Here is a 226,726-nt window from a genome sequence, read left to right on the forward strand (position 1 = left end):
CTACAACTACCGGTCCAAGTTCTTCGTCGACTACGACGCCGAGCGCGGCTACCGGCAGCTGTGGTCGGACTCGATCGCCTCGCTGGACGCCTCGGCCAGCGTCAACCTGACCGAAAACATCTCGCTCAGCCTCGACGCGATCAACCTGACCGACGAGAAGCAGACCGACAACTACGACAACGATCCGAACCGTCCGGCCCGTATCTACAAGAACGGCCGCATGATCTTCGGCGGTGTCCGCTTCAAGTTCTAGTCCGCGTACCGGGCCTCCGGCGTCCGCGCCGGAGGCCCGTAGTTTCCTCCCGAGATCGTTGCATCGGAGGCGGCATGGTCCAGGATCGCGTCATGACCTGCCCGCCGCCGCCGATCGCGACCAAAGTCCTCCTGACTGCAAGCACGGAGCTGGGGCGGAGCGGTCAAACGCTCCGCCCGCTTTTTGCCGCCCCGTCCTTTCCGCATGTCAGCTGGTGAGCGACCTCTCATGACCTTTTCCGCCCTCAAGGCCTCGGCGATCCTTTCGGCGTCGGTGGTCGCCCTGGCCTTCGCCTCGGCGACCCATGCGGCTCAGCCCGTCCTGACCCTGACGCCGGCCCCGGCCCAGGCGACCCCGGGGCAGGGGACCTTCGCCCTGACCGCCAGGACCCGGATCTTCGTCGCCAAGGGCGACGTCGAGGCCCGCGTCGTGGCCGGCCAGCTGTCGGACATGCTGTTCAAGGCCCGCGGCCTGAAGCCCGCCGTCGTCGAGGGCGCGCCCTCCGCCGGCGAGGCGGCCATCGTCCTGGCCCGGGGCGCGGTCTCCAGCGACAAGATCGAGGCCTACAAAGTCGAGATCGCCCCGACCGGCGTCGTCATCACCGCCCCCAAGCGCGCGGGCCTGTTCTACGGCGCCGTCAGCGTCTGGCAGCTGGCCGTGCAGGACGCCGCCAAGGGGCCCGCCCAGCTGCCCGCCGTCGGCATCGACGACGCCCCGCGCTTCGCCTGGCGCGGCTTCATGCTGGACAGCGCCCGCCACTTCCAGAGCGTCGAGACGATCAAGTCGATCCTCGACACCATGGCCGCCCACAAGCTGAACGTCCTGCACTGGCACCTGGTGGACGACCAGGGCTGGCGGCTGGAGATCCGGAAGTATCCGAAGCTGACCTCGGAAGGCTCCTGGCGCGTCCCGGCCGGGGCGGCGGGGCGCGACCCCAAGACCGGCAAGCCGATCCGCTACCAGGGCTTCTACACCCAGGACCAAGTGCGCGAGCTGGTGGCCTACGCCGCGGCGCGCGGCATCACCATCGTCCCCGAGATCGAGATGCCGGGCCACGCCCTAGCGCCGCTGGTGGCCTATCCGCAGTACGGCATGACGAAAAATCCGCCGCGCGCGAACATGGGCGACTGGGGCGTGTTCCCCTATCTCTACAAGCCCAGCGACGAGACGTTCGGCTTCCTGAACGACATCCTCGACGAGGTGATGGACCTCTTCCCGTCCGAATACATCCACGTGGGCGGCGACGAGGCCGTGAAGGACCAGTGGAAGGCCAGCCCCGAGGTCCAGGCCCAGATCCAGGCCCTGGGCGTCAAGGACGAGCACGGGCTGCAGAGCTGGTTCATCCAGCGCGCCGAAAAGCACATCAACAGCCGCGGCCGGCGGATGATCGGCTGGGACGAGATCCTGGAAGGGGGCCTGGCCCCCAACGCCACGGTCATGTCCTGGCGCGGGGTCGAGGGGGCGGTCGCCGCCGCCTCGCAGGGCCACGACGCGGTGCTGGCGCCCGACAGCACCCTCTACATGGACCGCCGCCAGAGCGCCTCGGCCGACGAGCCGCCCGGCCGGATCAAGATCGTCAGCCTCAAGGACGTCTACGACTTCGACGCCGCTCCGGCCGCCCTGACGCAGGCCCAGCGCGCCCACATCCTGGGCCTGCAGGCCAATTCGTTCACCGAGCACATGCGCACCGACGAGCGGCTGGAGAAGATGACCTTCCCGCGCCTGATCGCCGTGGCCGAGAACGGCTGGACGCCCGAGGCCGGCCGCGACTGGGACAGCTTCGCCGCCCGCCTGCCGGCCGAGATCGCCCGGATGGACGTACTGGGCGTGGCCCACGACACCGTGCCCTACGAACCCCAGGCCACCCTGCGCCCCGCCGACGGCGGCCAGGTGTCGGTCGCCCTGGCCTCGGGCCTGGGCTTGGGCGAGATCCGCTACACCACCGACGGCAAGGCGCCGACCAAGGCCTCCAGCCTCTACGCGGCGCCCCTGAGCGTCGCGCCGGGCAAGACCGTCCGCACGCGGACCTTCCTGGGCGATGAGCCCCTGGGCCGGGTCCGCGACTATCCGGTCAGCCTGCTGGCCGCCCACACGCGCAACAGCCATCAGCTCGAGATCTGCGGCAACGGCATCAACCTGTCGCTCGAGGACGACGCCCCGGTGGGCGGCCCGCGCGCGGTGTTCGCCGTCGACCTGATGAACCCCTGCTGGGTATGGAAGGGCGCCGACCTGTCGACCGCCCTGACCCTGACCGCCCGCATCGGCCAGGTGCCCTTCAACTTCCAGATCGGCGCCGACCGCGAGAAGATCCCGCTGCGCGCCCCGGCCACGCCCGACGGCGAGCTGGAGGTGCGGATCGACGGCTGCGCGGGCGAGCGGATCGCCGCCATCCCGCTGGGCGCCGCCGCCCGCGGGCCCGCCCTCGGAACGGTCGGTGGCAGGATCCCGGCCAAGGGCGGGGTCCACGATCTCTGCCTGACCTTTACAGCCAAGTCCGTCGAGCCGACCCTGGTGCTCGACAGCGTCTCCCTCACGGCCGCCGCCAAGAGCGGCCGGAACTGATCAGCAAGCAGGAAGCGTACCGGTGTCCAATCTCGTACTGTCCTCGCCGCTCAAGGGCTGGGTCGCCCCGCTGGACGAGACGCCCGACGCGGTGTTCGCCGAGCGCATGCTGGGCGACGGCCTGGCCATCGACCCGCTGGGCTCGACCCTGCATGCGCCCTGCGACGCGCGGGTGATCGCCGTGCACGGCACGCGCCACGCCGTCACCCTGCGGGCCGACAACGGCGCCGAGATCCTGATGCACGTCGGGCTGGAGACTGTCGGCCTGGGCGGCGAGGGCTTCGAGGTCCACGTCAAGGACGGCCAGGCGGTCAAGACGGGCGACAAGCTGATCAGCTTCGACCTGGACCTCTTGAGCCAGCGCGCCAAGAGCCTGATCACCCCGGTGGTGATCACCAACGCCGACGCCTTCCAGATCGTGCGCCGCGAGCAGGACCACGCCGCCGCGGTGGGCGACTTCCTGATGGAGCTGGCCCCGGTGAGCGGCGCCGGCGCGGTGCTGGCCATCGCCGAGGGCGAGGTGGCGCGCGAGGTCGTCGTGCCGCTGCAGCACGGCATCCACGCCCGCCCGGCCGCCCGCATCGCCGAGAGCGCCCGCAAGTTCGCCGCCGAGGTGGCCCTGGTCGCGGTCAACCGCCGGGCCAGCGCCAAGAGCCCGGTCGGGGTGATGTCGCTGGCCGTGCGCCACGGCGACCGCATCAGCGTCGTCGCCTCGGGTCCCGACGCCGACTTCGCCGTGGCCGCCATCGCCGAGCTGATCGAGGGCGGCATGGGCGAGAGCGCGGCCCTGCCGCCGACCGCCGCGCCCGCCGCCGTCGTCGAGGCCGTCCGCGCGGCCCCGCCCAGCGAGCCCGGCCTGCTGCGCGGGGTGATGGCCGCCCCGGGCCTGGCGATCGGCCAGGCCGTGCGCTTCGTCTCCAGCGACATCGTGGTGACCGAGGCCGGCGCCGGTGCGGGCCACGAGCGCGCCGCCCTGGAGGACGCCCTGGTCCAGGTCCGCGCCAAGATCGAGAAGTCGGCCAGCAAGGGCGACACCGCCCGCAAGGCCATCCTCGGCGCCCACCTGGCCTTCCTGGAAGATCCCGAACTGACCGCCTCGGCCCATCGGCTGATCGCCGACGGCAAGAGCGCGGGCTTCGCCTGGCGACGCGCCGTGGGCGGTTATGTCGAGGCCCTGCGCGGCCTGGGCGACCGTCGCCTGGCCGAGCGCGTCGACGACCTGATCGACCTGGAGCGCCAGGTGCTGCGCGCCCTGTCGGGCGAGGAGGACGAGGCCCGCGCCCTGCCGCCCGGCGCCATCCTGCTGGCCGACGAACTGCTGCCCTCCCAGCTGATGGGCGTGGAGGCGGGCCAGGTGGCCGGCTTCTGCACGGCCAAGGGCGGGCCGACCTCGCACGTGGCCATCCTGGCCGCCGCCATGGGCATCCCGGCCATCGTCGCCGCCGGCCCGGGCGTGCTGGACGTCACCGAGGGCGCGGCCCTGATCCTCGACGCCGAGGACGGCAGCTTGCGCGTCGGTCCCGACGCCGCCCAGCTGGCCGCCGCCCAGACCGCCATCGCCGCCCGCCACGAGCGCAAGGCCGCCGCCAAGGCCGCCGCCCACCAGGAAAGCCGCACGGCCGACGGGACGCGGATCGAGGTCTTCGGCAATGTCGGCTCGCTGAACGACGCCCTGGCCGCCGCCGCCAACGGCGCGGAGGGCTCGGGTCTGCTGCGCACCGAGTTCCTGTTCCTGGAGCGCGAGACCCCGCCCGACGAGGACGAGCAGGCCCGCCAGTACCAGGCCATCGCCTCGGCCCTGGACGGCCGCCCGCTGATCATCCGCACCCTGGACGTCGGCGGCGACAAGGCCGCGCCCTATCTGCCGATCCCGGCCGAGGAGAACCCGGCCCTGGGCCTGCGCGGCGTGCGCGTGAGCCTGTGGCGGCCGCACCTGCTGAAGACCCAGCTGCGGGCCATCCTGCGGGTCAAGCCGCTGGGCCAGTGCCGGATCATGGTCCCGATGATCGCCAGCCTCGACGAGCTGCGCGCCGTCCGCGCGGTGCTGGAGGAGGCCAAGCGCGAGATGGGGATCACCGAGCGGGTCGAGCTGGGGGTGATGATCGAGACCCCCGCCGCCGCCGTCACCGCCGACCTGATCGCCGCCGAGGCCGACTTCCTGTCGATCGGCACCAACGACCTGACCCAGTACGTGCTGGCCATGGACCGGGGCAATCCCGAGCTGGCCGCCCGCATCGACGCCCTGCATCCCGCCGTGCTGCGGATGATCGACCAGACCTGCAAGGGCGCGGCGCGCCACCAGCGCTGGGTCGGCGTCTGCGGCGGCCTGGCCTCCGACCTGGTCGCCGTGCCGGTGCTGGTCGGGCTGGGCGTCACCGAACTTTCCGCCACCGCGGCGACCGTGCCGGAGGTGAAGGCCCTGGTGCGGACCCTGGACGTCGAGGCCTGCCGGGCCCTCGCCCGCCAGGCGCTGGACCAGACCTCGCCCGAGGCCGTCCGAGATCTCTGCAAAGCCTTCCACCAGAAGGTTGGAGCCTAAGCGATGAAGTCCCCGCTCGAATTCCTCCAGCCCCTGGGCCGGGCCCTGATGCTGCCCATCGCCGTGCTGCCGGTGGCGGCCCTGCTGTTGCGCATCGGCCAGAACGACCTCCTTGGCCGGCCCGAACTGGCGATGCTGACCCACGACCTGTCGCTGACCGTGGCCAACGTCTTCGGCGCGGCCGGCGGGGCGATCTTCGCCAGCCTGGGCCTGATCTTCGCCATCGGCGTGGCCGTGGGCCTGGCGCGCGAGAACCACGGGGCGGCGGGCCTGGCGGGGGTGGTCTGCTACGTGATCGCCACCAAGGGCGTCGACGCCCTGATGGTCGTGCCGCCCGACGTCGCCGCCCAGGCCGTGGAGGGCGCCAGGGACCTGACCGTCGCGGCCTGGAAGGCCAAGGAGATCGGCAAGCTGTCGATCCCGGTCGGCATCCTGTCGGGCGTGATCTGCGGCTGGCTCTACAACCGCTACAGCAACATCAAGCTGCCGGAATACCTGGCCTTCTTCGGCGGGCGGCGCTTCGTGCCAATCGTGGCCGGTCTGGCCGGGGTGCTGCTGGCCCTGATCTTCGGCTTCGCGTGGAGCGGGCTGGAGGCGGGCGTCGACGGCCTGTCGGGCCTGGTCACCGCCTCGGGCAATGTGGGCCTGTTCGTCTACGGCCTGCTCAACCGCCTGCTGATCGTCACCGGCCTGCACCACATCCTCAACAACGTGGTCTGGTTCATCCTGGGCGACTTCAACGGCGCCACCGGCGACCTCAACCGCTTCGCGGCCGGCGACAAGAGCGCCGGGGCGTTCATGAGCGGCTTCTTCCCGGTGATGATGTTCGGCCTGCCCGCCGCGTGCCTGGCCATGTACCACACGGCCCGGCCCGACAAGCGCAAGGCCGTCGGCGGCATGCTGGGCTCGCTGGCCCTGACCTCGTTCCTGACCGGCGTGACCGAGCCGATCGAGTTCACCTTCATGTTCCTGGCCCCGCTGCTGTTCGCGATCCACGCGGTGCTGACCGGCCTGGCCATGGCCCTGATGAACATCCTGGACATCAAGCTGGGCTTCGGCTTCTCGGCGGGCCTGTTCGACTACGTGCTGAACTTCAACAAGGCCACGCACCCGCTGCTGCTGATCCCGGTGGGGCTGGTCTACGGCGCGATCTATTACGGGATCTTCCGCTTCGCCATCCAGCGCTTCGACCTGAAGACCCCGGGCCGCGAGGCCGACGACGCGGTGGCCGCGCCCGTGGTGAGCACGGGCGGCGGACGCGGCGCGGACTTTGTGGCGGCCCTGGGCGGGGCGGCCAATCTCACCAGCGTCGACGCCTGCACCACCCGCCTTCGCCTGATCGTCGCCGACCAGGGCGCGGTCAACGAGCCGGCCCTGAAGGCCCTGGGCGCGCGGGGGATCGTCAAGCCGTCGGACAAGGCCCTGCAGGTCGTGCTGGGGCCGGTGGCCGACCAGGTGGCCGGCGAGATCCGCGCGGCCATGAACGCCGGCGGCGGCGCCGCGCCGGCCAAGGCCGTCGCCGCCAAGGCCGCGCCCCTGACCTCGGCCCTGCCCACCGCGGCCGACGATAGCCGGGCCGAGACCCTGGTCGCCGCCCTGGGCGGTTCGGCCAATGTCGAGGCGGTCGGCGCCTGCTCCAGCCGCCTGCGGCTGGTGGTGCGCGACAACGGCCGGGTGGACGAGGCGGCCCTGGCGGCCCTGGACTCGCGCGGCGTGGTCCGGGTGGGCGAGCGCGCCGTGCACGTGGTGCTGGGCCCCGACGCCGAGCGGATCGGCGAGGCGGTGCGTTGCCTGCTGCCCGCCTGACGGCGCGGTGCTAGGAATGCGGAAAGCGTAGGGGGACGGGCGTGGACAAGGCGATCAACGACATCCTGATCGTCGGGGGCGGCACGGCTGGGTGGATGACCGCCGCCTACCTGGCCCGCCGCCTGGGCTCGGCCCGGCCGGACGGGGTGCGCATCACCCTGATCGAGTCCAGCGAGATCGGCATCATCGGGGTGGGCGAGGGCACCTTCCCGACCATCCAGAACACCATGCGCACCATCGGCGTCGACGAGGCGCGGTTCATGCGCGAGGCCGGGGCGGCCTTCAAGCAGGGCATCAAGTTCGTCGACTGGAAGACCGCGCCCAAGGACGGGGTCCACAGCCACTACTACCATCCGTTCGCCCAGCCCCGGCTGCTGAACGGCGGTCTGGACCTGGCGCCCTACTGGCTGATGGGCGGGGCGGGCGACATCCCGTTCTCGGACGCCGTCACCCTGCAGGACAAGGTCTGCGACGCCGGTCGCGGGCCCAAGCGCCTCGACGATCCGCAGTACGGCGGGCCGATGGCCTACGCCTACCATTTCGACGCCGGACGCCTGGCCAACCTGCTGCGCGACGTCGGCAAGGCCACGGGCGTCAAGCACGTGCTGGGCAACGTGCAGGGCGTCAACAAGGCCGAGGACGGCTCGATCGCCTCGCTGACCACCCGCGAGCACGGCGACCTGACGGCCGACCTCTATATCGACTGCACCGGGTTCGCCGGGGCCCTGATCGGCGAGGCCATGGGCAGCGCCTGGATCGACAAGGGCGACACCCTGTTCGTCGACCGCGCCCTGGCCCTGCAGGTGCCCTACGACCGCCCCGACGCGCCGGTGGCCACCACCACCATCTCCACCGCCCACGAGGCCGGCTGGACCTGGGACATCGGCCTGCCCGACCGGCGAGGCACGGGCTATGTCTATTCCAGCCGCCACACCACCGACGACCGGGCCGAAGAGATCATCAAGGGCTATGTCGGCAAGGCCGGCGAGGGCCTGACGCCGCGCCTGCTGAAGCTGAAGGTCGGCCACCGCGAGGCGCACTGGATCAAGAACTGCGTGGCCGTGGGCCTGTCGGGCGGATTTCTGGAGCCGCTGGAATCCACCGGCATCGTCCTGATCGAGGCCGCCGCCTACATGCTGGCCCGCAACCTGCCGCGCCGGGGTGGGATGGAGGCCGCGGCCCGCCAGTTCAATACGGCCATGACCGACCGCTACCTGCGGGCCATCGATTTCATCAAGCTGCACTACTGCATTAGCCAGCGGACCGACAACGCGTTCTGGACCGACAACTGCGACCCCGCCTCGATCCCGGAGAGCCTGCAGGACCACCTGGCGATGTGGCGGCACCGGCCGCCCAACGCGTTCGACTTCCCGAACCTCCACGAGAGCTTCAAGTACTTCAATTACCAGTACATCCTGTACGGCATGGGCTATGGGACGGAGGTCGATCCGGCCGCCCACGCCCACGGCGACCTGGCGCGGGCTGACTTCGGGCGGGTGCAGGAGGCGGGCCGCCGCGCCGCCGCCGGCCTGCCCGATCATCGGGCCCTGCTGACCGACGTCTACACGCGCGGCTTCACCACCAAGGCCCCCGACCTGGCCGCGGCCGAGGCCGCCGAGGCGCCCCGGCGGTGAACGAGACCGCCGCCTTCGCGCCCGGCCCCGATCCCCGCGTCGAGCTCCTGCGCGTCGGCCAGGAGCAAAGCCCGGTCCTGATCCTGGACGGCCTGCTGGACGGGGCCGAGCGCCTGGTCGACTTCGCCGCCGAGACGGCCGTCCTGGCTCCGGTCAAGGCGGCCGTGAACTTCTATCCCGGGGTCCGCGCGCCCGCCCCGCCGGGCTATGTCCAGGCCCTGGTCACGGCCCTGAGGCCCTATCTGGCGGAGACCTTCGGCGTCGCGGCGGGCGGCAAGGCCCACGTCACCTGCGCCCTGTCGATGGCGGTCCTGCCGGCCGACCAGGCGACCTGGGCCCAGCGCCTGCCGCACATCGACACCACCTCGCCAACCCAGCTGGCGATCCTGCACTATCTGTGCGGCCCCCCGCACGGCGGCACCGCCTTCTACCGGCACCGCGCCACCGGCTTCGAGACGATCGATCCCGCGCGCGGCCCCGCCTACCTGGCCGCCCTGCGCGAGGAGATGGCGACGGGGGCCGTCGGGGCGGACGAGGGCTACATCGCCGCCTCCAACGCCCTGTTCGAGCAGACCGCCGTCGTCGCGCCGACGTTCAACCGGATCATCGTCTACGCCAGCAACCTGCTGCACGCCGGCGTGCTGTCCGACCGGCCCGCCGACGCCGATCCCCGCCGGGGCCGGCTGACGGCCAACACCTTCTTCCGTCCCGAAGCCGGCTGACGCCCTCAACGCCGGACGAGCGGCGTCCCTCCGCCTTCGGCGCCAGCGCTGTCAGAACCTACAAACCACGGCAGGCATGTCCAAGCCGCCCGCCCGCGATCGGCCTAGCCTCCCGCGCGGACGCCGGCGACCAGCGCCGGCTCGACAGAGAGGGGCCGGCGCATGACCACGTCTTCCGATGAACAGGACGGCGCGTCGCGGCGCGACGTCGTCACCAGCGGCCTCAGCCTGGCCCTGATGAGCGCGATCCCCTCGCTCTCGGCGTCCACATCGACCGCGGCGACGCCCAAGGCCTCGCCCAAATCCCCAGGAGACACCATCATGAGCAGCGGCTTCGTCACCACCAAGGACGGCACGCAGATCTTCTACAAGGACTGGGGGCCCAAGACCGCCCAGCCGATCGTGTTCCACCACGGCTGGCCGCTCAGCGCCGACGACTGGGACAACCAGATGATGTTCTTCCTGGCCGCGGGCTTCCGGGTCATCGCCCATGACCGTCGCGGCCACGGCCGGTCCACCCAGACCGACACCGGCAACGAGATGGACACCTACGCCGCCGACGTCATCGCCCTGACCGACCACCTGGACCTGAAGAACGCCGTCCACGTGGGCCACTCCACCGGCGGCGGCGAGGTCATCCACTACGTGGCCCGCGCCAAGCCCGGCCGCGTGGCCAAGGCCGTGCTGATCGGCGCCGTGCCGCCGATCATGGTCAAGAGCGACAAGAACCCGGGCGGCCTGCCGATCGAGGTGTTCGACGGCTTCCGCGCCGCCCAGGTCGCCAACCGCGCCCAGTTCTTCCACGACGTGGCCGCCGGCCCGTTCTACGGCTTCAACCGTCCGGGCGCGAAGGTGTCGCCGGCGGTGGTCGAGAACTGGTGGCGCCAGGGCATGATGGGCGGGACCAAGGCCCACTACGACTGCATCAAGGCCTTCTCGGAAACCGACTTCACCGAGGACCTCAAGAGCGTCGACGTGCCCGTGTTCCTGATGCACGGCGAGGACGACCAGATCGTGCCGATCGACGACTCCGCCCGCATCGGCATCAAGCTGCTCAAGAAGGGCACGCTGAAGACCTATCCGGGCCTGCCGCACGGCATGTGCACGACCCATCCGGAAATCATCAATCCCGACCTGCTGGCCTTCATCAAGGCCTAGGCTGAGGTTCCGGACGAACGAAGGAGGGGCGGCCGCCGGCCGGCGGGCGCCCCTTCGGCGTTTCGGGTCCGGGCGATCGGGCGTAGGGTGGCCGCGGTGACGGCGCGGAGGCCGACGGCATGCGAGGACCACGCGGACGACGGCGGACGACGCCCCTCCTGGGGCTCGCCCTCGCCCTGACAGCGGCGGCTTGCGGCACGCGGGCCGAGCCCGGACCGGCCTGGCTGGCGCGCTGGAACGGTCCGGCCACCGTCATGGCGCAGGCCGTGGAACTGCCGCTGGAGCGCGCCGCGCCCGAGGCCCTGCGCGGCGCGGCGACCGGACCGGTGACCCTGGTGCTGACGGGCCTGAAGGCCGAGACCCCGTCCGGCGCGACCTACAACCTGTTCGTGGGCCCCTCCGGACCGGCCCGGGCGGCGACCGGCGATCCCGGCTATGTCGGGGCGCTCAGCCTCTACGACCTGGCCGGCCGGTCCGAAGGCGCCGATCGCGTCTTCCCCCTGCCGCCGCAGGTCCGCGCCGCGCTGTCGGCGGAGTCCGGGCGGCCCCTGGTCCTCACGATCGTCCCGCGCGGCGGCGACGGCTCGCCCCTGGTGGTGACCGGCGCGCGGCTGGTGCGTCAATCCCAGGATTGAGTCCTGACGTCATGCGTCGCGAAAGTTGTTGACTCGCGCAAACCTGGCAATAGCCTGACTGCACTCATAGCGAGAAATCTCGCGACGACGGGATGGAGGGCAGGCGATGGTTGAGACTCGGCGTGACGTCATGATCGGGGCGCTGGCCGGCGCGACGGCGGTGGGCTTCGGCGGCCTCGAGGCCCAGGCCCAAACCGTCAGCACCCGTTACAGCGCCACCAGTCCGCAAGGCAAGGCGATGCTGGTCAAGTACGCCAAGGCCGTCGACATCATGCGCAACCAGATCCCGGCGGGCGATCCCCGGCACTGGAACTTCCAGTGGTACACCCACTGGATCCCCGGCTCGGCCAACTGGAACCAGGCCGTGCAGACCAAGAACCAGATGCTGCAGCAGATCTATGGAAGCCAGCCCAGCTACAACCGCGACCTGGCCTCGGCCATGTGGGACAGCTGCCAGCCGCACAGCTACGACCCGAGCAATCCGACCCGGTTCCTGGGCACCTACTTCCTGCCGTGGCACCGCTGGTTCGTCTATTATTTCGAGCAGATCATCCGCAACGTGCTGCAGGACGCCAGCTTCACCCTGCCGTACTGGGACTATCTGCAGGGCTCGGTCGCGGCCCTGTCGATCCCGCCGGAGTTCTACACCAACACGTCCAGCCCGCTGTACAAGCCCAACCGCAACACCTGGGTGAACCAGGGCCAGCGGATCGACCAGCAGAACCCCGGCGCGCTGAACCTCAACGCCTTCAAGTACGGCTACTACATCAGCAACGACGGCTCGACGGGCTTCTGCCCGACGCTGAACAACAACCCGCACGGCATGGTGCACGACCTGACCGGCAACAGCACCAACATGGGCTACGTGCCCACGGCGGCGGGCGACCCGGTGTTCTGGCTGCACCACTGCAACATCGACCGGCTGTGGGCCAGCTGGAACAACATGGGCTACGGCAATCCGGACTGGGGCACGCGCCTGTTCCCCTTCGCCAACGGCCAGGGCAAGCGCGTCGACGTGCTGCTCAACAACGCCAGCACCATCGGCAAGCTGGGCTACCAGTACGACACCTACCAGAAGGTGCCCGGCGCCAAGCGCCTGCGCGCGCCGCAGTTCCTCAAGACCGCGCCCCTGGCCGCCACCGCGGCGGTCGCCGGCGAGCACCACGGCGGGGTGACCCTGTCGGCGACCGGCCCGACCCTGCTGAAGCTGGCCAGCCCGCCGCGCGCCAGCAACAGCGGCGGCTCCAACCTGCTGGCGGCGGCCCCGCCGAGCAAGGGCGGCGGCGTCTTCCTGGCCCTGGCCGGGGTGATGGCGGACGAGGCCTTCGGCGGCACCTACAACGTCTATGTCGGCCTGCCCGAGGGGGCGACGCCGGGCGGGACCGACAGCCCCAACTATGTGGGCACGTTCGGCTCGTTCAACCTGGTCGGCCACGAGCACGGCCCGAACGCCGGCCCCAGCCTGGTGTTCGACATCACCGACAAGGCCGCCGACCTGACCGCCAAGGGCCAGCTGGGCCCGTCGCCCAGCGTGACCTTCGTGCCGCAGGGCGAGATCGGCAAGCCACCGACCGTGGCCTCGGTCTCGATCGTCACGGCCTAGGCGCGGGGGAGGGCGAAGCGGAGGGCTAAGGCCGCACCCGCAGGATCGCCCACCCCCAACCGCGCAGCACCAGGTCGCGCCCGTCGATCTCGGCGGTCCCGAAGGCCGGCCCCTCGACGGCCAGGCCTTCGGGGAGCGGCCAGCGCACGACCTCGCGGCCGAAGTTCAGCGCCACCAGCAGGCCCGCCCCGCGGCGATAGGCGAAGACCCGGGGATGCTCGGGGTCGAGGTCGCGGTAGTCGCCTTCCTTCAGGTCGGTCGAGCCGCGCCGGAAGGCGATCAGGGCGCGGGTGTGGGCCAGCACCGAGTCCGGCCGCGCCGCCTCGTCTTCGGCGTTGATCGCCGCGGTGTTCGGATTGACCGCCAGCCACGGCTTGCCCGTCGTGAAGCCGCCGTTCGGGCCGGATGTCCACTGCATCGGGGTGCGGCTGTTGTCGCGGCCCATGGCCCGGGCGTTGGCCAGGTATTCTTCCTCCGACACCCGATGCTTCACGTCGCGCCAGCGGCCGGCCACCTCCAGGTCGTCGAAGTCGTCCAGGGTGGCGAACGGGTAGTTGGTCATGCCCAGCTCCTCGCCCTGGTAGAGGAACGGCGTGCCGCGCTGGGTCAGGATCAGGGTGTTGAGGACCTTGGCCGAGCGCTCGACCCATTCGGGATCGTCGTCGCCGAAGTGCGAGACCGAGCGCGGGTTGTCGTGGTTGGACAGGAACTGGGTGTTCCAGCCGAACGGCCCGGCGGCCTGGTCCAGCTCCGTATAGAGCGCCTTCAGCCGGGGCAGGGTCCAGGACGTCTTGCGCCAGCCGTCGATGTCCATGCGGACGATGTCGAAATTGATCACCAGGTCCAGCTCGCGCCGGCGGCTGTCGATCAGGTCGCGCGCTTGGTCGGGCCGCACGCCGAACGCCTCGCCGACGGTCATGGTGTCGTAGTGGTCCAGGACTTCGCGGCGCATCTCGCGCAGATACTCGTGCAGCCTGGGGCCGGCGGCATAGACGAACTGCGGCGCGCGGCGCTCCTGCGGCGTCAGGTCCGGCAGGCCCGGCTGCTTGGAGATGAACGGGATCACGTCCATCCGGAAGCCCGACACGCCCTTGTCGAGCCAGAAGCGCATCAGGTCGTAGACCTCTCCCCGGACCTTGGGATTCTCCCAGTTCAGGTCGGGCTGCTTGGCGGCGAAATAGTGCAGGTAGTACTGGCCGCTGGCCTCGTCGCCCTCACCTGGGTCGAATGTCCAGGCCGGGCCGCCGAAGAAGGCGCCGTAGTTGTTGGGCGGGCCGCCTTCCTTGCCGTCGCGCCAGATGTAGTAATCCCTGTACGGATTATCCCGCCCCTTGCGGCTCTCGACGAACCAGGCGTGCTCGTCGCTGCTGTGGTTGACCACCAGGTCGATGATCAGCCGGATGCCCCGCGCGGTCATCCCGGCCAGCATGGCGTCGAAATCGGCCATGGTCCCGAACTGGGCCATCACCTTGCGGTAGTCGCGGATGTCGTAGCCGTTGTCGGCGTTGGGGCTGTCGAAGTGCGGCGACAGCCAGACCACGTCGACGCCCAGGGCCTGCAGATAGTCCAGCCGGGCCGTGATCCCCGGTAGGTCGCCCACTCCGTCGCCGTCCGTGTCGAGGAACGAGCGCGGATAGATCTGGTAGACGACCGCGTCCTTCCACCAGGGGCGCTGGGCGATGGGATCGGCGTTCACGACAGGGCTCCGCTGGGACGACTGGGTCCGACGCTAGCCGGTCGGACCGTTCCTGGCGACCGCCGCCGCCTTGCGTCCTTGTGGCTGTACGTTAAGGTGGTGATATCCACTAACAATAGCCAAGGTTGTCTTCACCCTGGAGGGAGGTCTCGATGTCGTTCAAGACCGAGCTGGCGATGGCGCGCGAGGACGCCAAGCTGGTGCAGGCGCGCCGTGACGAGGAGCAGGCCCGCCAGGCCGAGGCCGCCCACGTCATGGCCACCGATCCCGACCGCTACTGGGCGCGCTACTACCTGACCGACGAGCTGGTGATGCAGGCCATCCGCGGCGCGGGCGGGTTCAATATCAGCCTGCCGGCCTCGGCCTTCGGCTCGCAGACGGCCGCCCGCCTGGACGAGTTCCGCGACGCGGGGGCCGATGTCGAGGTGGTCGAGACCAAGGTCCCCGCCGTCGACGGCGGCGACGCGATCGTCGTCAAGCGCGTCACGATCCGCTGACGCGGCGTCGCCCGCGAGGCTTGGGTCGATGCTTCTATTTCAGGGGGTAATGGCGGAGAGGGTGGGATTCGAACCCACGGTGCCCTTCCAGGCACGCCGCATTTCGAGTGCGGTACATTCGACCACTCTGCCACCTCTCCAGGGGGTCTTCCAGGCCCGCCCGGAGGCGTGCCTTGAGTGAGGGCGGGATACCTAGCGGCGTCGCCGGAAGAGTGCAAGAGCCTGTGACAAGCTTTTGTGTCGCGGGGGGCGGTTTCCGCGCGGAAGCCCAGCCGAACCTAGGCTTTCGGATACAGAACCATCTGGGTGCAGCGGAAAAGCGCGATGGTCTTGCCGGTCTCCTCGGCGGTGACGACGGCGTCCCAGACCTGGGTGTTGCGGCCGCTGTGGACCAGGGTGGCCTCCACCGCCGCGCCGCCGCCCTCGCGCACCGTGCCCAGGAAGTTGGACTTCAGCTCGATGGTGGTGAAGCTGACGGCGCCCGGCGGCAGCGAGACCACGCAGCCGTAGCCGCAGGCGCTGTCGGCCAGGGCGATGACGCTGGCGGCGTGCAGGAAGCCGTTGGGAGCCATGTGGCGCTGGGTCACGGTCATGCGGCCGCGCACGCGGCCGGTCGTGGCCTCCAGCCATTCCAGCCCGAGCAGGTCGGGCAGGTGGCCCTGCTGGCCGGCCGTCAGGGCGGCGCTGCGGTCGCCCTCGCCGGCGGTGCGGGCGGCGTCGAGCGGCGACTGGGCGGCGGTCTTGTCTTCGGCCATGGCGGGCGTTCCTGGTTCTTCGCGTGCGAAGCATCTAGGCGTGCGGACCCGGACAAGGCAAGTGCGTTTTTAAATGGAACTGACGTCGACCGGCGGGAAGCGCTTGCCGTCCTCGCCCTGCGGCGGCAGGCGGAAGGCGCGGATTCCGACCTGCAGGGCCGGGGCGGCCAGCGGGCCGGGGGCGGCCGCGACGGCGGCGCGGCGGGCGACGAAGGCCTCGGCGGGCACGGCGTCGCCGGCGTCGACGTTGCGGGCCTTCTGCTCGGCGACCGTGGTGCTCCAGGCGTCGATGACCTCGCCGGTCTGGCCGACCAGCAGGCGGGTCTCGGGCGGCAGGCCCAGAAGCTGACGGGCGGCGGCGTGCTGGCCGGCGGGGTCGGCGCCGGGGGCGGCGCTGTCGTCCAGGCCCTGGTCGGGCGGCAGGATGGCCGAGCCGGCGAACACGACGTCGCCGATCTGATAGGCGGTGGCGCCGGGCAGGCGGCCGGGCAGGGCGATGGCGGTGATCTCGATCCCACCCATCGGCAGGGCCTCGCCGTCCTGGGCCAGCTTGTCGAAGTCCCAGCCTTCCAGATCGACCCCGTCGTCGCCCAGCACGGGGACCAGGCGCTTGAGGCTGTCCAGCACCGGGGCGCCGATGCAGATCGAGGCGCCGGTCTCGTATTTCAGGTGGCCGGCCGCCGACAGGTGGTCGGTGTGCAGGCCGGTCTCGAGGATCCAGGTCGGGCCCAGGTCCTTGGCGCGGACGTCGGCGATGATCGCGTCGATGAAGCGGGTGTCGACGGCCTGGGTTCGCGGGTCGTAGTCGAGCACGGGGTCGACGAAGGCGCAGAGCAAGGTGGCCGGATCGGCGATCAGATAGGTCACCCGCCCGGTCGCGGGGTGATGGAAAGCGGTGATTTCCGGCTGCATAGATCGGTCCGATGACGCCCTGAGGCGCGCACCTTGACCGCAACCCCTTAAGTATCGGCGAACAAAACCGCCGGATCGCGCCCCGAGGCGATTCGTCTCAGGCGGGGATCTAGGGACGGGCGGCCGCGTCGCAGCTCTTGTCGCCGCGCATCTCGGTCACCCAGACCGGCTCGACATAGCGCTCGCCGTCGCGGAAGCCGGGGGCGCAGCCCTCGGGCGTGTCGGAGCGGCTGCGTCCGCCGCCGCCGCGCATGTCCAGCGACAGGGCCAGGGACTGCGAGCTGCCGCCGCGCGGACCCCAGCCGTAGCCGTAGGGGCCGCCGTACCCGCCGCCGTACCCGCCGCCGTATCCGCTGTAATAGCCGTAGCCGCCGTGCTTGCCGTAGTCGGTCTTGCCGACCGTGACGCCCAGGGTGCCGGTCTCGCCGATCGGGATCAGGCTGGAGACATAGCCGCTGCGATAGCCGCCGGTGCCGACGCTGACGCCGACCTCGCCGTGGACCTGACGCTTGCCGTCCTTGTCCAGCGGGTAGCCGTTGACGTCGAGTTCGGCGCGCGGGGTGTAGCCGAAGGCCGAGCCTTCGACGGGCGGCGCGTCGGCGACCCAGGCCGAGATCTGGTCCTGGGTGGTGACCGGCTTGGCGGCGCGTTCGGCCTCGGCGCGGGCCCGGGCGTCGGCCTTGGCCTGCTCCAGCTCGGCCTCGGTCGGCGGACGGGTGGCGCGCGAGGCGGCGGTGGTCACGACCTCGTCGTCGGCCGAACGGGCGAACGCGGCTGCGGGCAGGGCCAGCGGCAGGGCGAGCAGGGCGGCGAGGACGATGCGGGACGCGAACATGGACGAAACCTCCGACCCCGCCACAGTGGGCGCGATCTGTAACCGAATTAGGGCCTGAATGTATCAGGCGCGCAAGCCGTACCTGGCGACGCGCTCAGAGCGCTTCAAGGGCCGCTTCCAGCGCCGCCATGTCCGGCGGAAGGGGGGTCTCGAACCGCAGGGTTTCTCCCGTGATCGGATGGACGAAGCCCAGCACGGCCGCGTGCAGGGCCTGGCGGGCGAAGCCGAGCTCGACGATCGCCGCCTTGACCGGGGCGGCGGGGGCGCCGGCGCCGTAGACCGGGTCGCCCAGGCAGGGCGAACCCTTGCTGGCCATGTGGACGCGGATCTGGTGGGTGCGGCCGGTCTCCAGCCGGCAGGCGACGCGCGCGGCCACCGGCTTGTCCGGCGCGCCGAAGGTCTTCTCGACGCGATAGTGGGTGATCGCCTCGCGGCCGCCGGTCTTCAGCACCGCCATCTTCTTGCGGTCGTGCGGCGAGCGGCCCAGGCGCGTTTCGATCGTGCCGACGGCCGGATGCGGCGCGCCCCGGGTCAGGGCCACGTACATGCGGTCGATGTCGTGGGTCGCGAACAGGGCCGACAGCCCCTGGTGGGCGGCGTCGGTCTTGGCCGCCACCATCACGCCCGAGGTCTCCTTGTCCAGGCGATGGACGATGCCGGGCCGGGCCACGCCGCCGATCCCCGACAGGCTGGCGCCGCAGTGGAACAGCAGGGCGTTGACCAGGGTGCCGGTCTCGCAGCCCGGCGCCGGGTGGGCGGCCATGCCCGGCGGCTTGTCGATGACGATCAGGTGGGCGTCCTCGTAGAGCACGGCCAGCGGGATGTCCTCCGGCTCGGGCTCGGCCGCGACCGGCGGCGGGACCAGCACCAGATAGGTCCCGGCAGGGGCCTTGGCCTTGCCGTCGGTCATCGGGCGGGGCGCCCGGCCTTCGACGACCAGCGACACCTGGCCGGCGGCGATCAGGGCCTGCAGGCGGGCCCGCGACAGGTCCGGCGCGGCGCCGGCCAGGGCCTTGTCCAGGCGCTGACCGGCCAGGTCGGCGCCCAGCGCGATCCGCACGACCTCGCCCCCGGCGCCCGTTTCGGAGGCGTCCAGCTCGTCGATCTCGTCCTCGACGAGCGCTTCGGTCGGGTCGGTCGGCGGGATCAAGGCGTCTTCACGGCTCCGTCACGGCTATGTCGTAGGGCGGACATCGCCCGCGCCTAACGGCTCAGGTTCAAGCCTTGCGTTCGAAGGGGATAGTCGATGCGCGCGTTCCGCACCACCTTGCTCATGACGGCCGTCAGCGGCCTGGCGCTGATCGCCGGCGTCGCCCACGCCGCCGAACCGGACGCCCCGGCTTCCGAGCAGGTCGAGGAACTGGTCGTCACCGCCCAGAAGCGCGAGCAGAAGCTGCTGGACGTGCCCATCGCCCTGACCGCCTATTCGGGCTCGACGCTCCAGACCCTGGGCGTGCAGGAGTTCGACAAGCTGTCGTCCTTCGTCCCCGGCTTCCAGGTCCAGAACCAGTCGCCCAACAACCCCGGCTTCGTGATGCGCGGCATCACCTCCGACAGCGGCGACGCCACCGTCGAGCCGCGCGTGTCGGTGTTCCAGGACGGCGTGTCGATCTCCAAGTCGCGCGGCTCGTACGTCGAGCTGTTCGACGTCCAGCGCATCGAGGTGGCCAAGGGGCCGCAATCGACCCTGTTCGGGCGCGGCGCCCTGATCGGGGCGGTCAACATCATCCAGAACAAGGCCGACCCGGCCGCCCTGGACTGGCGCGTGGGCGCCGAGCTGGGCGACCACGGCTACGGCCTGTTCGAGGGCATGGCCAACGTGCCGCTGAGCGACACCTTCGCGGTGCGCTTCGCCGGCCGCTACAAAGAGCGCGACGGCGCGGTCGAGAACCTGCTGGGCGGCAAGAACCTGGGCTCGACCGACACGGGCGCGGCCCGCCTGGCCTTCCGCTGGACCCCGAACGACAAACTCGACGCCAACCTGATCCTGAACTACGAGGCCGACCATCCGACCGGCACCTCGTTCAAGTCGGGCACGTTCAATCCGACCGACCCGACCACCGGCCAGGTCCTGGGCGACCGCGATCCCAACTCCGGCGCGGCCTTGTCGGCCGGCTCCGGCTTCAACGGCGGCGCCCAGCTGGGCCTCAAGCGCTTCGTCCAGGGCGCCACGGCCCTTGTGGACTATAAGTTCAACGACGCCTGGAAGCTGTCGTCGATCACCGCCGCCCGCCACTTCCAGAGCAACGAGACCTTCGATCCGGACGGCTTCTCGCTGCCGATGCTGACCTTCGCCGAGGACGCGCGCGGCACGCAGTACAGCCAGGAGTTCCGCCTGAACTACGACGACGGCGGCGCGCTCAGCGGCTTCGCCGGCGTCAGCTATTTCAACGAGGACGCCCAGACCTCGGTGCCATCGCAGATCGACGAACGCTACGCCCTGGCCCTGATCACCGGCCAGCTGACCAAGCCCAACCCGCAGCCGAACGCGGTGCTGACCAACAACACCTTCCTGGCGGCCCTGGTCACCGGTCTGTCGGGCGGCGCGATCACCGGCGCGGCCGCCCAGGGCATCGCCGCCAACCTGCACGCCCACCGCGAGAGCTACACCAACTACGGCAAGACCGAGTCGTTCGACGTCTACGGCGACGGCACCTGGCGCCTGAACGACCGGTTCGAACTGTCGGCCGGCCTGCGCTACACCCACGACGACAAGTCCAGCGCCTTCGCGTCCAGCGTCCAGGACCGCTCGATCCTGGGCGCCCTGATCGCCCTGCCGTCGATCCTGCCGACCCTGACGCCCACCGGCCGCCTGGCCTTCATCCAGGCCCTGGCCACGCCGGGCGCGGCCAGCATCCCGACCTCGGCCGCCTATCCCATCCCGATGTTCGGCATCGTCTCGCAGCCGACCAGCAACAACGGCGACATCTATTCGCAGGACTTCTCCGACGAGGGCCTGACCTGGCGCCTGGTGGGCCGCTACAAGCCCGACGCCAACACCAGCCTCTACGCTTCCTACGCCCGCGGCCGCCGTCCCGAGGTGCTGTCGGTCGGCCAGCCCAGCGCCCCCATGGGCGCGGCGCGGTTCACCCCGGTCGAGGCCGAGACGGTCGATTCCTACGAGGTCGGGGCCAAGACCCGCACCCTGGGCGGCCGCCTGAGCCTGGACGGCGCGGTCTACGCCTACGACTACGACAACTTCCAGACCACGATCATCGTCGCCAACAAGCCGACCACCACCAACGCCGGCAAGGCCAAGGCCTACGGCTTCGAGGGCCAGGCCACCTGGCAGGCGGCCTCGTTCGCCGAGATCTTCGCCACCTACGCCTACAGCCACGGCCGCTTCGACACCGGCCTCTACGACGGCAACCGCTTCCGCCTGTCGCCGGACCACAAGGCCTCGCTGGGCGCGACCTTCTCGGCCGACCTCCTGAACGGCCGGTTCAGCTTCACGCCGATCTACGCCTGGCAGTCCAAGACCTTCTTCTCGGACGACAACGACATCGCCGCCCTGCAGGTCAACAACCTGCTGCCCGACACGGCGGTGGACGAGTTCCAGAAGGCCTACGGCCTGCTGGACCTGCGCGTGCAGTACCAGCCCTCGTTCGCCAGCTGGACGGTGGGCGCCTTCGTCACCAACGCCACCGACGAGAAGTACATCAAGGACGCCGGCAACACGGGCGACAACTTCGGCATCCCGACCTTCATCGCCGGCAACCCGCGCTACTACGGCGTGACGTTCTCGCTGCGGCGGTAGGAAGTACGTTTGGGGACATGCGCATGCGCATGTCCCCGGCCGCTGGCGCTACTTCTCCGCCTCTTCCTCGCGGCCGGCGATCGAGCCGTCCTTGAACAGATATTCCCGCAGCTGCTCGTCGGTCTCCGGATCGCTGCGGCGCAGCCATTCCAGCACCATGGCCGCGTGCTCCAGCTCCTCGCGGGCGTTGTGCAGCAGGATCTCGCGCAGCGCTTGGTCGTCGCAGTCGTCGGCCCGCTGACGATACCAGTCCACCGCCTCCAGTTCCTCGATCAGCGAGGTGATGGCGTAGTGCTGGTTGAGCGTCTTGCCGCGCAGCTTTTCGCGCGGGACGTGGAGGCCTTCGCTGGACATGCACCGTCATCCTACTGTTGTCTCCAGGGGCTAACGCACGAGAAGTCCAAGCGGCGCCGTGAACCTTCGGGGAGTTGAGCATGACCATCGACAGACGCCGGGCCCTGGCCCTCTTCGGCCTGGGCGGCGCGGGCGCGGCGGGCGAGGCGATGGCGGCGACGCCGCGCGCCCTGTTCGCGGGGCGGGCCGAGTTCCTGCACGGCGCGGCCTCGGGCGATCCGCTGGAGGACCGGGTGGTGCTGTGGACCCGGATCACGGCGGAGGCGACGACCGCCCCCATCGCCGTGCGCTGGGAGGTGTCGACCGATCCCCGCTTCAAGACGCTGGTCCGCCAGGGCGACGCCCGGGCGACGGCGTCCCGCGACTACACGGTCAAGGTCGACGTCACGGGCCTCAAGCCCGCGACCGACTATTTCTACCGCTTCCAGTACCTGCGGAGCGGCAAGCCCTTCGGCAAGCCGGTGGGCGGCCGGACCCGCACCCTGCCCAAGGGCGCGGTCAAGGACGTGGTCCTGGCCGTGGTCTCGTGCGCGCTCTATCCGAACGGCTATTTCAACGCCTACGACGCCATCGCCAAGCTGCCGCGCGTCGACGCCGTGCTGCACCTGGGTGACTACATATACGAGTACGGCGCCGCGCCGGACGACTACGGCATGGCCTCGCCCACCGCCAAGACCCGCGTGCCCGACCCGCCGCGCGAGCTGCTGAGCCTGGCCGACTACCGCCGCCGCCACGCCCTCTACAAGACCGACCCCGCCCTGCAGGCCGCCCACGCCCGCGCGCCCTGGATCGTGGTCTGGGACGACCACGAGACCGCCGACAACAGCTGGATCGGTGGGGCCGAGAACCACCAGCCGGCCACCGAGGGCGACTGGGTCAAGCGCAAGACCGCCGGCATCAAGGCCTATTACGAGTGGATGCCGATCCGCGAGCCGGCGGCCGGGACCCTGCCGGAGGCCGCCTGGCGCCGGTTCCAGTTCGGCGACGTCGCCACCCTGCTGATGACCGAGACCCGGCTGACGGCCCGCAGCCACCAGCTGGACTACGGCCGCGACCTGCCGGTCGTGGACGGCAAGCCCGACTTCGCCGCCTTCGTCGCCAAGCTCAAGGACCCGGACCGCCGGATGATGGGCCAGGGCCAGGAGCAGTGGCTGGCCCGCGAGGTCGACGCCTCGATGCAGGCCGGCACGGCGTGGCAGGTGCTGGGCAACCAGGTGGTCATGGCCCGGGTGGTCCCGCCCGACCTGAAGGCGGCCATGGGCGACCAGGCCTACGCCGCCCTGCTGGCCAAGCTGCCGGCCTATGTCGCCAAGCCGGTCGAGGAGAGCCGGGTCCTGGCGCAGGCGGGCGCGCCCGGCAACCTGGACGCCTGGGACGGCTATCCGGCCGACCGCTCGCGGGTCTACGACATCTTCAAGGCCAGCCAGGCGCGGCCGATCGTGCTGGCCGGCGACAGCCACGCCTTCTGGGCCAACGAGCTGTGGGACGACGCGGGGACCAACCGCGTGGCGGCCGAGTTCGGCGTCACCTCGGTGACCTCGCCCGGCTACGCCGACTACCTGCCCGGCGCGCCGCTCGGCGAGGCCTATGTGGCGGCCAACAAGGAGGTGAAGTTCACCGACCAGGGCGCCAAGGGCTTCCTGCTGCTGACCCTCGAGCACGGCCGGGCGACGGGCGAGCTGATCGCCGTCTCGACGATCCTGGACACCAGGTACCAGACCCGGGTGCTCAAGCGCTTCGTGGTCACGCCGGGCGACAAGGGCGGGGTGAAGGCGCTGGCGGAGGGGTAGGGCCGCTTATTTTCCGCTCATCCCGGCGAATGCCGGGACCCAGATGGAATGGCTTTGGGGCTGACCCGGCATTCGCAGGGATGAGCGGGGTTCTAGTTACCGCCGCTCCAGCGCGATCCGCACGCCGAAGGCCACGAACACCCCGCCGGTCACGCGGTCCAGCCACCGGACCACGCCGGGCTTGCGCAACGCCTTGGCGATCGGGGCGGTGGCCAGGATCAGGCCGCCGGCCCAGGCCAGGCCCATGACCACGTGGATGGCGGCCAGCAGCAGGCCGAAGGCGGCGGGGTTGGCGCCGGTCGGGATGAACTGGGGCAGGAACGACACGTAGAACACCCCGACCTTGGGGTTCAGCAGGTTGTTCCACAGGCCCTTGGCCAGGGCCGCGCCCAGGCCGCCCGACGGCGGCGCCTCGCCCGCCCCGGCGTCGAAGCGCTCGCGCGGCTTGCGCAGCAGGTTGACGCCCAGCCAGACCAGATAGGCCGCGCCCGCCCATTTCAGGATCGTGTAGGCGGCGTGCGACGCCACCAGCAGCGCCCCGGCCCCGAACGCCGCGGCCGCGCCCCAGACCAGGCAGCCCAGGCCGATCCCCACCGACACGGCGGCCGCGCGGCGCCAGCCCTCGGCGGCGGCCGTGCGCAGGATCAGGGCGGTGTCCAGCCCCGGCGTGATGGTCAGCAGGCCGGCGGCGATCCCGAAGGCGATCAGGGCCTGGAAGGGGGTCATCTCGAACGCTCCATGGACGATGATCTCCACAAGGTCTGCAAACGGGCTCGCCATGGTCTGGACGTCGATGGCGGACGCTGGCGGGATGAGAAGAGCCCTAAGCCTCGCGCTCGACCAGAGCCCCGTCCTCCCAGACGCGGTAGAAGCACGAGCGGAAGCCCACGTGGCAGGCGCCGCCGTCCCCTTGCGGCCGGACCTTGATCAGCACCGCGTCCTGGTCGCAGTCGATCCGCAGCTCGGTGACGATCTGCAGCTGGCCGCTGGTCTCGCCCTTCTTCCAGAGGCTGTTCCGCGAGCGGCTGAAATAGTGGGCGATCCCGGTGTCGAGGGTCAGCTTCAGGGCCTCGTCGTTCATCCAGGCGAACATCAGGATCTCGCCGGTGTCGGCGTGCTGGGCGATGGCCGCGACCAGGCCGTTGGCGTCGAAACGCGGCGTGACGGCGGTCCCGCGCTCGAGCGCGGTCTTGTCGGCGGCGGCGGGGAAGAGCGAGGAGGTCATGCGGTCACATATGGCGCCCCTTCGCCGGGCGTCAAAGACTGGATCAAGGCGCGGGTCGCGGCGCTGGACGCCTGGGCGCGCCCTTGGGCCGAGCGCTCGCGGCTTCGCGGCTGGGCCTACGAGTTCCTGCTGTTCGGCCTGAAGCAGGCCTGGGCCTGCCTGTTCGGCGGGCTGATGCTGGCCCTGATCGTCGGCACGCATCTGATCTGGCCGCCCGGCGCGCCGCTGGCGCGCTACGACTTCCTGGTGCTCGCCTCGGTCGCCATCCAGGTCGCCCTGCTGGCCCTGAAGCTGGAACGTTGGGACGAGGCCGTGGTGATCCTGGTCTTCCACGTCGTCGGCACGGTGATGGAGGTGTTCAAGACCGCCCACGGCTCGTGGATCTATCCCGAGGCCGGCGTCCTGAAGATCGCCGGCGTGCCCCTGTTCAGCGGCTTCATGTACGCCTGCATCGGCAGCTACATCGCCCGGATCTGGCGGCTGATGGACTTCCGGTTCGTGCGCTATCCGCCGATCTGGACCACCTGGGCGCTGGCGATCCTGGCCTATCTGAACTTCTTCACCCACCACTACGGGCCCGACATCCGGACGGGCCTGTTCGTCGCCTCGGCGGTGCTGTTCGGGCGGACCTGGGTGGTGTTCACCGTCGATCGGACGCCGCGCCGCATGCCGCTGCTGGTCGGCTTCGGGCTGGTGGCGCTGTTCATCTGGTTCGCCGAGAACCTGGGCACCCTGGCCGGCGCCTGGGCCTATCCCAGCCAGCGCCACGGCTGGTCGATGGTCCCGGTCGCCAAGCTGGGGGCCTGGTACCTGCTGATGCTGCTCAGCTACGTGCTGGTGACGGTGGTGCACATTCCCAGGTCCTCCCCCTGTGGGGGAGGCGGCGCGAAGCGCCGGTGGGGGGACTGATGCGGCGGCGGCCCATTCCTCCCCCCTCCGTCGGCTGCGCCAACACCTCCCCCACAGGGGGAGGATCTCTACTTCCAGATCGGCTTGCCGTCCCCCGGCAGGCCCAGCCGGGTCCACTTCTCGCTGACCGTGTCGATCACCGCCTGGTCCATGCGGATCTCCTCGCCCCACTCGCGGTGGGTCTCGGGGGGCAGCTTGTCGGTGGCGTCCAGGCCGATCTTGGAGCCCAGGCCGCTCTCGGGGCTGGCGAAGTCAAGATAGTCGATGGGCGTCGACTCGATCACCGTGATGTCCCGCGCCGGGTCCATCTTGGTGCTGATCGCCCACATCACGTCCTTCCAGTCGCGGGCGTTGATGTCGTGGTCCACGACGATCACCCACTTGGTGTACATGAACTGGCGCAGATAGCTCCAGACGCCCAGCATCACCCGCTTGGCGTGGCCCGGATAGGCCTTCTTCATCGACACCACGGCGATGCGGTAGCTGCAGCCCTCGGGCGGCAGCCAGAAGTCGACGATCTCGGGGAACTGCTGGCGGATCAGCGGGATGAACACCTCGTTCAGCGCCTCGCCCAGCACGCTGGGCTCGTCCGGCGGCCGGCCGGTGAAGGTGGTCAGGTAGATCGGCTGCCTGCGCATGGTGATCGCCGTCACCTGGAAGACCGGGAACTTCTCGACGCTGTTGTAGTAGCCGGTGTGGTCGCCGTAGGGGCCCTCGTCGGCGTATTCGTCGAGCAGGACGTGGCCCTCGATGACGATCTCGGCGTGGGCCGGCACCATCAGCGGCACGGTCTTGGCCGGCACGAGGTCGACCTTGGCGCCGCGCAGCAGGCCGGCGAACTGGTACTCGGACAGGGTGTCGGGCACCGGGGTCACGGCGGCCAGGATGGTGCCGGGATCGGCGCCCAGCACGGCGCAGGCGGGCAGGGGCTCGCGCTTGCCGGCCTTCTTGTGGCGGGCGTAGTGCTGCGCCCCGCCGCGATGGGCCAGCCAGCGCATGATGCAGCGGTCCTTGGAAAGGACCTGCATGCGGTAGATGCCCAGGTTGAAGTCGTCCTCGCGGTCCTTGCCCGGGCCCTTGGTGACCACCAGCGGCCAGGTGATCAGCGGCGCGGGCTCGCCCGGCCAGCAGGTCTGCACGGGAAGCTTGGACAGGTCGATGTCGTCGCCGGTCAGGACCACTTCCTGCACCGGGGCCTTCTTCACCGTGCCCGGCCGCATGGCCATGACGGTCTTGGCCAGGGGCAGCATGTCCAGGGCGTCCTTCAGGCCCTTGGGCGGCTGGGGCTGGCGCAGGAAGGCCAGCAGCTCGCCGACCTCGCGCAGCTCGCCGGCGGTGGTGCGCGGCTCGCCGCCCAGGGTGACGCCCATGGCCACGCGCTTGACCGTGCCGAACAGGTTGGCCAGGGCCGGCATCGGCGAGCGCGATCCGTCGGGCAGGATCACGTTCTCGAACAGCACCGCCGGCCCGCCCGTGGCCAAGAGGCGCGTCTGGATCTCGGTCATCTCCAGCACGGTCGACACCGGCTCGGTCACCCGCACCAGCTCGCCCTTCGCCTCGAGGACGTCGATGAATTCGCGCAAGCTGCGATAGGCCATGAAACGCTCCTGAACGGCGCGGAACCTAGAGGCCGCCCCTTCCCCCGGCAAGGTGGCGTCCGCGAGCTTCACCCTAGGCGCCGGTCGCCCGACGTGTTCCTGTCCCCCGCAATAGCCAAGGTTGTGAGAGTCCGCCGATGACCGACACCCCGCACGAAGCCGCCGACCTCCAACCCGAGTCTCGCGCCGTCCGCCGCGCGACGATCGCCCGCCTGGCCACCGGCCTGGCCCAGGGCCTTCTGCTGTACGGCCTGTTCAAGGCCGGGGAAGCCAAGGTCTGGCCGGCCACCCAGCGCGAGCTCTACGCGGCGCTGTGGATGGTGGTGCTGTTCGTGCCCTTCGTGGTGCTGGCCGGCGTGTCGGCCCTGCGGTTCCGCACCCTGGCGATCTGGAAGGCCCTCGCCGTCGTGGTCGTGGCGGGCCTGGCCGCCTACGGCGTCTGGACCGGGGACCCCGACGCCAAGGGCGTCGACGCCCTCAAGCCCCAGACCTTCCTGGCCATCGCCGCCCTGATCTTCATCGGCCACCATCTGGTCCAGCCGGCCGACATGGAGCGGCGGCGCATCGCCCGCTTCCCGACCTATTTCGACGTCACCTGGAAGCACGGCGTGCAGGCGGTGCTGTCGGTGGGCTTCACGGGGGCCTTCTGGCTGCTGCTGTTCCTGGCCTCGGCCCTGTTCAAGCTGATCGGCGTCGACGCCATCGAGAAGCTGATCCAGCACGAGTGGTTCGCCTTCCCCGCCACCGCCGTGATGTTCGCCGCCGCCGTCCAGCTGACCGACGTGCGGGCCAATCTGGTGCGCGGCGTGCGCACGGTGGCCCTGACCTTGCTGGCCTGGCTGCTGCCGCTGATGGTCCTGATCGCCGCGGCCTTCCTGCTGACCCTGCCGTTCACGGGCCTGGAGCCGCTGTGGAAGACCAAGAGCGCCACGGCCATCCTGCTGACCGCCGACGCCTTCCTGATCCTGCTGACCAACGCCGCCTACCAGGACGGGACCGAGAAGACCGCCGTGGTCCTGAAATGGGCCGCGCGGCTGGCGGGCGTGCTGCTGGTCCCGATCACCGTGCTGGCGGCCTACGGCCTGTCCCTGCGGATCGGCCAGTACGGCCTCAGCCCCGACCGGATCGTCGCCGCCGCCTGCGTGCTGGTCGCGACGGGCTACGCCGTCGGCTACACGCTGGCCGCTGTGCGCCCGGGCGCCTGGATGAAGGCGCTGGAGGCCACCAACATCGCCATGGCCTTCGTGGTGATCGCCGTGCTGCTGGCCCTGTTCACGCCGGTGGCCGATCCTCGGCGGCTGTCGGTGGAGGACCAGATCGGGCGGCTGCGCGGGGGCAAGGTCACGGCCGACGCGTTCGACTACGTCGCCCTGCGGTTCGACGGCGGCCGCTTTGGTCGCCAAGCCCTGGACGCCCTGCGGCGCGATCCCAATCCGGTCGTCAGGAGCAAGGCGGCGGCCGCGGTCAAGCTCGAGGGCCGGCCCTACCGGACGACGCTTGTGGCGGCGCCCGACAGCCTCAAGAAGATCAAGGTCTATCCCAAGGGCCAGGCCCTGCCCAAGAGCTTCGTCGGGCAAACCTGGAACGTCGAGAACGAACCCATCTGCCTGCAGGGCTACCTGGATTGTCGGGCGGTCCTGGTCGACACGGACGGAGACGGCGTGGCCGAGGTCCTGCTGTCGGCCGCCAACGCCTTCGATGTCTTCAAGGTCGATGGGGCCGGCGTCTGGGCCAAGACGGGCCAGACCACCCTGTTCTGCGGGGACCTCGACAAGGCGCTCGAGGCGGGCGGCGTCCATGTCGCGCCGTCGCCGCCGGCCCAGGATCTGGTCATCGGCGACAAGCGGATGCGGATCCAGCCCGAGTTGTCCTGCGGCCCGGCGTTGGAGGCGACCACCGTCCTGACCCAGAAGAAGCCCTGATGCAGCGGCCGGGGACACGCCGCGAGGGCATGTCCCCGGCCTTAGCCCACGCCTTCCGAGACCGCGTTCAGCCGCGCGTACACCCCGCCGGCCGCCTTCAGCTCGCCGTGGCGGCCTTCCTCGACGACGCGGCCGTTCTGGAAGACCAGGATGCGGTCGGCGCCGCGCACGGTCGACAGGCGGTGGGCGATGACGATGGTCGTGCGGCCCTGCATCAGGGCCTCGGCCGCCGCCTGCACCTGGCCCTCGGTCTCGACGTCGAGCGACGAGGTGGCCTCGTCCAGCACCAGGATCGGGGCGTCGGTCAGGAAGGCGCGGGCGATGGCCACGCGCTGGCGCTCGCCGCCCGACAGCTTGATCCCGCGCTCGCCCACCAGCGTGTCGTAGCCCTGGGGCAGGCGCAGGATGAAGTCGTGGGCGCGGGCCTTCTTCGCCGCCGAGACGATCTCCTCGTCGGTCGCGTCGGGACGGCCGTAGGCGATGTTCTCCCGCAGGGTGCGGTGGAACAGGGCCGGGTCCTGGGGCACCACGGCGATGGCGCGGCGCAGGGAGCCCTGGGTTACCTTGGCGACGTCCTGGCCGTCGATCACGATCCGCCCGCCCTGCAGGTCGTGCAGGCGCTGGACCAGCTTGACGAAGGTCGACTTGCCCGAGCCGGTCGGCCCCACCAGGGCCACGCGCTCGCCCGGCGCGATCTTCAGCGAGAAGTGGTCGTACAGCGGCGCGCCGGCCGACTTGTAGCGGAAGGTCACGTCCTCGAAGGCGATGGCGCCGGGACCCCTGACGAAGTCCGGCGCGTGCGGGACGTCGGCGATCTGCGGGGCCAAGCCCTCCCAGGCGGCCAGGTCCTCGGTGTCGTCCAGGCCCTTCTGCAGCATGCGGATGTTCTCGCCCATGTTGCGCAGGTAGCCGCTCATCAGCATGAAGGCGGTGATGGCGAAGGCCACGTCGCCGGGCGTCGCGGTCCCCTTGGCCCAGGCGTGGATCATCGCGGCCGTCAGCCCGCCCTGCAGCAGCACCAGCAGCAGGTTCTGGCCCAGCCAGACGTTGGTGAACTTGTGCCAGGTGACCATCACCGCCTGGCGCCAGGCGGCGGTGATCTGGGCCACGCGGGCGCTCTCGCGCGCCTCGGCCCCGAAGCTCTTGACCGTGGGGTTGGAGGTCACGGCGTCGGCCAGCGTCCCGCCGATCTTCGAATCCAGGGCGTTGGACCTCAGGTTGGCCGGGCGCACGTAGCGGGCGGTGACCACCAGGTTCATCACCAGGTAGCCGGCGACGACGACCAGCGCCACGCCGCCCGCCAAGGGCTGGCGAAGCAAGAGCATCACCGACAGGCCGACCAGCACGATCAGGCTGGGGGCCAGCCAGATGGTCACTGCGTCGGTGACGCTGTCATAGCCCCACATGGCGCGGGTCAGCTTGCGCACGGTGGCGCCGGCGAAACTGTCGGCGTGCCAGTCGGACGAGAAGGCCTGGACGCGGGCGTAACCCTCGTTGGTCATCTCCTCCATGTTGCGGGCGGCCAGCGGGATCCAGAACCGCATGGCCAGGTTGCGGATCAGCGAGAAGCCCAGATAGACGCCGACGAAGGCCGCCCAGGCCCCCCAGGCCGCGTCGATGGCCGAGGGACCCTTGGTCACCGTGTCGATCAGTCGGCCCGAGGCCCAGGGCAGGGCCAGGTCGAAGCAGATCGCCGCCAGGGTCAGGCCGACGCCGGCCAGGAACAGGCCCCTCCGGCGCAGCCAGAAGCGCGCGATGAAGCCCAGCACCCGGGCGTTGCTCAGGGCGCGGCGGCGTCCGCCGGTTTCATCCTCGTCGTCGATCGCGTCGGTCATGGTGGAGGACAGATAGGCGCTCGTTCCGCGCGAAGCGAGGCGCTGGTCAAGCCTTCCGGGAAGTGTTGCCCCGGCGCCGCGCTCCGCCGAACGGCCGCCAGCGCAGGTACCAGCGGATGGCCGGGCCGATGATCGGGGTGCGCAGCAGCGGCCGCACCGCGTGGGGGCGGGTCTTCAGGAAGCACATGACCGCCCCGATCCAGAACACCGTGGTCGGCATGCCCGGCACGAAGGCGCCCACGGCCCCCGTCGCGAACAGCGCCACGCCCAGGCCGTCCAGCGCCCAGTGGACGGGACGGGACAGGCCTTTGCGGGTCGGGCGCTCGCGGGGCGGACGGGGGGCGTCGGTCATGAAGCTGGAATGTGGGGGATGACGGCGCGGACGGGAAGGCTTTGTCGGCCTCAGGGTTACACCCGAGGCAAAACCAGGGATTCCCTGATGGCGCGCTCAACTTGACCGGTATCATTGTGCCGGCGTCCACCGTCCTGCCGGCGAGGAGCCGAGGCCCATGAGGATCGATCGTCCGGGAACGCCGAGGATCGCGGTCGCCGCCTATCTGGCGGCCTATGTCGTGGTCTGCCTGCTCGTCCTGGCCCTGGCCATGACCCTGCCGCTGACGGGCCCCAACGGGATCTAGGCGAAGCGCAGGTGACTGAGCCGGTCGCCGCGCAGGCCCGCGCGGACGCGGCCGCCGAACTTCGTGCCCGAGGTCAGCCGTCCCACCATCCCGACATCGCCGGCCCGCTCGAAGGCGCGGGCGGCGGCGGTCCACAGGGCGGTGGTGACCGGATGCGGCGCGACGATCCCGGCGGCCAGGCCAAGAGCCAGCAGGGTCCAGGCTTCCAGGCGGTCGATGATGTGGGTCATGGCGGAAACCTTTCGAAACTCTAGGAGGCGGGCCGCCGCGCTGGGGGGAAGGAAAACGGCGGCCCGCCTCGGGTTCGCGAACCGGTGGGGGGATCACCGTTTCGCTGGAGCCACTCTGGTCGTTTCCGCCCGATCAATCCAATTGATCGTTTTTCGGATCGAGATCGGAAGTCTCTATGGCTGCGGTTCGGCGCGGTTGCGCGAGGCGGGAGGCCGGGGCTAAGCCTGCGCCATGAGCTCTCCGGACACCGCCATCCTGCCCGACGCCGCCGCCGGCAACTGGGTCGATCGCCACGCGCCTCCGGCCCTGCGGCCCTGGCTGAAGCTGGGACGGTTCGACCGGCCGGCGGGCATCTGGCTGCTGATGCTGCCCGGCTGGCAGGGCATCGCCCTGGCGGCGGCCGGCAAGGGCGAGTGGCCCAATCCGTGGCTGCTGATCGCCTTCTTCGTCGGGGCGGCCCTGATGCGGGCGGCCGGCTGCGCCTTCAACGACATCGTCGACCGCGACTTCGACGCCCAGGTCAGCCGCACGGCCATGCGCCCGATCCCGGCCGGCCTGATCAGCGTCAAGCAGGCCTGGGCCTTCGTGGTCGGCTGCTGCCTGGTCAGTTTCGGCATCCTGGTGTGCCTGGGCTGGCTGGCCATCGGCCTGGGCGTGGCCTCGCTGGCCCTGGTGGCCGGCTATCCGTTCATGAAGCGCATCACCTGGTGGCCGCAGGCCTGGCTGGGCCTGACCTTCAACTGGGGCGCGCTGCTGGGCTACGCGGCGGCCACGCACACCCTCTCCTGGGCGGCCGTCCTGCTCTACGCCTCGGGGATCTTCTGGACCCTGGGCTACGACACGATCTACGCCATCCAGGACCTCGAGGACGACGCCCTGGCCGGGGTGAAGTCGTCGACCCGCCGGCTGGGCGCGCACGTGCAGAAGGGCGTCCTGGCTTTCTACGCGGCCTGTTTCGTGCTGGTGATGGCCGCGGCCTGGGTCGGGAACCTGGGCCCGCTGTTCCTGCCCCTGGCGGCCCTGGTCGCCGTCCACCTGTCGCGCCAGGCGGCCCGGGTGCGGCTGGACGATCCGGTCGGGGCCCTGGCCCTATTCAAGTCAAACGCCCAGGTCGGCTTCGTGCTGGTCCTGGCCCTGGCGGCGGGGATGTGGAAACCGCCGGGGCTGTAGGGGAGGTCGGCCTTCGGTTCCTTGCCTGCGCTGATCCCAAGCGCCACAGTAACCGCATGTCACAAGCCGCTTCCCAAGCATGGGCCTTCTATCGCGATGTCGCGAAGCACGGCGTTGTCTGGACCGTTGCGGATGAGGGCGGTTATCCCGCGCCAAAAACGGCTTCGGGTCAGCGCGCCCAGCCCTTCTGGTCCACACGCGCTCGTGTGGAACGCATCATCAAGAACGTTCCCGCCTATGCCGGATTCAGGCCGGTCGAAATCAGTTGGCCGGAATTCGCGAGCCGTTGGGTTCCTGGCTTGGAAAAGGACGGCTTCCTTGTCGGCGTGAACTGGAGCGGTCCTCGCGCCGCAGGATTTGATCTCAGGCCAAGCCGAGTTCGGGACGCGGTGGTGGCGCTGATGCCCGAGAACGCTGATCCGTCCTAGCGTCCCAAACGCGGGAACGCCCTAGAACGGCCCCGCGTGGTAGATTCGCTCGGTCGTCTTCTCCAGCTCGCCCAGCCGCCGGTCGTAGAGGCGGATCAGGCATGAGCGGTTGGCCCCGCACCGCCGCCGTTCGGTCAGCCACTGGCGTTGCTGGTCCTGCAGGGCGTCGCGGCCGCCCATGGCCAGGGTGTGCTTGTTGATCTCGTAGAGCACCGACATCCGCACGTCCTTGTCGTTCAGCGGCAGGTAGGCGCAGATCGCCTTCTCGTCGGGAGCCTTGGCCCGCTGGCAGTCGAAGCTGGCGGCGTGGGCGAGCGACGGGGCGGCGCCGGCCGCGAGGGTCAGGGCGAGGGCGATCAGAAGCGGGCGCATGGCGGTCTCCCCAAGGGTGTCGAAGCGGGCGTGACGTCGGGTCATTCTGTCAGCCTGACGCCGAATGTGGCATGATCGTTCCATGGCCGTCGCGTCCCGCATCAAGCCGCAGGAACTGTTCACGCCCGAGGAATGGGCGCCGCTGTCGACGCGCTCGTCCTGGCGCGGCCTCCTGATGGTGGCCCACGCCTGGGCGGTGATCGTCGCGGCGGGCGCGGTCTTCGTGATCTGGCCCAACCCGCTGACCTACGTCCTGGCCGTGATGCTGATCGGCGCGCGCCAGCTGGGCCTGGCGATCCTGATGCACGAGGCCGCCCACGGCGGGCTGCACCCGAACCTCAAGGTCAACGACTGGGCCGGCGAATGGCTGTGCGCGGCCCCGACGGGCGCGTCCCTGGCCAAGTACCGCCCCTACCACCTGACCCACCACAAGTACGCCCAGCAGGCCGAGGACCCGGACCTGGTGCTGTCGGCGCCGTTCCCGACCACCCGCGCCTCCCTGCGCCGCAAGATCGTCCGCGACCTGACCGGCCAGACCTTCTTCAAGCAGCGGTTCGGACCTCTGCTGGGCAAGCTTCGTTCTTCCTCGACCGACCAGCCGAAGGGCGCGGTCTTCGCAGGCGAGGTCGCGCGCCAGCGGCCGTTCCTGCTGTGGAACCTGGGCCTGCTGGTCGTGCTCAGCGCCGCGGGCCTGTGGTGGGCGTGGCTGGCGCTGTGGATCGTGCCGATGGCCACCTGGTTCCCGCTGGTCACCCGCCTGCGCAACATCGCCGAGCACGCCTTGGTGGCCAAGGACGAGCCCGACCCGTTCCGCCACGCCCGCACCACCTCGGCCAACTGGATCGAGCGGGCCCTGATCGCGCCCTACCACGTCAATTTCCACGCCGAGCATCACCTGTTCATGCACATGCCCTGCTGGAACCTGCCCAAGGCGCACAGGCTGCTGGTCGCCAAGGGGCGGACCGAAGGCATGCTGACGGCGCCGGGCTATCTGACGGTGCTGAAGGCCGCGTCCAGCCGGGCGGCGGCTTGAAGTTTCACCAGGTCGAGCCCGAGGTCGCCGGCGGATGGGGCGAGGGTACGGTCGCGCGTCGGGAGCCCGGTCGCCCGCCGGTCGTCGAGCGCTTGCACCACGTCTTCGATGGATGGATGGGCGACGAGCTGCTCGAGACGACGCCGTGCTTCATCGTCACGGAGGGCCTGGCCGAGGCGATCCGCGCGGCCGGCCTTTCCGGGGTGACGTTCGACGCGGTCGAGGTCGGCGTGTCGGAGACGTTCGTGGAGCTTCAGCCCGCCACCGTCCTGCCCTCCTGGGTCTGGATGAAGGTCGAGGGCGTCGCCGGCCGCGACGACTTCGGCCTGTCGCCGGCCCTGATCCTGGTGGTTTCCGACCGGGCCCTGGCGGTGTTGGGCGATCGGATCGTCGAGGCCGTCGTTTCACCGTTCTGACGGCTATCGGCGTCGGTCCCAGGGTGCTCTAAGGCCTGCATGATCGAAGCCACCCTCGCCGGCCGTCGCGCCTTCATCCTGGAGAACACCCGGCTGCAGGCCCCGCCGCACACGCCGGAGCTCCGGCTGCACCTGGCCGACGAGATCACCCCCATCTGGAAACTGACCGAGGAGGCCCTGGCCGAGATCGGCCTGCCGCCGCCGTTCTGGGCCTTCGCCTGGGCGGGCGGCCAGGCCCTGGCGCGCTACATCCTCGACCACCCCGGGATCGTCGCCGGCAAGCGGGTGATCGACTTCGCCAGCGGCTCGGGGCTGGTCGCCATCGCCGCCATGAAGGCGGGCGCGGCCGAGGTGCTGGCGGCCGACATCGACGTGTTCTGCGAGGCGGCGATCGGCCTGAACGCGGCGGCCAACGGCGTCGAAGCCGCCTTCACCGAGGTGGACCTGCTGGGCGCCCCGCCGCCGGCCGCCGACTTGATCCTGGCCGGCGACATCTGCTACGAGCGGCCGATGGCCGAGGCGGTGATGGCCTGGCTGGCCCAGGGGCGGACCGCCGGCGCGACCGTGCTGATCGGCGACCCGGGCCGCACCTACTTCCCCAAGGACGGTCTCGAAAAGCTGGCCGAGTACCAGGTGCCCACCACGCGGGAGCTGGAGGACATGGCCGTCAAGCGCACCAGCGTCTGGACTCTGCCGTGATGGCGATCTAGAACAATACGGGAACACCCGAGGAGGCGCGACATGCGCGAAGACGGCAAGATCGACTACATCGAATGGCCCGCCGGCGACCTGCCGGCCACCAAGGCCTTCTACGCCGCCGCCTTCGGCTGGAGCTTCGTCGACTATGGCCCCGACTACGCCGCCTTCGAGGGGCAGGGGACCGACGGCGGGTTCTGCACGCCGCAGGAGGGCTCGGCCGACAAGCCGCTGGTCGTGCTCTACGCCCACGACATCGAGGCCATGCTGGCCAAGGTGACGGCCGCCGGCGCGACGATCACCAAGCCGATCTTCAGCTTCCCCGGCGGCCGCCGCTTCCACTTCGCCGACCCGTCCGGCAACGAGCTGGCGGTGTGGAGCGAGACTTAAGATCCGCTCATCCCGGCGAATGCCGGGACCCAGATCCTGAAGCTGGGAAACTGACCGGAAACACTCGGCGCTAGTGGCGTCAGCCACACCGTCATTCCATCTGGGTCCCGGCATTCGCCGGGATGAGCGGTGTTTGGCCCGACAGAAAAACCGTCATGAAACCGCGATAAATCCGTCTCCGGACGATTTACGGGGCGAGCGACGGTGGACCAGGCCAGGACCTGCGGCGACTGCGGGATGTGCTGCAAGCTGATGGGCGTGGCCGCCATCGACAAGCCGGCCCACGCCTGGTGCGGCCACTACCGCAAGGGCGCGGGCTGCGCGATCTACGCCGACCGGCCCAAGGCCTGCGCCGACTACGCCTGCTACTGGCTGAACGCCCCCAACCTGGACGACCGCTGGCGCCCCGACCGGGCCCGCTTCGTCCTGCACCGGGAGGACGGCGGCCGCACCCTGGTGGTCGAGGTCGATCCCGCCGCGCCCGACGCCTGGCGCAAGGCCCCCTTCCACGACACCTTCAAGGCCTGGGCGGCGCGCGGCGCGGCCCAGGGCCTGACCCTCAACGTCCTGGTCGGGCGGCGAGGCTACACCATCCTGCCCGATCGCGACGTCGACCAGGGCCTGGTGCGCGAGATCCCGGCATGAGCGAAGCGACCACCTCCCCCGCCCCCTCCAAGTCGTGCGGCGACTGCGGCATGTGCTGCAAGGTCCTGCACATCGGCGAGCTCAGCAAGCCGGCCGGCCAGTGGTGCGGGGTGTTCCGCAAGGGTTCGGGCTGTGGCGACTACGAGGCCCGGCCCCAGGCCTGCCGGGGCTTCCACTGCCTGTGGCTGACCTCGGAGAAGCTGGACGCGGCCTGGCGGCCCGACAAGGCCGGCTTCCTGATGTACCCCGACCGCGACGGCAAGCGACTGAACGTCGTGGTCGACCCGGGCAAGCCGACGTCGTGGACGCGCGAGCCCTACTATTCGCGGCTGAAGGCCATGTCGCAGCGGGCCTATGACGGCTACGAACTGCTGATCTGCATCGGCGACCGCCGGGTGGTGATGTTCCCCACGGAGGATGTCGACCTGGGCGTGCTCAATCCCGACCACAAGCTGGTCAGCGGCTATGTCGAGCGCGACGGGGCGCAGGTGCCGTTCGCCATGGTGCTGAGCGACGCGTAGGGGAAACCCGTCGCTCCAATTTCGTTGTCATCCCGGAAGCCTCGCAGAGGCTGTCCGGGACCCAGGGGACTGGGCGGATGCGGTGCGGCTGTCCTGGGTCCCGGACAAGCGCCGCGCGCTTTCCGGGATGACAACTGTGGGAGAAGCGGCGTCTCGGTCGGCCGTTCTCAGAACCTCGGCCGGAAGTCCCGCGGCGACCAGCCGAAGTCGCGCCGCGCCGGGGCGTCGTCGAAGGTCAGGTCCTGGGCCATGCGGTCGGCCATGGTCGCGGTGGCGCCGGGATAGAACGGCTTGGCCAGGGTCAGCAGCAGGCGGAACAGCCAGGCGGGCAGGGGCAGGATCAGCGGCCGGCGGTCCAGCCCCTGGTAGATGCGCTCGGCCATCGTCCGGTAGGTCAGGGTCTCGCCGCCGACCAGGTCGTAGGCCTTGTCCCGGGCCGCCGGGGCCTGGGCCGCGGCGATCGCGCCGCCGGCCAGGTCGTCGGCATGGACCGGTTGGCGCAGGCCCTCGCCCTTGCCCGACAGCGGCAGCACCTTGAACCGGCGGATCAGGCCCGCCAGGCGGCTGACATTGGCGTCGCGCCCTTCCAGATAGATCAGGGTCGGGCGCAGGATCGTCCAGGCCACGCCGTGTTCGGCGCAGAACGCCTCGACTTTGGCCTCGGACTCCGCCAGGGCCCGGGCCACGGCCCGCTCCGAGGCCTCGGTCGAGTCCTGCTTGGTGAAGCGGCTGGTCGAGGAGAAGGCCACCAGCCGGGTCATGCCCCGCGCCTTCAGGGCGGGCAGGGCCTGGGGCAGCAGCCAGATCGGCGACAGCGAGAACACCGTGGCCACCGGCGGCAGCTCGTCGGCCAGGTTCGGGTCGGCCAGGTCGCCGTCCACCCAGCAGACCTCGTCGCTGGGCGGACGCCGGCTCAGCGAGATCGGCGTGGTCCCCAGGGCGTTCAGCCGCGCCAGCAGGAACTGGCCGATCAGGCTGGTGGCGCCCAGCACCAGCACGGGCGAGGTCAGGCCCGCGGGCTCGGTCGAAGGGGTGTGTTCGGCGTCCATCCTTCCCCTATAGTCGCGCTGCAAGCGGCGACCCAGGATTTTGGTCATGACCTTCGAGGAAGTGCGCGCCTTCGCCTTCGGATTGCCCGGCGTGACCGACGGGACGGCCTACGGCCATCCCTGCCTGAAGGCGCACGGCAAGTTCCTGACCCGCGTCTGGGACGACGGCGACACCTTGGTCTGTCCGGGCGTCACGCTGGACGAGCGCGAGATGCTGATCGAGGCCGAACCCGAGACGTTCTTCGTCACCGACCACTACAGGAACTATCCCTACGTCCTGATCCGCCTGTCGCGGGTCGAGGCCGGCACGGTGGAGGGTTTCCTCGCGCGCCGGTGGCGGGCGACCGCGCCGAAGACGCTGCTCAAGCGTTACGATGCGGAGAAGGCCTGACGCGGACGGCGCCAGGGCCTATATCGGCCTGACCCTCACGCCCCAGCCGCCTTCGGGAGACCCCCATGCCCCATTCCATCCCCGACATCCGCGCGGGCGACGTGGCCATGCCGGTCATCGGCCTGGGCACCTGGCAGCTGGACGACGGCGCGGCCCAGCCGCTGGTCGAGAAGGCGCTGGAGCTGGGCTACCGCCACATCGACACCGCCCAGGCCTATCGCAACGAGCAGGACGTCGGGGCGGCCTTGGCGGCCACCGGCGTGCCGCGCGACGAGATCTTCTTGACCACCAAGGTCTGGGTCGACCAGTTCGCCCAGGGCGACCTGCAGCGGTCGGTCGAGGGCAGCCTCAAGCGCCTGAAGGCCCCGCAGGTCGACCTGCTGCTGCTGCACTGGCCCAAGCCCAAGCCGGCCCTGGCCGAGACCATGGCGGCGCTGAACGACGTCCACGCCCGCGGCCTGACCCGCGCCATCGGCCTGTCGAACTTCCCCTCGGCGCTGATGGCCAAGGCCCAGGCGGCCTCGGACGCGCCGATCGCCACCAACCAGGTCGAATACCATCCCTATCTGTCGCAGAAGACCCTGATCGCCAAGGCCAAGGCGATGGGCTCGACGATCACCGCCTGGTCGCCCCTGGCCCAGGGCAAGGTGGCCGACGACCCCGTGCTGGTCGAGATCGGCGAGGCCCACGGCAAGACGGCCGGTCAGGTGACCCTGCGCTGGCAGGTCCAGCAGGGCGTGGCGACCATCCCCCGGACGCGCAACCCCGGCCGGCTGGCCGAGAACTTCGACATCTTCGACTTCGCCCTGTCGGAAGAGGAGATGGCGCGCATCTTCGCCCTGGCGCGCCCGGACGGGCGGCTGGGGAACTGGCTGGACCCGGCGTTCGCGTGGGACGTGGATTGAGGCGAGCACTTGCCCCCACCTGACGCACGAGGCTCTTCCCCCCTTGGGGGGAAGACGATCGCGAAGCGATCCGTAGGGGGCAAGTGAGTGAGCCGCCGGCCTACTTCGCCAGCCGTCCATCCGTCAGCGCCGTCGGTTCGAACCGGAAGATCACCTCCGGGTCCGGCCGCTTGATCCCCTTGAGCAGGCCCTTGGGGGCCGAGATGTGCAGCATCCAGCGCAGGATGTTCAGCCGGGCGGCCTTCTTGTGGTTGGCGCGCACGCACACCCAGGGCGCCGGGGTGGAGTGGGTGCGCATCAGCATCTCGTCGCGGGCGGCCGAATAGTCTTCCCACTTGGCCTGGGCCACGGCGTCCAGGTCGCTGACCTTGAAGGCCTTCAGCGGTTCCTCGCGGCGGGCCTTCAGGCGTTCGGCCTGGGTCTCCTGGTCGATGTCGAGCCAGAACTTGGTCATCTTGACCCCGTTCTCCACCAGCATCAGCTCGAAGGCCGGCACGTCGCGCAGGAACTGCTCCTGCTCGTGCGGGGTGGAGAAGCCCATGACCCGCTCGACCCCGGCGCGGTTGTACCAGGAGCGGTTGAAGACCACGGCCTCGCCTGACGCCGGGAGGTGCCGGACATAGCGCTGGAAGTACCACTCGCTGCGCTCGCGATCGCTGGGCGCCGGGAGGGAGATGATCCGGGTGGCGCGGCGGTGGGCGTGCTCGGTCAGCCGGGCGATGGCCCCGTCCTTGCCGGCCGCGTCGCGTCCCTCGAAGACGGTGACGGTCTTCCAGCCTTCCTTGATGGCCAGCTTCTGCAGGCCGATCATCGCCAGCTGCAGGTCGCGGAGTTCGGCTTCGTAGTCTTCGAGCTTGCTCATGCGGCGACCCTACCCCCGTCCTGTTCAGTTGCGCTAGAAGGACGCCATGATCCGTCTTTTCGTTCCCCATCCGCTCAAGGCCGGCGCCGGCGTCGCGCCCACCGTCGACCAGTCGCGCTACCTGACCGCCGTGATGCGGCTGAATGTCGGCGACGAGATCCTGGTCTTCAACGGCCAGGACGGCGAGTGGCGCTGCAGCCTGGCCGAGGCGGGCAAGCGCGGCTGCCTGCTGAAGGCCGAGGAACAGACCCGGCCCCAGGCCTATGGCCCCGACCTCGACCTGGTGATCGCCATGGTCAAGCGCGGCCGGGTCGAGACCATCGTCGAGAAGGCCGCCGAACTGGGCGCGCGCCGGGTGCGCCTGACCCAGACCCGGCGGACCAATGTCGACTTCCTCAAGCTGGGGCGGCTGGACGCCATCGCCATCGAGGCCGCCGAACAGACCGGCCGGCTGGACGTGCCGGCCGTCGACGATCCGCAGAAGCTGGACAAGATCCTGGACGCCTGGGACCCGGCGCGGACGCTGATCTTCTGCGACGAGGGCGGCGACGCGCGGCCGCTGATCGAGGCGGCCGCCCCCCGGGAAAGGGGCGACGCCCCGGGCCCCGCCGCCATCCTGATCGGCCCCGAGGGCGGCTTCGCGCCCGAGGAGCGCGAGAGGCTGCGGTCGCTGCCGTTCGTCATCCCGGTGACGCTGGGCCCGCGCATCCTGCGCGCCGACACCGCGGCCATCGCGGCCATGACCCTGTGGCAGGCCGTCGCCGGCGACTGGCGCTAGATCGCCGCGAGAGCGGGCCGCGCGAGGGGGGGCTTGACCAGCTGGGCCACGGCGACCCCGGCCAGGACGATCCCGCCGCCGATCAGGTGATAGGCCCGGACCGGCTCGCCCAGCATGACGATGGCCCCGGCCGCCGTGAAGATCGGCAGCAGGTACATGAAGATCGCGCAGCGGTTGGGACCCAGCCGGGCGACGCCGCGCACCCAGAAGAACGGCAGCACGACCGAGGCCATGATTCCGGCATAGAGGATCAGCGGCATGGTCTGCGTCGTCAGTCGGCGCAGCGCCGGCGGGGTGGCCAGGAAGGCGGGGAACATCACCGCCAGGGCGCACAGGGCCTGCATGTAAGTCGATTGCCAGCCGCCGACCGGCAGGTTCCAGCGCTTCAGCAGCACGCCGTAGAGGGCGTAGACCAGGGCGGCGACGAACATCAGGGCGTCGCCCGGATGCAGGCCGCCGCGCAGGACCGCCGCCGGATGGCCGCCGGTGACCAGGAAGGTCAGGCCCGCGAAGGCCAGCACCCCGCCGACCGCCAGGCCCCAGGTCGGGGTGTCCTTCAGCAGCAGGATGCTGAGCGCCACGGTCAGCATCGGGGTCAGGGCGGTGAACAGCGCCATGTTGGTCGCCGTGCTGGTCTGGGCGGCCAGGTAGGACAGGCTCTGGAACAGGCACATGGCCAGGAAGCCTAGGATGAAGAACTGTCCCAGGTGCGGCCAGATCACCGCGCGGTCGCGCCAGGCGGGCCGCGCCACGAACAGGCTCATCACCGCCACCGCCAGCAGCAGGCGGTAGAAGGTGATCGCCTGCGGGCCGATCACGTGGGCCGACAGGCGCGAGGCGATAACGTTGCCGGCCCACAGCAGGATGGCCAGCAAGGGGAACAGGAAAGGCAGGTGTCTGCGGATCACGGCGACCTCCGGAAAACGGGAAGCCGGCGGTCTACGGTCTCGATCTCCTGTTCGTCTCTCGCTATCCTGAACTCCATTAGCGAGTTTGGGACATGGCGGGCGATTTTCCGGACTATCTCGACTACCACCAGACCGGCCGTCCGGCGGCCGCGATGGAGATCGACTATCCGGACGGCTTCTCCACCGGCCCGCACAGCCATCCCCGCGCCCAGCTGCTGTTCGCCATCCAGGGGGTGATGCAGGTCCGTTCGGAGGCCGGGGCCTGGGTGGTCCCGCCGAACCGCGCGGTCTGGCTGACGGCGGGCGTCGAGCACGAGGTCAGGATGTGCGGCGCGGTGAAGATGCGCACCCTGTTTGTCGATCCCGAGGCCAATCCCAACCTGCCGCGCACCAACTGCGTGATCGCGGTCTCGCCGCTGCTGCGGGAGCTGCTGGTCGCCGCCGTGATGATCCCGGTCAACTACGATCCGTCCAGCCGCGACGGCAGGCTGATGGACCTGCTGCTGGACGAGCTGCGGGCGATGGACGTGCTGGCGCTGCACCTGCCGGCCCCGGCAGATCCCCGCCTGCGCCGGGTCTGCGACGCCCTTTCCGCGCGGCCGGACGACGCCTCGACCGCCGAGCACTGGGCGGGGCGGCTGGGCGTCACGCCCAAGACCCTGCATCGGCTGTTCCGCCAGCATACCGGCATGAGTTTCGGCCAATGGCGCCAGCAGGCGCGGCTGCTTTCGGCCCTGGAGCGCCTGGCGCGGGGCGAGCGGGTGATCGACGTGGCGGCCGAGAGCGGCTATGCCAGCCAGAGCGCCTTCACGGCCATGTTCCGCCGCCAATTCGGCCTGCCGCCCAGCGTGTTCTACCGTCGCTGAACCCCCGTCTTTTCGCGGGACGGGCGGGCGGCGCGCCCAAACGGCAACATCGCCTGTCGCGAAAGGCTGTCCCGCCCCCTTGAGGTTCGCTAAGAAAACGCCCAACTGCGCAGCACGACAGTTCGCGGGCGGGTCGGAGGAGCGTTCCTCCCTCTGGATGCGTGTTTTGGGAGGGTGGCCGATGGCCGAAGCCGTGAGCCAGGAGCGTCCGCTGACGCTGGACGATCTGACCGCCTATTTCGCCAAGGGCAGCAAGCCCAAGGACCAGTTCCGCGTGGGCGCCGAGCACGAGAAGTTCGGCTTCTACCTGAAGGACCACGCGCCGGTTCCCTACGAGGGCGACAAGGGCGTGCACGCCCTGCTGACCGGCCTGCAGCGGTTCGGCTGGAAGCCGGTGATGGAAGGCCCGACGATCATCGGGCTGGAGCGGGACGGCGCCAATGTCAGCCTGGAGCCAGGCGGCCAGTTCGAGCTCAGCGGCGCGCCGCTGCTGACCATGCACGACATCTGCGACGAGACCGGCCGTCACCTGGACGAGGTCAAGACCGTCGCCGACGAGCTGGGCCTGGGCTTCCTGGGCCTGGGCTTCTCGCCGCTGTGGAAGCGGCAGGACGTGCCGGTCATGCCCAAGGGCCGCTACGTGATCATGCGCAACTACATGCCCAAGGTCGGAAACCTCGGCCTGGACATGATGCTGCGCACCTGCACGGTGCAGGCCAATCTCGACTTCTCCAGCGAAGCCGACATGGTCGCCAAGTTCCGCATGAGCCTGGCCCTGCAGCCGATCGCCACGGCCCTGTTCGCCAATTCGCCGTTCACGGAAGGCAAGCCCAACGGCTTCCTGTCGGCCCGCGCCAACGTCTGGACCGACACCGACGCCGACCGCACGGGCCTGCTGGACTTCGTGTTCGAGGACGGCTTCGACTTCGAGCGCTACGCCCGCTACGCCCTGGACGTGCCGATGTACTTCGCCAAGCGCGGCGACAGGTACATCGACCTGGCCGGCCGCAGCTTCCGCGACTTCATCGACGGCAAGATCCCGGAACTGCCGGGCGAGCACGCCTCGATGAAGGACTGGGCCGACCACACCACCACCCTGTTCCCGGAAGTGCGGCTGAAGACCTATCTGGAGATGCGCGGCGCCGACGCCGGGCCCTGGAGCCGCCTGTGCGCCCTGCCGGCCCTGTGGACCGGCGTGTTCTACGACGACGCGGCCCTGGCCGCGGCCTGGGACCTTTGCAAGCATTGGACTGCAGAGGATCGCGCCGGCCTGCGCCGCGACGTGCCGAAGCTGGGCCTGAAGGCCAAGGTGGCCGGCCGCACGGCCCAGGACGTGGCCAAGGACTTCGTGGCCATCGCCAAGTCGGGCCTGAAGAACCGCGCCCAGCTGAACGGCGGCTTCCTGGACGAGACGATCTATCTGGGCGACCTGGAAGAGATCGCCGCGACCGGGATCACCCCGGCCGAACGGCTGCTGGCGCTCTACGACGGCGCGTGGAAGGGCGACATCAACCGGGTGTTCGAGGACTTCGCCTACTGAGGCCGACGTCGCGCGATGATCACGGACCAGATCACGGACGTCGAGATCGATACCGAAGGACGCCTGCGAATTCGGCCCGCCAAGCAGGACCTGTCGCAGATCTGGCGCGCGGCGGCCGAGGTCGGCTGGGATCCGGAGACGCGGACGCTCTACGGCCCGAAACCTCGCGAATGGTCCTACGCCACGTGGTTCCATCACCTCGTGGCGGCGGCGCATGACGAATACGGCGTGACGCTGCGCCTGTCGCCGGAGACGCGATGGCTGAACGTGCCGCCCGACACCCGAAGCGCGATCGAACGCCTGTCAGGTTGAGGGGATTCCCGGGGCCTCTGGTCAGAAGATCGCGCGGGCCGCGGCGATGATCCCGATCCAGGCCATCAGGCTGGCCGCCACCGCCGCCAGCCGGCCCCAGGCCAGCTTGACGCGGGCGGGCCGCGATCGCGCGGCGCCGGACGGCGGACGCAGACGGGAATCATAACCGACGTAAGCCACGACGTTTCTCCCTGGTCGCCTCTCTGGAGGAGGCTTTCACGCAAAGCGCTGCGGTTATTGCAGCGCTTTAAAGGTTAACGAACGCTTTACATTTGTAGTCGGTGGAACGTGGCTCAGATTGATCCGGTTCCCTCGTAGGGCTTGGAGACGTGCGGCGGGCCGTCTTCACGGATATCGTCGCCTTCCCAGGCCGCGTCGTCGGGCATCGAGACGTTGGCGTCCCAGTGCTCGGCCTGGCTGGAGCCCGAGCCGCTGTCGGTGTGGCGCACCACCTCGTTCACGTCGACGGCGCGGGTCTCGGCCGCGGTGAGGCCGGCGCGCTTGAAGTCGACGTGTTCGGGATAGAAGGCCAGGCGACCGGCGATCTGGCTGACGCCGGGCAAAGGGGTCTCGTACGACCAGACGGCGTTCTCGATGATCTTGGCGTCGCGGCTGATCGTGTAGTAGCTGGCCTGGCCCTTGTAGGGGCAATGGGTGACCTTGTCGGTCTTGTGCAGGAACCCCATGGCCACGTCCGAGCGCGGGAAGTAGCGCACCGGCGCGTAGTCGGCCTCGTGCAGCACCAGGACATCGCCGCTGTCGGCGATCTCATGGCCTTCGAAGAGCACCTCCACCCGTCCGTCTTCGCGCGAACAGGTGATGGGATGGTCCGGGTTGGAGCTGGTCATGGCGAATTCTCCCGTCTGGCAGGGCGTCGCTTAAGAAACGCGCGGGACGGGGGACGGGCTCCGAGGCGGCAAGCCATTGCTTGTGAAACGCAAAGGGCCGTGATCTTCTCCCCGCCGATTGGGGAGGGGAGGGCGAAACCACCTGCTGGGCGCCCCACCGCTTGTACGTTTCAAGGTTCGTGAATGAATATCGTCGTCGCCGTCGGCATCCTGGTCACCCTCGTGACCGGCGTGCCCGTGCTTATCCAGCTGCTGCGGGGCCATCCGCGCGGCCTGATCATCTGCTTCCTGGCCGAGATGTGGGAGCGCTTCTCCTACTACGGCATGCGCGGGCTGCTGATCTTCTACCTGACGCAGCACTTCCTGTTCGATTCCAAGACGGCGGGCGGCCACTACGGCTCCTACACCTCGCTGGTCTACATCGTGCCCCTGCTGGGCGGCTTCCTGGCCGACCGCTATCTGGGCACCCGCAAGGCCGTGGCCTTCGGCGCCATCCTGCTGGTGGCGGGCCATCTGACCATGGCGGTCGAGGGCCGTCCGGCCACCCAGACCCTGGACTACGCCGGCCACACCTACGAGTTCCAGGTCGAGGGCCGCGGCGAGGAGCGGGTGGCCAAGATCGTCGTCGGCGACAAGCCCTATGAGGTGGCGGCCAACGACAAGGGCGACTTCGAGATCAAGAACCTGCCGGCCCAGTCGGTCCTGCCCTCGGTGCTGCCCAAGGGCCAGTACAAGCTGGGCGTCAAGGACCGCGACCCGCTGTACCTCAACATCTTCTGGCTGGCGCTGGCGCTGATCATCGTCGGCGTGGGCTTCATGAAGGCCAATGTCGCCACCCTGGTGGGGCAGCTCTATCCGCAGGGCGACCCGCGCCGCGACCCGGGCTTCACCCTCTACTACTACGGCATCAACCTGGGCTCGTTCTGGGCGGCCATCCTCTGCGGCCTGCTGGGCGTCAACCTGGGCTGGAACGCCGGCTTCGGCATGGCCGGCATCGGCATGCTGGCCGGCTTCGTGATCTTCGTGCTGGGCAAGCCCTGGCTGCTGGGCAAGGGCGAACCGCCCGAGTTCGCCAAGCTGAAGGCCCCGGTGCTGGGCCCGCTCAACCGCGAGGGCGTGATCTACGCCGCCTCGCTGGGCGTGGTCGGGTTGGTCTTCTTCCTGGTGCAGTACACGCCTGTCGTCAGCGCCACCCTGATCGCCGGCAGCGTCCTGTCGGTGGCCTACATCCTGTGGTTCGCCTTCGTGAAGTGCCAGAAGGTCGAGCGCGAGCGGCTGCTGCTGGCCACGGTGCTGGTGCTGGGCGCGGTGGTGTTCTGGGCCCTGTTCGAGCAGGCCGGTTCGTCGCTGAACCTGTTCGCGGCCACCAACGTCAACCTGACCCTGTTGTCGCACCCGGTGCAATGGCTGGGCGGGGCGGTGGTGCTGGGCGCGCCCGAACAGCTGGCCGCGGCGGGGATCGACCCGGCCGGCAAGCTGTGGGTCAACACCGCGTTCAACGCCGCCCAGACCCAGGCGATCAACGCCGGCTGGATCCTGATCTTCGCCCCGGTCTTCGCGGCGCTCTGGACCTTCCTGGGCGCCCGGGGCCGGAACCCCGGCCCGATGGTCAAGTTCGGCCTGTCGCTGATCCAGGTGGGCGCGGGCTTCCTGATCCTGCTGGTCGGCGCCCACTTCGCCGACGGCGCGTTCCGCATGCCGCTGATCTTCCTGATCGTCATGTACATGCTGCACACCTCGGGCGAGATGTTCATGTCGCCGGTCGGCCTGTCGCAGATGACCAAGCTGTCGCCGCTGTCGATCGTCTCGTTCGTGATGGCGGTCTGGTACATGGCGCTGTCCATGGGCAACCTGGTCGCGGGCTTCATCGCGGGCATCGCCTCGACCGAGACCATCGGCGGCCAGGCCCTGGACCCGGCCGCGGCCCTGACCCAGTCGCTGCTGGTGTTCAAGATCGTCGGCCTGATCTCGATCGGCATCGGCGTGGTGTTCCTGGCCCTGTCGCCGATCCTGAAGAAGTGGTCGCACGGTTCGGACGACACCAACCCCGAGCCGGGCGAGCCGGCCTCGATCGCCCCCTAGACGGAAAAGGCCCCGGAGCGATCCGGGGCCTTTTTCTTGGCCGCCCTCCGATTGACGCGAATATTTCGCCAGCGCACGCTATGGTCGATTCATCCTTGATCGATCAGGGCGGCGCGAAGCCGCGTCTCGGGAGGGCGGCATGGGAACGGCCTACACCATCTTCGGCGCGGGGCCGGCGGGCCTCTACACGGCCTGGCGGCTGGTCACCGGCGGCAAGGCCGTGGCGGGCGACAGCATCGAGCTGATCGAGTGGGGCGACTACGCCTTCGACGGTCCCGGCTCGGGCACCCGCCTGCCGGCCGGTCGGATCGTGACCCACTTCTGCGACGACGACCCGACCCAGTCCTACATCGAGGCCGGCGGCATGCGGTTCATCGAATGGGACGGGACCCAGGGCCACCAGCTGGTCACCCTGACCATCAACCTGCTGGGCCTGGGCGGATCGGTGGTGCCGTTCAACACCACGACCGACCCGCTGCTGTATCTGCGCGGCGAGCACATCTACCAGAAGAACCTGGCCACCCAGAACGCGCCCTACAACACGCCGGGCAACAACGCCGCCCCGGCCGCGACGCTGTTCGCCAACATCTCCAACCTGATCACCGGCGTGCCCGCGCCCTCGACCCGCACCGCCCAGTGCCAGTTCTACGGCGACGGGACCCTGCCCTCGACCTTCAACTCGTTCGTCTACGCCCCGGGCTCGACGGCGGGGAACATCGGCTACTGGAACATCTTCTACGACCAGGCCGGCAACGAGGGCTACGAGTACGCCTCCGACGCTGGCGGCTACACGTCCAACGTCATCAACTGGAACGCCGCCAACGCCGCCGTCTACAACAGCGAGTTCGCGCCGGGCGGCCAGTTCAAGACCGTGCAGGGCGGCTATTCCCAGGTCTTCGTCCAGCTGTTCCAGCAGACCCGCGCGGCGGCGCAGGCGGCCGGGGTGGACTTCTCGCTGCAGGCCAACACCCGGCTGCACTCGGTCTGGCTGGCGGATGGGGTGATCAACTATCGGCTGGCCAGCGCCGCCGACCCGTTCAAGGGCGGGCCGACCCTGACCACGCCCAACGCCTTCCTGGCCATGCCGCCGGCCTCGCTGGACCTGGTGGCCGAGGCCACGCGCTACGCCGACCTGCCGGACGGGACGCTGGACATCATGAACCAGCGGCCGGTGCAGCTGTACATGGACGGGGTGATCCGTCAGCCGTCGATGCGGGTGATGCTGTTCTTCGACAGCCCCTGGTGGGAGACCTGCCCCTATCCGCCGGACCTGACCAGCGACGGCCTGCCCAACACCTTCGGCCCGACCATCACCGACCTGCCGCTGCGCCAGGTCTACTATTTCGGGAACAACAGCGACGGCAATCCCAACCCCGTCTACGGCGTGCTCGCCTCGTACGACGACATGCAATACGTCCAGTTCTGGCAGGAGCTGGAGCTGCACGTCGACGAGCGCCGGACCATCCCGCTGGAGGAGGACTACCAGGTCCTCCACAAGCCCGCGACGGCCAACGAGACCATGATCAAGATGGTGCTGCTGGAGCTGGCCAAGGTCCACTACGGCGACCCGAACGACGCCTACAAGATCCCGTACCCGGTCTCGGCGGTGTACAACGACTTCTCGTTCAACCCGTTCGGGGCCGGCTATCACGCCTGGGCGGCGCACTACGACATCTGCGACGTGATGCAGAGGATCCGCCAGCCCACGGGCCTGGTGGACGGCGCGCCGGCGGCCAACCTGTTCATCATCGGCGAGGCCTATTCCAACGACCAGGCCTGGGTGGAGGGCGCGTTCTGCACGGCGGAGTCGGTGCTGGTCGACTACTACGGCATGACCACCATCGCCGACACGACCAACTATCCGCTGATCTGCGCCTGCGCTTGAGCCGCTAGGGCCGCCGCGGCGTCTGGGAGTGGGGCCGCCAATCCTTGGGGGCCAGCTCGAAGCCGTCGAACTCGAAGCCGGGGGCGACGGTGCAGCCGACCAGGGTCCAGGCGCCCTGGCTGACGGCGGTCTGCCACCAGCCGGTCGGCACCACCGCCTGCGGTCGCTGGCCGGCCTTCAGGTCGGGACCCAGGACGTGGGCGGTCGCGCCCTGGCCGTCGGGGGTGGACAGGGTCAGGGTCAGGGGCGCGCCGGCGTAGTAGTGCCAGACCTCGACCGCGTCGATCTTGTGCCACGCCGACTGTTCGTCGGCCTGCAGCAGGAAATAGATCGCCGTCGAGGCGGGGCGGCCGTCCTCGATGGGGGTGTCGCGGAAGCTCTGGCGATACCAGCCGCCCTCGGGATGGGGCTGCAGGTCCAGCAGGCGGATGATCTCGTTACCGCTCAGATCGCTCGATACATCCAACGACATGCTCACCCCTTGAAGCCGTCCTTGGCGGCTCGAATCTCACCGAAGGCCTCGGCCGGCGCCAGATGGGGCCGCAGCAGGGGCGCGCGCAAGAACGGATTCGTCGCTTTTTCGATCCCGATGGTGGTGGGCACGGTGGGCTCGCCGCGTTCGCGGGCGGCGAACACCGCCTCCGCCCGATCCTTGAGCGCGGGGGCGTCGTCGACCGACAGGGCGAAGCGGGCGTTGGAGGCGGTGTACTCGTGGGCGCAATAGACGGTGGTGTCGTCGGGCAGGGCGGTCAGCTTGGACAGCGAACCCCACATCTGCTCGGCCGTGCCCTCGAACAACCGGCCGCAGCCCAGGGCGAACAGGGTGTCGCCGACGAAGGCGATCCCGTCGGCGGCGTCGTGATAGGCGATGTGGCCCAGGGTGTGGCCGCCGGTGTCGATGACGCTCAAGGCCGTGTCGCCCAGCATCACCGTGTCGCCCTCGACGACGGGCCGGTCCAGCGGGGCGATGCGGGTCACCTCCTGCGGGCCGACGATCGTCGCGCCGGTCGCCGCCTGGATCGCCGCGTTGCCGCCGGCGTGGTCCGGATGCCAGTGGGTGTTGAGGATCAGGTCCAGCGTCCAGCCCAGCCTGTCCAGCTGGGCCAGGATGGCGTCGGCGTCGGGCGTGTCGATGGTCGCGGTGGTCCCGGTGGCGTCGTCGCGCACGAGAAAGCCGTAATTGTCCGACAGGCAGGGGAACTGGTGAACGGTCAGCGGCATGCTCTCGACTCCGGACTGGGGCCAAATCCCCTGGGCGAGACGTGACGCGACGGGCCCGCCCGCCTACATAGATGAAGCCATCGATCGGGAGACTCAATGCGCCGCGACGTGCTCGATCTCAGAGCCTTCTACGCCAGCCCGCTCGGACGCGCGGCCCGCGAGATGCTGGGTCGCAAGGTCGAGGAGGCGTGGGGCGACGCGCGGGGCCTGGACGTGCTGGGCCTGGGCTACGCCACGCCCTTCCTCGACAAGGCCCGGCCTCAGGCCCGGCGGGTGGTGGCGGCCATGCCGGCCGCCCAGGGCGTCGAGGTCTGGCCCAACGGCGGCGCCAACGCCGCCACCCTGGTCGAGGAGACGGGCCTGCCGTTCGCCAACGCCATGTTCGACCGCATCCTGGCCGTCCACGCCCTGGAGGAAGCCGACGATCCGGCCGCCGTCCTGCGCGAGCTGTGGCGCGTGATGGCGCCCGCGGGCAGGCTGATCGTCGCCGTGGCCTCGCGCGACGGCCTGTGGGCCGGGGCCGAGAGCACGCCCTTCGGCCACGGCCGTCCGTTCAGCCGCCACCAGCTGGAGGCCCTGCTGCGCGAGGCCGACCTGGAGCCCGCCGGCTGGACCCGGGCCCTCTACACCCCGCCCCTGCCCATCGCGGCGCGCTGGGCCGAGGGCTTCGAGCAGGTGGGGGCCCGCCTGTGGCCGCGTTTCGCCGGCCTGATCCTGATGGAGGCGGTCAAACAGACCTTCGCGGTCAAGCCGCGCGGCAGCCGCGCGCGGGTGCGGGTGTTCGCGCCGGGGGTGCTCGCCCCCTCGCCCGGCGGCCCCGCTCCGGTCAGGACGGCGCCTGTTCGAAAGGCGCCGCGTAATCTAAATGCCGCAAAGCCCTTGGAGCCATCGATTCCCGGGCCTAGCCTGAAGTCGTAGACCAAGCCCTCTTTGCGGGAGCCGCGCCATGAAGATGATCGTCGCCGTAATCAAGCCCAGCCGCCTGGACGCCGTGCTTGAAGCGGTCACCGAGGCGGGCGCGTCGGGCCTGACGGTCACCGAGGTGCGCGGCTACGGCCGGCAGAAGGGCAAGACCGAGGTCTATCGCGGCGCCGAGTACGAGGTGAAGCTGCTGCCGAAGGTCAAGCTGGAGATCGCCGTGGCCAACGACGTGGTCGAGCCGGTGGTCGAGGCCCTGCAGCGCAGCGCCAACACCGGCAAGATCGGCGACGGCAAGGTGTTCGTCATGGACCTGGAGCAGGCCCTGCGCATCCGCACCGGCGAACGCGACGCCGCGGCGATCGCGGGCTAGGCCTTCGCGGGCCTAACCTTCCAGCTCCCGCAGGTCGCGTCCGCGCGTCTCGGTCCCGAACCAGGCGACCAGCACCAGCGCCAGGGCCAGGGGCGCCATGATCATCAGGGCGGCCACCTTCAGCGGCGGCACGGCGGCCAGGATGCCCAGGAGCTGGGCGATCAGCCCGCCCGACTTGCTGCACGCCGCCACCCAGCCCGTGGCCCGGCCGCGCACCCGCAACGGGAAGCTCTCGGCCGTATAGGGCAGCAGGATGGCCAGCAGGCCGTTGGTGCCGATGATCATCAGGGCCACCGGCAGGACCGGGCTGACGCCGGGGCCCAGGGTCAGGACGCCCGCCACGCCCAGGCCGCTGATCGCGATCGTCGCCGCCAGCGACCACTTGGTGCTCCAGCGGCTGTAGAGGAAGGCGCAGACGAAGACGGTCGGGAAGGCGATCAGCGCCGACTTGGCCAGCAGCTGGCTGGAGACGCCCACGCTGTGGCCCTCGGCCACCAGCTCGGCCGGCAGCCACAGCAGCAGGCCGAAATTGACCAGGCCCCAGGCCACCGCCGCGATGCTGAGGGCGGCCGTCTTGCCGATGAAGCGCCGCTCGACCGGCGGCGGGGTCAGGACGTGGTGATGCTCCTCGGGCGTGTCGGCCTTCTCGCGCACCACGGAGCCGAACCGCTTCATCACCGAATGGGCGGCGTCCAGCCGGCCGATGCTCATCAGGAACTTGGCGGATTCCGGGATCGCGCCGGACAGGGCCACCAGGATCAGGCCGGTCGGCAGGTTGAGGAACCACATGATCCGCCAGCCGAACTCCGGCTGCAGCCAGGCCGAACAGCCGGACGAGGCCAGGTAGCCGCCCACGGCCCCCAGGCCGCCCACCAGCACCAGGGCCCAGCCCCGGTGCTTGGACGGCATGGTCTCGGCCAGCAGGGCGTAGACCACCGGCAGCAGGCCCCCGGCGGCCGCGCCCATCAGGAAGCACATGCCGACGTTCCACCAGAAGTCGGGCATGGCCCCGCAGATCGAGGTGCCGACGAACATCACCGACGACAGCAGGATCGAGGCCCGGCGCCCGAAGACGTCGGCCAGGGCGCCCCAGACGATCGATCCGGCCACGGTGCCGGTCAGGGCGGCGAACGGCAGCCAGGCGACCGTGGCCTTGCCGACCCCGTATTCCTTGATCATGCCGGGCACCACGAAGCCCAGGCTGGCCGGCTTCATGATGTCGATGATCAGGGCGATCACCAGCACCAGCATCAGCCACCAGTGGGCCATGGACAGCGGCGCGTCCTCGGGCGGCGTCACCTCGACCGTGTGGTCCAGGTGGTGGTCGCCGCGACGGGGCAGCAGGCCCCAGCCGGCCAGGACGCAGCCGGGCGGGATGATCAGCATCCCGATCGTCATGCCCAGGTCCATCTTCATCCCGGCCAGCTGGTAGCCGATGTCGGCGCCCATCAGGTACATCGGCACATGCAGGACGACGCCGGCGGTCACCACCAGGCAACCCAGCCAGAAGGCCCAGAGGCGCTTGCGGTCGGCGAGGACGTGATGGTCGGGCGTTTCGGCTGTCATGGGCGTCCAACAAACATGCGGCAGACTTCTGTCAAAGCGCAGCCATAACATGGGCCCGTGCGTTGACGAATTTCCGTGGCACAAGAGGCGACATGGCCGACGACGCATCCTCGCTGACCTCCGCTTCGCTGATGAGGCCGGGCTCCACCTGCTGGCGCGTGGAGCAGGCCGATCGGCTGGCGCTGTTCATCGACAACGACGAGGCCTTCGACGCCCTGAAGTCCATCCTGCTGTCGGCCAGGAAGTCGATCTGGATCCTGGCCTGGGTGTTCGATCCCTTGACGCGGCTGGACCCCGACCGGGTCCGCAAGAGCCGCGACCCCGCTCATGTCGACCGCATCGGCCTCCTGCTGCGCCGGCAGGCGGCGTTGAACCCCGGCCTGGACGTGCGCATCCTGGTCTGGGACATGCCGTTCCCGATCGCCGCCTCGCAGCTGTTCGGCCCGCACCGCGGCCAAGTGTTCTTCACCGGCTCGCGGGTCAAGTACCACCTGGACAACACCCTGCCGGCCAGCGCCTGCCATCACCAGAAGGTGGTCGTGGTTGACGGCTCGGTGGCCCTGGTCAGCGGCGGCGACATCGGCGTCGACCGCTGGGACACCACCCAGCACCTGGACAACGACCCCCGCCGCCGCCTGCCCACCGGCCACCACTATCCGGCCCGTCACGAGGTGGCGTCCCTGGTCGACGGCAAGGCGGCCGAGGCCCTGGGCGACCTGTTCATCGCCCGCTGGCAGCGGTCGACGGGCGAGGCGCTGGAGCGGTCGGAAAAGGCCGAGGAGGCGCCCTGGCCGGACTATCTGATCCCCGACCTGCGCAATGTCCCCGTCGGCGTCTGCCGCACCCAGCCGGCGTGGAAGGGCGAGCCCGAGGTCAACGAGTCGATGCTGATGCACCTGGCCAGCATCAGGTCCGCCCGGCGGCTGGTCTATCTGGAGAACCAGTACCTGACCTCGCCGATCATCGTCGAAGCCCTGGCCGAGCGCCTGGCCGAGCCGGATGGTCCCGAGGTGGTCACCGTCGGCCCCGCCCACAGCCCCAGCTATTTCGACCAGATGACCATGGACAGCGCCCGGACCTCGGCGATCAACCGCCTGCGCGAGATCGACGTCCACGGCCGCTTCTCGGCCTTCAGCGCCCGCACGCCCAAGGGCGCGACGATCATCGTCCACTCCAAGGTGGCGATCATGGACGACCGCGTGCTGCGGCTGGGCTCGGCCAATCTGAACAACCGCTCGATCGGTCTCGACACCGAATGCGACATCGCCTTCGAGGGAACCGACGAGGCCAGCCGCGCCGCCGTGCGCGCCTTCCTGGGCCGGCTGATCGGCCACTTCCTCGACCACGAGACCGGGCACGTGCTCGAGACCTACGACCGGCTGGGCGGCCTGGCGGCGACGATCAACGAGCTTGACCGCAAGGGTGGAGCCCCGCGCCGCCTGGCGCCGGTGCCGATCAGGCCGCTGACCGGGGTGCAGCAGTTCATCGCCGACTGGAACCTGGGCGACGCCCTGTCGCCCGTCGACGCCTGGCGCCCCTGGGGACGCCGCCGGCGGCTCAAGAAGGAGCTGCACCGCCTGATGGCCGATCCCCGGCCGGAACTGCCGGATCACCTGCAGGACTGATCTTCAGAACGACCGGGGACATGCCCTTGCGGCGTGTCCCCCAGTCCTGGCTCCGTGGATGCTGATGGGGACACGCCGCGAGGGCATGTCCCCACCCCGTCAGGCGCCCGTGATCTCCAGGTCGATCACCAGGGGCAGATGGTCCGAGGCCGTCCGCGCCAGGGGACCGTAGGGCGAGCGCACGCCGACCGTCTCCAGGCCCTTGGTCAGGAAGACGTGGTCGATGCGCATGAACGGGAAGTTGGACGGGAAGGTCGCGGTCGGGGGGCGTCGCCAGGTCGGGCTCTGGGTCTGGGCGTCGCGCAGCGCGGCCTTCAGCAGGCGATAGGTGGCCGAATAGGGCGTGGCGTTGAAGTCGCCCAGCAGGATGCCCGGCGCCTTCCAGTCCTCGTGGGTGATCCAGCCCTCGCCCAGCAGGGCGGCGGCCTGGCGCTTCTGCTCCTGGGGCACCAGGCCGAGGTGCGTGTTGATGATCTGCACCGGCGTGCCGCCGACATCGACGCTGATCCAGATCGCCCCGCGCGGCTCCAGGCCCGGGATCAGCGGATACAGCGGCAGGCCGTCGGCCTTGACCTTCTTCTCGGGCAGGGCGGTCAGGATGGCGTCGCCGTAGAGCTCCTCCTCCACGGCCATGGCCGGATGGAAGTGCGAGCGCATCTTCAGCAGCTCGGCCAGACGGTGGGCCTGGTCCACGCCCTTGGTCCGGGCCCGGCGGACGTCCAGTTCCTGAAGCGCCACCACGTCGGCGTTTTCCGCAGCGATGACCTCGGCCACACGCTCGACGTCGAGCCTGCGATCCGTGCCCACGCAACGGTGGACATTGTAGGTCATGAGACGAAGCTTCATCCGTCGAAGAGATCGCCTGAGGGAGCTGGAGGTTCCGTCGGGGAGCCGGCGGGCGCGGGATTGCGGCTGAGCATGAACAGGCAGGTCTCGGCCCGCCAGTTCTCGATGGCCTTGGTCGGGTCGATCTGGCGGGCAGGGCCGGCGCCGGCGAAGGCGGCGCAGGAGTCGATGCGCACGTCCAGGTCCTCGGTCAGGGCCAGGAAGTCGGCCAGGGTGCACAGGTGGATGTTGGGCGTGGCCCACCAGGGCAGGGGCAGGGCCTCGGTCTCGGGCATCCGCCCGCGATGCAGCAGCGACCAGCGCACGCGCCAGTGGCCGAAGTTCGGGAACGACACCACGGCCCGGTCGGCGATGCGCAGCAGCTCGTCCAGCACGTGGCGCGGCTGGCGCGTGGCCTGCAGGGTCTGGGACAGGATCGCGTAGTCGAAGGTGCGGTCGGGGAAGTGGTCCAGGTCCTGGTCGGCGTCGCCCTGCACCACCGACAGGCCGCGCGACATGCAGGCCGCCACGCCCTCGGCGCTGATCTCCAGTCCCCGGCCGTCGACCTGCTTCTCGTGGGTCAGCAGGTCCAGCAGCACGCCCTCGCCGCAGCCGACGTCCAGCACGCGCGAACCCGGACGGACCAGGCGCAGGATTTCCCTGAAGTCCTGGCGGATCATTTCGCCAACCCCCGCTCGCGTTCCACCGAACTCAGGAAACCCTGCAGCGCCGAGTCCATCACCGGCTCGTCCAGCAGGAAGGCGTCGTGGCCCTTGTCGCTCTCGATCTCGACGAAGGCCGCGCGGCAGCCGGCGGCGGTCAGGGCGCGGACGATGTGGCGGTTCTCGGCGGTCGGGTACAGCCAGTCGCTGGTGAAGCTGAGCACGCAGAAGCGCACGTGGCGCGCCCCGGCGAAGGCCTGGGCCAGCACCCCGCCATGGCCGGCGGCCAGGTCGAAATAGTCCATGGCCCGGGTGATGTAGAGGTAGGAGTTGGCGTCGAAGCGGTCGACGAAGCTGGCGCCCTGGTGGCGCAGGTAGCTCTCCACCTGGAAGTCGGCGTCGAAGCCCCACGACAGGCCGTCGCGCTGCAGCTCGCGGCCGAACTTCCGCTGCAGGGCGGGCTCGGACAGGTAGGTGATGTGGGCGGCCATGCGGGCGACGGCCAGGCCCTTTTCCGGGCGCGACTTGCCCTGGGCGTAGGCGCCGTTCTTCCAGTCGGGGTCGGCCATGATCGCCTGGCGGCCCACCTCGTGGAAGGCGATGTTCTGGGCCGAGTGGCGCGAGGCCGAGGCCACGATCACGGCGCTGAACAGCTTGTCGGGATAGTCGGCCGCCCACTGCTGGACCTGCATGCCGCCCATCGAGCCGCCGATCACCGCCAGCAGGGTCTCCACGCCCAGGGCCTCGATCAGCATGGCCTGGGCCCGGACCATGTCGGCGATGGTGATCACCGGGAAGCTGAGGCCGTAGGGCTGGCCGGTGGCCGGATTGATCGAGGCCGGGCCGGTCGAGCCTCCGCAGCCGCCGATCACGTTGGAGCAGATGACGAAGTGCCGGGCCGGGTCCACCGGCTTGCCGGGGCCGACCAGCCGGGTCCACCAGCCGGGCTTGCCGCTGGTCGGATGGACGCCGGCCACGTGCTGGTCCAGGCTCAGGGCGTGGCAGATGAGGACGGCGTTGGTCCCGTCCTCGTTCAGCGTGCCCCACGTGCGGTAGGCGATTTCCAGGTTTTCCAGCTTGCCGCCGGAGTCCAGCAGCAGGGGGCTATGGGCCGGGAACCGCCAGGTTCCGCCCTCCGACAGCACCTGTCCCGCGAAGTCGAGTTCAGCCATGTCGCCTTAGGACCGCTTGGCGCCCCCCCTGTCAACCGTGGGCTTCGTCAACCATGGCCTTCGTCAAGCGCGGCCTTCGCCAACCGCGCGCTTCCGGAGCGCCCCGGCGAAGGCTATGGAGGATCATGGACCGACTGATCCTCATGCGCCACGGCAAGGCCGAACCGCACGCCGCCTCGGGCGGTGACTTCGAACGCGCCCTGGCGCCGCGCGGCCAGAACGACTCGGCCCTGATGGGCAAGGTCCTGGCCAAGGCCGGCCTGTCGCCGGACCTGGCCCTTGTCTCCTCGGCCCGCCGCACGCGCGAGACCTGGGAGGCGGCCGCCCCGGCCTTCCCCGACGCCCGATCCGAGCTGCGCCGCGACCTCTACCACGCCGAGGCCCAGGACGTGCTGGCGGCGATTCGCGAGGAGGCGCCCGACGGCGGGACGGTGATGGTGGTCGGCCACAATCCCGGCCTGCACGAGCTGGCCCTGCGCCTGGCCATGGGCGGCCCGGCCGACCCCGCCAAGCTGGCCCAGCTGCGCGGCAAGTTCCCGACCGCCACCGTCGCGGTCTTTTCGATCGCCCCCGATGGAGCCCCGACCTTGAGCCACCTGTTCTATGCTTCGGAAAACGGCGGACACGGCGGCGAATGAGCAAGATCTACAAGATCCTCCCGAAGGCCGAATGGGACGCGGCCCGCGCCTCGGGGACCTTCGGCGGCTCGGCGGTCGACCTGGCCGACGGTTTCATCCACTTCTCCGGCCACGACACCGCCCAGAAGACGGCCGAGCTCTATTTCAAGGGCCAGGACGGCCTGATGCTGCTGACCGTCGAGGCCGACGACCTGGGCGAGGCCCTGAAGTGGGAGGCCTCGCGCGGCGGGGCCCTGTTCCCGCACCTGTTCCGCGACCTGAAGGCGGACGAGGTGATCGCGGAGCGGGCCTTGGCGCTGGACGCCGACGGCGTGCCGATCCTGGGCGAGCTGCCCGCATGAGCCTTCACGACATCGCCGCCCGCGCCCTGCACGCGCTGGACCCCGAGGACGCTCACGGCTGGGCGATCAAGGGGCTGAAGATGGGCCTGGGCCCGCGCCAGCACGACGTCGACGACCCGATCCTGGCCTGCACGATCGCGCACCTGCCGCTGTCCAACTGCGTGGGCCTGGCCGCCGGCTTCGACAAGAACGCCGAGGTCCCCGCCGCCATGTCCCGGGCCGGCTTCGGCTTCGTGGAGTGCGGCACGGTCACGCCCCTGGCCCAGGAGGGCAATCCGCGCCCGCGCCTGTTCCGCCTGACGCGGGACCAGGCGGTGATCAACCGCATGGGCTTCAACAACGAGGGACTGGAGCCGTTCGCCGAGCGGCTGTCGGCCCTCAAGGCCCGCGGCGCCGCCGGAGGCCGCCCGCCCGTCGTCGGCGCCAATATCGGGGCCAACAAGGACGCGACCGACCGCATCGCCGACTATGTGACCGGCCTGACGCGGCTGTGGGGCCTGTCGGACTATTTCACCGTCAACATCTCCTCGCCCAACACGCCCGGCCTGCGCGCGCTGCAGACCAAGGCGGCGCTGGAGGAGCTTCTGGGCCGCATCGCCGAGGCGCGGGGCCTGCTGAAGGCGGCCGGCACGGTCGACTATCCGATCTTCCTGAAGGTCGCGCCCGACCTGGCCGACGACGAGGTCGAGGCCATCGTCGAGACCGCCACGGCGAACGGCCTGAACGGGATCATCGTCAGCAACACCACCATCGCCCGGCCCGACCATCTGGCCTCGCCCGAGAAAGGCGAGAGCGGCGGCCTGTCCGGCAAGCCGCTGCTGACCGCCTCGACCGCCGTGCTGTCCTGCTTCCACGCGGTCAACACCGGCCATCTGGCGCTGATCGGCGCGGGCGGGATCGCCAGCGGCGCCGACGCCCTGGCCAAGATCAAGGCGGGCGCCTGCGCCGTGCAGCTCTATTCGGCCCTGGTCTACGGCGGTCCGGGCCTGGTGCAGCGGATCAAGGCCGACCTGGCCGCCCGCCTGCGCGCCGAGGGCTTCGCCTCGGTGACCGACGCGGTCGGCGCCGGATGACGCCCGACGCCACCCTGGCCTGGCTGCGCCGGTTCGGGCCCCTGGGCGCCCTTCTGATCCTGCTGGTCGTCGCCCTGGCCAGCGGCCTGGCGGGCAAGCTGGACCTGGCCACCCTGCAGGCCCACGGCCAGGCCCTGCAGACCTACGCCGCGGCCAACCCGCTCAAGGCGGCGGCGATCTATGTCGTGATCTATGTGGCCACGGTCTCCGTTTCGCTGCCGGGCGCCCTGATCCTGTCGCTGACCGGCGGCTTCCTGTTCGGCCCGATCGGCGGCGGCTTCGCGGCGGTGACCGGCGCGACCGGCGGCTCGACCGTGGTCTATCTGGTCTGCCGCACGGCCTTCGGCGACTTCCTGCGCCGCAAGCCCGGCGCCCTGCTTGTCCGGATCGAAGAGGGCTTCAAGGCCGACGCCTTCTCGTACCTGCTGACCCTGCGCCTGATCCCGGCCTTCCCGCTGCTGCTGGTCAATGTCGCCTCGGGCCTGATGAACATCCCGGTGCGGACCTATCTGCTGGCCTCGTTCCTGGGGATGGTGCCCAGCTCGTTCGTCTATGCCGGCATCGGCGCGGGCCTGGGCCACATCTTCGCCAGCGGCGAGCCGGTGACGATGCACACCCTGTTCTCGCCGCGCATCTATCTGCCGATCATGGCGATGGGCGCCCTGGCCCTCCTGCCGCCGCTATGGCGCTATTGGCGACGCCGACGCGTTGCCGAAGCCCCAGACCTGAAGTAACCCAGACAGATGACCGAGCCGGTCACGCCGTCCGTTCCGGAAAAAGCCAAGCCAGGGCGTCGCTTCCCGTGGCCCGGCGGCCTGTCGGCGCGCCTGCTGCTGCTGACCGCCCTGTTCGTGGCGATCGCCGGCGCGGTCATCCTGCCCCCGGCCATGGCCTATCTGGAAGAGCAGTGGCTGCTGGACCGCGTGCGGGCCGCCGAACTGGCCTCGACCATCGCCGACGCCGACCCCGAGCGGCGGGTGACCGACCGGGTGTCGCAGCAACTGCTCGACCAGGCCGGTGTGGTGATCGTGGCGCTCGAGGTCGACGGCGCCCGGCGCCTGGTCCTGCCCACCGAACCGCGCGGCCTGAAGATCACCACGCCCTATCTGGTCGACCTGCGCCGCCAGAACCCGGGCTCGTGGCTGGCCGCGCCGTTCTTCACCCTGAAGAGCAAGCCCGGCAGCATGGTGCGGGTCATGGCCGAGCCCCGCTTCCGCCAGGAGGCCGAGTTCGTCGAGATCGTCCTGCCCGACGCCCAGCTGAAGGCCGAGCTGATCGCCAATCTGGGCCGGCTGGCCGGGGTGACGGTCTTCGTCGCCGCCCTGGCCGGCGGGCTGATCTACCTGTCGCTGAACTTCCTGCTGGTGCGGCCCATGCAGCGCATCACCCAGGCCATGGAGCGGTTCCGCGCCGACCCCGAGGATCCCGCCGCCCGGGTGGTGGTCTCTCGCCGCCGCGACGAGATCGGCCGCGCCGAGCGCGAGCTGGACATGATGCAGACCGACCTCCTGACCGCCCTGCAGGCCAAGGCCCGCCTGGCGGCCCTGGGCGAGGCGGTGGCCAAGATCAACCACGACCTGCGCAACATGCTGACCAGCGCCCAGATGGCCTCGGACCGCCTGGCCGCCCTGGGCGATCCCAAGGTGGCCCAGGCCCTGCCGCGTCTGGAGCGGGCCCTGGACCGCGCCATCACCCTGGCCAGCGACGTCATGGCCTACGGCAAGTCCAAGGAGCCGGCCCCGGCCCTGCGCACCACGCCCCTGCGCGCCGCCCTCGACATGGCCGCCGAGGATTCCGGCCTGCAGCCCTCGGGCGTGGCCCTGGAGACGGTGATCGACAGCCGCGAGCAGGTGATCGCCGACCCCGACCAGCTGCACCGCATCCTCACCAACCTGCTGCGCAACGCCCGCGAGGCCATCGAGGGCGCGCCGGATCGCGGCGGCAAGGGCCGGGTGTTCGTCGAGCTGCGCCGGGCCGAGGGCATGAGCGTCCTGCGGCTGTCCGACGACGGTCCGGGCGTGCCGGAGAAGGCGCGCAACAACCTCTTCCAGCCGTTCGTGGGCTCGGTGCGCCGCGGCGGCACGGGCCTGGGCCTGGCCATCGCCCGCGAGCTGGCCCAGGGCCACGGCGGCGACCTGGCCCTGGTCGAGACCGGCCCGGGCGGCTCGGTGTTCGACCTGACCCTGGCGGGCACGCCCGACCCCCTGCCGGAAGCGCCGGCGGAAGAGGCCAAGCCGAAAGCGAAGTCGAAGCCTTGAAACCCTCTCCCAAAGGGAGAGGGAGGGACCCATGCGCAGCATGGGAGGGTGAGGGGTTAAGCGTCAGACGGCGTGCCGGCAGGACGTTCGCGAGAAGACGGCGAGGGTGTAACCCCTCACCCTCCCACCGCTGCGCGGCGGGCCCCGCCCTCTCCCTCCGGGAGAGGGTTTCTTACAGCCCCTTCGCCACCCCTTCGCGGCGGGGATCGGCGCCGCCTTCCAGCACGCCGCCCGGCCGCACGATCACGCCGTGCAGGCCCGAGCCCTCGACCTGGCCCGTGCGGATCGCCACGCCGCGCGCCTGCAGAGCCGAGGTCATCTGCGGGCCGAACCGCTCGACGTCGGCCGAGAACATGTCCCCGCGCGCCACCAGGTTGGGCAGGTTGATGGCCTGCTGCATGGTCAGGCCCCAGTCGAACACCCCGACCATCGCCTTGAGGTTATAGGACAGGATCGCCGAGCCGCCCGGCGAGCCGACGGCGGCCAGGAACTTGCCGTCCTTGTCCAGCACCACGATGGGGACCATCGACGAGCGCGGGCGCTTGCCGCCGGCCACCGCGTTGGCCCCGGGGGCGCCGTCGCCGTCATGCGGGTCGAAGTTGAAGTCGGTCAGCTGGTTGTTGAGGAAGAAGCCGCCGACCATCCGGCCCGAGCCGAACACGCTCTCGACCGTGGTGGTCATCGACACCACGTTCCCCTGCGGATCGACGATGACCATGTGGGTGGTGCCGGCCGGCTCACGGGTGCTGTCGGGCCCGACGACGGGCGCGCCCTTGGGCAGGCCGAAGCTGGGCGCGGGGCCGGCGGTGTCGGTGATCAGCTTGGCGCGCTGCGCCACATAGGCCGGGTCCAGCAGGCCGTCGATCGGCACCTTCACGAACGAGGGGTCGCCGACGTAGCGGTCGCGGTCGGCGTACATCACCCGCTCGGCCTGGGCCAGCAGGGTCCAGGCCACGGGATCGGTCGGGCCGCGCTGGGCGATGTCTGTGTGGTCCAGCATCATCAGGGCCTGGATCACCGACACGCCGCTGGACGACGGGTTGGGCACGCAGACGGTGTAGACCTTCCACGGCCGGCACAGGGCGTCGGCCGAGCGCGGCTTGTAGGCCTTCAGGTCCGCCAGGGTCATGCTGGAGGCCAGGTCGCCCTGGCGCAGCCGGTCGACGATTTTCTGGGCCAGCGGGCCCTCGTAGAGGGCGCTGGGGCCCTTGGCGGCCAGGTCGCGCAGGGTGGCGGCGTAGGCCGGGTTCTTCAGGGTGTCGCCGGCCTGGTAGAGCTGGCCGTTCGGCTTGGTGAAATAGGCGATCACGTCCGGCGCGGTGTTCTGCGGCACGCGCTTGCTGTTGATCATGCCGGCCAGGCGCGGGCTGACGGTGAAGCCGCCGTCGGCCAGGCGTTCGGCGTCCTTGAACAGGCTGTTCCAGGCGGCCTTGCCGTGCTCCTTCTGGGCCTGGGCCAGCATGCCCACCGCGCCGGGCACGCCGGTCGAGCGGCCCGACAGCACCGCGGTCACGAAGTCCAGCGGCTTGCCGTCCGGGCCCATGAACAGCTGCGGCGTCGCCCCCTGGGGCGCCTTCTCGCGACCGTCATAGGCGGTCACCTTGCCGGTCTTGGCGTCGTAGAAGACCATGAACGAGCCGCCGCCCAGGCCCGAGCTCTGCGGTTCTACCAGGCCCAGCACGGCCTGCACCGCCACGGCCGCGTCCACCGCCGTGCCGCCGTCGCGCAGCACCCGCAGGCCCGCCTCCACCGCCAGGGGATTGGCCGCCGCCACCATGCCGCTGGGCTTGTAGGCCGGGGCTTTCCCCGTTTCCGGGGCGGCGACCGCGCCTTCCGCGGGCGGCCGGGCCTCCGCCGAGAGGGGCGCGCAGCCGGCGATCAGGGCGAGGAGCAGCGGGGCGATCAGGCGCATGGCGAACTTTCGTCGAAGGACTCGGGGCACATGGCCCTGGTCATGGAACGGGGAGGGCGTGATCGCGATCCCCGCACGGCCAAGGTCGTTCCTCTCAAGAAGGGAGCGGAGCCTTGCGGGTCAAGGCCTGGAAGCCCTTCTCCACAAACTTCGCGCATTCTGCATCAAAAGGCGCTTGCGTCCCCGGATCGTCCGGGCTATCTCCCCCGCCTCGCCGAAAGGCAGTGCGCGCCCGTAGCTCAGCTGGATAGAGCATCAGACTACGAATCTGAGGGTCGGACGTTCGAATCGTTCCGGGCGCGCCATTTTCTCCAAGAAAATCAAACATTTAGCCTGATCGGCCCGGTCGCACCTGACTAGAGGTGCGCCTTAGTCAGGGTTCTAGTAAGGGGCCATGGAATAACGGCCGCTCAAGTTCGCCATAGCCCCCACTCTTTCGCCATGGCTCCATTCACGCGTCAGGCCGTCGCGGCGCGATCCTGGAGGCGATCCAAGCTGATTCGCGTTGGTGGGCGTGCCCGCGCCGAGTCCATCGCCGAGGCGAGCCGACGCCCGCGCGCGGTGCGATTTCGCCGATCGCACCTGACCCTCGGCTAGCGCCACCGCCCACGCTTTGCGAGGCGGGCCTGTTCTTCCTCCCCCGCGTAGAGGCCCTTGCTGTATCGGCGATACTCCGTGGCGAAGCCTGAACGGATCAAGGCCGCGTTGAGGTCGGGGCTTTCGCTGGACCAGCACTTGGCGACAATTCGGCCGTACCGATCCCGATCGACGGGACGGCAAGCCACTCGGCCCCGCGTCAGGCGGATGAGCTCGTCGCGGGCTTCGTAGGCGAAGGGCTCGGCCGGGGTTTGCCCCCGACGCACCTCGGGCGCATCGACGCCGAAAAGACGAATACGGTCAGGACCGCAGCGCAAGGTGTCGCCGTCATGAACGGTCGGGGCGGTGCAGGCGATGATCGCGGCGGCGACGAGCGAAGTGGGCATGGGGCTCCATAGGTTGGTTCGCGTCGGGGCCTAGGGCCGCGCGACGGTACGGAACGTCACTGAATAGCGCAGGGCTTCGACCGGCGGGATGCTGTGCTGCCAGGCGCTGCGCGAGGGGCCGCTCATCAGATAGGCCGATCGCGGCTCGGCCGTGATCGAGGCGCGCTCCCAGGCTTCCCCGGACTTGCGCCTGAGGCGGAACGTGCAGGGCGAAAGCAGCGAAACGCCTGCGATGGCCACGGCGGGCGGTCGATCGCGGTGCCAGCCGATGCCGGCGCCGGCGGCGTATTCGGTGACTAGGGCGTGGCGAAAGCTCTCGATCGCCAGGCCGGTGAAGGCGGCGACCTTGGCGAGCAGGGGTTGCAGGAAGTCGGGCACGCCCTCGCCGGTCTCGACCATCGTCCCATCCTCGCCGCGTCGCCAGCCGAAGGCCGCCACCCGACGATTGCCCAGGTAGCCCAGGTGTTCGTAGGGTGCGAACGCCAGCGTCTCCAGGCGCGCGACCAGGTCACGCTCCTCCTGCGGCGTAACCAGCCCGGCTTGATAGCGGAAGCCTTCTGGCAGCGGATTTCGCGGCGCGATCGGCAGGTCGAACAGGCTCGGCTGCAGAGTCATGGCTTTCCAGTCGCCGCGGACGGTCGCCAGCCGTAGCCGTAGTCGCTCGGGTTCAGGCCGGCGTCGAGCAGGGAGGTGATCAAGGCCCAGCGCAGCTGCTCGGCTCTCGCGCCCGGTTCCTGGATCCCCGAAATCCAGATGATCGGCACGCGACCTGGGCAGCGCGGGCACGCCGCCTTGCGCTGTATGCCGGCGAAGGTCTCGCCCAGCAGGCCGCGGGCCCGGCCCAGCATGACGTCGCGCCGCCAGGTCTTGGTCGTGCCGCAGTACTGGCACCGAAAGTGGACTTCCCAGCCGCGCTCCAGAGCGTCGACCAGGCGCGACGACGCCAGCCACGCTTCCATCTGGGCGGCCTTGCGCCGATCGCTGTCGCTGGGCTCAGGCATCGGCCGGTGGTTCCACTTGCCGGACCGCGCGCCACCAGGGCCAGCGATGGTCTCCGCCGCGCTCGATCTTCTCCACCTCGAACCAGGCCACGTCGCCCTCGAACTCGGGGACGTTCTTTGGGTCGACATAGTCGGCGGGGCTGTTGAGGCCGCGATGGGTGTGGAGCAGGAAGTGCAGCGTCCGCCGGGTCCGGTCCGCTCCATAGCCCTCGTCGACCGCCATCCGGGTGAGCCGGGCGATGGTCCGCTGATAGACCCGAGGCGTCCTCGGGGCGCGATTGGTCGCGCGCTGACCAGCACGTGGGGTAGGCATCGGCGGCTCCATATTGTTCTTGAAATGTTCTCATTCCGATGGCGGCGAGAGTCAACGGGCCAACAGACGCAGGGCGGCTCGCGCCGTCCGCTTTCGCGTTCGGCTTCCGCCGGGTTTCGAGAGCGGCCGGCGGTCACGCTCGGTCCCGCGGCTTTCGCCGCTCCCTCGGGCGCGACGCCTGGTGGGCGCCTTTGGGGCGCCGCCGCCCGCTCGGCGCCGCTTCCCGCCACGCGCATGCGCGGGCTCCTTGCAGTCTTCATTTTACGAAGAGGCGGCCGCTGCGCGACCGCGTGGCTTGGGGGCGCTGCCCCCCGGCGCACTTCGCATCGGTTCCGCCCACCTTCGGGCGTGCACGAAGAGCAGCGACCCGCGCGCAGGGCTCGACGCCCTGCAGGCGGTTCCCCGCGAACCGACGCTCCGTTTGCACCCCCCGGTCTCGCCGACGGGCAGGGGTCAGGCGCGCCTTGCGCCTGACCCCAACCCTCAACGGGAGACCCGTCATGACCCAGTCCAGTCAAGCCGCCGTGGAAAAGGGCTTCGTCCTTACCGAGACCGGCGCGATCCGCGCCGGTGAGGAGCGCGCCTATCCCCTCAACAAGCTCAAGCGCTCGCCGGAAAACGTCCGCAAGGGCGGCCACAGCGAGGCGGTGATCGAGCAGCGCGCCGCCTCGATCCTGGCCAAGGGCTTGATCCACCTGCCGGTGGTCAAGCCCGAGCGCCGACCCGACGGCAGCGAGACCGGCTACGCCCTGGTCACGGCCGGGGAGGGACGACGCCTGGCCCTTCGCCTGCTGGCCAAGCGCAAGTTGATTCCGAAGACGGCCCTTATCCGCTGCCTGGTGGACGAGGCCAACGACGCGGTGGAGGTCAGCCTCGATGAGAACATTTCCCGCAACCCGCTTCATCCGGCCGACGAGTTCGAAGCCTTCTTCGACCTCTCCGAACGCCAGGGCCGAGGCGCCGAGGAGATCGCCGCGCGCTTCGGCGTCACCGCCGCCGTGGTGCGCCAGCGGCTTCGCCTCGCCGCCGCCGCCCCCGACCTGATCACCCGCTACCGCGAAGAGGCGCTGACCCTCGATCAGCTGATGGCCTTCACCGTCTGCGAGGATCATGACCGCCAGCGGCAGGTGTTCGAGGCCTATCCGCACGCCCACCCCTCCGCCATTCGTCGCGCCATGACCGAGAAGACCGTGCAGGCCGACGACCGTCGCGTGCGCTTCGTCGGCGTGGAGGCCTATGTCGCGGCGGGCGGGGTGCTCATCCGCGATCTCTTCACCGAGGATCGCGGCGGCTACCTCTCCAACGTCGCCCTGCTCGACCAGCTCGTCGGCGCCAAGCTCGCCGACATGGCGGCGGGCCTGAAGGCCGACGAGGGTTGGAAATGGGTCGAGACCCATCTGGACTACCCGCACGGCCATGGCTTGGCGCGGGTCTGGCCCAAGCCCGTCGAGCCCTCGCCGGAGCGTCTGGCCCGGTGCGCGGAGCATCAAGCCCTGAATGAGGCATGGGGCGAGGTCGAAGACCTGCCGCCCGAGGTCGCCGCGCGCCTGACCACCCTAGACGCCGAACTCGCCGACGACGTGACCGAGGCCTACGACCCGGCCGACCTCGCCCGCGCCGGGGTTTGGGTCGTCCTGGGCTACGACGGTCAGCCGCGCATCGAACGCGGCCTCGTGCGGCCCGAGGACGAGGTGGTCGAGCCCGAGCCGGAAGGCGACGGCGAGGCTGATGAGGGCGAGGCCGACATGGGCGCCGAGCAAGTCCCGGCGCCCTCCGACGCGGAGGAGGCGGACGGCGATCCCCGCGCGCCGCTGTCGGCCAAGCTCGTCGCCGAGCTGACCGCCCACCGCACGGCGGGCCTGCGGTTGGCCCTGTCCAACGATCCGGACCTGGCCCTGGTCGCCCTCACCCACGTCCTGGTGCTGGGCACGTTCCACGGCGTCGGCCGGGCCTCGTGCCTCGACATCCAGGTCGACTCGACCTTCCTGCCCGAGCACGGCGAGGGGGTGAAGACCAGTCCCGCCCATGAGGCGATGCAGACGCGCCATGGCCAGTGGGCCAAGCAAATTCCCGAAGACCCGGAGGCGGTCTGGGATTTCGTCGTCGGCCTGGACCATGACAGCCGCGCCAGCCTCCTGGCCTTCTGTGTCGCGAACAGCCTGGACGCCGTGCGCGCCTTCGGCGGTCGTGGCCAGGCCCTGGCGCACGCCGACGTCCTGGCCACCGTGACCGGGCTCGACATGACGGCCTTCTGGTCGGCCACCGAGGATCGCTATCTCGCCCGCGTCACCAAGGCTCACGTGCTGGCGGCGGTGGACGAGGCCGTCTCCCCCGACACGGCCCAGCGCCTCTCGGGCCTGAAGAAGGCCGAGCTGATCGCGGCGGCCCAGCCCGATCTCGTCAAGGCCCGGTGGTTGCCCTGGTTGCTGCGGACCCGCCCGGCGGTGACGGCGTCGGCGGACGAGGAGGGCGGGCCGAGCGACGACCCGTCCGTCGAGGCCGAGGTCGAGGGCGACGCCCAAGACGGGGCCGTCACGATGTTGGTGGCGGCCGAATAGAAGGCGGGCCGGGTCGCCCCTCCGGGCGGCCCGGCCTGGGCGCGGCAGGACGGTCCCCGTGGGCGTCGGGGAAGGGGCTTCCCGCAGGGCGGCGGCGGGCGCGGTCGGACCGGGTCTCGGCTCCCGGTTCGAACCGGCCTTCGGCTTCGGCCGGGACGTCGGCCTCCGCAACGCTGGCGGGTCCCGATGGCCCAGACGAGGTCGCAGCCGTCCTCGGCGGCGTAGAGCCGGGCGTTGACCGGGGCGAGGAAGCCGGGGCGTCCAGATCGACCGAAGGCTTTCGACGGGCCTTCGGGAGGTGGCCCCGGCCGCCGATTTAAGCGCCCCCGGCGAAGGTGGAGCGCCAGGTGCGCTTTGGCCGGATCGCCTTGATGGCGCTGGCGTCCCCCTTTTCCCGCAAAGCCTCCCGCGCGGGGTCGAGAGGATGAAGCCGCCGGGCGGCCTCGGTCGGCCGAAGGCGGCATGGAGCAGGGCCGTTCGCTCTGAACCGGGCCGACGTCCGTCGCGACCTCTCCTGGCTTGAACCGGACCGAGGCGGCGTCGGCCGGCAACCTTGGGGGCGGGTTTCTTCCCCGGCGCAGGCGCCTTCCTCGCGAGGCAACAAACCCGCGCCCGGCGGTCCTCCGCTTCGCTGCGGGGCCGCTGGCAGCGTCCTGCTGTCCTCCGTCCGACCCCGGTCTTCGGCGCGCCATCGAGGCCGCGATGGGCGCGGCCCGAAGGAAAGCGAAAGGACTACCCCATGGCTCGCATCGGCACGTTCAAGGCCACGCCCGACGGCTTCACCGGCTCGATCCACACGCTGCGGCTCCACGTGCGCAAGGTGGACTTCAAGTCCATCGAGGGCGACCCGGCCAAGTCGCAGCCCGTCTACCGGGTCTTCGCCGAGGGCGCCGAAATCGGCGCGGCCTGGAAGCACACCTCCAAGAAGGGCGTCGACTTCCTGTCGGTCAATCTGGACGACCCCAGCTTCCTCGCCCCGGTCAACGCTCGGCTCTACGCCGCCGAGGAAGGCTTCGACCTCGTCTGGACCCGCCCGGCCCGCAAGCGCGACGCCGAGGCCGACGTTCCGGCCGAAGCCGAAGGCCAGCCCGAACCGGAGGCCTGAAGGCCCGGCCGACCGCTCCCCGCCGCCGCCCGGCGGGGAGCCCTTTCCCCCAACGCCATCAGGAGGCCGCCATGTCGCGCGCCCAAGAGACCTCGCGCCCGGACGGCGCGACCCGCCAAGACCTCTATTCGACCATCACCAACCACATCCTCGCCGACCTCGCCCAGGGCGTGACCCCCTGGACCAAGCCCTGGACCGCCGGGCACGGCGCCGGCCCTGTTTCCCGGCCGCTACGCCACACCCTGGAGCCCTATTCCGGCATCAACACCCTGGTCCTCTGGGGCACGGCGGTCGAGCGGGGCTACGCCGCCCCGATCTGGATGACCTTCCAGCAGGCCCTCTCGCTCGGCGGCGCCGTGCGCAAGGGCGAGAAGGGAACGACCGTCGTCTACGCCAACCGCGTCACGCGGCAGGAGACCAACGACAAGGGCGAGGACGTCGAACGCTCGATCCCCTTCCTGAAGGCCTACACCGTCTTCAACGTCGAGCAAGTGGCCGGCCTGCCGGAGCGGTTCACGGCCGTCCCGGCGATCCTGCCCGAAAGCGAGCGCATCGCCCGCGCCGAGGCGTTCCTGGACGCGGTCGGGGCGCAGGTGGTCCACGGCGGCGACATGGCCTGCTACGAGCCGGCGGCCGATCGCATCCGCCTGCCGGCCTTCGGGGCGTTCGCCAGCGCCCACGACTACTACGCCACGCGCGGCCACGAGACGGTGCATTGGACCCGCCATCCCACGCGCTTGGACCGCGACTTCGGGCGCGTGCGCTTCGGCGACGCGGGCTATGCCCGCGAGGAACTGGTGGCCGAGCTGGGCGCGGCCTTCCTGTGCGCCGAACTGGGCGTGGATCTTCGGCCGCGCGCCGACCACGCCGCCTATATCGGCTCCTGGCTGGAGGTCCTGTCGGGCGACAAGCGGGCGATCTTCAGCGCCGCCGCCCACGCCCAGAAGGCGGTGGACTTCCTCAAGGAGCTGGCGGGCGAGACGCCCTTGGCCACGGCGGGCTGAGGCCCCGGCCGGCGGCATCGCGCCGCCGGCCGACCGTCAGGCGATTTCGCTGCGAGGGTCGTCCTGGGCGAAGGCCCGGATCAGGGCCAGGACCTGGGCGCGCTGGCGAGATGGAAGCCTCGCCAGCTTGACGGCCAGTTCCGCGCCCTCGCGCGTCGCCATCAGGTCATGGACGGCCGCCTGGCGCGCGGCGGTTTGAGGATCGGGAGCCTGCGGAGCCTGGCCGGGCAGCCCCTCGAAGAACCAGCTGATCGCCACCTTCATCTGCGCCGCCAGCTCGTGCAGCTTCGATGCGGAAATACGGTTCGTCCCTTTCTCGTATTTCTGGATTTGCTGAAACGTGACTCCGACCGCCGCGCCGACGGCCTGCTGGCCAAGGTTCCTGAGCGTGCGGGCCACGCGAAGGCGGTTTCCGACATGGACGTCGACGGGGTGGGGCGAGGGGGTACGGGGCAAGGACCAGGTCTCCGACACGCGCCGGGCAGGGGGCGCTGGTCAAGGACGCGCCAGACGGGCGTCTTCCCTGGAGCTCCGACCGGACCGCACCGCCGTTTTCACGCCAGCGCCTGTCTTTGCCCGATCGCTGCCGGAGCGGGCTTGAGGGGCCGGCCGCGCGGCGACATCGTCGATCCGTCGGCCGCCGCCCCTGACCGTGGCCGACCCCGCCCCAGGCGGAAGCGACGACGTCCCGGGCGCCCCCACCCCAACCCGGACGTCGTCGCCAGCCCCTCCATGAAAGGACAGACCATGACCACGATCGGATTGTTCCGGCGCGACGGCGACGGTTTCGTCGGCCGCCTGGCCACCCTGCAGATCGACGCCACCGTCCGGCTGACGCGGGTGGAGAAGGTGTCGGCGCGCGCGCCGGAGTTCCGCGCCTTCGTCGGCGAGAGCGAATGCGGCGCCGGCTGGAAGCCCAACGACCCGGCCAGCGGCGCGGTGCTCAATCTTCGGCTGGACGATCCGACATGGGCCGAGCCGATCGACGCGCGGCTGATGGCGAGGGAGGAGCCCCTGTCGCTAATCTGGATCCGGCGCGCGGAGGACGACAAGCGCGACGAGCGGTCCCGCAACGCGCCGCCCCAGCCCACGCCGCCGCCTGCCGAAGGCTGATGCCGCCAGCGCATCGGCCGATGCGATCCCGGCGACGTCCCTTCGTCGCCGAATTCCACTAGGCTCGCCGCCTGCCGCCGAGGGGGGACGGGCCGATGAGCGACCACGAACTGCGCGATTGCCCGCCGCCCGGCGAGCAAGTCACCGGCTATGATCGCGCCTTCCTGCAGGCCTATCTGCGCTTGCTGGACGCCGCCGCCGCCGGCGCCGACTGGTGCGAGGCGGCGGCCGTGATCCTGGCCCTGGACGTCGAGCGCGATCCTGTCCGCGCCAAGGCCGTCCACGACGCCCATCTCGAACGCGCGCGTTGGATGTCGCGCTCGGGCTATCGGGGTCTCGCCGCGAAGGGCTCGTGAGGGTGATGCCAAGGCGGCATCGGGTGTCGGCGCCGCCGCGGCTTCCCGGTCTCCGCGACGACCGGAAAAACCGGTGAACGCTCAATCAGGGAGCGAACGAGCCGGAGTAGAGCATGTCGCCAGACGCGTCTTCGTGGCGGTCCGCTGAAGCCTACGACTATCTGGACGATTTGCCAGCCGCCGACCTGGCCTGGGAATATCTTCGCCGCAACCCCGACTACCAGCGCGACTTCCAGGCGACGCGATCCGAAGATGAGGACGGCGACGGCGTCGCGCGCTGGGGGCTGCGATTTCCCGGTCGATCCTTCGCTTGACGCCCGCGTCGCGCCGGTGCGCTGGCGCCCCGAACACGATCTTGGACTGCTGGTCGTCGAATCCGCCGCCTGGCCCGCTCACGCGCCGCCGGCGCCCGCGCTGAACCGGCCGTCTCCAGGCGCGATCGACTGGGTCGAGGGCCCCGGCCCCGGCGCCGTCCGCCTGACCTTCCGGCCGGGTTTCCCGCCGACGCCAGGCGAGCCGCTCGCCGCGATCATCCCCCTGGACGGCGCGCTGCCCGCGCGGCTGGCCGCCTTGTCGCGGCTTTGGCGGATCCTCGGCGGCCAGGCGCCGGACGAACCCCTGACGCCCCCGCGTCGAGGCCGGCTGAAGACCATGCTTCGCGCCTTCGATGCCCGGCGTGAGGCCGCCTCCTATCGCCAGATCGCCGCCGGCCTTTACGGCGAGGGGCGCGTCGAGGCCGAGCCCTGGAAGACCTCGTCGCTCAGGGACGCGACCATGCGGCTGGTGCGTGACGCCATGGGCATGGCGGCGGGCGGCTATCTGGCGCTCCTGCGCTGAGACCTCGCGCCGGCGGATCACGATCGGGCCGCGATGCGCCCACGCGTCAGGTCCAACGGCGTCAGGCGCCGGCGGTCAGCTGGAACGGCTTGGGATCGCCGGTCATGTCCGGAACGGTGAACTCGGCGCAAAGACCGGCTTGCGACCAGTCTAGCCGTGCCTGACCTCGCAACTGCCGCTCGATGATCGCGGTGATCATCGCCGAGCCGAACCCTTGTATGCGGCGCGGGCGCGGCGGCGGCCCGCCGGTCTCCTCCCAGGCCAGCTGAAAGCCGAGACCACCGTTGTAGGGCGACCACCGCAAGGCCAGGCCGCCCGTCGACGCCGAGAGGCAGCCGTGGGTTCTGGCGTTGGCGACCATTTCGTGCAGCACCAGCGCTAGGGGTTGGACCAGGGTTGCGCCGACCCGCAGGTCCGGCCCGTCCAAGGTGGCGCGATGCAGGTCCTGGGGAGCGATATGGAGGCGGAGAAGATCGTCCACGCGCGCGGCCTGCCAGCGGCCCTCGGCCAGGAACGCGTGCGCCCTGGCCAGGGCCTGCACCCGCTGCTGAATCGCGGCGGCGTATTGCTTGATGTCTTGCGCGCGGCTCAGGCGCACGATGCCCTCGACGACCGCCAGGGCGTTCATCGCCCGATGATCGATTTCACGCAGCAGGATTCGAACATCCTCGGCCTGGCTGGCCCGGCTCAGATGGTGCTGGGTGACGTCGACCTGGGACCCGAAGTAGTAGAGCAACGCGCCGGTGTCATCTTGGACGGGACTGAGGTTGATCCGGTTCCAGAACGTCGAGCCGTCCTTGCGGTAGTTGAGGATTTCTATCTCGGTCTCGCGCCCCTCGCGGACGGCCTCCCCGAGGGCCTGGATCGCCGCGCGGTCGGTGTCGGGACCCTGCAGGAAACGGCAATTACGGCCGATGACGTCTGTTTCCGAATAGCCCGTCAGGTCCAGAAAGGCCGGGTTGGCCAGGATGATCGGATTGTCGGCTTGCCGAGGGTCGCAGATCACCATCGGCGTGCGCGTGCGATCGACGGCGATGAACACCAGGTCGCGGCGATCGACCGGGCCTTGGTCGGGTGGGGTCGCGTCATTCAAGAGCTCTCTCCCGCCAGCGTCGGCATTTGCTAGGGGCAGAAGAACGCCAGGCTCCGGTGACGGTTGCCCAAGATGGCCGACCCTCCGCATTTCGTCGCGTTGGCGAGGCGCCGGGCTTCGCGTGTCGCCTCTCCCGGTCGATGAGCGGGCCTGTCCGAAGCGCGACGGCCAGCCAGCGCGATCAGGCCGCCGTGTCTATTCGGAGACACCCGCTCTGAAGCGTCGCTATTGAAGCAACTAAAATCCGCAGCTCGAATTGAGTCGGCTATCCGACGCATTGGCGTTTTGGCGCGCGGACGGGGCTAGGGGCGTTTTGATGGTCGACGAGAGCGATGAGGCCGCACCCCCGTCCGCCGAGGCGTCGCTCGCCGCAACGCCGCTGGCGGTGCTCGTCGTCGAGGACGATGTCCTGGTTCGCATGCTGGCCTGCGACATCCTCAAGGACGGTGGCTATGACGTCCTTGAGGCGGTCGGCGCGGGCGAAGCGCTCACCCTGCTCGATGCCCGCCCGGATATCGCGCTGATCTTCACCGACGTCGACATGCCAGGCGAGATCAACGGCCTGGGCCTTGCTCGTCTCGTCGCCTTGCGAACGCCGGCGCTTCCGGTTCTCATCACCTCCGGCGCGGCGAGCGTGGCCCAGGCCGACGTTCCGTTGAACGGCCGCTTTCTTGAAAAGCCATACTCGCCCTCGAGACTGCTCGAGATCGTGGAGGCCATGACGCAGCCCTAGCCGCCTTTCCATGCCGGCCTTCGCGCACCGCGATCCGTCCGCGCGCTAGACCGGCCGGGGTGCATTTTTGGCGCGCCGGTCTTCGCACTCCGCCTCCATGGCGCGCCTTCGCCAGGCTCTCCAGGTCCTCGCCCCGCCATCCCGGCGGGCGCTGGCAGACCCTGGAGACCTCGCATGTCCGCCACGCCGATCGCCGGTGCGCCACGCTTCGTGCGCACGCAGCAAGCCGCCGCCTATCTCGGCCTGTCCCACCGCACCCTCGAAAAGCACCGGACCTACGGCACCGGTCCGGCTTACCGAAAGCTCGGCGGCCGCGTCGTCTACGCCATGGAGGACCTGCAGGCTTGGGCCGATCGTGGCGCCCAGGTCTCGACCAGCGACCCGGGCGCCGGCGCGGTCCTGCCGGCCAAGCGCCACGACGCGATGGCCCGCCCCAACGCGGCGGGTCTGGCTTGACCATGGCCCGCAAGCCCGCCTTCGCGGCTGGGGAGGCCGAGCGGCTCGACCCGTTCGTCATCGCCGCCGGCGACGCCAGTCCCCGCGACCAGCGCGACCTGATGGAGCGTCCCTTCTTCTCGCTGTCGAAGTCCCGGCGCACCCGGCCCATCCTCTATCGGGCCGGCGCCGTCGAGGTGCAGGTCCACGGTCTGGCCGAGCACGGCATGGCCACGATCTGGGACGCCGACCTCCTGATCTGGGCCGCTTCCCAGATCGTCGAGGCCGAGGATCACGGCCTACGCACCTCCCGACGCCTGCGCTTCACCCCCTACCAGCTGCTGACCGCCATCGGACGCGAAACCGGCGCGACCGACTATCGCCGGTTCAAGGCCGCGCTGGTGCGCCTGCAGTCGACCGTGGTGGCCACGTCGATCCGCCAGGGCGAGCACTGGCGCCGCCACCAGTTCTCCTGGATCAACGAATGGGAGGAACGGTCCCTCCGCGACGGCCGGGTCGAGGGCGTGGAGATCATCCTGCCCGACTGGTTCTATCGCGGCGTCGTCGACCGCTCGCTCGTGCTGTCCATCGACCCCCTCTACTTCCGCCTGTCGGGCGGTATCGAGCGCTGGCTCTACCGAGTGGCGCGCAAGCACGCCGGCCGCCAGCCCGGGGGCTGGCTGTTCGAGATGGCTCACCTGCACCACAAGTCCGGCAGCTTGGCGCGCGCCTCCGATTTCGCGCTGGACGTCCGTCGCATCGTCTCGCGCCAGCCCCTGCCCGGCTACCGCCTGTCGCTCGACTGGCAGGCCGGCCGCGAGCGGCTGCGGATCCTGCCCCTGGTCGCCGAGATCGTCCTGTCGCCGGCCGCCGGACCGGGGGGCGAGACTGTGGATGGGCTCGGGCGATCGGGCGCACGCCCTATCGGGCCATCGGGCGCGGCGCTATCGGGCGATCAGGCGCACGGTGAAGCCATAAGGCCAGCGCCGTCCGGGGCTTACGCCGGCCGTAACCTAGACTCTAACCCTGACTCTAACTTTCAGGAGGGCGGGCCTGTGGACGGCCTGGCCTGGTCCGGCGCCGCGCGCGAGCGCCGGCCGGCGCGGGCGGGGCGCCGATGATCGTCGCCCTCCTCAACCAGAAGGGCGGCGTGGGCAAGACCACCCTGGCCCTGAACCTGGCCGGACGCTGGGCGGCGCAAGGCCGGCGCGTCGTGCTGGTCGACGCCGATCCGCAAGCCTCGGCCCTGGACTGGGCCCAGGCGCGGGCCCACGCGGGGCTGGCGCGCATCTTCGGGGTCGTGGGCCTGCCGCGCGACACCCTGCACCGCGAGGCCCCGGAGCTGGCGCGCGGCCACGACCACCTGGTCATCGACGGCCCGCCCCGGGTCGCGGCGCTGATGCGTTCGGCCCTGCTGGCCGCCGACCTCGTCCTGGCCCCGGTCCAGCCTTCGCCGCTCGACGGCTGGGCGTCCGAGGAGATGCTGCGACTGGTCGAGGAGGCGCGGCTTTATCGCCCGGACCTGAAGGCGCGCTTCGTCCTCAATCGCTGCCCGGCGCGCACCGTCATCGCCCGCGAGACCGCCCTGGCCCTGGCCGGCCCCGAGCCGGGCGTGCTGCGCCAGCAGGTCGGCCAGCGGGTAATCTTCGCCCAGGCCGCGCGCGAGGGGCGCCTGGCCGCCGAACTGGCGCCGCTGGGCGCGGCCGCCCGCGAGATCGCGGGCCTGGCCGCCGAGATCGAAGGCCTTCTGCCGTGAGCGACAAGCCCTTCGCCGCGCGGCCCGCGGCCGTCGACGCCTGGGTCAAGGCCGCCCCTGCCGCCGCGCCGGTCGCCACGCGCTTCACCGCCCGCCTGACGATCGACGTCACGCCCGCCTGCCGGGCCCGCATCAAGATCGCCGCCTTCGGCCGCGGCCAGACCGTGGCCGACATGGTCCGCGACCTGTTCGATCGCGAGTTTCCGGAGACCCAGGCGTGACCCGCGCCCTGACCTACGGCGATGCGAATCCACGGACTTCCGTGGATCTCGTCTGGCGGCAAGGCCAGGTCGAGCACTGGCTGCGCTTTGGTCGTCCGGTCGAGGAGGTCGTCCACGACCGTCGCTGGCGCACCGCCTGGTTCGCGCCCGGGGCGCTGCTGGCCGTCGTGCGCTGGCAGGGCGGCGACTACGGCACGACCCGGTCGGCCCTCGACATCCTGGTCGCCGCGTCGCCGGGAGCGGCGATCACGACCCGGCCGGGCGTAGCGCCCGGCGCGGTCCTGCTCGCCGCCTTCGAAGGCTGGACCCGGGTCCGGCGCGGGTTGGAGGCCATCGATGCGGTCGAGGCGGCGGGTTTCTCGCCGCACGCCATCGCGCCCGACTATTGGCGCCACGTCCATAACCGCATCGCCGCAGGATTGCCGCCGCGCGCCTATGATCAGGTGCGGCATCGCGCCTGGCGGCTCCGCCGCAGGCTGCAGTCATGAGGCGGGTCCTTGCGCTGGTGGCCAGCGGGACGGCCTGCCTGCTCCTGGCCCGCCCGCCGTCGCCGCCGCGCTGGATGTGGAACGCCACCGCCAGCGTCCCGGTGGGCCTCTACGCCCTGACGCCGCCGACGGGCCTTCGGCGCGGCGACCTAGTGGCGATCGACCCGCCCGGGCCGCTGGCCGCGCGCCTGGCCGACCAAGGCTTGTTGCCGCCCGGCGTGCCGCTGCTCAAGCCGGTGGCGGCGCAGGCCGGGCAAGTGGTCTGCCGCTGGGGCGGGGTGGTCTCGATCGACGGCGCCACGGTGGCGATCGCCCGCGCGCGCGACGGCCTCGGTAGATCCCTGCCGGGCTGGAGCGGGTGCCGGCGCCTGGACGACGACGATCTCTTCGTTCTCAGTCCCGCGCCGGGCAGCTACGACGGACGCTACTTCGGAGTCCTGCCGACGAGCGCGGTGATCGCCCGGGCCCGCCCCGTGTGGATCCCCAAGCCGTCGCGGAGCCGGCCGTGAGCGGGTCGGCCATCGGGCGGTCGGCCGGCGTCGTGGCGGCGATCGCCGTCCTCGTGCTGTGGCCCGAACCGGGCCGGGCGCAGGACCGCAACGCCTACCGGGCGCAGGTGGAGACTGCGGCGGCGCGCTACGGCTTGCCGGCCGACCTGCTGTGGACCGTGCTCCAGGTCGAGAGCGCGGGCGATCCTTCGGCCGTGTCGCGGGCCGGCGCCATGGGCCTGATGCAACTGATGCCCGGCACCTGGCGCGCCTGGCGGGCCCAGCTGTCCCTGGGCGACGATCCCTTCGATCCCCACGACAACATCGTGGCCGGCGCGGCCTATCTGCGGTGGCTGCGGGACCGGTACGGCGCCGAGGGGTTCCTGGCCGCCTACAACGCCGGGCCCGGCCGCTACGAGCAGAGCCTGGCGGGCAGGCCCCTGCCAGCCGAGACCAGGGCCTATGTCGCGCGGCTGAGGTCGTGGAGCGGGCAGCCGGCTCCGGTCGATTGGCGCCAGGCCGGCGTGTTCGCCTCGGCCTGGCCGCGCGGCCTGGGCGCCCCGGTCGAGGCCGAAGGCCTGTTCGCACCGAGATGGGCGGAGGCGGTGGGGCGATGATCGGGCGGATCGGCAGGGCGCATTGCGACGAAGGCTGGCGGGTCGATGGGCGATGGCCAGATAAAACGACCGCCGTCGGTCCGGTCGCCATCCCTTGCGGGGCTTGGGGTCGGCGCGCCGTCGCCGCGGGGGCGGCGCGGGCGCTTTGGCCTGAAGGCCAAGGATTTCAAGGCTTCGAGCGCCGTCGGCGGCTTGCGTGGACGCCATGAGCGAGTTCGAGGACGATTTCCTGCTGCGGCCCGGCCGCGTCGGCGGCCAGGGCGAGGGCCGCGCGGCCGGCGGCTTCCTGGGTCAGGTCCGGCGCGCCACGCAGCGGGCTTGTGATCCAGGGGCCGGCCGCCGCCGGGGTGGGGCCGGCCGCGCCAAGGCCGGACGCGGCCGCGGGCTGGGCGCGGCCTCGCGCGACGGCGCCGGTCGGCGGCGCGTCGTGGTCAAGGCGCGCATCGTCCGCCACGCCGGGGCGCGCTATCGCGCCGCGCCGCTCGCGCGCCACATCCGCTATCTCGAGCGCGAAGGCGTGACCCGCGACGGGGCGCCGGCGCGGATGTTCGACGCCGGATCCGAGCAGGCCGACGTCGCCGCCTTCGCAGAGCGCTGCGACGACGACCGCCACCATTTCCGGTTCATCGTCTCGCCCGAGGACGCCGGGGAGATGGCCGATCTGCGCGCCTTCACGCGCGAGCTGATGGGGCGGGCCGAGCGTGACCTGGGCACGCGACTGGACTGGGTGGCGGTCGATCACTGGAACACCGACAACCCGCACGTCCATGTCCTGGTCCGCGGCCGCGCCGACGACGGCCGCGACCTGGTGATCGCCGGTCCCTACATCTACCAGGGCCTGCGCGACCGGGCCCAGGATCTGGTCACCCTGGAGCTGGGACCCCGCAGCGCGCGGGAGATCGAGGCGGCCCTGGACGCGGAGGTCGGCGCGGATCGCTGGACGGACCTGGACCGAGACCTGCGCCGGCGCGCCGGGCTCGGCGACGGGGTCGTCGACCTTCGTCCAGGCGGCGACGCCGGCGGCCCGGCGCCGAGAAGGCTCCTCGGACGCGCCGCGCATTTGGAGGCGCTCGGCCTGGCCCAGCCGATCGGCCCAGGGCGCTGGCGGCTCGATCGAGACCTGGAGGTGCGCCTAAAGGACCTGTCGATCCGAGGCGACATCATCAAGACCCTGCACCGGGCCATGGCTCGCGAGGGACGGGCGATGGATCCCGCGCGGGCCGTGCTGCACGAGGAGGCTTCGACCGCTCCGGTGATCGGCCGCCTGGTGGAACGGGGCCTGCGCGACGAGCTGTCCGGCGCCGCCTACGCCATCGTCGATGGCCTCGACGGCCGCCAGCATCACCTATCGTTCGCCGATCTCGAGGAGACGAGCGACGCGCGGCCGGGCAGCGTGGTCGAGCTGCTGGCGCTCCAGGGACGCGATGGGCGTGTCTCCCGCAGCCTGGCGGTGCGCAGCGATCTTTCCATCGAGGGCCAGGTCAACGCTCGCGGCGCCACCTGGCTCGACCATCAGCTGGTGCGCCGGCGCTGGCGCGGGCTGGGCCAGGGCGCCGGCTTTGGCGGCGAGGCGGCCGCAGCAGCCGAGCGGCGGGTCGCGGTGCTGGTCGAGCGCGGCCTGGCCCATCGCAAGGGCGGGCGCGTGACGTTCGCGCCGGCGATGCTGGCGAAGCTTCGCGACCAGGAGCTGGAGGCGGCCGGGGCGCGGCTGGCCGCCGAGACCGGCAAGCCGGTCAGGGCGGCGGACCCGGCCGCGCCGGTCGGCGGCGTCTACCGCCGGCGCCTGGACCTGGCCTCGGGCCGGTTCGCGATGATCGACGACGGCCTTGGCTTCCAGCTGGTTCCCTGGCGGCCGAGCCTGGAGCCTCATCTGGGCCGGGCCGTCATGGGACGCGCCGTGCCGGGCGGCGGCCTCGACTGGACCCCGGGTCGCGGGCGAGGGCCCGGCCTATGACGTCTCGTCGTCGGGCGGCTTGGGCAGGTCCAGGCGTACGGCGTTTTGGGCGAGCCACGCGTCGGTGTCGGCCTTGGCGGCCAGGGCCTGGGCCGACAGGTCCTTGAACATCGTGCGGTAGGCCGACAGCAGGGTGCTGGTCTCCAGCAGGCTGATCGCATCGCCCGTGCTCTCGACGAACTCCTGCAGGGCGACCAGCCAGGCGATCATCGCCTTGTTCTGCGCGACATAGGCGGCGAACTCGGGCCGGCCGATCTGCACCGAGGCCAGGACCCCGAATGGGTCGCAGTCGATGGCCGCGCCGAAATTGAGCACGTGGTCGATGTTGAGGTGTCCGCCACCGGACTCGAAGTTCTGGTAGCCGCGCACGGAAAGGCCGAGCGCCTGGGCGAGATCCTGGGTTTTGGCCTTGCGGATGCCGCGGACCGCCCTCAGGGCGTCGGACAGCAGCTGACCTCGTTTCTTCGCGCTCCGATCCTTACCGCTCATCCAACTCACGCATACAAAGCCTCTACCTGGGGTGGCAGTGTTTGCCGTCTTGGTGGTCGCGGTCAACGCGCGCACGACAGCGCGCATCTCGACAGCCGCGCGACCGCGTGCGCGACGGCATTGGCGACGGGGTTATGTCGTTCCTTAGTAAAGCTAAATCAAGAGGCGCAAATTCTCTGCGTATAGGCGCACATATTGTGCGTATATAGAGACTAGAATTCCATATCTTCTAGTTGAATTGTGACGCGCGTGCGACTAATCGTGTATTGTGGCGTGCCGAAATGTAATCCAGCGTGCGCTCGCGGCCCTGGAGTTTCGCTTGAGACATGCTTCCCCCGGCAAGCCCAAGGATCCGTTCAGCCTAGCCTTGGACACCCTGCGCGTGCGCCTCGGCGGCGGGCGCCTGATCCTGGGCGAACCCCTGACGATCACCGACCTGGCCCAGGAGCTGGGCCTGAGCGCCACGCCGGTCCGCGAGGCCCTGTCGCGCCTGGCCGGCGAGGGCCTGATCGAGGACCGGCGCGGGCGCGGCTATTTCGCCAAGCGCCTCGACGTCGCCGACCTCGTCGAACTCTATGGATTGCGGCGGCTCTACCTGGTCGAAGCCGCCGCGGACGCCAGCCTCGACGACCTGGCCGCGATCCTTCGGGAGATCGGCTCCGGCCAGTCCGGGCTCGCCCCCGCGCAGCAGGCCTATGAGCGGCTGGTCGCCGGGGCGGGCAACCGCGTGCTCATGGACGCCTGCCGCATCGTCTTCGAGCGCCTGATCGGCGCGACCCGCGCCGAGGCGGCCCTGTTCGATGCGACCGCGGAGTGGGCGGAGCTGGCCGAGGCGATGGCGCGCGGGGCGAGCGTCCTGGTCGAGGTGATCGTCCGTCATCACCGCGGCCGGCAAGGCCGGGCTGGGGAGATCGTTCGCGCAATGCGCGCGTATTCGAATATATCGTCGTTATAGGTGCAATATACTGCCAATGCAGGGTGGTGCGGCGCTCGATGCTCACGCCGCAATGACGCGGCATACATCGAGAGGAGCGCGTGATGACCAAGACCCGCAAGTTCCGCCTGGTTCGCCTCGGCGACGCCAAGGTCCTGACCCAGGGCCAGGGCGACCAGAACTTCGAGATCAACACCCTGCCCGGCAAGGACGTCGGCTGATCTCGCCGGGCGTCGCCCCGCGGCGGCGCCCGATCCGCCCAACCGCCGGGCGATGGCCCGGCCCGGTCCAAGGAGGAACGCCATGTCGGCGATCCGCAAAGTCCGTTTCGTCAAGCTCGGCGACGCCAAGCGCCTGACCCATGGGGGTGGGGACCACGGCGTCGACTGGCTGGCCCAGCCGATGGAGCCGCAAGGCTGACGAACGCGGGCGGCGGCCCCGCCGCCGCCCCTCTTCCTGGAAACGTCCATGCACTTGCGTCCCGACGTTCACGCCGCCCGGGTGGGGCAGGACATCGTCCTGCTCGACGTCGGCCGCGGTGAATATCTCTGCCTGGCCGACGCGGCCCAGGCCTTCGAGCTTCCGCCGGCCGGGCCGGCCAGGATCCTCGACCCGGACCTCGCCGAGGACGCCGCGGCGCTGGGCCTGCTCGGCGGCGGCGCCCAACGGCCGGTGTCGTGGCCGGCGGCCCCGCGCGCCGACCTGCCGACCGACGCCGGCCGAGCGATCGGCCCGCGCGACCTGGCCGACGGCCTTGCCGTCTTCGCCGCCCTGCTGCGCCACTACTACGGCCGGGCCTTTCCCTATCTCGTCGCCTATGCCCAAAGGCCTCGCGCGGCGGCCGCGCCCGTCCGGCTCACCCCGGCCCTGACCGACCAGGTCCAGGCGTTCCGCCGGCTCCTGCCCTGGGCGCCGTTCCAGGGCGTGTGCCTCTACCGGTCGTTCCTGCTGCTGGCCTTCCTGCGGCGGCGAGGCCTGGATGCGCGCTGGGTGTTCGGCGTGCGGACCTGGCCGTTCGAAGCCCATTGCTGGCTGCAGGCCGACGACGTGGTGCTCGACGACACGCTCGACCACGTCCGTCCCTTCACGCCGATCTTCGCGGTGTAGCCATGGACGACTATGCGGTCCTCACCTGGCGTCCCGGCGATCCCGCGGCGGACCGGCCGCTGGCGGCGGCCCGTCGGACGCTGGCGGCCATGGCCTGGACGATAGCCGGCGAGCAGCCCGGCCTCGAGGTCTGGGCCCCGGCGACGGACGCCCCCGCGCTGTTCGTCTCGCCGGGCCAGGACGGCCTGATCGTCGGCAGGCTCTTCGGCGCGGCCGAACCGGCCTGGCGGCCCCATCCGGTCGCCTGCGCCGAGGCTCTGTGCGCGGCGGTCTGGGGACGATACGCGGCGGTCTTCCGAGACCCCGGCGGCGCGGCGACGGCGGTGTTCCGGGACCCGTCCGGGGGGCTCGAAGCCCTGGCCTGGACCTGCGACGGGCTCGCCATCGTCGCCTCGGACCTTCCCGGCCTGCTCGAAGCCGCTCCCCCCGCCGACCTGGCGATCGACTGGCGGCGGATCGGCGCGGCCCTAGCCGATCCGATCGCCCTGGCTGGCGCCTGCCCTCTGGCCGGCGTGACGACGGCCACGCCCGGCGCGCTGCGGCCTCTGGACGGCGGTCCCGAAATCCCGATCTGGCGGCCCGCCGACTTCGCGCGGCGGAGCCTGCCCGACACCGCCGAGACCCGCGCCGGCCTGGTCGACGCCGTCGATGTGGCCGTCTCGCACTTGGCCCGGCCCGGCGGACGCGCGGTCGCCGAGGTGTCGGGCGGCCTCGACTCCTCAATCGTCGCCAGCGCCCTGGTGCGGGTCCCGTCACTCGAGGTCGCCGCGTGGATCCACTATTTCGTCGACGACGCCGGGGCGGACGAGCGGCGCTATGCCCGGGCGACGGCGCGCCATCTGGGCCTCGACCTCAGCGAGGTTCCCAAGGCCAGCTTCGGCCTGAAGCTGGACGGCCGGGCCGCGGCGGCCGACGGGATCCGGCCGAGCGTGGCCAGCGCCGACGCCCACTACGACCAGGACCTGGCCGAGCGCTGCCGGCGTCTGGGCGCGACGCAGATCTTCAGCGGGCTGGGCGGGGATACGGTTTTCATGCAAGGCGGAAGTCCGCTGCTGGCCGCCGACGACTACTGGAACCAGCCCTGGCGCCTGGACCTGGGGCCGGCCCTGGAGATCGCGCGCCACGCCCGCCGTTCCGTCTGGTCGGTCTGGCGCGCGGCCCAGGTGTCGCGCTTCAAGCCCGAGCCGCGGCCCTATCGCAGCGCGACCGGCCATCTGATCGACGCGGCCCGCGCGCCGGGCCGGCGTGATCCGCCGCACCCGTGGATGGCCGGCGGCCGCGGCGTGGCGCCGGCCAAGCGCCGGCAGATGATGCACCTGGCCCACCAGCTGCTGGTCACCGGCCGGACCGCGCGCGGCCGGCAGGCCCAGATCGTCAATCCGCTGCTGTCCCAGCCGGTCATGGAGACGTGCCTGAGCCTCTCGGCCCGGGCGCTGACCCATGGCGGCGACGACCGCGCCATGGCCCGCCAGGCGTTCCGCGAGCGCCTGGCCCCCGAGGTCTTCGCACGCCGATCCAAGGGCGACCTGGGTCGGCACTACGGCCGGGCGATCGCCGAGGACCTGGACGCGGTGCGCGGCCTGCTGCTCGACGGGGCGCTGGTCGGGGCCGGCCTGGTCGACCCCGACAAGCTCGACGCCCTGCTGACCCCGGAGACCTTGATCTGGAAGGGGCCCTATCGCGAGGTGCTCGACATGGTCATGCTCGAACAGTGGGCCCGCTCATGGAGCCGGCGCCTGGCGCGCCTCGGCCGGGCGCCCCTCGCCGAGCGCCTGGTCGAGCCAGCCTAGGACCTCCGCATAGAGCCGGCGGACATTGCCCGGCGCGGTGATCACGTGACCTTCGCCGAAGAAGGTCAGCAGCCGGGCGTCCTTGCCCTGGCGATAAAGGGCCGCGAACATCTCCCCGCCCTGGCCGTCGCTGTATTCGTCCAGGTCCCCGTAGGCGAGCAGGACCGGCGCGGTGATCTTGTCGGCGTGGAACAGCGGGCTGTTGGCGACGTAGCGGTCGGGGACCGCCCAGGGCGGTCCGCCGACCCGCATCTGCCCGGTCTCGATGTAGCTGCCGCGCGGCGTGAAGAAGAGACCTTCGTCGGGCGTGGTCTGGATCACATAGGTTCCCCAGGCGCTGGCCAGGTCGGCGATGCCCGAGGTGCAGACGATGGCCTTGAAGCGGTCCGACTGGGTCGCGGCGGCGAGCACCGCATGGCCGCCGAAGCTGTGGCCCCACAGCGCCACGCGCCGCGTGTCGGCCAGGCCCGCCGCCCCGACCGCGTCGACCACCGACAGGATCTGGTTGGCCAAGCCCTCGGCCGGCGCGTCGGGATATCGCCCGCGCGGCAGGCTCGGATAGAGCACCGCATAGCCGTGTCCGGCCAAGACCTGGGCCGAGACGTTGGTCAGGGGTGAGCCGGGCCGGGCGTCGGTCGGCGGCGAGGTCGGCGAATGGAGCGGGCCGCCGGGATAAGGCAGGACGACCAGCGGCGGCGGGTGGTCGGCGCGCCAGCCCGGCGGCAGGACCACCCAGCTGGTCAGGGTCTCGCCGTCGGGACCCTTGTGGGTGACCGGGCGCATCTGGCCGAACGTCACCGCGGCCAGCTGCGGATTGAGCGTCAGGACGTCGGTGGCCGTTCCGCCGGCCTGCACGCGGATGGTCTCGACGCCGTGATCGTCGCGTTCGGCCGAGACCGCGACGCCCGTCGGACCGGCGAGGATCGTCTGCTCGCCGGCCGGCCCGAGGTCGTGGTCGCCCGTGGCGTCGAGGCGCACCAGGCGCCGGCCGTGGCGTACCAGGATCGTCTCGCCCTGGACGAGCTTGGCCAGCGTGGGGCGGCCGCTGTCGCCCAGCGGCGTCGCCGGGAGCGGCGCGGCGTCGTTGAGCTTGCCGGCCTGTCCCGCCCCCAACCGCAGGACCGTCCCGGAGCCCGCCACCAGCAGGCGGCCCCGGGCGTCGGCGACGATCTTGCTCGGCGCCGTCGTCCCGGCCGGCAACAGCGGGGTGACCCCGGCCTTGCCGATCCGCAGCCAGGCGGCGGGCGCGGTGTCGGGGTCCTGGCTTCGGCGACCCAGGACCGCCGGCGCCTCGCCGACCCAGCCGGCCTGGATGATCTCGAAGCCTTCATAGGTGCTTTCCGGCGCCGCCTGGACCTGGTCGAGGCTCTCCACATCCAGGCCGCCCCGCCTCGGGGTGATGACGGCCAGCTGTCCGGCCGGCGCCGACGCGGCGCCGCGGCGCACATAGACGAGCAGGCGATCGGATCCCGGGGCCCAGGCCATCAGGAAGGGCGAGAGCATGCAGTCGCCGCAGCCGGGCAGGACGCGGCCGGCGTCGAGGTCGGCGACGACGAGGTCGCGGCGGCGGGCCATCGTCCCACCGCGGATCGCCTCGTTCCCATGGGGCTGCACGTCCGTCCCGGACCGGAAGGCGGCCACGAACCGGCCGCTCGACGAGAGCTCCAGATCCAGGAAGTCGCCGGTCGCCAGCGGCGTGACGGCCCCGGTCTCGACGTCGATCCGCGCCAGGGTCTTGCGCGGGCCTTCCGCCCCACGATCGAGGAACCGGCCGCTGCCGATCGCCAGCACGCTGGGGCCGCCGTCGACGGCCGTGACCGCCCGGGCCGCGGCGGTGAACGGTGCGCGTTGCCAGCCGCGCCGAAGCAGGAAGTGCGGATCTTGCGGAGGCGCGACGATCGCCACGATCTGGTGGTTGGAGCGCCACTGCGCGGTGCGGCCGAAGAGGGGGAGGTCCACGCCTACCCCCAGCCAGCGCACCTGGCCCGTGGCGATCTCGACCACGCCGGCTTCCCATTGGTGCTCGCGCAGCCGGTTGACCAGCAGTCGCCGCCCGTCCGGCGAAAAGGCCCCGGCCGTGTAGCCGGCCGCGTCGTCCTGGGCCAGCAGGGGCGTGGCCTCGCCGGGGCGGGTCAGGTCGACGCGATAGAGGCGGCGCGCGGCGTAGGGATAGACCGCGTCGTAGTCGAAGCGGGGCGCATAGGCCTGGCCGCGGGTCACCGACAGGACCAGCCAGCGTCCGTCCGGCGAGATGCCGAGACTGGCGCGGCGGTCGACCTTCAGGAGGTCGTCGGCGGTGAAGGGCCGCGCCTGGGCGGCCAGGGCGATGAACGCGCAGCACAGCGCCGCGCACCGCAGGAGCAGTCGCATGACAATTTGCCTTGATGGAGGAAGGAGGCCGAGGGGCGCGCCTCGGCGCGCCCCTCGGCTAGGCGGTCACCAGCGCTTGCTGAGCTGGATGGCCACCGTGCGCCCGAGAACGTCGGCGTTGGTGGGGTCGTAGCCGACGCCGTCGGGCGAGTCGTAGAACGGTGGCTTGGTCCCCAGCAGGTTCTGCACCACCAGGCCCGCCGACAGATCGCTCAGGAACCCGTCGCGCGACGGCGAGGTCCAGCGCAGCTGGGCGTCGGCCGTGGTCCACGAGCCGATGCGGGCTCCGGACGAGGCCTCGTAGTCGTCGGCGTAGCGCAGCGAGAGGCTGGTCGTGAACGGTCCGTGGGTCCAGGACGCGCCGACGACCGCCCGCAGGTCGATGGGAAAGCCCGCCAGGTCGACGAAGTCGGTCGACGGGGCGGTCGGGCTGATCTTGCGGCTGTACTCGAAGAGATAGGAGAGGTTGGCCGTCAGCTCGACACGGTCGCCGCCGACCGCCAACGGCCACTGGCCCGTGACGTCCAGGCCCCGCACGTCGAGTTCGCCGGCGTTGAGGTTGCGCGCGTCGATGATCGCGCCGTAGGCGGTGGCGGGAAAGAGCTTGGGCGAGGAGCTGGTCGAGGCGTCGATCAGGGCCTGGGCGTCGGCCATGTCGGTGGCGTTGCTGGCGCTCAGGCGGCGCACGAACGCCGCATAGATCGGGTTCTTCAGGGCGTTGAGGATGTCCTCGTAGACCGGGTGACCCACCTGGTTGGAGAAGCGGGTGTCGAAATAGGTCACGCCGAGCTTGACGCCGGGCCGGCCGGGCGGCGCCAGGTCGATCCCCGTGGTCCAGGACTTGGCCGTCTCCGGCTCGAGCGCCAGGTTGCCGCCGGTCTGGATCAGGCTGAGCGTGCTGCCCGACGTGTCGGGCACGAAGGTCGCGCCGATCAGGTAGGGCTCGTAGAGGTCGGCCAGGGTCGGGGCGCGGAACGAGGTGCCGTAGCTGGTGCGCAGGGTGACCCCTTGAACCGGCTCCCACAGCACCCCGACCTTGGGATTGCGGGTCACGCCGAAGTCGCTGTAGCGCTCGATGCGGCCGGCCACGGACAGCTCCAGCCGCCGCGCCCCGGCGATCTCCTGGTGCGGGCCGATCAGCGGCACGCGCAGTTCGGCGAAGGCGGAGCCGACGTCGCGGTCGAAGAGGGCGCCGTCGGTGTTGGTGACCACGGCGCCGGAGGTCAGGTAGGTGTTGCGGACCAGGAAGTCCTCGTGGCGCAGCTGGCCGCCGGCGGCCAGCTTGAGGGGGCCGCCCGGCAGTTCCAGCAGCGTGCCGTCGACCTTCAGGTTCACCGACGAGACGCGGTTGCGCCGCCAGTGGCGCTGGTAGCCGCTGTTGATGAAGTCGGTGACGACCTTGGCGTTGTTGGCGCCGTCGCCATAGGGATTGAAGTAGCCGTCGCGGGCCGCCGAGAAGCTGGTCGCCGGATCGTCGGCCACCGAGCCCAGGGCCTCGCGCAGGAAGCCGCTGTTGAGCGCGTTGTTCATCAGGCGCGTGCCCTCGTCGGCCGAGAAGGCGGCATAGGCTTCGGCTCGCCAGGTCCGGCCGAAGTCCCGCGTCGCCCCGGCCGACAGGCCCAGGTTCTGCGCCGTGCCGTTCAGCCGCCGCTGGCCCAGGGCCCCGATGAAGTCGTAGGCGATCAGCTGCGAGGACTCGCCGGCGACCGACACGAAGTTGGGGTTGGCCCGGTTGACCGTCAGGATGGTCGAGGTCCCGCCCTGCAGGTAGCTGTAGCGCCGCCGCGAATAGAGGGCGTCGGCCGACAACTCGAACCCGCCGAGCGACTGGCTGACCGTCGCGTAGAGGCTGGTGCGCTCCTGCTTGGGCAGGGTGTCGGCCCCGCTTCGCGGATCGCCCTTGTTCATCGTCCCGGCCACGAAGTCGGCCGGCGTCAGGCCGGTGGACTTGGACGGAATGGCGTAGAGCGGCACATAGGCGCCGGCCGCGGCGCTGTAGGCGACGATGTTGCCGGGATTGGAGAACTGCACCCGGTGGTCGGTCCCGCCGAGCGGGCGCAGGTCGCTGCTGGCGGTCTGGTCGCGCGACAGCGACGACAGCGGATCGCGCTGGTAGTACTCGGCCGAGACCACGGCATGGCCCGACGACCAGGCCGCGCCGAAGGTGTGGCCGAACTGCAGTTCCTGGGCGTCGCCGCCCTGGGTCACGCTCGAGCGAAAGCGGGTCTCCGAGCCCTTGAAGTCCTGGCGCAGGAAGACGTTGACCACGCCGCCCACCGCGTCGGCGCCGTAGAGGGCCGAGGCGCCGTCGAGCAGGACGTCGACATGGCCGATCGCGCCAGTCGGGATGGCCGAGACATCGGCGAAGTTGCCCTTCAGGCCGGTCCCGGCCATGCGCCGCCCGTTGATCAGCACCAGGGTCGCCGAATTGCCCAGGCCCCGCAGGTTGACCCCGGTCGCCGCCGAGTCGTTGACGAAGGTGCGGTCCGAGCCGAGCAGCTGGCTGGTCGGCGTCGCGCCGCCGCCGAAGTTCTGGGGCAGGGCGGCGAGCGCCTCGGCGAGGTTGGCGTGGCCGCCCTTGTCGATCGCGTCGCGGTCGAAGGTGATGACCGGAGACGGTCCCTGGCCGGCGCCGCGGATCAGCGACCCGGTGACCACCAGGGCCTCGACCTCGGCCGTCTCGGCGGGCGGACCGGCCGCGGCCGGGTCAAAAGGGTCGGCGGGCGCTCCCGAAGCGGCCATGCCGCCGCGCGGCTTGAGCACCAGGGCGTTGGCGCCGCGGCGCACGTCGATGGGCAGGCCCCGGAGCAGCTCGCCCAGCGCCTGGTCGGGCGCGAGCCTGGCCTTCAGGCCCGGCGAGCGCAGGCCCGCCACCAGCTGCGGCGAATAGGCCAGCTGTCGTCCGCTCTGGGCGGCGAAGGCCTGCAGGGCCCCGTCCAGCGGCCCGGCCGGGATGTCGAAGTTGACGGTCTGCGCCTGCTGGATCGGCGCGGCCAGGGCCGGCGCGGCGGCGAACGGGCCGGCGGCCAGCGAGGCGGCGATGCCCGCCAGGAGGTGGTGCTTTAAGGTGGTGCTACGCACGTGAAGGGTCCCCTCTCGACGTGCGCGCGGCGTCCGTCGCCAGACGGATCTTCTGTGCACGGCGCGTCACGTCGGGGGATTGACGCGCCAGCGTCGCGTCTCCCCTGGCGGCTCCTTCAAAAAACTTCACTTCGTCCCGTGATCGGTCCCTGCGATGGTCAGGCGGATCTCGTTCTGGGCCGGCCGCTCGATCCTCAGCTCGTTCAATTCCGCCATGGAACTGACGAAGGCCTCGGTGTCGCCGGCGTTGAACGCGCCGCTGACAGGAGATTTGGCCAGGTCGCCGACGTCTAGAACAATCCGGACTCGATTGTAGCGATTGACCTCGGCGACCGCCTCCTCGAGCGGGGCGGCCTGGAAGATCAGGCGTCCGCTGGTCCAGCTGGTCGCGGCGGCCACGTCGACCGACCGCGGCGCGGGGGCCGGATCCTCCGTCGACACCGCTTGTCCCGGCGCCAGCCGCCAGCGGCCGGGCGCGCCGGGCTTGGCCGCCCGCACCTCGACCGATCCCTTGACCAGGTTGACCCGCGCGCCGTCGCCCTCGCGGCTGACGTCGAAGCGGGTGCCCAGCGCGGTGACCGACGTCTCGCCGGCCTGGACCACGAACGGCCGCGCGCCGTCGTGGGCCACGTCGAAGAAGGCGCGCCCGCGCTCAAGGACGATGTCGCGGCGCGCTTTCGAGATCCGCACCGAGATCCGGCTGGCGGCGTCCAGCTTGACGCTGGAGCCGTCGGCCAACTGTAAGAGGCGCTGTTCGCCGACGTCCGTCGAATAGCCCGGCGGGGCGAAGATGCGCCAGCCGACGACACCGGCGATGACGGTGCTGGCCACGGCCACGCCCAGGCCGAGGATCGCCCGGCGCTGCGAGCGTGTCGCGCTGGCCCGGTCGCGCGCGGCCTGGATCGCGGCCTGGATCTCCGGATCGGCTTTGACCGCCTGGCTCTGTCGCCAGAAGGCATCGACCTCGTCGTAGGCAGCCCGGTTGCCGGGCTCTTTGTACCAGAGCCGATGCGCCGCGAGGTCGGCGGCCGGAACGTCGCGCTTCTTCAGGCGCGCGAACCAGTCGGCGGCCTCCTCCCGCGCCTTGTCCGTGGGGGCGATCGAAACGGTCATGGACGCCTCCTCAGTCCTGGATGCGCTTGAGGCAGTGGCTGACGGCCTTGCTCAAGCGCCATTCCACCGACTTCACCGATAAACCACAGCGTGCAGCGATCTCTTCATAGGTCAATCCATCGAAGCGGCTCAAGACGAAGACGTCGCGATAGGGCTCGGGGATCGACAGGATGGTCTCCTTGACCACCAGGTCGTCGAGCGCCCCGGCCATGATGCTGGCCGGTGAGGGCCCGCGCAGGAGGTCGTCTGCATGGCGCCCCCGCACCGCGCGACGACGCAGGACGTCGCGCGCCAGGTTGGACGCCATGCGCATGAGCAGCGCCTGCGGCCGGTGGACGACGCTGGCCTGGGCGGCCAGGCGGGCATAGGCCTCCTGGACGATGTCGTCGGCCTCGGCCTCGAACCCGCGCCCGAAGCGGCGGCGCAGCGCCGCGGCCAGCCATTTGGCGTGGCGCCGATAGAGCAGGTCGAGGCCGGGAGCGTCGTTCCACGCCGCCTCGGGTTGCGTCGCCGCCTGGGGGACCTTCTGCTCCATCGCCCTTCTCCTCGATAGGAAGGGGCTGTGGGAAACACCAGGGCCGGCAAGGGCGCGCGGCCGCGGATGCGGACACGTTCACGCGCACCGGGAGACCGGGCGCGAGCGCGCAAGCCCACTGGCCCGTCGCTATGGCACTTAGACGTCGCACGGGGTTTCCACGCCCCACCGGGGCGCTGGGCACCGGCCCGCGAATCCTGAATCAATCGCGGGCGTCGCGCAAGGGCGCACGCTGGGCGAGAGGAGGGGGCGGGCGTTGGAACCTCGGCAACGCTGAAGCCCGCCGATTTCAGCCGCGACCGCCGCCGATGACCCCCGGCTCCAGGTCGAGGCCTATAGGGCGGCGCCCGCAGCGAGACAGTAGAGATGATGGTCGCCGACCTCAACGCATGACCAAGGCTCCTAGTCGGCCTCACGCCCATCGACCAGATGCTTGTGATTGGCCGGTAGACGTCGCGCGGGGGCGTCGCTGCGCACTGTTCATGTCCGGATTTGGCCGGATTTGTTCGAGGCGGCCTCGACCGCCCTCCAAATTACTGGCCATTTGAGGATCTTGGAGGAGGGAGCTGCAACGAGCGAATGTCCGGATATGTCCGGATATCTCGGCCTCTGCTATTGAGCCGATATGCTGTCGCGAAGCTGGAACGCATCAGCGCTGCATTGATTTCAGGGCTGGCGTACGACAACAGCGACCAACAAATCCGCCGTAGCGGTCGCGTTCGACAAAGCTATACCCGACCCGATCACGCGGCAGGCGCTCCAACTCATGACGCGCGTCGTCGACGAATAGCTCTGCAGAGTAGGCACCCTCAGCGCACCCCGGCTCGTTGACCCAAGTGATCGCTACGAACCCTAAGTCTGACTTTAGGCGAGGGTTCGCCCCAATGCGCGCGAACCCTCTTTGGTGGCGAACTGTCGAGCTGCTGGACCGCCGACCTTTTTGAGCTCGGCCATCCGAGACACAGTCGCTAGCGCGGTCGCACTGAGATCGGCCCTTAGTTATATCTCTCGACCCGACGAGGAAGCGCTACGGCAGCGTCCGTGATTGTGGTCTTTTCGTCAGGTAGGCTTGGGGAGCAAGCGCCAACGGCGACGGCTAGCTGCGGAAAGATTTGCTGGGTCGCGATGTCGTAGTCCTCCAGCCATTCAGGGGTTACGTCGATTGGCTTGAGTTGGAAACTCTGGCCCTGAACTGTGATCGGGGATTTGAAGACGTCGGTGAAAATGGAAACCTTCGCTCCACCTCCTGTCAGAACGACATAGAGGCCATCCGATAGATTGAGGTTATCGATCCCAACAGCGCCAATGAGCGCTTCGATATCAGCCTTGAGCTTTTCCTTGAATTGGCGGACGCCGTCCGTAGCGAGGAAGCCAGCTAGTGTGATGCTGGTGTCGCCGATGTCCTCGATTTCAAGCGTCCCGCTCTCAAACAGCGTGATCTTGTGATCCCGAATATCTCTCCGGATGCGATTGAGGCTGCGCTGGCCGTCGCCACCCTCTGCATCAAGCCGAGCTTGGGCCTTGATGAAATCGATCAATAGATCGTCTAGGCGATTGCCGGCAATTTTCAGCGCGGCTCCACCATTGGCGAAGGGGAAGATGCTGGCCTGGCGCTCGTTAGGAATCGTGAATCGGTAGAGCCCAAGATCGGTGGTGCCTGCACCGATATCGACCACGAGCGCCGTAGGGCGCTTGTTCGCGAGACGATCGCCAATCGCCGCGGCCGCTGCCGCGGCTTCAAGCACATGACGGTCCACGAGGCGGGCGGCATCACGCTGCGCGTCGGTCAGATCACCTCGAAGCATCCTCAGGACGCGTTGTGCGTCATCGAGCGAGATGCCATCGCGCCAAACCTCGGCCGGTAGGCTGTCTGCGAGGATCTGGGCATCAACCAGCAGTCGCTTGAGCAGCTTGGACACCTTCACCACCTGTCCGTCCTTCCAGACGGGCACGGCAAAGCGCCTTACGATGTGACGCGAGAGGCTCAAGGTTTCGAGGGCGAGCGATGTGGCAGCGCTCAAATACGCCAGGTACAGGGTCAGGAGATCGCGGTTTGTTAGTTGCCGCCCTGGATCGACCCGGGCGTCCACGAGGGAATCCAGATCCGAACCCTCAAGAATGCTGAGCTCTTGCTTAGGGGAGTCGAAACGCATCCGGTCCGGATCGTTCTCCCACCGGCTGATATCAATGGCGAGCTGGCCAAAATAGACAGCGCCGTCCGTAATGTAGAGTGAGGAAGGCAGCAGACTCCCTGGCCGATCGCTAACCTGGCCGCTCAGATCTAGCGGTGTTGGTGCGTCTGATTGTGCGCGCCAAAGCGCGGATTTCGAGTAGGCGGTGCCAAAGTCGATGGCGACGACATCCTCCGTGTCCGACGCGACCGTCGTGGCGAGGTTGTCCAAAGCACAGTCTTCGGGAACCGTCGCCGGCGCACGAAAGCGGTGCTTTGGCTTGGTTGGGGTCGTGACGACCGGGGTCTTGATTTCAGGTGAGGCTGCAGGGGCTCCAGCAAGCAAAGCCAGTGCAGCTCGATCGTCGGCACTGACCGGGCCATGGAACACATAGTTTCCGCGCTCGTCGGGCACCAAGCGTTGCAATAGGCTGCGGACTAGTCGCTGAGCGAAAAGATGTTCGCTGTCGTCGTTGCTCATGTCGCCTCCACCCGTGATTTCAAGACGATTTGCGGTGGGCCGCTCCGCGCACGACGCGTCACCTTTGGCGCGATGATGCGAACGACCCTTACGCCGGCGAGTGGGTGATCTGCTTCATGGTCCACCGGCGAGTACTCGACAGCTTCACCCACCTCGTCCGTCAGTTCCATTTCGCGCTTCGAAGCGACGAGCGCGACGCGACGCGCCAGGCGATCCAGGCGGCTGCCGACACGATCGACAGCCTGCTTTAGGTACGGCGGGGCGTCCCGCACCGCATCGGCCAAATCATCCTTCACATGCTCCCAGGTTTCCCGTAGGCCCGCGGCCTCACGGAATGCCTCGGCGATGTCGCGATCGACCGCCTCCAGCAGGGTCTCCGCTGTGGCTTCGCTGCCCTCCAACGTCCTGATGGCGCGGCCACGCGCCAGCCAGTGACGGACTTCTTGCGTAAGTCCCGGGCTTCTGTCCGCCAGCTCACGGAGCGTGACCTCAGCTAGGTGATCCTCCAGCAGCAGGATAATCGTATGCCGCAGCTTGTTGTCAGTGATGCCGGCTTGCGCCAGTAGCGCAATGGCTTCGCGCAGCACGCCGGCTAGCGCCTTCCTTGAGTCTAGCGTCTCGTCAGGCCATCGAGCCGGCGCGAACAGACGCCGCAACACGGCCACACCGTCGAAAACTTGCGGATCGCGCGCCAACGAGAAGTTCGGGCGAACGAAAGCGGTGAGTACATCCAGCGCCGCGACCGCCACTTCGATGGCGACAGAGCGCTCCTTGATTGGCGAACCGCCAAGGCCCGCCGTCAACAAGCGGCCAAATGCGGGACCCACGTCCGCTTCAACTACGGGGTCTGTTACGCGCAAGGCGTTGAGGATCGCTTCTAGTGTCCGCACTAGGCGCCTGGCTCGACTGGACCCGACATCCTGGGTATCGAATTCCTGGACGCGCAGCTCTTGGCCCAAGAGGTCAAAGGCGGCTGTCAGAGACGGAGCTTCCTCGATCAGGCCGATAGTCGCCTGCTTGCGCGCACCTGAGAGATATTGGCCTTCGCTAGCGGAAAACACCGCCAAGTACTCGGCTCGATTCGGTATCGCCGCCAGTCGAACGGCTTGGGCCAGATACTCTCGGTCCTGCGGATCCGACAGCAAGCTAGGAAGCGCGAGAAGCGCCGGGGCAGGGTGGCCCAGACCGGAACGGATTGCGTGCTGTACGGCCTTCGAAGGCTGCGTCATGAGCCGCGCCAGAAGGGCGAGCGTTTTGAGACGGTCCTCGCCGTCCGTCGATGCTGAGCGCTCGATGAGGGTGCGGACGCCCGTCTGAAATGCAGGGAAGGACCAGGCCTTGTTCGTTACGCCAGGTCTAGCCAGTGCAATGGTGATCTCTCGCAGGCGATCTAGGTCGTTGGACGCAGCGAACTCAGTCGCGAGCGCTTCGAGATCGGACAGATTGGTTGGCGTGGTTGGGTGCGAAACCATTGGGAGTTCTTAGGGCACGGCGAATGGCGTAGCAACGGTTGCGGGCAGGGCCAGCTGGCGTGTCGGCGACCGCATTTCCGCTAACGATAGACCGGATCGAAGCGCTCAAATGCGGTGTGAACCGTACGGTGGTCAGCGTCTCTGGCCAAACTAGCTCCTCACAACCGTTGGTGAAGTCTCTCTATGAGCACCGCCGAGTTCATTCGACTGACAACCGGTGAGCCTGCCCTGATCGTTAACCACTGCATGGTCGAGCTAGTGTCCCCTTCCATCTCTGGCTCACTTGTCGTCGTCGGCTTACGCCAAAATGTCATCGCTGATGTTAACCATTTGGCAGCTTGAATGCTCTCGGATGGCGACAACCATCGCGGTCATTGGAACAGCTATGCGGCCCAGACGAGGAAGCATCTTGATCGATAATCGACGCGTCTTCAGGCGAAGTCATGGTCGATGTATGTGTTTCCAACCGGGGACGGTTGGGATGCCGCGTACTGCATTGATGCGTAATGGGGCGAGCCCATCGCTCTCCTGAGGGGCGGGAACTGGCTCCGAGATTGGGCTTGGAGCTCCTGAGTGGCTCTGTCTAACGGGGGTGCTACGCCTCCAGCGCACAACCAGGCCAATTCGATGGTGCGCTGGCGCGCGACGTCTTCTAGGTATGCAACTGAAGCTTGAAGTGTGGTCGACGGCCCGAACAAAGGGCGGCCCGCACTGGGGGAGGGTTGGATGACGATCAACACGTCGGCCTGGGTTCGCTTCTTGCGAAGCTACGGACCTATTCCCAGCAACGATAACATGTATGACGAAAGTATTCGTCGCGCCCTTCGGCGGACTAAGCTGAAGCCTCTGACGCTGCCAGCGCAATGCATCGACGCTCTGCTAGAAAACTTCAACGCCGAAACGCCTAATAGCGTCATCCTCACCGGCACCGCAGGCGATGGCAAAACTTACCATTGTCGCGCTGTGTGGCTGGCGCTTGGGGGGAGCGATCAAGACTGGGACGAAGGCGACAAGATCCAGACCCTATCTGTGGGTGATAGGCAGCTTGTGATCGTCAAGGATCTCAGCGAGCTCGAGGAAATCGAGAGCGACGCAATGATCCGTCAGTTCAGCGCCGACGCCGTCGATCCGCAACGCAGGACACTTTATCTCATCGCGGCCAATCACGGTCAGCTGCTCGAGCGGCTGAAAGCCGTCACCGATAGCGAGCGGGTGAGGGACCTGAGCAATGCTGTCGAGGCCTTGATGGTCACGGGGCGAGCACCACCCGAAGGCATCCATGTCCAGCTCTTCGATCTGAGCCGGTGGCCCGCGGCCGATCATCTAATGCATGTGATCCGAGAGATCGTCACGCACGAAGGCTGGGATGGCTGCCAAGACTGCGGTTCAGCCGAGCAATGTCCGATCCTCATCAACCGCCAGCGTCTTATGGAAGACGAGAGCGGAGAACGGTTGACGTCGCGTCTGCAAAACCTCGTCCGCGTCAGCGAACTGAACGGACACCATTTCCCGATCCGCCAGCTGTTGGTCCTGGTCACCAATATGATCTTGGGGCATCCCGAGGCCCGCCACGGCCTCATGACCTGTCCCGACGCCATGCTGCTGGCGCAGCAGGGGCGAAGCGATGGCGCGAGCCTCTACCGCAATGTTTTCGGCGAGAACCTCAAGGCGAGCGTGGCGGAACGGACGGACCCGTTCGCCAAACTCGCCCTGTTCGGCGTCGGACAGGAAACGAGCAATGCCGTCGACAGCCTCCTAGTCTACGGCGCAGACGACCCCAAACTGCGGGCCCGGTACGACGCTTTGATGCGCGCGGATGCGAACTATGGGGCAACGGCCGTCTTCGCGCGCGCCCAGTTGGACTACCTCGAGGGAGCGGAAAGCGGCGCGCAAGCGACGTTTCTCAATCTCCTCCGAGGCCAACGCCAAAGGCTCTTCTTCACTCTTCCCGATTTGGATCCGATCACGGGCAGCGTTTGGGACCTGACCATCTTCAAACACGCCGGCGAGTACCTGGCGGCGGCCGAAGCGGTGAAAGACGGTCGGCCGCCAGTCCGAGAGACAATGATCCGGATTGTGCGCGGACTGAACCGGGTGTTCTCGGGCATGCTGATCCAGACCTCCGATCAACTGGTTTTGGCGACGTCTGGAACTCACTCGGAGACCAAGATCAGTAGCCTCGTCGAAGAGTTCATCTCCGTACCGCGCAAGAGCGGCGAGGAGGTCGCGGTTGTCGCGGGTGTCGACGCACAGATCGATCTCAAGGTCAGCTTCGCCCGCGATGGTGATCCGCCGCCCGTCACGCTCACGCTTACGCCGACCCGCTTCGAGTTTCTCTGCCGCGTCGCTGACGGAGCTTTGCCAACGAGCTTCTCATTGGAGTGCTTCGAGGACTTTCTGGCGCTCAAGGCTAGGCTCCTGAGTGCTGCGAAACGCCGGCAGGTTTTAGACGGACCCGGCCAAGGCGACGCGTTTGAGCTTCGCTTCTTGGATGTGACGGATGATGGGCGCGCGAACTCCCGCCGCGTCAGCGTGAGACTTTGAGCATGGAAATCCTGCCCAGGCCGGTTGGTCACGAAGATCGCAACGGCCCGGCGATCTGGGTGGATGAAGCGATCTGGGGGCACCGCCTTCACGACGAACAGACCCCGTGGCTTACGGTGTTGGAGTTCCTGTGCGTGCTTCAGGCCGAGCATGCGGCAGGTCGGGCCTTGAAGGAGGAAGGCTTCAATACGCTGTCCTACCGACCTCAGACCCAGATGCGACTGCGCAATCTCATCTTCAACAACCCCCATCTCGCGCGGCTGACCGAACAGAGCCTTGGCGACAATGCGGCATGGGAAGCCTGGCTGAAGGACATGGAAGCGAGCGCCGGCGGTCTGGAAACCGCCGATTTCAGTTATCTCCGAAATCGGTTCGACAGCTTCGACGATTTCGCATCGGTCATCCGCTTCCTTCAAAAATCCTCCGTCGAAGGCGAAACGAACAAGCGGTGGAGCAGCAAGTTCCTGTTCCCGTTTGGTCCATCAGCCTTGTTTGAGGACCTGTCCGTGAGCTCAGGCGGCGGGGTTACGAACGACCGCCGCTTCTTCGCTCGAACTGGCGAGCTGCTGTATATGATGCTCGCGCGAAGCACGCATCGCGATCAGCTCCGAGATGACCTGACGGCTCAGTTCCTAAACGCGGATTCGCCTTACGACCGTGTTCTATCGGCTCTGCAATCGGACCCTCAGTACACCAAGGCCGATCGAGCCGGCGCCTATCTTCCGTGTTCGCAGCACACGGCGTTTGACCGCCTCGCGAGCGACTGGCTGGCTGTGCTCAGCCGTCCAATGCCGATCTCAGACGCTCTACCGCATCTCGTCACCCTGACCGGGCTGAACCTGTTGCTTTACCAGCTTGAGCGGGCGCGTGAGGTCATCGGGGGAGACAGGCCGACTTTCATTTGTGAGATCGTATCCCCCCGGAAGTCGGTAGTGCGCGACCTGTCCGCGGACTCCTTCCAGAACAACGCCAGCCTGCCCAAGCAGGCGATAGACAGCTACATTCGCGCGGTTGCGGGCACGTCCGAATGGGAGGCCGCGGCGATATCAGACGAGCCTGGGCTTGCCTGCGCGGAAGTCATGCAGCGCCAATTCGACTGGCCGGATCCGGACGATAGCGAGATCCGGCAGCAATCGCCGGCCGAGCTGATCGAACAGCTCATCGCCAAAGCCCACGTCCGTCACAACCAGCATGTCGGCAAGATCCATGGCGCATGGGCTCGCGCTATCGGCCTTGCGTCGAGGCGCTCAAGCCGCAGGGTGCGCTATGCCCCCACCGACCGCTTGCTCAAGAGCCTGGTTGTTTGCTGCGTCAACGATCGAATGGAGTTCAAGGTCTTCTTGAAGCTTCTCTATGACCGGTACGGCTTCATCATCGGGGATCATCAGGCACGCGATATTATCGATGCGGGTGATGCCGATCAGGAAGATTTCTCGAACAACGCGCGACGGCTTGAGGAGCGTCTGGCCAGTCTTGGGCTCGTCCGTCGCCTGTCGGATTCCTGCGCTTACGTCGAAAACCCCTTTACGCGAGACCAGGCATGAACGCGCTCGAACTCATCGGCGCAGCCGGCGTCGCGTTGTTGAAGCATCGCCTAGCCGGCCACCTTCCGGATGATGGCATCGCTCGGTTCCTTCTCGACAGGCTCACGGGCGAACAGGTTGCTGCGGTTGTCGGCGCTGTGTTGGCGGACCCTATCGGAAGCCAAATCCGTGTCCTCGTGCCTCGCTCGCTTGTTGAAGGCTTCGGTTTGCCCGAGGAGGTCATTACCGATGAACGCACGACCCGGATGCGCAACGTCAATCACGATCGTCCGGCGCTGCTCCTTGCCAACGCCGACGACGACCAAGGCGAATCCCTGCTTCATCTCACGTTGATCGGCGCAAAGCAGCTGACGGAGTCGCCGGACTTTTGGGTCGAACCGGCGTCTCGGGGTCTAGGGTTGCCCGACGATCAGATCGCCGCGTGGAACGCAGCGCTCAAAGGCCTGATGCAAGCGGAAGATTGGCCGTTGAGCCATGTCGCGCGTTTTGTCGCGACAACGCGCGCGGGGCTCGTCGAACACGGTCACACGATTCCCCAGGCGCTCGGTTGGGCTCTCCCCGCCGTTCAACTGCCGCGGGATACCGGGGCTTTCCTGGGACTGAAGTCCAAGGATCAGGATCAATCGGCGCGCTGGCGACGTCTCTTCGACAAGCTTATCAGCGACCGTAAGCCCTTAATGGCCAAGCAGCGGTCCAACCGCCAAGTCATCGAGCCAGAAGAGCTGAGAGCCCAGTTCGATGCGGTGCAGTCCGATCTGAGCGCCGAGGTTCAAGCCGCGATGCTCGCCTTTATCGCGGCGCCAACCGGTTGGAACGACGCTGCGCGGGACTTGTCGGCCTTCGAGTGGGAAAGCGAGAACGTCTCGCTGCTTTTCTCGGGTCTGAAGACAAAGAAGTCGAACTTGGCGAAGGAGACGATCAGCTTCTTCGACTATGAAAAGCCGGACGCGCTTAACGATACGGAGCGCGGCTATCTCGATCAGCTTGGATCGCGTTCGTTGCGCGACGTGCGCGATGACGACCGGGAATTCTTCGAGGCCCATCGGGAAGACATCGACCGCACGCTTCGCGCCAAGTGGGAACGGTTTATTTTCGGTCGCCCCCTGGAGTGCACGGACTTCATCGATGGACTGATGTCGACGATCGAGCGCCTCTTTGCCCAAGCGCCAGACCTTATAGGACCTCGTCGTTTGACGATCCGATGCGCGCGCCGAACACGAAAGTCGCTGCTGGATCTAAATGCCGACGTGGGTCTGGCCTTCGCCGCGCGCTATCGAGGGCTGCCTGCTCTCTTAGGTGATCAAATCACTTGGGACGCCCCCAACCTTCTCGAATACCGCGACGTGCTCGATAGGGCGCGGACCGACAAAAAGTATCGACGCAACGACTCCACTGCGCGCGCTAATCTGCAACTCAAATTCGACCTGACTCTGAGCGGTGGCATTTCGGCGCCCGCGACGGTTCAACTGATTTGGACGGCGACGCCGTCTGCGATCGGGCTTGAACTGCCCGACGATCTGGAGCGACTGCGTCAGAGGCCCTTCGTTCGGGCTACGGTCGCGCGCCAGTCGGTAAGCCGCAAAGGCGCGCTCCAGCATGTTTCGCTGGCTGATGTCAGCACGATGCAACCCGCGTTCGCTCAGGACTCCGGATCTCTTGTCCCGCGGGCCACGCTCGGTGAAGACCTATTCAAATCCTTTCCGAGCGCACTTAAGGCCGCGGTCGATGAAGGCCGACTTGCAGCTTCCGCAGGCCTTGAGATCGGCGAATCCTGGACGGCCTGGACGACGGGATATCGGGCTGCTCTCGAAGCGTGGAGCGACCGAGGGGCCGCGGACGAAGCTATCCTCAATCAAGCCGACGCCTACAGCGTCCTGCTCGACCGGCTGACCCGCCAAGCAATGGGCGACCTCAATCGGCAAGCGCTGCTCGAGCCGGTTCTCGCAGTTGGCTGCGTTGCTGTGACGGGGGGAAGCCCGTCGGCCATCGTCACGCCATGGCACCCGATGCGGCTCGTCGGAACCGCGGTCAAACTGCGGGCGTTCGCCGGTCTAGTTCGCCACCTCCTGCTGGCCGAGCAAGTTAACTTCGGCGATAGCCGGCTCTTCTTCGCTGATATCCGAGATGAGTTGTCCCACCCCTTCTATCCGGAGGTGGCGGTTGGCTATGCTGGAGCCGAGGCGGTACTTCTTGTCGAAACAAGCACCGTCAACGATTACAGTCTGATGGAGCGTCCAGTTCGCGGCCCCACGGAAGCTGCGACCGATGTTGATCCGGCAGATGCAGCTCGGCAGATTCGGCAGCTTGTCGATCGCTACCTCGACCTTCAGCCTCACGAACGGTCGAACCTGTCGATCATGCTCTACAATTGCGACGCTGCGGGCCTGCCGCTGGCGGCGGTGAACGCACTATCGTCGATGCAGGACGAAGGCGAAATCCACTGCAATGTGCTGGTGCGGCACCGCGATCGAAAGCGCCTGGAGCGCGTCTACTCCGACCTGCTTGAGCAGTCCAACGCCGACGCGGACGCCGTCGTGGTGTCCGAAACTTCCCGCACCTTCATGTCCAAACTGCGGATCGGCGTTTCGCTAGAAGGCGCGACGTCGCCGGAGGCGGATGGCGAACGTTCCGTCGATATCGCTTTTCTGCACGACTTGGTGTCGCGTCAGGCCCAGGAGACCTGGATTCCGGTTTCTAGCGAAAGTGCAGACCCAAGCCTATTGGACCATGTGCCTCCGCGATGGTCGTATCGCCGCGTCACGGCTGAAGACGAGTTGAAGGCGACGGCCTTTCTCACCTGTCCCCGTCAGCCCAAGGCGGGATGGACCTACGTCGATGCGGTTGCCGCGATTGTTCGCAAACAGGCCCCCGAAACTGGCCAGCACTTCCTGCCGGCCAGACAAATCTCGTTCCAGACACAAGCGCTTAAGGCAGCGTTCGACGAGGCGCATAGCCTCGCTGAATGGGTGGCGACCTATGATGACCTTCTGGATAAGCGCCAGCTCGCGGCGCTCGGCGTCAACGTCATCCGGTATCGGCGCCAGAGAACCCACGGCCGCAATATGGTCGTCTCGTCCACATCGGAGCTTCGCGTCCTGCATGTCCTAGTCAGGCGTAGACTCACCGAGTTGAGCCTTGGACTGGATCCGGCGCGTCTAGATACGCTCGCTCAAAACCTGATCGTCGATGCGAATGCGATCAGCGGCGATATCGTCCTACGCGCGGCCAAGAGGGGCGTTTCTGCCGGAGAGCTGATCGGCCTCGTTTTAAGCCGCGCTCTCATCGCCGAGGAGATCGCGACCGGTTCGACTGTCGCCTGGTTCCTCTTGGATGACTACGCCCAGTGGCTTGGTCAGAAGGAAGAAGGCTTGGCGGACATCCTCGCTCTAAGCGTAGAGGAGGACGAGAACGGTGCGCTCCGACTTCGCGCACTCGTCAGTGAGGCTAAATATACATCCGAAGAGGGCGCAGCAGAGGCCATTCGAAAGAGCCGGCAGCAGCTGCAGCATACGGTCAAGCGTATGGACGAGGCGCTCTTCGGAGATCCCGGCCGTCTTGATCGAGATCTGTGGCTATCGAGGATTGCTGACCTGCTCCTTGATGGCACAACAGCGGTGGGGAGCACCGCCAAGCTGGAGCGCGTTCGGGATGCCTTGCGTAAGGGCGAGGCCTCCATCGATCTGCGGGGCTATTCGCACGTGTTTCTATCGACGTCGAGTGCTGCAACGCCGACCCTCGGCGAGCAGGAACAGGTCAGTGACGTCCATCTCGGGCTTCAGGAGGTCTATCATCGCGATAGCGTCCGGCGGCTTCTTCTTGCCTATGAAGCTGGCAGCGCCCTGGCGCCAATCAGGGAAAGCCTGGGAGAGCTGAGGCTCTGGAGTCAGGAGGGCTACCGGCATCCGGCGCCCCGGGTGCGATGGACCGGGGATCAGCAGGATACCTCTACATCGCACGTTCCGCCGCAGGACCCGTCAAGCTCACCGCCGGACGCACCTCCAGCACCGCCCACTGGTCCCACGTCGCCCTCGCCCACTGACGGGGCGGCAGGGGCGCCTCTCCCAACGTCCACGGCGCATGCTGAAGACGCTACCCCTGCCGGCCGAGAGATTCCTGTGCATCGCAATCTAGGTTCGCAGCTTGAGATCGAGCAAGCCCGGTCGACGACGACTCCGGAGAGCCCTGAGGCCGCTTCCGCGCTCACGACAGAAGGCCTGCAAGCTTCAGACAACGGATCTGCCGCGTCGCCTGCGGCCACTCCGAGCGCCGCACTCGACAAACCTTCCCCAGTTGCCTTAGCGCATCCGCCCCTGGTGGCGCAGGCGGGCCTCGCGTTTCAGACCCTCGTCGAAAGCCGGGCAGCCCCGGGCGGCGCGCCGTCGGCAGACGACCAGGCCTGGTTGGAGGCCACAGCACAGAAGCTTCGCACCGCGCTTCTGGGTTATCGGCTGCAGGCCAAAATTCTCGGGTCGCGCCTGACCCCTAACGCCGCCTTGATCCGCTTCCAAGGCACGGATCTGCTCCGGGTGGAGGACATCGAAAGCAAGCAGTCTGCGCTCCTGACGACGCATGCGCTCCGGCTGATCTCGGTTTCGGGGTCCCCTGGGGAAATCGTGGTCGGGGTTGCTCGACCTCAGCGCCAGACGGTCTCGCTGTGGGATGTCTGGGCAAGGCGAGAGATCAACCGTAACGCCGCCGGCCTGAACACGTCGTTTGTCCTAGGGCTGCGTGAGCTTGATGGCGAGATCCTGTATCTCAATCTCGGCGGCCCGTTCGCCGGCGGCACCCAGCATGAGCCCCATACGCTCGTCGCCGGCGCGACCGGCAGCGGAAAATCAGTTTTGATCCAGGCAATGATCCTGGATATCGCCGCGACGAACTCCAGCCGGCTAGCCCGCATCCATCTCATCGATCCCAAGATGGGCGTGGACTATGGAGCGCTGGAACGTCTGCCTCACGTTCAGGACGGCGTGGTCGTCGACCAGGCCCGCGCCATGGAGGTCATGGAAGAGACGGTCGCCGAGATGGAGCGGCGCTACACCTTGTTCCGGGCCGCGAAGGCTCGGGATCTCAAGACGTACAATACTAGTGTTTCGTCGGGCGAGCGGCTGCCGATGATCTTCCTGATCCACGACGAGTTCGCAGAATGGATGCTCTCGGACGACTACAAGGAGGCGGTATCCGCCAATGTTTCTCGGCTGGGCGTCAAGGCTCGCGCCGCTGGTATCCATTTGATCTTCGCGGCGCAGCGCCCGGACGCGACCGTTATGCCGATGCAACTCCGAGACAACCTCGGCAACCGCCTCATTCTCAAAGTAGCGAGTGTCGGAACCTCCGAGATTGCCCTTGGTTCGAAGGGCGCCGAGCAACTCTTGGGCCTTGGCCACCTCGCCGCTCGGCTGAGTGGGGAGCCTGGCCTTGTCTATGCCCAAGCGCCCTATCTATCCGATGATGACATCGAGCGCGCTGTCGATGCCATTATCGCCGACAACAGCTGAGCATCAGGCCGGCTTAATAACTGCCGGCCCCTAATCTCACTTGTGGCAGGTGACGCACATCTTGCCAGCCGAGCCGTAGACCTCGTCTATCTCGATCGCCTCGTCTTGCAGTGCGTTGATCAAGCGCTTGCGCTTCAGTCGCTCGACACGTCTGTCATGATCGATGCGGATTTGAGCAAGGCGTTCTGGACGCGAGAGGTCTTCCAAGCTTTCGCCTTGGCTCCAAGTGAAGGGCGAGCCGTGATCCAACGCGTTCTTTTCATACCGTTTTGCATCTTCGAACGCGTCAGGATGCTCGTCGAGAAGACGCGCCCATTCGATCTTCTGCTGATAGAAACAGAAGGTGCAGCCACTTCGCGACCGCCACCTGTAGTAGCTCGGTAAGCCTACGCCGGCGGCCTCGAGCAGTTCGGTCACACCGGCCTTGTCGATGCCGGCCTCTCGGAAGGGCAGATGAACCTTGAGATTCGACTGACCCGACACGTAGCCTTCGCGATAGTCTTCATCCGAGCGGATCGCGACATAGCTGTGAACTTGGTCGCCCCGCTGGACTGACGTCTTCACCCAGGTCTCAAACGGCTTGATCTTCAGCTGCTTAGTGCACCAGCGCGTTTGGGGCGAGGGCAGGAAGTCCTTGTATTCCTTGAGCCAGAAATCGAAGTCACGCTCTGGATTAAGTCGTGCGATCGGCTTGCCAAGGAAGCCTTCCAAGCGCCCCAAAAACTCATAGACCTCGGGCAGCTCTTTGCCCGTGTCGGTGAAGAAGTACTCGATGTCGAGTTCGGGATGCTGTTGACGCATGTAGACGGCGAGGGCGGCGCTATCGCGGCCGCCTGAGATGCCTAGAACGTGCCGTTCGGTCATGCGACTTGCGCGGCCCCCTCGTCAGTTGTCGGGACGTGTAGGGCAAGCCCAAGGTTCGCGATTGCAGCAATCGCGATGTCGCGGCTCGTGCCTTCGGCTAGCATCATCGCGTGGATGCGGGCGGACAGCGCATCAGCAATCAGACGATCGGACGCGCTGAGATCGATTTCGTGCGTCTGAGGTTCGGGGTAGGCCGGATCGCTTATATAGACCGCGACGCCGACCCGACCATCCGCTCGCCCCTTCAGATGGCCAAAGCCTTCCGCCTTGAGGAATTGCTGAGCAAGGGCTGCGAGTTCTACGCGAGCGGCATCGACGTCACGGTCTACCCAATCCCTCGGCGGTCGATTGGCCGCCAAGCTGGCGAGGCCTTCGAGTTCGTCCAGGCGTCCCGTGTAGGTCGAAAGCCGGGTAGCCAAGGCGTCGAGGCGGAAATTTCCCGTCAATCCCTGCACGTTGAGCGACCGGCGATGCAGCGCCTCAAGCGGTAGCCCGCCATCGCCCCGAATCCGCAGCTCTCGCTTCAGCGCGCTCTCCAGCTCGCGAAGCATGCTCGGATAGGCGTCCACCAATTCTCCCAAGAGCGCGGACACTTTTTTGGCGATGCCCACGCCGGACAGAGATCCCAACTCGACCCCTATTGCCGCCGGCACGTCTTCGAGCAGTAGGCGATTAGGATCGTTCGATGCCTTCGCGCGATCACGAAGGCGCGCGGCGTCGGAAGTCAGTCGGGTTGTGCGCAACGTCCAGGCTGGCAAGTCTCGGATCTCGCGAACCAAAGCTCTAGCCACCTCCAGCGACGTGGGGGGGACACGCTCTTCGGAGCTCGAAAGCATCTCGGCCATGGCGGCGATGTAGGCCACATCGACCTCGGTCAGCTCCACAGCGCGAAGCGAGACGCTGGCGGGTTCCTGAAGCAGGCGATCGACGAGGAAGGTGTCGAGCGAAGGTCGGAACACGCCGTCGAGATAGACCGCACTGCTGCCAGCGCGGGTCATCAGATACGCGCCCATCAGGACGGGAAGCAGGCCGTCGCGCACGCCAAATGGCGGCGAGCGCCAAAGGCCATAAAGCTCCGCAGCGCTGGCCCCGGCAGCTCGATGCTGCAGGAACTCGTCGGTTGCTTTCCAGAGAGGGAATAGGCGGGCGGGGTCGTTCGCGGCGGGGGCCGTGAAGCGCCAACGCTCACTCTCTTCATCCCAGCGATGAAGCCCGGTCCGCTCCAGTAGGCTGATGTGCAGCCCGACTTCTGCGGGATAGCCATCGATGCCGAGTCTAGCCAGCTCGCTTCGCTCGGTCATGCCATGCAGAAGGGCTCGCACGGCGCCTTGTGCGCTCGACGAGGGCTTGGTCCGATTGACCAGTTCGTTCGGAAGGCGCGGGGCGAGAGGATAGCGCCAGTCTGCCAATCGCGATGCAAGGATGCTCAATCCTGCTGGGCCCGAGACCCTAACGTCGATCACGTCACGGGCGGATTTGGGCAGGCGCCAATCTATGCTGTTAATGGCTTCGCCGAGCCGATCCTCCAGTTCGATGGAGAGCCGAGCGAGCCGTGCGTCGATCTCACGCCGTGCAATGGCGTCGCCTTCCAGCTCCGGTCGGTTCGCTCGGACTTGCTCCAGGGCGGCAAGGTCAGCCGCCATCTCTCTGACGACGACGCTGTCGCGTGTCCATCCGCAGACGACGAGGCGGGGGTCCGCCTTCTCCAGGGCGGCTTCAAGTGTGCGCTTTGCTTCCTTCTGGCTTTCGGCCTGAGCGCTAACCGCGAGTAGGAACAGACCTGCGGCGCCCGGCGCCGGGACATAGGTCCGAATACGTTCGTCGGCCTCGTGAAGAGGCACGAGCTCGACCTCGAACCACCTAAGGGCACCCGTCTCTTCGTAGTGACGTTTGGCAAGGATGGGTTGAAGGGACGCTTGCCGTGCCAGGCGCTTGAAGTCGACGCTGACACCGGTTCGGCGCACTTCTTCCACAGCGGACTCTATGTCGAAATCGCTGCCAGCGTAGATCGCAAAGGCGCCCGAATGAGCTCGAAAGACGATGACCGACCATTTCTTCAGGTCGTCGAGAATCGCTTCGACGTCTCGGCCGGCTGGGACAGTCGTGGACAGGACCTGAAGGCTCGCGGTCAATCCCGATCGGTCCTTGAATAGGTCGATCAGGGCCACCGCTTTCAAGAGCGCTATATGATCTGGCCCTGCGTCACGAGCTTCCGCACGATGCAGGGCGTCGAGCGCCGTGGCCCAGCGATGGCCATCGGGAGAGGCCAGAATGGCGGACTCAAGGTTTGCGTGCAGGTAGTCCCAAAGTCGGGCGACGGGGAAAACGTCCGCATCGTCGACCTCTTCGTCGTTGAGATAGGCCTGGAAGCCGAACGGCTCGGCCGACGTCAGGAAGCCGAAGAGGCTTCGTTGGTTTTGGCCAAAGCGCCGGCGGGTAATGGGCCCGATTAGAGCGGCGGCGACAGGATGTAGCGGCCAGCAAGCGGCCAGCCGCTCTTCGATGGCGGTAAGTGAACCCAAGCGGGACGCCTTGAGCGCGACGGCGACCGTCTTTGCTCTGTGGTCCGCCGTTGGCTTAGGGCCTTCGATAGCGCGTCCAATCAGATCGATTTGTTCTTCAGCCGCGAGATTGACGGCGATATCCAGATATCGGCCCTGGATCTTGAGCCACTCGTCGCGAGCCTCTCGGGCAAGGCGCTGGGCGTACTCATCGAAGGCCTGGTGCAGAATGCCGACGACAATTAACCGGCCTTCCGCACGCGCAGCGGCTTCCGCCAGCTCCTGAAAGATGTGGACATCGCCCCCGCCGCGCGCGGCGTGTTCGAGGAACTTGCCCATTTCGTCGAGGAAGAGGATCAGGCCCTCGCGTTTAGGATCGGCAGCGATGCGAACGGCCCACTGGGCGAGTGTCTCGTCGGAACCGCGCCTCAACTTGGTCGCCGAGCCGACCGCGTTGGCGAGAGCCGCCTCTATGGCCGTAGCAGCGTCCATTCGGCTGCCGACGACTGGCGCGATACGCCAAGGGGTCTGGGTGGGTCGAAAACCCCGTATCAACTCCTCGCGCGCTGGCGTTGACACGGAAGCGAGCAGGCTCGCTCCGACCCGCTCGTTGCCTGCTGCCAGCGTCGCCAACGCGATGGCGAGGCTCGACTTCCCGCTTCCGTAGGGACCCGTCCAGGTAAAGGCGCCGTGGCCCGTGTCGGTTTTGTGCCGCGCCATGGATAGCAGCACTTCGACTGTTGATTGCGAGCACACATAGCCGTCGAGAATGGATGCATCGGCAAAATCGTCATCGACGCGAACTGCGCGCGTGAAGCGGCGTGCGACGTGGATTTGTTCGCTCAGCATAGTCATCAGGCCACCAGCCGCATGTCGCGGTCATAGAGGCGTTCCAAGAGCCGGTAGGGGGCGATGTCATTCAGGCGCGGCGCGTAGATCTGACGCATGCCCGATGACTCGTCCCATGTGAAGGCTGCGTCAGTGAGCGCTTCAAGCCGGGAAAGCCTTTCCGCCACGGAGTCCTCGTCCAAAAGGAAGACCTGCCCCGGCGATCCGCGCTCGAAGGTCAGAAAGTCGACTGAAAACGACTTGCGACCGGAGAAATGAGAGCGCCAGAAATCGACGAGCGCGAATAGAAAGACCTCGTCGGGCAGTGACGGCTTGGCCCCCCGCCGGAAGCGGAAATAATCGCCCAGCGCCGCGCGTTGAATGAGGCCGAGTTCAGCCAAGGGTGACTCGATACTGTCCTCGGGCGCGCGCCGGCCTGTGGCGGCGGCCGCGTGATAGGTCCGGACCAGGCATTCAACGTCGCGTTTCAGGCTGACTTCACTCGCAACCCGATCCATTCGGCCCGACTCGTGCAGTTCCTGGCAGCGGCGCGAAAGCCGCTGAGCCATCAGGTCGCGATCGAACGTCGGCTCGTTGAACTCGTTGAACGCCCAATGCCAGGCCCCAGCTCGCCCTGGTGTCGACGCTAAATTCCAGTGAATCAGCCACAGAGAGGCCGGGTGTTCCAAGTAGCCGTCATGATTTTCCCCGAATAAGAAATCACCAAGTTCTCCAGTGACGACTTTCGGCAATCTCGAAGATGGAGTGTCTTCAAGTTTCAATACTCCCGTCGATAATGCCCAGTGACGCATGGACAAGACCATGTTTCTGCCTACGCCAAATCTGGCTATCGCGGCTTCATCTGCAAAGACGTTGACGTGAACTTCTTCGCTGATCTGTGATGCCTCTTTCACGGCGTCGTAAGACTTCTTCAGCCACCCGTAGCGGAGGGGGAAGGTCTCATGGCCCGCTAGTTGTAGGCGGGCGCCGTCGATATCAAAAAGGCTGCGGGGCATCGGACTGGAACTCCTGTCCAGTTGATACGACCGCGTGCACCGGTCTATGTCAATCTTTCCTGGCGACCGTCACCAGGGCGGATCGCAAGATGACAGACGACCAAAGCGTCTATTTGGACTACCAAGCCTCGACCCCGCTTGACGAACGAGTGCGCGCGCTGGTGACGTCAATATCGGACGCATGCGTTGCGAACCCGCACGCGGAAGATCATGCCGCAGGTTGGCGAGCTCGCGCGGTCATAGAGGAGGCGCGCCGGCAGGTCGCCGATTCGATTGGTGCGGATCCCGATGAGGTCATCTTCACTTCCGGGGCGACCGAGGCTGACAACCTCGGTGTCCTCGGCGCTGCGCTGGGCGCTCCCAAGGAGCGGAAGCGGATTCTTGTCAGCGCCATTGAGCACAAGGCGGTGCTGGAGTGCGCCCACGGGGCGGAACCGTTTGGGTACTCGGTCGAGATTATCCCCGTAACGTCTTGCGGGGTTGTCGATCTCCAATGGTTGGCGTCCGCCGTTCGGGACGACGTTGCAGTGATCTCCGTCATGGCGGTCAACAACGAGATCGGAACGATTCAACCCGTCGAAGCAGTTGCGGACATTGGATCGAGAGCAGGGGCCTTCGTACACACCGACGCCAGTCAGGCGCCGGCCGCGATGGGTGTCGATGTCGTCGCTTGGGGCGTCGACGCTGCTAGCTTCTCCAGCCACAAGGTCTACGGGCCTAAGGGCGTAGGGGCTTTCTATCTTTCGGCCTCCGCGTCTTGGCGACCCCGTCCTTTGATGTTCGGCGGGGGGCAAGAGGCTGGCCTTCGGCCCGGCACGCTTCCCACCGAACTCTGCGCTGGCTTCGGCCTCGCCCTGTCGCTGATGTCGACTGAGGAGCATGTCCGAACTGCGCAGCTGCGCGATCATCTTTTAGGGCTGCTGTCCACGACGATCCCGAGGTTGGTGGCGACTTGTCTGGACGCGCCGCGGCATCCCGGATGTCTACATCTGCGATTCGAGGGAGTGGACGCCAAGGATCTCATGACGCGACTGCAGCCCAAGCTCAGCGCTTCCACTGGATCAGCCTGTACATCCGGCCATATGAGAACCTCCCACGTTCTTCAAGCTATCGGTCTGAGCGACGAGCAGGCGGCCGAGGGGGTGCGGCTGTCCCTCGGGCGCTTTACCTCCACCAGTGATATCGATCGAGCCGTAGCGCTTTTGGCTGAGGCGGTAGCCGACGCTCGGCGGCAAGCCTGACTGCAAATTCTTGTGGAGCGTCAAGCAGCGGCTCGAAGGTGCGGATGACAAGCCAACTGTGCTTATCAAGTCGCGCGTTTTCTTCGCTTTGCCTGGATAATTCCTTTAGCCTCGGATCGCGTTCAACCTAGGAGCGCTCTTTTTTGAACGCTGGAGGGGCCGGGTGGAGTTCGTAAACTGGTCATCCATCGTACGCGGCATCGCAAACAGCCGGTCCGGCAAGGCGAAGTTCTTCAAGCCGGTCTGTGTGATTGCCGCTTTAGATCTTGCCGATGAGGGATCCATCGACCCGGACGATGTCAAAGCGCAAGCGATCCTGGATCGCTTTTCTAAATACATCACGCCGTTCCACAGTGAGCGGGGGCAAGATGGCTACCAGCCGCTTTGGCATTTATCGAACAATCAACTCTGGACATTCTTCGATGGCGATCGGCCGCTGACGTCGAGGGACTTTTCGGATGGAAGGCCGCGCTCGAAAGCCAGGCTATTCAGTCGCTTTGATAAGCTGGCTATCCGAAAAGAGGTTCGGAGATTATGGGACTCGCAATCTGACCGACGTCAGCTGCGGGAGGCTATGCTGTTGATGCTCAGCAAAAGTGACGATGACAGTCGTCGCCTCGTCCAGCCTCTCTTCAATCCCAAGCACCTGCTCGAAGAGCGGCTTTGGCCCACCCAGGAGGCTTTGGCTGACTACTTCGCGAAATTAACAAACCAGCTTTCGCTCTTCGACCAGCAATCTGAGCCTCCTGCGGCTGACCGACTGGCCTCTGCTACGGAGAAGTCGCAACAGGCGTCCGATCTCGGTGGGCTTCAGTTTGCAGCGATTGAGAATGTGCCGAGCGCCATCGATTATCTTTGGTCGAACGGTCGTATCGTAGTTGGGCCCAACCAGGCCAGCATTCCGGCCTTTCCTTTCGCGACCTCGGAGCGCGAACACCGGCAGCGCCTAGAGGCGTGCGCCATGCTCTCGGACGACTTAATCCGCCAGCTTGATAGGCAGCGGTGGCAGGTTCGAGAGGACTATCGGCTTGAGATTCAGCGCTATGTCGACCGACTACCGAAAGGCGCAGACAACGACAACATTCTCCTTTCTGACGCTGCGGCTCGGGTGCTCAGGGAGCTGTTTGCAGCGGAACAATCCATTCTCCCAGGCCCCTTCGCAGCAGCGCTCAAGGTCTTGCTGCAACAGCACATCGCCCTCAGGCCATTTTACCCGGAATTAAATACCTTCTATCGCGCGGTCCAAACCGGGCGGATTGATGAGCCGCTTCCACTCGATGCGGTGGACAACATTAAAGCTATTGTCCTAGGTCAAACCCCGGCCGTGTTCGATGCCAGCGTGTCTATCGCCATCGGCGAAACGTCAGCTCCCGAGACGGTCGTCGCAGCTGTCGAGATCGAAGATGCGAATGCCGAAGAGACAATTTCACCGCCACCAGACCCGATAGGCGAGCTCGATCAGGCGAAGGCTCACGATTTCCAAATCGCGGGAATTCTAAACCGGCTGTGGAAAGTCCTAAGCGCGGGTGAAAAGGTTCGATCGACCGCCGAGGCATGGATCCAAACTTACCACTCCATGAGTGGTCCTATGAAGCAGATCCTCGAGTGGCTTCAGCATGCACTTAATCGTGGCGACGCTCCTTAATCCGTCTCATTAAGGCGCAGTTTGAACCGCTGCCGTCACATGATATTATTCTCCCATTGGAGAAGAATTACGGGTGCCTCTCGCCTGTACACGACTGCCGGAGCGGCCGCTGTAAGCGGCCTGGCGCTGAAGGCAGTCAACAATCTCATCGACAAGCGCATCGTCGATGTCGCGCGGCCTTCCGAGGGGGACTAAGCCGCTGCCTTTCGGAGTGTCTCGACGCGCTCGAGCGCTACCGCCTCTACCGCCATTTGCAGCTCGCCGACCCGGGTCTCGAGCCAGCCCAGATGCTCCTCTGAGATCTCGTAGTGATCTGAATAGCGGGCTTCTACGTAGGCGCGGCGGATCAGATCAAAGCCCTGGCGCTCGAACTTGCTGGTCCTTGGCCAGATGCCGATCAGGCGGCTGTCCAGTTCCTCGGCCCGGTCACGTAGCAGGTTCAATCGGTGCGTCTTCGAGCTGTAGAGCGTCAGAGTCAGGATCAGGCCGTGGTAGAACTTCTCGGCCGCTTGATGGAGCAGGAACGCTGCTTCCTTCGGGCTCCCGTCCGATCGAGCAAACTTGGCCAACCGACAGAAGCTGCCACCACTCCTAAGCCATTCGTCTGAATAGGCCTTTGTCTGGGCATAGGCATCGCGCGGAGAAAGCGTCTGCGGCTGGGAAAACTCAAAGCCGTCTTCCTCGAAAAGCGTGATCCCGTCTCTCAGGATGTCCGTAAAAAAGTAGCGGCCGAGGCGAAGCTGCTCGTTCACGTCGTCGAGGCTGTGGACCACGAAGCTCGGCTGGGTGCGAAGCGTCTCTCCGGAGGCCAGCTCTTCCAGGAAGCGCGCGTCGGGCTTGGCCCAGAACTCCTCCAGGTCGGTCAGGTCCTCGTGGTTCACGACCACAAGGATGTCGTAGTCGGAGAAATATCGGCCCTTGGGATCCTCGACCCAGTCGCCGCGCGCATAGCTGCCGAACAGGATGATCTTCAGGAGCTTGGCGTTGCGGAACCGGGGCATGGTGCGCCGGCTAGTCGCCTCGGCGAACCCCTCGCGCAGGACCTGGACCACGAACGCCAGTTCCTTGCGTTTGCCGGCGGGCAGGTGGTCGAGCGAGGTCTTCATCATCGGTCCAGCCGCCAGATCACGCGAATCGCCGTCACGGCCGCGGCCGCCGTGAGGCTCGAAGGAAAGGCCAGTTCGCCAGCCAGGAAAAGAGTCTAGGCCGCAAAGGCCGTCCAGCACAGATATTGCGCGTATATTCGTTCTATAGAGTAGCCGGGCGTGCTTCGCCGCGCTTGCGTAGGGGGCGGCCCCGTCACGGCCGCGCCAGTCGCGTTTCCCCTTGACCCCGATCGCCTCCCAGATCGCAGATTTCCGCCCGTCCGCCGGCGGCGCGGTGGCCCAGGCTGGCCTGGGCCTGCATCAGCTGCGTTACGTTCTGGCGGCGGCCGAACAGGGCGGGTTTCGACGGGCGGCGCGGCGGCTGGGTGTCCAGCAGTCGGCCGTCTCACGCCGGATCCGCGAACTTGAGGACCGCCTCGGAACGCCCATCTTCGAAAGAGGCCCGTCGGGCGTGAGCCTGACCCAGGCGGGCCATGACTTCGTGACCCGCGCCCAGGGCGCGGTCGCCGCGCTTGACCAGGCCGTTGAACGCATGGCCGACGAGACCGGGCGCCAAGAGCACGTGCTGCGGATCGGCGTCGTCGGCGCGGTCGGGCCGGGACGCCTTGCGGTCCTGCTGCGACGGCTGCTGGCGCGCGATCCCGGCCTGTTGCTGGATCTGGTGGAAGGCTCGGCGGAAGATCACTTGGCCGAACTGGCCCAAGGCCGGCTCGACGTCGGCTTCCTGCCCTGCGAACCCGCCAAGCTCGATGGCCGACCCGCATGGCGGGAGCGCCTGCTGGTAGCCTTGCCCGTCGATCATCCCCTGGCGCGGCGATCAAGCCTGCGCTGGCGGGACTTGGTCGGCTTGCGCCTGATGGTGTCGGGCCAGGACCTAGGCGCCGCACGGTCTCGGATCGAGCGTGCGCGACGCGGGGGATGCGAACTGGATCTGGTCACACAGGCCAGCTGCGCGGCGACCGTCCTACGTCTGGTAGTGCTGGGACAGGGGCTGGCCGTGATGTCCGAAAGTAGCGCGATGACTTGCGAAGGGATCGTCTATCGCCCCCTCTGGCGCGAGATGTCGACCTGTAACGTGGTCATCGGGCGCCGGCGCGAGAAGCGCGCCCTTCGGCGGCTTCTGGCCTTGCTTGATCCGGGATCGGCCGCCTAGCTGGTATTCAGGGCGCGGCGTCGAACACCACGTCGCGGGTGACCAGGATCGTGACGGGCAGGCCCGCCCGCAGGGTGAGCGTCGGCTGCACGTCGAGCTGGCGGCGCACCACTTGCTGCCCCGTCTGGCTTACCGTCTCCTGGACGCCCCGGCGCAGGGCCCGGGCGATGTCGCCGTCGTCGTCCGACCCGAGTTCGACGCCGACGCCGAGCAGGCTCGAGAGCAGGGCGGCCTTGCCCACGGCGCCCCAGTGGGCGTCGACGCCGTCCGTCAGGCCCGAACGGCCTGCGGCGTCCGCGCCGACGAGCCGGTCGAGGTCGAGCGACCGACCGTCCGGGAAGACGATGCGGTCCCAGGCCAGCAGCACGCGTCGTTGGCCGAACGTCACCCGAGCATCGTAGGTGCCGAGCAGCTTGGAGCCCTGCGGGATCAGGACCACGCGCCCGGTGAGGCTGTCGTAGATGTTGCGCGTCACCTGGGCCGAGACCGGGCCGGGGAGATCGGAGCTGACCGCCGTGACCAGGGCGGCGGTGATGACGGTGTGGGCCTGCAGCAGCAGCTTGCCGGCCGGCGGGGTGACGCGAAAGGCGCTGGTCGCCGGCGTGGCGCGCGGCCGCTCGATGAAGGCGCGCTTGGCGGCTTGCTCCCCGGGCTCGGCCGCGGCGGTCGGGGCGTCGGACGCCGGCGTGACGGCGACGGCCTGGGCGAGCGAGGCCTGCGACGGCGCGGCCGTGCGCGCCGCACCGGTGAACAGGCTGCTCGTCCGCGCCGCGTCCAGCATCTGGCGGCGCGCTTGACGCGCCTGGGCCTCGGCCGGATCGGGCGGCGGCGTGGGACCCATGGCCGGCGGAGGAACCGATACGCCGCGATCCCGGGCCGAAACGATCGGCCGGCCGAGGTCCCCGGGAAGCGGTGGTCCGAGCTTCGGCACCTCGCCGTAGGTCTTGGGCGCGTCGGCCATGGCCGCCGGCGGCGGGCGTGTCTCGGGGTCTTCCGGCGCGGGTTCCGGCGCGCGCACGGACGGCGCGTGGAGCGCCAGCATCAGCGCCCCGCCGCCGGCGGCGGCGGCGACCGTGCAGAGCGTCAGCACCATTGCTCGCGACAGGCGCGCCACGCGCGGCGGGGCGGCTCGGAGACGCACCGCCTCCTTGGCCGGATTGTCGGGCGGCGCCCCGCTCATGGCCGGGCGTCCGCGATCCGGGTGATCCGCACGCGGCGCTCCGAACGCTTGTCGCCCAGACGCAGCTCGGCGCGGTCGAAGAGGCGATCGGCGACCATCCGCCCATCGACCAGCCGATAGTTGACCAGTTCGGTGCGGCCGGCCGCGTCGAGCACGAAGAGTGGCGGCAAGTCGCCAGCGGCCACGCCGGGCGGAAAGACGATCACCACCTGGCGTCCGTCGTCGAACACCTGCGTCGGTCGCCAGCGGGGCCGGTCCCCACTGAGCCTGTAGCCGAAGTTCAAGGCGGCGATGTCGAGGCCCGGCGGCGCGGCGGGCGGGCTCGGCGCGAGCGGCTTCGCCGGCTTGCTCAGCGCGATCAGGGCATCCTGCGGATAGGTCCAGGCCACCGAGGCCATGTAGGTGGCCGCGCTCGAGCGCAGTTCGACATAGTAGGTTCGCCGGTCGGTATTGATCACCAGGTTGGTGGCCAGGTTCGAGTCCGTCGGCTTGACCAGGATATGCACGCGCCGATGCTCACCCGCGCCGCTTTCGGTGTCGCCGAGGATCCAGCGGGTGGTGTCGCCGGCCGCGATCGGGCCGGGCCCGGCCAGTTGCTCGCCCGCCTGCAGGACCAGGTCCGTCACTCGACCCGGGGCGGCGTAGACTTGGTAGAGCCCGCCTTCGCTCCACGCGAACCGCTGCACGGCGCCCTGGAAGGTGTCGAGCGTGGGTTGGACCCTCGCGGCGGCGTTGGCCGCCAAGACCGGCGCGACGGGGTCGCGAGGCTTGGGACCGGCCAGGGCCGGCCCGCCGAAGCCTTGGACGAGGATTGCCGCGGTCAGGGCGTGGTGGGTGAACGGGCGGCGGCTCATGGGACCATCTCCTTGGACCAGTCGATCGCTTTGACGTAGACGCCGAGCGGGTTCTTCCGCAGTTGCTCGGGACCGCGGGCGCGTTGGGCGGCCAGGGTCAGGATGCTGGCCCAGCGCTCGGTGGCGACCAGGGCGCCGTCCTGGTAGCGACGCTCGACCCAGGCGACACGGAAGCTGTCGGGCGTGGCGCGGATGACGCTGGAGACCTCGACCGAAACCTGGATCTTGCCGACCAGGCCGAACGGGTCGTTAGCCTGGGCGTAGGCGTCCAGCGCCCGAGCGCCCTCGGCATTGGTAAAGTCGTAGGCCCGCAGCCAGTTCTGGCGCACCACGATTGGATCGGACGACACCGACCGCACCTCCTCGATGAACCGCTGCAGCCGGGCGGCGATCATGGCGTCGGTCGGACGAAACGCCGCGTCGGCGGGGCCCACCACCCGAACCTCGCCGAGCTTGTCGACCTCCACCACCCAGGGCGTGATCTGGCCGCGCGCTCCCTGCCAGACGAGGCCGCCCGTCAAGGCCGCGATGGCGGTCGACTGGAACAGGGCCAGCAGCCACATCCTTCGTCCCGTCACCGCGACCTGTCCGACGCGGTCATCCCACTGCTGCCGCGCACGGCGATAAGGCGTGTCAGGTTCGGGCGTATGGCCGTAGCGAACCTCGGGGCGTCTGAACATCAATCCCGTCCTTCCGAAAGATCCACCGACGCGCCCCCGCCGCCCTGGCCCGACGACGCGGCGTGGGCCGCCGCCGAGGCGCCGTGGCTGACCGCCTGGCCTTGCTTCATGCGCTGGGCCCAGGCCGGGGGGTGACCGTCGGCTGCCGGCGGAGGAGCTGCTTGCCCGGCGCTGCCGCCGGCATACTGCTGACGCGCCGCCTCGAACCGCGAGCGCAGGTCGCTTGCGGCCTTGCGCAGCGGGCTGGCGGCGGCGCCGGCCGCGGCCTTGGTGACACCGGCCGCGCCGCCGCTCTGCGCGCCGCCGACCGCGCCGCCGGCCAGAGTCGCGGCCCCACGTGCGGCGCCGGCGACGAGACCAGCCGCGCCACCGGCGGCCATGCCCGCGAGGGCCCCGCCGGCCATCAGGGCGCCGCCAGCGGCCGCGGTGGCGCCGACTGCGGCGCCGGCGCTCAGTTGCGGTCCGCCCGACACCAGGCCGTTGGCGATGCCCGGCGCGAAGAAACCCAGGCCCAGCAGGCAGACGGCCGCCAGCACGACGGCGAGGGCTTCCTCGATCGTCGGCTGGGCGCCGGCGAACCCGGCGGTGAACTGTTCGAACAGCGTCGAGCCGATCCCGATCACCACGGCCAGGACCATGACCTTGATGCCCGAGGCCACGACGGCGCCCAGCACCCGCTCGGCCAGGAACGCGGTCTTGCCGAACAGGCCCCACGGCATCAGCACGAAGCCGCAGAGCGTCGTCAGCTTGAACTCGATCAGGGTGACGAAGAGCTGCACCGCCAGGACGAAGAAACTCAGCACCACGATGAGCCAGGCGATCAGCAGCACCGCGATCTGGATGAAGTTCTCGAAGAAGGCGACGTAGCCCATCAGGCCCGAAATGCTCTCCAGAAGCGGTCGGCCGGCGTCGATGCCGGCCTGGCCGATCCGCCCCGGCCGCAGGAGATCGGCGACGGTGAAGCCGGTTCCCGACGCCTTCAGGCCTAGGCCCGCGAAGCTCTCGAAGATGATCCGGGCCAGGGTGTTCCAGTTGCCGATCAGGTAGGCGAAGGCCCCCACGAACAGCGTCTTGCGGATCAGGCGGGCGACGACGTCCTCGCCTTCGCCTAGGCTCCAGAACAGCGCCGCCAGGGTGACGTCGATCACGATCAGCGTGGTAGCGATGAAGGCGACCTCGCCGCCGAGCAGGCCAAAGCCCGAGTCGATGTAGGACGTGAAGACGCCCAGGAAACGGTCGACGACGCCGGGCCCTTCCATCAGCGGCGCTCCCCGGCAGGCGCGCGCACGCCCAGGAACCGCGCCCGCTGTTCGGCCCAGGCCTTCAGGCAGCCGGCGTCCTGGGCGCCGGCCGCGCCGAGCGCCTGGCAGCGGGCGAGCTCGGCCCGGGTCGGATCGACCTGGGCCGGCGGCGCGGGTGGCGCGGCGAGCGGCGGGGCCGGATGGCGCCGGGCCTGGAAGGCGGCGAGCAGGATCGCCAGCGCGGCCAGGCCCACGGCCGCCAGACGCAAAGCGAGGTTCCCGCTCACGGTTGGTTGAACATCTTGGCCGAGCCGGGCTGATAGCCCGCGCCCGGCGTCAGGAAGCGCCGCAGCTGTTCGCGCGCCTGGTCCTGGGCGGCGGCGCGCTGGGCCGCTTCCAGTGTCTGCGCGCGCCCCGAGGCCGCAAGCAGGGTCACGAGATCGGAGAGCTGCTGGGACTGCAACGCCAGGAGCTGGTTGCCGGCCTGGGCGGCCTGCAGGGCGCCGTTCGCCGACTGGCTGGCCGAGACGAGCTGGCTCATCTGGGTCCGGGCGCCGTCGAGGTTGCCCACCACCCCGGCCTGGATCTTCAGGGCGTCCTGGAACGCCGCGACGCTGTTGGCCCAGCGGGTGCGGGCGTCCGTCACCAGCCCCAGGTCGGAGGCGGTCAGGTCGGCCGGGCGATAGGCCGCCTGGAAGGCCGCCTCGATGTCGGTGACCCGCAGGGCCAAGCCCTTGGCCTGGTCGACCAGGGCCCGCGTCTGCTGGAGTTGCGCCTGCAGGCCTTCGAGCGCCGAATAGGGCAGGGTCGCGAGGTTGCGCGCCTCGTTGACCAGCGACTGGGCCTGGTTCTGCAGCGCGGTGATCTGGTTGTTGATCTGCTGCAGGGCCCGCGTCGCGGTCAGCAGGTTCTGGGCGTAGTTGGTGGGATCGAAGACCGTGAACTGGGCCCGCGCCGGATCGGCGGCGGCCAGGGGCGAGAGGACGAACGCTGCGCCCAGAAGGGCGCGCCGGTGCAGGCGAGGGATCATCGGGAAGACTCCGAGGGGAGGCTGGCGAGAAGGTCGGCGGCCCAGTCGAGGCCGCGGTGGCGCAGCCAGGCGTCGGCGAAGCCTTCCGGCCCGGCGGCGTCGAGCACGCGGGTGATGGCGGCTTGGTCCTGCTTGGACGAGGCGGCGGCGAAGGCCAGGGCGACCTCGCCCAGCCCCAGGTCGAACAAGCGGTCGCCGATCGGTGACTGGCAGTAGTAGTCGCGCTTGGGCGTGGCCCGGGCGAGGATCTCCACCTGCCGCGCGTTGAGGCCGAAGCCGGCGTAGATCGCGGCGATCTGAGGCTCCAGCGCCCGGGCGTTCGGCAGGAAGATCCGGGTCGGGCAGCTTTCGATGATGGCCGGCGCGATCGTGCTGCCCACGATGTCGGCAAGGGACTGCGTGGCGAACACCACGCTGGCGTTCTTTTTGCGCAGGGTCTTCAGCCACTCGCGCAGCTGGGCGGCGAAGGCTGCGTCGTCGAGCGCCAGCCAGCCCTCGTCGATGATGACCAGGGTCGGACGCCCATCCAGGCGGCCCTCGATCCGGTGAAAGAGATATTCCAGCACCGCCGGGGCGCCCGCAGAGCCCATCAGCCCCTCGGTCTCGAAGGCCTGCACCGTTTCATCGCCGAGCGTCTCGTGCTCGGCGTCGAGCAGGCGACCGGCCGCGCCGCCGACGCAATACGGGCGAAGCGCCGCCTTCAGGACATTGGACTGCAGGAGGGCGGCCAGGCCGCTGAGCGTGCGCTCCTGGACCGGCGCGGTGGCCAGGGCGCCCAGCGCCGACCACAGATGGTCGCGCAGCGCCGGCGTCGGGGTCACGCCTTCGCGCTCCAGGAGGGCGATCAGCCAGCCGGCCGCCCAGGCACGCTCGGTCGGGTCGTCGATCCCGGCCAGGGGCTGCAGGGCCGGCGAGCCGGCGCCGCCCAGGTCGTGCCAGTCGCCGCCCATGGCGAGCACCGCCGCGCGCATCGAGCCGCCGAAGTCGAACGGGAAGATCTGGGCGTCCGCGTAGCGCCGGAAGGACAGCGCCATCATCGCCAGGAGCACGGACTTGCCGCCGCCGGTCTGGCCCACGACCAGGCAATGGCCGACGTCGCCGACATGCAGGCAGAACCGGTAGGGCGTGACCCCGTCGGTCCGGGCGTGGAACAGGGGCGGGCCGGCCAGGTGCTCGTCGCGTTCGGGGCCGGCCCACACCGCAGACAACGGCATCATGTGGGCCAGGTTGATCGTCGAGATCGGCGGTTGGCGGACGTTGGCGTACACCTGCCCGGGCAGGCTGCCGAACCAAGCTTCGACCGCGTTGACCGTTTCGGGGATCACGGTGAAGTCGCGGCCCTGAATGGCCTTCTCGACCATTCGCAGCTTTTCGGTCGCGGCGGCCGGATCTTGATCCCAGACCACGACCGTCGTGGTGACGAAGGCCTGGGCGACGTCGTCGGCGCCGAGGTCCTGCAGCGCCGCGTCGGCGTCGGCGGCCTTGTTGGCGGCGTCGGAGTCCAACAGCGCCGAGGCCTCGTTGGTCATCACCTCCTTGAGGATGGCGGCGACCGACTTGCGCTTGGCAAACCACTGGCGGCGGATACGCGACAGCAGCTTCACCGCGTCGATCTTGTCGAGCATCAGCGCGCGGGTGGACCAGCGGTATGGGAAGGCCAGGCGATTGAGGTCGTCGAGGATCCCGGGGAAGGTCGCGGTGGGAAAGCCGATGACCGTCAGGACCCGGATGTGCTGGTCGCCCAGGCGCGGTTCGAGCCCGCCGGCCAGGCCCTGCGTGGCCAGCAGCACGTCGAGATGGATCGGGGTCTCGGGGACGCGCACGGCCTGGCGTGTCGACGACACCGCGCCGTGGAGGAACGAAAGGGTCTGCTCGTCGTCGAGCCAAGCCGCCTGGGGCATGAACGTCTCGACGAGCTGGAGCACTCGGTCGGTCCGCTGGACGAAACCCTTGGTCTGTTCCCAGGCGTCCACGCCGCTGCGGGCCCGCCCCTCGATCATCAGCCCTTCGAACCGGGCCGCTTCCTCGGCCGGCGGGCGCCAGACGAAGGTCAGGTAGTAGCGGCTCTCGAAATGGACCCCGGCCTCGGCGAACTGCTCGCGGCGCTCCAGGTCGACGAGCGCGGAGGCAGGATCGGGAAAGTCGCTCGCCGGATAGCCCACGGCCGGATCGCGCCGGGCCTCGACAAACAGCGCCCAGCCCGAGCCCAGCCGCCGCAGCGCGTTGTTGAGCCGCGCCGTTGTCGCCACGAGTTCGGCGGGGGTGGCGCTGTCGAGGTCGGGGCCGCGAAACCGCGCGGTCCGCTGCAGGCTGCCGTCCTTGTTCAGGACGACGCCTGGCGCGACCAGGGCGGCCCAGGGCAGGAAGTCGGCCAGGAGCGGCGTGGGGTCGCCGTAGGCGCGCAGCGACATCATCGCTCAGACCCGCAGATGGGGCGGATAGCGCAGGTGCCGGCGCGCGACCTCGACGAACTGCGCGTCCTTGCGCGCGGCCCAGACCGCGCCGGCATGGCCGAGCGCCCAGAACACCAGGCCGACGATCCAGAGGCGAAGGCCCAGGCCCAGCGCCGCGGCCACCGTGCCGTTGGCGATCGCCAGGGTGCGCGGCGCGCCGCCCAGCAGGATCGGCTCGACGAGCGCGCGGTGGACGACCGCGAAATAGCCCGGCGGCAATTGGGCCGGGGTCATGCGACCAGCGCCCCGCCGCCGAACGAGAAGAAGCTGAGGAAGAAGCTGGAGGCGGCAAACGCGATCGACAGGCCGAACACGATCTGGATCAGCCGGCGAAAGCCGCCGGACGTGTCGCCGAACGCTAGAGACAGGCCCGTGACGATGATGACGATGACCGCGATGATCTTGGCGACCGGTCCTTCGATCGATTCCAGGATCGATTGGAGCGGCGCCTCCCAGGGCATGGACGATCCGGCCGCCTGGGCCGGAAGAGCGTAGAGAAAGCCGCTGGCGGTAATCGCGGCGACGCCTAGGCAATCCAGCATGCTGCCGGCCAGCAGGCGGCGCTTGCGGCGCGCGGCCGCATTCAGGCGAGACATCGGGAGGCTCCGGTCTTCGGGGGGAGGAGGGGGGAGAGGGCGTAGGCGCCGTCGGCCAGACCCTCGACGCGGACCAGCTCGACCAGCCGGCGTTCGCCGCCGCGTCCGCCGAGCACCGCGATCACGTCGACCGTCTCGGCGATCAGGGCGCGCGGAACGGTGATGACCGTTTCCTGGATCAGCTGCTCGAGCCGGTGCAGGGCGCCGGAGGCCGAACCGGCATGCAGGGTGGCGATGCCGCCGGGGTGGCCGGTGCCCCAGGCCTTGACCAGGTCCAGCGCCTCGGGCCCGCGCACCTCGCCGATGATGATCCGGTCGGGCCGCAGACGCAGGGTGGCGCGAAGCAACTGGGTGAGGCTGGCGACCCCGTCCTTGCTGCGCATCGCCACCTGGTTGGCGACCGCGCACCGCAGTTCGACGGTGTCCTCGATCAGGGCGATGCGTTCGCGCCCGTCGGTGAGCTCGGCCAGCAAGGTGTTGGCCAGGGTGGTCTTGCCGCTCGAGGTGCCGCCCGCCAGCAGGATGTTGCGCCGGCCGGCGACGGCGGCCCGCAGGGCCTGCGCCTGGTCCGGCGCCATCACGCCGGCCTCGACATAGGCCTCCAGCCGGATGATCCGGCCGGCCGGCTTGCGGATCGAGAAGGCCGGGGCGACGACGACCGGCGGCAGCAGGCCCTCGAAGCGTTCGCCGCCTTCGGGCAGCTCGGCCGAGACGCGGGGCGCGCCGGCATGGACCTCGGCCCCGACGTGGTGGGCCACCAGCCGCACGATCCGTTCGCCGTCGGCGAACGACAGCCGCTCGCCAGTGTCCTCCAGACCCGAGCCCAGGCGGTCGAGCCAGAGCCGACCGTCGGGATTGAGCATGATCTCGGCGACGTCGTCGGTGGCCAGCCAATCGGCGATCCGCGCGCCCAGCGCGGTGCGCAGCATGCGGGCGCTGCGCTGGTCGGATTCGCTGCGGAGGGCCTGGAGCGACACGGGGAAAGCCTCGAGGTCGACCAGCGGAGCTGGCCGTCGGGGCTCACTAAAGGAGGCGGAAAATCATCAGCCGCAACAAGGTGTTGACGCTCGGAGGGACCTGGCGTGCAAAGACAGGCGATGGCGTAGACGGGCGCCTGGGCTCAGCTTGGCTCGGGCTCGTCCGGCGTGGGCGTGGCGGTGGCGACGATGTCGTCCGACAGGGTTTTTCCCTTCGCCAGCCGCCGTCCGAGGGCCGCCAGGAAGTGCTCGTAGCGCTCGCGTCCCTTGGCCTGCTGTGCCGCCAGCGCCGCCTCCGGCAAGGCCAGTGTGTTGGCCAGCCAGAAGCGGACGAAGAGACCCAACGCCTCGACCGCGATGAGGACCAGGTTCTCGATACGGTCGGCCTGGCGCGACAGGCGATCGAGGCGTCGGCTGAGGGCGGCTTCCAGGTGCTCGCTGTTGTCTGGCGACAGGAAGACCTCCAGCGCCGTCTCCACCACCACGGCCTGGGAAATCCGCTTGCGCAGGGCGTATTCGGCCAGGCGCGCGCCGAGCGACGGCGGCAGGCGGAAGGTGTGCTTGGCGCGCATGGTCAGAGCTCCAGCCCGTCGTCTGGATCGAGCGAAGCCTGGCGCGCGACGCCGGCCAGCCGCCTCTCGAGCCTGGCCGCGCCGATGGTGTCAGCGTCGGCCTCGATGTCCGCGTCGTCGAACTCGAACTCGCTGGCTGCGGCCGCCGGGGCGGCAAGGTCGGGCACTAGATCGAGGGCGCGGGGGTTGGGGCCCTCTCCATCGGAGGGCCATGGCCCGGTGGCGGCGAGGGGGAGATCGGTTTCGGGCGCAGGGATCGGTGCCCGGCTGGTCCAGTCGTCGGCGGCAACGGAGGGCGCCCGCCAGGGCGGCGGCGGCGCGAGCACGCGAGCGGCCAGGCGCGGATCCTTGAAGTACCGCGCTTTACGGGCGCGGATCGGCGGCGTCCCGGCCAGCATCACCACCTCTTCGTCCGGCGGCAGCTGCATGACCTCGCCCGGGGTCAGCAGTGGGCGCGGCGACTCCGCCTTGGAGACCATCAGGTGGCCCAGCCACGGCGACAGGCGATGGCCCGCATAGTTGCGCATCGCCCGTTCTTCGGTCGCCGTGCCGAGCGCTTCGGACACCCGCTTGGCGGTGCGCTCGTCGTTGGTGGCGAAACAGACGCGGACGTGACAGTTGTCCAGGATCGCGTTGTTGGGCCCATAGGCCCGTTCCACCTGATTCAACGACTGGGTGATCAGGAACGCCTTCACGCCGTAGCCGGCCATGAACGCCAGGGTGCTCTCCAGGAAATCGAGCCGTCCCAGGACTGGCAGCTCGTCGAGCATCAGCAGCAGCTTCTGGCGATCGCCGCCGTGGTCCAGCGACTCCGTCAGTCGGCGGACGATCTGGTTGAGCATCAGCCGGACCAGCGGCTTGGTGCGGCTGACGTCCGATGGCGGCACGACCAGGTAGAGCGAGCATGGGCCGCCATCGACGAGGTCGCTGATGCGCCAGTCGCAGCGACTGGTGACCTGGGCGACGACCGGATCGCGGTAAAGACCCAGGAAGGTCATGGCCGTGCTGAGCACGCCGGACCGTTCGTTGTCGCTCTTGTTGAGCAGCTCGCGCGCCGCGCTGGCCACCACTGGGTGGGGCGCGCCGGGCCCCAGATGCGGGGTGGTCATCATGGCCTTCAGGGTCTGGTCGATGGTCCGCGCTGGGTCCGACAGGAAGGTCGCCACCCCGGCCAACGTCTTGTCGACCTCGGCGTAGAGGACGTGGAGGATCGCGCCGACCAGCAGGGCGTGGCTGGTTTTTTCCCAATGGCTGCGCTTGTCGAGCGATCCTTCCGGGTCGACCAGGATGTCGGCCACGTTCTGCACGTCGCGGACTTCGCTCTCGCCGCGCCGCACCTCCAGCAGGGGATTATAGGACGACGAGCCGGCGTTGGTCGGGTCGAACAGTAGCACCTTGCCAAACTTGGCGCGGAAGCCGGCCGTCAGGGTCCAGTTCTCGCCCTTGATGTCGTGGACGATCGTCGAGGCCGGCCAGGTCAGCAAGGTCGGGACGACCAGGCCCACGCCCTTGCCCGAGCGGGTAGGCGCAAAGCACAGGACGTGCTCGGGGCCGGCGTGGCGCACATAGGCCTGGCCGATCTGGCCCAGCACCACGCCGTCCTCGCCCAAAAGATTCGCGTCGCGGATCTCCTGGTCGCTCGCCCAGCGTGCCGAGCCGAACGTGTGGGCCTGGCCGGTGTCGCGGGCCCGCCAGACCGCCATGGCGATCGCCACCGCCACCGACAGGATCCCGCCAGAGGCGGCGATGGCCGCGCCGCGCAGGAAGACGGCCGGGGCATAGGCGTCGTAGGCGAACCACCACCAGAAGAAGGCTGGCGGCGGATAGAGGCGTAGGCCGCCGACGACGAGCCAGGGCGGGCCGAGTTCAGGCTGGTAGGCGAGGGCCTGGGCGGTCCATTGGGTGGCGCCCCAGGTGGTGGCCACGACGATGGCCGAGACCGCCAGCACCGGACCCCAGACGATGCGCGTTGCCGACATGCAGGACTTCCCGTCAAGCGAAGGAGATCCCTGCAAGAGGGGCGCGAACCCGCTGGGCGCAACAGCTGTTCAGGCGGCGGCGTAGCCTGGTGTGCAAAGACAGGCTTTGGCGCAAGTCACCCTGCGTTTGACGTGGGACGGGCGGGCACTCACGGAGTGAAGAGCGTAGCGCGGTCCGCGGGTCGCACTAGATATCCGGGGAAAATGGCGGCGCGACACCTGGTGATTGCGCTCAATTGGTTCGAGCCGTATCGATCCCTCGACAAGGCGCGAGAGCGCGACTGACCGTGCGCCAACTAGAGACCAAACCTGCCATACTATGGAGGGCGCCCTCGCGCCGCCATCCATTGCCGGCGCGGTCTATGAGTGAAAACCAACACGAGTGGTGATAGCAGTGTTAGCTGGTGCAGCGTGGCAGGTACGTTCGTCGACGCTGTCTTCGCAAGCAGACGCTTGATGGAGGAGGAGCCGCTTTGCCCTTTGCCGACTTGCCCGAGAAGAAGAGTGCGGGATTGGTGCGGGGCGACCGCCGCTATCGAGCAACAGACCCCGCTGAATCTTACGTCGTTTGCAAATGCTCTCGGCCCGATTGTTGGACCCGCGATCTCCTGCCGCTCCGCAGCCATATGGCCGCGCTATTCAGGGCGATCTGCGCGCTTGGTTATGCCGAGCGCTTTGCGTTGTATGAGCGTAGCGACGATCCTTGGCCGGGTGTGATCTACAGTCTGCAGATGGCCGCGAGCCTCGATGATCTCTTCGCGGACCCATCCTACGTTAGCGATGACGAGTCCGGATTTTGGTGTGGAGATGCCTGGGACCGAGAGGAAGAAGAGCGTGAGGCAGCCTCAAAGTATGCTGCGGCGCTGATCATGTTCAATTTCGCGTGGACGGCCTACGAGGCCGCCATCGAGATCTCCGCTGAAAACCTTTTTCCCAAAGACAAAGTCGCCGTCCGCGCGCGTCGTCTACTTCAGTCCGAAGCCGACCAAGCGTCCATGATTGTCGCTCTGGATATGAGCTATCGCGTCGCCAAGCACATTTGCTCTCAGTTCGGTTTTCTGAAGAACGAGCTTTCCACGATTGAGGGCAAGTATGGTCTCACCGGTGCGGCGGCCGCCGCCGAGCTCGTCCGCATCTTCAGGAACCACATCGTTCACGGTGGCGACCCGCTTCCGCCTGATGACGTTTGGCCGTGTTATCGATTTTACGCCGTGACACGCGTGATCCTGCTCTTAATCCAATATCTTATTTTGCGGCACGTGAAGGATCCGGGATTGCCGGTCCCACTTTCGATAAACCGAGATGAACTGGGCGAGGAGCCCGCGAACGATTACCTCCGAAATCTCCACTATGGCGATGCTCGCTGGCGGCATAGGTCGCCCGTGCGTGGTGGATCTGAGCCCCACACCACCTTCTGACTGTGGAGCGCTACCTTGGCGGCTAAGGTTGCGCTTGGTTGGGGACGGGAGAAGCCGAGCGGCTACTGGGAATTCGTTGAGGGGCCCAGCGCCAACGATGCCTTGGGCCGGCATCGCGACGCCCGCGGCTGGGCGCATAGAGACCTAATCGAGTTCTAGTGCTTCGTGCGAGCATGTTTCTGGTATGTTCCGCTCCGGTCAGGCTCATGGTATTGGGGCATATGGCACAGGTACCGACATCGCTTTGGTCCCGCTTGCTGCGACCGATCCATAGATGGTTGGGCGCAAAGAGTGACGTTCGCCTGCTTGCCCGATCGCGCGACCACTCTCTGATGGGGGGCAGCCACATCAGCTGGGAGGAGGCGATACTTCTCCGAGGAACTGGTCGGCTAACCCACTCTGAAGATGGCACGCCAAAGCTCAAGTACACCGCGATCGACCAGGCGGATCGTTATGTCCGTTGCAACTGCGGAAAACCCGAGTGTTGGACCAAGGAACTCTTGCCGCTGCGAGAGCACATGGCCGCGCTCTATCGCGCTATCAATGCCTGCGGCTATGCGGAGCAATTTCAGGGCTATGACCGAGGCGATTTCGCGTGGCCTGGGGTCATCGACGCGCTTCAGATGGCCGCAAGCATCGATGACGTGTTCACCAATCCTGCTTATGTGGACGACAGCGACGCGTTCATGTTCTGCGAATCCGTGGCCGATTTTGACGACCGGCAGAGCGAATATTCGGCGAAATACACGGCGGCGATGATTGTCTTCAATTTCGTCTGGAACGCCTACGAGGCGGCGATTGAGATCTCGGCAGGTTCGGCGTTTCCTAAGGACAAGACGCCGGTGCGAGCACGCCGCCTCTTCGCCGCGGAGCCGGAACTGGATCTGTTGGTGACGGGGTTCGCGATGTCGCACGGCGTTGCGCACAACATCTGCGGCCATATTCGCGAGTTAGCGCCGGACGTCGCCGCGATCAAAGCCAAATACAAGTTGAAGGGCGCGGCCGCCGCGGCTGAGCTATGCCGACTGTTTCGCAACTACATCGTCCATGGCCGCGACGTTACGCCGACCACGGAAAGCTACATCCCGGCCCGGCGGTTCTACGCCGTCGTTCGACTACTCCTGTTGCTTATCCAGCTGTTGGTGATGCGGCAGCTGGTCGACCGGGATGGGATCGTGCCACTAACCGTTCATGGTGATGGCGAGGCGACCAAGGCGGGAAGCTACCTGGGTAACCTACACAGGCATGAGGTGCTTTGGTTCACGCCAGGTGAGCTTCTGTTCGAAAGGGACATGGAGTGGACTTGAGAGGTGCCTCGTGTGACTTCCCCGATGAAGATGTGAAGGAGGCTTGCCTCGCACGGTACTGCTAGGAACAAAGCCTGGGAACAACACCAAACGGGCCTAGATTCAGCCAAAATGGATGCAGCATCATTGAGATGCCGCAGCTCTCTGGCCTCATTTTCGTGCGCTCCGGCGCAAGCGTCGCCGGTTAGGCGGGGGATGGCCACGTGATCGCTTTCAGGCATGTTGCGCAGACCTTGCTGATCGCTGGTCGCGGCAATGTGTGCGAGGGCGTCGCTTTCGGCCTTGGTCGTTTGATGCCTCAAGCTGTCCAACCAGCTGCGCACCCTATTGCGCGCGACGCGAGGAGCCGATCGCTGCCCGACTTGGCGAGGGGCTTATGACGCGCGCCTCAGGCCAGACTTTCTAGGTCAGTGAACCAAGGGGGAAGACGCTGTCGTAGGCGCGGCCGAGCTCAACACGACGTACTTCCACCGCACCTCCGGTCGGCCCAACAGGTCAGGCGCTTCTCCGAGCGCGCGATAGGCCAGGCCCGTCTGCGGCGCCAAACTCGCCAGCTCGTCGGCAGTCACGCCATAGATCACCCGATCCTTATCGGGAGCGCCAAGGCGTAGCGTGAGGTAGACGCGACCGCCTGGCGCGAGAAGCTGAGACAGGCGCTCCAACGCCGCGCGACGTTGGCTGGGATGGATGTGCATCCAAACGGCGCTGACCAAGATCAAGTCGAACTTGCGATCCGCCATCCTCGCGGCGTCGAGCTTTGGCAGGCTGGTGTCCATCCACTCGATCGCGGCTCCAGGGTGCATGGCTTGCGCCACACCGCGCATTCGGTCGGAGGGTTCAGCCGCGGTCACTGAATGGCCCAGCGCCGCCATGGCGGCAGCGTCGCGGCCCGTGCCGGCGCCAACGTCGAGGATGGCGCGCTTGGGACCTGAGGCCAGCAGCGTCGCCAGTTCCGGATGGGCCTTGGCGAAATCGATCGTTTCGTATCGATCAGCAAGATCCTCCGCGCTGCGATCGTAGAACGCAGTGGTTCGATCGGCCGCGGTCTGAAACCACTTGGCCTCGCGCGCCGTCGGAACCATCAGGCCAACACTGGTCATGGCGGCTAGGAGGAACATGATTTGGAAGGACCTTCGAACGATCTGCGACTTGGTCCAGTAACTGTGGCCGTCGGCTACGACAAAGCCGGACGCATTGAAGGTCCTAAACCACAGCAGGTAGCGCTCCATGATGTACCGGATCCGGTGGATCACGATCATCAGCATCAGATTGCCAGCGCAGGCCAGACCAAGAAGGCCGATCTGTAGGAACGGAGAAGTCTCGGCTTTCGACACGCCGAACCAAAGCCCGCCCGTCAACGACATCGAAATTAACGGGATCTGCCACATCAGCTGATTGAGCGATCGAAAGTTTTGAGAATTCTGATCGAAGGCCGCCATCTGACGGGCGTGATCGCGTTCGGATTGCTGCATAGGTGTCCTAGGCGAACCCATCGCTATTAACTGGAGCGATCACACTATCGTCTCGCGCTAGCTCTGCCACTCTCGCATCGATGATCGCTGGGCGGGACGAGGTAGAGCGGGGGAGCGGAGCGCGCTGGCGATGCGGTCCCTCGATCGCTAGGGTCCGGCAATGGCCGGCGGGGCGACACGAGTGGGCTCAATTCGTCTAGGTGGTTCGTCAGCCACTCCAAACTTGATTTAGGACCCGTGCCGCAAGCGCCGCCTTGTCCTGGGGCAGGAAACGGCCGTAGTGCTCGGCGATCGTATCGGGCGTGTCCTGGATCGCGTAGCTGGCCTGCTCATAGGAGCCGGTCTTCTTCAACACGTGGGTGGCCAGCACGTCGCGGATGTTGTGCGGCCCGTGCGGCAGCAGGCCGACGATGGCGCCGTTGCCGGTGTAGGGATTGTAGATTCCGTAGCGCTGGATGGCGAGCCGCCAGGCCTCGTAGAAGGTGTTCTGGTCGTAGGCGGCGTCCTTGGTCTTGGTCTTCGTCGTCTTGATGAAGAACGTCCCGGGATCGGGCCGGGCGCGCAGGAGCCGGGCGCGGTGGGTGGCGAGATAGGCGTCGATCTCGTCGTAGAGGCCGCCGAGGTCGGGCAGGACCAGCTTGAACGGGTTCTTGCGGAAATAGGACGAGCCGGCGTTCTTGAACGCCACGGCGGGGATCAGCACCTCCCAGGCCTGGTCCTTCAGGTTCCAGCGCAGTTCGCCGCGCTTCATCGACTCCAGTTGCCGCTCGGAGGTCGGGCTCTCGCCGCGATGGCGGAAGAGCAGCTGGCGCAGGTTCTTCTGCCGCACGCCCAGGTGCAGGCCCAGCCGCAGCATCAGGAAGGCGCGCGTGGCCTCGGCCGCAGCGATCGGATAGCGACGGCCGTCGGGGCGGCGGCGCAGTATTTCCTCGGTGATCTTGCGATATTCACCGACCGGGCTGTCGGCTTCCAGGATCGGCAGGATGGGCTCGAACGGATCGCGATGGACCCGGCTGACTCGGGCGATCTCCTTGGCGCGCACCAGGACGTGCCGGTATTGCGCGTCGCAGACCGCGTCCCAGTTCTCGTGGGCGGCGATCACGTCCTCGCGGGTGACGAGGCCCGGGATGGGACGCAGGCGGTGAGCCAGTTGCGGCGTCTGGCGCAGCCAGCCGGTTTCCTGACGGCTGAGCGCGGCGCCGACGGTCAGCATTTCCGTTTCCCACTGCGTGAAGAAGCCCCGTCGGCCCTCGCGCCATTGCAGATACCAGTCCCAGACCGTCGGGAACGCCAGGAGCGCGAAGGTCAGGCTGCGCAAGGGGACGCCGTGGCCGCGGATCTCGCCCTCCGGCGCGGCGGCCAGGGCGCCGAGCATCAGGCCCAGGTGCTCCATCTTCTGGCCGGCGGTCTCGGCGTTCCACACGCCGCTGCGGCGGCGGCCTCGCGCGGTCAGGGTCGAGGTCTTGAAGTCCAGCAGGTCCGCCGCCTCGGCTTCCAGCGCCGGCGGCGCCTTGACCGGGCCGGGCGGCAGCGGCGATTCGGCCGCGCCCTCGTTGGCCAGTCGCTCTTGGAGGTTGTCGAGGATTAGGAGGGGCGCGGGGCGGGCCTGGCCGATCTCGCAGGCGAACTGGACGGCGAACCGCTGGCGCATCGCCGCGGCCTGGAAGCGCCGGTAGTCTGTCGAGCCGGAGATGATCACCTCCCGCACCCAGGCGATGATCTCCTCGCGCTTGGTCAGGGGCAGGCGGGCGAAGTCGTCGGGCAGATGCCAGGCCATGCGTCGCCGCTCGGACTCCGGCAGCGGCAGGCTGTGCTCGTCGGCGACTATCCGGCCGGGATGCGGCAGCTTGGCCCTGAAGTAGCCGGGCGGCAGCCCGTAGCGACGCTCCAGGGCGGCGAGGATCCGAAAGCTGGTGGCGCTTCGCGGGGCCTTCACGCCGCGTCGCCAGGCGGTGAAGGTCGTCGCGTCGATCTTGGCGTCGCGCTCGCACACCGCGCGGCGCAGGCCGTAGCCGGTGTCGCCATGGCGGCGCATGTGCAGGTCCAGCGCGTCTGAGAAGCCCTCCGGATCCTCCCATTCAGTCCAGAGCGGCTGGGGGTAGGCGGCGATCGGCCGGGGCGCATAGCCGGCTTTGCGTTTTTGAGGGTCTGGGGTTTGGGTTGGTGATCGGGCGCCGGACTTTTTCTCGGGCGATGAGGGTTGGCTGGTTTTCTTGGGCATTTACTCAACGGGAACTGGCGGAGCGCTGTCGTCCGCGGGCCTAGACGCGCAACGGCCCCGCTTTCCCTGGGATGAGGCGACATTTTCGGCGAAGGTCCGGCCCATCGGAGCCCCCGCCGGCATGCAAGGCAGGCGGCGACGATGCGCGCGGCTTTGACGACGCCCCAGCCAGCAGCCTACCCTGGCGGCGGTCGGGGAGCCTGGCGGCATGTCCAAGCGCCTAGCGCCAAAACCCCAGGGGCCGCGCACGGCTTTCCACTTCCCGACTATCTTCACCTTCGGGTTTGTCCGATCCGGTTGCCCAAACGCCTGATCGGAAGAAGGATGGGTTTGACGACCCATTCTCGAGGAGCGTTTTCATGGTCAAAGCCAAGCCTTACGAGCCCTCTGTCGCTGAGATTCTCGCTTGGATGAGGGAGATCCGGTCGCCCAGCTGGGCGGCGACCGTTCGAAGCGTCGAATATGCGATTTCGGAGTTGAAGGAGGAGGCCCGGCGGGAGCGCCGCCGCCTGAATGCCGCCGCGCGCCGCCGTTCAGGCCAGGGGGCGAGCGCCGCGCGTCAATAGAAGGTCCAAGCCTCGTTCGCGCCATCCGTCGCCCAACCGATTGTTGGTAAGCAGTCGCCGCGAAGCATCGACCGAACCGGCGCGTCTCGGACGGGGCTTGCTTGGGAACACTCGTTTCCACCGCGCTTCGGCAAGTGGCCACCGGTGGTCAATTAGCCCCTGAAATCGGCCGTTATCGTCCACCGGTGGCCAATTGTCCGTCGGGATCGTTGGGTCAAATCCCGCGTGTCCCGCCAAATTCTTCGTTGGCTTGCTCGGCCAACGGGGCCTGACGTTCGCTCTGGGTTGGATGAGCCGACGTTTTTGCCGTTCGACCGCGGCGACTTTGATTGATGGGCAGTTTACTCGGAACACGCGGAGCCATCCGTCCGCCCGACCTAGACGCGCCAAGGCGCACCTACCCCTGGCTGGTCGTCACGATACTGGGGTCTCGCCGCGGCCGTCGATGCGCCCGTTGGCGTCGATGGAAACGCCCTCTCGCTCAAGCCGGGCGCGCGCGGCCGCCAGCACGGCCTCGCTGAAATGCGCCGGGTGGCTCAAGGCGATGGCTTCTGCCGCAAGTTCGGGTGTCCCGTATTGCATGACCTCGGCAAACCCGTCGGTTTCATTGAGGACGCAATAGGCTAAGGCGGCAACCTCGCCGTCCTTTTCGATCTTCGGACGCAGGCGGTTCATTCGGCTGACCTTGCGACCATTTACGCGCCTCAGCTCCTCGATCGCATGCACCATCGACCAGCAGGCGTGCTCCACGGTTCCCGGCTCATGCTTGGCCGACACTGACGCAAGGCGTCGGTTCGCGGCGCGTTCAACCGCTTCAGACTTCCCCCGGGCGTTGGCGGCCATGTTGCGAAGAGCCTCCGGATCGGTGCTCAGGGCGATGCGCGCCAGCGCGTCTGTTTCAGCTTTAGTCATGTAACCTCCGGACTTAGCGATAGGCGCGCGGGAAGGCGCGCACTGTAACGCCTCCCGATTGTCCCGCTCGGGAAAACCGCGCCTTTGATCCGGTCCGAACCGGGATTGGCGCCTGTTCGCACGTCTTTGGCCAACAGGCGAAGGATGGCTGATGCAGAACGAAGATCGAGTGCGCACTGTACGGGACATGCTGGCGGATCATGTCCGCAGTCCGTCACTGCGTCATATCCGCGACCCATTTGCCCTGAGTAAGCTCGCGCGTTCCATCGTCGAGACGCTAGACCGAGGCGGTGAGGTCTGGCGCAAGTGGAACCCAGCACGCGAGAACTTGGTGCGCGCGACCACTCGACTCTGGCTTCCGCTCGACGATCTGACCACATTTCTCAACCAGATACCGGGGGTGGCTCTAACCTCGACGGATGTCGCCCAACGGCTTCGGGCGTTCCAGGAGGAGCATCCTTGCGAGTTTCCCGATGAAGATGTGAGAGAGGCGTGCCTCGCACTGTACGAGCAGGAGCGAAGCCTTGGCACCGAACTGCCGGCGATCGTCGGCGCGCTCCAGGAGTTTGTCGCAGACGAAATCCGTCGGCTGCAGGAACGACGGCAAGCAGCCTATCGCGACAGGGCTCGGCAGGAAGCGGACGCTCTACAGCAACGCTTCCTCTCTGGCTTTGATTGTAAGTGGACGCCGGTCGAGGATCTGGCCGGGCTCTATTGCCGGGTCAATGGTCGCGCCTACCGCCTGGACCGCGGCGTTGATCGCGTCTGGCAGCTCTCCAGGGTCGATCCGCGTGGCGATGGAAAGCACAACATCGTACTGGGCCGCTATAGCAACAGGGCTGATGCAACGCGTGTCGTGGCCAAGGCCGCTTATCAACCAGAGGCCCACTTCTTTTAGGCGGGAAAGGTGACGTGGACCGGCCCATCGGCGCCCGCTTGCGTCGTGGTGGTCAAACCCGCTTAGCGCGGCAGAGGTTCGGGGGGCGGCGATAGTCGAGGAGGCGGGAGTTCGCGTTTTAACGCCCAGCGAGTCGCTAAGTGCGATCTGAAATTAAATAGGATGGCATTGTTTGCGCGGGGTTTTTTCAGCGGACCGGTCGCTAGCGGGTTTAGCGATTAAATTAAGAACGCCGCTGGAAGTGCGATTAGCGTTTAAATTGGGAGTCGTTGAAAAAGCTGGGTTTTGGACTCGGAAGAGGTTCGAGCCGGATTTGCGCCAAAATTAGCGCTAGGCTCAAAACGGTAGATATCGTGTGTAACGGCGAGACTCAGGCTCGGAGCGCGCTCATGAACGGCGCCCTCGCTCGCGCGCGATCATTGGGCAAGACCTTGGTCACGCTGGTCACGCGAACCGGCGACGCCGCCGAGCCGCTCTACGCCTCCGTCGGCTTCGAGGTGGCCGGGATCATCCCTGACTTCGCCTGGGACCCCGACGGGGCCGCGCGGCACGCGACGACCTATATGTATCGTCGCATGGACGGCGGGCTGTGAGCGCGGATCCCTCGATCCGGTCGATGGAATGGTCTAGTCTGGAGACGCGCTCGCCCACAGGTTGAGCCGGACGCAGGGCCCAAGGCTTAACCGATCGGGGGTGACGGAAGGGAACGCCCGGGCTGCTTTCGCCAAGAGCGCCGCCCCGGTCGCCTGGGCCGCTCAAGAAACTGGATAGTGGACCGCCTGCCTTGCTCCCAAGATCGCTGAAGACTTTTCTCGTGGTGGCGCGCACCCGCAATCTCACAAGGGCCGCGGCGGAGGTCAACCTCGCCCAGTCGAGCGTCAGCGATCAGATCCAGGCCCTTGAGGCCGATTTCGGCGCAAGTCTGTTCACAAGATCGCGCTCCGGGCTCGAGGCCACCCCCGCCGGCCGGGCGCTCATTCCATACATAGAGGACATGCTACGTCTGGAGAGCGACGCCAGACGCGCGGTTGGCGACGCCGAGCGAGAAGATCCGGGCGGGCTCAGGGTCGGCGCACTGGAAACGATCGCCTCCACGGTCCTGCCCGCCCGGCTGGCCCAGTTCCGCGACACCCGGCCGAAGGTCCCGCTCGCCGTCCAGGTCGCCGGCAGCGGCGACCTGCGGGACCAGGTTCTCACCGGAGGCATCGATCTGGCGTTCGGCTTCGGATCGCCAGGACGCGATGCGCGACTGGCGGAACGGGAGATCGGCGCCGTTCCCCTGCGGCTGATCGCGCCCGCGACGGCGAGCGAGACGCTCGCGAGGGGGCCCGCGGGGTGGGCGCAGGCCCGGTTCGTCGTCACGCCGCGTGGCTGCGTCTTCCGCACACTGTTCGACGAGGCCTTCGCCGCGGCCGGCGTCGCACAGCCGATCGTCATGGAGGTGGGCAGCGTCGCGATGATCCCGGAACTGGTCGCGGACGGCGCCGGTTTCGGTCTCGTGCCGCACTTGGTCGCGGACGCCGCACCCGCGGCGGGCGGGCTCGCGAGCGCGGCCTGGCCCGGCCCCCCTGCGGCGCTTGTCCTGTGGTGGCGTCGCCGCCGCGTCCAGCCCGAACCCCTTCGGTCATTCCTGGCGATGATGGCCCAGACGCCGGACGTCAGATGAGACGATGGCCGCCTTCGACATGCAGGACCGTGCCGGTGGTGAAGGCGTTGCCGATCAGGAAGGCGATCGCATCGGCGATATCGGCGGGCTCCCCGACCCGGCCGACGGGTAGCCGTGCGGCCATGGCGTTCAGGATCTCGTCCGTCCTGTCGCCGGCGACGTCCGCCCATATAGGGGAGCGCACCCAGCCGGGCGACACGGCGTTGACGCGGATCGGCGCCAGTTCGACGGCCAGCGCCCGCACGAGACCCTCCAGACCGGCGTTGATCGCGGCGACCACCGCGCCGCGTGGGGAGGGCCGGTACGCCGCGATGCCCGATGTGAATGTGATCGAGCCGCCGGGGCGCAGTTTTGGCGCGGCGTGTTTGGCCAGCAGAATGGGCCCGGTCAATTTGCTGCCGACCGCACGCTCCACCGCCTCCAGCTTCAAGTCGGGGAGGTGTTCGTAGGCGCCTCTGATGTCGGCGGCCGTGCTCACCACATGGTGAACTTCGTCGAACCGCGCGAACAGACTCCGAACCTGCGCCTCGCTCGAGAGATCGGCCGGCAGCGCCGCGAGCCGGGAGGACCCGCCCAGGGCCTTGCGGGCCGCTTCGAGTCGGGCTTCGTCCCGCCCCACGATCGTCACCGCCGCTCCGGCGGCGAGACACCGTCCGGCGGCGGCGAGGCCCATGCCGGACGAGCCGCCCACGATGACGACGACCTCGCGCTCCAGCGATCTGTGCATGCGGTTTCTCCATGTTTCGGCGCAGGCTCGCAGAAGCGGCGCTGGCGCTGAAACGGGAGAAGCCGATAGCGCCATCGGAGAGTCCGATAGATCCTCGGCCCGACTATGCGGGATGGTTCAGCCGATCATTCGGCCAGTGTCGCGCCCGCCGGCGTCACGGCAACATCCGGGGGCGACGATTGGCCGCCGCCGGCCCCGACCCGTGATCACGGACGCCGGGATTGCAGGGCAGTTTCTGCAGGCTGGACATCCGCGAGCCTCGCGGTCGCCGTGCGGGCCGGGGTTCGCCCGCCGTTGTTTTTGCTGGCACGTCGATTGCAATCCGGCCGCAGATTCACCAGGACAGACGCCATGACCGTTGGCCCCGCCATGTCGGTTCTCAGCCCGCCTCCACTGATGGGAGAAAGCATGAAACGCGATACGCTGTTTCTGGTCCAACCCGGATTCACGGACCCGGCCTATCCCGACCAGCGCTTCTACTGCTGGCATTGCGCGCTCCTGGAGGGCGTGCTCGCGTCCTTCCCCGAACTCGCCGAGCATATCGATGTGCAGCGCGTCGCCTGGCTCCGCCCCCGACAGGACGTTATCGCGATGGCAGGGTCGCAGAACCAGTCTTTGCCGCTGATGGTGCTGGCGGAGGGAAGCGCAACGCCGCACCGGACCGGCGAGCACAATGGACGTGTGATCGTCGCGGACAAGGACAAGATCCTCGCAGTTCTGTCCGAGAGGCATGGCTTCCCGAATCCCCACCCCTAGAACCCTCCGCCCGGCTGCATTCAACGGGATGTGGCCCAAGATGGGCGCGATCCGCCAGAGGATCTGATAGCCGGCACGTGGGTTATGCGCGCGCCCAGGCGCGGCGCATTGCCAATGCGAATTTCGACGAGGCCGGCAAGATGGGGTTGATTCGGGGGGCGCCGATTGGTAGTTCCGAACCATGATGATGTTCTCTCGCGCGATCGTCCTGGGTCTTCCGCTGGCCTGACCGGCCACCGCGGCGGCGTTGCGCCGTCGAATGACCCCGCCGGCCCGGCCGGCTCACCACTTGCGAGATTGAATCAATGACTGCTTCAGAAACGGCGGCCGCCCTGTCGGCCGCCCGGATCGACGACTTTGTTCGCCAGGGCTATGTGCGGCTGGACGAAGCCTTTCCCCAATCCGTGGCCGCCGAGGTCAGGGCGCGACTCTGGCAGGATCTGCCAGGCGATCCGGCCGACCCGGCGACATGGACCCAGCCGGTGGTGCGGCTGGGAATGTACGCCGAACCCGCGTTCGTCGCGGCCGCCAACACCCCCCGGCTGAGGTCGGCCTTCGACCAACTCGCCGGCCCCGGCGCATGGCGGCCGTGCGGGGCCATGGGGACCTTCCCTGTCCGGTTTCCCTCGACGCAAGACCCCGGCGACGCGGGCTGGCATATCGACGTGAGTTTCGGCGAAGGCACGGACTACATGCAGTGGCGCGTCAACGCCCGCTCCAGGGGGAGGCTGCTGCTCATGTTGTTCCTCTTCTCGGACGTGGGGGAGGCCGACGCCCCCACCCGGGTCCGCGTCGGATCGCACAAGGCGATCGCGCGACGGATCGCCCCGGCGGGGGAAGCGGGCGTCACCCTCGGCGACCTGATCGCCGAGGACTTCGCCGGAACCTCCGACTGCGAGGTGGCCCCGGTCATCGGGCGGGCGGGGACCGTATATCTCTGCCACCCCTTCCTGGTTCACGCCGCCCAACCTCACAGAGGGACCGAGCCGCGGTTCCTCGCCCAACCGCCGCTTCTGCCGCGGGACTGGCCTGACGGCGGGGTGGATCCCTGCTCGGTGATCGGACGCGCGAGCGGGCCGGCCTGACGAACCGAAGCCGGCGCCTGCCATAAGACGCCGGCTTCTTCGACCGGAGGGCTTCGAGGCCGGGCGGCCCTGGGGGCGGGGTCAGCCCGTGCGATTCCGGGATTCGATCCTCCATCCGCCCCGGAGCCATCCGGACGGGTGAAGACCTTGAAAACACGCCAGCATGACCATCTGCCGGACCGCGTCGAACGACGCCAGCAACGGGTCGCCGTTTCTCGCGTGGGTGAGCACGGCTCCGATCATGACCAGGAAAAGGGCGGCCGACGACAGGGCCGCGATCCGGGAAAGGGGAGCCAGAAGCAGGATCAGGGCCGTGCTTACCTCGATCGCCATCACCACCCAATGCAGCCAACCGGGCCAGCCGGAGGTCTGGAAGAACGCGATCATCTCCGCGGTGTGAAGGGCCTTGCCGAGATCGAACATCAGGAAGGTCGCGGCCAGGACCCAGGCCAGGGCGAAGGTCGGAGCGGTAGGCGACGCCCCCGCAGGTCGGCTCGGCCGCCAGATGAAGACGGCGGCGATGCAGGCAACGGGACACACAAGGCCCAGGATGTCGTCCAGCCCAGAGAAGACCGGCGCCCAGGCCGCGTCCGCCATTCGGCCCGCCATGGCCAGGCCCCGGGCGCTGATCCAGGCAGCGCACACGGCCGCGAATGCGAAGGCGAGTATGCGTTCCAGGGGCGGGCCGCTCCGGCGGGCGTCCGGCAGGGTCGGCCCGGTCACAGGGCGCTTCCGCACTGAGCTCCGGCAGCGTCATCCCGGCCTGGACGGCTTTCCAGATCGATGGTCGGCGACATTCGTTCGCAGGCTTTCGCTTTGCGGCGCATCCGCTCCGCAGATCCGACGGACGGCGCCTGGTTGAAGGGGGCGTTGAACGCCGGGGCGGCGTGATCGGTCCTCAGGGTACCCGCCTTCACATTCGCCGGGTATGCCGAAAGCGGCCGGGTAACGTTTTGATACGTTCGGACGGCCGCCTGGCCGATCCCGACGACCCGGACATTTGGGTTCTTCTTCGGCGGCCCTCTCAGAGCAGGCTGCGAACCGCATTCGACCAGGCGACGACCCGATCGGCCGCACCGGGAGGACCGGCGCCATACACATCCGCGATCGTCGCCGGCCAGGATCTTAGGACCGGATCGCCGGCGCCGCCGGGCTTCAGCACCCTTCGGGCGCCGCCGTGCGCCCGGCGATGGGCCCGGCGGATCTCGGACACGGGCAGACCCGTGTCCAGGTGCTGGACGTAGACCTCCCTCAGGGCGCTGACGGCCTCCGCTTCGAAACGCGCGGGGTGCTGGAGGTTGAAGGTCGCGACGATGACGAAGTGGAGTTTCTGCAACGCCGGATCGTTCCACTCCCACGCCGTCAGTTCGCCCAGCATCGTTTCGCAATCCCGCCCTTCCGCCCAGCGCCCGCCGCACTCCGGGCAGGACGGGCGCTCCGCGACGCCGCTGTTCGTCATGGCCGCTGGCCGTATCGCTCCGACGGCGCCGCCGGATCCGACATGACCCGGGGTCCGACGGGGTCGGCCACGGCGCCCCGAGGGCGAAGAGGGCGGCCACACGGCCGGGCGCTCAGCACCGGTCGTCAGCCTCCGACCCGGCTGAGGCCGGGTAGAGGCGGGTCAGCACCGCGAAGGCCACGGTGACGCTGGCGAAGCTCCACAGGAGACCGGTGACGCTCCGGCTGACAAACAGACCGATCGCCTGGCCTCCGGTGCCCGACCCCATGCCGAAAACGGCGAGGACGGCCTGACCGATCACCACCCCAGCCACGGCGATCCCCAGCACGCGCATATAGGCCGGCATGAGACCGGCGCTGACCAGGGGGCGCGCCAGCGAGTAGCGCGAGGCGATGATCTCGGGCCGCCCGAACGCCTTCAACTCGGCGGCCACCTCCGTTTCGTCGAGAGGCCGACCGAGGCGGGCCTCGCGCTCGGCGATCAGATCGGCGAGGGTGGCGCGGACATCCTCGGCCGCGGTGCGTCCACGCGCGCCCGGAAGCCAGAAGCGCACCCGCCCGGCATATTTATCGATCTGCGTCATCTTCTTCTCTCCTGAGCGCCTGCAGGCTGGCGACGAGTTGGATCAGGTCGTTCGCCAGTTCCTCCGCCACATCGAGGCCGGCGGCGGAGGACCGGTAGAAACGCCTGCGCCGTCCGTCCTCGACCCGCCATTCGCTGGCCAGCAATCCCTGATCCTCCAACCGGCGCAGCATCGGGTACAGGGCCCCCGGTTCGATCGGAACGCTCGCCTTGGCGAGACGCTCGATCAGATCGGCGCCATATCGTTCCTGACGCAGGGATATCAGAACGGCCAGCACCAGCGTGCCCCGTCGCAGCTCCTGGCGCAGGCCTTCATGCGGGGGGCGGGCTCTAGTCATGTCCGTTCCCGGCGGGCGAGCCCGTCAGCCCCTGGAGCAGGGCCTGGAGGGACGCCGGCGTCAGACTGTGTCCCATTCCGGAAATGGCGACGAACCGGGCTCCGGGGATGGCGTCCGCGACCTCTCGGCCGGCGGCCGTGGAGACGAGCGGGTCGGCGTCGCCGTGGATGACCACGGTCGGCGCCCGCACCGCCGCGAGCCGTGGCCGCCGATCACCCGCGGCCAGGAGGGCCGCGCCGCCTCGCCCTATCGCGTCGGCGTCCCAAGAGCGGGCGGTCGCGGCCGCCGCAAGAGCCGGGTAGGTTTCAGGCGCCGCAAGCGTTTCGGACCCGTCCAGCGCCCGCCATGCGGCTACCCGATAGGCCGCGACGGCGTCGGCGTCCGCTCCCATGGGCGGCGGCGGGGGTATGGCGGCAAGTCGGGCCGGATCGGCGGGCAGGGGAAGCGCGGGGTTGCCAGAGTTCGCCATCAAAAGGACAAGCCTGCCGACCCGTTCCGGTCGACTCGCCGCGACCTCGCCCGCGACAGTGGCGCCGGCTGACGCGCCGACGAGATCCGCGCTCGGGACGCCGAGGTGGTCCAGGACGGCGATGGCGTCCTGCGCGAGCGTCTCGAGAGTATAGGGAAGCGCCGGCCGCTCGCCCGCCGCCAGAGCGGTGAAGATCGCCGGCCAGTTAGCGGGGCCGGCCTCGCCGTGATGCGTCGAGCACCCTACGTCGCGCGCGTCATAGACGATCGGCCGGAAGCCTCTCGCCTGAAGCGCCGCGAGCAGGGCCTGGGGCCACTGCGTCATCTGCTGATCCGTGCCGGTGAGGAGCAACACCGGTCGTCCGGCGGCCGGACCCAGATCCCGGTACGCCAGTTCGGCGTCCCGCGCCCCAGCCCGTGCGGCGCCTTCGGCGGCGCAGACTTCGGGAGAGCGTGGCGATGTGGCGCTGCCGGCGCCGGGCGCCGAGGCGACGGACAGGGCGAGAAGGGCTTCCACGAGCACGCGCGATCTCCGTATGTGTATTGCACAATGTGCATCGCACAGTGTGTATCGCACACTAACGGGCGACGCAAGTCTGTCGAGAGGCGGCGCTTGGCGTTCTCCTCCCCCGGGAGTCGGAGCTCACGCCGCAATTCTCGTCGAAAGGGCCGGCCGCCAGGCGGTTCCGGCTAGTCGCACGCTCCGGCTTCACTCCACCCCGTCATGTCGGTGATCTGAAGATCAGACAGGGCGCCGGGTGAGCAGCGGGACCGACAATTTCAGGAAGGGAAGCCGCAGGCCTGCGGCGTTCGGGCCGCAAGCTGCGCATGGCGAAGCGCCGTGTCGATGAACGCCGTGTAGTCCGTCTTCATCGCCAGCGAGATGTCATGCCCCAGACCGGCGTAGGTCGCCAGACCCACGGGGAGGTCGCCCCGCAACGACGCCACGCGGGCGCGGGTCCGCGAGACATCGACGATCGCATCGTCTTCTCCCTGCATCATCAGGATGCACGGACCCGGCCGCCGTGCGCGATCCGGCGAGACCAACAGGGCGTCGGGAATGACGGCGGCGAGGGGTACGGCGGCCGCCACCGTGTCGGGGTGATAAACGGCTAGCAGGAAGCTGATGTCGCCGCCCTGGGAGATTCCGCTGACCACCGGCCGGCGGCCGTAAAGCGCCTCGACGGCCTCGAGAAAGCGGGCCATCTCGGTTGCCGTCTCTCGCGCCGCGAGGAACTGCTCTTTCGGCGAGCGCTGATAGTAGTCGACGGGAAAATAGGAGAGTCCCCCGCGCTTGGGATGCCGGCCCAGCGGCACGAGGATGCGGACCGGCCCTGACACCTGGTCGTAGTTCGTGAACGACTCGATGGCCGAACCTCCAGAGTAGTGGAACGCGACCAACACCGGCGGTGGTTCGCCCCCCGTCGTCTCGCCCCGCGTCACCTCCTCGTAGGCGACGCCCGCAAGCCAGCGCGGCTCGGCCCGCGCACCGGTCCCGAACATCATGCAGAGAACGGCGGCGATCACGCCAAGCAGCCGGTAAGGGATCATGGTGAAGCTCTGTTTCCGATACGGTCCGCGACCCGCCGCGAGGTCCCGCGAGTCCGCCGTTCCGCCGCATCGAGGTACATCGCCTCCCGCATAAGTTCAACGAGGGCAGGCATGGGCTAGGCTGATGGACAGGGGCCCGCCTTGACGCCGGGGCGGGAGAGACGGTCAAGACGCGGCCGCAGCGTCTCCCGCTCGGGTCGATGGCCGGCGCCGCCGACCCGTGCGCCCGCAGCCAGGCCCTGGGCGCGAACCCTTGAACAGGGTCGGAGACCGACGCCCCACGCGGGTCCGTGCCGGATCCCGCAAGGCGATTGGATCGCCGGCTGGGGAAGCGGGCGTCACGCTCGATGGTGGAGGACTTCGCCGGAACATCCGCTTGCGAGGTCGCCCGGTCACCGGGTGGGCGGGAACCGCGTATCTCCGCCGCTCCTTTCTGGCTCACGCCGCCCAACCTCACAAGGCGGTCGAGCCGCGGTTCCTCGCGCAGCCGCCGGTCCTGCCCCGGGACTGGCCTGACCGCGGCATGAATCCCCGCTCGGTGATCGGGCGCGCGGGCGGGCCGGACTGACGTACCGAAGCCGGCGCGTTCAGGTTCGACCTGACGAATGCTCAGGTCCGCATCCCTCCGGCGCCGGGCGCCTGGCATCCTTGCTCGCGACCCGGCCTGTCTGGAGCGACCGCCCAAGCGCAAGGACGTCGTCGCCCGCGTCCGCGATCCAAGGCCCGCGTTGCGGTCCTGAACCGTCAACCATCCGGTTGACTTTTGAAGGGTGGACGGTAAATACAACCACATGGTTGACAATGCCCGGACGACAGAGTTGGACAGCGTGTTCCACGCGCTTGGGGATGGCACCCGGCGAGGAATGCTGCGGAATCTGGCGGGCGGAGAGCGCACCGTCGGCCAGCTTGCGGCGCCGTTTGCGATCTCGCTCTGGGCCGCGTCGAAGCATGTGAAGGCGCTCGAGGCGGCGGGGCTGGTGCGAAGACGGGTGGCCGGGCGTCAGCATTTCTGCAGCCTGTCTCCGGCGCCGCTGGCGGCCGCCCATGACTGGCTCGGCTCCTACGAACAGTTCTGGTCGGGACGCCTCGACGTGCTCGAGCGCCTGCTCCGCGAGGAGGGGGCGGCCCCAGGCCGCGAAGGAGACGAGCGATGAGAAGACGCGCGCTTTCCGCCCGGCCCGGCCGCGACTGTCGCCGACGGCGACCTGGCGATCGACCGCATCATGCCCGGCCCGGTCGAGCGCGTCTGGACCTGCCTCGTGGATCCCGCGCTCCGACGACAGTGGCTCGCGGACGGCGAGATGGATCTCAGGCCCGGCGGCGCCTTCGAGCTGACTTGGCGCAACGACGACCTGCCCTTGCCCGGCGCCGAGCGGCCGTCCGGGCAACCCCGCGAGCGCGTCATGGCCGGGCGGGTCGTGGAGGTGGCCGCCGCCCCGTCATCTCAAGTTGGCCTGGGATGGAACGGGCGGGGTGCCGATCGATCAGCGGCCGCAGGTCGCCGACGTTCACCTGGTCTGGTCCCTCGCCGGATCGCCGATCACCCGATTCTGCTCAGCGCCAGCGCCGGCTGGCATGCCATCTGGATATCCTGTCCGCCCGTCCGGAGGTGGGGGGACGGCCGCCGCCGCCCTTCTGGCCGACCCTCGAGCGCCTTCAGATCGAATACCCCGCCCGCCTGGGGGCTGACCCGTCGCCCCGCCCATCAACCGCAACTCCGAACCGAGGACACCATGCGCCCGACCCCCTTCTCCGCCATGCGCCGGCTGTCGCGCGCCGCCGCGATCTGCGCCGTGCTTTTCCTGGGCGTCCCCGGAGGCGGGGCCCAAGCCCACTCCCGTCAGGGCGCCCCCGCGCCGCTGGACCTCATGCCGGTCGAGCTGGAGACGCGGTTCGCCCTCAGCGCCCTGCCGCCGGCGCTGAGAGACCAGGCCTCGGTCTATGTGCTGGAGCGCGGCGGCTATCGGCTCGACCGCCAGGGCGCCAGCGGCCTCGCCTGCCTGGTGCAGCGGACGGCCTGGGAGCTGGTCGACTACCGCGACGATATCTACATCCCCCTGTGCTATGACGCCGTCGGGGCGGAGACCTACCTCAAGGTCATTCGTGACACCGCCACCTTGAGGGCCGAGGGTCTGTCGCCGGAGGCGCTCAAGGCCGAGGTCGAGCGGCGCTATGACCGGCGCGACTACAGGGCGCCCGAACGGCCGGGCATTTCCTACATGGTCGGGCCGCTCATGCGTACGGTCGGTCCCCCCGACCTTCAGGTCCATACGATGAGCATGCCTCACCTGATGACCTATGCGCCGGGCCTCACCAACGCGGACATTGGAGCCATGCCGGATCTGGCGGCGCCGGCCACGCTCATGTTTCCGTTCGTCGACCGTCAGGGGAACGACGAACAGGCCTACATAATCCTGATGGTTGGGGAGGCCGAGAAGGCCCGGATTGTCAGCGAGGGACAGCCTCTTCTGGCGGATCTCTGCGGCTATCGCGCCCTTCTCTGTCTGGACAGCCGCCACCATTGAGCGGATCGCCGTCGCTCGCCAGCATGTCGCGACCCAGATCGGGGAACTCCGCCGCCGCGGCGCCGGACGCCGGCGACCCCGCCCCTGGACGTTCCGGGCGGGTTTGGGCGAGATCGACCCGATGGCGTCGTCGGCTGGTCAGCCGCGCGGCCTCCTCGCGCCGTCGCCGGCCGGGGCGCCCTGCTCGATGCGGGCGAGGACCTCGAGAAATCCGGACGGCGTCATAGCGACATCTCTCGATGGGGCCAGGCTCAGATGAGCCGCACGGCTGAGCCCGAGGCTTTGACGCGCCTGAGCGGCCTTCTTGGCGGCGTCAAACGGAACCAAATCCGGTACCGCTTCGGCGGCACGCCGGTCGCCGCGCAAGACGCCTTGCTGAACTGGTCCTCGGTCAGACCGACCGCCCTGGCCAGGGCCGCGATCGACACGTTGCTCGGCCAGGCATTCTCGGTGGATGGAGGCTCCACTTGCCGGACCGCTCGCCAGGGCCAGCGATGGTCCCCGCCACGCTCGATCTTTTCATCTCCAACCAGGCCACGTCGCCCTCGAACGCGGGGACGTTCGCCGGGTCGACATAGTCGGCGTTGCTATTGAGACCGCGATGAGGGTGAAGCAGGAAGCGTAGCGTCCGCCTGGTCCGGTCCATAGCCCTCATCGAGCGCCATCCGGGTAAGCCGGGCCATGGTCCGCTGATCGACCCGAGGCGTCCTCGGGGCAGGTTTCGTCGCACGCTGACCAGCACGTGGGGCAGGCAGCGGCGGCTCCGATATGTTCCTGAAATGCTCGCGTGCCGACGATGACGAGAGTCGACCGGCCAACAAGACGCAGGACGGCTCCCGCCTCCGCTTGCGCGTTCGGCTCCCGCGGGGTTCGAGAACGGCCGGCGGTCGCGCTCGGTCCCGCGGCTTCGCCGCTCCCTCGGGCGCGACGCCTTGAGGGCGCCTTTGGGGCGCCGCCGGCCGCTCGGCGCCGCTTCCCGCCACGCGCGGTGCGCGGGCTCCTTGCAGTCTTCATTTTACGAAGAGACGGCCGCTACGCGACAGCGTGGCTTGGGGGCGCTGCCCCCAGCGCACTTTGCATCGGTGCTGCCCAGAACAAGGGTGGCGATGGCCCACAAGAACGGCGACGCTCTCGTCGCCTCTGAAAGCGCCTCGCGGCAGAATCTGCACGGCAATTGTTGCGGTTGGATAGACGCGTCATCCTGACGTTCTCCGCAAGTTACTGATTCTATTGCGTGAGTTACAGGTCAGGTTTGCACGAAGCTTGCGAGGAGCACCGCACCTTAGCTTGAGGTGGGAGTGTTCCATGCTCGTTTCCAGTTCCAGCCGCATTCTGGAGTCGCTCGGCCCCTCGGCTTTGGCCAAGATCAACGCCGCCGCCGCACCGACCGCCACGACCGGCTTTATCGACGGTCAGAGCGCCGCGGGCACCAAGTCGGCCAAGGACGAGTTCCTGGACTACGCCAAGCTAACCCCGGCCCAGAAGATGCGGGCGGCCATCCTAAGCAAGCTTCACGTCACCGAGGACGAACTGGAGGCGATGGATGCCAAGGAGCGCCAGAAGATCGAGGATCAGATCAAGGAAATGGTCAAGCAGCAGGTCTTGGGCGGCGATAAGGACATGATCCAGAAGGGCGCCCTCGTGGACCTTAAGGCCTAGGTGGACCCCGCCAGTTGCGAGTTGGGCTAAACGACATCGCCGAATACGGGGTCTACGTCACAGACGCTCATGTTCGCGTCTCGCCTGTGTAGGGGGCGCAGGTCTGGGTGCGTCAGCGATACGGTTCGACGCCCCTTTTCCCGGGGCGCGGCGGGCCGCGTAGTGGCGCAAGTCCACCGGGCCAAGAAACCAGACGCCGCGGCCCGTTGTTCGCCGCCCGCTGAGGCTGAGGATCACCAGTCCACGGTAAGGCGCAGGACCAATTGGCGCGGTTGGCTGTAGACGAAGCTGTTGTCGCCAACGATGTCCCAGCTGTAGTCGCCGAGCAGATTGGTCGCCTGCAGACGAAGGACCGCGGTGCGGTCATGGAGCCTGAACCGGTAGCGTCCCCCCAGATCGACCACCGTGTGAGCGCCGACCTCGACGCGGTTGAGGCTGTCTGCCCAAGCTGGGCCAAAGTGTTCAACGGAAAGGTCGAGCGACAGCGGCGAGCCTGGCGCCCGCCAGTCCAGGCTGCCAATGACCTTGCGAGTTGGCGTGGCGATCGGTCGCTTGCCGATCTGGCCGGACAAGACTTCCTGGCCGCTCACGCGCGGGGAAAGCCAAAGGCCTCCGGCGACAAGCGTCAGCCCCTTGACCGGGGAGCCGGTGATCGAGGTCTCCACGCCGCGGTGGCGAACCTCGCCCAAGGCCCCAAAGTGCCCCGAAGCGTCGGTCCCAAAGTAGGGGCGGGTGATTTCAAAGCCGCCGCCGACCAAGGTGTATCCATTCAGCTTCAGCCGCACCCCGCCGTCGATCTGACGCGTCCTGATCGCGGGGGGCGCCTCATCGCGATTGGTGGCGGTTTCGGGCGCGACTACGCTCTCTTCCAGACCCGTGGCGATGCTGGCGTAGAGGGAGATCAACGGGTGAGCATCGGTCACCAAGGCCAGACTGTAGAGCCAGGGCCGATCTTGCGTCGCCGGTCGCGGCGCCCCCGGGCCGATGACGGTTTTCTCGTAGTCGAGTTTTTGCAGACCCGCTGAAAGGCGTCCCCAGCCCGGGAGGGCGGCGCTGTAGCTCAACCCTGCGGACCATTGGTCGACTTGAGCGAGCGATTGCGGCGTGAAATCAAAGTAAGGGCGCTGGGCCGGCGAGGCCATGCCAAACGGGGCGTCGGGGAGGGTCGCACGGACTGCGCCGCCATGGCGCCGCATCTGCGAGCGGCCGCGCGTGATCAGGGCTATACGATGCTCGACCGCGCCAGCGATGATGACCTTCGCCAGCCCGATTTCGCCACTGGCGGAAGCGGCCCGCCGACCGGGGTAGGCGCTTACAGAGCGCCCCGCCGGCTCGCCTAGTGGGGCCGCCTTCAGGAAGACGCTGTGGCCCTCCAAGACCTCGGTGACGGAGTAAAACAAGCCGGCCCGAACGGCGAGCCCGGCGGCCTGACCACGCGCCAGCAGGCCGGCGTTCATGCGTTCGGTTTCAACGTCGGCCCAGTCCTGGCCGAGGAAACGCCGACGAACCAGTTTGTCGGGCGCGCTCTTCCCATCGCCCTGAATGATGGGAAAGATGTCCTCATCGCCGATCTTGACGCCGCTCCAGAAGGCCCGGACATCGGCGTTCGGCGTGATCCGCAACGCGGCGATCACAGCGCCCTGAAAGACGTCGGCGTTGTTTCCGGAAGCGTATTCGCTGCGGGCGACGCTGGCGCCGCCGCCAAGCGACAGGCGTCCGGATAGGGGCGTATGACCGTCAATCTCGACCAAACCGCCTCCAAAGCTATTGGTCTGGAAAACCGTACTGAGCGAGGGCGGACCTTCGGGCTGACGGAGTCGATAGTCGACGATGCCCGACGGCGCGGGCAGGCCGTAGCCCGCTGCGGTGAGCCCGACCCGGATCCTGTTGCCTGCCACCAGACGCGCGGATAAGTCCGCTTGCCGGTCGATGTAGAGGCCCTCGATGCGGACATTGCCCGCGTCGATGGGCGAAAAGCCCCGCACATCGGCAGGACCGTAAAGACCAAGGTCCTCACCGCCGTCATTGGAGCCGAACGCGTCTTCGGCATTGGCGATGGCGTTCTCATCGGCCCGCTGCGCCGCAGCTTGGGAGGCAGCGACGAGGCTCAGGGCGATCGTGAGACTGACAAGCTTCATCCCATGAACCTGGCAGAGCTCGGCCTCTTGACATAGCGCACGGATCGGCCGGCACATGTGCGTATGACGCACATGAAGACCTTGCCCCCGCTCGAGAGCCTCAGCGCGCTGCTTGCCGCGGCGGACCAGGGCAGTTTGTCTGCCGCCGCCGAGGTCCTCGGGGTCACTCACGGGTCGATCAGCCGCCGCATCGCGACCTTGGAGACCTGGCTCGGCGCCCCGGTTTTCGATCGCCATGGCAGAGGCGTGCGTCTGACGCCGGCTGGCCGCCGGTTCCTGACCGACGCGCGGCGCGCCGTCGAGATCTTGAGCGAAAGCGCCCAGCCTTGGAGGCAGCCCAAGGGGCGGCCAACCGTTCGCCTTAGCGCGGTGCCCTCTGTCGCGCGCCTCTGGCTGCTGCCTCGCTTGAAGCGACTGGAGCGAACAGATCTGCGGGTGGAGGTCATGACCGAGCACCGCCCAGCGGACCTGGGCGCGCGTGAAGCCGACATCGCCATCCGCTACGGCCACGGCGGATGGGAGGGTGTGGAGGCCAAGCCGCTGATCACCGAAACCTTGCTGCCGGCCGCTACGCCGGAGATCGCCGATCGGATCGGCGCGGCGCTGGAAACCCACGTCCTGGAGGACATGCCCCCGCTGCTGCACGACTCAGACATATCCCAGTGGCGTTTATGGTTGCGTGAGGCGGGCCTCGCCTACCGGCCCCGCTGGCAGGATCGGCGGTTTGAGGACTACGACACGGTCTTGGCCGCGGCTAAGGCGGGACTTGGCGTGGCCCTCTTGCGCCGGCCTCTGGTGGAGCCCGGTCGGGCGCTGTCTGGTTTGGTCAACATTAGCGATCGTGTCAGCCCCAATCCCAAACAGCACTACATCTGCCTGCGCGCGGGAGAGGGTCGAGGCGCGGTGCTCGAACTGGCCGCTCGCCTTGTCGCCATACAAGCAATCGATGCCTTGCCTTCAGATGGAACGACCCCGTAACCGGTCGGGTATGCGCCTCTCGTGCGGCCGAGAGGCGCCCACATCGCCGCGGTCATGGACCAGGTCAGCAGATGCACCGCCCAAAGTTGCCACTCCGCTGGCGCCGCCACGACCTAGGTACCCAAACCAGCACGCTAAAGCCGGCGATCATCACCACTAAGGCTGGGATGGCCAAAAGTGCGCGTTCGCCGCTGATCAGGGCGATGGCGGCGGCGAAACGGAAAATGGCCGTCAGGACGGCCGATGCTTGTTGTCCGAGAGCGACCAGGCCGGCGCCGGATCAGCCGTGCCTTTCAAAGCGCTGATGTGCCTCACCGAAAGGGCCGACGCTCACAGCCCCAAGCCGATGCAGGTCAGGCGCAAGCGCCGGGCGCGCGCCTGGGTCCAATCTGATTTCGACGACGCGCCCGTTCAGACTGGCTCCCAAGCCCCTGTCGGTTTGGAGCCGAGAGGATGAGGCTTGGCCCGCAGCGTCAACGCCAGAGGGAAATACCCTCCCGCTCCAGGCACCGCTGCACTGCGGGCCTTTGTTCCAGACGGCGCGCGTGCTCGGTCCAGGACGGGTATCGCCCCGGCATGTCGATGCCCATGCGGTTTCCCCACCTGTAGAAAACAAGCAGATACGGGTCGACGATCGAGTAGGCGCCGCCAACGGCCCAAGCCTCGTCCTGCAACCTGCCCTCGACAAGGCTGAAAGCCGCGTCCAGGTGCTCCCTGCCCTTGTCGATGATGGCGGGGAAGCCTTGGCTCTGATCGCAGAAATAGTCGGGCCGCCATATCATCCTGACGGCGACCGCGTGCACCGTCCCCGACAGCCAGTTGAACCACTCGATCGATCGAAAAAGATCATCGCCCTCGGGGTTGAGGAGTTTGGCGCCGGGATGGGCCAGGCCCAGATAGACGAGGATGGCGGGCGCTTCGGTGATCACACGATCGTCGTCCGCCAGGACGGGAATGCGGCCCTTGGGATTGAGCGTCCGAAACCACTCCGACTTGGTTTCTGGATGCCCTGGCGACATCAAGGCGATCTCATAGGGTTCGCCGATTTCTTCGAGGACGATGTGCGGGGCGAGCGAACATGAGCCAGGGGCCGCATGGAGCGTGTTCGTGCTTGAGCCACTTGATGACATCCCCAACCTGTTAAGACCAAGGCCCCGCCCCCCTGGCCGCGCCTAATCGGCGCGGCCAAGTCTTGGACGGTCAACGCCAGGACCAGCCCCCACGCGCTCTCGTCCCTTGCCGGAGACGACGCTTGTTTCAGGCAAGGCCACTGTGCGCGAGCCGCCGCGCCGAGGCTTTCATCGTGCGGTCTTGGTCAGGGGTTTACGGAAGGGTTGGGCGAGCGGCCGGCGAGGCCACGGGCGCGCCGCGCCTTCAGCCTTGTTCAGGCGTCGAGGCGGAACCCTGGCCGCCAGCCCAGTTCGGCCAGGGCCTTGGCGTTGTCGGCCTCGGCGCCGCTCTCCGCGATGTTGTAGACCCCGTGGCGCCCTCGCCCGACGGCCAGGCTCGCGGCGTAGGCGGCGGCGTCGACGTGCAGCGGCGAGGCGCCGTCGGGCGCCATGGACCATGCGCCAGGACCGTATAGCTGGCCATAGCGCAGGACCACGCCGTCCACGCCCTCCGTCTGGAGCGTCGCGGCCTCCAACGGAACGACGCCCTCCAGGATCGTGGTTCCTCGCATGCCGCTGGCGGCCAGGTCCAAGGCGTGCTGCTCGGTGTAGGGGGGCGTTCCAGGCGCGTAGGCCCAGGCTATGCTCTGGGCGATCACGCGGGTGGTTCCGGCGGCCGCCGCGGCGCGCATGAGGTTCTGCGTGCCTACCCGCCGAACGCGCGCATTCGACTTGCGGGTCGCGTCGGGACTGGCGGCCAGGCCGGCCAGATCGGTCAGCTGATTGATGACGACCCTTGGCCCTGCTTCACAGACGGCCTGCTTCAAAGCCTCGGCGTCCAGAACATCGACGATGACGGCCTGCGCGCCGGCGGCTTGGAGCCAGCGGGCCCGTTCGGCCGAGCGCGTGGCGCCGACGACGGCGTGACCGTCCCGCAGGAGCAGCGCAACCAGGCGCCGCCCGATCACGCCGGACGCCCCGGCCACAAACACCCTGTCCTGCATCCTCTTTGTCCTTCTCACGCCCGCCGTGTCGGCTCGCCGCCTGCGCGGTCAGGCGACCGGCGATCGGCTCGGTCGTTTCGAGCGCGCCGCAGCGTCCAGCTCGCCGGTCCGGCCTCGCCCCTGTTCACGGCCCGGCAAGCCGCTGGGCCCTTGGCCGAAAACCTGGACCCCCAGGATGGCGATCAGGATGATCGCCCCGCCCACATACTGCAGGCCCGAGAACGAACGGTGCAGGATCAAGGCTTCCGACAGGATCGTCACGACGGGATTGATGAAGGACAGGGCCGCGGCGGTCCCTGGGTTCAGCTTCTGGAACGCGCCATAGAGAAGAATGTACATCAGCCCGGTATGGACGACGCCCAGCGTGACGAGACTTGCGATCGCGCCGGTTCGAGGCGGCGGCAGGCTGGCGCCCAGGAACGGCAGCAAGACCAGCGACCCTGCGACAAACTGGATGAGCGCCACCAAATGGGGCGGCGTGCCGCGCAAGGCTTTGGCCGACAAGGCGGCCAGGGCGTAGAAGAAGGCCGCGCAGACGGCGCAGCCCAGGCCCGCCAGGAACTCGCCGCCCCGGGCTTGGTCGAGGCCGGTCGCCGCGACGATCGCCAGACCCGCCAGCCCCACCAGCGCCCAGAGGATGTGGGCCCGGCGAATGCGCTCGTGCAGGAACCATGCGCTCAGGCCCGCCAGCATGAAGGGCTGAAGATTGTAGACCAGTCCCGATATGGAGATGGTCGCGCGCCGATAGGCCGCGAAGAGGAAGATCCAGTTGGCCAGCAGCGCCGCGCCGCCCAGCAAGGAAAGCCTCATCGTGCGCGCGCTGAAATGAGCGGCCGCCAGATAGCCGCGTCGCCAACAGACCAAGGACAGCACCAGGCTGCCCAGCAGGCAGCGCCACAGCACGATCGAAACTTCTGACTGCCCGGAAAAATAGGCGAAGATTCCGATCGTTCCCGCCAGCGCCATGGCGCACGCCATCTCGATCCTGCCCTGGCTCTGCTGGTCCATCTCTCGCCTCCGTCATCGTGAGGCCCTGAGCATAGCGAGGTTGAAAATGCGACGACATGCAGCAACAAAGGTCGTTCCCGACTCATGCCATCAATACGAAGTTCATCCGGCCGCGACGCTTTGGATCAGAAAATGGACCCCATAGACACCACCCTGCTTTCCATCCTCCAGGCCAACGCCCGCATCTCGATGAAGGCGCTGGCCGGGCGGGTTGGCCTGTCGCCGCCGGCGACGGCCGAGCGTATGAGAAAGCTGGAGACGAACGGCGTCATCGAAGCCTTCACCGCGACGGTGAACGCCAAGGCGGTCGGCTACACGCTGGAAGCGATCGTTCGCGTTCGTCCGTTGCCGGGGAAGCTTCACCTCGTGCAGGATTTGCTCGAGACGACGCCCCAGGTGATCGAATGCGACAAGGTGACCGGCGACGACGGGTTCGTCGCCAGGGTCGTGGCCCAATCGATCGAGCATCTGGACGACCTGCTTGAACAGATCGCCGAGAAGGCCCAGACGAGTTCGGCCATCGTCAAGCGCAAGGTCGTGTCGCGGCGAAATCCCGCCGTGGCGCAGGAAGGCCGCTAGAGACCGGCCGTCGAGGTTTCGCTGAAGGCTGGCGGGAAAGCCGCGTCGCGGGCTCGGAACTTGGTCGGCCGGTCCGGTCGCCGACCGCGCCGCATCAGCCAAGGTGGGTCAACGGACCTTGGACGGGGACCAGCCCACGAGGGCGGCCGCCGGCGTCGCCGTTTAGGCTTGGCCATGGTCGGGCGAGCGCGCCGGCGGAGTCCCCGGCGCCAACTTGAACAGGGCCAGGACGGTCAAGACGGTCATGGCCAAGCTGGAGGACAGGAAGACGCCGACGGCCACCACCTTGGGCGCCGGGCCCGGGACGGCTGGAGGCCATGTCTAGACCTTGGCCGCAGCGCGAAGATGCAGTTGGGCGCTCAGCCCTCCGCCCTCCCGGTTGCCGATGACCAGGCGCGCCCCCTGGCTCTCCGCCAGCGCCTGGACAATCGCCAGGCCAAGACCCGAACCGCCGGTCTGCCGCCCGCGCGAGGTTTCGAGCCGCTCAAAGGGCAGGGTCAGGCGGGCCAGGGCCTCCTGGGGCACGCCCGGGCCTTCGTCCTCGACCGCCACGAGCGTCTTATCCCCCTCGCGCCGAGCGCTGAGGGTCGCGCCGCCGCCGTAGCGCACGGCGTTGTCCACCAGGTTGGCGAGCATCCGGCGCAGGGCCAGGGGCGAACAGTCGACCGGCAGGGGGCCGGCGCAGTCCGGCGCGATCGTGACCGCCTCGCCAAGGTCGCGGCGGGTCGCGACGAGCGCCTCCAGCTCGGCGGCGACGTCGACACGCCTTTGCTGCGGCGCGCCCGACGCGCCGACCTCCCGCGCGAAGGTCAAGGTGTCGTCCAGCAGCAGGCTCATCTCCTGAAGATCGTTCACCGCGCGTTCGCGCTGTCCAGGATCGTCGATGAACTCCACACGCAGCCGCAGCCGGGTCAGATAGGTGCGCATGTCGTGGGCGATGGCGGCCAGCACGCGCGTGCGGTCCTCGACCAGGGCCCGGATGGTGCGTTTCATGCCGTTGAACGCGGCCGAAAGCTCCTTGATCTCGTGCGCTCCGCCCTGGGAAAGGTCCGGCGCGGCCAGGTCGTCGGCGAAGGCGCGCGCCGCCCCCGCCAGGGTCCGTATCGGCCGGGCGGTCTGGCGCAGGCACACCAGCATGACCAACCCGAGGATGGCCGCGCCGATGGCGCCGATCAGCAGGGCTCGGTCAAGGAAGCGGCGCACGGCCAGCGGCTGCTTGCGCTCGATGATCAGCGTCTGTCCCGTGCGAAGGTCGACGACCAGGCGCACGGGGCCGGCCGCGCCGACGCCGCGTTCCGGGGAGCCGACAATCGGCGCATTGGACCGCGCCTGCACCTGGAAGGACCGACCGCCCAATCCCTCGGCGTAACGGGCGAACAGCCGCTCGAGCCGGGGCGCGGGGCGCATGGCCGGCGCCGGGCCGTCCGAGGCGGAACCGCGCTCCAGGCGGACCGCGGCCGCATCGCTGTTCATGGCGTGGACAATCGCCGGCCGCAGGTTCTCCGGCGCGGCTTCGAGCACGTCGGCCATCGCCGCGGCCTGTTCCGGCGAGGGCAGCAGGAAGCTGGGACTGCCGGACCGGCCCGGCCAGAACACCACCAGAAGAAGCAGCACCTGGAAGGCGACCGCCCCGGCCAGGAAGACCGCGGCGAGGCGTACGGCGAGCCTGTCCAGGCCAAGCCGCATCAGTCGCGTTCCACCGTGGGCGAGAACAGATAGCCGCCGCCGCGGATGGTCCTGATCAGCTTGCCCGGCTGGTCGCGCAGCTTGCGCCGAAGACGGCTGAGCTGGACGTCGACGGTGCGATCGTAGGGCGCGGCCGATCGCCCGCGGGTCCAGTCGAGCAGTTGGTCGCGGTTGAGCACCCGTTGGGCGTGGGTCAGGAACACCATGAGCAGGTCGAACTCGCCGCCGGTCAGTTCGACGATCTCGCCATCGGCGTCCTGCAGGCGCCGCGCGCCGGCGTCCAGCGTCCAGCCGGCGAAGCGGTAGATCTCGGGCGTGGCGCGCTGGGGCGGGCGATGGCTTTGGCGGGTGCGGCGCAGGATCGCGCGGATCCTGGCGGTGAGTTCGCGGGGATTGAACGGCTTGGCGAGGTAGTCATCCGCCCCCAGTTCGATGCCCAGGATGCGGTCGATGTCGTCGCCCTTGGCGGTGACCATCACGATCGGGACGTCCATGGCGCTGGTCAGCCGCCGACAGATCGACAGGCCATCCTCTCCGGGCATCATCAGGTCGAGCACCACAAGATCGACGCGCTGGCGCGCCATGACCCGATCAAGATCGGCCCCGCCGGCGCAGGACGCCACCTCGAAGCCCTCGCGGCCGAGCAGGTCCGCGATCAGGGTGCGAATTTCAGGATCGTCCTCGACCACGGCGATCAAGGTCGTCTGTGCTGACGTCGTAGACATAGAGGTTCCCGTGCGAGACGGATTGTGTCTGGCCCACCATGGCGCCCGGCGAAAGGCGGCAAAGCCCACTCTTACACTTTGATACACGTCGGCAAAGTCGAGGTTACAGCCGGCGCGGCCCGTCGCCGCGGGCGCGCGACATTCGGTTACTCTTCGACGCGAGTCGGTCATCGACGCCTTACAGATCACCGCGAGATTCGCCTCCAATCAACAACCACCGTCCGCCGCGTTCGGCCGGTCTTTTGGAGTCGTCCCGTGAAGCGCCTTATTCTCACTCTCCTGGCGGCGACGACGCTCGTCGCCCCATTGGCCGCCAGGGCCCAGACCCACGAGCGCCACGAGGATCGCCGAGACCGCGTCGAGGATCGCGTCGACCGACGGGAGGATCGCCGCGACCGGGCCGAGGATCGCATCGATCGCCGCGAGGACCACTGGGATCGGGTCGAAGACCGGGTCGACCGCCGCGAGGACTACTGGGATCGGGCCAATCGCGAGTGGTGGCGCGGCCGACCCGAGTTCGTCGGGTATGTCGGCGTGCGCCCCGGTTACGGCTTCGCCCCCGGCTACGGGTACTACCGCATCGCCCCGATCTATTCTGGCCGCCGCTGGGCCGTCGGGGGCTATGTGCCGGCCGACCTGCGCCGGTACGTCGTGGTCACGCCCGCCTTCTATCGGCTGCGCCCCGCGCCCCGCGGATACGCCTGGATCTATGTCGGCAACGACATCGCCCTGGTCGCCGTGGCCAGCGGCCTGATCACCGAGATCGTCCGCGCCGTCTGGTAGGTCGCGATACACTTCGTAACCCAGCGTTGCCGAGAGGTCATCGGCTCGCTACACGCCAGGCCCACTCCTGATGGGCCTGGTTTCAGCCTTTCAAGAGCATTCCGCCGTGTTCATAAAACCGCTTCGCCAAGGCCTGGCCCTGGCCGTGGGCGCCGTCATCCTCATCCTGGCCGCGCAGGCCTGCGCGGCCGAATTCGACGATGCGCCGATCCCGGCGCGGCCCGCCCATGGCCTCCAGGCCGCGGCGAGCTCGCCGGCGGCGCTGGCCGCCGCGGACGGAACGCTGCGCGGGCGGCGCCAGCGGGCCGGCGAAGACCGCGCTCCCTCCGACTGGAGCACGGTCTATCGCGGCGGCGGCGAGGCGCGTCCCGCGCCTCGCCCGCTTGCCGAGGATCGCGCCCGGCCCCGTCCCCCACGCCTTCCTCGCCCGGGCGACCGCGGCCGCGGCCGCTCGCGCCGATAACCCAGTCCGGAGATCCTCCATGCGAAGCCTGATCGTCTATCCCTTGCTGTTGACCCTGACCGCCTGCGCCTCGGCGCCGACGCCAGCCCCGGCCGGCGCGGCGCGGCGCGGCGACCCGGCCGCCCTGCTGGCCAACGCCGACGCCGATCGTGACGGCCGCGTGACGCTGGCGGAGTTTCATGACGCGCGGGTTCGCCTCTTCGATCGCCTCGATCGCAACGGGGACGGCTTCGTGTCGGGCGAAGACGCCCCTCGGCGGCGCGCCCGCCGCGCGCCGGGCGGCGGACGTCTGGCGGAACTCACGGCCGGACTGGACCGCAACGGCGACGGCCGCGTGGCGCGCGCGGAGTTCGTCGACGGGCCATCGCGTCTCTTCGATCGCGCCGACGCCAATGGCGACAAGGTCGTCGACGCCGCCGAACTGAACAGCCTGCGCGCGGCCCTGGCGGCGATGCGCCGGCCTTGACCCTCTTCCCCGCGAGCCGGTCGTCTCCCCCACTCCGGTTCGCGGGAAGCGCCGACCCCGTCGGCGCCGCCGGCGCGACCCCCGCCTCGGTTCCGGGGCGCGCCGGCGGATTATGCTTCGGCGAGGGGCGAGAGCAGGCCAAACAGAGCCGCGCGGGCGCAGAGACCTCCAGCCTCGGCCGGCGGCGCGTCCGCGCAGAGGGCGCGGATCTCGTCGGCCGCGTTGACGGCGGCGGCGATGACCTGGGCGGCAAGGAAGGGATCGACGCGACGCACGGCCCCCGCCGCGCTCGCATCCGAGACGACGCCGGCCAGATGCTGGGTCACGCGGGTCCACTGCAGCATGACCGCCTCGCCCAGGTGTTCGGGCAAGGCGCCCAGGACGACCGCGCGCAGCAGCGGCCCATCCTCGCCCGTCTGGAACGCCGTCAGCCCCGTGACGAGGCCCGCCACCTGGGCCCAGGGATCGTCGCTGGACGCTTGGGCCGCCCGCATGATCGCCCACATCGCCGCGAACGAACGCTCCGAGCAGGCGCGCACGACGTCGTCCTTGGACTGATGATGATGATAGACCGAGCCCTTGGTGACGTTGACCGCGGCGCCGATCCGGTCGACCGACGCGCCGCGATAGCCCAGTTGGTTGATGATCCGCGTGGCGGCTTGATAGAACGCCCAACGCTGCGCGGTCGGATCGGCGGGCAGCGCCGCGGCCACGATGGCGTTGACCGCATGGTCGGACGGCAAGGCGCGTTGCTCGCAAAGCCCGTCGGCGACGATGTCGAACAGGCGGCGCGCGCAGCGCGGGTAGTCGCCAGGATCGACCTGACGCGACCAGGCGACGGCCCAGAACAGGTGGGTCAGGGCCAGCTGGGCCCGTCCGCGGCGGCGCGCCCTGTCCAGCGGCGGGGCGTCGGGCGCCTCGAACAGCTTGGCCGTGTCCCGAAGGAGGGCGGCGTAGAGCTCCACCACCTCCGGGCCCTGGGCCTCTCCCAGGGCCTGGAGACTGCTCAACATCACCAAGGGCGGCTCAAGGCCGGCGGCCTGTCGCCCCGCGCGCTCGAAGAAGAGCGCGTAAAGGGCTTCGACGCGCGCGCGCGCGCTCTGCGCCGCGCCGGCCTGGGCGACGAGGACGCGATAGGCCGCCAGGGTCTGGGACACGCAGGCGCTCGCCAAATCCTCCTTGCGGCGGAAGTAATAGGTCAGGTTGGCCTTGGTCATGCCGACCGTGGCCGCGACATCGGCGAGCATGAGCCCATGCAGGCCGTGGGCGTTGATCTCCTCGGAGGCGGCCGCGACGATCTCGGCCCGTCGGCGATCGCGGTTCGAGGTCGAATAGCGTCGCCGCGGCGGCGCCTCGCTCAGGCGGGTGTCGGTCAAGGCTCAGATCCTGTGGGCGGTCGGCCTCCACATACCCGCAGTTGCGATTTTCTGAAAGTCGGAGCTCTGCCTGAACGGGCGGGCCGGGTCGCCCTGCTTAAGGCGTAGTTCTGTCCATACCGCCAGGAAGGCAATCGGAACTGTGCGATGTCCCTGACGATTTTCACTCAGGTTTTCCTGTGATTCTTCGTGAGAGTCCGGGATATCGGGGCCGCTAAAACATACCCTAAATAAAAATATTTGACGGGAGCGCGGAGGTCCGCATAGCTTGGCCTAAAGCCGGTCGGCCGCGACCGATACGGCAAAGAAAATTTTAGGGAGGATGCGACGTTGCAAGCGAGGACTTCGAGAACAGCCGCATGGCGGTGTGGTGCGGCCGTGGCCGCGCTCTCGGCCTGCCCGGTGGGCGGTGAGGCGCTGGCGTTCCAATCGGCCCAGGCCGATCCGGGCCAGTTGGGCGAGGTCGTCGTCACCGCGCGTCGGCGCGATGAACTGTTGCGCGACGTGCCCGCGGCGATCACCGCCATCACCCAGGACCAGGCTTCCGTCCTGGCCCTGGATCGAACCGAGGACTACCTGCGCCAGGTCCCCAGCGCGACCCTCGTGACCTCGGGACCGGAATACATGAACGACATCACCATCCGGGGACAGGGCGGCGGGCGCCTGGCGTTCTCGGAGACGGCCACGGGGCTCTTTCGCGACGGCATGTACGCCGCGGGCGGCGGCTTTGGCGGCCGCTCGCTCAATCGCATGGACCTGTTCGACGCCGCCCGCGTGGAGGTGATGCGCGGGCCCCAAGGCGCCCTGTTTGGCCGCAACTCGGTCGGCGGCGCGATCAATGTGATCACCAACGAGCCGGGCACGGGCGGGACGCGGATCACCGCCCGCTACAGCGATCCGGACCGCCGCGATTTCGAAGGCGTGGTGGATCTGCCGATCGGCCAGTCGTACGGCGTGCGGTTGGGCGCGTACGCCATGCGGCAGGACGACGGTTTCGTTCACGACGCGGCGAGCGGCGCGGCGATCGACAAGCAGAGCGCGTCGGGCGCGCGCCTGGCGGCCAAGGCCAGGCCGAGCGACAGCCTGAGCCTTGGGCTGGTCTGGGAATACTCGACCAGCAAGGCGCCGTCCTTCGCCAGCCTGGGCCACCGCCCCACCCGCATCGACGGCGCGATCCTCGACCCCAGCCCCTTCCTGCGGGCAGGCATGAACCGCAACGGCGTGGCCAAGATCGACGAGAACCTGGTGATGCTGAAGGCCGACTGGGTGCTCGGCCCGGCCGACCTGACGGTGCGGATCGCCCGCACGGATCGTGACGGCGGTCGCTTCAACGAGGACGGCGATCATTTCAACGGGACCACCGGCGTCGACGTCGCGCCCGGACCCACCGTGCTCTACCAGGATACAGCCGGCTTCCAGGACGAGACCTACGGCCAGACCGCGGGGCAGGCCTACCTGAAATCCAATTCCGGCGGCCGCCTCAGCTGGCTGGTCGGCGTGGAGGTCATCGAGTCGACGAGCGACGTGGTGACGCAGGCCCGCTATTGCCCCGACTACACGGGCGCGGCGCTTCCCCTGACGACGGGCTGCGTCGTCGGCCTGGCCGGGACCTTCACGCCGCCGACCGCCGCGGGCTCCGCCGCCGGAACCCTGGCCCGCTCCACGGGGCGGCTGGGCGCCAACCACGACGCCTTCAGCGAGAAACTGACCTCCTATTCGCTGTTTGGATCGCTCGACTACCATCTGACCGAAGACCTCACGCTTGGCGCGGAACTGCGCGTACAGTCCGACGACAAACGCTTCGGCTTCGAGCGCTATTCGGAAGACCCGCTGGTCTATTTCGGCGCCGGCGCGCCGCCTCCCGGCCTGATGGCGCCGATCACGGTCGATCCGGACGGGGCGGGCCCGCTCCCGGCCGCGCCGGTGCAGTTCTGCCCGCCCGGCCTGACCGCGCCAAACTGCGCGCCGGGACTTGAGACGGCTCGACTCCAGGCCGGCCGTTCCTGGACGGTGTGGACGCCGGCGGCGACCCTGCGCTGGGCCTACGCGCCCGGCCAGAACGCTTTCCTTCGCTTGGCCACCGGCTACCGGCCAGGCGGGTTCAACACCAACCTGGCGCCCAACACCGCTCGCGCCTCGCTCGCCGAGGGTCTGCTCTACGATCCCGAGTACGCCTATTCCTACGAAGCCGGCTGGAAGGGGGACTTGTTCGGCGGCTTCCTGCGCGGCGAGGCGGCGGCCTTCTACGTCTGGACCAACCAGGTGCAAGTCGCCAGCGCCCCGTCGGCGACCTCGCGCGGCTTTGTGCTGCAGAACGCCGGCGACGCCCATGTTTATGGCCTCGAGCTCGAGGTGCGGCGGGTGCAGCCGATCGGCCGGGGTCGATTGACCTTGAGCCTGGGCTACTCGACCCAGGACGGCGCGTTCGAGCCTGGCGCGCGATCGCTTTCGGATCTCAACGGCGACGGCGTCCCCGAGCTGATCGACCTGGACGGCAAGCAGCCGCCGCGCCTGCGCGACTATCAGGCCACGCTGAACATGCTCTACAGCCGGCCGCTGTCGGCGGGCCTGAACGGCTTTGTCAGCGCCAGCGGCCAGTTCGCCCACGGCGGCTTCCAGAACCCGCCCAACACGATCGGCTATCCCGGCTACAATCTGTTCGACGCGCGCCTGGGGCTGCGCGCTCAGGGGTGGCAGGCGTCCCTCTTCGGGCGAAACCTGGGCGACCAGACCTACGTCCTCAACAACGTCTCCAACAACAACTACTGGAGCCAGCCGCGCGTCGTGGGCGTCGAGCTGACCTTCAAGCGCTGAGCTACCTCCCTGGCGGTCGCCGGCGATCCGGCGGCCGCCGCCTTTTTCCATGGTTTCCCATGCACGATCTTGATCCTTCCTGGCCAGGACCGACGCTGAACCGGCGCGGCCTGATGCTGACCGGCCTGGCGGCGATGGCGGCCGGCTGCGCCAGCGCCGCGCCGCGCGCTTCGGACGGCGCGGCCGACGCGCTGGTGCAGCGTTTCCTCGACGCCTCGGGCCTGGCCGACTGTTCGATCACCGTGATGCGTGGCGAGCAGGCCCTCTACACCCGCTATCGCGGAGGCTATGGCCCCGGCACGCTCGTGCCGATCGCTTCGGCCTCAAAGTGGATGGTCGGCGCCACGATCATGACCCTGGTCGACGACGGTCTGCTGTCGCTCCAGGCGCCGATCGGCGACTACGTGCCGGGCCTGCCGGAGGCCTACGCGGCCCTGCGGCTGGATCAGCTGATGTCGTTCACGGCCGGCCTGCCGGGCCTGCGCGAGTTCATCGAGCTCAGGCAGCCGGCCGACATCAGCCTGACGGAGTCGGCCCAGCGGGCGGCCCGCACCCCGCTGGCCAATCCGCCCGGCGCCCAGTTCGACTACGGCGGACCTAACCTGCAGTTTGTGGGCGCGGCGGCCGAACAGGTGACCGGCAAGACCTGGAGCCTCCTTTTCGCCGAACGCTTGGCCGGGCCGCTGGGCATGCGCGCGACGCTCTGGGGGCGCGTGCGCCAGGCGCCCGATCCCAAGGCGCCGGTCGCCAACCCCGTCTTGCAGGGCGGGGCCTGGACGACCCTGCCCGACCATGCCGCCTTCCTGACGATGATCGCCCAGGACGGGGTGCTGCAGGGGCGCCGGGTCCTGTCGAGCGCGGCGGTGCTGGCCATGGACACGGTGATGACCACCGGGGTGCGCAAGGGCATGTCCCTGCCGGGCAACGTGGCCGGGCAGGGCGAGTACATGATCGCCCACTGGTGCGAGCGACTGGAGGGCGCGCGCTGCACCCTGTCGTCCAGCCCCGGCGCGTTCGGGGCCTATCCCTGGATCGATCGGCGGGCGAATCTTCATGGGGTGCTCCTGGTGCAGGACCAGCGGCCGCGCATCGCCGCCGCGGAGTTCGCGCTGCGCGACGGCCTCACGGAGCTCTTCCAATGACCGCCGCCGCGCCCGACCTGCAGGCGCTGCGCGCCGCCGCGCGCACCGCCTGGCTCTACGCCCTGCCGCTGATCGAGCTGGCCTCCACACGGGCCCGATCGCTGGCCCAGGGTTTGCCGCTGAACACCTTCGGCCACCGCGCCACCCTGGCCGACCACCGGGCCCGGGCCGTGACCACGCCCAACAACGACACGCTCTACTCGACGGCGCAGGTCGACCTGTCGCGCGGCCCCGTCAGCATCGCCATACCCCGCACGGCCGACCGCTACTTCTCCCTGGCCCTGATGGACGCCTACACCAACAACTTCGCGGTGCTGGGCACGCGGACCACGGGCGGCGACTTTGCGGTCTTCACCCTGGTGGGGCCCAACGATGCGGCGACCGGACCCAATGTCGTCCGCGCGCCGACACCGCAGGTCTGGGCCCTGGCGCGCGTCTTGGTCGACGGCCCCGACGATCTTGAAGCGGCCAAGGCGATCCAAGGGCGCCTGGCCATTCAGGGGCCCGCCGCCGATCCGCCGGGCGGCCTGGTCGACCGCGGGGCGTCCTGGGAGCTTTATTTCGCCAGCGCCGCCAAGCTGATGGCGCTCAACCCGCCGCCGGTCACCGACTGGGCGGTCCTGGCGCGGATGGAGCCGCTGGGGCTGGGCGACTTTGATCCCGCGCGCTTTACGCCCGCCCAGGCCGCGGCCATCGCCGCCGGGGTGGAGGAGGCGCGCCGGGAGGTGCGCCGCGAGGATCTTGGCGGCAGGCTGCTGGTCGACGGGTGGTCCTACCCGCCCAGCCGCTTGGGCGACTTCGACCAGGCCTATGATCTGCGCGCCGCGGTGGCCCTGGCCGCCCTGGCGGCCCTGCCGCCGGCCGAGGCGATGTACATGCGGTCGGTGGGTGACCTGCCGGGCGGCATGCTCGACGGCGCCCGAAACTGGCGGCTGCACTTCGCGGCCGGCGCCCTGCCGCCGGTCGACGCTTTCTGGTCGCTGAGCCTCTACGAGGCTTCGGGCGACGGCCAGTTCTTCTTCGCCGACAATCGCCTTGGGCGCTACGCGATCGGCGACCGCACGCCCGGCCTCGTGCGCAACCGTGACGGTTCGCTCGACATCTGGATCGCAAACGCGCCGCCGAACGCCGAGCGCCAGGCCAACTGGCTGCCGGCTCCGTCCGCGCCGTTCGCCCTCTTCATGCGGGCCTATCTGCCGCGGCCCGAGCTGCTGGACGGTCGCTATCGCCTGCCGCCGATCGAGCCGGCGGGGCAAGCCCGCGCCAAACGCCCGGAGCGCCGATCATGAGACGACTGGCCCTTTTGACCGCCGCCGCCCTGGCGCTGAGCGCCTGCGCCCAGGACACCGGCCGCGCCTCGCAGACTCCCCGGCCGCGCCTGGCCGCCAGCGAGCGTGTTCGCCCCAACATCATCGTCATCATGGCTGACGACCTTGGCTATTCGGACGTGTCGACCTATCCCGGCGGCCGCATTCCCACGCCCAATATCGACCGGCTCGGCGGCGAGGGCGTGGTCTTCACCGAAGGCTATGTCACAGCCCCCATCTGCTCGCCCTCGCGGGCGGGCCTGATGACCGGGCGCTATCAGGAGCGGTTCGGCTTCGAGTACAACAACGGCCCCGACACCCGCGACGCGGCCGAGCACCTGGGCCTGGCGCCCGATGAGATCACGCTGGCCCAGGTGATGCGTGGCGGCGGCTACAGGACCGCCGCCATCGGCAAGTGGCACCTGGGCTGGAACGACGAGCATTACCCCACCCGCCGAGGTTTCGACGAGTGGTGGGGCTTCCTGGCGGGCCAGAGCAACTACATCGACCCGCGCGATCCCAAGGCGATCAACGTCGTGCCGCCCCCGGCCCCCGGCGCGCCGATGACCAGCATCGTACAACCCTACGACAAGACCAGCCGCTTCACCCAGGTGATCACCGGACCCGACCGCCAGGTCGTCGATGTCGGCGACCGATACCTGACCGAGGAGATCACCGCCCAGGCCATCGGCTTCATCGATCGCAACAAGGACCGGCCCTTCTTCCTGCACCTGGCCTACAACGCGCCCCACACGCCTCTGCAGACGACCAAGAAGTACTACGACCGGTTCCCCGACATCGCCAATTCCCGCGACCGGGTCTATGCGGCCATGGTCAGCGCCCTGGACGACGGCGTGGGCGCGGTGGTGGACCACCTCGACAGGGTCGGGCTTGGCGACAACACCATCGTCATCTTCATGAGCGACAACGGCTGCGCGGCCTATGTGCCGGGACTCTGCAGCGCCCAGACGTTGTCGGGCGGCAAGCTGACCATGCTTGAGGGCGGGGTGCGCGTGCCGTTCATGATGCGCTGGCCCCGTCGCATCAAGCCGCACACCGTGCACACCGCGCCGATCTCGAGCCTGGACGTCTTCCCGACCGTGGTGAGGGCGGCCGGCTTGAAGTCGCCGCCGCGCCCCTATGACGGCAAGGATCTCATGATCCAGGTCGCGGACGGGGCGGTGTGGTCGCGCCGACCGCTCTACTGGCGCTCGACGCCGATCCGCGCGGTGCGCGAGGGCGACTGGAAGTATCTCGAGACCTATGACGGCGAGCGGCTGCTCTACGACCTGAAGGCCGATCCGCGCGAGACGGTCAACCTGGCCTCCCGCGAACCGCAACGCGTCCAGGCCCTCAGGTCCAAGCTCGACGCCTGGGAGAGCGACAAGGTCGCGCCCGCCTGGAAGCCCCGGTTCGTCGAGTTCGACTTCGCCGGCCGCCATTTCAAGTATCAACCCTGAAGGACACAGATCATGCGCAACACCATCATCGCGGCCGGCGCGTTCGCGACCCTCCTGACCTGCGGCCCGGGCGCGCCGGCCATGGCCCAGATCCCGGACGTGGAGCCGATCTTCAAGACCTGGGACACCAATGGCGACGGCCATCTGACCAAGGGCGAGTGGCTGGCCGCGGGTCGCCAGGAGGAGGGCTTCGTGCGTGTCGACACCGATCGCGACGGCAAGGTGAGCCTGGCCGAACTCAAGGCCGCGGTCGCCAAGATGCAAGGCGAGCAGGATCCGCCCTCGCGCGGCGGCGCCGGCGCGCCGGACAAGCGTCCGTGACCGTGCGGCGCTCGGCGCTGGCCCTTGGCCCGCTGCTGGTGCTGCTGGCGGCCGGCGCGGCGCACGCGCGCGCCCCCGCCTGCGCGCCGGCCCTGCGCGCCATGCCGCCCGGCGACGCCACGGCGGACGCCGCCGGGACAGGCCAGATGTTCGAAAGCATCGCGGTCGACGGGGTCACCGATGTGATGGCCTCGACCAACAGCGGCGTCCTGGCCGACTTCGACCAGGACGGCCAGGTCGACATCCTGCTGGTCCAGAGCAGCGGCAGCGTCACGCGGCCCGAGGGCAAGCTGCGCCTTTTGCTCAACAAGGGCTGCTTCCGGTTCGAGGCCCACGACCTGGCGATCATGGATGCGCCGTTCAGCGCCGAGCGCCTGGGCGCGCAGACCCAGATCGCCAATGTCGCCGACTTCAACAAGGACGGCTTTCTGGACGTGTTGCTGACCCGCAGCCGTGGACCGCTGGCCAGTCCATCGAGCGGCAACAGCCTGCTGGTGTCGGATGGCGCGTTCGACCGCTTCCGCGATCTCGGCCCGAAGATGAGGATCACCAACGACCAAGCCTATAACCGCGCCACCGCGATCGGCGATCTGAACGGCGACGGCTGGCTCGATTTCGCGGTGGGCGCCGACAATATCGGCAACACGCGCCAATACGGCATTCCACGCCATCGGCTCTATCTCTATCGCCCCGCCGCGTCGGGACGGTTCGAGGACGGCCGCTACGAGGATCTCTCCGACAGCGGCGTGGCGCCGGACTTTCCGGGCGACTTCGCCTGCAACGCCCGGCGCGACCGGGCCGGACCCGACATCCTCTTCCGCGACCTTGACGGAGACGGCGACCTGGACATCGTCCAGTCCTACCACGTCGACATGAACGGGGCGCGGGCGGGTGATCTATGCGCCAGCGCCGAGTACGACACCGGCGTCTGGGTCTGGCGCAACCGCCTGGCCGACAGCGGCGTCTTCGGCTTTGACAAGGTCACGGGCAATGGCCTGGCCGAGGAGGGGCGGGCGGTCTACGATCCCTCGACCGAACGCTTCGGGGTGGGCAAGTCGGCGATGAGCCTGCCTTACCTGTTCTCGGGCGACGTCGACAACGACGGGCGCCTGGACCTTCTGGCCCTGGGCCCGACCGATCCCAGCTGGACGGTGAAGACCGATCCGGCCGCCGTGCGGTTCTGGCGCAACAAGGGCGACTTCCAGTTCGAGGATCAGACCCGTCAGAGCGGGCTTTCGGTGCTGGATTGGACCTACCGCCAGTGGGCGGCCTTCTGGGGCGCGACGTTGCCGGCCAAGACCCTGTTCGACCAGATGGCCTGCAAGTACAACGAGCTGCAGGTCTCGATCTGCGGTCCGATGACCATCGGCGACTACAAGTTCTACCACGCCGACGCGTTGCTGGAGGACTTCGACAACGACGGGAATGTCGACCTCCTGGTCGCCGACCGCCGCGAGGCCGACGGCATGTGGGGCCTTCTGCGCAACGTGCTCTTCCTGGGAGATGGTCGCGGCGGCTTCAAGCCGGTCAAGACCGAGGTCTCGGGGATCGACCGCAATTCGATCGCCATGGAGGCGAGCGACCTCAACGGCGACGGCCTGGTTGACGTGGCCTTGTTCGCCAGCCCCTATAACAGTTATCCGCCGAACCTGCCGTTCGTGCCGCCGCTCCCGGCCGACCGCAGGCTCAACACCGTCTACTGGAACACCGGGGCGCATGGCGGCCGCGCCAACCATTGGCTGAACCTGCGCTTCACCGGGGTCGAGGCTGGCCGCCTGATCGGGGCGCGGGTCGAGCTCTACGACGGTCAGCGGCTGCTGGGCAGCCGTCAGCTGCAGACGGCCCAGTCCTACAAGTCCGGCGGCGAACTGACCGCGCATTTTGGCCTTGGCAAGCGCAAGACGGCCGACCTGCGCGTGCGCCTCAGCGACGGCGAGGTCAGGACCTTCGCCAAGCTGGCCGCCGACAGCGGCTATGTCCTCAACCTCGCCGACGGCGGCCGAACGGCCAGCAAGCCTGGATCACAGCGGGGAGGATAGCGCCCAGGCAGGAGGCTCGGGCCACCGCGTCCGCGCCGTCGCCTAGGCGACGGCGCCCCCTGGCGATTGGCCCGCGAGGCCGGCGCGCAGCGGCGGCCAAGGAACGCGCAACGCGGGCGGCGTCGACAAACGTCTCGCCAACGCCATTTTATCTGACTAAGGTCAGAGATATGTCCGGCGACGAAACCCAGGTCCGTCAGTTCAATCGCGCCATCACGCGTCGGATCGGCGTGCTGGAGAACGACTATCTGGCGCTGGGGCGATCCCTCGGCCAAGCGCGGCTGCTCTACGAGATCGACAACAGCGATGGCGACCTGCTGACCCTGCGCAAGCGTCTGGGGCTGGATTCTGGCTATCTCAGCCGTCTGCTCGGTCTGCTTCAGCGCCAAGGCCTGGTGCAGGTGTCGGCCAGCCAGGACGACGCGCGCCGTAGGACCGCGACATTGAGCACGCAGGGCCGTCGGGCCAAGGCCGAATACGACACGGTGGCCGACGCCTTCGCCGAGCAGATCCTCGCGCCGCTGAATCGGGGCCAAAGGGAACGCCTGTTCCAGGCCATGGACACCGTCACCCGGCTGATGAGCGCCCATGCCGTCACCATCGCGCCGGCAGGGGGCGACGAACCCGCGGTCCGGGCCTGCGTCATCCGCTATTTCGACGAGCTTGCCGAGCGCTTCGAGGGCGGCTTCGACGCCGAGCGCTACACGACGCGGTCTGCGGAAGCCGACTTCCGTCCTCCGTCGGGGGCCACGCGCCTGGCTTGGCTGGATGATCGGCCCGTCGGCTGCGCCAGCCTCAAGACCCTTGCGGCCGGCGTCGGAGAGATCAAGCGCGTGTGGGTGGCGCGCGAGGTCCGCGGCCTGGGCGTGGGCGCGCGCCTAGTGCGGGCGCTGGAAGCGGATGCGGCGGGTCTGGGTCATTCGCGCCTTCGCCTTGGGACCCATCGCGCGCTGACCGAGGCTCAGGGCCTTTACCCTCGGCTAGGCTATCGGCAGGTCGCCCCCTTCGACGATGACCCCTTCACCCACGTGTGGTTTGAGAAGGTCGCGCCGTTCGCGGCGTCGCCAGGATCGTGAGGAAGGCCGAGGGCTAGGGCCCGCCGCGTCCGGGGCGACGTTCACCGCGCCGCCGTGGCCGGGCGATAGGCGAAGAGCTGGCCTCGAATGGTCGGAACATAGACCGTGCCGTCCTGATCGATCGTCGTGCCGACGGTGAACAGGGTTCGTCCGGGCAGGCGCTCGCGGTCCTTCTCGGCCCCGGTGGCTGTGTCGACGACGACCAGATCGTTCTCGCCCTGTCCGCTCGAGACCGTGGCGTAGGCCAGGCCGTTGGCCGCCTGGGGCGGCAGGCCGTGGTTGATCTGGTCGTCGCGGCGCCAGAGCAACTGGGCGCTCCCGCCCTTGTCCTGGACCGCCAGCAGAACGCCGCCGCCGCCGCCGGCCGGCATGATCAGGCCGCGCGGCGAGGACGAGACGCTGCCGCCAGACTCATGGCCCATGTCGAAGCGCCAGATCGTCTTGCCGCTGGCGGCGTCCAGCGCCTGCAAGCCGCCGGCGTTGTCGGTCAGATAGAGACGCTTGCCGTCCGCGGACAAGTCGGGGCTGGCCGCGCTGCCGCCGGGCAGGGCGTCGTTGGTCCATAGCGGCGTCAGGGACGGGTGTTTTCCTTCCTTCAGCCGCATGGCCCTTAAGCCCGCGTTCGGCGCGCCGGGCGTCCAGAAGGTGAAGAAGACGGTCCCATGGGCGTCGATCGCCGGCGTGTTGGCGCTGGGGCATTCGGGAAGTCCGCGCATGCACGCCATCGCCCCTTTAGCCGGGTCGAACGTCGCGCCCGGGACGAGCTCCAGCGGCGGCAGGATCGGCCTTCCGTGGTCCCGATCCAGGACATAGATCCGGCCGATATGGGTGATGAACAGCAGGTTGCCCGCCGGCGTGAACTGGGCCGATAGCGGCGCGCCGACAATCGGGGTTCTCCACAGCACTTTTCCGTCGTGGTCGTAGGCCCTCATCGCGCTGCCATCGGCCAGGAAGATGCGGCCGTCTCGATCGAGCAAGGGCGAAGACGACACCGCCATCTTGTCCAGGTCCTGCGCGCACCAGAGGGTTTCGCCGGTGGCGCGATCCAGGGCGTAGAGGCGACAGCCGGGCGCGGAGGTGGTGACATAGACCCTTCCGGCGCCGTCGGCGGTGGCGCCCAGATTGATCATCCCGCCCGGGAACTGGCGCGTCCAGGCCAGGGTCAGGTCCGAGGGGCCGCGAACGTCGGCATAGTCGCTGTTGGCGGAGTCGGCGTGGGCGGCCGACCATCCGGGCTGGTAGGCGCCCGTCACGCGGCTCTCGGAGGCCGCGTCCGCCGCCCCCCCGATCGCCAGAGCCGCGACCATTACGCTCGCCGCCAGCCGGCGCCCGCGCCCCGTTCTGTCTCCGATCATCGCGTACGCTCCGCCTGGTCTTGTCGCCGGAGCGCGGGTGCGCGCTCCGGCGGGCGTAGGGTCGCATCGCGCTTGACGTCTGCGATGTCGCCAGGGTGTCGAAGGGTGTCGAACTGTATCGGCGACCTTGGCCTTGCTAGAGTCTAACTAGGTAGTAGAAGGCTGGCGCTGTTGTTTGAGCGGCATGGCGGCTCGCGCTTAAAAGGGGCGAGCATGTTTTCGCACCGTTTTCGGATAGAATATCGCTGCGAGCGGGTCAGCGATAAAGCGGTGCTGAGGCGCAAAACTACTGCGCGCGTTTTCGTCGGCGTATTCGTCGCGCTTCACCGGCCGCGCGGTTTCCGGACAGGCGATGACGCCCGGCGCTGAGATCTTTCGTTATCCCGCCGCTCGCCAGACGATCCATCGACTTGGGGACGACTGACCCCCGCACCGTCCTTGCCTCGCTGACGCGAGGTCAGGTTCATTTCAGATCGCCTCGCCGGCCGCATCGACTTGGCGAGGCGGCTGGATCACCCGCCGCCGACGCGAGGCGGTCGCCCGGGCGGGCCTTCAGTACCAGCCGGCCTTGCGCAACGCTCTGGCGTAGGCGCGGCTCACCGGCGCTCTGGATCCGCCCTTGATCTCCAGCGTCGCGCGACCGTCACGACGCTGAGCGCCTTGGACCGCGCTCTTGGCCACCCACCAGGAGCGATGGGTTTGGGCGCCCTCTATCGTGTCGAGCTCGGTTAGCGCGTCGCGAAAGCGCATCAGAATAAGGTGCTGACCAAGCGAGGTGTGCAGGCGCAGATAGTGATCTTCGGCCTCGACGGCGAAGACCTCAGCATCACGCAGGCCTGGTGAGAGCCGATCCAGCAGACGTGGCGCCGCGCCACGAGTCAGCGTGCGGGCCTCCAAGTGCTTGGCCTGAGCCAAGGCGTTCACCGATCGCACGGCCATGGCGATGATAAGAACGGGCGGCAAATAAACCGTCAGGAGCCGTGGGCCCATAGAGCCGTGAAACCTCAGTTGGCCAATCAGCCAGACTAGAACGGTGATCGGCGGCGTGACGGCCAAGGCGACCAGAGCGCCAAACAAACAGGGGCGCGCTTTGACGGCGCCCACTCGGCCAATCCAAGCGCTGGCGATGGCGGCGAGCAGCGCCCCGACCAGGCATAGTCCCACCCAGTAGACGAGCCGCGAGACGATTGGCGCGGCGTCCGTTTCAAACGCGCCGACCAGGGCCAGGAACACGCCAGCCAACGACGATACGGCCAAGGCGCGCGCGACGTGGTTTGCAGGCCCCGCCGTTGGCGAAGCGCCAACAGACCCTATGAGCCAGCTGCGAAATGAAAACGGCCGTTTGCGTAACGGCGATTGAGGCCCGGACACGCGCACTCCACCAAAGCGTCGAAGGCCAGCGACCACAGCTGAGCTCCAACCTCGGAAAGGAAGATGGTCAACCGAGCAAGTCAATCTCCCAAGTCCAACCGTCTTGGCGCGGGCCCAAGACATGCCGCTTGCGCCCGCACCCGCGGCAAGCACCACGCTCGCGGCCACGCAATGTCCCAGCCGTTCGCCACGGCGCAGGCCTGCGGCCGGTTGGTGATCATTCCAGTTGTCCGCTGCGGACCGCCATTGGGGCTCACGCACCGCCGACCTCAGCAACAAGGAATCGCTATGCTTTTGAAGATCGCGCCCCTCGTGTTGGCCGCCGCCTTCCTCTCCCCCGCGCACGCCCAGGTCCAAAGCGTCCTAGGCGACCTAACCGTCAGCGTCGCCGCGCCTGAAGCCAAACAGGGCGCGATCTTGGTCGCCCTCTTCGACAGCGCCCACGCCTGGGGCGTGGGAAAGCCTGTCCGTGTCGCGACCGTCTCCGCGGCGGGCGCAGCGCCCAGCGCCAACATCGCTGGCCTGCCGCCGGGCGCCTATGCGGTCCGCGCGTTTCAGGACGTCAATGAGAACGGAAAGCTGGACGCCAATCCGTTCGGCCTGCCGGTCGAGCCTTACGGCTTCTCACGTGACGCCAGGCCCAACATGGGTCCGCCCGCCTTCGAGGCGGCCGCCTTCACGGTGACGGCCGGCGCCAACGCCCAAACCATCCATCTGCACTAGGAAAAGGTAATGAACAGACGTGAAATCCTCTGCGGCGCGGCCCTTATGGGCGGGGCCGCCCTGCTGTCGCCCGAAACGGTTTGGGCCGCCGCTCGCCCCGACTGGACCCTTGGCCTTGCCGATGTTGATAGCGACCTCGCACCGACGGCGATGACGCGCCTGCATGGCCGCGAACCGACCGATCTGGCGGGCGCGCTCTTTCGCAATGGCCCGGCGAAGTTCCACCGGCCGGGCGGTTCGGTTGGTCACTGGTTTGACGGCGACGGCATGGTTCGGAAATTCACGATCGCTAACGGACAGGCCCAGCTCAGCGCTCGTTTTGTTGATACGATCAAGCGCCGCAACGACACGGCCGCCAACGCCGTGATTACCCCCGGTTATGGCACCGCGGCCGGCAAGACTTCGGCGATCACCGGCCCCGATGACACCAACGCGGCCAATACGTCCGTGCTGATGGCGGGCGGTGAGCTGTGGGCGTTGTGGGAGTCCGGCTCGCCGACCGCCCTGGACCCGGTCACTCTGGAGACGCGAGGCTTCAAGACCCTACGGCCGGACCTAAAAGGCATGCCCTTCCTGGCCCACCCGCGCGTACAGCCAGACGGGACGATCTGGAACCTCGGCGTAAGCGGCGACCGGGCCCTGGTTTGGACATTGGCGGCGGATGGCGCGTTGAAGAAGGCCGAGTTGATCAGCCTTCCCCGCGCCAGTTACATGCACGACTTTACCGCTACCGCGCGCCATCTGGTTTTGGTTCTTCAGCCTTGGGTCCAGACGCGCTCGGCCACGCCGTTGGCCGCCTCAATGCAATGGAGGCCCGAGCTTGCGACGCAGGTCCTGGTGTTGGACAAGGACGATCTTTCAAAGCGCCGCATCTTCGAGTTGCCGCCCTTCTTCTTCTTCCATCTGGGGGACGCCTGGGAAGAGAAGGACGGGACGATCCGCTTCGACGCCTGCATCGACAAGGATCCTTCGGGCACCGCTTTGAACGCCGCAGCGCTGCTTCGCGGACAAGCCGTCAGGGGCGCACCGCCGCGGCGCGCGCTGATAACGTTGCGTGCGGACGGAAAGGGTGACCTGGCCTGGCACGCCGTCAGCGCGGAGTTTCCTCGGTCCGATCAGCGTTTGGCCGGCCTTGCGCGGCGCTACTCCATCCACCTGACCAGCGAACAGCCCAACCGCCCGCTGTTCCAAAGCGTGGCGGTGCGCGATTGGAAGAACGAGCGCGACCAAATCTTTGACTTTGGCCCGCGCCACCTTGTTGAGGAGATGGTTTTCGTTTCCCGCCGGGACTCTGGTGAGGAACTGGACGGCTGGCTCGTCGGCGCCACGGTAAATTTGGACGCCCAAGCCACAGAGCTGCACATATTCGACGCCCGGCATGTAGAGCAAGGTCCGCTGGCGGCTTGGCGGGCCCCGGTCGCCTTGCCTGTGACCTTTCATGGGACTTTCGTCCAGGCAGCGCCCTAAGAGGTCGCGGCACGGCTGACGGCAGGACGCGGGCGACGCGGCATCAGGTCACGTGAGCGACGTCACTGGCCAGCCATTCCCTACGGCGATGCCCAAGGCTCCGCGCACGGCGCGGACCACCTGGGAGTCGGACGCGGTGATAGGCTGGGCCGTGGGGGCGACCGCCTCGCTCCTCAAGGGCCGTGCGCGGCGTACCCCTGCCTGGCGAAGCGAAGAACACAAAGTCAGCGAAGCGGCTTGGAGGGGCGCACCGCCACCGCGTCCACCTCGACCAGAATACCTGGTCGCGCCAATCGGACCACATAACGAGGGTGGAGGGCGCGCACCGGCCCTGCTGCGTAAGGCGGCTTGGCAACGATACGCCGGGAGCAGACCTCGGCGCCGCCAGGACCTAAACGTTCAGTGGCCAGGCCGGAAAGCCGGGACAGGCTTTTCCTTTAGCTCTGGGGACCTTCCAGGATCCACCGAAGCACGCCGAACCACGACCGCCAGAGCGACCGCTGCAGCCGCACGAAAGCCTCACCACCGATCCAGCCGCCCCTGCCCTCCGAAAATGCTGCGCTAAGCCTTGGGAGGGCTTTCCCACTGCGCAGGCCTCTAAAGGTCAGCCCTCCGGCGGATAGCACAAAATCGGCGGAAAACCAGTCGTTCGGTCGGCCCGTGTTCGCGATGCCCCCGGGGCGAGCTAAACCTCTCTCATCGTCTGCATGGAGGTGAAGATGGCCCTGGCTACACTCTTTTCGCGTGTCGGTGATCGTCGACTGGCCCTGACTATTCTTTTGGCTGGCGGAGCGGCCGCAATCATCGATTTCCTCTACCTCACGATCGAGACCGCGCTTTCAGGCGGCGATATCCTACGACCGTGGAAGGGGGTCGCGGCGGCCTTGATCGGCGTCCAAGCCGTCGCTACGGCCGGCCCGTCCATCGCGCTCGTCGGCGTTGCGCTTCATTTTCTTATCGCCATCGGCGCAGCAGCCTTCTATTGCCCTATCGCCGCACGCGCGCCGTTGATGTTGCGCTTTCCATGGTTCGCGGGCGTTGTTTTTGGCGCGCTCTTCCTACTCGCCATGAACTACATCATCCTGCCGCTGTCGGTGATAGGCCGCCCGCTCTATGTTGGATCCAAGGGATTATTCGATGCGCTCGTCAGCCACGTCCTGATGATCGGGCTGCCTATTTCCCTTCTCGCCGCCGCTCGCCTTCGGAAAAGCATCTGAGCCGCCCAACGCTGCTGGCATCGTCCTTTCCGCGCCATGACCCATAGGCTCTCAGAACCTCCCGGACCGCGCTGGCCACCAACGGGCGGACGCGCGGCGCGTCCGGCGTTCCCAGAAGGTTTGTGGCCATCATCGTCCACTCGTTCTCGCGGTTCTTCCGCGATCAGTTCCAGTTTGAGTTAGCCGCCTCGCGCCGGCCTTGGAATGTCCTGGCGTGTCGGCGCCAGGCATTCGAGGCGGACTGCGCGTCAGCGAATAGCAACCGACAATGTCGCATTTGTCGCGCGATGGGGTGACTTCGAACAGTCCTTCGCGCACCGGGGCGCACATGGTGGTGACAAACCTATGATCGGTTGGCGTCCTCCTCGGAGCCAGAGCCTGACCGTATGGAGTTTGATGAACTTGTGCCCAGCGGCCGCCATCCAATCCAGTTCGGGGAGCGTGGCCGCGCCGTCCGCCCGAGCACCCAGGCCACCGGATAGACCCCCCTCGCTGGCCCCCGCCGTGGCGCTCGCGGCCTCGTTGCTGACCGGTCACCGATCCATAGTACAGCCATTGATGTAACCACGGTGGAGACCGCGAGTGCATGAAGCGTGACCAGAGGAGGTCCCCATGCTCAAGATCATCGCCGCCGCCGTTCTTATGCTTGGATCCGCGACGCCGCCCGCTAGCTCCCAAGCGCAAGCTCGGCCGCGGGTCCAGCTACAGCGCGAGTACCGACTGCAAGGTTCCGGCGCGCCTGCCTGGAGTCCCTCGCTTCTGGTGCGCGAACAGGCGCCCGCGAGTGGCGACCGAAGCCACCCCGTGCTCTACGTTCATGGCGCGAGCTTTCCTTCGGCGCTGTCGATCATGTTCCGGTTTGGCGGTCAGTCCTGGGCCGACGCCCTGAACGCCGAAGGCTACGACGTCTTTGGTTTGGATTTTGCGGGTTACGGGGGCTCTGAGCGCTATCCGCAGATGACCGGCGACAATCCTGTTGGCTCGCCCCTTGGTCGCGCACCGGCGGCCGCCGACCAGATCGCCCGCGCCGTCTCCCTTATCCAAGAGCAGACAGGGGCCCAGCGCGTCTCGATCATTGCTCATTCTTGGGGAACGATGCCTGCTGCGTTGTTCGCCCAGCAGCATCCTGAACGCGTCGACAAACTGGTGCTGTTTGGTCCGATCCTGAGACGGGACGGCCCCACCGCGATCGAGCCTTCGGCTTGGTTCCTAGTGACCAACGATCAGCAGCACGCGCGCTTCATCAAGGATGTGCCAACCGACCATTCGCCTGTTCTAGAGGAGGCTGACTTCCCGGCTTGGGCAAGCGCCTACTTGGCTTCTGATCCAACCAGCAGCGAGCGTTCCCCACCGTCCGTCAAGGTTCCATCGGGACCGTCGGCCGACGTTCTGGACGCGCGATCGGGGCGGCTGCCCTATGACCCCGCGGCCCTGTCTCGGCCAGTGATGGTGGTCCGTGGCGCGTGGGACAGCTCATCGACCCGACCCGACGTCGAGCGTTTCGCCGCCGAACTTCCAAAGGGGCTCGAACGGCGTTTGGTCGAGATCCCACAAGCCACCCACCTGGCCCACCTGGAGACAGGGCGCCATAGGCTCTATGCCGAGACGAGCGCCTTCCTGGCAGGCAGGCCACCGATCGCCCAAGCCTGGACGTCGTCGGAGCGCTCGGCGCCCACGGCGCTCTATGCGGTCCTGTTCGAGGTCAGGCCGGAGCCAGCACGCAAGGCGCGATATCTTGAAATCGCCGCCGGCCTGAAGGGTAACCTCTCGGCCATGCCTGGCTTTCTGGAGAACGAGCGTTTCGCCAGCCAGACCCGACCGGGCGTTCTTCTGTCGCTTTCGCTGTGGGATAGCGAAAAGGCGCTGGTCCGTTGGCGGGCCGAGGCAGGTCATCACCAGGCCCAGGTCGAGGGTCGCAGCGGCGTGCTGGCCGACTACCACCTGCGCGTGGGCGAAGCTGTCGGAGGATTTGGCGTTCCGGCGGTCGGAACCGGTGACGGGCGGCGCGATGAGACCGAGGTCGGCGCAGCTCGAATCGTCACCGTGGCCGAATGGACCGACGGTCCTGGCTCAACCGACGTCGAAGCCATGATCGCCGCGGCCCAGACCGCGCAGCATGAGCGCTTCGATCACCTGAGCGCGGCGGATCGCCACCTGGACCTGGCCGCGTGGGACGACGAGGTTCAGGCTCGCAAGTTCATTGAGGCTCTTGGATCGCCCTTGGCCGCCGCCGGCGGCAGGGCCTATGTTATCCGGGTTGTCCGCGACTACGGCCTGACCGATCGTCGCGAGGCGCCCCAATATCATGCCCCCATCCTTCATTGATGGCGAGCGCGCGCGACATCTTCCCTGGGGTTTTCGCCGTTTCACGAGCGTCCTCCCGCCCAAACCGCGCTTCAGAACCTCGGCGACATGCGCGGCTGCGCCAGATCGATGCTCAACGCCCGCTCATCTGGATACCAGCCCACATCGTCGTAGTGGCGAACCTGGGCTGTATTGCCAATGTGCGGTAAAGCCTTGCTCAGGGGCACGTCACGCCACCCCATCGCGGTGAACAGGTCCCCGGTGTCCTTGCTGAAGGTGAACAGGCGCTCGACGGCGTCCATTCGGGCGCGCCGGACGATCACATCGACCAAACGCCAGGACAGCCTGGCGCCGCGCGCCGACGGATCAACCGCCAAACTTCGCAACAGGCCCGCGGGACCATCCCTTTCCAGACCGCAGACCCCAATCACCGACTGATCACGAAGCGCCATGACATAGACGCTGCCTGGCGAAAACAACCCGATCGTGGACAACCCGCAGGCTTGCAGCAACGCCCGTAAATGCGCGCCGTCTGATCGCTCTTGGGCGTCTTTAACGACGATGCTCATTGGGAATCTCCGTCAAAACGCTAGATGACGTCCGAAGAGCCGCGAAGGCTCGCCGGCAGCTGCGCCTCTCGCCCCAGCGCCGACGGGCGCTCCGCCGCCGAGGCGCGGCGACGCCTCGGGCGTTAGCCCCGCCAGAACCTTCGCTACCGACCGGTCGATGTGGCCGCCGCTCAGCACCACGGCGACCCTCTTGCCTTGATAGTGCGATCGGGTCTTTTTCAGAGCCGCATAGGCGGCCGCGCCGGCGCCTTCGGCGATGTTGCGGGTCGCCTCATAGAGCGTGCGGATGGCCTGAGCGATCTCATCCTCGGACACAGCCACGATGTCGGCCGCGCCGCCCAGAACCACCTCCAGGGCCTCGGCCACGCTCACCCGTCGCGCTTGGAAGGATCTGGCGAAGGCCGGCGCCTGCTCGGCCACGACCCCGATGATCTTCGTCTTCAAGCCCAGCATGTTTCGCATGGCGATGAGCCCGCAGATGCCGCTGCCCATGCCCAGCGGAACGAACACCGTGCCAAGTCCGGACACCGGTTGAACAACTCCCAGGCGTAGGTGGAGACAGCCCCGTCATCGCCCTGCCCTGCTCCCTCGCCCGACGCCAACCCAGGCCCAAAGAAGGAGGCGGCGCGAGCCCGCCGGCTCGAACCTCGGTTCGCCATCCTTCACCTCCGATCTCGCTCTTTCCCGAACATCGATCATGGCGCTGGGGCGCGGGCGTGGCTTTCACCTAGCGTCCAGCGAGCCGTATTGAGCGGTCCGTGGGCGCCGGCCCGGACCCAGGCCGCATCCTGTCCACGCGATGACGGCGCCTTGCCGAGGCTTCGCACCGCCTGCGTCCAGGAATAGGCCGGCTCGTGGTGGGAGCGAGGGTTCCCGCGTGACAGAGTTCGAACCTGTCCAATCGCGCGAATTGCCGATGAATCGGCAAGGGCCAGCTCGCTCGCCAGATCCGCGACCGCTGGCACGAAGGCCATCCCGGGCGCCTGTCGCTACTGATCAACGCCAGCTTCTCGTTCGATCTGGAATCGGTCCCCGACCTTCTCGCCGAGATTGTCGAGCCGCGGCGCGGAAACCGCGCGAACAGCCGCTCGCGTTGGACGATCTGGAAGGACCAGAATTGGACCGCCGCCGAGCGGTGGCTCGTCGTGATCAACGGCATGGAGCGCTTCTTTGCCACCTCGAGCCGACCACAGAGTGCCGAACTGGATCGCCTTCTGCGGATACTCGCCAGCAAACTGTCGACGTCCGCGAACGGACAGGTCCATGCGGTGGGGTGGCGCTTCTTCGGCACGCGCCGAGTCCAGCGCTACTCGAGCAGATTTTGGGTGTCGATGCGTCGGATCCGGAACGATTCGAACGTGCGACCTTGGCCTTGCTACCGGCCAAAGCGCGCGATCACGTCCTCGAGCGCGATGTGGCCGATGCAGGCGCCGCCGCCGGCCGCCGCCTCGCCGCGCTCTACGGCCATGGCGTAGACGACCGCGGCGTCGGCCTGGAGGTTGCGCCGCAACGCCGCCAGGCGCGGCCAGCGCGACACGTCGGCCACCTCGTGAAACTCCAGCCAACGCGCCACGCCGACGAGAAACGCGTCGGCGAGGGTGGGACGTTCGCCCACGAGCCACGCCTCGTCGCCGATCATCATCTCCAGCCGGTCATGGCGCGCGATCACCTGCTTGCGGCCGAACCGTCGAAGCGCGGCTTGGTAGTCCGGATCTGGGTCCTTCATCTCCATCGCCGCCCACAGCGGCGCGAAGGCGGCCGTGAAACCGGTGTTCACGAAGGCCATGAGCTGGTGCATGCGATCGGCTTGCGGCGTCAGGGGTTCAAAGCTTATCCGCCGCTCGTCGTCGCGCGCTTCGAGCCACGACGCGATCGCCATGGTTTCGGTCAGGGCGCGTCCGGCGTCGGTGATCAGCACCGGCGTTTCATGCCGCCCATTGAGCCGCCCATAGTCAGGTCGCCGCATCTGGCCGAGCATATCGACGCGGCAAAGGCGATAGGGTCGGCCGAGCCATTCAAGCGCGGCAATCAGGCCAAGAGAGCTTCCTTCGGGATGTCCATAAAGAAGTATCGGTTCCATAGTTGCAAGCTCCATACTAGCCTTGACGCCATGCGGCTTCTTTTCTGTAGATCGCCGCCCACTTCGCTGTGAATAACGAACATTTTTGTAACTGAGCTCGACAGATGAAAGACACTGTTTCGCGTTGTCCGATCGAGGAGGCGATGCAACTACTGAGCGGGCGCTGGCCGGGCCTGTTGATCTACTATCTCAAAGAGCGGCCAAAGCGATTTGGCGACCTGCGGCGCGACAACCCCACCGTATCCAGTCGCATCCTCACCCTGGAGCTTCGCAAGCTCGAGGCGGCCGGCGTGATCGAGCGCGTCGAAGTGGCGATCTTCCCAAAGCATGTGACCTATGAACTCACCGCGGCGGGCCGGGAGCTTGCGACCCTGCTCGACGCCATCGGCGCGTGGTGGGAAGGACAGGCAAGGTCGATGGGCGCTCCCTTGGCGACGGCAGGCCGCTAAGCTCGACGCGGGGGCGCGGGCGCACGTCGGTTGGCGCGCCGCAAGGTCTATGGGCGCGCCCCCTCGCCCAGACGGGCAAAGGATCGCGAGGGGACACCTTGCCCCGGCGGCGACTTTGATCGGTCGAAACCAGGTCCTCATCAGCGCGACGTCGGTTACACTTCGACACGCCGCGCCAACCCCGCGCAAAGCCCGGGATGCAAGGGGGTGTTTGAATGGAGCGCATCAAGGCCGCTCCGGCAACCAAACCCCGCTCCGAGGACCGCAGATGCGCAAGGCTCCACCGCTCGCCGCCTTGGCGGCGCTCGCCATCGCCGCCGTCTGGGCATTGGCCGGATCGTGGGGCGGCGGCTCGCCGGTCGGGGCGCTCAGGACGGCGCGGGCCGATCGCGAAGGCCATTCCGGTCTCGAGGGGTTCGGCGCCGTCCGCGAGGGCGAGTTCAAGCGGCTCTACCGTGATCCTGAAGGCGCCGCGCCGCGCCGTCGCGCCTGCGCCCGCCTCCCGAGATCGCGGCCGCGAGGACCGCCTGGCCGGCCGGGGATCGCCGTCCAGACCGTCATGAGGGGCTCCCCGTGATCCATGATCCATGATCGACCTGCGGGTCTTGGGCTGATCATGTTCCCGGCCATTGCCGCCGAATTCGATTGGCGACCGGCGACCGACCGTGGCTACGACCTGCGCGGGGCGGTCGGCTCGACGGGCGTGGCGGCGGGCGCCCTCGTGTTCGGCGTGGTGAACGGCGCGGCCATCGCCCTGGTTCTGCAGGGCGTTGAGACATTGGGGCCCGTCCGCTGGCGCCTGGAGGCGTGGCCGACCTGGCCGGCCGGCTTCCGGGCCACCGAACTGGCCCATTACGTCCACCACCGCATGAGCCATGAAGTTCGCCGGATGTGGGCCAGCCACGCGACGCACCATTCGGCGGAGGCTGGCGCCGTGCTTGGACGGGGCGCGAGCGCCTGGGCCCTCCTACGAGTCAGCGTTCTGCAGGCCGCGGCCGCGGCGGCGGACACGGCGCCGCCGCGCCCCGGACGCCGATGTCGCCCCGGGGAACAGGGCCAAGGCCGGCGGACTGCAGCCCTCTTGGACGCCGCTGAGGGCGCGTGCAAAGTCCCGACCGCCGGGCCGAGCCCAGCCGCTGGTTGAAAGTCGCTGCGCCCGACCGAGGCTACGAAGGGACTTCACCGATGGGCTGGGCGACCGTAGGGCTCGCGGCGTTGGGCCAAGGCCAAGGCAGGGCGCGATGGACGGGGGACGCTTGGAAGTTGGCGTGCGCCCTGGTGTCGGCCTCATCACCGATTTTCGCCCTCGTGCGCAGCGCCAGGTTCAAGGGCGCCGCGCCGTCGGCTGCACAGGCGGCAACCGCGTGCGCTCCGGGGCTTGCGTGGCCGACACGCCTGGACCGCCCATGCCATCGTTCTGTCGCGATCGGCGCTGTCCTGCGCTAGCGTCACCCGAGCGCAGCGTCGAACGGCGCGGGACAGTCCGGATCGAACGCGGCGAAGCGCGCGGCCCGAGGCGGACGTGGGAGGCGACGCACCGCCTGGCGCGCGACCCGACCGTTTCAAGGCGCCGCGTCCGAGGAGAACTGGAGATGATTTGCCGATAACCACCGACGTCACCAGCGGTTGGGCCCGGGCCCTGCGGGCTCCTGTCGGGGGCGCGTTCCTGGGCGGCGCGGCGTCCGTCGTCGAGGTGGTGATCGACGACCACCTCGTCTACAGCCAACACGCGTCCGTCCCCCTTCTCCACGCCGCGCTGAGCCATCGCGTCCTGTCGGCGCGACACCAAGGCGCAGGGGCCGACCGCCGAGGTGAGATCTCCTTCACGCCTGGAGATCGCGTGCGTCATGGGGCGCTGGAGCGCAGGCGCATCCTAGGGCTGGAGGTCGCCTTCGCCGACGGGTTCCTGGAAGAGGCGTGCGAGCGGCGCGGCGTCTTCGATTGGCGGGTGGTCGAGAACGGCCGCGACTCCAAGGCCTTCGTCCTGGCCCAGAGCCTCGCCGAAGCCTGCCGCTTGGCGGAGGATCGCCTGACTAGCGACATGTTGATGCTGGCGCTGGCGCGACGCCTTGGGCGGGTGTACGGCGGCGCGGATGTCCGCCAAGATGATGGCTGGCTGCACCCCAAGGCGCTGCGGCGCGTGCTGGAGCGTTTGCGGACCGATCCTCACCAGGTGTCCTTGGGCGTGCTGGCGCAGGAGGCGGGTTTGGGCGTCAGCGCCTTTGTCAGAGGATTCCGCGGCGCGGTGGGCAAAACCCCGATGGCGTTCGCCCTTGAGTGTCGTCTCGACCAAGCCGCCCACGCTCTTGCGTCGACGGGCCTGCCGATCAGCCAGATCGCCGCTCAGACCGGCTTCGCCTCGGCCTCGCATCTGGTGCAGGCCTTCCGCAGCAGACACGGCCTCACCCCGGGCCGCTGGCGCCGGGCGCGCGGCGATGAGCCCCGCACGCCTCCTGCTTGGCGCCCGGCGCTTGAGGCGGCAGGGGCGAGGGCCGACCAGAACGGTCAAGAGCCACACGGCCGGACGTCACTGGCCCGCTGACCCGCGTCACGGCGGCCCTGCAAACCGGCCCCGCCTTCAGAGCGTCAAGCGACATAGAGGGTGCGAAAGCGATCCGGCCTAGCCGGGTCGCGATCGACGATCTGAACGGGCGCGTCCACCCAGCGCCAGACGGTCTGGTCCTCGGCGCGATCAAAGCCGATCATGCCGCGCGTGCCGTCGACGACGACGGACGGCCACCCGACTTGGCTCGCGGGCGGGGCGCGGCGGCCAAGACCGAGCAGCGCGCTGAGCGCGATGATCGTGTCGTAGCCCTCGAGGGCGACGAAGGACGGCGCCTGGCCAAGCCTTTGCCGCAGCGCCTGTTCGACCTGTTGGCCAAGTTCGGTAAGTCGGTCGGGCCTGTAGCGGAGAAATGGGACCGCGCCGCCATCCGGCCCCAGCACCTCCGCCCAGGCCGGAAGCTCCGGCTGTCCGGCGGGCGCGCCGATCAGCACGTCCACCAGCCGGGGGTGGTTTCGGATCGACCGCACGAGCGACATCGCCGGCTCGGGGTGCCCCACGAGCAGAAGCGCCGCGCTCGCGCCGCTGTCTGCCAGAGCCTGCAGGGTTCCTGCAACGCCGAGGGCGGCCACGTCGAGTTCGGCCAGCGAGCTCCGGGGCCCCAGGTTGGCCCGCAGGATGTCCATGCCCGACGACCAGTAGGGACTTGTCGCGGCGATGGCGACGACGTGTTCATGGCCCTCCCGCCGCAAGTACTGCGCGTAGGCTCGCCAACCCCGCGACTGCGGCGGCGAAAGGCCCGCCACCCAGTGGCTTGGTCGGTCGACGAGACGATCCATGACCGCCGAAGAGCACAGGAACGGCAGGCCATGATCCTCGGCCGCTTGCGCCGCCGCGCGGGCGACGATGCTATGATATTCGCCGACGACGGCGACCGCGCCCTGCCGGGCCTGGTCGGCGACGATCGCGGCCGCCTTTCTTGGATCGGCCGCCGTGTCGCCGACGATCAACGAAAGCGGGCGCCCGCCGATGCCGCCCCGGGTGTTGATCGTCTCGACCGCAAGCTCAAGGCCCGCCAGGAGATGGCGCCCGGCCTCGACCCAGCCGGGCGGCGACAGGGGGGCCAGCGCGCCAATCCGGATCGGCCCGTCCTTCATCAGGCCCGCTGCGCCGACGAGCGCGAGGTCGTTCATGGTGGTCAGCCTATGTCAAAAAGCTGCGCGCGCGGCGCCGTGGAGCTTAGGTCGGCCGGCGGCGTGCGGCCAAGCCCCGGCGATCGACCCCGGGGCCGCGCGGTTGGCGATCAGTCGCCGCCCAGGGCGAAAGTCCTCAGAATCTCCTGGCTGGCGCGATAGGGCGCGTCGGGCCAGCTCAGGGGACCCGAATCGACCGCTCCTGGCCAGACGTGGCCGGCCTGCATCCGCCACTCCTCCAACACTTGCCCCTGGCAGTCGTAAACGGCCCTGGCCGCGCCGGGGGTCGCCAGCTCGCGGCGAAGCCTGCAGCCGTAGCGGGCGCGACGCGCCTGGGCCGAAGCCGCCAGCTGCGCGGCGTTCTGATCGCTGTCGCCGATCATCACGATCAAGGGGCCGACCGGTCGGCGCAAGGTTTGGGCTGGCTTGTCCGGGGCCGGGAGACCCCCGGAAACCAGCGCCGCGCCGGCAAACAGGTTGGGTTGCGCCAGCAGCATGCGTTCGGCCATCGCCGCGCCGTTGGAGACGCCGACCAGGAAGACGGGCGTCGTGGGCGAGGCCAGGCGGGCGCGCAGGTGAACCGCAAGGGCCGCGATGAACGCCTCGTCGGCGCGACCCGACGCTTCGTCGGCGGCCCAGCCCCCGTTGATCCCGTTCGGATAGGCCACGATGAAACCGCCCTTGCCGGCGTCGGCGTCGAGATCGGAGATGTGGCGCATGGCCGCGCCGGAAGCCGGGCGCGGGTGCAGGGCGATGAGGATCGCGCGCGGCGGAGCGCTGATCGTGGTCAACTCGAAGCGCCGCTCCGCGCCATCCACCGTCAAGGTTCGGGTCTCGGGAGCCGCCCAGGCGGGCGACACGAAGGCTAAGCCGGCGACAGCCGCGACGAACACCAACCAACGGGACATAGGGGACTCCTTTGGCGCCACCATGCCTTGGCCGGCCGGCCTTGGCTTTCATCCAGCGGCGAGCGCGCCGGCGCCCGCAGCGCCTGGCTTGACGCCCAGGCGTCAGGTTCCGCCGCTGGCGGCGAGGCCGCCGGCGCCGGCGCGGTGCGGTGGTCCATAGGCGGGCGGCGATCGCCGCCCCATCGCCGCCCTCCTGAAATCATCAGGAAGATCTCAGGTCGCCATCAGGCCTTCGACGGCGCCTTGAGGCACCAGGCTTTTCCACCTTGTCGTCGGGAAAAGTCTCATGCGCCGCGTAATGCTGCTGACTTCGTGCTGTCTATGGGCCGCGGCTCCGGCCTTGGCCGCCGCACAGGAAAGAACCGCCTTCCCTGCGGACTTCTACAGGGTGTTTGCGCCGCGCAACGCCTTGGACATGGTCGCGCGCACGCCGGGGTTCACGCTTCAGGAAGGCGACGAGCGGCGCGGTTACGCCGGCAGCCTGGGAAACGTGCTGATCGACGGCCGTCGCCCGGCCGGCAAGAGCCAGACCCTCAAGGACGCCTTGCAACTGATCCCCGCGTCCCAGGTGCTGCGGATCGAGATGCTCGCCGGCGCGGAGGCGGCCGGCGATCCGTCTGGCTACGCGATGATCGTCAATGTCGTGCGCACACCTTCGGCCGGCCAGGGCTTCTGGAGCGCGGGCGCGGAGATCGCCAATCGCGGCCGTCCCGCGCCGAGCGGCTCGGTCAGTTGGTCGGGTCGCCGTCACGACACCAACTACAGCCTCGGCGCGCAGACCTACAGCCTCCAGCGCGATCTGCCGGGCACGTACAAGACCTTTGACGAGCACGGGCAAGAGGTCGGCGAGGGCCGGGAAGCCTCGCCGCGCGTCTATGACGAATATGCGCTCAACGGATCGCTTGACCGCCCTGTCGCCGACGGCGCGCTCAGCTTGACCGGCAAGCTCAAGTACTCGCGCTACCATGAGGACACCACGCTCGCCTCGACCTCGGCCGTCGGCGCGGCGAGCCAGGTGACGCCTTACACTGAAACCTACCGGATCGATGAGCTTGGCGCGCAGTATGACCGCCAACTGGGTCCATGGGCGCTCAGCGCGATCGGGCTGTTCAATCGCACTCGTTTCTCCAGCGCCGTAACCGCGATCAAGACGCCGGACGACAGTCGATTCGACCAGGAGGTGGCTCACCGTTCGGCGGAAAACATCCTGCGCGCCAGCTTGGCCCGCGGCTTTGGCCAGCACCGCGTGGAGCTGGGCTACGAACATGCGCGCAACAGTCTGCGCGCCCAGCTGGCGCTGACGTTCGCCCAGGGCGGGACATCATTCCCGATCGAGATTCCAGACTCCAACGCCCTGATCATGGAGCGACGCGAGGACCTCTACGTCAGCGACCTGTGGCGGTTGACGCCAGACCTGACCGGCGAGGCGCGCCTGGGCTACGAGCGGTCCGAGCTTGCATTTCGCGGCGACACTAACGCGCGCGTCCGCTATGGCTTCTTCAAGCCCTCGGTCACCTTGACCCGGCGGTTTGGCGCCAACCAACTGGCTTTTCGCGTCTATCGCGATATCGGCCAGATCGATTTCGACGATTTCGTCTCCACCGCATCCTTGAAGGACGCGGTCATAGACGGCGGGAACCCGGCCTTGCGGACCCAGACGCAATGGCGCGCCGAGCTGACCGGGGACGTCCGTTTTGGTCCGCGCACGACCTTGACGTTGAAGCTCTATCACAGCGCTCTTCGTGACACCGCCGACCTGACGCCGATCCAGAAAGACGGGGCGGCCTATGATGCGCCGGGCAATATCGGCGACGGCGCGATCACCGGTGCGAGCGTTAGCCTCCACCTGCCCCTCGACCGACTCATCCCCGGCGGCTCCATGCAGATTGACCTGATGGGTCAGACCACCCGGGTCACCGACCCGGTGACCGGGCGCAAACGGATCATCTCTGCTCTGGCGAGGACAACGCATGCGGTGTCGTTCCGGCAAGATGTCCCGCGGCGACACCTGGCCTGGGGTCTTGATTACACCGACGCCTCGTCACAGACCAAATTCAAGCTCGCCGAGACCGACACCACGCAGGATGCATCCACCCTCAATCTCTATGTCGAGCGCAACGCACTTGGGCCCTATAGTTTGAGGCTCGCCCTCAACGCGCTGAACAATCCGCCCGCGTCGCGCCAAAGGGTGTTCTACGCCCGCGACCGCGATGGCGCCGTCGAACGCGTGGAGGCGCAGAAGCGCCTGTCGGGCTCGTGGCTCAATGTGACGTTGTCGCGGCCGTTCTAGGCCGGGTGAGCGCGTCCAGTTTCTCAAAAGCCTCGCGGGCCTTGGCGGCGTCGCCGCCCAGGCACCAGCGCGACAGGGGCCCTTGGGCGAACCGTCCATAGTCCAGCGCGGGCCATTGCCCCTGGTGTTCCAGGCCGATCGCCCTGGCCTGCGCGGCCTGTCCCAGTTGCGCATCGGCCGCCGCCAGGGTGATCGACGACCAGACCTGCCGCACGATCTGGCGAGATCGACCGGCGTAGGCCCTGGCCTGCACATAGTCGCCCCGGGCCAGCGCCATGTCGGCCATGCGCGAGAGGATCACCCAATGGGCCGGATCGGCCGCTGGCAGGGAGGCGTCCAGCGCCTTCAGGTCGGCGATGGCCTCGGCGCTGTCGGACGTGCACTGGCCGGTGACGAACCTGAGCTCGATACGGGCCATAAGATTGTCGGGTTCCAGATCGAGCACGCGCTGGAAAGCAGCGGCCGACTGATCGCGCTCGCCGGCGTACTTCTTGTAGAGCGCCACCTGATAGACCACACCCGCGTCGTAGGGCGCCAGGCGAAGCGCGTGGTCGGCGTGCGCGGCGGCGCGAGCGGCCTGAGCCGGGGTGTCGGAGGGCGGATTGAACAGCGCGAAATTGGCCATGACCTGCGCCAGGCTGGCGAAGGCCAGGGCGTAGTCGGGATCCTTGCTGATGGCCCTTTCCCAGACCCAGTAGGAATCCTTGGTCGGAGGCCCAGGCCACTCCTGATCGGCGCCGGGCACCCAGGTGCCCAACAGCACCAGTTCCCATGGACTGAGGCTCATCACCGGCTTTGCCTGAACCGAGCGCTTGGCCGCCTGCATGACCGCCCGCTCCAGCTGCGCCGACAGCGTCGAAACCGCGGCGGCCTGATCGTCGTGACCTGCGAACCTCTCCGCGCCCGACCACAGGGCGTCGCCGGTCGAGAAATCATGAAGCTGCACGCGAAGCTCGCTTGCCTGTCCCACCGTCTTGGCCAGGCCGGTGACCACGTAGACATAGGCGCGCTGCGGGTCGGGCCTGGCGCTTTGATCGGAGCGGCGGACCTTGATCTGATCGAAGCGCGCCAGCGCCGCGGTCAGTTCGTCGGTCAGAATCCTGGTCCGCGATGCGTCCTCGTCGCCGCCTAGCGGCTTGACCAGCACGACGACGCCGTCCACCTGAGAGGGGGGCGGGGCGCGCTGAAGCGTCACGACTGCGGTGATCGCCAGCACCAGCCCGATCAGAGCCGCGAGCCATCCGGCCCAGCGCCGGTTGGCCCGGCGCGGGCCGCGGCTCTGGTCGGACGTCGGCCTTTCCAAGGCCGGGGCCTTGGTCACCTCCCCCACCAGGCTGTAGCCGCGCTTTGGTATGGTTCGGATGACCTCGTCGCCGTCCTGCTGGCGCAAGGCTTTGCGCAGCAAGGAAATGGCCCGTGTCAGGCTCTCGTCCCCGCCATGGGCCACGCCCCACACGGCGTCGATAATCGCTTTGCGCGACAGCACCTGGCCTTCGTGGGCGACCAGAAAACATAGCACCGCCATCACGCGCGGCTCGACCGTCTGGGTGTCGTCCCCGAGCCGGATAAGATTGTGCGATGGATAGACGGCGGCCTGGCCCAGGCAAAAGGCGTGGGGCGCGGTGAAGTCTTCTTTCATTCCATCTCGCAAGGCCTGACGATCTACGGCGCCGCTATATGACGCCCATACTCCGAACAAACCGCAAGCCGCTCAAGCGCTCGGCCCGGCCGGGGAGGGCGCGTTCGGGAGCGCCGGCGCAGGCCGGAAAGACACGACGGGACGGACGGCCCGTGCGGCGCCGGGTGATCCCGAGGGGCGGGCAAGCCGGCGCGGGCGGCGCGCCGTTACACTTCGACACTCTTCGTCAAGCGCTCGAAAGCGCTCGTTTGCGTGACGATGTTTCCATCGGGTCATCGAGGACGCCCATCCAAGGACCTGCCCATGCGCACGCTTTCCACCTTCGCCATCGGACTCTTCAGTTTCGCCGCCCTGACCACGCTGGTCGCCGCGCCCGCCCAGGCTGGTCAGCACGGCCGTTTCACCAGCGTGCAGGGCGCGCGCGGCCACGGCTATGTCCACAGCCGCAACGTCAGCCGCCAGCCCGGCGCGATTGACGTGTCGCGTTCGACCCGGACCAATTCCGGGCGCGGCGTCGCCAACCAGCGCAGCGCCCAGTGGGGCGATGGCGCCTACCAGGGCGGCGCGAGCCATACCTTCGCCAACGGCGCCTCGGCCGGCCGCAGCACCAGCATCGTCGACAACGGCGACGGCTCGGTGAGCTATTCGGCCTCGCGCACACGCCTGGACGGTTCGACCCGTTCGGTCAGCGGCACCGCCCAGCGGCCCTGACCTTTCGCCAGACGCCCGGTTCCGACCGTCGGGCGTCTGGCGACCTTCCCCCGCCTTGGGGCGCGGCCGCGGCCGCGCCCTTTTTTGGGTCTGAAGCCGGCCGGGCCTCGACGACGCGTCGACAGGCCGACCAATCGCAACCGGTAAGCCTGTCAGCGCCGCAAACTCAGCGCGCCAAGGGCGAGACTCCATCCGCCGCGCGCGCCCGCCCAGCGCTGGGGGGCGCGCTCGGCGCGCAACGCGGGGGCAGCGGGCGCCGCGGGGGGCGTAAGCCCGGACAGGACCTTCGCCGCCACCGCGCGATCGATGTTGCCGCCGCTGAGCACGACCGCGACCCTTTTGCCCTGGTAACGACCGCGGGTCTTCTCCAGGGCCGCGTATGCGGCCGCGCCGGCGCCTTCGGCGATATTGTGCGTGGCCTCATAAAGGGTGCGGATGGCCTGGGCGATCTCGTCTTCGCTCACCGTCACGATGTCGGCGGCGCCGCCCAGGACGACCTCGAGCGCCTCGGCCATGGGCTGGCGGCAGGCCAGCCCATCGGCGAAGGTCGATGCTCCAGCGCCCGTTGTCACCTGCCGGTTGTGAAACGAGGCCGCGAAGGCGGGCGCCTGCTCGGCGACGACGCCGACGATCTTCGTCCTGAGGCCCAGCAGGTCTCGCACGGCGATCAGGCCGCAGACGCCGCTTCCCATCCCGAGCGGCGCGAACACGGTGTCGAGATCTGGACAGGCGGTGAACAGTTCCCATGCGTATGTGGCCACGCCCTTGACGATCTCCCTGTGGAACGAGGATACGAGAAGGTAGCCGCGAGCGGCCGCCTCCTGGGCGGCGGCGTCTCGGGCTTCGTCGAAGTCCTTGCCCTTGACGAGCAACTCGGCGCCGAAGGCGACCATGGCCGCGTTCTTCTCGGGCGAATTGCCCTCCGGGACCACGATCAGCGCAGGAAGGCCCGCCTCCACGGCCGCGATCGCCACCGACTGGCCGTGGTTGCCGCGGGTCGCCGTCACCAGCCCGGCGGGCAGGGCCGCCGACCTGAGATGATCGACAAAGACCAGTCCGCCGCGCGCCTTGAACGAGCCCGTGGGCGTGTGGTTCTCATGCTTGACGATCACTTCGGCGCCGCACCGGCTGGCCAGCAGGGGCCAGGCATAGGCCGGGGTGGGCGCCACCCGCCGCCGCACCACCGCCAGGGCGTGCTCCAGGTCCTTCCGATCGAATTCCATGGCGTCTCCTTCAGTGTTTTCCAAGCCAGGCCCTCAGGCATGGGCCTTGACGGCTGCGCTCCGGCTCGACGCGCCTTTGGCGGACTGGCCAGGCCCTGTGGCCAGGAGCGCCGCGGCCTCGGCCATGGCCGGTTTTCGACCAAGGTTCATCGCGCCCCGCCAAGTCCCGGCGATCGGGCGGCCAGCGGGCGCGGCAGCCGTGGCGTTCATCCTGCACGCCTGACGCGCACGGTGAAGCCGGACGCTCGCCGCCCGGCGCCAGGCGACGGGCGTTGTGGGCCTCAGTCTGGGTCCGCCGACCGGCGCATGGTCATTGTCGACACCATCAGGAAGTCCTCGTCCTGCGGCGACTTGAACGAAACCGCCTGGACCAGGCGTTGACCATCCAGCGTCCACGACGTTCGGCCCGCGCCGCGGGGCGTCTGCTTGTCGACAATAAGGCGGCTCGAGGTCCAGGCGCCGCGCGCCGGCGCCAGGGGCGGGAAGCCGAAGCTGTCGAACCAGAACCACAGGACCTTGAGATCGCCCGGATCCACCATCATCACGCCGTGCCCGCAGAGGCGGCCGCCGGTGCTGAGCGTTTCTTCGTAATCGACCAGCAGATGCAGGGCCATCGGGTCGAGCCGAGCTGTCCAGGTCCCGACCGTTTCCCCGCCCGCGCCCCAGGGGCTGGCGAGCCGCTGCCCCTGGCCTGTCCATACGCCTACAAACCCCGCGAGGCGCGAGCGTTCGGCGGCGATAGGAGAAGCTTCAAGGGTCATGTCGCGCATGTTCGTCGCCTGCTGGACCGTGCGGCCTGGTTCGTCGACCTGGCGGCCCCGCGCCCCTACGGGAATACACGTGGACGTCCGCCCAAGGCCGGGGCGCTCGATCATGGCGTGGGCCAAGGCCGTGGTCTTTCATCCACCGGCTGACCTGGAGACGGAAGAACCTTCGGGCTGCCTGGCCAGGCAGCATGGACCGCAGTCGGGGCCTGCATGGGCCGGAACGGCGTGACCCGTCCATCGCAACGTCGTCAGATAGTCCGGCGCGACCGGAAAGGCTTCGCCAAGGCTCGTCGCGCGGATCTTCGCCGACACCAGCGCGACGACCGGGACGGCTGCACGAGCGGGTTTGGCGATCCCGGGCGTTCCCAGTCTCGCCGGCTTTGCAAGTTCCTTGCGCAACGCATTGTCACCGGCTGGCCATCCTTCAGCCTGCCGCCCTTGGAGGGCGATGGGCGAACGGCGCTTCGGCTTGGAGGATGGCGCTCGCGCGTGGTCAGGGTCTTGGAGGTCTGCCTCAGGTCGCGCGCCTAGGATCTCGGACTTACTGCTTCACCCGGCTTCAGCAGGTTACGGACGCGGCCAAGCCGGCGTATTCGAAACCGGCCGGCGGCCTTCGACGCCACGCCGAAGGCCGCCGACCGGTTCGCGCGGGATGGCCTGGCTAGAAGGCCAGGCGCAGGCTGACGAAGCCCGTGACGGCGTTGACGGACCGGCGAGCCGCCACGCCCGAGAGGCCGGCGATGATCGAGGCCTGGGGAGCGATCTCGACCTCGGTCCCCAGGCTGTAGCTGAGGTAGTCGCCGTCGACCGCGCCGATGCGCGAGGTGAATGACACCGGGGCGCCCTGGGGCGTCAGCGAGATCGTCGGTGTGTGGTCCAGCAGTTCGGTCTCCCAGCTGATCCTTGCGAAGGGACGCACCGCCGCTTGGGTCGCGACGCCTTGCACCGACACGCCCAGCGACGCGGTGAGGGTCTCCAGTTCCTGGCCGCCGAACGCGATCTGGGTCGAGCGTTGTCCGGCTTCGGCGTAGCCATCGAGCCTGATCGACTCGTAGCGCAGGCTGGCGATTGGACCGACGCGCCATGAACCGACCTGGCGACCCGAACTCGCCGCCGCGCCGACCGACACCAGATGACCGGCCGTCTGGCCGATCTCTTCGCGCACGCTGGGCCCCAGCACGATCCTTCGATGGATGTCGTCGAAGTCGATCGCCCCATAGGTGGCGTCGAACGTCGCGTCCGCGCCGCCGATGCGGCCCCGGCCGAACACCGTCAGCGTCGCGGTTTCCATGCTGAAGCCTCCGGACTGCGCCCCGAAGGCCCCGTCCCCGCGGCTCCAACCGAACATGCCGCCCACCGAAACGCGACCAAGCCCGTATTCGACGCCCATATGACCGCCTTGAGCGTCGCTCTCCAGGCCCGGGCGAGCGCCGTCGGTCGAGACCGCGTCACCGCTGAGGCCGCCAAACACAGCCCAGCCGCCCGCGGCCGGCGGTCTTGCCCGCAGCTGTCCCTCCAGGCGCACCCGGTGGGCCTGGTTGTCGGCCTGGGCAAGTTGGGCGAGCTGGCCGATCTGGGCCGGAGCCGCCAGGGCCGCGAGCACGGCCTGGCCTTCCATCTGGTGGACGGCGCCCGTGAAGTGCACGCGATCGGCGTAGAGATAGGTGCGGTTGGCGTCGGGGACGACATAGTCCTTGGGCAGGCAGACGAAGGATTCCAGACCGCTGCCGCGGCATGCCGCATCGGTGACGTTCACCAGGCCATAGGTTGCGGGACTGGCCTCGATCTCGCCGATCAGGCCGGCGATGTCGACATAGAGCACATTGACGCCGCTGGCCTTGACCGCGGCTTCGTAGCGATCGTTGAAGATGTCGAACTTCGGCACGCTGACGGTGACGATGACTCCCGCCCCGGCCGCGTCGAGCCGCACCAACTGGTCGGCCAGATCCTGGGCCGCCCGGTCGAGGACGGCGAGGTCCTCGGGCGTGAAGTCCAGTCCGTTGGTCTGGGTGGCGAAGACGTCGTTTCCGCCGCCTTGAATGACCACCAGGCTGTTGGCGTCCAGTTGGCCGCCATGGCCCAGGAAATCGTCGATCTGCTGGGTCACCGGGCGCCGGCTGAGATTGCCCGGGGCGTTCTCGCGCGTGACGGCGACCCGGGCCCCGCCTTCGGCGTAGTTCGAGCCCCCCGCCGTGGCGTGCGGCTTCAGGTCCAGGCCAAGGCCCGCCGCGATGACCTCGACCCATACGGGATCGGGATTGGTCGTGAAGCTGCCGGCCCCGGGCGGGGCTCTGTCGGCATAGCTTCCGCCATCGGAGATGCTGTCGCCGAATACGACAATGCTGTCGAAATCAACGGCCTGCGCGGAGGCTTGCACGGCCCAGCCGAGCGCAAGCCAGCCGGCCGAGGCGGCGGCCAGTCGACGTCGCCCGGCGCGGGCGGGGAACGGGAAACGAGGGGTGAACATGCCTGGGAACTCCTGACGCGAAGGCCCGGAGTGTTCGCGAACGTCGAAACGCCACTGTGTGAGCGCCGCGAAGAAGCGTGACGAAACGTTTCGCGCCGACGCATGGAGGCAAGGCCCGCGCTCGCCGCCGCGGGAGGCATGGCGGCGAGCGTCGAAGCTCGGTCAGGCTTCGACCCGCGCCCGGCCCGCCCGCGCCACGGCCGCTTCGGTGTCCAAGATCAGCTTGCGCACGCCCTGGCCGATCGCATGGGGATGGTCTTCCTGCAGGTAGTGCGCGCCCGGCCCAAGGATCTCGACGCGGCAATCGAACAGGCCGGCGGCGAACTTGGCGGCGAACGCCGGCGAGACCAGCGCCCCAGGCTCGCCCGCGAACAGCAGCTTGGGATAACGCGACTCGGCCAGCGCCTCATGGGCCCGGGTCAAGGCCGCCGCCACGTCCGCCGGCTCCCCGGCGATCGGCAGTTCGTTGGGCAAGCGCCAAGTCGGCCGGCGAGACTGCGGCGTGGGAAACGGCGCGCGATAGACCTCCATCTCCTCGGGCGAGAGGGAGCGCTTGATCGAGCCGGGCAGAACCCGTTCGACGAAAGCGTTGCCCTCCAGGATCATCGCCTCGCCCACGCCGGGGGTGCGAAACTGGCGGAAGGTCTCGCGGGCGGCCTGGACCTGGTGAAATTCCTCCCAGGTCGCCATGGGCCGGATGAACTCCATGAAGGCCAGCCCGCGGACGAAGCCGGGGCGGCGCGCGGCCAGATGGAAGGCCAGCGCCGTGCCCCAGTCCTGCGCCACGACATAGGCCGAGGCGATCCCCATCCTGTCGATGAAGGCGTCGAGATAACGGGCGTGGTCGAAGAACCGATACTCGCCTTCGGGCTTGCCGGACTGCCCAAAGCCCACGAGGTCGGGCGCCACGCAATGGCCCACCTGGGCGACATGCGGGATGATGTCGCGCCAGATGTAGGACGAGGTGGGGTTGCCGTGCAGGAACAACACCCATGGGGCGCCGGGCGCTCCAGCCTGGCGGTAGGCCATGACCGTGTCCTCCACGGTCAGTCGGGGCAGGTCGACATCAATCATTGCGATCTCCTCGGGTGAAGACGGTTTCAAAAGCGATGCGCTTGAAGCGATCGAGGGGCTCGCGGCTGCGTTCGACCTTCATGCGCAGGATCGCTCCCTGCCAGGAGGCGATCAGAAACTCCGCCAGGTCGTCAGGGGAGAAGCGGCGCGCGATCGAGCCGTCCTGCTGCGCTTGCGCGAGGCACGCGGTGAACGGGACCAGCCATTCCCGGTAGATTGCAGCCAGGCGCCCGCGCAGAGCTTCGCTGGTCTGCGCGGTTTCCAGGCTCAGATCGCCGATCAGGCACCCGCGGACGTAACCGTCGGCGGCCAGCCGGTCGGTGATCAGATCCAGATAGCGGCCAAGGCGCTCTCGCGGCGGGAGCGTTTGATCATCCAGCGCCTGGCCGACGAGCGAGCGCACGTGCTCGAAATAGAGGTCAAGGACCTCGCCCGCGAAGGCCTCCTTGGACCCGAAATGGTTGGTGAAGGATCCCTGCGGGGCCCCTGCGTCGGCGACGATGTCGCGCACGCCCGCGCCGGCGAACCCCTTCTTGAACATCACCCGCAGACCAGCGGCCAGGATGTTTTCGCGATTAGATATGCGTCCCATGGTAGGATAATACGCACGTACGTATTGTTCTGCAAGCGCTGCGGCGCACCCGAAGATTCCTCGGCGCGAACCCGCAACAGGGCCTGGCGAAACGCCACGCCGGCCCGATCAGCAGCCCGTTGGCGACGAGTGGCGGGCGACGCCCGCAAGCGAGCGCGCGCCTTGCGCCTGCGCGGTGGAGGCGTGCGCGCAACCACGCCCGCCGGCATCGGGTCCTGCCTTGTCTTCGGCGCGACGGCATGCCGCAGCACCGTTCAGGGTTTTATTCAGATGGGAAATAAAAGATCGGCCTCGATAGTTCAGTCGCGATGGGTCCAGACGATCGATGCAACCCAATCTTCGTCAGCCGGCTTCAAGGTCCTGTATCGATCGCCTTCGTCGTGCAGGCGCGGCGTTGCTTGCGAGCCTGATGCTCCTGACGCCCCAGTGGGCCTTGGCCGCGGCCGCCCGACCTTGGGCGTCCCTGTCCTCGCCCGTGTTCGATCGGATCGTGCAAGACGCGGCCCTGCCCAATTCGACCCTGCTCACCGCGATGGCCAGCGACGGCGAGGGCTTCCTGTGGATCGGGACGCAAAACGGCCTCTCGCGATGGGACGGCCACGAGTTTCGCACCTATGTCGGCGAATCCGGGGCCCCGGGGCGTCTGCCGGGCAGTCAGATCCAGGTGCTTCACACGGACAAGGCCGGCCGGCTCTGGATCGGCGCGGCCTCGTCTGGCCTGGCCCGCTACGACTCCGCCACCGATCGCTTCGTCACCGTTCCCACCGGGCAGGGCGTTTCACAGGGCGGCGTCAGGGCGCTGGCCGACGACGACGCTGGTGGTCTTTGGGTCGGCACCGATGCTGGCCTTGACCACCTGGACCGATTCGGAAGGCCCGCGGGGCGCCTAGGACCTCTTCCGCTGGCGGGCGGCGTTCAGGCTCTCGCGCGCCAATCTGGCCGCCTCTGGGTCGGAACCAAGCACGGACTCTTCCGGCGGACCGCAGGCGGGGTCACCCCGTTGGCGCTGCCCGACGGCGCCGACGCGGTGACGGCGCTCACCGCCACCTCCGACGGGCGGCTGTGGGTCGGCACCGAGCGTCACGGCGCCTTCGTCTTCGACCCAGGGCGCAAGGCCTGGCGATCGGTCGCCGGGTCGCGTCCGCGCCAGCGCTCAGCCGCCGGCCGCGTCGACGCGATCGAGGAGGTCTCGGCAGGAGAGGTCTGGATCGGCACCTTCGCCGAGGGCCTGCTGCGCGTCGACACCAGCCGGTTGCAGGCCCAGCGGGTGGCGGTCCGCGCTGACCTGGCCACCAGCCTTCTGGACCACAACATCCGCGCCATTCATCGCGCGCCGTCGGGCCTGGTGTTTGTCGCGACCGCGCGCGCCTTGAGCCGCTTCGACCCCGGGCAGACGGCGATATCCACCCTGTACGCCGCCTCCGGCGCGTCGGACGGACTTGCCGAAGACAACATCTTTGCGGCGTTCACCGCTCGTGACGGCCGCGTCTGGCTGGGGGGCGCGATCGAAGGCATAGAGATCTTCTCGCCAAACAGCGGCGAGCGACAGCGGCTGCGCACGACGGGACCGGGCGCTCAACTGCCACGCGCCAGCGTACGGGCCCTGGCCGGCCTGCCGAACGGCGAGGTGTTGATCGGGACCGACGAGGGCCTGCTTCGCGCCTCGCTCGACGGATCCCGGATCGAGCCAGTGCGCGTCGCCGGACGAGATCGCCGCCAACGGGTCCTGGCGCTGGCCGTGCAGGGCGCGCGTGTCTGGATCGGCGGTGCGGAGGGCCTCTGGGAGACCGAGTTATCTTCAAGCCGGCCGCCATTCGCGAGGACGACGCTCAAGGCGCCCATGCTGGCCGACACCCGCGTCAACGCGCTGTTTGGCGACCCCGAGGGCCGCCTGTGGATCGGCACGCCCGACGGCCTGCACCTCTACGACCCGCGAAATCAACGCATCAAGCGCTTCGCGGCGCGACCCGGCGAGCGTCGGGGGCTGCCGGCGCGTTATGTGTCGGCGCTGCTTGGCGACCGCCAGGGCCGCCTCTGGGTGGGCACGTTCGGCGGCGGCCTGGCCGTCATCGACGACCCCCGCCATCACCCCGACGCCTTGCGGCGCATCGGCGTGGCCGAGGGGCTGCCGAACACGAACGTCAACAGCATCCTCCAGGACCGGGCGGGCGCGATCTGGGTGAGCACCGACAACGGCCTTGCCCGGATCGACGCGGCGAGCGGGCGGGCCGTTGGCTTACAGGCGCCCGACGGCGTGAAGATCCCGACCTACTGGCTGGGGGCCGGCGCCGAGACCCGTCAGGGCGAGCTCCTGTTCGGCGGCGCAGGGGGGATGACCGTCGTCGATCCCGCGCGCTACACGCCCAACACCGCCCAGGCGCCGTTGCGCGTCACCGAGGTCCGCTTCGACGGCAGGCGCGTGCCGCCCGGCGGGCTCAACGCCGGTCGGGCGCTGAGACCCCCGGTCGGCGTGAGGAACATCGCCATCGACTTCTCGGCGCTCGACTATCGGGCGGCCGACCGTATCGGCTTCGCCTATCGCCTCAAGGGCGTGGACCGCCAGTGGGTGGTCACCACCGCGGCTCGACGGACCGCCGCCTACACCAACCTGGCGCCGCGCGCCTATGAACTGGAGGTGCGGGCGATCAATCCGGACGGAAGCTGGCGCCCGGAGGTGCTGCGGCTGCCGATCGAGGTGTCGCCGCGGTGGTGGGAAACGCTTTGGGCCCGCGCGGCGGGCTGCGCCCTGGCGGTTGGCCTGCTCGTCCTGGCGGTCCACGCCTGGACGGCGCGTCTTCGTCGCCGCAAGGCTGAACTCGAGCACCTGGTGGCCGAGCGGACCGTCGCCTTGGCGATGCGCACCGAGGAACTCGAGATCAAGGCGGTCGAGTTGCAAGCCGCCCGGGCGCGCGCCGAGGCGCTGGCGGCGGCCAAGGCCGATTTCCTGGCGACCATGAGCCATGAAATCCGCACGCCGATGAACGGCATCCTGGGCCTGAACGGCTTGATGTTGCGGACCAAGCTCGACCCCTCGCAGCGGACCTTCGCCGAGGCCGTTCAACTTTCCGCCACCAATCTCCTGGTGATCATCAACGATATTCTCGAGGCGTCCAAGCTCGAGGCCGGCAAGGTCGCTCTGGAGATCGCGCCGTTCAGCCTGGAAAGCCTCGGCGAAGACGCCGTCGAACTTCTGGCGCCCCGAGCTTTCGAGAAGGGGCTCGGCCTGACCTGCGCTGTGTCCCCCGCCGCGCGCATCTGGGTGGAGGGCGACGTGGTGCGCCTGCGCCAAGTGGTGCTCAACCTGCTGTCCAACGCGGTGAAGTTCACGGAGACCGGCGAGGTAAATGTTTCACTGACGGCTCAGCCTGGCGCCAATGGATCCTGCGTGGTGCGCCTGGAGGTGGCGGACACCGGCATCGGACTGGACCAGGACGCCAAGGGCAGGCTCTTTCAGAAGTTCGAGCAGGCCGACAACACGATCAGTCGGCGTTTCGGCGGCACGGGCCTTGGACTCTCGATCTCTCGCGACATCGTCACGCTGATGGGCGGGACCATGGGCGTTCGCGACAATCCTGGCGGCGGCAGCGTTTTCTGGATCGAAGCGCCGCTCGTCCCCGCGAGCCCGCCGGAGGCCGTCGACCGGCGGCTTGCCGGACTGCGCGTTCTGGCCGCGGATCGGTCGGCCGCAGCCCTCGAGGCGCTCGGGCTGCAACTGACGTTCGAAGGCGCGAGCTTGGACGGCGTCCCGGACTTGGCCGCCTGCGAGGCCAAGGCGCGGGCGGCCGCCGCGGCGGGCGCGCCGTATGATGCGATCCTGGTCGACGCCGAGCGCCTGGGCGCCGACGCATCCAGCCTGGTCGGGTCCCTGTCCCAAGCCGGAGCCCGCGCCTTGGTCCTGCTGATGGCGCCGCTAGGGCAAATGCTTCCGAGTCCTGGCCAAGGGCCGTTCGACGGCGTCCTGGCCAAACCCCTTCGCCGTCGCGCGCTGGTCGAGGCCCTGAGCGGCGGGCGCGAGGCGGCCGCGTCGGCCGAACCGGCCCAGACGCCGCGCGCGGACGAGCCTGCCCGTGTCTTGCTGGCCGAGGACAACGCGGTCAATCGTCTGCTGGTCGGGACCCTGGTCGAGGCGATGGGATGCGCCTTGACCTGCGTCGAGGATGGGCAGGCGGCCGTGGCCGCCAGCCTGGAGGAGGCGTTCGATCTCATCCTCATGGACGTCAACATGCCCGGTCTCAGCGGCCTTGAGGCCACCCGACGGATCCGCGCTTGCGCGGGTCCATGCCAGGCCGCGCCGATCCTGGCGCTCACGGCGAACGCCTCCAAAGCCGATGCGGACGCCTGTCTGGCGGCGGGCATGGACGATTTCATCTCCAAGCCGATCGACGTCGATCAGTTCGCCCAGACCTTGTCGCGCTGGCTGACCGGGGAGGCGGCCGTTGGGGCCGGCGCAGGCCGGGAGATGGCCGACGCCGCGGCGGCCGTCTAGATCGGCGGCTCCCGGGGCTTGATCGAGACGGCTTGGGCACAGGTTCGGCGGATGACCGCCGGCTTGGCGCGGATGTCAGAAAATCCGCGAAGACGTTCGCCAGCCTCCTTAAGGCTTCCACGCCAGCGACGCGGATCGGTAAGGGTTCCACAAGAGGAAGAGGAACCATGTCGATCCGTCCAATCGAGGCCGCCTGCGAGCGCGCCCGCCCCGTCCGCAGGCCAGCAGGCGCCGCCTTGTGCAGCGCCCTGGTCTCGGATCACGGCTGGGGGATGGGCGTCTACGGCGCGGCGGCGCTGGCCTTGGGGCTGCTCGGCTTGATCTGGGGTGACTTCACCGTCGGGTTCCATCCCGTGCCCGAGGCGACGCCGGGGCGAGCGCTGCTGGCCCATGCCTGCGCCGTGCTGTTCATCCTGGGCGCCCTGGGCCTGCAGCAAGGCCGCACGCGCACGCTCGCCGGCGGGGTGGTGGGCCTGCTCTACCTGGCGTTCGCGCTTTGCTGGTCGCGTAGGGTGGTGGCCGCGCCGCTGATGATCGGCGCCTGGCTCGGAACGGCCGAACAACTGCTCCTGGCCGTCGGAGCCTTGGCCGTGGCGGCGCGGACCGGTCCGGCGAGCCGGACGACGGCGCGGGTCTGCAGGTTGGCGTTCGGCGCTTGCGAGATCGTCTTCGGATTGGCGCATTTCCTGAGCCTGCCGGAAACCATCGCCATGACGCCGGCCTGGGCGCCGCTGGGTCAAACCTTCTGGGCGCTGGCGACGGGGGCGGCGCACCTGGTCGCCGGTCTGGCGTTGATCATGGCGTTCTTCCCGGTTGTGACGACCCGTCTCCTGGCCACGATGTTCGCGGTCTTCGGCGCCTTGGTCTGGCTTCCGGCCTTGCTGGACGATCCCGGCTCAAGGCTCGCCTGGGCCGGAAACGCGATCAACCTGGCCCTGGTCGGCGCCGCGCTGGCGATCGGCGACCTGCTGGGCCGGGCGCGCCCTGCAATAGTGAGCCAGGCGGCCGCGCCGAACGATCAAGATCCATCGGCGGGCGTCCGCACCCCGCAGGGGCGGGCGATCAAGCTCCGTTACAAGATGTAACCGGGCGCACACACCGCTGTTGCGCGCCTGGCGTTGAAAGGCCGCGACGCCGACAAGCGTCCCTGGTTCTGAAAGGGCGGCGCCCCCGGCGCAGCGCCGAGCTTGCGCCGCCTGAGGCGGCCAGCAGCGGACCCTGACCGTCAGAGCGTCTGACGCCGCAAACGACATCGGCGGGTGGAAATCGGCTGGGCGGCTCGTGGTTGAAAGTCGTCCTGAGGCATGAAGCGGCGCGAGGCGCGGCTGGAGAAGAGTGATGGTTCAAGGGCCGATTGTTCAAATGTCCTGGGGCGCTCGGCTGCTGTACGTCGGCCCGCCGACGCCGCACCACGCCCATCGCAACAGCGTGGGCGAGTTGTGCGTCGGCCTTGACGCACCGGTGCATCTTCGCTTGCCGGTGGTCTCGGACAAGACCCTGACGAGCCGCGCCATTTTGGTGCCGCCAGGGCTCAAGCACGAGTTCGTCTTCGAGGGTCGCCAGATCGCCTGTCTGTTTGTCGAAAGGCAGACGGGGGATCGCGACGCGCTCTATCGCGCGATGGACGAAGGGCCGTTCGGCGTTCGTCTGGGCCATGCACGATTGGACGACCTGGTCGCCACGCTCAACGATCTGCTCCTCGCCGGCGCGGACTTGCGCCAGGGCAAGGCGATGGTGGAGCGGGTGCTGGGTCTGCGCAGCCTGCGTGCGACGGACCCGCGCATCGCCGAGGCGATCGACCAGATCCGTCGCGATCCGGGCGGAGATCACTCGATCGCCCGCCTTGCCCGCGAGGCGAGTCTGTCGGAATCACGGTTTCGCCACGCGTTCCGGGCAAGCACCGGTGTGGCGTTCAAGCGCTACAGGCTGTGGCTGCGGCTGGGCAACGCCATGCGGCTCGCCCAACAAGGGCTCAACCTGACCGAAGCGGCGCATCACTCCGGGTTTTCGAGCTCGGCGCACCTGAGCAGCGCCTATCGCAACATCTTCGGCATGACGCCCTCTCAATTTATCGCCCTGACCAGCGCGGCTCGACAAAAGCAACAGCGCGTCTGAGCCGACCACGGTTCGCCCCCAAGCGCTTGGCCCCGGCGGCGCCGGGCGCCCAGGTCGAATCGTCGCCCAGAACGGCCAGCGTCTCCTGACAGCGACGTCCGGCCGGTCGGGGGCCTCCAGGACGCGCGCTTTGAAGATTAAATTGCCGACAGCCTGCATCCGATCGATCCGGCGCCGGCCTCTAACGTGTAGCGATGTGCGAGATGTTCGCCGCGCAGCTGGAGCTGTCGAACAGATGCCCAACACGATCCCAACGGCTCGGGGTTTGGTTCAGATCATGGTGATCGTTCTGAGCCTGGGCGCCGTGTGCGGTTCTGCGCGCGCGGCCGACCCTCGCGACGTTTTTCGATCCGTCGACCAGGTCCGCAGCGTCGACGCCGTTCAAAGCGATGGCTTTGTCGAGATCGGCGGCATCAAGCAATGGGTTTCGGTGCGAGGCCGCCACGCCGATGCGCCCCTTCTCTTGTTCATTCATGGCGGACCAGGCTTCACCTCGATCCCGTCCAGCTACTACTACATGAGGGACTGGCGCGAATATTTCACGGTCGTGCAGTGGGATCAGCGAGGCGCGGGCAAGACATTCGCGGCCAACGATCCAAAAGCCCTCGGTCCGACCATGACCGTTGCGCGGATGGTCGACGACGCCGAGGAAATGGTCGCCTATCTTCGCAAGACGTACGGCCCTCGCAAGATCATCCTGGTGGGCCATTCTTGGGGATCGATCGTTGGCGTGAAGCTGGCGCAACGCCGGCCAGACTGGTTCTACGCCTATGTCGGCACCGGCCAGTTTGTCGCTTTTCAGCCCAACGAGTCCCGAGGATACGAGGCGACCTTGGCGGCGGCGCGCCGAGACGGGAACGCCCAGGCCGTCGCCGATCTGGAACGGATCGCTCCGTTCCCCGACCGCGTCGATCCCAAGCGCAACATCGAAAACCTCGGCGTAGAGCGGCGATGGCTCGCCCATTACGGAGGATACTACTGGCGCAACAATGTCGGTCATGAGGGCCAAATCAATCCTCTGGGACCCGACTATGACGACGAGGAACTGCGCCTACGGGACGTCGCCCAAGGCTTCAGCATCCAGGCGCTATGGGGCGAGCTTGGGACCGTGGATCTGCGCGACGCCCCGACCTTCAGCTTGCCCGTAGTCTTTATTCAGGGACGGCACGACATCGGCACCAATGCCGGGCTGCTGGATGAATGGTTCACCACGTTGCGCGCGCCGAAGAAGACGTTGGTCTGGTTCGAAGACTCCGCCCACATGGCCTACCAAGAAGAACCAGGTCGCTTCCTTGTGACCTTGGTCGACGAGGTTCTGCCGCTGACCAAGACGCCCTGAACGGCTCTACGGCGCTTGCTGGTCTGGAGCCCAGCAAGCGCCGAGGCTAGGATCATCTGCCGGCGATACTGAAACCCTCGCCGCGCCGAACCAGGCCCTCGCCGCGCGCACCCTCAACACCAGACTGCGCGACTACTCCTTGAAGCGACTGAACACCTGATCCTGGGTCTTTGGGGAAAGGTGACAGGATTGGCACTGGCTCACCCCAGCCTCGGGGGTGACGTTGCGTTGCTCGCGGCTGTCGCCATTGAACTCCGTATACGACCAGCCGTCCCTGCTCTTGGTCATGACGTCGACAAACCGCCGCTCGCCCCCCTCCACGCTCCCCGCGCCTTGCTTTGCTTCGAGCACATCGAAGACCAGCACCGATCCTGGCGCGAACTTGCCCGTGCTGTAGCCGCGCATGGCCTTGGGGTTGGCGTAGATGTGGTGGAGACCGCCAAAGCGCGGATGGGCCGGACTGCCTGGCCCGATCACCCCGCTCTTGACGTGAGTCCAATGGCGGTAGCCGACGGGATAGTCGGGCGCGGTTGCGGACGCGGCCAGGCACGCTCCGCCCACGAGGCAAGCGGCGAGCCCAAACAGGACAGAGCGCCGCGCAGGTTCAGACCTTGATCGCATCTTGAGTCTCCAAGTCAGGTGGATCCTTCATGGGGCGGCCGCTCGATGTGGCGCGCCCCGCGCTCGTCGGGAGCGGGATTAGGCTTTGACACCCTGGCGATCGCCGCGGGGGCGCGCCAAACATAGCGACAGTTGAGCGCAAGGCCGCCTGCGACGTCGGTCTTGATGAGGGACTCGACGTGCCTTCCTCCCAGCCGCTCGTAGAATCGCCGAGCGCCGTGGTTTGCCTTCATCGCCCACAGATAGACCGGCGAACCGGAGCATTGGTCATCCAACCAGTCGGCGGCGAGCCCCATCAGACGGGCCCCGACGCCCATCTGCTGAGACTCGGGGCGAACATGGAGATTGTCGATTAGAGAACCCCACCTGGAATCCTCGTCGGCGTGGACGCAGATGAAGCCAACGACTTGGCCATGCTCGACGCCAAGCCAAACCGACGGGTCGGTTCGACCATCGGCGAGCCTGGCGCGCCAGATCTCCAGGCGGTTTTCCAAGACCGGCCCGTCCAGGAAAGCATCGGGCATCATGCCCCTGTAGGTTCGCCGCCAACTGTCGGCGTGAAGAGCGGCGATGGCCTCGGCGTCCTGGCTCCGGGCCGTTCGAAAGTCCATGGCCAACCCCCTCCTCCTCGGCCGGCTTGCTAGTAGAAAACCCGGGCGCGCAGGCGAACTTCCCCATGGGTCGCGGTCGCCACCACCACGTCCGCGCCCACGGGCGAGCCCATGAGGCTTCGAAGCGCCGGGGGGGTCAACGTACTGGCGCGCGCGCCGTCGATGGAAACGATCGACGCGCCCTTGGTGAGCGCGGTTTGGGCCGCCGGCGAGTTGGGCATGACATGGGAAACGACCACGCCATCGCCCGTTCGCATCAAGGCCAAGCCCAGGGTGTTCTTCCAAAACGGTTTGGCCAAGGCTTCAGGGGCGCCGACGAGCGTCAGGCGGTCGCCTTGAAAATCGGCCAACAACCGAAAGCGCGAAAGAACTTCCATTCCGATCGCGCCCGCCACCGGCTCGGTTGTCGCCGCCGAGCCGGCGCTGGAGAGGATGGCCGGAACCTCGTGCAGAGTCGTCACGCCCACCGCGATCTGATCAAGACTCAAGATGGGCGACTCCGCCAGGCCGCCCACGCCGCCCGCGAGCGTCGTCGACGCGGCCCGGTCGCCGGGAAGACCGAGCTTGCGCGAGAAAGCCGGATAAAGGTCGAGCGCGCCGCCGCTTCCAGTGTCCACATGGAAGAGGGCTGCCTCCGCCGAGGCCGCCCGCAGCGGAATGGCCCTGAGCGGGCCGACCTGCGTGAAGGGCAAAACCGTGGCGCCGGGAAGCTTTGGGGCATGCGAGGGCGGGAAGAAGGCGATCTGGCGGTTGGGCAAGTCCAGGTCCATCACCAGGCCGCCAAGGAGATCCTTGCCCAGCAGAAGGGGAAGCGGGTGACCCATCGCCTCGGCGACGGCGCCAAGATCGATAATCGCAACCGTGCGGTCTGTCAGGCGCAAGCCCGCGGCCTGGATCGTCACGCCATCGGCGAAGCTGACGCTGGCTGAACCGCCCGTGCCGATCGCCGAGCCTGATCCCTTCGCCGCAAGCCCCAGGCGGGAAGCCAGGCGCGTGTCGACGACCGTCATTTCAGCGCCGGTGTCGAGCAAGGCCGACACCTCCACGCCGTTGATCCGGGCGCGCAGGAAGATGCGCGTGTCAGCAAAGAGATCGATCGGTTCAAACCGACCCGGCGAACCGACCCCTCCCGCTTGGACACGCCGTGCGGCGCCCACGCCAGCCACCCATGCGCCCAGTCCAAGCGCGAGGGTTCTTCGATTGCAGCCCTGAGCGATCATCCGGCGAGCCTAGAGGAAGGGCCAAGGACGGGCTTTCATCAAGAGGTCGCCGGAGTCTTCCCGCGCTTCTTCCTGATCGTCCGGGGTCTCATCGTCAAAGGTAGCTTAGCCACCAGTCGCCTCGACGCGCCTTCAGCCCGGCGTACCAGACGCACAGCGGATAGCAGATGGCGACCAGGGCCAGCCAGACGGCGTAGACGATCGCCAGCTCATGGCCGAAGTCGGCGGGGAACTGGCCTGGCGCGCCCCCCATCGAAGGGTAGGGCGAGAAGACGAAGAACCGCGCCCGCCATCCATAGGCGGCCAGGGCCAGCGCGGTGGCGATCAGATGGGCCAGGAAGAAATGCAGCACGTAGTAGAACAAGGGCGCTCGCCCAAGACTCCGGAGCGCCGCGCCCGCCCAGCCCGGTCCCGACGAGGCGCCAGTCAGCAGCGCCGCCAGCAAGAAGGCCGCGCCCAACGTCATCAGGACGAAGTCGGGCGAGGCGGGGTACTTGGTGACGTTCAGGAACGACATCGCCGTGTAGATCGCTGATCCCTGCGCCCGCCATGGCGCGGGGTCGCCATAAAGGTTGATCACGCGCAGGACCAGGAACCCGACCAGGGCGGCCAGGCCTAGAAGAACAAGCCAACGCCTCTGCGTTCTGGTCGCCGTCTCACAGAGCGGACCGAGCGAGAAGCCCAGCAGCATGATGCCGATCCAGGGCAGGAGCGGATAGGGCGTCACCACCGTCGCGCCCAGGAGCTTGAAGGCGCCGACCTCGTGAATCAGGTTCCACAGCCCCGCCGCGGGCCCCAGCCGTGCGGCTGGAATCGCGTCCAGCAAGGGATTGAGCAGGATGATGGCCAGGGCGAGGGGGGCAAGCCATCGGCGCGGCAGCCACACCAGCGCCGCCAGTCCCAGCATCGACAGGCCCAGCGACCATAGGACGAGAAGCAGGACCGGGCTCTGCGGCGACCACGAAAAATAATAGGCCAGGCGCATGACCAGGAGCTCGAGAACCATGAGCCAAACGCCGCGCGAGGCCAGGAACCACGACAACTGGCCTCGACCACGGCCCTTTCTCCACCACAGGAAGGCGCCCAGGCCGGCGGTGAGCGCGAAGGTCGGCGCGCAAAGATGGGTGATCCATCGCGTGGCGAACAACAGCGGCGTTGTGGTGGCCAAGTCGGTCGGCGCCGCCGACATGGCGCCGCGATGCACGAAGTCGCGCACATGGTCGAGCGCCATGACGATCATGGCCAGGCCCCGCAACTGATCGACCCAGCCTAGGCGGTCGCCGACGAGCGGTTTCAATCCCGGCCGGCTAAGCGCTTGGGGCCTTAACCCCGCCAGGCTCGAGGCGATGGTGTCCATGCACGTCTCCTGAGGTGATCGGCCATTGGTAGGACATCCTCCCCTTGAAGGGGCGGGGCTGGTGCGCTTTCGCGGATTCCACGACATTGGGCGGGCCAGGATCGCCGCTGTCTGCGAATAGGTGATCAGCCCCACCTCGACGCCATAGGCCCTGCGACCTGGGCATGTCCTTTCACCGTCAGGCGGCTTGAAGACCAAGGTCGCCTGGGCGATCGAGACCTCCAACCGGTCGCATGGCCGACGAGGATCGCGTCGTCGGCCATGCTGGACCGGGTCAGTGGGCGGTGTCGGCTGCGCTGGCGCCAAACCACTTCTGCAAGGCTTGCTCCAGGCCGTCATCGCCCAAGGCGCCTGCCCAGGCGACATAGCCGTCGGGGCGTACAAGCGCCGCCTCGGGCGATTGGACGGGACCGACAACGGGAAGGTCCCATGCCTGCAAGGCGTTCGCGCTCACCACCTTCACCGCATCGGTGCAGGACCGGCGCTCCTGGCCAAGGTCCGAACCGAAGTCGAAGAGCACGGGACGCGCGTCGTGCAGGAAGTCGTACGTGCTCTGGGCGGTCTGACCCACTTGGATTCTAAGATCGGGCAAGCGGCGTCCTACCAGGGGATGACCATCGCCCAGATCATAGCGAACGCCCAATCCCGATCGAACGGCCACGAGGTGCTTTCGGGCGCCGTCTATGACCGCCAACTCGGACATGATCTCCCCGAGGGCCCGGCTACGCGGATCGCGCCTCTGGAGCGCGACGTCCGCCATGGTGTTGCGCAGCACCAGGGCCGCCACCGGATGCCGCTCGGCATGGTAGGTGTCGAGCAAGCTTTCCGAAGAAATCCCCTTGATGACCTGGGCGAGTTTCCAGCCGAGGTTCACCGCGTCCTGCAGGCCGATATTCAGACCCTGGCCACCCATCGGCGGGTGGATATGGGCTGCGTCGCCGGCCAGCAGCACACGCCGATCCCGGTAGGCCGCGGCTTGCCGGCAACGGTCGGTGAACCTGGAAATCCAGGTTGGGGTGTGAACGCCAAAGTCGGCGCCGTAGACCTCGACCAGAAGGCTCTGGACCTCGTCGAACGTCGGATCGTCGCCCGTCTTCAGCTCGCGCTCGGCAAGGACGATCCGGACCTGGCCCGGGTCGTCCATCTTGCCCAGGGCGTAGGTCCCGTGGAGGTCATGCTCGACCCCCCACTTGGGTTCCTGCGCCCACCGGGCCTCGGCGATGAGCCAGCTCTTGGTCGGCTCCCAACCGGCGAACTCGATCCCCGCGCCCTTGCGTACGACGCTGCGCGAACCATCACAGCCGACGAGGAACGATGCGTGCAGGCCCGAGCCGTCGGACAGCACCACGTCGACCCCGTGGTCGTCCTGGACGAAGCGGGCCACCTCGCATCCGCGATAGAGGCGAACGCCGAGCTCTTCCACCCATTCGGCGAGGGTTCGCTCGATCTGGTTCTGCGGAAGGGCCAGGAAATAGTTCCGGCGGGTGGGGAAGTCGCTGACGTCGAGCAGCACCTCATGGAAGGGGGCGACCTGATGGCGTTGGCCCTGCGACACGAACCGCTCGCCCAGGCCTCTCTGGTCCAGCACTTCGAGCGTGCGCATGTGCAGTCCGCCGGCCCGCATGCCGGCCAGATCCTGGCTCTCCCGGCGCTCGATGATCGCCACATCGACGCCGGCCAGAGCCAGCTCGCCGGCCAGCATCAAGCCCGTGGGGCCGCCGCCCGCGATGATGGCCTGGTGGGTCCGCGCCGCGGTCCCCCCAAGTTCAAAAGTGGCTCCATCCGAGGCGTCGACTTTCGTTCCAAGCGTCATGTTGCACCGCCAAAAGTTATAATGCATTGAAAACTATGATAAAATGCTTTGACGGCAACTCTTGAACCGAACTTTGTTGTCTCCATCTAAGTAACAGCAGAAGCCATGCGGCTTTTCCAACGGGGCGCTCCCTCATAGTTCCTGGCGTGCCGATCCGTCCTCATCGTCATGGTGAGATCAGACTGGCGCCAGGCTGGCCGCCGTCACCCACGCCGATAGGCTTGGGGAACGCACTTGGATGAAAGCCGGGCCCCTCCGAAGGGTCTATCCTGTCTGGTCATGCAGACCCGTCGTGGCCAAGACCCGGCGTTGCGGGACTGAAGGCGCAGGAGCGGATCATTGAAAAGACCTTGCATCTGGACCTCCCTGTTGGGGTGGGTCCTGGCTTTCTCGATCGCGCAGCCGGCGCGGGCCCAACTGATCAAACCCAACGACCGGCAGGAGGCTGTCGAGGTCATACGCGAACTGCGCCGCATCGCCACCCCCAACGGCGTCGATCGTTCCGAGACGCTTTCGATCGGCGGCGTCGACCAGTTCGTGTCGATCCGTGGTCGCGACCGCCGCAATCCGATCCTCCTGGTCCTGCACGGTGGTCCAGGATTTCCCGAAACGCCGCTGGCCTGGTGGAACACGCGCGATCTGGAAGAGTACTTCATCGTCGTGCATTGGGATCAGCGTGGTTCGGGCAAGACCCACCTGCTCAATGACGCCCGGGCGGTCGCGCCGACCATGCGGCCCGAGCGCTTCATCGCCGACACCGAGGAGCTGACGGCCTGGCTGCGCCGGGAGTTGGGCAAGGATAAGATCTTCCTGCTCGGCCACTCCTGGGGCAGCTATATCGGCCTGAGCTTCGCGCAGCGTCGCCCTGAGTGGCTCTACGCCTATATCGGCGTCGGTCAGGCGGCCAACAGCCCCGAAAGCGAACGGCGCGGATATGCGGCTACACGCGAGGCCGCGCTTCGAGCGGGTGATAAGAGGGCCGTCGAGGAACTCGACGCCATCGCGCCTTACGCGCGCCCGGACGAGCTATTCCTCTGGCCGACATCGAGATCGAGCGGCGCTGGTCCGACCATTTCGGCGGCGTCATGGCCTACCGCCAGCGGCAAACCAACAGCGTCGCGGCGCGACTATCGCCCGACTACACCGACGCCGAATCCGCCCGCGTCTATGACGGAAACAGCTACTCGCAGGCGTATCTGCTCAGCGCCGTTCTGGGGCTCGACCTTAGCCATGTCGATCGTCTGGACTGTCCCGTCATCCTGCTGGAAGGGCGACACGATCGAACGGTGAGTTCGGAGGTGGCGTACGATTGGTTCCAGAAGCTGCGCGCCCCTCAAAAGCACTTCGTCTGGTTCGAGCATTCGGGGCACGAGGTGATGACCGAAGAGCCCGCCAAGGTGCTCGTATCGCTCCTGCGATATGCGCGACCGTTGGCCGAAGCCGCCGGCGACGCCGCTCCCGACGAAACGCCCGCGCCGGCCGTGTCGCGCTAGTCCGGATCGATCGGGCCAGCCGTGGGAGGGGCGCGTTATTCCCGTGGGGCGGGGATCCGGGCGGGCGCGCGCATCACCGCGCTTATAGGCGGGAAGGCGTCCGTCCGAGGCTTGGGCGGCCGGCGCGCCGCGCCGACCCGCGCGGCGCGCCGGTACGGCCGCACGCCCGCGACCCAGAGCTCCTGGCGACGTCGCCAGCGCGGTGTCGCCGGCGATCAAGGCTCCCAGGCCATGAGTCAGGTCGGCGTCCTCGAGCACGAAGAACATGCCGCCGCGCCCGTTCTGGCTGGCGTCGCACTGGCGTTGCGGATCGGCCAGCACCCCCTTGGTTGATGCCCCCCAGCACCACGTGGGGACGCCTTGCGTCGGTTGAGGCGCCGATCTTGCCATGGTTGGGCGGTCCCTTGAGATTGACGGGAACGCCGTTCCAATGCCCGCTGGTGGCGATCTGGACGCCTTGTTGCAGACCTCCGATGCTGGCCGAGCCACATTCGAGCGCCTGACCCGGCGCTGTCGAGGCGATCTTCGGTCTTTTCCACCACGTGGCCGATCGCAGCGTTACGCCGAGCCGCGCCGACACAAGCTGCTGGGGCGGAACGTGCAATGCGAACGGTTTGGTCGGGAACCGCACGCCCGAGGACAGCCGGTCGATGAAAGCCTAGCGCGCCGACGGCGGCTACTTCCTGTCGGCGTCCTCCCGACGTGCGGCGCCGCGGCGCAAACGCCCGCCCAACAGGCATGAGATGAACGGCATGACACGCTCCGCGACAAGCTTCCGTGCGCCGGCGTCGAAGGTGGTCGCCCTGTCTATAATCTCATGGCTGGGCCTGGTGGCTTCGGTCCATGCCGCGCCCGTCGAGGTCGATCCGTCACCCATCGTGATCGGTCAATCCTACGCCCTGCCGTCGTCGACCTATGGCGGGCCTCGGGAGCTCAATGTGTGGCTGCCGCCAAGCTACGGCGAAGGCTCCAAGCGATACCCCGTGGTCTATCTGCTGGACGGCGGACAGGCCCAGGACTTCCATCATATTTCAGGTCTTGCCCAGTTGGGCACGATCTCGGGCACGACACGCGACGTCATCGTGGTCGGCGTCGCCTCGGTCGACCGGCGCAATGAACTGGCTCTGCCGACATCCAATCCGAAATTGATCGAGACCTACCCCACCCAGGGGCAGTCGGCGCGTTTCCGGCGCTTCCTTCTCGAAGAAGTCCAACCGTTCGTGCGCGCCCGCTATCGCACCAGCGGCGAGACGGCGCTTGTGGGGGAGTCGCTGGCGGGGCTTTTTGTCGTCGAAACCTATCTGACAAGTCCCAAGGCCTTCGACCACTACGTGGCTGTGAGCCCAAGCCTGTGGTGGGACGGCGGACAGCTTGCTCGGCGGCCGACCCCGCGGCCCTGCGCGCCCGCCGACGGCCCAAGGAGCCTCTATCTTTCGATCGGCGACGAGGGCGGTGAGATGCAGGCCGCCGTCGACACGCTTGTGGCCAGACTGCGCCAATGCCCCGTCTCGACCTTGGCCCTGACCTATTCGCCGCGTCCCGACCAAAGCCATTCGACGATCTATCACCCGGTGGCGCTCGACGCCCTGCGCCAGATCTTCAGCGCTCCGGAGGGCGAATGACCCGCCCCACAGCGTTTCTTTCAGAGCGCGACGCTGGGAACCGGTCAAGCCAAGCGGTTGGCGAACTCCCCGCCGTCGGCGCCGGGGGGCTGGGCTCGAGCGCCAAGGTCCAGCAGCGGCAACAGCGCCAGCACCTTGAATCGAACGTGCTGAGCAAGCCGTGCGGTTCGGCGAGCCGAACCTGCGATTTCGCCATTGGTCCGGACTTGATCCCAGCGGCCAACGCGCTGGCCGAATTCCTCGCCCTGGATCAGCTCGAGCAGGGGCGCGCCGACGGCGTCGAGTTCGACATGGTGATCCTGGCGGGCAACGCGATCCTGTCCACCGCGATCGCCGCTTTCAAGGCGGCCAAGGACTGCAAGGCGCCGCTGCTGATCACAGGCGGGATCGGCCATTCGACGCCGTTTCTGGCGCAGACGGTCGGTGAAATCTGCGCTGACATCGATGTTCAAGACTGTCCCGAGGCCGAGATCCTGCGAGACGTCGCCGTGCGCTTTTGCGGCCTGGATGAGCAGCGGATCCTGCTGGAGCCCGCTTCGACCAACTGCGGAGAGAACGCTTCCTTCAGCGGACGCCTGCTGGATGAGCGCGGTCTTCGGCCAGCCACAGCCCTTCTTGTCCAGGATCCGTTGATGCAGCGCCGAACCGACGCGTCCTTCAAGCGCGCTTGGCGTGATCGCGCCTGGCGCACCGAGTTTGTGAACTGGCCGACCTTCATCCCCAGACTGGCGTTGGTCGACGGCCAGGTCGCCTACGCCAAGAGCCTTGCGCGACCGCTCTGGCCGGGGGGGCGCTTCATGTCGCTTCTGCTCGGTGAAATCCCCCGATTGAGGGACGACGCGCACGGTTATGGCCCACGCGGCAAGGATTTCATCAGCCACGTGGACATCCCGCCGCGCATCGAACGCAGCTTTGAGCTTTTGGCCGCCCGCTTCGAACGCGAGGCGTCGGCGCTCTCCAGGCGACTTCGATGAGGATCGCAGGGTCAGGCTCGGCGTCGCGGGTCCTGTTCAACCGCCGGCGCCTCGCGGCCGAGCGGCCGCCCAGGCTCGCGCGCCACCGCCGCGGGCTCACCTAAACCCCTTCTCACCAGCAAGGCGATCTTGAGCAATGAAAGACTTGAGAGTGGACGATGGGCCATCGCACATCACGATGCGGCGGTTTTTTGACGCGCCGATCGAAACGGTTTGGTCGGCGCTCACCGACCCTGAGTTCGTGGCGCTTTGGTACGGCGGGCACGGATTTTCCAACCCACGCTGCGAGATGGACGTTCGGCCCGGCGGTCGCTGGTCGCACGTCATGCGAACGCCTGACGGCGCCAAGCACGCGCTGGAGTTCGAGTTCACACAGGTGGAGCCGCCGTCCCGCCTGGCCTGGCGGGACGCCGCCGATCCGGCCGGGCCGGTCAACGCGGTCCAACTGCAGCCCGCCGACGGCGGCGCCCTGCTGGCCTTCGACGTTGAGTTCGCGACCGCCCTGGCGCGAGCCGAAGCCGAAGCCCATGGCTTCACCCCGGTCCTCGAGCAGGGCTTTGACCGCATGGCGGCCGTCCTGCGCGTCCTTCAGGACCGCGGCGAGGATCAGTAGGGATGCGCTTGGACCAACAGCCCTCCACGCCCTGGGTGGAGTCGGACCAGGTCGAGGCCTATCTGGACGCCGTCGGCGCGGATGCGGCGCAACGTCGCTTCGTCACCGACCTGCATCGCGACGGCGTGGCGGTGATCGACCTGGGACCGGAAGGCCGGGCGCTTTGCGATGAGGTTACGGCTCAAACCGCTCGCTTCTTTACCCTTGGCGTCCGCCGCGTCCAGGACGCTTGGCGACGCTCGCCGGCGGCGCGAGCTCTGTCCAACCTGCCGGTTATCGACAACATGCTCACCCTGGCGTACGGCCGCCGCCCCTTCGCCTTTCAAACTCTGAATTTTGTCATAGGCAGCGAGCAGAGCGCCCATGCCGACGCCGTGCATTTTCACTGCGAACCCCAACGCTTCATGTGCGGGGTATGGTTCGCCCTGGAAGACGTGGCGGCCGATGCGGGACCGCTGTTCTATCACCTGGGCAGTCACAAGCGGCCGGTGTTGGGCATGCGCGAGGCCGGCGTGGTCGGCCGCGCTCCCGAGGACCAGGATTACGAGACCTTCTACGTGCCGGCCTTCGCGCGGACGCTGGCCGTCCCGCGCACCTTGGCGATGCTGAAGAAGGGCCAGGCCCTGGTGTGGACCGCCAATGTGGCGCACGGCGGTTCGAGGATCGTTCGTCAAGGCGCGACCCGCCGCTCGATGGTCACGCACTATTACTTTGAAAACTGTCTCTACTACACGCCGATGCGCTCGGAGCCCGAACGTGGACGGTACGATTTGCGGCTGCCCGCCAATCTCAAAACCGGCCTGTGGGTCTGGCCCAGGCGCGAGGGGCGGCGCGCGCCCTTGCCGCTGAGAACGGTCAAATCCGCCTTGATGCAAGCGGTTCGACGGTCCGTACACATCACCTAGCCTCGCCCGCCCCCTGCTTCGCGGCGCTGGAGCAGGCCTAGCCGCATGGCGAGCGCCTCGCTGACGTTTCACGACCTTTGGAGAACGGACATGGCCGACCGCGCAGAACAAGCTTATCCGATCGATGTGTTCGTCCAGGTGCTGCGCACCCTCGATCACATCCTGGAGGTCGCCGAGGCCTCCAGCGAAACAGGGGACGCGCCCGATCGCCTGGTGCGCGCGCGCCTTGCTCCAGACATGTTCGATCTCACTCAGCACGTGGTGCTGACGTGTCGACAGGCCCTGGAGGCCGCCAGCCAACTGACACGCCAAGAGCTGGCCGCCTTTCAGCTGGAGGCCGCGAGCCTGGCCGATCTGCGCCGTGGCGTGGGGCAAGCGCTCGAGACGCTGCAGGCCCTGCGCCGCGGCGTGATCCTGGAGGCGCCGATGATCGTCCAGGCTCCTACCGGTCAACAGTTTCGGATGACGGGATGGACGATGATCAACGACTGGGCGCTGCCCCAGCTCTACTTCCATATGGTCACGGTCTACGCGATCTTGCGCGCCGCGGGGGTTCAACTGGGCATCCGCGACTATCTTGGCCACATGGGCAAATACATTGTCCCGGCCTGACGTTCGGCCGCCGCCAGAAGGCTGGTCCTGTCCTGTGATCGGTTCACGCCGCGCGCCCCTTGAACCGAGCGCCCCGCCCCCGATTTCTTTCATGCGCCCAGCCCGCCAGGAGCCGCCCGTTGCGTAGCGCCGTTGCAGCCCTCGTCTCTTTCGTTGTCTGCGCGCACGGCGCCTTCGCCGCGAGCGCGCCGGCGTCCGGCGCCCACGGCTCGCGTCCCGAAGACACCTCAGCGCTGCCCGGGCTTTGCGCGCCTTATCAAGGCGCCGGGGCGAGCGTGGCGTTGGAAGGGCTGCGGTTCGCGCCGGAGCAGGCGCGCGATCCCGGCAGCGCGGTTGCGACGATCGACGCGCGTCAGTCGATGCTGATCCTGAACGGGGGCCATTTCCTGCTACGGACGTCCACCGTCTATGCGGGCGATATCGAGTTTCGGTTCAGGACCGTCGGCTCGCCCGACGGCGAATGGACGATCGACGAGATCGGCTGGCGCGACGGCGACGTCCTCCAAGCCGACGACGCCGCCGCCTCGGTCAAGGATTACGCCGATCTTCGGATGCTCGTCCCAGGGCTCCTGGCGTGTGACGCCCACGCCAGCCCGGCCGTCGCCGCCGGCGCGCAACTGACCTATCAGGATCCGGCCGGGCGCCCCGTCACCCTGCACCTGTCGAGCGGCCTGATCCAGACCGCCCAAGTCGGCGCCGACGACTACCACTATCTGGACTGGCGCCAGACGCCCCAGGGTCCTGCCCCCCAGGTGATCGAACGGCGGCGGCGCGACCAACTTGTCGCGCGCTGGACGACTGTGCGGACCGCGCCCGCCCAGGGGCGGTATGAAGGCGTGCTGACCGCGCCCGAAGGCTATCGCCCCGCCGACGATGGCGGGACGCTGCGCGCCACCCCGCTCGGCGCGGGAGCCTATCGGGTCGACGCCGCGCCCTCAGGCTATCATACCGGTTTCGTCGTCGGCGCGCGCGCGATCGCCGTCTTCGACGCCCCGGTCAGCCTGGAGGCGGCCAAACAGGTCCGCGACTTGGTCGAGCGCACCGCGCCCAACCTGCCAATCGCCTATGTCGTGGTCTCGCATGTGCACGGCGACCATGTCGCCGGATTGGCCGCCTACGCCGACGCCGAGGTGATTGCAGGTTCCGGCGCCAGCGCGGCCATCGCGCGCCAGTTCGGCGCAGGTCCGGCCTTTCGGCTGCACGAAGTCACCACCGCGGCCCGCATCGACCTTGGCGGACGCAGCGTGGCCGTCTTTCCGATCGACAGCAGCCACGCCTCGACGATGCTTGTGGCCTATGACCCAGACTCCAAAGCGCTGTTCCAGGGCGACCTGTTCTATCTGCCCGAGCGCGGCGCGACGCCGCCGGCCTTCACCACGGGTCTCGAACTGCAGCAGTTGATCGCTCGCGAGAAGCTGGACGTCCGCTCCATCGTCGGGGTGCACGGCCGCACGGGAGGCATGGACGACCTGGCGCACGCGGTGGGCTTAAGAGCGGCCCGCCCACAGGATCGCGGCTGCGTCGGGACGATTATTGGGCCGACCGCCCAGGGCGGCTTGACGACGTGCTAGGACCACTCGCCGGCCCGGCGCGCAAAAGCCGCGAGCGGTGGGCGCTCACGTGACCACCATCGGTTCATTGGCCGGGTGGATCGGCGACAGCGGCCGATGAACGGGCTTGGAGCGCGAGCGGCTGCGGGCGCTGATCCGAAAACTTCCTGGCGGCCCCGATCTGCAGATCGTGTTTGGCGAGGCCGACGACGGCGCGCCTTGGTGCGCGATCATCAAGCAGGCCGGCGAAGTCCTCGTTCGCGTCGCCCGCCTCCCTAGCGAGCTCGTCGTGCACGTGACGGGTCAACAGGTCGTCACATGAGCGATCACCTGCGCGACGCCCTCGGACCAGGGCCGCAGCCGGCAGGCAAGGGCGTTACGTCGACGCGAGCAGGCATGCAAAGGCGCGTGGAGGTGATGCTTCAGCTGGCTGCGGCGCGCCTGCTGGCGCTTGACCGCGCCCGGCTGTAGGCACTGGACGGCCGCGTAGCTGGGGCCTGAGCCGGGATGGCCGTCGGCCACCCGCCGCCTTCTCGCCCAGCCGATGGATGAAAGCCCCACCAGACGACTTTAGGCATTGATCTGGCGGGTTCAGGGCCGCCGCCTCAGGGCGCGGGCGGCAGTGGACCGAGCGTGGATGCGCCGCGGCTGGCCGCGCAGGGACAGGAGAAGCTCTGGTGGATGGGGACGCCTTCGCCCGTCGTTGGCGAGATGACTGGAACAGGCGCGACCTCGACAGCCTGCTCGATCACTTCGCCGAGGATGTGATCTTCACCTCCCCCGTGGCGGCGCAGGTCGTTCCCGGTTCCGGTGGCCGGATCATCGGCAAGCCGGCCCTGAGAGCTTATTGGACCGAAGGCCTGCGCCGCAGGCCCGACCTGCATTTCACCATAGATCATGTCTTTGTCGGCGTGGACGTCCTGGTCATCCAGTACCGCAACCAGGCCGGCGGAAGGGTCAGCGAGGTGCTGCAGTTTCGCGACGGCTTGGTGGCCGCAGGCCACGGCGCCTACGCGACGCCCCCGCTCGACCCCTCCTGACCCCTTCGGACGGCGCTTGCGCATGGCCGCGTCGCGCCCCCCTCCCTCCTCCAGGACTACAATGCGATACTGGCTAGAAGCATACCTGAAGCACTTCGCACTTAATTTCGGTCAAGCCCTCCAGGGCGTCCGATATATATTCTCCCATCCAAATATTGATCGATACGCACCGCCAGGTTCGGTCGAGCACATATTTCGATCAATCGGGTGTCGCTCGCGTCTCATAGCGAACGACTTGTTCTTCGCGATACTTCCACCTCACTGGCATCACACACCAGACGAGATCGATAGCCTGCGCGGCACCTCGTTCGTTCGCTGGTTTCATTATGGCTATTGTGCCTGGCGCTTTACAGAAGCTGGCGAAACTCGATCCGACCTGTCGAACGTAGATCGTCGATGGGATCCGAGGTGCGACGACTAGGGCCGATATGGACACCTCGGCGGCCAGCGCGGCCGAGGTTTTCCGCCAGCTGATTCGCCGCTCCGCGAGCACTGCTACCGTCCGCTCAGGGTCGGGTGCGGAAACAGCGTCTGCGCCTAGAACCGGACCTTGGTCGCCATGCCGGACAGCGGACGGGGCGAATGTCTGGAGGGGGTGGAAAGGGGACGTGTCCGAGGTCATATGGCGAGATGACCCACGACGAGCCCTTGATCTTCGAAACTGACCTGCCCGCCGCAGGGGACTTCGACAGCTTCCATCCCTTCATCAAGGGCGTGTTCAGCCAATGGCACCCGACCTCGTTTCAGGTAGACGGCCTGACCGTGGTCACGGCCGAGCAATGGATGATGTTCTCCAAGGCGAGGCTTTTCGGCGATAGCGACGCGGCGGATGCGATCCTGGCGACCGACAATCCGGACGAGCAGAAGCGTTTTGGTCAAACGGTCCGAGGCTTCCAGCAGGACGCCTGGGACCGCTGGAAAATCAGCATTGTCTACCAAGGCAACTTGGCGAAGTTCGCCCAGAACGCGGGCGCTGCCCGCCAATTGAAAGCGACCGGACGGGCTATGCTGGTCGAGGCCAATCCGCGAGATTGGATCTGGGGCGTGGGCTTGGCGATCGACGATCCGTCAGTGCAGTCGCCTTCCGAATGGAAGGGCGGCAACTTGCTGGGTCGCATCCTGACAAAGGTGCGATCCGAGTTAGCCTAGTACGTCGCTCTACGTCCGCTCAGGGGCGGGAGGAGAAATCAGCCCGTCGCCCGAAACCGGACATTGGACGTTTCGGACTAGGCGATAACCTTGCAAAGGTCGCTGAGCTTCTAACGCGGGGCGAAGGTCCGGTTGTCGGCGCGGCGCCAATTTCTCTTCCCGACCGATGCTGTTGAAAAAGTCGGATTCCGGTTCAGGGCGTTGAATTTTCTGCGATATTAGGCCCTATTCGAAAATTCGCGCGGCCGGATGTATTCGCCAGCTTTGGCCTTGAGCGGACACTTTATAGCCGTCTATCGCGGTTTATTTGGCAATACTCCGAGACACCGTGCAAAATGCTAAAATTCCCGCAAGTCAGCTTTTCGACTTTTTCAACAGCATCGACCCTTATCGGACGCTCATGGGGTGGAAAAAAGACCTTCGCTGTGTTCCTTCAAGGGAAGAGCTGGGCGGGATCGATGGTGGAACTTTCAGCAGAAATCGTTGCGCACCTTCAGGCCGCCGCGCCAGAAGGACTACAGCGGGTCGCCGATAGGCGTTGGGTTGGCGAACCGCATGACGGCATCCGCAGAATCCTTGAGTTCCAAGCGCTGAAAGGCGCTCAGTATTCGGCCCGTTGGGGCTTTTCTGTCGATTTCGTGCCGAACCTGCAAGGCGTCCGCCTTTCATGGAAAAGGACGGCGAAGACGGCCATGTTCGATCTTTGCATCGATCCGATCGACGTCGAAGGGCATGTGCCCAACTGGTGCGCCTTCACCGCCGATGCTCGCAACGGCCCCGTGAAGAAGATCGTTCGGGCCGTAAGGGAGCAATCCTCGCGCGATTTCGCGCGGATCAACACGCTCCAGGACCTTCGCGAACTTTTCCAACAGAGAGCGGCGATGAGGTTTCGCCGCTTTAACCTGGCGAACTACGTGCAGACCGATCTCGCCTGGGGGTTAGTAGAAATGGCGACCGGTGAAGAAGAAAGCGGCGCCAACCGAATTGCCGCCTTTTGTGATCGGTTGGGCGTCGCCTCGGAGACGCCCATTCTCGTGAAGGCCCAGCAAGAAGCGTTGCGGCGCCTAGACGGAGGCGCTCCGGCGGTCCCCTCCAATTAGGGGCGGCGCCGAAATGAGGGCCACGCCTGAAGCCTGACCTATGCCGGCGAACGGATCTGGCGAGGGCCTGTTCGAGGTGGCTATCTGACGCTTCGCCGACCCCTTCAAGCTACCGCGGTGCCCCGTGCCATTCACGAGCGGCCAGGATCGCCTGATCGCTGGCCTTGCCACGACGGCGAAACCAAATGCCGTCCCATGAGAAAGAGCAAAAGCCCGATCTCGGCGAATTCAACGTCTGGACGTCGCGTCGCGGCCCGAAGCACCATCAAGGCCCCCTAGACGACGGCGCTCACTCAGGCGGAGCGTCAACGTCGCCCGAGTTCGAGCGTTGCGCATCCGCGCGCCACGAGCGGGCTTACACTTCGTCACACTCCGCAAAGTCCTTGAAATGGTCGGGTTTCATGAAAGTGGGCTGATGCGGCCTTCAGCTTAGCCGACTTGCGAGCCGTTCGATGCAGATATCGGTACTACCGGCTGTGTTCAGCATCTCCGCCGCGGCGTCTCCATCGTCCAACTGGGAGGCGGCTCGCCCGCCGCCCAAGTTATGAAGGCCGACGCCAACCGTGACGGCTATGTTGACCGCGCCGAATATCAGTTGTCGGGAGACTGTCAGTTCTCGCATCTGGACCCTGACCATCATGGCGCGGTCCCGATTTCGGACTTGCCGCGTCTCGCCCGGTCCAGCGCGCCACAGGCCAAGCGCCTGAAAATTCTTCTCCACAGCGCGGATCGCGACCACGACACCACGGTCACGCGAGCCGAATTCGTCAAAGCTCGCTCGCCCGTGTGGGACCGGCTCGACCAAGACCGGAACGGGCGGCCGAGCCGCAAGGAGGTCAAAGGCGCTCGAAGCAGGCTCGAGACGCCACGATGATGTACGATCGCCCAAGAGGGCTCCTTCTTGCCGCGGCTCTGGTCGTCCTCGCCGAGCTTGGCTGGCGCCTAGCTACCAAGCGTGGCTACGACGTGAAGGTCGCTGCAGGGTCGTTGGCCGTCGCTGCTGGCAACCTGGTGTTTGGCGTCGCCAATGGCGCGGTCATCTACCTCGTCCTGAACAGTCTCTGGACGCTCGCGCCAGTTCGCTGGCCTCTCGAAGACTGGCGCACCTGGGCGGTCGGCTTTCTGCTCACCGAGCTTGCCTATTATGTCTTTCACCGGATGAGCCACGAAGTGCGGTGGATGTGGGCCAGCCATGCCGTACACCATTCGTCCGAGGAGCTGACGTTCCTCTCGGCGATCCGTCTGGGTTGGACCAATGCGTTGTCGGGCGCCTGGATCGCCTATGTCCCGTTGGTGCTCATCGGGTTCGATCCCCGTCTTGTCTTGGTTCTGCTTGCCTTCAACCTCCGCTACCAGTTCTTTCTGCACACCGAAATGATCGGCCGGCTTGGGCCTCTGGAGTGGGTTCTGAACACCCCCGCCCACCACCGTGTGCACCACGGCTGTAACCAGATCTATCTCGACCGCAACTACGGCGGCGTGCTGATCATCTACGATCGGATGTTTGGAACCTTCGCGGCCGAGCGCGCCGACGAACCGATTCGCTATGGCCTGACAACCGGGCTGTCTTCGGCCAATCCTTTCGTGCTGGCCTTCGACGAGTGGCGCCGCTTGTTCGTCGATCTCCGCGCCGCACCCAACTGGCGCGCCCGCCTTGCGGTGGCCTTACGAAGCCCGGGCGACGCGTCTTAGCCAGGGCCTGCCGTCTCGGGTGTCGCGAAGCGCAACCTCCAGAAAGCAGACCTTCAGCGACGAGCCCAGGAGACTGTGTTGAACGCTATCGCGCGTCGGGGCTGGATGGCTGGAGCGGCCCGGCGGACCCCGCGGATGTCCCGCGCCGCCAACGGTTCGGCCGCGAAATCAGTGGATCATCCGCAGGCCAGACCGAGGTTCTGGCTCGGATCGCCGCCGCGGGCCGGGAGGTTCGCGACGTAGCGTTCCTCAGCATCAACGACAGCATCGTCAGTCTCATCCGCCAAGACCAAACGACCATGTCGTCGAATGGCGGATCTCGCGAAACGGAGCGCCGATAGCGGTCGGCGATCGCCTGACGTGTCGCAAGGCACGCGCTGGCGCTGGCTAACGGTGGGCGTCTTAGCGACATTCGTGGAGCTCACCGGTCTTGCCAGCTACCGTCGGCATATAGATATTCTATCTAATGTCATTCGCGACATGTGATATGAAATAGCGCATCAGATCAATACGATGATGGTGGCTTTTTGATATTCCATATTATATATAGCAGTGAGATTGATCCATTATGGCGTATCAAACATGGAAGCGCGTACTCGCCCCCTAACCGACGCCCTTCGTGACACGCGCGGCCGCAAAGGCTGGTCGCAGCGCGACGTGACCGCGCGGATGAAGCTGACCCAAGCCCAGCTGTCGCGGATCGAAAGCGGCGCGGCGGACGTGCGGCTGTCAACCTTCGTTGAGCTCGCGCGTCTGCTCGATCTTGAGCCTGTGCTCGTTCC

General features: G+C 68.4%; 203 protein-coding genes, 2 tRNA genes and 3 pseudogenes (2 of these 208 only partly in view). 117 read left to right on the forward strand and 91 right to left on the reverse strand.

Features of this window, described 5'->3' with window-relative positions; translation table 11 throughout:
• The 9 genes from BR39_RS0111065 to BR39_RS0111110 all read left to right on the forward strand — a co-directional run.
• Nucleotides 1–253, forward strand: partial view of a TonB-dependent receptor gene (locus BR39_RS0111065; RefSeq protein WP_029911327.1) — the 3' portion only. Its footprint begins 2,519 nt before the window's first position; only the last 253 of its 2,772 coding nucleotides appear in the window; its start codon lies beyond the left edge, outside the window; it ends in the stop codon at nt 251–253.
• A 228-nt stretch (nt 254–481) separates the two neighbouring features.
• Entirely contained in the window at nt 482–2,815 is a 2,334-nt protein-coding gene (locus BR39_RS0111070) for a family 20 glycosylhydrolase (RefSeq protein WP_029911329.1), read from the forward strand.
• A 22-nt stretch (nt 2,816–2,837) separates the two neighbouring features.
• Nucleotides 2,838–5,354 (forward strand): phosphoenolpyruvate--protein phosphotransferase, encoded by a 2,517-nt coding sequence (ptsP, locus tag BR39_RS0111075; protein WP_029911336.1) that lies wholly within the window; start codon nt 2,838–2,840, stop codon nt 5,352–5,354.
• A 3-nt stretch (nt 5,355–5,357) separates the two neighbouring features.
• The gene (gene nagE / locus BR39_RS0111080; protein ID WP_029911344.1) at nt 5,358–7,160 is read left to right on the forward strand and encodes an N-acetylglucosamine-specific PTS transporter subunit IIBC; all 1,803 of its coding nucleotides are present in this window, start codon (nt 5,358–5,360) and stop codon (nt 7,158–7,160) included.
• Nucleotides 7,161–7,201: 41 nt separating this feature from the next.
• Nucleotides 7,202–8,794: a tryptophan halogenase family protein gene (locus BR39_RS0111085; protein ID WP_029911347.1), complete on the forward strand. Its 1,593-nt coding sequence runs from the start codon at nt 7,202–7,204 to the stop codon at nt 8,792–8,794.
• On the forward strand, nt 8,791–9,516 hold the full coding sequence (locus BR39_RS0111090; protein WP_029911348.1) for a DUF6445 family protein: 726 nt from the start codon (nt 8,791–8,793) through the stop codon (nt 9,514–9,516). Before BR39_RS0111085 ends, BR39_RS0111090 begins: the two co-directional genes overlap by 4 nt.
• A gap of 321 nt (nt 9,517–9,837) precedes the next feature.
• Nucleotides 9,838–10,674, forward strand: coding sequence for an alpha/beta fold hydrolase (locus BR39_RS0111100; RefSeq protein WP_029911357.1), 837 nt, complete (start codon nt 9,838–9,840; stop codon nt 10,672–10,674).
• A 119-nt stretch (nt 10,675–10,793) separates the two neighbouring features.
• Nucleotides 10,794–11,309, forward strand: a complete 516-nt coding sequence (locus BR39_RS0111105) for a hypothetical protein (RefSeq protein WP_156035700.1) — start codon at nt 10,794–10,796, stop codon at nt 11,307–11,309.
• Between the two features lie 106 nt (nt 11,310–11,415).
• Entirely contained in the window at nt 11,416–12,912 is a 1,497-nt protein-coding gene (locus BR39_RS0111110; RefSeq protein ID WP_081916674.1) for a tyrosinase family protein, read from the forward strand.
• Between the two features lie 25 nt (nt 12,913–12,937).
• On the opposite strand, the gene BR39_RS0111115 is transcribed toward BR39_RS0111110, so the two are convergent.
• The gene (locus BR39_RS0111115; protein ID WP_029911369.1) at nt 12,938–14,608 is read right to left on the reverse strand and encodes an alpha-glucosidase; all 1,671 of its coding nucleotides are present in this window, start codon (nt 14,606–14,608) and stop codon (nt 12,938–12,940) included.
• Nucleotides 14,609–14,760: 152 nt separating this feature from the next.
• Here BR39_RS0111115 and BR39_RS0111120 point away from each other — a divergent pair, with 152 nt between their 5' ends.
• Nucleotides 14,761–15,105: a hypothetical protein gene (locus BR39_RS0111120; protein ID WP_029911372.1), complete on the forward strand. Its 345-nt coding sequence runs from the start codon at nt 14,761–14,763 to the stop codon at nt 15,103–15,105.
• 50 nt (nt 15,106–15,155) lie between these two features.
• On the opposite strand, the gene BR39_RS0111125 is transcribed toward BR39_RS0111120, so the two are convergent.
• The 5 genes from BR39_RS0111125 to BR39_RS0111145 form a co-directional block, all read right to left on the reverse strand.
• Nucleotides 15,156–15,245, reverse strand: a tRNA-Ser gene (locus tag BR39_RS0111125).
• Between the two features lie 138 nt (nt 15,246–15,383).
• The gene (locus tag BR39_RS0111130) at nt 15,384–15,860 is read right to left on the reverse strand and encodes a PaaI family thioesterase (protein ID WP_081916676.1); all 477 of its coding nucleotides are present in this window, start codon (nt 15,858–15,860) and stop codon (nt 15,384–15,386) included.
• 69 nt (nt 15,861–15,929) lie between these two features.
• Complete coding sequence (locus tag BR39_RS0111135) at nt 15,930–16,772, reverse strand: MBL fold metallo-hydrolase (protein WP_029911377.1); 843 nt, start codon at nt 16,770–16,772, stop codon at nt 15,930–15,932.
• 109 nt (nt 16,773–16,881) lie between these two features.
• Complete coding sequence (locus BR39_RS0111140; protein WP_029911380.1) at nt 16,882–17,607, reverse strand: hypothetical protein; 726 nt, start codon at nt 17,605–17,607, stop codon at nt 16,882–16,884.
• A 94-nt stretch (nt 17,608–17,701) separates the two neighbouring features.
• Nucleotides 17,702–18,703 carry an RluA family pseudouridine synthase gene (locus BR39_RS0111145; protein WP_231499453.1) on the reverse strand — a complete coding sequence of 334 codons (1,002 nt, stop codon included), beginning with the start codon at nt 18,701–18,703 and terminating at the stop codon, nt 17,702–17,704.
• Between the two features lie 150 nt (nt 18,704–18,853).
• On the opposite strand from BR39_RS0111145, the gene BR39_RS0111150 reads away from it, so the two are divergent.
• Nucleotides 18,854–21,364, forward strand: coding sequence for a TonB-dependent receptor (locus BR39_RS0111150; protein WP_029911387.1), 2,511 nt, complete (start codon nt 18,854–18,856; stop codon nt 21,362–21,364).
• A 48-nt stretch (nt 21,365–21,412) separates the two neighbouring features.
• On the opposite strand, the gene BR39_RS0111155 is transcribed toward BR39_RS0111150, so the two are convergent.
• A complete protein-coding gene (locus BR39_RS0111155) occupies nt 21,413–21,718 on the reverse strand; it encodes a ferritin family protein (protein ID WP_029911389.1) in 306 nt (101 codons plus the stop codon).
• Nucleotides 21,719–21,798: 80 nt separating this feature from the next.
• Here BR39_RS0111155 and BR39_RS0111160 point away from each other — a divergent pair, with 80 nt between their 5' ends.
• Nucleotides 21,799–23,508: an alkaline phosphatase gene (locus BR39_RS0111160; protein ID WP_029911391.1), complete on the forward strand. Its 1,710-nt coding sequence runs from the start codon at nt 21,799–21,801 to the stop codon at nt 23,506–23,508.
• A gap of 96 nt (nt 23,509–23,604) precedes the next feature.
• Here the strand turns inward: BR39_RS0111160 and BR39_RS0111165 are convergent, their stop codons facing one another.
• Nucleotides 23,605–24,234 carry a LysE family translocator gene (locus BR39_RS0111165; protein ID WP_029911394.1) on the reverse strand — a complete coding sequence of 210 codons (630 nt, stop codon included), beginning with the start codon at nt 24,232–24,234 and terminating at the stop codon, nt 23,605–23,607.
• A 97-nt stretch (nt 24,235–24,331) separates the two neighbouring features.
• Nucleotides 24,332–24,733, reverse strand: coding sequence for a phosphoribosyl-AMP cyclohydrolase (gene hisI, locus BR39_RS0111170; protein WP_029911396.1), 402 nt, complete (start codon nt 24,731–24,733; stop codon nt 24,332–24,334).
• A gap of 42 nt (nt 24,734–24,775) precedes the next feature.
• On the opposite strand from hisI, the gene BR39_RS0111175 reads away from it, so the two are divergent.
• Complete coding sequence (locus BR39_RS0111175; RefSeq protein ID WP_035018355.1) at nt 24,776–25,642, forward strand: DUF817 domain-containing protein; 867 nt, start codon at nt 24,776–24,778, stop codon at nt 25,640–25,642.
• Between the two features lie 68 nt (nt 25,643–25,710).
• On the opposite strand, the gene BR39_RS0111180 is transcribed toward BR39_RS0111175, so the two are convergent.
• Nucleotides 25,711–27,240 carry a UbiD family decarboxylase gene (locus BR39_RS0111180; RefSeq protein ID WP_029911401.1) on the reverse strand — a complete coding sequence of 510 codons (1,530 nt, stop codon included), beginning with the start codon at nt 27,238–27,240 and terminating at the stop codon, nt 25,711–25,713.
• Nucleotides 27,241–27,377: 137 nt separating this feature from the next.
• Between BR39_RS0111180 and BR39_RS0111185 the strand changes: the two genes are divergently transcribed.
• Nucleotides 27,378–29,162, forward strand: coding sequence for a DUF4153 domain-containing protein (locus tag BR39_RS0111185; RefSeq protein WP_051695435.1), 1,785 nt, complete (start codon nt 27,378–27,380; stop codon nt 29,160–29,162).
• Nucleotides 29,163–29,203: 41 nt separating this feature from the next.
• On the opposite strand, the gene BR39_RS0111190 is transcribed toward BR39_RS0111185, so the two are convergent.
• Together BR39_RS0111190 and BR39_RS0111195 are read right to left on the reverse strand one after the other, a co-directional pair.
• Nucleotides 29,204–30,997 (reverse strand): ABC transporter ATP-binding protein, encoded by a 1,794-nt coding sequence (locus BR39_RS0111190; RefSeq protein WP_029911406.1) that lies wholly within the window; start codon nt 30,995–30,997, stop codon nt 29,204–29,206.
• A gap of 46 nt (nt 30,998–31,043) precedes the next feature.
• The gene (locus tag BR39_RS0111195) at nt 31,044–31,349 is read right to left on the reverse strand and encodes a DUF454 family protein (protein WP_029911409.1); all 306 of its coding nucleotides are present in this window, start codon (nt 31,347–31,349) and stop codon (nt 31,044–31,046) included.
• Between the two features lie 157 nt (nt 31,350–31,506).
• Here BR39_RS0111195 and BR39_RS27265 point away from each other — a divergent pair, with 157 nt between their 5' ends.
• Nucleotides 31,507–31,635, forward strand: a complete 129-nt coding sequence (locus BR39_RS27265) for a hypothetical protein (protein WP_255347293.1) — start codon at nt 31,507–31,509, stop codon at nt 31,633–31,635.
• Here BR39_RS27265 and BR39_RS0111205 read toward each other — a convergent pair.
• The gene (locus BR39_RS0111205; protein WP_029911412.1) at nt 31,632–31,865 is read right to left on the reverse strand and encodes a hypothetical protein; all 234 of its coding nucleotides are present in this window, start codon (nt 31,863–31,865) and stop codon (nt 31,632–31,634) included. The genes BR39_RS27265 and BR39_RS0111205 overlap by 4 nt on opposite strands.
• A 232-nt stretch (nt 31,866–32,097) precedes the next feature.
• Between BR39_RS0111205 and ubiA the strand changes: the two genes are divergently transcribed.
• Both ubiA and BR39_RS26125 read left to right on the forward strand, forming a co-directional pair.
• The gene (gene ubiA, locus BR39_RS0111210) at nt 32,098–33,036 is read left to right on the forward strand and encodes a 4-hydroxybenzoate octaprenyltransferase (RefSeq protein WP_029911415.1); all 939 of its coding nucleotides are present in this window, start codon (nt 32,098–32,100) and stop codon (nt 33,034–33,036) included.
• 56 nt (nt 33,037–33,092) lie between these two features.
• Nucleotides 33,093–33,464, forward strand: a complete 372-nt coding sequence (locus tag BR39_RS26125) for a DUF2750 domain-containing protein (RefSeq protein ID WP_081916678.1) — start codon at nt 33,093–33,095, stop codon at nt 33,462–33,464.
• 21 nt (nt 33,465–33,485) lie between these two features.
• Here BR39_RS26125 and BR39_RS0111215 read toward each other — a convergent pair whose 3' ends face one another.
• A complete protein-coding gene (locus tag BR39_RS0111215; protein WP_029911418.1) occupies nt 33,486–33,836 on the reverse strand; it encodes a lysozyme inhibitor LprI family protein in 351 nt (116 codons plus the stop codon).
• Nucleotides 33,837–33,918: 82 nt separating this feature from the next.
• Between BR39_RS0111215 and BR39_RS0111220 the strand changes: the two genes are divergently transcribed.
• From BR39_RS0111220 to BR39_RS0111245, 6 genes are all read left to right on the forward strand, one after another.
• Nucleotides 33,919–34,869, forward strand: a complete 951-nt coding sequence (locus BR39_RS0111220) for a fatty acid desaturase family protein (RefSeq protein ID WP_029911420.1) — start codon at nt 33,919–33,921, stop codon at nt 34,867–34,869.
• On the forward strand, nt 34,866–35,285 hold the full coding sequence (locus tag BR39_RS0111225) for a hypothetical protein (RefSeq protein WP_029911423.1): 420 nt from the start codon (nt 34,866–34,868) through the stop codon (nt 35,283–35,285). Before BR39_RS0111220 ends, BR39_RS0111225 begins: the two co-directional genes overlap by 4 nt.
• A gap of 39 nt (nt 35,286–35,324) precedes the next feature.
• Nucleotides 35,325–35,984, forward strand: a complete 660-nt coding sequence (locus tag BR39_RS0111230; protein WP_029911426.1) for a methyltransferase — start codon at nt 35,325–35,327, stop codon at nt 35,982–35,984.
• 42 nt (nt 35,985–36,026) lie between these two features.
• A complete protein-coding gene (locus BR39_RS0111235) occupies nt 36,027–36,371 on the forward strand; it encodes a VOC family protein (RefSeq protein WP_029911429.1) in 345 nt (114 codons plus the stop codon).
• Nucleotides 36,372–36,575: 204 nt separating this feature from the next.
• Nucleotides 36,576–37,016 carry a hypothetical protein gene (locus BR39_RS0111240; RefSeq protein ID WP_035018300.1) on the forward strand — a complete coding sequence of 147 codons (441 nt, stop codon included), beginning with the start codon at nt 36,576–36,578 and terminating at the stop codon, nt 37,014–37,016.
• On the forward strand, nt 37,013–37,537 hold the full coding sequence (locus BR39_RS0111245) for a hypothetical protein (protein WP_029911435.1): 525 nt from the start codon (nt 37,013–37,015) through the stop codon (nt 37,535–37,537). The genes BR39_RS0111240 and BR39_RS0111245 overlap by 4 nt, the downstream gene beginning before the upstream one ends.
• A 167-nt stretch (nt 37,538–37,704) precedes the next feature.
• On the opposite strand, the gene BR39_RS0111250 is transcribed toward BR39_RS0111245, so the two are convergent.
• A complete protein-coding gene (locus tag BR39_RS0111250; protein ID WP_029911437.1) occupies nt 37,705–38,586 on the reverse strand; it encodes an NAD(P)-dependent oxidoreductase in 882 nt (293 codons plus the stop codon).
• A gap of 46 nt (nt 38,587–38,632) precedes the next feature.
• Here BR39_RS0111250 and BR39_RS0111255 point away from each other — a divergent pair, with 46 nt between their 5' ends.
• Together BR39_RS0111255 and BR39_RS0111260 are read left to right on the forward strand one after the other, a co-directional pair.
• Entirely contained in the window at nt 38,633–38,977 is a 345-nt protein-coding gene (locus tag BR39_RS0111255) for an MmcQ/YjbR family DNA-binding protein (RefSeq protein WP_029911440.1), read from the forward strand.
• 65 nt (nt 38,978–39,042) lie between these two features.
• On the forward strand, nt 39,043–39,882 hold the full coding sequence (locus tag BR39_RS0111260) for an aldo/keto reductase (protein WP_029911443.1): 840 nt from the start codon (nt 39,043–39,045) through the stop codon (nt 39,880–39,882).
• Between the two features lie 100 nt (nt 39,883–39,982).
• Here the strand turns inward: BR39_RS0111260 and ppk2 are convergent, their stop codons facing one another.
• Entirely contained in the window at nt 39,983–40,744 is a 762-nt protein-coding gene (gene ppk2, locus BR39_RS0111265) for a polyphosphate kinase 2 (RefSeq protein WP_029911446.1), read from the reverse strand.
• 46 nt (nt 40,745–40,790) lie between these two features.
• On the opposite strand from ppk2, the gene BR39_RS0111270 reads away from it, so the two are divergent.
• On the forward strand, nt 40,791–41,522 hold the full coding sequence (locus BR39_RS0111270) for a 16S rRNA (uracil(1498)-N(3))-methyltransferase (RefSeq protein ID WP_029911449.1): 732 nt from the start codon (nt 40,791–40,793) through the stop codon (nt 41,520–41,522).
• Here the strand turns inward: BR39_RS0111270 and BR39_RS0111275 are convergent.
• Nucleotides 41,519–42,430, reverse strand: coding sequence for a DMT family transporter (locus tag BR39_RS0111275; protein WP_029911452.1), 912 nt, complete (start codon nt 42,428–42,430; stop codon nt 41,519–41,521). The two genes, BR39_RS0111270 and BR39_RS0111275, sit on opposite strands and share 4 nt — an antisense overlap.
• A gap of 92 nt (nt 42,431–42,522) precedes the next feature.
• Here BR39_RS0111275 and BR39_RS0111285 point away from each other — a divergent pair, with 92 nt between their 5' ends.
• The 3 genes from BR39_RS0111285 to BR39_RS0111295 all read left to right on the forward strand — a co-directional run bounded on the left by BR39_RS0111285 (nt 42,523) and on the right by BR39_RS0111295 (nt 45,148).
• Complete coding sequence (locus tag BR39_RS0111285; RefSeq protein ID WP_029911454.1) at nt 42,523–43,296, forward strand: helix-turn-helix domain-containing protein; 774 nt, start codon at nt 42,523–42,525, stop codon at nt 43,294–43,296.
• Nucleotides 43,297–43,477: 181 nt separating this feature from the next.
• The gene (locus tag BR39_RS0111290; RefSeq protein ID WP_029911457.1) at nt 43,478–44,836 is read left to right on the forward strand and encodes a glutamate--cysteine ligase; all 1,359 of its coding nucleotides are present in this window, start codon (nt 43,478–43,480) and stop codon (nt 44,834–44,836) included.
• A 15-nt stretch (nt 44,837–44,851) separates the two neighbouring features.
• On the forward strand, nt 44,852–45,148 hold the full coding sequence (locus BR39_RS0111295; RefSeq protein ID WP_029911461.1) for a hypothetical protein: 297 nt from the start codon (nt 44,852–44,854) through the stop codon (nt 45,146–45,148).
• Between the two features lie 21 nt (nt 45,149–45,169).
• Here the strand turns inward: BR39_RS0111295 and BR39_RS26455 are convergent, their stop codons facing one another.
• Both BR39_RS26455 and BR39_RS0111305 read right to left on the reverse strand, forming a co-directional pair.
• Nucleotides 45,170–45,328: a hypothetical protein gene (locus tag BR39_RS26455; protein ID WP_156035702.1), complete on the reverse strand. Its 159-nt coding sequence runs from the start codon at nt 45,326–45,328 to the stop codon at nt 45,170–45,172.
• Nucleotides 45,329–45,441: 113 nt separating this feature from the next.
• Nucleotides 45,442–45,996 (reverse strand): DUF427 domain-containing protein, encoded by a 555-nt coding sequence (locus tag BR39_RS0111305; RefSeq protein ID WP_029911463.1) that lies wholly within the window; start codon nt 45,994–45,996, stop codon nt 45,442–45,444.
• A 183-nt stretch (nt 45,997–46,179) separates the two neighbouring features.
• Between BR39_RS0111305 and BR39_RS0111310 the strand changes: the two genes are divergently transcribed.
• Nucleotides 46,180–48,078, forward strand: a complete 1,899-nt coding sequence (locus BR39_RS0111310; protein ID WP_029911465.1) for a peptide MFS transporter — start codon at nt 46,180–46,182, stop codon at nt 48,076–48,078.
• A gap of 139 nt (nt 48,079–48,217) precedes the next feature.
• Nucleotides 48,218–49,963: a hypothetical protein gene (locus BR39_RS0111315; protein ID WP_029911467.1), complete on the forward strand. Its 1,746-nt coding sequence runs from the start codon at nt 48,218–48,220 to the stop codon at nt 49,961–49,963.
• Between the two features lie 4 nt (nt 49,964–49,967).
• Here BR39_RS0111315 and BR39_RS0111320 read toward each other — a convergent pair whose 3' ends face one another.
• On the reverse strand, nt 49,968–50,435 hold the full coding sequence (locus BR39_RS0111320; protein WP_029911468.1) for a cupin domain-containing protein: 468 nt from the start codon (nt 50,433–50,435) through the stop codon (nt 49,968–49,970).
• 2 nt (nt 50,436–50,437) lie between these two features.
• Nucleotides 50,438–51,184 carry a hydroxyacylglutathione hydrolase gene (gene gloB / locus BR39_RS0111325; RefSeq protein ID WP_029911469.1) on the reverse strand — a complete coding sequence of 249 codons (747 nt, stop codon included), beginning with the start codon at nt 51,182–51,184 and terminating at the stop codon, nt 50,438–50,440.
• A gap of 96 nt (nt 51,185–51,280) precedes the next feature.
• Between gloB and BR39_RS0111330 the strand changes: the two genes are divergently transcribed.
• Both BR39_RS0111330 and BR39_RS0111335 read left to right on the forward strand, forming a co-directional pair.
• Nucleotides 51,281–52,102, forward strand: coding sequence for a class I SAM-dependent methyltransferase (locus BR39_RS0111330; RefSeq protein ID WP_029911470.1), 822 nt, complete (start codon nt 51,281–51,283; stop codon nt 52,100–52,102).
• Between the two features lie 28 nt (nt 52,103–52,130).
• Nucleotides 52,131–52,475, forward strand: coding sequence for a P-II family nitrogen regulator (locus BR39_RS0111335; protein WP_029911471.1), 345 nt, complete (start codon nt 52,131–52,133; stop codon nt 52,473–52,475).
• 12 nt (nt 52,476–52,487) lie between these two features.
• On the opposite strand, the gene BR39_RS0111340 is transcribed toward BR39_RS0111335, so the two are convergent.
• Nucleotides 52,488–54,041 (reverse strand): MFS transporter, encoded by a 1,554-nt coding sequence (locus BR39_RS0111340; protein WP_029911472.1) that lies wholly within the window; start codon nt 54,039–54,041, stop codon nt 52,488–52,490.
• A 92-nt stretch (nt 54,042–54,133) separates the two neighbouring features.
• Between BR39_RS0111340 and BR39_RS0111345 the strand changes: the two genes are divergently transcribed.
• Nucleotides 54,134–55,666 carry a phospholipase D-like domain-containing protein gene (locus BR39_RS0111345; protein WP_029911475.1) on the forward strand — a complete coding sequence of 511 codons (1,533 nt, stop codon included), beginning with the start codon at nt 54,134–54,136 and terminating at the stop codon, nt 55,664–55,666.
• Between the two features lie 99 nt (nt 55,667–55,765).
• Here BR39_RS0111345 and BR39_RS0111350 read toward each other — a convergent pair whose 3' ends face one another.
• Genes BR39_RS0111350 through BR39_RS0111360 form a run of 3 tightly spaced genes read right to left on the reverse strand, consistent with a single transcriptional unit; the run spans nt 55,766 to nt 58,325 of the window.
• Nucleotides 55,766–56,512 carry an endonuclease/exonuclease/phosphatase family protein gene (locus BR39_RS0111350; RefSeq protein ID WP_029911478.1) on the reverse strand — a complete coding sequence of 249 codons (747 nt, stop codon included), beginning with the start codon at nt 56,510–56,512 and terminating at the stop codon, nt 55,766–55,768.
• On the reverse strand, nt 56,509–57,171 hold the full coding sequence (gene metW, locus BR39_RS0111355; protein ID WP_029911481.1) for a methionine biosynthesis protein MetW: 663 nt from the start codon (nt 57,169–57,171) through the stop codon (nt 56,509–56,511). Before metW ends, BR39_RS0111350 begins: the two co-directional genes overlap by 4 nt.
• The gene (locus tag BR39_RS0111360) at nt 57,168–58,325 is read right to left on the reverse strand and encodes a homoserine O-acetyltransferase (protein ID WP_029911483.1); all 1,158 of its coding nucleotides are present in this window, start codon (nt 58,323–58,325) and stop codon (nt 57,168–57,170) included. The genes metW and BR39_RS0111360 overlap by 4 nt, the downstream gene beginning before the upstream one ends.
• A gap of 125 nt (nt 58,326–58,450) precedes the next feature.
• On the opposite strand from BR39_RS0111360, the gene BR39_RS0111365 reads away from it, so the two are divergent.
• The 5 genes from BR39_RS0111365 to BR39_RS0111385 are packed head-to-tail and all read left to right on the forward strand — an operon-like array spanning nt 58,451 to nt 62,635.
• Nucleotides 58,451–58,963, forward strand: coding sequence for a histidine phosphatase family protein (locus BR39_RS0111365; RefSeq protein WP_029911486.1), 513 nt, complete (start codon nt 58,451–58,453; stop codon nt 58,961–58,963).
• Nucleotides 58,960–59,304, forward strand: a complete 345-nt coding sequence (locus BR39_RS0111370; RefSeq protein WP_029911489.1) for a DUF952 domain-containing protein — start codon at nt 58,960–58,962, stop codon at nt 59,302–59,304. The genes BR39_RS0111365 and BR39_RS0111370 overlap by 4 nt, the downstream gene beginning before the upstream one ends.
• Nucleotides 59,301–60,377 (forward strand): quinone-dependent dihydroorotate dehydrogenase, encoded by a 1,077-nt coding sequence (locus BR39_RS0111375; RefSeq protein WP_029911492.1) that lies wholly within the window; start codon nt 59,301–59,303, stop codon nt 60,375–60,377. The genes BR39_RS0111370 and BR39_RS0111375 overlap by 4 nt, the downstream gene beginning before the upstream one ends.
• The gene (locus BR39_RS0111380) at nt 60,374–61,111 is read left to right on the forward strand and encodes a TVP38/TMEM64 family protein (RefSeq protein ID WP_029911495.1); all 738 of its coding nucleotides are present in this window, start codon (nt 60,374–60,376) and stop codon (nt 61,109–61,111) included. Before BR39_RS0111375 ends, BR39_RS0111380 begins: the two co-directional genes overlap by 4 nt.
• A gap of 9 nt (nt 61,112–61,120) precedes the next feature.
• Nucleotides 61,121–62,635: a HAMP domain-containing sensor histidine kinase gene (locus BR39_RS0111385; RefSeq protein ID WP_029911498.1), complete on the forward strand. Its 1,515-nt coding sequence runs from the start codon at nt 61,121–61,123 to the stop codon at nt 62,633–62,635.
• Nucleotides 62,636–62,807: 172 nt separating this feature from the next.
• On the opposite strand, the gene ggt is transcribed toward BR39_RS0111385, so the two are convergent.
• Nucleotides 62,808–64,547: a gamma-glutamyltransferase gene (ggt, locus tag BR39_RS0111390; RefSeq protein WP_029911501.1), complete on the reverse strand. Its 1,740-nt coding sequence runs from the start codon at nt 64,545–64,547 to the stop codon at nt 62,808–62,810.
• Between the two features lie 228 nt (nt 64,548–64,775).
• Here ggt and BR39_RS0111395 point away from each other — a divergent pair.
• A tRNA-Arg gene (locus BR39_RS0111395) sits at nt 64,776–64,852 on the forward strand.
• Between the two features lie 288 nt (nt 64,853–65,140).
• On the opposite strand, the gene BR39_RS0111400 is transcribed toward BR39_RS0111395, so the two are convergent.
• From BR39_RS0111400 to BR39_RS0111415, 4 genes are read right to left on the reverse strand one after another with little or no spacing between them, the layout of a single operon-like run.
• Nucleotides 65,141–65,530 (reverse strand): thermonuclease family protein, encoded by a 390-nt coding sequence (locus tag BR39_RS0111400; RefSeq protein WP_029911503.1) that lies wholly within the window; start codon nt 65,528–65,530, stop codon nt 65,141–65,143.
• Between the two features lie 30 nt (nt 65,531–65,560).
• Nucleotides 65,561–66,145, reverse strand: coding sequence for an alpha-ketoglutarate-dependent dioxygenase AlkB (locus BR39_RS0111405; protein ID WP_029911506.1), 585 nt, complete (start codon nt 66,143–66,145; stop codon nt 65,561–65,563).
• Complete coding sequence (locus BR39_RS0111410) at nt 66,142–66,531, reverse strand: hypothetical protein (protein WP_029911509.1); 390 nt, start codon at nt 66,529–66,531, stop codon at nt 66,142–66,144. Before BR39_RS0111410 ends, BR39_RS0111405 begins: the two co-directional genes overlap by 4 nt.
• Nucleotides 66,524–66,844 (reverse strand): hypothetical protein, encoded by a 321-nt coding sequence (locus BR39_RS0111415; RefSeq protein WP_029911512.1) that lies wholly within the window; start codon nt 66,842–66,844, stop codon nt 66,524–66,526. Before BR39_RS0111415 ends, BR39_RS0111410 begins: the two co-directional genes overlap by 8 nt.
• 500 nt (nt 66,845–67,344) lie before the next feature.
• Here BR39_RS0111415 and BR39_RS0111420 point away from each other — a divergent pair, with 500 nt between their 5' ends.
• From BR39_RS0111420 to BR39_RS0111430, 3 genes are all read left to right on the forward strand, one after another.
• Nucleotides 67,345–69,402 (forward strand): ParB/RepB/Spo0J family partition protein, encoded by a 2,058-nt coding sequence (locus BR39_RS0111420; protein ID WP_156035704.1) that lies wholly within the window; start codon nt 67,345–67,347, stop codon nt 69,400–69,402.
• 739 nt (nt 69,403–70,141) lie between these two features.
• On the forward strand, nt 70,142–70,507 hold the full coding sequence (locus tag BR39_RS0111425) for a DUF736 domain-containing protein (RefSeq protein ID WP_051695444.1): 366 nt from the start codon (nt 70,142–70,144) through the stop codon (nt 70,505–70,507).
• A gap of 71 nt (nt 70,508–70,578) precedes the next feature.
• Entirely contained in the window at nt 70,579–71,511 is a 933-nt protein-coding gene (locus tag BR39_RS0111430; RefSeq protein WP_029911521.1) for an ArdC family protein, read from the forward strand.
• A gap of 36 nt (nt 71,512–71,547) precedes the next feature.
• Here the strand turns inward: BR39_RS0111430 and BR39_RS0111435 are convergent, their stop codons facing one another.
• Entirely contained in the window at nt 71,548–71,910 is a 363-nt protein-coding gene (locus tag BR39_RS0111435; protein ID WP_231499438.1) for a helix-turn-helix transcriptional regulator, read from the reverse strand.
• Between the two features lie 348 nt (nt 71,911–72,258).
• Here BR39_RS0111435 and BR39_RS0111440 point away from each other — a divergent pair, with 348 nt between their 5' ends.
• The 4 genes from BR39_RS0111440 (at nt 72,259) to BR39_RS26990 (ending at nt 73,817) form a co-directional block, all read left to right on the forward strand.
• Nucleotides 72,259–72,624: a DUF736 family protein gene (locus BR39_RS0111440; RefSeq protein ID WP_081916684.1), complete on the forward strand. Its 366-nt coding sequence runs from the start codon at nt 72,259–72,261 to the stop codon at nt 72,622–72,624.
• A gap of 95 nt (nt 72,625–72,719) precedes the next feature.
• Nucleotides 72,720–72,980: a DUF2285 domain-containing protein gene (locus BR39_RS0111445; RefSeq protein WP_029911528.1), complete on the forward strand. Its 261-nt coding sequence runs from the start codon at nt 72,720–72,722 to the stop codon at nt 72,978–72,980.
• A gap of 113 nt (nt 72,981–73,093) precedes the next feature.
• A complete protein-coding gene (locus tag BR39_RS26985; protein ID WP_081916686.1) occupies nt 73,094–73,294 on the forward strand; it encodes a transcriptional regulator domain-containing protein in 201 nt (66 codons plus the stop codon).
• The gene (locus BR39_RS26990) at nt 73,233–73,817 is read left to right on the forward strand and encodes a DUF2285 domain-containing protein (protein WP_029911530.1); all 585 of its coding nucleotides are present in this window, start codon (nt 73,233–73,235) and stop codon (nt 73,815–73,817) included. Before BR39_RS26985 ends, BR39_RS26990 begins: the two co-directional genes overlap by 62 nt.
• Before the next feature lie 61 nt (nt 73,818–73,878).
• Here the strand turns inward: BR39_RS26990 and BR39_RS0111455 are convergent, their stop codons facing one another.
• Nucleotides 73,879–74,910, reverse strand: a complete 1,032-nt coding sequence (locus tag BR39_RS0111455; protein ID WP_051695450.1) for a PAS domain-containing protein — start codon at nt 74,908–74,910, stop codon at nt 73,879–73,881.
• Nucleotides 74,911–75,226: 316 nt separating this feature from the next.
• Here BR39_RS0111455 and BR39_RS0111460 point away from each other — a divergent pair, with 316 nt between their 5' ends.
• The 9 genes and pseudogenes from BR39_RS0111460 (at nt 75,227) to BR39_RS0111500 (ending at nt 81,602) form a co-directional block, all read left to right on the forward strand.
• Nucleotides 75,227–75,643: a response regulator gene (locus BR39_RS0111460; RefSeq protein ID WP_081916740.1), complete on the forward strand. Its 417-nt coding sequence runs from the start codon at nt 75,227–75,229 to the stop codon at nt 75,641–75,643.
• 174 nt (nt 75,644–75,817) lie between these two features.
• Nucleotides 75,818–76,099, forward strand: coding sequence for an AlpA family transcriptional regulator (locus BR39_RS0111465; RefSeq protein WP_029911540.1), 282 nt, complete (start codon nt 75,818–75,820; stop codon nt 76,097–76,099).
• 2 nt (nt 76,100–76,101) lie between these two features.
• A pseudogene (locus tag BR39_RS0111470) lies at nt 76,102–76,881 on the forward strand (replication initiator protein A); the annotation flags it as partial.
• 314 nt (nt 76,882–77,195) lie between these two features.
• Nucleotides 77,196–77,834: a ParA family partition ATPase gene (parA, locus tag BR39_RS0111475; RefSeq protein ID WP_029911546.1), complete on the forward strand. Its 639-nt coding sequence runs from the start codon at nt 77,196–77,198 to the stop codon at nt 77,832–77,834.
• Nucleotides 77,831–78,055: a hypothetical protein gene (locus BR39_RS0111480; RefSeq protein WP_029911548.1), complete on the forward strand. Its 225-nt coding sequence runs from the start codon at nt 77,831–77,833 to the stop codon at nt 78,053–78,055. The genes parA and BR39_RS0111480 overlap by 4 nt, the downstream gene beginning before the upstream one ends.
• Before the next feature lie 41 nt (nt 78,056–78,096).
• Nucleotides 78,097–78,543 (forward strand): DUF2840 domain-containing protein, encoded by a 447-nt coding sequence (locus tag BR39_RS0111485; protein ID WP_231499439.1) that lies wholly within the window; start codon nt 78,097–78,099, stop codon nt 78,541–78,543.
• On the forward strand, nt 78,540–79,052 hold the full coding sequence (locus BR39_RS0111490; RefSeq protein ID WP_029911553.1) for a S26 family signal peptidase: 513 nt from the start codon (nt 78,540–78,542) through the stop codon (nt 79,050–79,052). Before BR39_RS0111485 ends, BR39_RS0111490 begins: the two co-directional genes overlap by 4 nt.
• On the forward strand, nt 79,049–79,648 hold the full coding sequence (locus tag BR39_RS0111495; RefSeq protein ID WP_197026677.1) for a lytic transglycosylase domain-containing protein: 600 nt from the start codon (nt 79,049–79,051) through the stop codon (nt 79,646–79,648). Before BR39_RS0111490 ends, BR39_RS0111495 begins: the two co-directional genes overlap by 4 nt.
• Before the next feature lie 205 nt (nt 79,649–79,853).
• Nucleotides 79,854–81,602, forward strand: a complete 1,749-nt coding sequence (locus tag BR39_RS0111500; RefSeq protein ID WP_029911560.1) for a DUF3363 domain-containing protein — start codon at nt 79,854–79,856, stop codon at nt 81,600–81,602.
• On the opposite strand, the gene BR39_RS0111505 is transcribed toward BR39_RS0111500, so the two are convergent.
• The gene (locus BR39_RS0111505) at nt 81,597–82,091 is read right to left on the reverse strand and encodes a transcriptional regulator (protein WP_029911563.1); all 495 of its coding nucleotides are present in this window, start codon (nt 82,089–82,091) and stop codon (nt 81,597–81,599) included. The two genes, BR39_RS0111500 and BR39_RS0111505, sit on opposite strands and share 6 nt — an antisense overlap.
• 367 nt (nt 82,092–82,458) lie before the next feature.
• Here BR39_RS0111505 and BR39_RS0111510 point away from each other — a divergent pair, with 367 nt between their 5' ends.
• The 3 genes from BR39_RS0111510 to BR39_RS27350 all read left to right on the forward strand — a co-directional run bounded on the left by BR39_RS0111510 (nt 82,459) and on the right by BR39_RS27350 (nt 85,922).
• Nucleotides 82,459–83,046 carry a GntR family transcriptional regulator gene (locus BR39_RS0111510; RefSeq protein WP_051695454.1) on the forward strand — a complete coding sequence of 196 codons (588 nt, stop codon included), beginning with the start codon at nt 82,459–82,461 and terminating at the stop codon, nt 83,044–83,046.
• A gap of 447 nt (nt 83,047–83,493) precedes the next feature.
• Nucleotides 83,494–84,132: a lasso peptide biosynthesis B2 protein gene (locus tag BR39_RS0111525; RefSeq protein ID WP_029911569.1), complete on the forward strand. Its 639-nt coding sequence runs from the start codon at nt 83,494–83,496 to the stop codon at nt 84,130–84,132.
• Between the two features lie 2 nt (nt 84,133–84,134).
• Nucleotides 84,135–85,922, forward strand: coding sequence for an asparagine synthase C-terminal domain-containing protein (locus tag BR39_RS27350; protein WP_029911571.1), 1,788 nt, complete (start codon nt 84,135–84,137; stop codon nt 85,920–85,922).
• Here the strand turns inward: BR39_RS27350 and BR39_RS0111535 are convergent.
• The 6 genes from BR39_RS0111535 to BR39_RS0111560 all read right to left on the reverse strand — a co-directional run bounded on the left by BR39_RS0111535 (nt 85,854) and on the right by BR39_RS0111560 (nt 97,144).
• Entirely contained in the window at nt 85,854–88,292 is a 2,439-nt protein-coding gene (locus BR39_RS0111535; RefSeq protein ID WP_029911574.1) for a prolyl oligopeptidase family serine peptidase, read from the reverse strand. The two genes, BR39_RS27350 and BR39_RS0111535, sit on opposite strands and share 69 nt — an antisense overlap.
• Nucleotides 88,293–88,358: 66 nt before the next feature.
• Nucleotides 88,359–91,373 (reverse strand): TonB-dependent receptor, encoded by a 3,015-nt coding sequence (locus BR39_RS0111540; RefSeq protein ID WP_029911578.1) that lies wholly within the window; start codon nt 91,371–91,373, stop codon nt 88,359–88,361.
• A 126-nt stretch (nt 91,374–91,499) separates the two neighbouring features.
• The gene (locus BR39_RS0111545; protein ID WP_029911581.1) at nt 91,500–92,486 is read right to left on the reverse strand and encodes a FecR domain-containing protein; all 987 of its coding nucleotides are present in this window, start codon (nt 92,484–92,486) and stop codon (nt 91,500–91,502) included.
• Nucleotides 92,487–92,496: 10 nt separating this feature from the next.
• Nucleotides 92,497–93,021, reverse strand: a complete 525-nt coding sequence (locus BR39_RS0111550; protein ID WP_051695457.1) for an RNA polymerase sigma factor — start codon at nt 93,019–93,021, stop codon at nt 92,497–92,499.
• Between the two features lie 995 nt (nt 93,022–94,016).
• On the reverse strand, nt 94,017–95,672 hold the full coding sequence (locus BR39_RS0111555; protein WP_156035708.1) for a hypothetical protein: 1,656 nt from the start codon (nt 95,670–95,672) through the stop codon (nt 94,017–94,019).
• On the reverse strand, nt 95,669–97,144 hold the full coding sequence (locus BR39_RS0111560; protein WP_156035710.1) for a hypothetical protein: 1,476 nt from the start codon (nt 97,142–97,144) through the stop codon (nt 95,669–95,671). Before BR39_RS0111560 ends, BR39_RS0111555 begins: the two co-directional genes overlap by 4 nt.
• Before the next feature lie 726 nt (nt 97,145–97,870).
• Here BR39_RS0111560 and BR39_RS0111565 point away from each other — a divergent pair.
• Genes BR39_RS0111565 through BR39_RS26720 form a run of 3 tightly spaced genes read left to right on the forward strand, consistent with a single transcriptional unit; the run spans nt 97,871 to nt 106,730 of the window.
• Nucleotides 97,871–99,688 (forward strand): hypothetical protein, encoded by a 1,818-nt coding sequence (locus tag BR39_RS0111565; protein WP_029911591.1) that lies wholly within the window; start codon nt 97,871–97,873, stop codon nt 99,686–99,688.
• Nucleotides 99,689–99,690: 2 nt separating this feature from the next.
• The gene (locus tag BR39_RS0111570) at nt 99,691–101,232 is read left to right on the forward strand and encodes a hypothetical protein (RefSeq protein WP_029911594.1); all 1,542 of its coding nucleotides are present in this window, start codon (nt 99,691–99,693) and stop codon (nt 101,230–101,232) included.
• Nucleotides 101,229–106,730 carry an FtsK/SpoIIIE domain-containing protein gene (locus BR39_RS26720; RefSeq protein WP_029911597.1) on the forward strand — a complete coding sequence of 1,834 codons (5,502 nt, stop codon included), beginning with the start codon at nt 101,229–101,231 and terminating at the stop codon, nt 106,728–106,730. Before BR39_RS0111570 ends, BR39_RS26720 begins: the two co-directional genes overlap by 4 nt.
• A gap of 36 nt (nt 106,731–106,766) precedes the next feature.
• On the opposite strand, the gene BR39_RS0111580 is transcribed toward BR39_RS26720, so the two are convergent.
• From BR39_RS0111580 to BR39_RS26135, 3 genes are read right to left on the reverse strand one after another with little or no spacing between them, the layout of a single operon-like run.
• Nucleotides 106,767–107,594, reverse strand: coding sequence for a phosphoadenosine phosphosulfate reductase family protein (locus BR39_RS0111580; RefSeq protein WP_029911600.1), 828 nt, complete (start codon nt 107,592–107,594; stop codon nt 106,767–106,769).
• On the reverse strand, nt 107,591–110,950 hold the full coding sequence (locus BR39_RS0111585; protein ID WP_051695462.1) for a hypothetical protein: 3,360 nt from the start codon (nt 110,948–110,950) through the stop codon (nt 107,591–107,593). The genes BR39_RS0111580 and BR39_RS0111585 overlap by 4 nt, the downstream gene beginning before the upstream one ends.
• On the reverse strand, nt 110,950–111,939 hold the full coding sequence (locus BR39_RS26135; protein ID WP_029911606.1) for a DUF4007 family protein: 990 nt from the start codon (nt 111,937–111,939) through the stop codon (nt 110,950–110,952). The genes BR39_RS0111585 and BR39_RS26135 overlap by 1 nt, the downstream gene beginning before the upstream one ends.
• Nucleotides 111,940–112,028: 89 nt before the next feature.
• Here BR39_RS26135 and BR39_RS0111595 point away from each other — a divergent pair, with 89 nt between their 5' ends.
• Both BR39_RS0111595 and BR39_RS0111600 read left to right on the forward strand, forming a co-directional pair.
• Complete coding sequence (locus BR39_RS0111595) at nt 112,029–113,180, forward strand: cysteine desulfurase family protein (protein ID WP_029911609.1); 1,152 nt, start codon at nt 112,029–112,031, stop codon at nt 113,178–113,180.
• A gap of 163 nt (nt 113,181–113,343) precedes the next feature.
• Entirely contained in the window at nt 113,344–114,825 is a 1,482-nt protein-coding gene (locus BR39_RS0111600; protein WP_156035712.1) for a hypothetical protein, read from the forward strand.
• 191 nt (nt 114,826–115,016) lie between these two features.
• On the opposite strand, the gene BR39_RS0111605 is transcribed toward BR39_RS0111600, so the two are convergent.
• Nucleotides 115,017–115,934 carry a HEPN domain-containing protein gene (locus BR39_RS0111605; RefSeq protein ID WP_231499440.1) on the reverse strand — a complete coding sequence of 306 codons (918 nt, stop codon included), beginning with the start codon at nt 115,932–115,934 and terminating at the stop codon, nt 115,017–115,019.
• Between the two features lie 217 nt (nt 115,935–116,151).
• On the opposite strand from BR39_RS0111605, the gene BR39_RS26140 reads away from it, so the two are divergent.
• Nucleotides 116,152–117,084, forward strand: coding sequence for a LysR family transcriptional regulator (locus tag BR39_RS26140; RefSeq protein WP_081916692.1), 933 nt, complete (start codon nt 116,152–116,154; stop codon nt 117,082–117,084).
• A 7-nt stretch (nt 117,085–117,091) separates the two neighbouring features.
• On the opposite strand, the gene BR39_RS0111620 is transcribed toward BR39_RS26140, so the two are convergent.
• The 12 genes from BR39_RS0111620 to BR39_RS0111675 form a co-directional block, all read right to left on the reverse strand.
• The gene (locus tag BR39_RS0111620) at nt 117,092–118,264 is read right to left on the reverse strand and encodes a TrbI/VirB10 family protein (protein ID WP_035018302.1); all 1,173 of its coding nucleotides are present in this window, start codon (nt 118,262–118,264) and stop codon (nt 117,092–117,094) included.
• Nucleotides 118,261–119,118 carry a P-type conjugative transfer protein TrbG gene (gene trbG, locus BR39_RS0111625; protein ID WP_051695467.1) on the reverse strand — a complete coding sequence of 286 codons (858 nt, stop codon included), beginning with the start codon at nt 119,116–119,118 and terminating at the stop codon, nt 118,261–118,263. The genes BR39_RS0111620 and trbG overlap by 4 nt, the downstream gene beginning before the upstream one ends.
• Complete coding sequence (trbF, locus tag BR39_RS0111630; protein WP_029911629.1) at nt 119,115–119,798, reverse strand: conjugal transfer protein TrbF; 684 nt, start codon at nt 119,796–119,798, stop codon at nt 119,115–119,117. The genes trbG and trbF overlap by 4 nt, the downstream gene beginning before the upstream one ends.
• Complete coding sequence (gene trbL / locus BR39_RS0111635) at nt 119,798–121,057, reverse strand: P-type conjugative transfer protein TrbL (RefSeq protein ID WP_029911632.1); 1,260 nt, start codon at nt 121,055–121,057, stop codon at nt 119,798–119,800. The genes trbF and trbL overlap by 1 nt, the downstream gene beginning before the upstream one ends.
• A complete protein-coding gene (gene trbK-alt, locus BR39_RS0111640) occupies nt 121,057–121,308 on the reverse strand; it encodes a putative entry exclusion protein TrbK-alt (RefSeq protein ID WP_051695469.1) in 252 nt (83 codons plus the stop codon). The genes trbL and trbK-alt overlap by 1 nt, the downstream gene beginning before the upstream one ends.
• Nucleotides 121,309–121,322: 14 nt before the next feature.
• A complete protein-coding gene (trbJ, locus tag BR39_RS0111645; protein WP_029911638.1) occupies nt 121,323–122,069 on the reverse strand; it encodes a P-type conjugative transfer protein TrbJ in 747 nt (248 codons plus the stop codon).
• The gene (gene trbE, locus BR39_RS0111650; protein ID WP_029911641.1) at nt 122,066–124,483 is read right to left on the reverse strand and encodes a conjugal transfer protein TrbE; all 2,418 of its coding nucleotides are present in this window, start codon (nt 124,481–124,483) and stop codon (nt 122,066–122,068) included. The genes trbJ and trbE overlap by 4 nt, the downstream gene beginning before the upstream one ends.
• A gap of 3 nt (nt 124,484–124,486) precedes the next feature.
• Nucleotides 124,487–124,756 (reverse strand): VirB3 family type IV secretion system protein, encoded by a 270-nt coding sequence (locus tag BR39_RS0111655; protein WP_029911644.1) that lies wholly within the window; start codon nt 124,754–124,756, stop codon nt 124,487–124,489.
• Nucleotides 124,753–125,064, reverse strand: coding sequence for a TrbC/VirB2 family protein (locus tag BR39_RS0111660; RefSeq protein ID WP_051695602.1), 312 nt, complete (start codon nt 125,062–125,064; stop codon nt 124,753–124,755). The genes BR39_RS0111655 and BR39_RS0111660 overlap by 4 nt, the downstream gene beginning before the upstream one ends.
• 41 nt (nt 125,065–125,105) lie before the next feature.
• Nucleotides 125,106–126,047, reverse strand: coding sequence for a P-type conjugative transfer ATPase TrbB (trbB, locus tag BR39_RS0111665; protein WP_156035761.1), 942 nt, complete (start codon nt 126,045–126,047; stop codon nt 125,106–125,108).
• Nucleotides 126,048–126,238: 191 nt separating this feature from the next.
• Nucleotides 126,239–126,667: a hypothetical protein gene (locus tag BR39_RS0111670; RefSeq protein WP_029911654.1), complete on the reverse strand. Its 429-nt coding sequence runs from the start codon at nt 126,665–126,667 to the stop codon at nt 126,239–126,241.
• A gap of 2 nt (nt 126,668–126,669) precedes the next feature.
• Nucleotides 126,670–128,646, reverse strand: coding sequence for a conjugal transfer protein TraG (locus BR39_RS0111675; protein WP_029911658.1), 1,977 nt, complete (start codon nt 128,644–128,646; stop codon nt 126,670–126,672).
• A 473-nt stretch (nt 128,647–129,119) separates the two neighbouring features.
• Here BR39_RS0111675 and BR39_RS0111680 point away from each other — a divergent pair, with 473 nt between their 5' ends.
• A complete protein-coding gene (locus BR39_RS0111680) occupies nt 129,120–130,064 on the forward strand; it encodes a hypothetical protein (protein ID WP_156035714.1) in 945 nt (314 codons plus the stop codon).
• Nucleotides 130,065–130,582: 518 nt separating this feature from the next.
• On the forward strand, nt 130,583–131,371 hold the full coding sequence (locus BR39_RS0111685) for a hypothetical protein (protein WP_029911662.1): 789 nt from the start codon (nt 130,583–130,585) through the stop codon (nt 131,369–131,371).
• Between the two features lie 407 nt (nt 131,372–131,778).
• Here the strand turns inward: BR39_RS0111685 and BR39_RS25755 are convergent, their stop codons facing one another.
• Complete coding sequence (locus tag BR39_RS25755) at nt 131,779–132,843, reverse strand: bifunctional 2-polyprenyl-6-hydroxyphenol methylase/3-demethylubiquinol 3-O-methyltransferase UbiG (RefSeq protein WP_197026678.1); 1,065 nt, start codon at nt 132,841–132,843, stop codon at nt 131,779–131,781.
• Nucleotides 132,844–133,051: 208 nt separating this feature from the next.
• On the reverse strand, nt 133,052–134,878 hold the full coding sequence (locus BR39_RS27005) for a hypothetical protein (RefSeq protein WP_231499441.1): 1,827 nt from the start codon (nt 134,876–134,878) through the stop codon (nt 133,052–133,054).
• A gap of 545 nt (nt 134,879–135,423) precedes the next feature.
• Here BR39_RS27005 and BR39_RS26470 point away from each other — a divergent pair.
• Nucleotides 135,424–135,630 (forward strand): hypothetical protein, encoded by a 207-nt coding sequence (locus tag BR39_RS26470; protein ID WP_156035716.1) that lies wholly within the window; start codon nt 135,424–135,426, stop codon nt 135,628–135,630.
• Between the two features lie 414 nt (nt 135,631–136,044).
• On the opposite strand, the gene BR39_RS26475 is transcribed toward BR39_RS26470, so the two are convergent.
• Complete coding sequence (locus BR39_RS26475; protein ID WP_156035718.1) at nt 136,045–136,542, reverse strand: hypothetical protein; 498 nt, start codon at nt 136,540–136,542, stop codon at nt 136,045–136,047.
• 151 nt (nt 136,543–136,693) lie between these two features.
• Between BR39_RS26475 and BR39_RS26145 the strand changes: the two genes are divergently transcribed.
• From BR39_RS26145 to BR39_RS0111715, 3 genes are all read left to right on the forward strand, one after another.
• Nucleotides 136,694–137,440 carry a hypothetical protein gene (locus BR39_RS26145; protein ID WP_081916696.1) on the forward strand — a complete coding sequence of 249 codons (747 nt, stop codon included), beginning with the start codon at nt 136,694–136,696 and terminating at the stop codon, nt 137,438–137,440.
• A gap of 389 nt (nt 137,441–137,829) precedes the next feature.
• Entirely contained in the window at nt 137,830–138,033 is a 204-nt protein-coding gene (locus BR39_RS0111710) for a hypothetical protein (RefSeq protein WP_197026679.1), read from the forward strand.
• 191 nt (nt 138,034–138,224) lie between these two features.
• Entirely contained in the window at nt 138,225–139,106 is an 882-nt protein-coding gene (locus BR39_RS0111715) for a LysR family transcriptional regulator (RefSeq protein WP_029911681.1), read from the forward strand.
• Here the strand turns inward: BR39_RS0111715 and BR39_RS0111720 are convergent.
• A complete protein-coding gene (locus BR39_RS0111720; RefSeq protein ID WP_029911683.1) occupies nt 139,099–139,833 on the reverse strand; it encodes an SDR family oxidoreductase in 735 nt (244 codons plus the stop codon). The two genes, BR39_RS0111715 and BR39_RS0111720, sit on opposite strands and share 8 nt — an antisense overlap.
• 351 nt (nt 139,834–140,184) lie before the next feature.
• On the opposite strand from BR39_RS0111720, the gene BR39_RS0111725 reads away from it, so the two are divergent.
• Together BR39_RS0111725 and BR39_RS0111730 are read left to right on the forward strand one after the other, a co-directional pair.
• Nucleotides 140,185–140,589, forward strand: a complete 405-nt coding sequence (locus tag BR39_RS0111725; RefSeq protein ID WP_197026681.1) for a DUF3088 domain-containing protein — start codon at nt 140,185–140,187, stop codon at nt 140,587–140,589.
• 305 nt (nt 140,590–140,894) lie between these two features.
• Nucleotides 140,895–141,674 (forward strand): phytanoyl-CoA dioxygenase family protein, encoded by a 780-nt coding sequence (locus tag BR39_RS0111730; RefSeq protein WP_035018304.1) that lies wholly within the window; start codon nt 140,895–140,897, stop codon nt 141,672–141,674.
• 81 nt (nt 141,675–141,755) lie between these two features.
• Here the strand turns inward: BR39_RS0111730 and BR39_RS0111735 are convergent, their stop codons facing one another.
• The 6 genes from BR39_RS0111735 to BR39_RS0111760 form a co-directional block, all read right to left on the reverse strand.
• Nucleotides 141,756–142,397, reverse strand: a complete 642-nt coding sequence (locus tag BR39_RS0111735) for a DoxX family protein (RefSeq protein WP_029911695.1) — start codon at nt 142,395–142,397, stop codon at nt 141,756–141,758.
• 301 nt (nt 142,398–142,698) lie between these two features.
• On the reverse strand, nt 142,699–143,133 hold the full coding sequence (locus tag BR39_RS25765) for a DUF5946 family protein (RefSeq protein ID WP_255347295.1): 435 nt from the start codon (nt 143,131–143,133) through the stop codon (nt 142,699–142,701).
• A gap of 112 nt (nt 143,134–143,245) precedes the next feature.
• Nucleotides 143,246–143,716 (reverse strand): hypothetical protein, encoded by a 471-nt coding sequence (locus BR39_RS0111745; RefSeq protein WP_029911701.1) that lies wholly within the window; start codon nt 143,714–143,716, stop codon nt 143,246–143,248.
• Nucleotides 143,700–144,053: a PadR family transcriptional regulator gene (locus tag BR39_RS0111750; protein ID WP_029911704.1), complete on the reverse strand. Its 354-nt coding sequence runs from the start codon at nt 144,051–144,053 to the stop codon at nt 143,700–143,702. The genes BR39_RS0111745 and BR39_RS0111750 overlap by 17 nt, the downstream gene beginning before the upstream one ends.
• Nucleotides 144,046–145,044 (reverse strand): alpha/beta fold hydrolase, encoded by a 999-nt coding sequence (locus tag BR39_RS0111755; RefSeq protein WP_156035720.1) that lies wholly within the window; start codon nt 145,042–145,044, stop codon nt 144,046–144,048. Before BR39_RS0111755 ends, BR39_RS0111750 begins: the two co-directional genes overlap by 8 nt.
• A 257-nt stretch (nt 145,045–145,301) precedes the next feature.
• Nucleotides 145,302–146,072, reverse strand: coding sequence for an alpha/beta hydrolase (locus BR39_RS0111760; RefSeq protein WP_029911709.1), 771 nt, complete (start codon nt 146,070–146,072; stop codon nt 145,302–145,304).
• A gap of 791 nt (nt 146,073–146,863) precedes the next feature.
• On the opposite strand from BR39_RS0111760, the gene BR39_RS0111765 reads away from it, so the two are divergent.
• The 4 genes and pseudogenes from BR39_RS0111765 (at nt 146,864) to BR39_RS0111780 (ending at nt 150,256) form a co-directional block, all read left to right on the forward strand.
• Nucleotides 146,864–147,226, forward strand: coding sequence for a helix-turn-helix transcriptional regulator (locus BR39_RS0111765; protein ID WP_029911712.1), 363 nt, complete (start codon nt 146,864–146,866; stop codon nt 147,224–147,226).
• A gap of 69 nt (nt 147,227–147,295) precedes the next feature.
• A pseudogene (locus tag BR39_RS27440) lies at nt 147,296–147,406 on the forward strand (SRPBCC domain-containing protein); the annotation flags it as partial.
• 399 nt (nt 147,407–147,805) lie between these two features.
• Nucleotides 147,806–148,597, forward strand: a complete 792-nt coding sequence (locus BR39_RS27010) for a hypothetical protein (RefSeq protein WP_029911714.1) — start codon at nt 147,806–147,808, stop codon at nt 148,595–148,597.
• 1,305 nt (nt 148,598–149,902) lie between these two features.
• On the forward strand, nt 149,903–150,256 hold the full coding sequence (locus BR39_RS0111780) for a hypothetical protein (protein ID WP_029911725.1): 354 nt from the start codon (nt 149,903–149,905) through the stop codon (nt 150,254–150,256).
• 233 nt (nt 150,257–150,489) lie between these two features.
• Here the strand turns inward: BR39_RS0111780 and BR39_RS0111785 are convergent, their stop codons facing one another.
• Nucleotides 150,490–152,394 (reverse strand): TonB-dependent receptor domain-containing protein, encoded by a 1,905-nt coding sequence (locus BR39_RS0111785; protein WP_035018305.1) that lies wholly within the window; start codon nt 152,392–152,394, stop codon nt 150,490–150,492.
• Between the two features lie 72 nt (nt 152,395–152,466).
• On the opposite strand from BR39_RS0111785, the gene BR39_RS0111790 reads away from it, so the two are divergent.
• Entirely contained in the window at nt 152,467–153,372 is a 906-nt protein-coding gene (locus BR39_RS0111790; RefSeq protein WP_197026682.1) for a LysR substrate-binding domain-containing protein, read from the forward strand.
• 473 nt (nt 153,373–153,845) lie between these two features.
• Here the strand turns inward: BR39_RS0111790 and BR39_RS0111795 are convergent, their stop codons facing one another.
• The 3 genes from BR39_RS0111795 to BR39_RS0111805 all read right to left on the reverse strand — a co-directional run bounded on the left by BR39_RS0111795 (nt 153,846) and on the right by BR39_RS0111805 (nt 156,493).
• Nucleotides 153,846–154,502, reverse strand: a complete 657-nt coding sequence (locus BR39_RS0111795) for a glutathione S-transferase family protein (protein WP_029911732.1) — start codon at nt 154,500–154,502, stop codon at nt 153,846–153,848.
• 254 nt (nt 154,503–154,756) lie between these two features.
• A complete protein-coding gene (locus tag BR39_RS0111800) occupies nt 154,757–155,485 on the reverse strand; it encodes an NAD(P)-dependent oxidoreductase (protein ID WP_029911734.1) in 729 nt (242 codons plus the stop codon).
• Between the two features lie 48 nt (nt 155,486–155,533).
• Nucleotides 155,534–156,493 carry a DMT family transporter gene (locus BR39_RS0111805; RefSeq protein ID WP_051695489.1) on the reverse strand — a complete coding sequence of 320 codons (960 nt, stop codon included), beginning with the start codon at nt 156,491–156,493 and terminating at the stop codon, nt 155,534–155,536.
• A 132-nt stretch (nt 156,494–156,625) separates the two neighbouring features.
• Between BR39_RS0111805 and BR39_RS0111810 the strand changes: the two genes are divergently transcribed.
• Complete coding sequence (locus BR39_RS0111810; protein ID WP_029911738.1) at nt 156,626–157,072, forward strand: Lrp/AsnC family transcriptional regulator; 447 nt, start codon at nt 156,626–156,628, stop codon at nt 157,070–157,072.
• Between the two features lie 321 nt (nt 157,073–157,393).
• Here BR39_RS0111810 and BR39_RS0111820 read toward each other — a convergent pair whose 3' ends face one another.
• Nucleotides 157,394–158,758, reverse strand: coding sequence for an ATP-binding protein (locus tag BR39_RS0111820; protein ID WP_035018307.1), 1,365 nt, complete (start codon nt 158,756–158,758; stop codon nt 157,394–157,396).
• Nucleotides 158,758–159,483 carry a response regulator gene (locus BR39_RS0111825; protein ID WP_029911745.1) on the reverse strand — a complete coding sequence of 242 codons (726 nt, stop codon included), beginning with the start codon at nt 159,481–159,483 and terminating at the stop codon, nt 158,758–158,760. Before BR39_RS0111825 ends, BR39_RS0111820 begins: the two co-directional genes overlap by 1 nt.
• Nucleotides 159,484–159,738: 255 nt before the next feature.
• On the opposite strand from BR39_RS0111825, the gene BR39_RS0111830 reads away from it, so the two are divergent.
• The 3 genes from BR39_RS0111830 to BR39_RS0111840 all read left to right on the forward strand — a co-directional run bounded on the left by BR39_RS0111830 (nt 159,739) and on the right by BR39_RS0111840 (nt 161,195).
• On the forward strand, nt 159,739–160,266 hold the full coding sequence (locus BR39_RS0111830; protein WP_029911747.1) for an RcnB family protein: 528 nt from the start codon (nt 159,739–159,741) through the stop codon (nt 160,264–160,266).
• A 70-nt stretch (nt 160,267–160,336) separates the two neighbouring features.
• Nucleotides 160,337–160,729, forward strand: a complete 393-nt coding sequence (locus BR39_RS26480; protein ID WP_156035724.1) for a hypothetical protein — start codon at nt 160,337–160,339, stop codon at nt 160,727–160,729.
• Nucleotides 160,730–160,748: 19 nt separating this feature from the next.
• On the forward strand, nt 160,749–161,195 hold the full coding sequence (locus BR39_RS0111840; RefSeq protein ID WP_029911751.1) for a hypothetical protein: 447 nt from the start codon (nt 160,749–160,751) through the stop codon (nt 161,193–161,195).
• 110 nt (nt 161,196–161,305) lie between these two features.
• On the opposite strand, the gene BR39_RS0111845 is transcribed toward BR39_RS0111840, so the two are convergent.
• Nucleotides 161,306–162,571, reverse strand: coding sequence for a TetR/AcrR family transcriptional regulator (locus BR39_RS0111845; protein WP_029911755.1), 1,266 nt, complete (start codon nt 162,569–162,571; stop codon nt 161,306–161,308).
• Between the two features lie 378 nt (nt 162,572–162,949).
• Between BR39_RS0111845 and BR39_RS25300 the strand changes: the two genes are divergently transcribed.
• The 7 genes from BR39_RS25300 (at nt 162,950) to BR39_RS0111880 (ending at nt 172,730) form a co-directional block, all read left to right on the forward strand.
• Entirely contained in the window at nt 162,950–165,385 is a 2,436-nt protein-coding gene (locus BR39_RS25300) for a TonB-dependent receptor (RefSeq protein WP_035018308.1), read from the forward strand.
• A 113-nt stretch (nt 165,386–165,498) separates the two neighbouring features.
• Nucleotides 165,499–166,527: a serine hydrolase gene (locus BR39_RS0111855; RefSeq protein ID WP_029911758.1), complete on the forward strand. Its 1,029-nt coding sequence runs from the start codon at nt 165,499–165,501 to the stop codon at nt 166,525–166,527.
• Complete coding sequence (locus tag BR39_RS0111860; protein ID WP_051695491.1) at nt 166,524–167,816, forward strand: DUF1254 domain-containing protein; 1,293 nt, start codon at nt 166,524–166,526, stop codon at nt 167,814–167,816. The genes BR39_RS0111855 and BR39_RS0111860 overlap by 4 nt, the downstream gene beginning before the upstream one ends.
• Nucleotides 167,813–169,294 (forward strand): sulfatase, encoded by a 1,482-nt coding sequence (locus tag BR39_RS0111865; RefSeq protein WP_081916705.1) that lies wholly within the window; start codon nt 167,813–167,815, stop codon nt 169,292–169,294. The genes BR39_RS0111860 and BR39_RS0111865 overlap by 4 nt, the downstream gene beginning before the upstream one ends.
• Nucleotides 169,295–169,306: 12 nt before the next feature.
• The gene (locus tag BR39_RS0111870) at nt 169,307–169,615 is read left to right on the forward strand and encodes an EF-hand domain-containing protein (protein WP_051695498.1); all 309 of its coding nucleotides are present in this window, start codon (nt 169,307–169,309) and stop codon (nt 169,613–169,615) included.
• A complete protein-coding gene (locus BR39_RS0111875; RefSeq protein ID WP_029911766.1) occupies nt 169,612–171,654 on the forward strand; it encodes a CRTAC1 family protein in 2,043 nt (680 codons plus the stop codon). The genes BR39_RS0111870 and BR39_RS0111875 overlap by 4 nt, the downstream gene beginning before the upstream one ends.
• Before the next feature lie 170 nt (nt 171,655–171,824).
• A complete protein-coding gene (locus BR39_RS0111880) occupies nt 171,825–172,730 on the forward strand; it encodes a helix-turn-helix domain-containing GNAT family N-acetyltransferase (RefSeq protein ID WP_029911767.1) in 906 nt (301 codons plus the stop codon).
• A gap of 41 nt (nt 172,731–172,771) precedes the next feature.
• On the opposite strand, the gene BR39_RS0111885 is transcribed toward BR39_RS0111880, so the two are convergent.
• Nucleotides 172,772–174,037 (reverse strand): PQQ-binding-like beta-propeller repeat protein, encoded by a 1,266-nt coding sequence (locus tag BR39_RS0111885; RefSeq protein WP_051695501.1) that lies wholly within the window; start codon nt 174,035–174,037, stop codon nt 172,772–172,774.
• Nucleotides 174,038–174,637: 600 nt separating this feature from the next.
• The gene (locus BR39_RS0111890; protein ID WP_029911771.1) at nt 174,638–175,342 is read right to left on the reverse strand and encodes a LytTR family DNA-binding domain-containing protein; all 705 of its coding nucleotides are present in this window, start codon (nt 175,340–175,342) and stop codon (nt 174,638–174,640) included.
• A 285-nt stretch (nt 175,343–175,627) separates the two neighbouring features.
• Here BR39_RS0111890 and BR39_RS0111900 point away from each other — a divergent pair, with 285 nt between their 5' ends.
• The 4 genes from BR39_RS0111900 (at nt 175,628) to BR39_RS25770 (ending at nt 181,188) form a co-directional block, all read left to right on the forward strand.
• Entirely contained in the window at nt 175,628–176,179 is a 552-nt protein-coding gene (locus tag BR39_RS0111900; RefSeq protein WP_231499443.1) for a DUF2141 domain-containing protein, read from the forward strand.
• 9 nt (nt 176,180–176,188) lie between these two features.
• Complete coding sequence (locus BR39_RS0111905; RefSeq protein WP_029911775.1) at nt 176,189–177,646, forward strand: carotenoid oxygenase family protein; 1,458 nt, start codon at nt 176,189–176,191, stop codon at nt 177,644–177,646.
• A 719-nt stretch (nt 177,647–178,365) separates the two neighbouring features.
• Nucleotides 178,366–178,863 (forward strand): hypothetical protein, encoded by a 498-nt coding sequence (locus tag BR39_RS0111910; RefSeq protein WP_156035726.1) that lies wholly within the window; start codon nt 178,366–178,368, stop codon nt 178,861–178,863.
• 612 nt (nt 178,864–179,475) lie between these two features.
• Entirely contained in the window at nt 179,476–181,188 is a 1,713-nt protein-coding gene (locus BR39_RS25770) for an alpha/beta fold hydrolase (protein ID WP_051695505.1), read from the forward strand.
• Between the two features lie 71 nt (nt 181,189–181,259).
• Here the strand turns inward: BR39_RS25770 and BR39_RS25775 are convergent, their stop codons facing one another.
• The 4 genes from BR39_RS25775 to BR39_RS0111930 form a co-directional block, all read right to left on the reverse strand.
• Complete coding sequence (locus BR39_RS25775) at nt 181,260–181,736, reverse strand: GNAT family N-acetyltransferase (protein WP_051695508.1); 477 nt, start codon at nt 181,734–181,736, stop codon at nt 181,260–181,262.
• A gap of 12 nt (nt 181,737–181,748) precedes the next feature.
• Nucleotides 181,749–182,264, reverse strand: coding sequence for a pyridoxal-phosphate dependent enzyme (locus tag BR39_RS25305; RefSeq protein ID WP_197026683.1), 516 nt, complete (start codon nt 182,262–182,264; stop codon nt 181,749–181,751).
• 461 nt (nt 182,265–182,725) lie between these two features.
• On the reverse strand, nt 182,726–183,001 hold the full coding sequence (locus tag BR39_RS26485; RefSeq protein ID WP_156035728.1) for a hypothetical protein: 276 nt from the start codon (nt 182,999–183,001) through the stop codon (nt 182,726–182,728).
• 110 nt (nt 183,002–183,111) lie between these two features.
• Nucleotides 183,112–183,816, reverse strand: a complete 705-nt coding sequence (locus tag BR39_RS0111930; protein ID WP_029911784.1) for a glutathione S-transferase family protein — start codon at nt 183,814–183,816, stop codon at nt 183,112–183,114.
• Nucleotides 183,817–183,920: 104 nt separating this feature from the next.
• Between BR39_RS0111930 and BR39_RS0111935 the strand changes: the two genes are divergently transcribed.
• The 3 genes from BR39_RS0111935 (at nt 183,921) to BR39_RS25785 (ending at nt 186,807) form a co-directional block, all read left to right on the forward strand.
• Nucleotides 183,921–184,265, forward strand: a complete 345-nt coding sequence (locus tag BR39_RS0111935) for a helix-turn-helix domain-containing protein (RefSeq protein ID WP_029911786.1) — start codon at nt 183,921–183,923, stop codon at nt 184,263–184,265.
• A 580-nt stretch (nt 184,266–184,845) separates the two neighbouring features.
• Nucleotides 184,846–185,409: a sterol desaturase family protein gene (locus tag BR39_RS25780; RefSeq protein WP_029911789.1), complete on the forward strand. Its 564-nt coding sequence runs from the start codon at nt 184,846–184,848 to the stop codon at nt 185,407–185,409.
• Nucleotides 185,410–185,862: 453 nt separating this feature from the next.
• Nucleotides 185,863–186,807 carry an AraC family transcriptional regulator gene (locus BR39_RS25785; protein WP_051695514.1) on the forward strand — a complete coding sequence of 315 codons (945 nt, stop codon included), beginning with the start codon at nt 185,863–185,865 and terminating at the stop codon, nt 186,805–186,807.
• 44 nt (nt 186,808–186,851) lie between these two features.
• Here BR39_RS25785 and BR39_RS0111950 read toward each other — a convergent pair whose 3' ends face one another.
• Together BR39_RS0111950 and BR39_RS25790 are read right to left on the reverse strand one after the other, a co-directional pair.
• Entirely contained in the window at nt 186,852–187,961 is a 1,110-nt protein-coding gene (locus BR39_RS0111950; RefSeq protein ID WP_035018309.1) for an ABC transporter substrate-binding protein, read from the reverse strand.
• A gap of 110 nt (nt 187,962–188,071) precedes the next feature.
• Nucleotides 188,072–188,857 carry a PHB depolymerase family esterase gene (locus BR39_RS25790; RefSeq protein WP_197026684.1) on the reverse strand — a complete coding sequence of 262 codons (786 nt, stop codon included), beginning with the start codon at nt 188,855–188,857 and terminating at the stop codon, nt 188,072–188,074.
• A 310-nt stretch (nt 188,858–189,167) separates the two neighbouring features.
• On the opposite strand from BR39_RS25790, the gene BR39_RS0111960 reads away from it, so the two are divergent.
• Nucleotides 189,168–191,159: a hypothetical protein gene (locus BR39_RS0111960; RefSeq protein WP_156035732.1), complete on the forward strand. Its 1,992-nt coding sequence runs from the start codon at nt 189,168–189,170 to the stop codon at nt 191,157–191,159.
• Here BR39_RS0111960 and BR39_RS0111965 read toward each other — a convergent pair.
• The gene (locus tag BR39_RS0111965) at nt 191,131–192,798 is read right to left on the reverse strand and encodes a winged helix-turn-helix domain-containing protein (protein WP_029911806.1); all 1,668 of its coding nucleotides are present in this window, start codon (nt 192,796–192,798) and stop codon (nt 191,131–191,133) included. The genes BR39_RS0111960 and BR39_RS0111965 overlap by 29 nt on opposite strands.
• Before the next feature lie 303 nt (nt 192,799–193,101).
• Here BR39_RS0111965 and BR39_RS0111970 point away from each other — a divergent pair, with 303 nt between their 5' ends.
• On the forward strand, nt 193,102–193,509 hold the full coding sequence (locus tag BR39_RS0111970) for a hypothetical protein (protein WP_029911809.1): 408 nt from the start codon (nt 193,102–193,104) through the stop codon (nt 193,507–193,509).
• A 152-nt stretch (nt 193,510–193,661) separates the two neighbouring features.
• Here BR39_RS0111970 and BR39_RS0111975 read toward each other — a convergent pair whose 3' ends face one another.
• The 5 genes from BR39_RS0111975 to BR39_RS0111995 form a co-directional block, all read right to left on the reverse strand.
• A complete protein-coding gene (locus tag BR39_RS0111975; RefSeq protein ID WP_081916709.1) occupies nt 193,662–194,732 on the reverse strand; it encodes a threonine dehydratase in 1,071 nt (356 codons plus the stop codon).
• Nucleotides 194,733–195,013: 281 nt separating this feature from the next.
• Nucleotides 195,014–195,502, reverse strand: coding sequence for a hypothetical protein (locus tag BR39_RS25795; RefSeq protein WP_156035734.1), 489 nt, complete (start codon nt 195,500–195,502; stop codon nt 195,014–195,016).
• A gap of 658 nt (nt 195,503–196,160) precedes the next feature.
• Nucleotides 196,161–197,966: an autotransporter domain-containing protein gene (locus BR39_RS0111985; RefSeq protein WP_029911816.1), complete on the reverse strand. Its 1,806-nt coding sequence runs from the start codon at nt 197,964–197,966 to the stop codon at nt 196,161–196,163.
• 162 nt (nt 197,967–198,128) lie between these two features.
• The gene (locus BR39_RS0111990) at nt 198,129–199,040 is read right to left on the reverse strand and encodes a haloalkane dehalogenase (RefSeq protein ID WP_029911819.1); all 912 of its coding nucleotides are present in this window, start codon (nt 199,038–199,040) and stop codon (nt 198,129–198,131) included.
• Nucleotides 199,033–199,632 carry a TetR/AcrR family transcriptional regulator gene (locus BR39_RS0111995; protein WP_029911823.1) on the reverse strand — a complete coding sequence of 200 codons (600 nt, stop codon included), beginning with the start codon at nt 199,630–199,632 and terminating at the stop codon, nt 199,033–199,035. Before BR39_RS0111995 ends, BR39_RS0111990 begins: the two co-directional genes overlap by 8 nt.
• A gap of 475 nt (nt 199,633–200,107) precedes the next feature.
• Between BR39_RS0111995 and BR39_RS25800 the strand changes: the two genes are divergently transcribed.
• From BR39_RS25800 to BR39_RS0112015, 4 genes are all read left to right on the forward strand, one after another.
• Nucleotides 200,108–204,118, forward strand: a complete 4,011-nt coding sequence (locus BR39_RS25800; RefSeq protein ID WP_231499444.1) for a hybrid sensor histidine kinase/response regulator — start codon at nt 200,108–200,110, stop codon at nt 204,116–204,118.
• A gap of 167 nt (nt 204,119–204,285) precedes the next feature.
• Complete coding sequence (locus BR39_RS0112005; protein WP_029911829.1) at nt 204,286–205,203, forward strand: hypothetical protein; 918 nt, start codon at nt 204,286–204,288, stop codon at nt 205,201–205,203.
• Nucleotides 205,204–205,456: 253 nt separating this feature from the next.
• A complete protein-coding gene (locus BR39_RS25805) occupies nt 205,457–206,233 on the forward strand; it encodes an AraC family transcriptional regulator (protein ID WP_081916713.1) in 777 nt (258 codons plus the stop codon).
• Nucleotides 206,234–206,468: 235 nt separating this feature from the next.
• Nucleotides 206,469–207,572, forward strand: coding sequence for an alpha/beta fold hydrolase (locus tag BR39_RS0112015; protein ID WP_029911835.1), 1,104 nt, complete (start codon nt 206,469–206,471; stop codon nt 207,570–207,572).
• Nucleotides 207,573–207,704: 132 nt separating this feature from the next.
• On the opposite strand, the gene BR39_RS0112020 is transcribed toward BR39_RS0112015, so the two are convergent.
• The 5 genes from BR39_RS0112020 to BR39_RS0112040 all read right to left on the reverse strand — a co-directional run bounded on the left by BR39_RS0112020 (nt 207,705) and on the right by BR39_RS0112040 (nt 213,194).
• Nucleotides 207,705–208,193, reverse strand: coding sequence for a cytochrome P460 family protein (locus tag BR39_RS0112020; RefSeq protein WP_029911838.1), 489 nt, complete (start codon nt 208,191–208,193; stop codon nt 207,705–207,707).
• A 14-nt stretch (nt 208,194–208,207) separates the two neighbouring features.
• Complete coding sequence (locus tag BR39_RS0112025; protein ID WP_051695528.1) at nt 208,208–208,804, reverse strand: GNAT family N-acetyltransferase; 597 nt, start codon at nt 208,802–208,804, stop codon at nt 208,208–208,210.
• Between the two features lie 29 nt (nt 208,805–208,833).
• A complete protein-coding gene (locus BR39_RS0112030) occupies nt 208,834–210,024 on the reverse strand; it encodes a retropepsin-like aspartic protease (protein ID WP_081916715.1) in 1,191 nt (396 codons plus the stop codon).
• Nucleotides 210,025–210,118: 94 nt separating this feature from the next.
• The gene (locus BR39_RS0112035) at nt 210,119–211,381 is read right to left on the reverse strand and encodes a DUF1624 domain-containing protein (RefSeq protein WP_197026686.1); all 1,263 of its coding nucleotides are present in this window, start codon (nt 211,379–211,381) and stop codon (nt 210,119–210,121) included.
• Between the two features lie 274 nt (nt 211,382–211,655).
• Complete coding sequence (locus BR39_RS0112040) at nt 211,656–213,194, reverse strand: FAD-dependent monooxygenase (RefSeq protein ID WP_081916746.1); 1,539 nt, start codon at nt 213,192–213,194, stop codon at nt 211,656–211,658.
• Nucleotides 213,195–213,731: 537 nt separating this feature from the next.
• On the opposite strand from BR39_RS0112040, the pseudogene BR39_RS27445 reads away from it, so the two are divergent.
• The 15 genes and pseudogenes from BR39_RS27445 to BR39_RS25810 form a co-directional block, all read left to right on the forward strand.
• Nucleotides 213,732–214,199: pseudogene (locus BR39_RS27445) on the forward strand (alpha/beta fold hydrolase); the annotation flags it as partial.
• An 80-nt stretch (nt 214,200–214,279) separates the two neighbouring features.
• A complete protein-coding gene (locus BR39_RS27450) occupies nt 214,280–214,687 on the forward strand; it encodes a hypothetical protein (protein ID WP_369795641.1) in 408 nt (135 codons plus the stop codon).
• 752 nt (nt 214,688–215,439) lie between these two features.
• The gene (locus tag BR39_RS0112050) at nt 215,440–216,309 is read left to right on the forward strand and encodes an alpha/beta hydrolase (protein WP_081916748.1); all 870 of its coding nucleotides are present in this window, start codon (nt 215,440–215,442) and stop codon (nt 216,307–216,309) included.
• Nucleotides 216,306–217,283: a YdcF family protein gene (locus tag BR39_RS0112055; RefSeq protein ID WP_051695534.1), complete on the forward strand. Its 978-nt coding sequence runs from the start codon at nt 216,306–216,308 to the stop codon at nt 217,281–217,283. Before BR39_RS0112050 ends, BR39_RS0112055 begins: the two co-directional genes overlap by 4 nt.
• Before the next feature lie 136 nt (nt 217,284–217,419).
• Entirely contained in the window at nt 217,420–217,896 is a 477-nt protein-coding gene (locus BR39_RS26155) for an SRPBCC domain-containing protein (RefSeq protein ID WP_081916716.1), read from the forward strand.
• Nucleotides 217,897–217,898: 2 nt separating this feature from the next.
• On the forward strand, nt 217,899–218,801 hold the full coding sequence (locus BR39_RS0112065) for a phytanoyl-CoA dioxygenase family protein (protein WP_029911861.1): 903 nt from the start codon (nt 217,899–217,901) through the stop codon (nt 218,799–218,801).
• 90 nt (nt 218,802–218,891) lie between these two features.
• Nucleotides 218,892–219,413: a DUF1993 domain-containing protein gene (locus BR39_RS0112070; RefSeq protein ID WP_197026689.1), complete on the forward strand. Its 522-nt coding sequence runs from the start codon at nt 218,892–218,894 to the stop codon at nt 219,411–219,413.
• 119 nt (nt 219,414–219,532) lie between these two features.
• Complete coding sequence (locus BR39_RS0112075; protein ID WP_156035736.1) at nt 219,533–220,984, forward strand: MBL fold metallo-hydrolase; 1,452 nt, start codon at nt 219,533–219,535, stop codon at nt 220,982–220,984.
• 106 nt (nt 220,985–221,090) lie between these two features.
• Entirely contained in the window at nt 221,091–221,285 is a 195-nt protein-coding gene (locus tag BR39_RS0112080; RefSeq protein WP_029911868.1) for a hypothetical protein, read from the forward strand.
• Between the two features lie 355 nt (nt 221,286–221,640).
• Complete coding sequence (locus BR39_RS0112085; RefSeq protein ID WP_051695542.1) at nt 221,641–222,003, forward strand: nuclear transport factor 2 family protein; 363 nt, start codon at nt 221,641–221,643, stop codon at nt 222,001–222,003.
• A gap of 630 nt (nt 222,004–222,633) precedes the next feature.
• The gene (locus BR39_RS0112090) at nt 222,634–223,152 is read left to right on the forward strand and encodes an NADAR family protein (protein ID WP_029911872.1); all 519 of its coding nucleotides are present in this window, start codon (nt 222,634–222,636) and stop codon (nt 223,150–223,152) included.
• Nucleotides 223,153–223,487: 335 nt separating this feature from the next.
• Entirely contained in the window at nt 223,488–224,252 is a 765-nt protein-coding gene (locus BR39_RS26490) for a hypothetical protein (RefSeq protein ID WP_156035738.1), read from the forward strand.
• 544 nt (nt 224,253–224,796) lie between these two features.
• Nucleotides 224,797–225,126 carry an EF-hand domain-containing protein gene (locus BR39_RS26495; RefSeq protein WP_156035740.1) on the forward strand — a complete coding sequence of 110 codons (330 nt, stop codon included), beginning with the start codon at nt 224,797–224,799 and terminating at the stop codon, nt 225,124–225,126.
• Entirely contained in the window at nt 225,123–225,944 is an 822-nt protein-coding gene (locus BR39_RS0112105; RefSeq protein ID WP_051695545.1) for a sterol desaturase family protein, read from the forward strand. Before BR39_RS26495 ends, BR39_RS0112105 begins: the two co-directional genes overlap by 4 nt.
• A 582-nt stretch (nt 225,945–226,526) precedes the next feature.
• Nucleotides 226,527–226,726, forward strand: partial view of a helix-turn-helix domain-containing protein gene (locus BR39_RS25810; protein ID WP_081916718.1) — the beginning only. 385 nt of this gene lie beyond the right edge of the window; only the first 200 of its 585 coding nucleotides appear in the window; the start codon lies at nt 226,527–226,529; the stop codon falls past the right edge of the window.

The sequence above is a fragment of the Caulobacter sp. UNC358MFTsu5.1 genome, from assembly GCF_000712075.1.
Lineage (GTDB): Bacteria > Pseudomonadota > Alphaproteobacteria > Caulobacterales > Caulobacteraceae > Caulobacter.

Bases quoted from the DNA above. Each gene is read 5' to 3' on its own strand.
- BR39_RS0111155 (WP_029911389.1), bottom strand. From the start codon at position 21,718: ATGTCCAGCGAAGGCCTCCACGTCCCGCGCGAAAAGCTGCGCGGCAAG.
- BR39_RS0112050 (WP_081916748.1), top strand. From the start codon at position 215,440: ATGACACGCTCCGCGACAAGCTTCCGTGCGCCGGCGTCGAAGGTGGTC.
- BR39_RS0111995 (WP_029911823.1), bottom strand. From the start codon at position 199,632: ATGGGACGCATATCTAATCGCGAAAACATCCTGGCCGCTGGTCTGCGG.
- BR39_RS0111870 (WP_051695498.1), top strand. From the start codon at position 169,307: ATGCGCAACACCATCATCGCGGCCGGCGCGTTCGCGACCCTCCTGACC.
- BR39_RS0112070 (WP_197026689.1), top strand. From the start codon at position 218,892: ATGGCCGACCGCGCAGAACAAGCTTATCCGATCGATGTGTTCGTCCAG.
- trbJ (WP_029911638.1), bottom strand. From the start codon at position 122,069: ATGATCCCTCGCCTGCACCGGCGCGCCCTTCTGGGCGCAGCGTTCGTC.
- BR39_RS0111975 (WP_081916709.1), bottom strand. From the start codon at position 194,732: ATGGAATTCGATCGGAAGGACCTGGAGCACGCCCTGGCGGTGGTGCGG.
- BR39_RS0111345 (WP_029911475.1), top strand. From the start codon at position 54,134: ATGGCCGACGACGCATCCTCGCTGACCTCCGCTTCGCTGATGAGGCCG.
- BR39_RS0112035 (WP_197026686.1), bottom strand. From the start codon at position 211,381: ATGGACACCATCGCCTCGAGCCTGGCGGGGTTAAGGCCCCAAGCGCTT.
- BR39_RS0111820 (WP_035018307.1), bottom strand. From the start codon at position 158,758: ATGCGGCTTGGCCTGGACAGGCTCGCCGTACGCCTCGCCGCGGTCTTC.
- BR39_RS0111185 (WP_051695435.1), top strand. From the start codon at position 27,378: ATGACCGACACCCCGCACGAAGCCGCCGACCTCCAACCCGAGTCTCGC.
- BR39_RS0111255 (WP_029911440.1), top strand. From the start codon at position 38,633: ATGACCTTCGAGGAAGTGCGCGCCTTCGCCTTCGGATTGCCCGGCGTG.
- BR39_RS0111250 (WP_029911437.1), bottom strand. From the start codon at position 38,586: ATGGACGCCGAACACACCCCTTCGACCGAGCCCGCGGGCCTGACCTCG.
- BR39_RS0111405 (WP_029911506.1), bottom strand. From the start codon at position 66,145: ATGACTCTGCAGCCGAGCCTGTTCGACCTGCCGATCGCGCCGCGAAAT.
- BR39_RS0112105 (WP_051695545.1), top strand. From the start codon at position 225,123: ATGATGTACGATCGCCCAAGAGGGCTCCTTCTTGCCGCGGCTCTGGTC.
- BR39_RS0111805 (WP_051695489.1), bottom strand. From the start codon at position 156,493: ATGGACCAGCAGAGCCAGGGCAGGATCGAGATGGCGTGCGCCATGGCG.
- BR39_RS0111935 (WP_029911786.1), top strand. From the start codon at position 183,921: ATGAAAGACACTGTTTCGCGTTGTCCGATCGAGGAGGCGATGCAACTA.
- trbL (WP_029911632.1), bottom strand. From the start codon at position 121,057: ATGGAAGGGCCCGGCGTCGTCGACCGTTTCCTGGGCGTCTTCACGTCC.
- BR39_RS0111560 (WP_156035710.1), bottom strand. From the start codon at position 97,144: ATGGTTTCGCACCCAACCACGCCAACCAATCTGTCCGATCTCGAAGCG.
- BR39_RS0111380 (WP_029911495.1), top strand. From the start codon at position 60,374: ATGACGCCCGACGCCACCCTGGCCTGGCTGCGCCGGTTCGGGCCCCTG.
- BR39_RS0111135 (WP_029911377.1), bottom strand. From the start codon at position 16,772: ATGCAGCCGGAAATCACCGCTTTCCATCACCCCGCGACCGGGCGGGTG.
- BR39_RS0111960 (WP_156035732.1), top strand. From the start codon at position 189,168: ATGCTGCTGACTTCGTGCTGTCTATGGGCCGCGGCTCCGGCCTTGGCC.
- BR39_RS0112030 (WP_081916715.1), bottom strand. From the start codon at position 210,024: ATGATCGCTCAGGGCTGCAATCGAAGAACCCTCGCGCTTGGACTGGGC.
- BR39_RS0111720 (WP_029911683.1), bottom strand. From the start codon at position 139,833: ATGCACAGATCGCTGGAGCGCGAGGTCGTCGTCATCGTGGGCGGCTCG.
- BR39_RS26990 (WP_029911530.1), top strand. From the start codon at position 73,233: ATGAGGACGGCGACGGCGTCGCGCGCTGGGGGCTGCGATTTCCCGGTC.
- metW (WP_029911481.1), bottom strand. From the start codon at position 57,171: ATGATCCGCCAGGACTTCAGGGAAATCCTGCGCCTGGTCCGTCCGGGT.
- BR39_RS0111425 (WP_051695444.1), top strand. From the start codon at position 70,142: ATGGCTCGCATCGGCACGTTCAAGGCCACGCCCGACGGCTTCACCGGC.
- BR39_RS0111285 (WP_029911454.1), top strand. From the start codon at position 42,523: ATGGCGGGCGATTTTCCGGACTATCTCGACTACCACCAGACCGGCCGT.
- trbB (WP_156035761.1), bottom strand. From the start codon at position 126,047: ATGCTGCGCACCGCGCTGGGCGCGCGGATCGCCGATTGGCTGGCCACC.
- BR39_RS0111860 (WP_051695491.1), top strand. From the start codon at position 166,524: ATGACCGCCGCCGCGCCCGACCTGCAGGCGCTGCGCGCCGCCGCGCGC.
- BR39_RS0111605 (WP_231499440.1), bottom strand. From the start codon at position 115,934: ATGATGAAGACCTCGCTCGACCACCTGCCCGCCGGCAAACGCAAGGAA.
- BR39_RS0111900 (WP_231499443.1), top strand. From the start codon at position 175,628: ATGTCCCAGCCGTTCGCCACGGCGCAGGCCTGCGGCCGGTTGGTGATC.
- BR39_RS0111905 (WP_029911775.1), top strand. From the start codon at position 176,189: ATGAACAGACGTGAAATCCTCTGCGGCGCGGCCCTTATGGGCGGGGCC.
- BR39_RS0111160 (WP_029911391.1), top strand. From the start codon at position 21,799: ATGACCATCGACAGACGCCGGGCCCTGGCCCTCTTCGGCCTGGGCGGC.
- BR39_RS0111205 (WP_029911412.1), bottom strand. From the start codon at position 31,865: ATGACCCACATCATCGACCGCCTGGAAGCCTGGACCCTGCTGGCTCTT.
- BR39_RS0111420 (WP_156035704.1), top strand. From the start codon at position 67,345: ATGACCCAGTCCAGTCAAGCCGCCGTGGAAAAGGGCTTCGTCCTTACC.
- BR39_RS0111440 (WP_081916684.1), top strand. From the start codon at position 72,259: ATGACCACGATCGGATTGTTCCGGCGCGACGGCGACGGTTTCGTCGGC.
- BR39_RS0111660 (WP_051695602.1), bottom strand. From the start codon at position 125,064: ATGCTGGATTGCCTAGGCGTCGCCGCGATTACCGCCAGCGGCTTTCTC.
- BR39_RS0111730 (WP_035018304.1), top strand. From the start codon at position 140,895: ATGACTGCTTCAGAAACGGCGGCCGCCCTGTCGGCCGCCCGGATCGAC.
- BR39_RS0111790 (WP_197026682.1), top strand. From the start codon at position 152,467: ATGAAGACCTTGCCCCCGCTCGAGAGCCTCAGCGCGCTGCTTGCCGCG.
- BR39_RS0112020 (WP_029911838.1), bottom strand. From the start codon at position 208,193: ATGCGATCAAGGTCTGAACCTGCGCGGCGCTCTGTCCTGTTTGGGCTC.
- BR39_RS0111445 (WP_029911528.1), top strand. From the start codon at position 72,720: ATGAGCGACCACGAACTGCGCGATTGCCCGCCGCCCGGCGAGCAAGTC.
- parA (WP_029911546.1), top strand. From the start codon at position 77,196: ATGATCGTCGCCCTCCTCAACCAGAAGGGCGGCGTGGGCAAGACCACC.
- BR39_RS0111110 (WP_081916674.1), top strand. From the start codon at position 11,416: ATGGTTGAGACTCGGCGTGACGTCATGATCGGGGCGCTGGCCGGCGCG.
- BR39_RS0111675 (WP_029911658.1), bottom strand. From the start codon at position 128,646: ATGTCGGCAACGCGCATCGTCTGGGGTCCGGTGCTGGCGGTCTCGGCC.
- BR39_RS0111710 (WP_197026679.1), top strand. From the start codon at position 137,830: ATGAACGGCGCCCTCGCTCGCGCGCGATCATTGGGCAAGACCTTGGTC.
- BR39_RS0111105 (WP_156035700.1), top strand. From the start codon at position 10,794: ATGCGAGGACCACGCGGACGACGGCGGACGACGCCCCTCCTGGGGCTC.
- BR39_RS0111760 (WP_029911709.1), bottom strand. From the start codon at position 146,072: ATGATCCCTTACCGGCTGCTTGGCGTGATCGCCGCCGTTCTCTGCATG.
- BR39_RS25780 (WP_029911789.1), top strand. From the start codon at position 184,846: ATGATCCATGATCGACCTGCGGGTCTTGGGCTGATCATGTTCCCGGCC.
- BR39_RS26470 (WP_156035716.1), top strand. From the start codon at position 135,424: ATGGTCAAAGCCAAGCCTTACGAGCCCTCTGTCGCTGAGATTCTCGCT.
- BR39_RS0111370 (WP_029911489.1), top strand. From the start codon at position 58,960: ATGAGCAAGATCTACAAGATCCTCCCGAAGGCCGAATGGGACGCGGCC.
- BR39_RS0111140 (WP_029911380.1), bottom strand. From the start codon at position 17,607: ATGTTCGCGTCCCGCATCGTCCTCGCCGCCCTGCTCGCCCTGCCGCTG.
- BR39_RS0111655 (WP_029911644.1), bottom strand. From the start codon at position 124,756: ATGACCCCGGCCCAATTGCCGCCGGGCTATTTCGCGGTCGTCCACCGC.
- BR39_RS26125 (WP_081916678.1), top strand. From the start codon at position 33,093: ATGTCACAAGCCGCTTCCCAAGCATGGGCCTTCTATCGCGATGTCGCG.
- BR39_RS0111970 (WP_029911809.1), top strand. From the start codon at position 193,102: ATGCGCACGCTTTCCACCTTCGCCATCGGACTCTTCAGTTTCGCCGCC.
- BR39_RS0112090 (WP_029911872.1), top strand. From the start codon at position 222,634: ATGACCCACGACGAGCCCTTGATCTTCGAAACTGACCTGCCCGCCGCA.
- BR39_RS0111385 (WP_029911498.1), top strand. From the start codon at position 61,121: ATGACCGAGCCGGTCACGCCGTCCGTTCCGGAAAAAGCCAAGCCAGGG.
- BR39_RS0111810 (WP_029911738.1), top strand. From the start codon at position 156,626: ATGGACCCCATAGACACCACCCTGCTTTCCATCCTCCAGGCCAACGCC.
- BR39_RS0111295 (WP_029911461.1), top strand. From the start codon at position 44,852: ATGATCACGGACCAGATCACGGACGTCGAGATCGATACCGAAGGACGC.
- BR39_RS0112065 (WP_029911861.1), top strand. From the start codon at position 217,899: ATGCGCTTGGACCAACAGCCCTCCACGCCCTGGGTGGAGTCGGACCAG.
- BR39_RS0111750 (WP_029911704.1), bottom strand. From the start codon at position 144,053: ATGACTAGAGCCCGCCCCCCGCATGAAGGCCTGCGCCAGGAGCTGCGA.
- BR39_RS0111270 (WP_029911449.1), top strand. From the start codon at position 40,791: ATGATCCGTCTTTTCGTTCCCCATCCGCTCAAGGCCGGCGCCGGCGTC.
- BR39_RS0111335 (WP_029911471.1), top strand. From the start codon at position 52,131: ATGAAGATGATCGTCGCCGTAATCAAGCCCAGCCGCCTGGACGCCGTG.
- BR39_RS0111245 (WP_029911435.1), top strand. From the start codon at position 37,013: ATGAGCGAAGCGACCACCTCCCCCGCCCCCTCCAAGTCGTGCGGCGAC.
- BR39_RS0111410 (WP_029911509.1), bottom strand. From the start codon at position 66,531: ATGCCTGAGCCCAGCGACAGCGATCGGCGCAAGGCCGCCCAGATGGAA.
- BR39_RS0111930 (WP_029911784.1), bottom strand. From the start codon at position 183,816: ATGGAACCGATACTTCTTTATGGACATCCCGAAGGAAGCTCTCTTGGC.
- ppk2 (WP_029911446.1), bottom strand. From the start codon at position 40,744: ATGAGCAAGCTCGAAGACTACGAAGCCGAACTCCGCGACCTGCAGCTG.
- gloB (WP_029911469.1), bottom strand. From the start codon at position 51,184: ATGCCGCTGACCGTTCACCAGTTCCCCTGCCTGTCGGACAATTACGGC.
- BR39_RS0111130 (WP_081916676.1), bottom strand. From the start codon at position 15,860: ATGGCCGAAGACAAGACCGCCGCCCAGTCGCCGCTCGACGCCGCCCGC.
- trbE (WP_029911641.1), bottom strand. From the start codon at position 124,483: ATGATGTCGCTGCGCGCCTACGGCGACCCCACGCCGCTCCTGGCCGAC.
- BR39_RS26145 (WP_081916696.1), top strand. From the start codon at position 136,694: ATGCAGAACGAAGATCGAGTGCGCACTGTACGGGACATGCTGGCGGAT.
- BR39_RS0111260 (WP_029911443.1), top strand. From the start codon at position 39,043: ATGCCCCATTCCATCCCCGACATCCGCGCGGGCGACGTGGCCATGCCG.
- BR39_RS0111785 (WP_035018305.1), bottom strand. From the start codon at position 152,394: ATGAAGCTTGTCAGTCTCACGATCGCCCTGAGCCTCGTCGCTGCCTCC.
- BR39_RS0111120 (WP_029911372.1), top strand. From the start codon at position 14,761: ATGTCGTTCAAGACCGAGCTGGCGATGGCGCGCGAGGACGCCAAGCTG.
- BR39_RS0111150 (WP_029911387.1), top strand. From the start codon at position 18,854: ATGCGCGCGTTCCGCACCACCTTGCTCATGACGGCCGTCAGCGGCCTG.
- BR39_RS0112005 (WP_029911829.1), top strand. From the start codon at position 204,286: ATGTCGATCCGTCCAATCGAGGCCGCCTGCGAGCGCGCCCGCCCCGTC.
- BR39_RS0111620 (WP_035018302.1), bottom strand. From the start codon at position 118,264: ATGAGCGGGGCGCCGCCCGACAATCCGGCCAAGGAGGCGGTGCGTCTC.
- BR39_RS0111685 (WP_029911662.1), top strand. From the start codon at position 130,583: ATGGCCGCGCTCTATCGCGCTATCAATGCCTGCGGCTATGCGGAGCAA.
- BR39_RS0111535 (WP_029911574.1), bottom strand. From the start codon at position 88,292: ATGCGACTGCTCCTGCGGTGCGCGGCGCTGTGCTGCGCGTTCATCGCC.
- BR39_RS0111550 (WP_051695457.1), bottom strand. From the start codon at position 93,021: ATGGAGCAGAAGGTCCCCCAGGCGGCGACGCAACCCGAGGCGGCGTGG.
- BR39_RS0111585 (WP_051695462.1), bottom strand. From the start codon at position 110,950: ATGACTATGCTGAGCGAACAAATCCACGTCGCACGCCGCTTCACGCGC.
- BR39_RS0111190 (WP_029911406.1), bottom strand. From the start codon at position 30,997: ATGACCGACGCGATCGACGACGAGGATGAAACCGGCGGACGCCGCCGC.
- BR39_RS0111885 (WP_051695501.1), bottom strand. From the start codon at position 174,037: ATGGTCGCGGCTCTGGCGATCGGGGGGGCGGCGGACGCGGCCTCCGAG.
- BR39_RS0111230 (WP_029911426.1), top strand. From the start codon at position 35,325: ATGATCGAAGCCACCCTCGCCGGCCGTCGCGCCTTCATCCTGGAGAAC.
- BR39_RS26485 (WP_156035728.1), bottom strand. From the start codon at position 183,001: ATGGACCTGTCCGTTCGCGGACGTCGACAGTTTGCTGGCGAGTATCCG.
- BR39_RS27010 (WP_029911714.1), top strand. From the start codon at position 147,806: ATGCGCCCGACCCCCTTCTCCGCCATGCGCCGGCTGTCGCGCGCCGCC.
- BR39_RS0111340 (WP_029911472.1), bottom strand. From the start codon at position 54,041: ATGACAGCCGAAACGCCCGACCATCACGTCCTCGCCGACCGCAAGCGC.
- BR39_RS0111855 (WP_029911758.1), top strand. From the start codon at position 165,499: ATGCTGACCGGCCTGGCGGCGATGGCGGCCGGCTGCGCCAGCGCCGCG.
- BR39_RS0111500 (WP_029911560.1), top strand. From the start codon at position 79,854: ATGAGCGAGTTCGAGGACGATTTCCTGCTGCGGCCCGGCCGCGTCGGC.
- BR39_RS0111195 (WP_029911409.1), bottom strand. From the start codon at position 31,349: ATGACCGACGCCCCCCGTCCGCCCCGCGAGCGCCCGACCCGCAAAGGC.
- BR39_RS0111965 (WP_029911806.1), bottom strand. From the start codon at position 192,798: ATGAAAGAAGACTTCACCGCGCCCCACGCCTTTTGCCTGGGCCAGGCC.
- BR39_RS25805 (WP_081916713.1), top strand. From the start codon at position 205,457: ATGGTTCAAGGGCCGATTGTTCAAATGTCCTGGGGCGCTCGGCTGCTG.
- BR39_RS0112025 (WP_051695528.1), bottom strand. From the start codon at position 208,804: ATGGACTTTCGAACGGCCCGGAGCCAGGACGCCGAGGCCATCGCCGCT.
- BR39_RS0111545 (WP_029911581.1), bottom strand. From the start codon at position 92,486: ATGACCGTTTCGATCGCCCCCACGGACAAGGCGCGGGAGGAGGCCGCC.
- BR39_RS25765 (WP_255347295.1), bottom strand. From the start codon at position 143,133: ATGACGAACAGCGGCGTCGCGGAGCGCCCGTCCTGCCCGGAGTGCGGC.
- BR39_RS0111490 (WP_029911553.1), top strand. From the start codon at position 78,540: ATGAGGCGGGTCCTTGCGCTGGTGGCCAGCGGGACGGCCTGCCTGCTC.
- BR39_RS0111570 (WP_029911594.1), top strand. From the start codon at position 99,691: ATGGAAATCCTGCCCAGGCCGGTTGGTCACGAAGATCGCAACGGCCCG.
- BR39_RS0111985 (WP_029911816.1), bottom strand. From the start codon at position 197,966: ATGTTCACCCCTCGTTTCCCGTTCCCCGCCCGCGCCGGGCGACGTCGA.
- BR39_RS0111215 (WP_029911418.1), bottom strand. From the start codon at position 33,836: ATGCGCCCGCTTCTGATCGCCCTCGCCCTGACCCTCGCGGCCGGCGCC.
- BR39_RS0111505 (WP_029911563.1), bottom strand. From the start codon at position 82,091: ATGAGCGGTAAGGATCGGAGCGCGAAGAAACGAGGTCAGCTGCTGTCC.
- BR39_RS0111070 (WP_029911329.1), top strand. From the start codon at position 482: ATGACCTTTTCCGCCCTCAAGGCCTCGGCGATCCTTTCGGCGTCGGTG.
- BR39_RS0111465 (WP_029911540.1), top strand. From the start codon at position 75,818: ATGTCCGCCACGCCGATCGCCGGTGCGCCACGCTTCGTGCGCACGCAG.
- BR39_RS0111725 (WP_197026681.1), top strand. From the start codon at position 140,185: ATGACCGTTGGCCCCGCCATGTCGGTTCTCAGCCCGCCTCCACTGATG.
- BR39_RS0111580 (WP_029911600.1), bottom strand. From the start codon at position 107,594: ATGACCGAACGGCACGTTCTAGGCATCTCAGGCGGCCGCGATAGCGCC.
- BR39_RS0111310 (WP_029911465.1), top strand. From the start codon at position 46,180: ATGAATATCGTCGTCGCCGTCGGCATCCTGGTCACCCTCGTGACCGGC.
- BR39_RS0111350 (WP_029911478.1), bottom strand. From the start codon at position 56,512: ATGAAGCTTCGTCTCATGACCTACAATGTCCACCGTTGCGTGGGCACG.
- BR39_RS0111840 (WP_029911751.1), top strand. From the start codon at position 160,749: ATGCGAAGCCTGATCGTCTATCCCTTGCTGTTGACCCTGACCGCCTGC.
- BR39_RS0111365 (WP_029911486.1), top strand. From the start codon at position 58,451: ATGGACCGACTGATCCTCATGCGCCACGGCAAGGCCGAACCGCACGCC.
- BR39_RS0111375 (WP_029911492.1), top strand. From the start codon at position 59,301: ATGAGCCTTCACGACATCGCCGCCCGCGCCCTGCACGCGCTGGACCCC.
- BR39_RS26480 (WP_156035724.1), top strand. From the start codon at position 160,337: ATGGGCCTGGTTTCAGCCTTTCAAGAGCATTCCGCCGTGTTCATAAAA.
- ubiA (WP_029911415.1), top strand. From the start codon at position 32,098: ATGAGCTCTCCGGACACCGCCATCCTGCCCGACGCCGCCGCCGGCAAC.
- BR39_RS0111235 (WP_029911429.1), top strand. From the start codon at position 36,027: ATGCGCGAAGACGGCAAGATCGACTACATCGAATGGCCCGCCGGCGAC.
- BR39_RS27450 (WP_369795641.1), top strand. From the start codon at position 214,280: ATGGCCTACCGCCAGCGGCAAACCAACAGCGTCGCGGCGCGACTATCG.
- BR39_RS27005 (WP_231499441.1), bottom strand. From the start codon at position 134,878: ATGCGCCGCCATGGCGACACCGGCTACGGCCTGCGCCGCGCGGTGTGC.
- BR39_RS0111415 (WP_029911512.1), bottom strand. From the start codon at position 66,844: ATGCCTACCCCACGTGCTGGTCAGCGCGCGACCAATCGCGCCCCGAGG.
- BR39_RS0111745 (WP_029911701.1), bottom strand. From the start codon at position 143,716: ATGACGCAGATCGATAAATATGCCGGGCGGGTGCGCTTCTGGCTTCCG.
- BR39_RS0112015 (WP_029911835.1), top strand. From the start codon at position 206,469: ATGCCCAACACGATCCCAACGGCTCGGGGTTTGGTTCAGATCATGGTG.
- BR39_RS0111430 (WP_029911521.1), top strand. From the start codon at position 70,579: ATGTCGCGCGCCCAAGAGACCTCGCGCCCGGACGGCGCGACCCGCCAA.
- BR39_RS26135 (WP_029911606.1), bottom strand. From the start codon at position 111,939: ATGCCCCGCAGCCTTTTTGATATCGACGGCGCCCGCCTACAACTAGCG.
- BR39_RS0111525 (WP_029911569.1), top strand. From the start codon at position 83,494: ATGCACTTGCGTCCCGACGTTCACGCCGCCCGGGTGGGGCAGGACATC.
- BR39_RS0111595 (WP_029911609.1), top strand. From the start codon at position 112,029: ATGACAGACGACCAAAGCGTCTATTTGGACTACCAAGCCTCGACCCCG.
- BR39_RS0111990 (WP_029911819.1), bottom strand. From the start codon at position 199,040: ATGATTGATGTCGACCTGCCCCGACTGACCGTGGAGGACACGGTCATG.
- BR39_RS26490 (WP_156035738.1), top strand. From the start codon at position 223,488: ATGCTAAAATTCCCGCAAGTCAGCTTTTCGACTTTTTCAACAGCATCG.
- trbG (WP_051695467.1), bottom strand. From the start codon at position 119,118: ATGAGCCGCCGCCCGTTCACCCACCACGCCCTGACCGCGGCAATCCTC.
- BR39_RS26475 (WP_156035718.1), bottom strand. From the start codon at position 136,542: ATGACTAAAGCTGAAACAGACGCGCTGGCGCGCATCGCCCTGAGCACC.
- BR39_RS25755 (WP_197026678.1), bottom strand. From the start codon at position 132,843: ATGCAGCAATCCGAACGCGATCACGCCCGTCAGATGGCGGCCTTCGAT.
- BR39_RS0111180 (WP_029911401.1), bottom strand. From the start codon at position 27,240: ATGGCCTATCGCAGCTTGCGCGAATTCATCGACGTCCTCGAGGCGAAG.
- BR39_RS0111100 (WP_029911357.1), top strand. From the start codon at position 9,838: ATGAGCAGCGGCTTCGTCACCACCAAGGACGGCACGCAGATCTTCTAC.
- BR39_RS0111315 (WP_029911467.1), top strand. From the start codon at position 48,218: ATGGGAACGGCCTACACCATCTTCGGCGCGGGGCCGGCGGGCCTCTAC.
- BR39_RS0111765 (WP_029911712.1), top strand. From the start codon at position 146,864: ATGGTTGACAATGCCCGGACGACAGAGTTGGACAGCGTGTTCCACGCG.
- BR39_RS0111400 (WP_029911503.1), bottom strand. From the start codon at position 65,530: ATGCCCACTTCGCTCGTCGCCGCCGCGATCATCGCCTGCACCGCCCCG.
- BR39_RS0111320 (WP_029911468.1), bottom strand. From the start codon at position 50,435: ATGTCGTTGGATGTATCGAGCGATCTGAGCGGTAACGAGATCATCCGC.
- BR39_RS0111460 (WP_081916740.1), top strand. From the start codon at position 75,227: ATGGTCGACGAGAGCGATGAGGCCGCACCCCCGTCCGCCGAGGCGTCG.
- BR39_RS0111825 (WP_029911745.1), bottom strand. From the start codon at position 159,483: ATGTCTACGACGTCAGCACAGACGACCTTGATCGCCGTGGTCGAGGAC.
- BR39_RS0111800 (WP_029911734.1), bottom strand. From the start codon at position 155,485: ATGCAGGACAGGGTGTTTGTGGCCGGGGCGTCCGGCGTGATCGGGCGG.
- BR39_RS0111165 (WP_029911394.1), bottom strand. From the start codon at position 24,234: ATGACCCCCTTCCAGGCCCTGATCGCCTTCGGGATCGCCGCCGGCCTG.
- hisI (WP_029911396.1), bottom strand. From the start codon at position 24,733: ATGACCTCCTCGCTCTTCCCCGCCGCCGCCGACAAGACCGCGCTCGAG.
- BR39_RS26155 (WP_081916716.1), top strand. From the start codon at position 217,420: ATGAAAGACTTGAGAGTGGACGATGGGCCATCGCACATCACGATGCGG.
- BR39_RS0111865 (WP_081916705.1), top strand. From the start codon at position 167,813: ATGAGACGACTGGCCCTTTTGACCGCCGCCGCCCTGGCGCTGAGCGCC.
- BR39_RS0111880 (WP_029911767.1), top strand. From the start codon at position 171,825: ATGTCCGGCGACGAAACCCAGGTCCGTCAGTTCAATCGCGCCATCACG.
- BR39_RS0111290 (WP_029911457.1), top strand. From the start codon at position 43,478: ATGGCCGAAGCCGTGAGCCAGGAGCGTCCGCTGACGCTGGACGATCTG.
- BR39_RS0111795 (WP_029911732.1), bottom strand. From the start codon at position 154,502: ATGTCATCAAGTGGCTCAAGCACGAACACGCTCCATGCGGCCCCTGGC.
- BR39_RS27265 (WP_255347293.1), top strand. From the start codon at position 31,507: ATGAGGATCGATCGTCCGGGAACGCCGAGGATCGCGGTCGCCGCCTAT.
- BR39_RS0111950 (WP_035018309.1), bottom strand. From the start codon at position 187,961: ATGAACGACCTCGCGCTCGTCGGCGCAGCGGGCCTGATGAAGGACGGG.
- BR39_RS27350 (WP_029911571.1), top strand. From the start codon at position 84,135: ATGGACGACTATGCGGTCCTCACCTGGCGTCCCGGCGATCCCGCGGCG.
- BR39_RS26720 (WP_029911597.1), top strand. From the start codon at position 101,229: ATGAACGCGCTCGAACTCATCGGCGCAGCCGGCGTCGCGTTGTTGAAG.
- BR39_RS0111910 (WP_156035726.1), top strand. From the start codon at position 178,366: ATGGCCCTGGCTACACTCTTTTCGCGTGTCGGTGATCGTCGACTGGCC.
- nagE (WP_029911344.1), top strand. From the start codon at position 5,358: ATGAAGTCCCCGCTCGAATTCCTCCAGCCCCTGGGCCGGGCCCTGATG.
- BR39_RS0112055 (WP_051695534.1), top strand. From the start codon at position 216,306: ATGACCCGCCCCACAGCGTTTCTTTCAGAGCGCGACGCTGGGAACCGG.
- BR39_RS0111670 (WP_029911654.1), bottom strand. From the start codon at position 126,667: ATGCGCGCCAAGCACACCTTCCGCCTGCCGCCGTCGCTCGGCGCGCGC.
- BR39_RS25770 (WP_051695505.1), top strand. From the start codon at position 179,476: ATGCTCAAGATCATCGCCGCCGCCGTTCTTATGCTTGGATCCGCGACG.
- BR39_RS0111360 (WP_029911483.1), bottom strand. From the start codon at position 58,325: ATGGCTGAACTCGACTTCGCGGGACAGGTGCTGTCGGAGGGCGGAACC.
- trbF (WP_029911629.1), bottom strand. From the start codon at position 119,798: ATGTTCAGACGCCCCGAGGTTCGCTACGGCCATACGCCCGAACCTGAC.
- BR39_RS0112040 (WP_081916746.1), bottom strand. From the start codon at position 213,194: ATGACGCTTGGAACGAAAGTCGACGCCTCGGATGGAGCCACTTTTGAA.
- ggt (WP_029911501.1), bottom strand. From the start codon at position 64,547: ATGCGCCTGATCGCCCCGCTGCTCCTCGCCCTGATCGCCGGCTGCGCG.
- BR39_RS0111565 (WP_029911591.1), top strand. From the start codon at position 97,871: ATGACGATCAACACGTCGGCCTGGGTTCGCTTCTTGCGAAGCTACGGA.
- BR39_RS0111555 (WP_156035708.1), bottom strand. From the start codon at position 95,672: ATGAGCAACGACGACAGCGAACATCTTTTCGCTCAGCGACTAGTCCGC.
- BR39_RS26985 (WP_081916686.1), top strand. From the start codon at position 73,094: ATGTCGCCAGACGCGTCTTCGTGGCGGTCCGCTGAAGCCTACGACTAT.
- BR39_RS0111305 (WP_029911463.1), bottom strand. From the start codon at position 45,996: ATGACCAGCTCCAACCCGGACCATCCCATCACCTGTTCGCGCGAAGAC.
- BR39_RS0111220 (WP_029911420.1), top strand. From the start codon at position 33,919: ATGGCCGTCGCGTCCCGCATCAAGCCGCAGGAACTGTTCACGCCCGAG.
- BR39_RS0111780 (WP_029911725.1), top strand. From the start codon at position 149,903: ATGCTCGTTTCCAGTTCCAGCCGCATTCTGGAGTCGCTCGGCCCCTCG.
- BR39_RS0111330 (WP_029911470.1), top strand. From the start codon at position 51,281: ATGCGCCGCGACGTGCTCGATCTCAGAGCCTTCTACGCCAGCCCGCTC.
- BR39_RS26495 (WP_156035740.1), top strand. From the start codon at position 224,797: ATGAAGGCCGACGCCAACCGTGACGGCTATGTTGACCGCGCCGAATAT.
- BR39_RS25775 (WP_051695508.1), bottom strand. From the start codon at position 181,736: ATGAGCATCGTCGTTAAAGACGCCCAAGAGCGATCAGACGGCGCGCAT.
- BR39_RS25795 (WP_156035734.1), bottom strand. From the start codon at position 195,502: ATGCGCGACATGACCCTTGAAGCTTCTCCTATCGCCGCCGAACGCTCG.